This is a genomic window from Mesorhizobium sp. RCC_202 (assembly GCF_041355295.1).
Taxonomy (GTDB): Bacteria; Pseudomonadota; Alphaproteobacteria; order Rhizobiales; family Rhizobiaceae; genus Mesorhizobium.
In genome coordinates, this window is sequence record NZ_JBFUPO010000004.1 from 1 (window position 1) to 230,686 (window position 230,686).

Annotated in this window: 206 protein-coding genes and 2 pseudogenes (1 of these 208 cut by a window edge); 118 read left to right on the forward strand and 90 right to left on the reverse strand. The window is 64.2% G+C overall.

All coding sequences use genetic code 11. The features are described from left to right. The coding region (locus AB6802_RS10235) for a zinc-binding dehydrogenase (protein WP_371009979.1) at positions 1–465 on the forward strand (465 nt) is incomplete at its 5' end. Positions 466–846: 381 nt separating this feature from the next. Here AB6802_RS10235 and ftsZ read toward each other — a convergent pair. Then, on the reverse strand, positions 847–1,827 hold the full coding sequence (gene ftsZ, locus AB6802_RS10240; protein ID WP_371009980.1) for a cell division protein FtsZ: 981 nt from the start codon (positions 1,825–1,827) through the stop codon (positions 847–849). Positions 1,828–2,341: 514 nt separating this feature from the next. Between ftsZ and AB6802_RS10245 the strand changes: the two genes are divergently transcribed. The 5 genes from AB6802_RS10245 (at position 2,342) to AB6802_RS10265 (ending at position 6,792) form a co-directional block, all read left to right on the forward strand. Next, complete coding sequence (locus AB6802_RS10245) at positions 2,342–3,112, forward strand: amino acid ABC transporter ATP-binding protein (RefSeq protein WP_371010455.1); 771 nt, start codon at positions 2,342–2,344, stop codon at positions 3,110–3,112. Between the two features lie 99 nt (positions 3,113–3,211). Continuing rightward, positions 3,212–3,979, forward strand: coding sequence for a transporter substrate-binding domain-containing protein (locus AB6802_RS10250; protein WP_371009981.1), 768 nt, complete (start codon positions 3,212–3,214; stop codon positions 3,977–3,979). Positions 3,980–4,097: 118 nt separating this feature from the next. Continuing rightward, positions 4,098–4,793, forward strand: a complete 696-nt coding sequence (locus tag AB6802_RS10255; protein WP_371009982.1) for an amino acid ABC transporter permease — start codon at positions 4,098–4,100, stop codon at positions 4,791–4,793. Between the two features lie 2 nt (positions 4,794–4,795). Continuing rightward, positions 4,796–5,479, forward strand: coding sequence for an amino acid ABC transporter permease (locus AB6802_RS10260; protein ID WP_371009983.1), 684 nt, complete (start codon positions 4,796–4,798; stop codon positions 5,477–5,479). A gap of 23 nt (positions 5,480–5,502) precedes the next feature. After that, complete coding sequence (locus tag AB6802_RS10265; RefSeq protein ID WP_371010456.1) at positions 5,503–6,792, forward strand: NAD(P)/FAD-dependent oxidoreductase; 1,290 nt, start codon at positions 5,503–5,505, stop codon at positions 6,790–6,792. 49 nt (positions 6,793–6,841) lie between these two features. Here the strand turns inward: AB6802_RS10265 and AB6802_RS10270 are convergent, their stop codons facing one another. The 6 genes from AB6802_RS10270 to AB6802_RS10295 form a co-directional block, all read right to left on the reverse strand. Beyond that, positions 6,842–8,089, reverse strand: a complete 1,248-nt coding sequence (locus AB6802_RS10270) for an NAD(P)/FAD-dependent oxidoreductase (RefSeq protein WP_371009984.1) — start codon at positions 8,087–8,089, stop codon at positions 6,842–6,844. 271 nt (positions 8,090–8,360) lie between these two features. Beyond that, the gene (locus tag AB6802_RS10275) at positions 8,361–9,197 is read right to left on the reverse strand and encodes a MaoC family dehydratase N-terminal domain-containing protein (RefSeq protein ID WP_371009985.1); all 837 of its coding nucleotides are present in this window, start codon (positions 9,195–9,197) and stop codon (positions 8,361–8,363) included. A 12-nt stretch (positions 9,198–9,209) separates the two neighbouring features. Continuing rightward, positions 9,210–10,340, reverse strand: coding sequence for a CaiB/BaiF CoA transferase family protein (locus tag AB6802_RS10280; protein ID WP_371009986.1), 1,131 nt, complete (start codon positions 10,338–10,340; stop codon positions 9,210–9,212). Beyond that, the gene (locus tag AB6802_RS10285; RefSeq protein ID WP_371009987.1) at positions 10,333–11,070 is read right to left on the reverse strand and encodes an NAD(P)H-dependent oxidoreductase; all 738 of its coding nucleotides are present in this window, start codon (positions 11,068–11,070) and stop codon (positions 10,333–10,335) included. The genes AB6802_RS10280 and AB6802_RS10285 overlap by 8 nt, the downstream gene beginning before the upstream one ends. 11 nt (positions 11,071–11,081) lie before the next feature. Further along, on the reverse strand, positions 11,082–12,230 hold the full coding sequence (locus AB6802_RS10290) for an acyl-CoA dehydrogenase family protein (protein WP_371009988.1): 1,149 nt from the start codon (positions 12,228–12,230) through the stop codon (positions 11,082–11,084). A 101-nt stretch (positions 12,231–12,331) separates the two neighbouring features. Beyond that, complete coding sequence (locus AB6802_RS10295) at positions 12,332–13,267, reverse strand: LysR substrate-binding domain-containing protein (RefSeq protein ID WP_371009989.1); 936 nt, start codon at positions 13,265–13,267, stop codon at positions 12,332–12,334. 149 nt (positions 13,268–13,416) lie between these two features. On the opposite strand from AB6802_RS10295, the gene AB6802_RS10300 reads away from it, so the two are divergent. The 5 genes from AB6802_RS10300 to AB6802_RS10320 are packed head-to-tail and all read left to right on the forward strand — an operon-like array spanning position 13,417 to position 17,296. After that, positions 13,417–13,929: a thiamine pyrophosphate-binding protein gene (locus tag AB6802_RS10300; protein WP_371010457.1), complete on the forward strand. Its 513-nt coding sequence runs from the start codon at positions 13,417–13,419 to the stop codon at positions 13,927–13,929. A gap of 5 nt (positions 13,930–13,934) precedes the next feature. Further along, positions 13,935–14,522: a thiamine pyrophosphate-dependent enzyme gene (locus tag AB6802_RS10305; protein WP_371009990.1), complete on the forward strand. Its 588-nt coding sequence runs from the start codon at positions 13,935–13,937 to the stop codon at positions 14,520–14,522. An 8-nt stretch (positions 14,523–14,530) separates the two neighbouring features. Next, a complete protein-coding gene (locus tag AB6802_RS10310; RefSeq protein ID WP_371009991.1) occupies positions 14,531–16,009 on the forward strand; it encodes an aldehyde dehydrogenase in 1,479 nt (492 codons plus the stop codon). A gap of 51 nt (positions 16,010–16,060) precedes the next feature. Then, positions 16,061–16,840, forward strand: coding sequence for an SDR family NAD(P)-dependent oxidoreductase (locus AB6802_RS10315; protein ID WP_371009992.1), 780 nt, complete (start codon positions 16,061–16,063; stop codon positions 16,838–16,840). Between the two features lie 6 nt (positions 16,841–16,846). Continuing rightward, positions 16,847–17,296: a VOC family protein gene (locus AB6802_RS10320; RefSeq protein WP_371009993.1), complete on the forward strand. Its 450-nt coding sequence runs from the start codon at positions 16,847–16,849 to the stop codon at positions 17,294–17,296. 48 nt (positions 17,297–17,344) lie between these two features. On the opposite strand, the gene AB6802_RS10325 is transcribed toward AB6802_RS10320, so the two are convergent. Both AB6802_RS10325 and AB6802_RS10330 read right to left on the reverse strand, forming a co-directional pair. After that, positions 17,345–17,998: a GntR family transcriptional regulator gene (locus AB6802_RS10325; RefSeq protein WP_371009994.1), complete on the reverse strand. Its 654-nt coding sequence runs from the start codon at positions 17,996–17,998 to the stop codon at positions 17,345–17,347. A gap of 106 nt (positions 17,999–18,104) precedes the next feature. Next, positions 18,105–19,283, reverse strand: coding sequence for an NAD(P)/FAD-dependent oxidoreductase (locus tag AB6802_RS10330; protein ID WP_371009996.1), 1,179 nt, complete (start codon positions 19,281–19,283; stop codon positions 18,105–18,107). A 189-nt stretch (positions 19,284–19,472) separates the two neighbouring features. Between AB6802_RS10330 and AB6802_RS10335 the strand changes: the two genes are divergently transcribed. The 5 genes from AB6802_RS10335 to AB6802_RS10355 are packed head-to-tail and all read left to right on the forward strand — an operon-like array spanning position 19,473 to position 23,696. Continuing rightward, the gene (locus AB6802_RS10335; RefSeq protein WP_371009997.1) at positions 19,473–20,681 is read left to right on the forward strand and encodes a pyridoxal phosphate-dependent aminotransferase; all 1,209 of its coding nucleotides are present in this window, start codon (positions 19,473–19,475) and stop codon (positions 20,679–20,681) included. Between the two features lie 8 nt (positions 20,682–20,689). Then, complete coding sequence (locus AB6802_RS10340) at positions 20,690–21,127, forward strand: acetyl-CoA carboxylase biotin carboxyl carrier protein subunit (RefSeq protein ID WP_371009998.1); 438 nt, start codon at positions 20,690–20,692, stop codon at positions 21,125–21,127. A 5-nt stretch (positions 21,128–21,132) separates the two neighbouring features. Then, a complete protein-coding gene (gene accC, locus AB6802_RS10345; protein WP_371009999.1) occupies positions 21,133–22,506 on the forward strand; it encodes an acetyl-CoA carboxylase biotin carboxylase subunit in 1,374 nt (457 codons plus the stop codon). Continuing rightward, positions 22,496–22,906: a biotin attachment protein gene (locus tag AB6802_RS10350; RefSeq protein ID WP_371010000.1), complete on the forward strand. Its 411-nt coding sequence runs from the start codon at positions 22,496–22,498 to the stop codon at positions 22,904–22,906. Before accC ends, AB6802_RS10350 begins: the two co-directional genes overlap by 11 nt. Positions 22,907–22,916: 10 nt before the next feature. Beyond that, positions 22,917–23,696, forward strand: coding sequence for a LamB/YcsF family protein (locus AB6802_RS10355; RefSeq protein ID WP_371010001.1), 780 nt, complete (start codon positions 22,917–22,919; stop codon positions 23,694–23,696). A gap of 8 nt (positions 23,697–23,704) precedes the next feature. Here the strand turns inward: AB6802_RS10355 and AB6802_RS10360 are convergent, their stop codons facing one another. From AB6802_RS10360 to AB6802_RS10380, 5 genes are read right to left on the reverse strand one after another with little or no spacing between them, the layout of a single operon-like run. Next, on the reverse strand, positions 23,705–24,736 hold the full coding sequence (locus AB6802_RS10360) for an Ldh family oxidoreductase (protein ID WP_371010002.1): 1,032 nt from the start codon (positions 24,734–24,736) through the stop codon (positions 23,705–23,707). A gap of 41 nt (positions 24,737–24,777) precedes the next feature. Continuing rightward, positions 24,778–25,941, reverse strand: a complete 1,164-nt coding sequence (locus AB6802_RS10365; RefSeq protein WP_371010003.1) for an epoxide hydrolase family protein — start codon at positions 25,939–25,941, stop codon at positions 24,778–24,780. Between the two features lie 21 nt (positions 25,942–25,962). Further along, the gene (locus AB6802_RS10370; RefSeq protein WP_371010004.1) at positions 25,963–26,943 is read right to left on the reverse strand and encodes a biotin-dependent carboxyltransferase family protein; all 981 of its coding nucleotides are present in this window, start codon (positions 26,941–26,943) and stop codon (positions 25,963–25,965) included. Then, positions 26,940–27,602 (reverse strand): 5-oxoprolinase subunit PxpB, encoded by a 663-nt coding sequence (gene pxpB / locus AB6802_RS10375; protein ID WP_371010005.1) that lies wholly within the window; start codon positions 27,600–27,602, stop codon positions 26,940–26,942. The genes AB6802_RS10370 and pxpB overlap by 4 nt, the downstream gene beginning before the upstream one ends. A 6-nt stretch (positions 27,603–27,608) precedes the next feature. Continuing rightward, positions 27,609–28,385: an SDR family NAD(P)-dependent oxidoreductase gene (locus AB6802_RS10380; protein ID WP_371010006.1), complete on the reverse strand. Its 777-nt coding sequence runs from the start codon at positions 28,383–28,385 to the stop codon at positions 27,609–27,611. Positions 28,386–28,621: 236 nt separating this feature from the next. Between AB6802_RS10380 and AB6802_RS10385 the strand changes: the two genes are divergently transcribed. From AB6802_RS10385 to AB6802_RS10410, 6 genes are all read left to right on the forward strand, one after another. After that, entirely contained in the window at positions 28,622–29,257 is a 636-nt protein-coding gene (locus AB6802_RS10385) for an RraA family protein (RefSeq protein ID WP_371010007.1), read from the forward strand. A gap of 157 nt (positions 29,258–29,414) precedes the next feature. Next, the gene (locus AB6802_RS10390) at positions 29,415–30,524 is read left to right on the forward strand and encodes a branched-chain amino acid ABC transporter substrate-binding protein (protein WP_371010008.1); all 1,110 of its coding nucleotides are present in this window, start codon (positions 29,415–29,417) and stop codon (positions 30,522–30,524) included. Between the two features lie 122 nt (positions 30,525–30,646). Next, positions 30,647–31,558, forward strand: a complete 912-nt coding sequence (locus AB6802_RS10395) for a branched-chain amino acid ABC transporter permease (RefSeq protein WP_371010009.1) — start codon at positions 30,647–30,649, stop codon at positions 31,556–31,558. Continuing rightward, a complete protein-coding gene (locus AB6802_RS10400; protein WP_371010010.1) occupies positions 31,558–32,517 on the forward strand; it encodes a branched-chain amino acid ABC transporter permease in 960 nt (319 codons plus the stop codon). The genes AB6802_RS10395 and AB6802_RS10400 overlap by 1 nt, the downstream gene beginning before the upstream one ends. A gap of 2 nt (positions 32,518–32,519) precedes the next feature. After that, positions 32,520–33,284, forward strand: coding sequence for an ABC transporter ATP-binding protein (locus AB6802_RS10405; protein WP_371010011.1), 765 nt, complete (start codon positions 32,520–32,522; stop codon positions 33,282–33,284). Continuing rightward, the gene (locus AB6802_RS10410; protein ID WP_371010012.1) at positions 33,284–34,012 is read left to right on the forward strand and encodes an ABC transporter ATP-binding protein; all 729 of its coding nucleotides are present in this window, start codon (positions 33,284–33,286) and stop codon (positions 34,010–34,012) included. The genes AB6802_RS10405 and AB6802_RS10410 overlap by 1 nt, the downstream gene beginning before the upstream one ends. 271 nt (positions 34,013–34,283) lie before the next feature. Here the strand turns inward: AB6802_RS10410 and AB6802_RS10415 are convergent, their stop codons facing one another. From AB6802_RS10415 to AB6802_RS10425, 3 genes are read right to left on the reverse strand one after another with little or no spacing between them, the layout of a single operon-like run. Then, the gene (locus AB6802_RS10415; RefSeq protein ID WP_371010013.1) at positions 34,284–35,069 is read right to left on the reverse strand and encodes an SDR family NAD(P)-dependent oxidoreductase; all 786 of its coding nucleotides are present in this window, start codon (positions 35,067–35,069) and stop codon (positions 34,284–34,286) included. Between the two features lie 56 nt (positions 35,070–35,125). Then, positions 35,126–36,139, reverse strand: coding sequence for a substrate-binding domain-containing protein (locus AB6802_RS10420; RefSeq protein WP_371010014.1), 1,014 nt, complete (start codon positions 36,137–36,139; stop codon positions 35,126–35,128). A gap of 43 nt (positions 36,140–36,182) precedes the next feature. Next, the gene (locus AB6802_RS10425) at positions 36,183–37,544 is read right to left on the reverse strand and encodes an ROK family protein (RefSeq protein ID WP_371010015.1); all 1,362 of its coding nucleotides are present in this window, start codon (positions 37,542–37,544) and stop codon (positions 36,183–36,185) included. A 202-nt stretch (positions 37,545–37,746) separates the two neighbouring features. Between AB6802_RS10425 and AB6802_RS10430 the strand changes: the two genes are divergently transcribed. From AB6802_RS10430 to AB6802_RS10455, 6 genes are all read left to right on the forward strand, one after another. Beyond that, a complete protein-coding gene (locus tag AB6802_RS10430) occupies positions 37,747–38,574 on the forward strand; it encodes a sugar phosphate isomerase/epimerase family protein (RefSeq protein ID WP_371010016.1) in 828 nt (275 codons plus the stop codon). 38 nt (positions 38,575–38,612) lie between these two features. Continuing rightward, positions 38,613–39,734, forward strand: coding sequence for a substrate-binding domain-containing protein (locus tag AB6802_RS10435; protein WP_371010017.1), 1,122 nt, complete (start codon positions 38,613–38,615; stop codon positions 39,732–39,734). A 64-nt stretch (positions 39,735–39,798) separates the two neighbouring features. Beyond that, positions 39,799–40,968: a Gfo/Idh/MocA family protein gene (locus tag AB6802_RS10440; protein WP_371010018.1), complete on the forward strand. Its 1,170-nt coding sequence runs from the start codon at positions 39,799–39,801 to the stop codon at positions 40,966–40,968. Beyond that, complete coding sequence (locus AB6802_RS10445) at positions 40,965–42,551, forward strand: sugar ABC transporter ATP-binding protein (RefSeq protein ID WP_371010019.1); 1,587 nt, start codon at positions 40,965–40,967, stop codon at positions 42,549–42,551. The genes AB6802_RS10440 and AB6802_RS10445 overlap by 4 nt, the downstream gene beginning before the upstream one ends. Further along, positions 42,541–43,503, forward strand: coding sequence for an ABC transporter permease (locus tag AB6802_RS10450; RefSeq protein ID WP_371010020.1), 963 nt, complete (start codon positions 42,541–42,543; stop codon positions 43,501–43,503). The genes AB6802_RS10445 and AB6802_RS10450 overlap by 11 nt, the downstream gene beginning before the upstream one ends. A 1-nt stretch (position 43,504) precedes the next feature. Next, positions 43,505–43,828, forward strand: coding sequence for a putative quinol monooxygenase (locus AB6802_RS10455; RefSeq protein ID WP_371010021.1), 324 nt, complete (start codon positions 43,505–43,507; stop codon positions 43,826–43,828). A gap of 27 nt (positions 43,829–43,855) precedes the next feature. Here AB6802_RS10455 and AB6802_RS10460 read toward each other — a convergent pair whose 3' ends face one another. Continuing rightward, complete coding sequence (locus AB6802_RS10460) at positions 43,856–44,602, reverse strand: SDR family NAD(P)-dependent oxidoreductase (RefSeq protein ID WP_371010022.1); 747 nt, start codon at positions 44,600–44,602, stop codon at positions 43,856–43,858. Between the two features lie 200 nt (positions 44,603–44,802). Between AB6802_RS10460 and AB6802_RS10465 the strand changes: the two genes are divergently transcribed. After that, positions 44,803–46,299: an aldehyde dehydrogenase gene (locus AB6802_RS10465; protein ID WP_371010023.1), complete on the forward strand. Its 1,497-nt coding sequence runs from the start codon at positions 44,803–44,805 to the stop codon at positions 46,297–46,299. 25 nt (positions 46,300–46,324) lie between these two features. Here AB6802_RS10465 and AB6802_RS10470 read toward each other — a convergent pair whose 3' ends face one another. From AB6802_RS10470 to AB6802_RS10550, 17 genes are all read right to left on the reverse strand, one after another. Beyond that, on the reverse strand, positions 46,325–47,137 hold the full coding sequence (locus AB6802_RS10470) for an NAD-dependent epimerase/dehydratase family protein (RefSeq protein ID WP_371010024.1): 813 nt from the start codon (positions 47,135–47,137) through the stop codon (positions 46,325–46,327). A gap of 3 nt (positions 47,138–47,140) precedes the next feature. After that, on the reverse strand, positions 47,141–48,343 hold the full coding sequence (locus tag AB6802_RS10475; RefSeq protein WP_371010025.1) for a pyridoxal phosphate-dependent aminotransferase: 1,203 nt from the start codon (positions 48,341–48,343) through the stop codon (positions 47,141–47,143). Continuing rightward, positions 48,340–49,959 (reverse strand): hydantoinase B/oxoprolinase family protein, encoded by a 1,620-nt coding sequence (locus tag AB6802_RS10480; RefSeq protein ID WP_371010026.1) that lies wholly within the window; start codon positions 49,957–49,959, stop codon positions 48,340–48,342. Before AB6802_RS10480 ends, AB6802_RS10475 begins: the two co-directional genes overlap by 4 nt. Next, entirely contained in the window at positions 49,956–52,052 is a 2,097-nt protein-coding gene (locus AB6802_RS10485; protein ID WP_371010027.1) for a hydantoinase/oxoprolinase family protein, read from the reverse strand. The genes AB6802_RS10480 and AB6802_RS10485 overlap by 4 nt, the downstream gene beginning before the upstream one ends. Beyond that, complete coding sequence (locus AB6802_RS10490) at positions 52,049–53,719, reverse strand: thiamine pyrophosphate-dependent enzyme (RefSeq protein ID WP_371010028.1); 1,671 nt, start codon at positions 53,717–53,719, stop codon at positions 52,049–52,051. Before AB6802_RS10490 ends, AB6802_RS10485 begins: the two co-directional genes overlap by 4 nt. A 98-nt stretch (positions 53,720–53,817) precedes the next feature. Continuing rightward, on the reverse strand, positions 53,818–55,242 hold the full coding sequence (locus AB6802_RS10495) for an FAD-binding oxidoreductase (protein WP_371010029.1): 1,425 nt from the start codon (positions 55,240–55,242) through the stop codon (positions 53,818–53,820). A gap of 52 nt (positions 55,243–55,294) precedes the next feature. Further along, positions 55,295–56,059, reverse strand: a complete 765-nt coding sequence (locus tag AB6802_RS10500; RefSeq protein ID WP_371010030.1) for an amino acid ABC transporter ATP-binding protein — start codon at positions 56,057–56,059, stop codon at positions 55,295–55,297. Between the two features lie 9 nt (positions 56,060–56,068). Next, a complete protein-coding gene (locus tag AB6802_RS10505) occupies positions 56,069–57,145 on the reverse strand; it encodes an amino acid ABC transporter permease (RefSeq protein WP_371010031.1) in 1,077 nt (358 codons plus the stop codon). Between the two features lie 3 nt (positions 57,146–57,148). Continuing rightward, a complete protein-coding gene (locus AB6802_RS10510; RefSeq protein WP_371010032.1) occupies positions 57,149–58,312 on the reverse strand; it encodes an ABC transporter permease subunit in 1,164 nt (387 codons plus the stop codon). 77 nt (positions 58,313–58,389) lie between these two features. Further along, on the reverse strand, positions 58,390–59,424 hold the full coding sequence (locus AB6802_RS10515) for an amino acid ABC transporter substrate-binding protein (protein ID WP_371010033.1): 1,035 nt from the start codon (positions 59,422–59,424) through the stop codon (positions 58,390–58,392). Between the two features lie 89 nt (positions 59,425–59,513). After that, entirely contained in the window at positions 59,514–60,461 is a 948-nt protein-coding gene (locus tag AB6802_RS10520) for a LysR substrate-binding domain-containing protein (RefSeq protein ID WP_371010034.1), read from the reverse strand. Between the two features lie 82 nt (positions 60,462–60,543). Then, a complete protein-coding gene (locus AB6802_RS10525; RefSeq protein ID WP_371010035.1) occupies positions 60,544–61,293 on the reverse strand; it encodes an SDR family NAD(P)-dependent oxidoreductase in 750 nt (249 codons plus the stop codon). Positions 61,294–61,305: 12 nt separating this feature from the next. Beyond that, positions 61,306–62,016, reverse strand: coding sequence for an SDR family oxidoreductase (locus tag AB6802_RS10530; RefSeq protein WP_371010036.1), 711 nt, complete (start codon positions 62,014–62,016; stop codon positions 61,306–61,308). Between the two features lie 25 nt (positions 62,017–62,041). After that, positions 62,042–62,233: a hypothetical protein gene (locus AB6802_RS10535; RefSeq protein ID WP_371010037.1), complete on the reverse strand. Its 192-nt coding sequence runs from the start codon at positions 62,231–62,233 to the stop codon at positions 62,042–62,044. Between the two features lie 52 nt (positions 62,234–62,285). Beyond that, positions 62,286–63,074 carry a FadR/GntR family transcriptional regulator gene (locus AB6802_RS10540; protein ID WP_371010038.1) on the reverse strand — a complete coding sequence of 263 codons (789 nt, stop codon included), beginning with the start codon at positions 63,072–63,074 and terminating at the stop codon, positions 62,286–62,288. A gap of 48 nt (positions 63,075–63,122) precedes the next feature. Then, positions 63,123–63,929 carry an SDR family NAD(P)-dependent oxidoreductase gene (locus tag AB6802_RS10545; RefSeq protein ID WP_371010039.1) on the reverse strand — a complete coding sequence of 269 codons (807 nt, stop codon included), beginning with the start codon at positions 63,927–63,929 and terminating at the stop codon, positions 63,123–63,125. Further along, on the reverse strand, positions 63,922–64,734 hold the full coding sequence (locus AB6802_RS10550) for a shikimate dehydrogenase (RefSeq protein ID WP_371010040.1): 813 nt from the start codon (positions 64,732–64,734) through the stop codon (positions 63,922–63,924). Before AB6802_RS10550 ends, AB6802_RS10545 begins: the two co-directional genes overlap by 8 nt. Before the next feature lie 97 nt (positions 64,735–64,831). Here AB6802_RS10550 and AB6802_RS10555 point away from each other — a divergent pair, with 97 nt between their 5' ends. The 11 genes from AB6802_RS10555 to AB6802_RS10605 all read left to right on the forward strand — a co-directional run bounded on the left by AB6802_RS10555 (position 64,832) and on the right by AB6802_RS10605 (position 76,547). Then, entirely contained in the window at positions 64,832–65,596 is a 765-nt protein-coding gene (locus tag AB6802_RS10555; protein WP_371010041.1) for an HpcH/HpaI aldolase/citrate lyase family protein, read from the forward strand. 8 nt (positions 65,597–65,604) lie between these two features. Next, complete coding sequence (locus tag AB6802_RS10560; protein WP_371010042.1) at positions 65,605–66,822, forward strand: NAD(P)/FAD-dependent oxidoreductase; 1,218 nt, start codon at positions 65,605–65,607, stop codon at positions 66,820–66,822. Between the two features lie 282 nt (positions 66,823–67,104). Next, entirely contained in the window at positions 67,105–68,094 is a 990-nt protein-coding gene (locus tag AB6802_RS10565; RefSeq protein ID WP_371010043.1) for an ABC transporter substrate-binding protein, read from the forward strand. Between the two features lie 118 nt (positions 68,095–68,212). Continuing rightward, entirely contained in the window at positions 68,213–69,037 is an 825-nt protein-coding gene (locus tag AB6802_RS10570) for an ABC transporter permease (RefSeq protein ID WP_371010044.1), read from the forward strand. A gap of 11 nt (positions 69,038–69,048) precedes the next feature. Then, a complete protein-coding gene (locus AB6802_RS10575; RefSeq protein ID WP_371010045.1) occupies positions 69,049–69,852 on the forward strand; it encodes an ABC transporter ATP-binding protein in 804 nt (267 codons plus the stop codon). Positions 69,853–69,894: 42 nt separating this feature from the next. Beyond that, entirely contained in the window at positions 69,895–71,559 is a 1,665-nt protein-coding gene (locus AB6802_RS10580) for a GMC family oxidoreductase (protein WP_371010046.1), read from the forward strand. A gap of 89 nt (positions 71,560–71,648) precedes the next feature. Beyond that, a complete protein-coding gene (locus AB6802_RS10585; RefSeq protein WP_371010047.1) occupies positions 71,649–72,923 on the forward strand; it encodes a flavin-containing monooxygenase in 1,275 nt (424 codons plus the stop codon). 44 nt (positions 72,924–72,967) lie between these two features. Continuing rightward, positions 72,968–73,384: a RidA family protein gene (locus AB6802_RS10590; RefSeq protein WP_371010048.1), complete on the forward strand. Its 417-nt coding sequence runs from the start codon at positions 72,968–72,970 to the stop codon at positions 73,382–73,384. Between the two features lie 5 nt (positions 73,385–73,389). Then, positions 73,390–74,061: a DUF1028 domain-containing protein gene (locus tag AB6802_RS10595; RefSeq protein WP_371010049.1), complete on the forward strand. Its 672-nt coding sequence runs from the start codon at positions 73,390–73,392 to the stop codon at positions 74,059–74,061. Positions 74,062–74,081: 20 nt separating this feature from the next. After that, on the forward strand, positions 74,082–75,572 hold the full coding sequence (locus AB6802_RS10600) for an aldehyde dehydrogenase (protein ID WP_371010050.1): 1,491 nt from the start codon (positions 74,082–74,084) through the stop codon (positions 75,570–75,572). 45 nt (positions 75,573–75,617) lie between these two features. Beyond that, entirely contained in the window at positions 75,618–76,547 is a 930-nt protein-coding gene (locus tag AB6802_RS10605) for a LysR family transcriptional regulator (RefSeq protein WP_371010051.1), read from the forward strand. A gap of 6 nt (positions 76,548–76,553) precedes the next feature. Here AB6802_RS10605 and argE read toward each other — a convergent pair whose 3' ends face one another. Beyond that, positions 76,554–77,711 (reverse strand): acetylornithine deacetylase, encoded by a 1,158-nt coding sequence (gene argE / locus AB6802_RS10610; protein WP_371010052.1) that lies wholly within the window; start codon positions 77,709–77,711, stop codon positions 76,554–76,556. Between the two features lie 206 nt (positions 77,712–77,917). Here argE and AB6802_RS10615 point away from each other — a divergent pair, with 206 nt between their 5' ends. Further along, positions 77,918–79,987 carry an NAD(P)-binding protein gene (locus tag AB6802_RS10615; RefSeq protein WP_371010053.1) on the forward strand — a complete coding sequence of 690 codons (2,070 nt, stop codon included), beginning with the start codon at positions 77,918–77,920 and terminating at the stop codon, positions 79,985–79,987. A 16-nt stretch (positions 79,988–80,003) separates the two neighbouring features. Here the strand turns inward: AB6802_RS10615 and AB6802_RS10620 are convergent, their stop codons facing one another. The 6 genes from AB6802_RS10620 to AB6802_RS10645 are packed head-to-tail and all read right to left on the reverse strand — an operon-like array spanning position 80,004 to position 86,073. Continuing rightward, positions 80,004–80,777 (reverse strand): SDR family NAD(P)-dependent oxidoreductase, encoded by a 774-nt coding sequence (locus AB6802_RS10620; RefSeq protein ID WP_371010054.1) that lies wholly within the window; start codon positions 80,775–80,777, stop codon positions 80,004–80,006. A gap of 5 nt (positions 80,778–80,782) precedes the next feature. Continuing rightward, entirely contained in the window at positions 80,783–82,117 is a 1,335-nt protein-coding gene (locus tag AB6802_RS10625; protein ID WP_371010055.1) for a dihydroorotase family protein, read from the reverse strand. A 4-nt stretch (positions 82,118–82,121) separates the two neighbouring features. Beyond that, a complete protein-coding gene (locus tag AB6802_RS10630) occupies positions 82,122–83,054 on the reverse strand; it encodes a polysaccharide deacetylase family protein (protein WP_371010056.1) in 933 nt (310 codons plus the stop codon). 26 nt (positions 83,055–83,080) lie between these two features. Next, positions 83,081–84,103 carry an NAD-dependent epimerase/dehydratase family protein gene (locus AB6802_RS10635; protein ID WP_371010057.1) on the reverse strand — a complete coding sequence of 341 codons (1,023 nt, stop codon included), beginning with the start codon at positions 84,101–84,103 and terminating at the stop codon, positions 83,081–83,083. 24 nt (positions 84,104–84,127) lie between these two features. Then, a complete protein-coding gene (locus AB6802_RS10640; protein WP_371010058.1) occupies positions 84,128–84,886 on the reverse strand; it encodes an SDR family NAD(P)-dependent oxidoreductase in 759 nt (252 codons plus the stop codon). After that, positions 84,886–86,073, reverse strand: coding sequence for an MFS transporter (locus AB6802_RS10645; RefSeq protein ID WP_371010059.1), 1,188 nt, complete (start codon positions 86,071–86,073; stop codon positions 84,886–84,888). Before AB6802_RS10645 ends, AB6802_RS10640 begins: the two co-directional genes overlap by 1 nt. On the opposite strand from AB6802_RS10645, the gene AB6802_RS10650 reads away from it, so the two are divergent. The 8 genes from AB6802_RS10650 (at position 86,051) to AB6802_RS10685 (ending at position 93,486) form a co-directional block, all read left to right on the forward strand. Continuing rightward, the gene (locus AB6802_RS10650) at positions 86,051–86,347 is read left to right on the forward strand and encodes a hypothetical protein (protein ID WP_371010060.1); all 297 of its coding nucleotides are present in this window, start codon (positions 86,051–86,053) and stop codon (positions 86,345–86,347) included. The two genes, AB6802_RS10645 and AB6802_RS10650, sit on opposite strands and share 23 nt — an antisense overlap. A 23-nt stretch (positions 86,348–86,370) precedes the next feature. Continuing rightward, positions 86,371–86,721: a RidA family protein gene (locus AB6802_RS10655; protein ID WP_041007422.1), complete on the forward strand. Its 351-nt coding sequence runs from the start codon at positions 86,371–86,373 to the stop codon at positions 86,719–86,721. Between the two features lie 21 nt (positions 86,722–86,742). After that, complete coding sequence (hydA, locus tag AB6802_RS10660) at positions 86,743–88,173, forward strand: dihydropyrimidinase (RefSeq protein WP_371010061.1); 1,431 nt, start codon at positions 86,743–86,745, stop codon at positions 88,171–88,173. Next, positions 88,158–89,072: a nitrilase-related carbon-nitrogen hydrolase gene (locus AB6802_RS10665; RefSeq protein ID WP_371010062.1), complete on the forward strand. Its 915-nt coding sequence runs from the start codon at positions 88,158–88,160 to the stop codon at positions 89,070–89,072. Before hydA ends, AB6802_RS10665 begins: the two co-directional genes overlap by 16 nt. A gap of 79 nt (positions 89,073–89,151) precedes the next feature. After that, on the forward strand, positions 89,152–90,393 hold the full coding sequence (locus AB6802_RS10670) for a Coenzyme F420 hydrogenase/dehydrogenase, beta subunit C-terminal domain (RefSeq protein ID WP_371010063.1): 1,242 nt from the start codon (positions 89,152–89,154) through the stop codon (positions 90,391–90,393). After that, positions 90,390–91,550: an NAD(P)/FAD-dependent oxidoreductase gene (locus AB6802_RS10675; protein WP_371010064.1), complete on the forward strand. Its 1,161-nt coding sequence runs from the start codon at positions 90,390–90,392 to the stop codon at positions 91,548–91,550. Before AB6802_RS10670 ends, AB6802_RS10675 begins: the two co-directional genes overlap by 4 nt. After that, on the forward strand, positions 91,547–92,824 hold the full coding sequence (locus AB6802_RS10680) for a Zn-dependent hydrolase (protein ID WP_371010065.1): 1,278 nt from the start codon (positions 91,547–91,549) through the stop codon (positions 92,822–92,824). The genes AB6802_RS10675 and AB6802_RS10680 overlap by 4 nt, the downstream gene beginning before the upstream one ends. Beyond that, positions 92,821–93,486, forward strand: a complete 666-nt coding sequence (locus AB6802_RS10685; RefSeq protein WP_371010066.1) for a cysteine hydrolase family protein — start codon at positions 92,821–92,823, stop codon at positions 93,484–93,486. Before AB6802_RS10680 ends, AB6802_RS10685 begins: the two co-directional genes overlap by 4 nt. Here AB6802_RS10685 and AB6802_RS10690 read toward each other — a convergent pair whose 3' ends face one another. The 5 genes from AB6802_RS10690 to AB6802_RS10710 form a co-directional block, all read right to left on the reverse strand. Continuing rightward, positions 93,487–94,959, reverse strand: a complete 1,473-nt coding sequence (locus tag AB6802_RS10690) for an amidohydrolase family protein (RefSeq protein ID WP_371010067.1) — start codon at positions 94,957–94,959, stop codon at positions 93,487–93,489. It lies immediately after the preceding gene. Between the two features lie 12 nt (positions 94,960–94,971). After that, positions 94,972–96,513 (reverse strand): trimethylamine methyltransferase family protein, encoded by a 1,542-nt coding sequence (locus tag AB6802_RS10695; RefSeq protein WP_371010068.1) that lies wholly within the window; start codon positions 96,511–96,513, stop codon positions 94,972–94,974. A 74-nt stretch (positions 96,514–96,587) separates the two neighbouring features. Continuing rightward, entirely contained in the window at positions 96,588–97,556 is a 969-nt protein-coding gene (locus tag AB6802_RS10700; RefSeq protein WP_371010069.1) for a D-2-hydroxyacid dehydrogenase, read from the reverse strand. Between the two features lie 7 nt (positions 97,557–97,563). Next, positions 97,564–98,487, reverse strand: coding sequence for a dihydrodipicolinate synthase family protein (locus tag AB6802_RS10705; protein ID WP_371010070.1), 924 nt, complete (start codon positions 98,485–98,487; stop codon positions 97,564–97,566). A gap of 49 nt (positions 98,488–98,536) precedes the next feature. Then, on the reverse strand, positions 98,537–99,934 hold the full coding sequence (locus AB6802_RS10710) for an MmgE/PrpD family protein (protein ID WP_371010071.1): 1,398 nt from the start codon (positions 99,932–99,934) through the stop codon (positions 98,537–98,539). 166 nt (positions 99,935–100,100) lie between these two features. Between AB6802_RS10710 and AB6802_RS10715 the strand changes: the two genes are divergently transcribed. From AB6802_RS10715 to AB6802_RS10730, 4 genes are all read left to right on the forward strand, one after another. Beyond that, the gene (locus AB6802_RS10715; protein WP_371010072.1) at positions 100,101–100,994 is read left to right on the forward strand and encodes a LysR substrate-binding domain-containing protein; all 894 of its coding nucleotides are present in this window, start codon (positions 100,101–100,103) and stop codon (positions 100,992–100,994) included. Positions 100,995–101,260: 266 nt separating this feature from the next. Beyond that, positions 101,261–102,916 (forward strand): ABC transporter substrate-binding protein, encoded by a 1,656-nt coding sequence (locus AB6802_RS10720; protein ID WP_371010073.1) that lies wholly within the window; start codon positions 101,261–101,263, stop codon positions 102,914–102,916. A gap of 153 nt (positions 102,917–103,069) precedes the next feature. Continuing rightward, entirely contained in the window at positions 103,070–105,487 is a 2,418-nt protein-coding gene (locus tag AB6802_RS10725; RefSeq protein WP_371010074.1) for an FAD-dependent oxidoreductase, read from the forward strand. Positions 105,488–105,559: 72 nt separating this feature from the next. After that, complete coding sequence (locus tag AB6802_RS10730; RefSeq protein ID WP_371010075.1) at positions 105,560–106,462, forward strand: SMP-30/gluconolactonase/LRE family protein; 903 nt, start codon at positions 105,560–105,562, stop codon at positions 106,460–106,462. A gap of 52 nt (positions 106,463–106,514) precedes the next feature. Here the strand turns inward: AB6802_RS10730 and AB6802_RS10735 are convergent, their stop codons facing one another. The 12 genes from AB6802_RS10735 to otnK form a co-directional block, all read right to left on the reverse strand. Then, on the reverse strand, positions 106,515–107,432 hold the full coding sequence (locus AB6802_RS10735; protein ID WP_371010076.1) for an allantoinase PuuE: 918 nt from the start codon (positions 107,430–107,432) through the stop codon (positions 106,515–106,517). A 25-nt stretch (positions 107,433–107,457) separates the two neighbouring features. Next, positions 107,458–108,534 (reverse strand): histidinol-phosphate transaminase, encoded by a 1,077-nt coding sequence (locus AB6802_RS10740; protein WP_371010077.1) that lies wholly within the window; start codon positions 108,532–108,534, stop codon positions 107,458–107,460. 121 nt (positions 108,535–108,655) lie between these two features. Further along, the gene (locus tag AB6802_RS10745; protein ID WP_371010078.1) at positions 108,656–110,323 is read right to left on the reverse strand and encodes a N,N-dimethylformamidase beta subunit family domain-containing protein; all 1,668 of its coding nucleotides are present in this window, start codon (positions 110,321–110,323) and stop codon (positions 108,656–108,658) included. Between the two features lie 57 nt (positions 110,324–110,380). Further along, positions 110,381–111,229 carry an SMP-30/gluconolactonase/LRE family protein gene (locus AB6802_RS10750; protein ID WP_371010079.1) on the reverse strand — a complete coding sequence of 283 codons (849 nt, stop codon included), beginning with the start codon at positions 111,227–111,229 and terminating at the stop codon, positions 110,381–110,383. 14 nt (positions 111,230–111,243) lie between these two features. Continuing rightward, positions 111,244–112,269 carry an ABC transporter ATP-binding protein gene (locus AB6802_RS10755; RefSeq protein ID WP_371010458.1) on the reverse strand — a complete coding sequence of 342 codons (1,026 nt, stop codon included), beginning with the start codon at positions 112,267–112,269 and terminating at the stop codon, positions 111,244–111,246. Continuing rightward, the gene (locus AB6802_RS10760) at positions 112,266–113,249 is read right to left on the reverse strand and encodes an ABC transporter ATP-binding protein (protein ID WP_371010459.1); all 984 of its coding nucleotides are present in this window, start codon (positions 113,247–113,249) and stop codon (positions 112,266–112,268) included. Before AB6802_RS10760 ends, AB6802_RS10755 begins: the two co-directional genes overlap by 4 nt. Beyond that, the gene (locus AB6802_RS10765) at positions 113,249–114,013 is read right to left on the reverse strand and encodes an ABC transporter permease (protein WP_371010460.1); all 765 of its coding nucleotides are present in this window, start codon (positions 114,011–114,013) and stop codon (positions 113,249–113,251) included. The genes AB6802_RS10760 and AB6802_RS10765 overlap by 1 nt, the downstream gene beginning before the upstream one ends. A gap of 68 nt (positions 114,014–114,081) precedes the next feature. Further along, on the reverse strand, positions 114,082–115,095 hold the full coding sequence (locus AB6802_RS10770) for an ABC transporter permease (protein ID WP_371010080.1): 1,014 nt from the start codon (positions 115,093–115,095) through the stop codon (positions 114,082–114,084). Positions 115,096–115,128: 33 nt separating this feature from the next. Next, on the reverse strand, positions 115,129–116,616 hold the full coding sequence (locus AB6802_RS10775; RefSeq protein WP_371010461.1) for an ABC transporter substrate-binding protein: 1,488 nt from the start codon (positions 116,614–116,616) through the stop codon (positions 115,129–115,131). A 278-nt stretch (positions 116,617–116,894) separates the two neighbouring features. Next, complete coding sequence (locus AB6802_RS10780) at positions 116,895–117,605, reverse strand: GntR family transcriptional regulator (protein WP_371010081.1); 711 nt, start codon at positions 117,603–117,605, stop codon at positions 116,895–116,897. 233 nt (positions 117,606–117,838) lie between these two features. Beyond that, positions 117,839–118,483, reverse strand: a complete 645-nt coding sequence (locus AB6802_RS10785) for a class II aldolase/adducin family protein (protein WP_371010082.1) — start codon at positions 118,481–118,483, stop codon at positions 117,839–117,841. Between the two features lie 4 nt (positions 118,484–118,487). Continuing rightward, positions 118,488–119,765, reverse strand: coding sequence for a 3-oxo-tetronate kinase (gene otnK / locus AB6802_RS10790; RefSeq protein WP_371010083.1), 1,278 nt, complete (start codon positions 119,763–119,765; stop codon positions 118,488–118,490). 109 nt (positions 119,766–119,874) lie between these two features. Between otnK and AB6802_RS10795 the strand changes: the two genes are divergently transcribed. Then, positions 119,875–121,101, forward strand: coding sequence for an aminotransferase class III-fold pyridoxal phosphate-dependent enzyme (locus tag AB6802_RS10795; RefSeq protein ID WP_371010084.1), 1,227 nt, complete (start codon positions 119,875–119,877; stop codon positions 121,099–121,101). 22 nt (positions 121,102–121,123) lie between these two features. On the opposite strand, the gene AB6802_RS10800 is transcribed toward AB6802_RS10795, so the two are convergent. The 3 genes from AB6802_RS10800 to AB6802_RS10810 form a co-directional block, all read right to left on the reverse strand. Beyond that, entirely contained in the window at positions 121,124–121,801 is a 678-nt protein-coding gene (locus AB6802_RS10800) for a GntR family transcriptional regulator (protein ID WP_371010085.1), read from the reverse strand. Between the two features lie 185 nt (positions 121,802–121,986). After that, positions 121,987–122,964 (reverse strand): transketolase family protein, encoded by a 978-nt coding sequence (locus tag AB6802_RS10805; protein WP_371010086.1) that lies wholly within the window; start codon positions 122,962–122,964, stop codon positions 121,987–121,989. Beyond that, a complete protein-coding gene (locus AB6802_RS10810) occupies positions 122,961–123,848 on the reverse strand; it encodes a transketolase (RefSeq protein WP_371010087.1) in 888 nt (295 codons plus the stop codon). The genes AB6802_RS10805 and AB6802_RS10810 overlap by 4 nt, the downstream gene beginning before the upstream one ends. Before the next feature lie 132 nt (positions 123,849–123,980). Here AB6802_RS10810 and AB6802_RS10815 point away from each other — a divergent pair. Both AB6802_RS10815 and AB6802_RS10820 read left to right on the forward strand, forming a co-directional pair. Next, positions 123,981–125,317: pseudogene (locus AB6802_RS10815) on the forward strand (aminotransferase). A gap of 11 nt (positions 125,318–125,328) precedes the next feature. After that, positions 125,329–126,792, forward strand: coding sequence for an NAD-dependent succinate-semialdehyde dehydrogenase (locus tag AB6802_RS10820; protein WP_371010088.1), 1,464 nt, complete (start codon positions 125,329–125,331; stop codon positions 126,790–126,792). 17 nt (positions 126,793–126,809) lie between these two features. On the opposite strand, the gene AB6802_RS10825 is transcribed toward AB6802_RS10820, so the two are convergent. Further along, on the reverse strand, positions 126,810–127,487 hold the full coding sequence (locus tag AB6802_RS10825) for a GntR family transcriptional regulator (RefSeq protein ID WP_371010089.1): 678 nt from the start codon (positions 127,485–127,487) through the stop codon (positions 126,810–126,812). Positions 127,488–127,571: 84 nt separating this feature from the next. Then, positions 127,572–128,240 (reverse strand): VOC family protein, encoded by a 669-nt coding sequence (locus AB6802_RS10830; protein WP_371010090.1) that lies wholly within the window; start codon positions 128,238–128,240, stop codon positions 127,572–127,574. 30 nt (positions 128,241–128,270) lie between these two features. Between AB6802_RS10830 and AB6802_RS10835 the strand changes: the two genes are divergently transcribed. Next, positions 128,271–129,191: an aminotransferase class IV gene (locus tag AB6802_RS10835; protein ID WP_371010091.1), complete on the forward strand. Its 921-nt coding sequence runs from the start codon at positions 128,271–128,273 to the stop codon at positions 129,189–129,191. After that, entirely contained in the window at positions 129,188–129,964 is a 777-nt protein-coding gene (locus AB6802_RS10840) for an SDR family NAD(P)-dependent oxidoreductase (protein ID WP_371010092.1), read from the forward strand. Before AB6802_RS10835 ends, AB6802_RS10840 begins: the two co-directional genes overlap by 4 nt. A 2-nt stretch (positions 129,965–129,966) precedes the next feature. Here AB6802_RS10840 and AB6802_RS10845 read toward each other — a convergent pair whose 3' ends face one another. The 3 genes from AB6802_RS10845 to AB6802_RS10855 form a co-directional block, all read right to left on the reverse strand. After that, entirely contained in the window at positions 129,967–132,153 is a 2,187-nt protein-coding gene (locus AB6802_RS10845; protein ID WP_371010093.1) for a thiamine pyrophosphate-dependent enzyme, read from the reverse strand. Positions 132,154–132,317: 164 nt separating this feature from the next. Continuing rightward, positions 132,318–133,439 carry an NAD(P)/FAD-dependent oxidoreductase gene (locus AB6802_RS10850; RefSeq protein WP_371010094.1) on the reverse strand — a complete coding sequence of 374 codons (1,122 nt, stop codon included), beginning with the start codon at positions 133,437–133,439 and terminating at the stop codon, positions 132,318–132,320. Positions 133,440–133,441: 2 nt separating this feature from the next. Continuing rightward, on the reverse strand, positions 133,442–134,131 hold the full coding sequence (locus AB6802_RS10855; RefSeq protein ID WP_371010096.1) for a GntR family transcriptional regulator: 690 nt from the start codon (positions 134,129–134,131) through the stop codon (positions 133,442–133,444). A 158-nt stretch (positions 134,132–134,289) separates the two neighbouring features. Between AB6802_RS10855 and AB6802_RS10860 the strand changes: the two genes are divergently transcribed. The 7 genes from AB6802_RS10860 to AB6802_RS10890 all read left to right on the forward strand — a co-directional run bounded on the left by AB6802_RS10860 (position 134,290) and on the right by AB6802_RS10890 (position 144,524). Next, entirely contained in the window at positions 134,290–135,660 is a 1,371-nt protein-coding gene (locus tag AB6802_RS10860; RefSeq protein ID WP_371010097.1) for an aspartate aminotransferase family protein, read from the forward strand. Positions 135,661–135,902: 242 nt separating this feature from the next. Next, positions 135,903–136,961 (forward strand): TMAO reductase system periplasmic protein TorT, encoded by a 1,059-nt coding sequence (gene torT / locus AB6802_RS10865; protein ID WP_371010098.1) that lies wholly within the window; start codon positions 135,903–135,905, stop codon positions 136,959–136,961. A 147-nt stretch (positions 136,962–137,108) separates the two neighbouring features. Next, entirely contained in the window at positions 137,109–138,593 is a 1,485-nt protein-coding gene (locus tag AB6802_RS10870) for a sugar ABC transporter ATP-binding protein (protein ID WP_371010099.1), read from the forward strand. Then, the gene (locus AB6802_RS10875; RefSeq protein ID WP_371010100.1) at positions 138,593–139,624 is read left to right on the forward strand and encodes an ABC transporter permease; all 1,032 of its coding nucleotides are present in this window, start codon (positions 138,593–138,595) and stop codon (positions 139,622–139,624) included. Before AB6802_RS10870 ends, AB6802_RS10875 begins: the two co-directional genes overlap by 1 nt. After that, on the forward strand, positions 139,621–140,610 hold the full coding sequence (locus tag AB6802_RS10880; protein ID WP_371010101.1) for an ABC transporter permease: 990 nt from the start codon (positions 139,621–139,623) through the stop codon (positions 140,608–140,610). The genes AB6802_RS10875 and AB6802_RS10880 overlap by 4 nt, the downstream gene beginning before the upstream one ends. 28 nt (positions 140,611–140,638) lie before the next feature. Further along, positions 140,639–142,699 (forward strand): hydantoinase/oxoprolinase family protein, encoded by a 2,061-nt coding sequence (locus tag AB6802_RS10885; protein WP_371010102.1) that lies wholly within the window; start codon positions 140,639–140,641, stop codon positions 142,697–142,699. 25 nt (positions 142,700–142,724) lie between these two features. Then, on the forward strand, positions 142,725–144,524 hold the full coding sequence (locus tag AB6802_RS10890; protein WP_371010103.1) for a hydantoinase B/oxoprolinase family protein: 1,800 nt from the start codon (positions 142,725–142,727) through the stop codon (positions 144,522–144,524). A gap of 44 nt (positions 144,525–144,568) precedes the next feature. On the opposite strand, the gene AB6802_RS10895 is transcribed toward AB6802_RS10890, so the two are convergent. After that, a complete protein-coding gene (locus AB6802_RS10895) occupies positions 144,569–145,438 on the reverse strand; it encodes a LysR substrate-binding domain-containing protein (protein WP_371010104.1) in 870 nt (289 codons plus the stop codon). 150 nt (positions 145,439–145,588) lie between these two features. On the opposite strand from AB6802_RS10895, the gene AB6802_RS10900 reads away from it, so the two are divergent. The 11 genes from AB6802_RS10900 (at position 145,589) to AB6802_RS10950 (ending at position 159,814) form a co-directional block, all read left to right on the forward strand. Continuing rightward, positions 145,589–146,791, forward strand: coding sequence for a 2-aminoethylphosphonate--pyruvate transaminase (locus AB6802_RS10900; protein ID WP_371010105.1), 1,203 nt, complete (start codon positions 145,589–145,591; stop codon positions 146,789–146,791). 19 nt (positions 146,792–146,810) lie between these two features. After that, complete coding sequence (phnA, locus tag AB6802_RS10905; RefSeq protein WP_371010106.1) at positions 146,811–148,067, forward strand: phosphonoacetate hydrolase; 1,257 nt, start codon at positions 146,811–146,813, stop codon at positions 148,065–148,067. Between the two features lie 49 nt (positions 148,068–148,116). After that, positions 148,117–149,571, forward strand: coding sequence for a phosphonoacetaldehyde dehydrogenase (phnY, locus tag AB6802_RS10910; RefSeq protein WP_371010107.1), 1,455 nt, complete (start codon positions 148,117–148,119; stop codon positions 149,569–149,571). 80 nt (positions 149,572–149,651) lie between these two features. Continuing rightward, positions 149,652–152,123 carry an FAD-dependent oxidoreductase gene (locus AB6802_RS10915; protein ID WP_371010108.1) on the forward strand — a complete coding sequence of 824 codons (2,472 nt, stop codon included), beginning with the start codon at positions 149,652–149,654 and terminating at the stop codon, positions 152,121–152,123. A gap of 100 nt (positions 152,124–152,223) precedes the next feature. Continuing rightward, positions 152,224–153,342, forward strand: a complete 1,119-nt coding sequence (locus AB6802_RS10920; RefSeq protein WP_371010109.1) for a TIGR03364 family FAD-dependent oxidoreductase — start codon at positions 152,224–152,226, stop codon at positions 153,340–153,342. Next, positions 153,339–154,685, forward strand: coding sequence for an aspartate aminotransferase family protein (locus tag AB6802_RS10925; protein WP_371010110.1), 1,347 nt, complete (start codon positions 153,339–153,341; stop codon positions 154,683–154,685). Before AB6802_RS10920 ends, AB6802_RS10925 begins: the two co-directional genes overlap by 4 nt. 5 nt (positions 154,686–154,690) lie before the next feature. Next, positions 154,691–155,701 (forward strand): NAD(P)-dependent oxidoreductase, encoded by a 1,011-nt coding sequence (locus AB6802_RS10930; RefSeq protein ID WP_371010111.1) that lies wholly within the window; start codon positions 154,691–154,693, stop codon positions 155,699–155,701. 254 nt (positions 155,702–155,955) lie between these two features. Further along, positions 155,956–156,987: a 2-aminoethylphosphonate ABC transporter substrate-binding protein gene (locus AB6802_RS10935; protein ID WP_371010112.1), complete on the forward strand. Its 1,032-nt coding sequence runs from the start codon at positions 155,956–155,958 to the stop codon at positions 156,985–156,987. A 31-nt stretch (positions 156,988–157,018) separates the two neighbouring features. Continuing rightward, entirely contained in the window at positions 157,019–158,167 is a 1,149-nt protein-coding gene (locus AB6802_RS10940) for an ABC transporter ATP-binding protein (RefSeq protein WP_371010113.1), read from the forward strand. Beyond that, positions 158,160–159,017, forward strand: coding sequence for a 2-aminoethylphosphonate ABC transporter permease subunit (locus tag AB6802_RS10945; protein ID WP_371010114.1), 858 nt, complete (start codon positions 158,160–158,162; stop codon positions 159,015–159,017). The genes AB6802_RS10940 and AB6802_RS10945 overlap by 8 nt, the downstream gene beginning before the upstream one ends. Before the next feature lie 2 nt (positions 159,018–159,019). Further along, entirely contained in the window at positions 159,020–159,814 is a 795-nt protein-coding gene (locus AB6802_RS10950) for an ABC transporter permease subunit (RefSeq protein WP_371010115.1), read from the forward strand. 219 nt (positions 159,815–160,033) lie between these two features. Here the strand turns inward: AB6802_RS10950 and AB6802_RS10955 are convergent, their stop codons facing one another. The 3 genes from AB6802_RS10955 to AB6802_RS10965 all read right to left on the reverse strand — a co-directional run bounded on the left by AB6802_RS10955 (position 160,034) and on the right by AB6802_RS10965 (position 166,022). After that, the gene (locus AB6802_RS10955) at positions 160,034–161,368 is read right to left on the reverse strand and encodes a hypothetical protein (protein WP_371010116.1); all 1,335 of its coding nucleotides are present in this window, start codon (positions 161,366–161,368) and stop codon (positions 160,034–160,036) included. Then, positions 161,365–164,241, reverse strand: coding sequence for a peroxidase family protein (locus AB6802_RS10960; RefSeq protein WP_371010117.1), 2,877 nt, complete (start codon positions 164,239–164,241; stop codon positions 161,365–161,367). The genes AB6802_RS10955 and AB6802_RS10960 overlap by 4 nt, the downstream gene beginning before the upstream one ends. Before the next feature lie 71 nt (positions 164,242–164,312). Next, positions 164,313–166,022: a thiamine pyrophosphate-binding protein gene (locus tag AB6802_RS10965; protein ID WP_371010118.1), complete on the reverse strand. Its 1,710-nt coding sequence runs from the start codon at positions 166,020–166,022 to the stop codon at positions 164,313–164,315. 381 nt (positions 166,023–166,403) lie between these two features. Between AB6802_RS10965 and AB6802_RS10970 the strand changes: the two genes are divergently transcribed. From AB6802_RS10970 to AB6802_RS11000, 7 genes are read left to right on the forward strand one after another with little or no spacing between them, the layout of a single operon-like run. Then, the gene (locus AB6802_RS10970) at positions 166,404–168,092 is read left to right on the forward strand and encodes an ABC transporter substrate-binding protein (protein ID WP_371010462.1); all 1,689 of its coding nucleotides are present in this window, start codon (positions 166,404–166,406) and stop codon (positions 168,090–168,092) included. A 16-nt stretch (positions 168,093–168,108) separates the two neighbouring features. Beyond that, positions 168,109–169,092, forward strand: a complete 984-nt coding sequence (locus tag AB6802_RS10975) for an ABC transporter permease (protein ID WP_371010119.1) — start codon at positions 168,109–168,111, stop codon at positions 169,090–169,092. After that, positions 169,089–169,991, forward strand: coding sequence for an ABC transporter permease (locus AB6802_RS10980; protein WP_371010120.1), 903 nt, complete (start codon positions 169,089–169,091; stop codon positions 169,989–169,991). The genes AB6802_RS10975 and AB6802_RS10980 overlap by 4 nt, the downstream gene beginning before the upstream one ends. Beyond that, positions 169,988–170,794: an ABC transporter ATP-binding protein gene (locus tag AB6802_RS10985; RefSeq protein WP_371010121.1), complete on the forward strand. Its 807-nt coding sequence runs from the start codon at positions 169,988–169,990 to the stop codon at positions 170,792–170,794. The genes AB6802_RS10980 and AB6802_RS10985 overlap by 4 nt, the downstream gene beginning before the upstream one ends. After that, positions 170,791–171,729: an ABC transporter ATP-binding protein gene (locus AB6802_RS10990; RefSeq protein WP_371010122.1), complete on the forward strand. Its 939-nt coding sequence runs from the start codon at positions 170,791–170,793 to the stop codon at positions 171,727–171,729. The genes AB6802_RS10985 and AB6802_RS10990 overlap by 4 nt, the downstream gene beginning before the upstream one ends. Positions 171,730–171,742: 13 nt before the next feature. Continuing rightward, the gene (locus AB6802_RS10995; RefSeq protein ID WP_371010123.1) at positions 171,743–172,219 is read left to right on the forward strand and encodes a GNAT family N-acetyltransferase; all 477 of its coding nucleotides are present in this window, start codon (positions 171,743–171,745) and stop codon (positions 172,217–172,219) included. 32 nt (positions 172,220–172,251) lie between these two features. Beyond that, the gene (locus AB6802_RS11000) at positions 172,252–174,255 is read left to right on the forward strand and encodes a beta-N-acetylhexosaminidase (RefSeq protein ID WP_371010124.1); all 2,004 of its coding nucleotides are present in this window, start codon (positions 172,252–172,254) and stop codon (positions 174,253–174,255) included. A gap of 10 nt (positions 174,256–174,265) precedes the next feature. On the opposite strand, the gene AB6802_RS11005 is transcribed toward AB6802_RS11000, so the two are convergent. Further along, the gene (locus tag AB6802_RS11005) at positions 174,266–174,754 is read right to left on the reverse strand and encodes a peptide deformylase (RefSeq protein ID WP_371010125.1); all 489 of its coding nucleotides are present in this window, start codon (positions 174,752–174,754) and stop codon (positions 174,266–174,268) included. A gap of 3 nt (positions 174,755–174,757) precedes the next feature. Further along, positions 174,758–175,963, reverse strand: a complete 1,206-nt coding sequence (locus tag AB6802_RS11010) for an ROK family transcriptional regulator (protein ID WP_371010126.1) — start codon at positions 175,961–175,963, stop codon at positions 174,758–174,760. A 120-nt stretch (positions 175,964–176,083) separates the two neighbouring features. Between AB6802_RS11010 and AB6802_RS11015 the strand changes: the two are divergent. From AB6802_RS11015 to otsB, 5 genes and pseudogenes are all read left to right on the forward strand, one after another. After that, a pseudogene (locus AB6802_RS11015) lies at positions 176,084–176,374 on the forward strand (ABC transporter permease); the annotation flags it as partial. Between the two features lie 98 nt (positions 176,375–176,472). After that, on the forward strand, positions 176,473–177,531 hold the full coding sequence (locus AB6802_RS11020) for a glycosyltransferase family 4 protein (RefSeq protein WP_371010127.1): 1,059 nt from the start codon (positions 176,473–176,475) through the stop codon (positions 177,529–177,531). A 33-nt stretch (positions 177,532–177,564) separates the two neighbouring features. Continuing rightward, positions 177,565–179,727, forward strand: a complete 2,163-nt coding sequence (locus AB6802_RS11025; protein ID WP_371010128.1) for a glycogen debranching N-terminal domain-containing protein — start codon at positions 177,565–177,567, stop codon at positions 179,725–179,727. A 147-nt stretch (positions 179,728–179,874) separates the two neighbouring features. Then, positions 179,875–181,662, forward strand: coding sequence for a trehalose-6-phosphate synthase (locus AB6802_RS11030; RefSeq protein WP_371010129.1), 1,788 nt, complete (start codon positions 179,875–179,877; stop codon positions 181,660–181,662). Continuing rightward, positions 181,659–182,456, forward strand: a complete 798-nt coding sequence (gene otsB, locus AB6802_RS11035; RefSeq protein ID WP_371010130.1) for a trehalose-phosphatase — start codon at positions 181,659–181,661, stop codon at positions 182,454–182,456. The genes AB6802_RS11030 and otsB overlap by 4 nt, the downstream gene beginning before the upstream one ends. Before the next feature lie 24 nt (positions 182,457–182,480). Here otsB and AB6802_RS11040 read toward each other — a convergent pair whose 3' ends face one another. Beyond that, positions 182,481–182,663 carry a hypothetical protein gene (locus AB6802_RS11040; RefSeq protein ID WP_371010131.1) on the reverse strand — a complete coding sequence of 61 codons (183 nt, stop codon included), beginning with the start codon at positions 182,661–182,663 and terminating at the stop codon, positions 182,481–182,483. 70 nt (positions 182,664–182,733) lie between these two features. Further along, entirely contained in the window at positions 182,734–183,765 is a 1,032-nt protein-coding gene (locus tag AB6802_RS11045) for a hydroxyacid dehydrogenase (protein WP_371010132.1), read from the reverse strand. Positions 183,766–183,906: 141 nt separating this feature from the next. Between AB6802_RS11045 and AB6802_RS11050 the strand changes: the two genes are divergently transcribed. The 5 genes from AB6802_RS11050 (at position 183,907) to AB6802_RS11070 (ending at position 188,793) form a co-directional block, all read left to right on the forward strand. Further along, on the forward strand, positions 183,907–184,983 hold the full coding sequence (locus AB6802_RS11050) for a LacI family DNA-binding transcriptional regulator (protein ID WP_371010133.1): 1,077 nt from the start codon (positions 183,907–183,909) through the stop codon (positions 184,981–184,983). Positions 184,984–185,090: 107 nt separating this feature from the next. Continuing rightward, positions 185,091–186,032, forward strand: a complete 942-nt coding sequence (locus tag AB6802_RS11055; RefSeq protein WP_371010134.1) for a substrate-binding domain-containing protein — start codon at positions 185,091–185,093, stop codon at positions 186,030–186,032. A 139-nt stretch (positions 186,033–186,171) separates the two neighbouring features. Continuing rightward, on the forward strand, positions 186,172–187,164 hold the full coding sequence (locus tag AB6802_RS11060) for an ABC transporter permease (RefSeq protein WP_371010135.1): 993 nt from the start codon (positions 186,172–186,174) through the stop codon (positions 187,162–187,164). Then, complete coding sequence (locus AB6802_RS11065) at positions 187,161–187,937, forward strand: ATP-binding cassette domain-containing protein (RefSeq protein ID WP_371010136.1); 777 nt, start codon at positions 187,161–187,163, stop codon at positions 187,935–187,937. The genes AB6802_RS11060 and AB6802_RS11065 overlap by 4 nt, the downstream gene beginning before the upstream one ends. A 1-nt stretch (position 187,938) precedes the next feature. After that, positions 187,939–188,793: a sugar phosphate isomerase/epimerase family protein gene (locus tag AB6802_RS11070; protein WP_371010137.1), complete on the forward strand. Its 855-nt coding sequence runs from the start codon at positions 187,939–187,941 to the stop codon at positions 188,791–188,793. Here the strand turns inward: AB6802_RS11070 and AB6802_RS11075 are convergent, their stop codons facing one another. From AB6802_RS11075 to pcaQ, 9 genes are all read right to left on the reverse strand, one after another. Then, positions 188,794–190,455, reverse strand: a complete 1,662-nt coding sequence (locus AB6802_RS11075) for a sulfatase-like hydrolase/transferase (RefSeq protein WP_371010138.1) — start codon at positions 190,453–190,455, stop codon at positions 188,794–188,796. Positions 190,456–190,550: 95 nt separating this feature from the next. Continuing rightward, on the reverse strand, positions 190,551–191,996 hold the full coding sequence (locus AB6802_RS11080; RefSeq protein ID WP_371010139.1) for an aldehyde dehydrogenase: 1,446 nt from the start codon (positions 191,994–191,996) through the stop codon (positions 190,551–190,553). Positions 191,997–192,036: 40 nt separating this feature from the next. Next, entirely contained in the window at positions 192,037–192,822 is a 786-nt protein-coding gene (locus AB6802_RS11085; RefSeq protein ID WP_371010463.1) for a coniferyl-alcohol dehydrogenase, read from the reverse strand. A 2-nt stretch (positions 192,823–192,824) separates the two neighbouring features. After that, on the reverse strand, positions 192,825–193,886 hold the full coding sequence (locus AB6802_RS11090; protein WP_371010140.1) for a branched-chain amino acid ABC transporter permease: 1,062 nt from the start codon (positions 193,884–193,886) through the stop codon (positions 192,825–192,827). Continuing rightward, positions 193,883–194,779, reverse strand: a complete 897-nt coding sequence (locus AB6802_RS11095) for a branched-chain amino acid ABC transporter permease (protein WP_371010141.1) — start codon at positions 194,777–194,779, stop codon at positions 193,883–193,885. The genes AB6802_RS11090 and AB6802_RS11095 overlap by 4 nt, the downstream gene beginning before the upstream one ends. Further along, the gene (locus tag AB6802_RS11100; protein ID WP_371010142.1) at positions 194,776–195,504 is read right to left on the reverse strand and encodes an ABC transporter ATP-binding protein; all 729 of its coding nucleotides are present in this window, start codon (positions 195,502–195,504) and stop codon (positions 194,776–194,778) included. Before AB6802_RS11100 ends, AB6802_RS11095 begins: the two co-directional genes overlap by 4 nt. Then, on the reverse strand, positions 195,501–196,232 hold the full coding sequence (locus tag AB6802_RS11105; protein ID WP_371010464.1) for an ABC transporter ATP-binding protein: 732 nt from the start codon (positions 196,230–196,232) through the stop codon (positions 195,501–195,503). The genes AB6802_RS11100 and AB6802_RS11105 overlap by 4 nt, the downstream gene beginning before the upstream one ends. 33 nt (positions 196,233–196,265) lie before the next feature. Continuing rightward, positions 196,266–197,582 (reverse strand): ABC transporter substrate-binding protein, encoded by a 1,317-nt coding sequence (locus AB6802_RS11110; RefSeq protein WP_371010143.1) that lies wholly within the window; start codon positions 197,580–197,582, stop codon positions 196,266–196,268. A 179-nt stretch (positions 197,583–197,761) separates the two neighbouring features. Continuing rightward, a complete protein-coding gene (pcaQ, locus tag AB6802_RS11115; RefSeq protein WP_371010144.1) occupies positions 197,762–198,679 on the reverse strand; it encodes a pca operon transcription factor PcaQ in 918 nt (305 codons plus the stop codon). Between the two features lie 92 nt (positions 198,680–198,771). Between pcaQ and pcaD the strand changes: the two genes are divergently transcribed. Genes pcaD through pobA form a run of 6 tightly spaced genes read left to right on the forward strand, consistent with a single transcriptional unit; the run spans position 198,772 to position 203,583 of the window. Beyond that, positions 198,772–199,563 carry a 3-oxoadipate enol-lactonase gene (pcaD, locus tag AB6802_RS11120; protein ID WP_371010145.1) on the forward strand — a complete coding sequence of 264 codons (792 nt, stop codon included), beginning with the start codon at positions 198,772–198,774 and terminating at the stop codon, positions 199,561–199,563. 14 nt (positions 199,564–199,577) lie between these two features. Continuing rightward, on the forward strand, positions 199,578–199,988 hold the full coding sequence (pcaC, locus tag AB6802_RS11125; RefSeq protein WP_371010146.1) for a 4-carboxymuconolactone decarboxylase: 411 nt from the start codon (positions 199,578–199,580) through the stop codon (positions 199,986–199,988). Beyond that, a complete protein-coding gene (gene pcaH / locus AB6802_RS11130; RefSeq protein WP_371010147.1) occupies positions 199,981–200,733 on the forward strand; it encodes a protocatechuate 3,4-dioxygenase subunit beta in 753 nt (250 codons plus the stop codon). The genes pcaC and pcaH overlap by 8 nt, the downstream gene beginning before the upstream one ends. A gap of 2 nt (positions 200,734–200,735) precedes the next feature. After that, on the forward strand, positions 200,736–201,347 hold the full coding sequence (pcaG, locus tag AB6802_RS11135) for a protocatechuate 3,4-dioxygenase subunit alpha (protein WP_371010148.1): 612 nt from the start codon (positions 200,736–200,738) through the stop codon (positions 201,345–201,347). Positions 201,348–201,358: 11 nt separating this feature from the next. Further along, positions 201,359–202,411: a 3-carboxy-cis,cis-muconate cycloisomerase gene (locus AB6802_RS11140; RefSeq protein WP_371010149.1), complete on the forward strand. Its 1,053-nt coding sequence runs from the start codon at positions 201,359–201,361 to the stop codon at positions 202,409–202,411. Then, a complete protein-coding gene (gene pobA / locus AB6802_RS11145; protein WP_371010150.1) occupies positions 202,411–203,583 on the forward strand; it encodes a 4-hydroxybenzoate 3-monooxygenase in 1,173 nt (390 codons plus the stop codon). The genes AB6802_RS11140 and pobA overlap by 1 nt, the downstream gene beginning before the upstream one ends. 11 nt (positions 203,584–203,594) lie before the next feature. Here the strand turns inward: pobA and pcaF are convergent, their stop codons facing one another. From pcaF to AB6802_RS11160, 3 genes are read right to left on the reverse strand one after another with little or no spacing between them, the layout of a single operon-like run. Further along, the gene (pcaF, locus tag AB6802_RS11150; RefSeq protein WP_371010151.1) at positions 203,595–204,800 is read right to left on the reverse strand and encodes a 3-oxoadipyl-CoA thiolase; all 1,206 of its coding nucleotides are present in this window, start codon (positions 204,798–204,800) and stop codon (positions 203,595–203,597) included. Then, the gene (locus AB6802_RS11155) at positions 204,801–205,592 is read right to left on the reverse strand and encodes a CoA-transferase subunit beta (protein WP_371010152.1); all 792 of its coding nucleotides are present in this window, start codon (positions 205,590–205,592) and stop codon (positions 204,801–204,803) included. Continuing rightward, entirely contained in the window at positions 205,589–206,446 is an 858-nt protein-coding gene (locus tag AB6802_RS11160; protein WP_371010153.1) for a CoA transferase subunit A, read from the reverse strand. Before AB6802_RS11160 ends, AB6802_RS11155 begins: the two co-directional genes overlap by 4 nt. A 107-nt stretch (positions 206,447–206,553) precedes the next feature. Between AB6802_RS11160 and AB6802_RS11165 the strand changes: the two genes are divergently transcribed. The 12 genes from AB6802_RS11165 to AB6802_RS11220 all read left to right on the forward strand — a co-directional run bounded on the left by AB6802_RS11165 (position 206,554) and on the right by AB6802_RS11220 (position 218,562). Continuing rightward, positions 206,554–207,324: an IclR family transcriptional regulator C-terminal domain-containing protein gene (locus AB6802_RS11165; protein WP_371010154.1), complete on the forward strand. Its 771-nt coding sequence runs from the start codon at positions 206,554–206,556 to the stop codon at positions 207,322–207,324. 251 nt (positions 207,325–207,575) lie between these two features. Then, positions 207,576–208,301 carry a GntR family transcriptional regulator gene (locus AB6802_RS11170; RefSeq protein ID WP_371010155.1) on the forward strand — a complete coding sequence of 242 codons (726 nt, stop codon included), beginning with the start codon at positions 207,576–207,578 and terminating at the stop codon, positions 208,299–208,301. Positions 208,302–208,303: 2 nt separating this feature from the next. Continuing rightward, positions 208,304–209,335, forward strand: a complete 1,032-nt coding sequence (locus tag AB6802_RS11175) for an ADP-ribosylglycohydrolase family protein (RefSeq protein ID WP_371010156.1) — start codon at positions 208,304–208,306, stop codon at positions 209,333–209,335. Further along, the gene (locus AB6802_RS11180) at positions 209,332–210,318 is read left to right on the forward strand and encodes a PfkB family carbohydrate kinase (protein ID WP_371010157.1); all 987 of its coding nucleotides are present in this window, start codon (positions 209,332–209,334) and stop codon (positions 210,316–210,318) included. The genes AB6802_RS11175 and AB6802_RS11180 overlap by 4 nt, the downstream gene beginning before the upstream one ends. A 28-nt stretch (positions 210,319–210,346) precedes the next feature. Then, complete coding sequence (locus AB6802_RS11185) at positions 210,347–211,411, forward strand: ABC transporter substrate-binding protein (protein WP_371010158.1); 1,065 nt, start codon at positions 210,347–210,349, stop codon at positions 211,409–211,411. A 210-nt stretch (positions 211,412–211,621) separates the two neighbouring features. Further along, positions 211,622–212,491 carry an ABC transporter permease gene (locus AB6802_RS11190; protein ID WP_371010159.1) on the forward strand — a complete coding sequence of 290 codons (870 nt, stop codon included), beginning with the start codon at positions 211,622–211,624 and terminating at the stop codon, positions 212,489–212,491. After that, positions 212,491–213,279, forward strand: coding sequence for an ABC transporter permease (locus AB6802_RS11195; RefSeq protein ID WP_371010160.1), 789 nt, complete (start codon positions 212,491–212,493; stop codon positions 213,277–213,279). Before AB6802_RS11190 ends, AB6802_RS11195 begins: the two co-directional genes overlap by 1 nt. Further along, a complete protein-coding gene (locus AB6802_RS11200; RefSeq protein WP_371010161.1) occupies positions 213,279–214,346 on the forward strand; it encodes an ABC transporter ATP-binding protein in 1,068 nt (355 codons plus the stop codon). Before AB6802_RS11195 ends, AB6802_RS11200 begins: the two co-directional genes overlap by 1 nt. Before the next feature lie 84 nt (positions 214,347–214,430). Continuing rightward, positions 214,431–215,519, forward strand: a complete 1,089-nt coding sequence (locus tag AB6802_RS11205; protein WP_371010162.1) for a Gfo/Idh/MocA family protein — start codon at positions 214,431–214,433, stop codon at positions 215,517–215,519. Between the two features lie 62 nt (positions 215,520–215,581). Then, positions 215,582–216,496, forward strand: coding sequence for a sugar phosphate isomerase/epimerase family protein (locus AB6802_RS11210; protein WP_371010163.1), 915 nt, complete (start codon positions 215,582–215,584; stop codon positions 216,494–216,496). Positions 216,497–216,576: 80 nt separating this feature from the next. Further along, positions 216,577–217,671: a fatty acid desaturase family protein gene (locus AB6802_RS11215; protein ID WP_371010165.1), complete on the forward strand. Its 1,095-nt coding sequence runs from the start codon at positions 216,577–216,579 to the stop codon at positions 217,669–217,671. Positions 217,672–217,758: 87 nt separating this feature from the next. Further along, a complete protein-coding gene (locus AB6802_RS11220; RefSeq protein WP_371010166.1) occupies positions 217,759–218,562 on the forward strand; it encodes a 3-methyl-2-oxobutanoate hydroxymethyltransferase in 804 nt (267 codons plus the stop codon). Between the two features lie 12 nt (positions 218,563–218,574). On the opposite strand, the gene hutH is transcribed toward AB6802_RS11220, so the two are convergent. Continuing rightward, entirely contained in the window at positions 218,575–220,071 is a 1,497-nt protein-coding gene (gene hutH, locus AB6802_RS11225; RefSeq protein ID WP_371010167.1) for a histidine ammonia-lyase, read from the reverse strand. Beyond that, complete coding sequence (locus AB6802_RS11230; protein WP_371010168.1) at positions 220,068–221,069, reverse strand: ornithine cyclodeaminase family protein; 1,002 nt, start codon at positions 221,067–221,069, stop codon at positions 220,068–220,070. Before AB6802_RS11230 ends, hutH begins: the two co-directional genes overlap by 4 nt. 108 nt (positions 221,070–221,177) lie before the next feature. On the opposite strand from AB6802_RS11230, the gene AB6802_RS11235 reads away from it, so the two are divergent. The 7 genes from AB6802_RS11235 (at position 221,178) to AB6802_RS11265 (ending at position 230,457) form a co-directional block, all read left to right on the forward strand. After that, positions 221,178–222,620, forward strand: a complete 1,443-nt coding sequence (locus AB6802_RS11235) for a DHA2 family efflux MFS transporter permease subunit (RefSeq protein ID WP_371010465.1) — start codon at positions 221,178–221,180, stop codon at positions 222,618–222,620. A 294-nt stretch (positions 222,621–222,914) separates the two neighbouring features. Next, positions 222,915–223,901, forward strand: a complete 987-nt coding sequence (locus AB6802_RS11240; protein WP_371010169.1) for an ABC transporter permease — start codon at positions 222,915–222,917, stop codon at positions 223,899–223,901. A gap of 87 nt (positions 223,902–223,988) precedes the next feature. Beyond that, positions 223,989–225,014, forward strand: coding sequence for a sugar ABC transporter substrate-binding protein (locus tag AB6802_RS11245; RefSeq protein ID WP_371010170.1), 1,026 nt, complete (start codon positions 223,989–223,991; stop codon positions 225,012–225,014). 113 nt (positions 225,015–225,127) lie between these two features. Beyond that, the gene (locus AB6802_RS11250) at positions 225,128–227,251 is read left to right on the forward strand and encodes an ABC transporter permease (protein ID WP_371010171.1); all 2,124 of its coding nucleotides are present in this window, start codon (positions 225,128–225,130) and stop codon (positions 227,249–227,251) included. Beyond that, the gene (locus tag AB6802_RS11255) at positions 227,248–228,297 is read left to right on the forward strand and encodes a hypothetical protein (RefSeq protein WP_371010172.1); all 1,050 of its coding nucleotides are present in this window, start codon (positions 227,248–227,250) and stop codon (positions 228,295–228,297) included. Before AB6802_RS11250 ends, AB6802_RS11255 begins: the two co-directional genes overlap by 4 nt. Beyond that, complete coding sequence (locus AB6802_RS11260; protein ID WP_371010173.1) at positions 228,297–229,793, forward strand: sugar ABC transporter ATP-binding protein; 1,497 nt, start codon at positions 228,297–228,299, stop codon at positions 229,791–229,793. The genes AB6802_RS11255 and AB6802_RS11260 overlap by 1 nt, the downstream gene beginning before the upstream one ends. A 256-nt stretch (positions 229,794–230,049) precedes the next feature. Then, positions 230,050–230,457 (forward strand): carboxymuconolactone decarboxylase family protein, encoded by a 408-nt coding sequence (locus tag AB6802_RS11265; protein ID WP_371010174.1) that lies wholly within the window; start codon positions 230,050–230,052, stop codon positions 230,455–230,457. 173 nt (positions 230,458–230,630) lie between these two features. Here the strand turns inward: AB6802_RS11265 and AB6802_RS11270 are convergent, their stop codons facing one another. Next, a protein-coding gene (locus AB6802_RS11270; protein ID WP_371010175.1) for an amidohydrolase crosses the window boundary here: on the reverse strand, positions 230,631–230,686 show its 3' end. It continues 832 nt past the right edge of the window; the window shows 56 of its 888 coding nt (coding positions 833–888); the start codon falls outside the window, past its right edge; the stop codon is at positions 230,631–230,633.

A 230,686-nucleotide genomic window follows, 5' to 3' on the forward strand; every position in this document is an offset into this window, starting at 1 on the left:
GACAAGAAAGCCTGGGGCGAAAAATTCGGCATGACGCATTTCGTCAATCCGAAGGAGATCGACGGCGATATCGTGCCTCATCTGGTCAACATGACAAAGCGCGGCGCCGACCAGATCGGCGGCGCCGACTACACCTTCGACTGCACCGGCAACACCAAGGTGATGCGCCAGGCGCTGGAAGCCTCGCATCGCGGCTGGGGCAAGTCGGTCGTCATCGGCGTCGCCGGCGCCGGCCAGGAGATTTCGACCAGGCCGTTCCAGCTGGTCACCGGGCGCAACTGGATGGGCACCGCCTTCGGCGGCGCGCGCGGCCGCACCGACGTGCCAAAAATCGTCGACTGGTACATGGAGAAGAAGATCCAGATCGATCCGATGATCACGCATACGTTGAAGTTGGAGGACATCAACAAGGGTTTTGACCTCATGCATGCCGGTGAGAGCATTCGCAGCGTGGTGGTGTACTGACCGGACTTCGCCATACGCCGTGCTGAAGGGCCTGTGTTCCCAAAATACTCCGCCTCCCCAGCATTGGCGTAAGACCGGCGGCGCGACCGGCATTCGGGAATGCCCGCGCCGCCGGTCGATCAAACCACACCATCTCACGGAATCCGGATCATGGTCTCATCCTGACCGACGCCGTAGACACGCCGACCATGGTCGGCGTTTGAAATTGGCGAAGAAGAAGCACATGCCAGACCAGATGAAGATCATCTCCGTCGCACGGCGCCGCGCATATCGCCGCGTCGCGTCGGCATAGATAACGATCACCTTTAAAGGCAGCGGCCAATCGCGTCGCACGCACAGATCCAGCGCGAAGACGGAATGGGCTCGGAATCGGGATGCTGCTTACTGTGGCACCACTAGCCCCTGCCGCAATCCTGTGGCGACGACCGAGACCCTGAATTTTCCGGCAAGGGCCCGGTCGAATATGGCGCCGACGATGATATCGGCATCGGCGTCGACCTCCTCTCGGATACGCGTCGCGGCCTCATCGACTTCGAACAGCGTCATGTCCATGCCGCCCGAGATCGAGACCAGCACGCCCTTGGCGCCGATCATCGAGGCTTCGTCGAGAAGCGGGTTTGCGATAGCCGCTTCGGCGGCCTTCTTGGCGCGGTCCTCGCCCGTGGCTTCCCCGGTACCCATCATGGCGCGGCCCATATCGCGCATCACCGACTTCACATCGGCGAAGTCCAGATTGATCAGCCCCTCCTTGACGATGAGATCGGTGATGCAGCCGACGCCGGCATAAAGGACGCGATCGGCCATGGCGAAAGCGTCCGCGAACGTCGTCTTGGCGTCGGCGATCCTGAACAGGTTCTGATTCGGAATAACGATCACGGTATCGGAGCATTCGCGAAGCCGCTCGATGCCCTCCTCGGCGGCTTGCATGCGGCGTTTTCCTTCGAAGGTGAATGGCTTGGTGACGACCGCCACCGTCAGGATGCCGGCTGCCCGTGCAGCGTTCGCTATGACGGGCGCGGCACCGGTTCCAGTTCCGCCTCCCATGCCGGCGGTCACGAAGCACATATGGGTTCCCGCAAGATGATCCTTGATCTCGTCGATCGATTCCTCGGCCGCCGCGCGGCCGACCGCGGGCAGCGATCCGGCGCCCAGGCCTTCCGTGACGTTGGCCCCCAACTGGATCAGCCGCGATGCTTTCGACATGGTCAGTGCCTGGGCATCGGTGTTGGCGACGATGAATTCCGCCCCCTGCAGATTTTCGGCAATCATGTTGTTGACGGCGTTGCCGCCGCCACCGCCGACACCGACAACGGTTATCTTCGGCCGCATTTCCGAGATGACGGGCTTTGCCGCGGTGCTCATCGTCTTGTCTCCTTGATCGACAAAAAGTTCATCCCGGAACGCGACGCTTGAATGCGCCAGGCGCAAGAATCAGCTTCTCTCGCCTTGGCGCAGAGAATCAGAGGGTGAACTTTGCGGCAAGACAAGATGTGGCGCTGGTACCATATGCGCCTACCCGAGGCGACCTCTTGAACGGGTCTGCAATGTTTCCAGGATTGGTGAGCCATCCCAGCAGCGTTGGCTGCGCGTTACCCGGCCTGTAATCGGGCTTGGATGGGAAGTGGCCACGGCCGCAAGTGCTCAGCAAGGTCACATCTCGCGAACCGGCGGAAAATATTACTTGTTTTAGCCAGGTCGATCGGCTTTCATCATCCCGAGGGCACTTCAAGGCGTTGGGTACGGAGATGACGAGTTGGCTTCCGGCAACCGGGACCCAACATCTGGAATAGTGCGTACGGGTGGGACGGAATGTCGATCGGCGAAGTTGTTGGACACTCAAAGCGGCGCCGCGCGCGGGAATGGCGCACGTAAAATTTTGGAACACACTCCACCTTCAGATCGCAAGCCGATCATCGTTGCCGAAGATGTCCGCAAGACCTATCGTTCCAACGATGGGCGCTCGCATCTTGCCCTGGCTGGCGTCACCGCTGAGATTGGGCGTGGCGAGGTGCTGGTGGTGTTTGGGCCTTCGGGCTCCGGCAAGAGCACCTTCCTTCGCACGCTGAATGCATTGGAAACGATCGATTCAGGACGGATCGTCGTGGATGGCGTTGCAGTCTCGGACCCAGGCGCCGACCTCAACAAGTTGCGGTCGGAAGTCGGCATGGTGTTCCAGCTGTTCAACCTGTTCCAGCACCGCACCGCTCTCGACAATGTCGTGCTGCCGCAAATCGTGGTGCGTCGCCGGCCGCGGGCCGAAGCGTTGCGACGGGCGCGTGAACTGCTTGAAAAGGTCGGAATAGGCGATCGTGCCGGCCATTATCCCAGCCAATTGTCAGGAGGACAGCAGCAGCGTGTGGCTATCGCTCGCGCGCTCGCCATGGACCCGAAGGTGATGTTGTTCGATGAACCGACCTCGGCGCTGGATCCGGAAACCGTCACCGGCATTCTCGATCTGATGAAGGATCTCGCGGCCGAAGGGATGACGATGGCAGTCGTTACCCACGAGATGGGGTTCGCACGCGAGATCGCCGACAGGATGCTGTTCATGGACGGCGGGTTGATCGTCGAGGAGGGCAGCCCGCAACAGATTTTCCGCGCGCCGCAGCAAGAGCGAACAAAGGAGTTCCTCAAACAGATACTGTGACGTCGGAAAATTTTGGAATCACAACCAACAAATAACTTCATGGGAGAGAGAAGAATGACACGCAGTTTTACAAGCAGATTGACTGGGGCCGCCGCAGGTTTGGCAGTCGTATTTGGAGCCTGGTTCGCCGCCGCGAGTGTCGCGAAAGCCGACGAGATGGACGACATCCTGAAGCGGGGCGAACTGGTCGTGGCCGTACAGACCCAGGGACCGCCGGTCAGTTTCGTCGACAAGAATGGCGAGCGCACCGGCCTTGCCGTCGAGATCTCCAAACAGATGGCGGCCGATCTCGGCGTCAAGATCGTGTTCCAGGACTATGACTGGAAGGGCCTCATTCCGGCCCTTCTTGCAGGTAAGGCCGATATGATTGCGGGCGACATGACACCAACGCCGCAACGCGCCTCACAGCTTCTGTTTTCACGGCCGATGTTCTTCAACGACACGCTGGCCTTTGCCGCCAAGGATTCCCAGTTCAAGACCTGGCAGGATCTCAACAAGGAAGGCGTGACGGTCGCGGCGCTGCAGGGCAGCACCTATGCCGATGCAGTCAGCAAATATCTCCCGAAGGCGACGCTGAAGGTGTTCGCCGGCGGTGGCCCGGCTGTGGCGCAGACACTCACCATGGGCCGCGTCGATGCGATGGTCGGCGGACAGGACTACAATTCGTACGTCCGTCAGTTCGACAACCTCAAGCCGCTTGAAGGGACCATGACGCGCGAGCCGCTGGCCTTCGCCACCCGTCCCAACGCCTTCCATCTCAAGATGTGGCTCGACAACTACGTCGAGCTGAAGACGGCCGACAATTCGCTGCAGACTTTGCTGGCCTACTGGTGGACGTCCGACGCCTGGGAGAAGGACCATAAATAACGGCTCCTATCGATCGGCGCAGCGCGATTGCGCCGATCGAACTCGTCTGCCTGCATCTGCGCCTGAACCCGGCCCGATCGACGGCCTGGGCGATTGAAGTCTTCAAAGCGAAAACCGAATGAACTGGGTTCTCGACTTCTACAATTACCGCATCGTCGAGCAGTATCTCGGTCGCTTCGCCGAGGGGCTTGAAAATACCCTTATCGCGGCAGCCGTCAGCCTCGGAGCCGCCGTTATTCTCGGCACGATGCTGGCGCTTTGCCGCATGTCCAGCCGGGCGATCCTATGGCGACCGGCGGCCGGCTACGCGGCATTCATTCTTGCGACTCCGCTGCTGGTGCAGATCTATCTCATCTATTACGGGCTGCCGGCCCTAATCCCCGCCGCGGGCCGCTGGAGCGAGCTCACGCTCGGCATCATTGCGCTCTCGCTTCACAACGCGGCCTATATGGGCGAGATCGTGCGCGGCGGCATCGCATCGGTGCCGCGCGGACAGATCGAGGGCGGCAAGGCGGTAGGCATGTCCTATCTGCAGCGGCTGCGCTACATCGTTCTGCCTCAGGCGTTTGCAAACACACTGCCGCCATTGCTCGGCCAAACCGCGGTGCTTATCAAGGACACCTCGCTTCTTTCGATCATCGCGGTCTTCGATTTTCTCAGCGCCGGGCTTTTGCTCAACAGCGAAAGAGTTCGGCCAAACGAAAGCTTTCTCACCATCGCCCTCGGCTACCTCGCCATCTACGTCGTGATGCTGAGCTTGTCATGGGCGGTCAAACGCTGGCTCGCCGGTCCGGCGTGGAACGTGGGGGCGTAGCGGTGCAACATTATCTTGATGTCATGGTCTCGATCCTGCCGTTTCTGTGGACGGGCTTCGTCCAGACATTCTGGATCTCGCTGGTCGCTATCGCAGCGGGTTCCGTGCTGGGATTCCTGATCGGAGTTGTGCGAAGCCAGCGAGTGCCTTTGCTGCACCAGCTGTTCGGCCTCTACATCCACGTTTTGCGCGGCACGCCGTTTCTGGTGCAGCTCTATGTCTTCTATTTCGTCATGCCCAATACCGGGATCGAAGTCCTGCAGTGGAGCTCCGAGACAGCCGCCTTCGTCTCGCTCTCGGTTTACACATCCAGCTATGTCGCCGAGATCGTGATGGCAGCGATAGATGCGGTGCCGAAGGGGCAATGGGAAGCGGCCACCGCGTTGGGCCTCAGGCGATTGCCCATACTCGGCCTCGTCGTGCTGCCGCAGGCCCTCAAGCTCGCGGTGCCGCCGATGAGCGGCGTCTACGTCAACATAATCAAGAATACCGCAATATTGTCGGTCATCGGCATTTCGGAGCTGACGCGCCAGGGTGAAATCTCGATCATGCGGTTCCCGCGCGACGTGCTTTTCATCTATGGCGCGATCGCACTGGTCTATTTCGTTTATTGCTATCCAGTCCTGCGTTTCACGCGCTGGGCGGAGCGCAAAGTCGGCGGCACGCGCGTCGTCAATCTCGATTGAGCCCTGCGTGGCCGCGGACCATCATGACCCCTTACATAGACACCTACTACAAGCAGACACTGTCCTCGGACGCGGCCTATCCTGTTCTGTCTGGCAGGCATAACACGGATGTTTGCATCGTCGGTGGCGGCCTCGCCGGGCTGACAGCCGGCTTCGAGCTCGCCCGCCGGGGACGCGGCGTGACAGTGCTGGAAGCACGTCGCGTGGCCTGGGGCGCATCCGGCCGCAATGGCGGCTTCGTGTCGCCGGGCTGGGCAGCACGCGCCAGCCAGATCCAGAAGCGCGTCGGACCCGACCATGCCAAGGCGTTGTATCGCCTGTCGATCGAGGGCGTCGCCATGGTCGAAGATGCAATCCGCGACCTCGACATTTCCGATGCGCAAGTCACGCCAGGCATTCTGCGCGTGTCACGCTATGAAAACACGAAAGCGCTCGAGGAGCAGCGCGACGAACAGGAAGCGGAGTACGGGCGCCACTTGCGCCTGCTGGCGCGCGAGGAGGTGCGAGCTTTGCTGTTGTCGAAAAAATATTACCAGGCCCTCTTTGACGCAGCGTCATTTCACTTTCATCCGCTGAATTACGCGCGGGCGCTGGCGCGAGAAATCGTCAAGCTGGGCGGTTCCGTCTACGAAGACAGCGCTGTGATGCAAGTCGATCTCACTGGCACGGAAAAGAAATTGCGGACGCCTTCCGGCGAGGTCCGGGCCGCGACCGTTGTGTTCGCGGGCGGCGGCTATACCGACCGCGTTCTGCCCGCATTGCGTCGCGCCTTCCTGCCGATCGCCACATATGTCGTGCTGAGCGAACTGGCGCCGGAACTGATCGCCACAGCGATCCGGACAAAGGCCGGCATCAGCGACGGGCGCCGGGCAGGGGACTACTACCGGGCGGTCGACGGCAGGTTGTTGTGGGGCGGCCGCATCACCACCCGCACGACCGATCCGCGCGACATCGCCGCGGTGATCCGCCGGGAGATCGTCACGACCTACCCGCAGCTGGCGGATCTGAAAATCGAGACGGCATGGTCGGGGCTTATGGCTTACGCTCGACATCTGATGCCCTTGATCGGACCGGTAATGCCGAATGTATGGGCCTGTACCGGGTTCGGAGGCCATGGTCTCAACACGACGGCGATTGGCGCGAGGGTGGTTGCCGAAGCGATTGCGGGTGAAAGCGATCGATACCGCCTGTTCGCGCCCTTCGGATTCGTGTGGAATGGCGGACCATTCGGCACCGCGGCGGCGCAACTGACCTACTGGGCCTACCAGGGCATGGACTTTCTGCGCGAACGCCGTTCAGCCCATGCGAAATAGCGTTTTCGACGGAAACGCTGCACATGTTCCCGGAGTTGCCTGAACCTGGTTAGAACCGCCCCGGCGAATAGGGCGCGGGGTCGATATTGGGTGGGTTGCCGGTGACCAGTTCGGCGATCAATCGCCCCGTCGAGCCGCCGCCGATCATGCCGGTATGTCCATGTCCGGTGGCGATGTACAGCGAGCGATGTTTCGGCACCTGGCCAATTGCGGGTACGCTATCAGGCAGGGACGGACGATAGCCCATCCACATCGTCGGTTCCCCTCCGCTCAGATCGGGGAAAAGCGCCCGGGCATGGTCAAGCAGAATCTTGGAGCGCCGCTCGTCGGGCGCAGCTTCAAGGCCGGCGATCTCGACCGTACCGGCAAGACGCAGGCCGTGTTCCATCGGCGACAGAGCGAAGCCACGATTCTTCATTTGCACTGGCATTGGCAATTCGATCGATGGCGAAGGCAGCATCAAATGGTAGCCACGCTCGGTCTCCAGTGGCAGCCCGGCGCCGAGCGGCGCAAGCAACCGGTTCGACCAGGCGCCGGCAGCGATCACCACCACATCCGCCTTGCGGTTGGCGGTATTCGTCATCAGCGTATAGCCACCGGCCTCACCGGGGATAATCTTCAGCACGCGCTCCGCAACGAAGACGCCGCCGGACTGCCGCACGCCGTCTGCAATGGCCGTGACGAGGCGATGCGGGTTGATCGTATGAGCGTTGTGGGGATAAAGCAGGCCACGCTTCGCGATGCCCGAAATGCCTGGCAGCAACCGCTCCAGATCCCGGCGAGACAAAGGTTCGGTGACGACGCCCTGCCGACTGTTGATTTCAGCCGTGATGCGATCGGAAAGGCCCGGCGCCTCGGTCTCCCAGATCTGGATACCACCCACTTCGCGGATGAGATTTTCAAACGTCGCGCCGCCGACCAAATCGCGATAGCAGGCGAGGTTGCCTGCATGCAGCTCGCTCAAGGCGTCGGCGGCCCTGTTGACGCGGTCCATCCTGCCGGCGCGTATCCATCGAAGCAACCAGGGCGCGGCTTTCAGCGCGTAGGCTGGCCTCAAGACAAGCGGTCCGAGCGGGTTGAGGAGCCAGCCGGGCACTTGCCGGAGCATTCCAGGCATGGCCACGGGCGCGTTGCAATCGTGCCTGACCATTCCCGCGTTGCCGAAAGACGTTGCGCTGCCGGGAGGCAGAGGATCGATCACTGTTACGTCCAGACCCGCCCGTTTCAGATACAGAGCCGAACTAACGCCGACAATACCCGCGCCGATGACAACGACGCTCCCATCCGAAACCGGCATGCCGACCCTTACCCAATTGAGCTTGTTGCAAGCGCACGAACGTTCATCCGGTAATGATTGTCAAGCAATCGTCGATGCCGCCGGCTTTTACGCCAGGTGCCGTCAACAACGGTCCGATCTGGGCCGGCGCCGTCTAGCGTGCGAAATGGGTGGGCGGTACGGCGCCGCCGCCCGCCTTGCTCTGAGTCACCAGGCCGGAAGCGCAATCGATGTCATGGACCTGCAAGCCGCGATCCGGGCACGAAAAGAGACGCGACAGGCATCACGAAACTCACCATTGCGCCGTGGCCTTCACCGTCACATGTCCGTCCGACGACCGCACTTCCATATCCATGCTGTCCCTTCCCCGGGCAGTTCCGCTCAGAAGCAGGGTCTGTGGGCCGATCGCGGGACGCACCCCCCGAAACGAGAAACGGCGCGGCGCATGGCCGACAATGACGGCAGCGAAGTTCATGAGCAGCGTCGCCTGGAGCGGGCCGTGGATGACCAGTCCGGGATAGTGTTCGACGCCGGTGGCGTAGGGCGCGTCGTAGTGGATACGATGACTGTTGAAGGTCAGCGCGGAATAGCGAAACAGCAGCACCGGATCCACGTCGACGATCCGTTCGTGCGATGTCGCCAGCCTGGGCGTGGGCGGCGCCGATGCGGCGGCGCCGGTTTCCGCCGCCCGATAGACGATGATCTGGTCCTCGTCGACCAGGGGCCCGGCGGCATTGGCGATCTCATGGTGGACCGTGACAAAGACAAGCCGGCCGGTGCGGCCTTGTTTCTCTTCAACGGCGCTCAATGTCGAGCGGCGGCGGATCGTGTCGCCGCTACGGATCGGAGCCATAAAGCGTACGTCACCGCCCGCCCACATGCGCCGCGGCAGCGGCACCGGCGGCAGGAAGCCGCCCTTTGCCTGGTGTCCGTCCGGACCCAGTTCACCAGCGTCGGCGATGTCGGGCGTCAGGCACCAATGCAGGCCGGGCGGCGCCACGTCGCCGCGCACGGCATGAAGGCCCAGCATGGCCTCGAAGCTGGCGAGAAGGCGAGGGGTCGCGATGTCCTCGACCTCGCGGGTCCGTCCAACCCATTCCTGCAACGTCGTGCTTGAATCCGGGCTCATTTGGCTTCCTCGTCACGCAGCGAATTCGGACCGGATCCGATCCGTGTCGGCGCCAAGCGCAGGAACCTTGGGGATTATCTCGAAGCCGTCGCGCCGCCCCGCCGGCATCGGCACGGCAATGCGCTTGCCGTTGGGCAACTCGATTTCGGTTCGCCGCAATGCCTTGTGGCTTGGCAGGTCGCGAATTTCGCTGGCGCGTCCCCAGGCGATCTGCGCCGCATCAAGACGGCGAATGGCCTCCTCGCGATCGATTGCCGCGAATATCGGTTCGATCTCGGCATCGAGCGCCGCGCGGTTGGCTACGCGCCAGGCGTTGGTCGCAAAGCGTCCGTCGGCAAATAGATCCTGTCTTTGCAGCACGCTGACGCAGAAGCGTTTCCATTCGCTGTTCTGCTGGATCGCGACGACCACGGCGCCGTCGCGACATGCATAGGGCCGGTAGGGATAGATCGATGCGTGCGCCAGCCCATAGCGGCCTGTCTCGCGTCCCGCATATTCGTAATGCAGCAGCGGCACGGCCATCCAGTCGGCCATGCCGTCGAACATGGCGATCTCGACGACACGACCGCGCCCGGACTTCTCGCGCGCCAGCAAGGCTTCGAGGATCGCCGCATGGGCATTCATGCCGGTGGCGATATCGGCGGCCGAAATGCCGATCTTGCACGCGGTGTCGGGCGTTCCGGTGACGGCGCAGATGCCGCTTTCGGCCTGCACCAGCATGTCGTAGGCGCGCATGGCCGCGTAAGGCGTGTCCTGCCCGTAGCCGACGATGTTGACGGCGATCAGGCGCGGAAATTTTTCCACGATCGTATCGGCGGAAAGGCCGAGCCTGTCGATGGCGCCCGGCGCAAGATTCTGCACGAAAACATCCGCGCGCGAGACCATGCGGTGCAGCAAGGCCAGATCGTGCTCGGCCTTCAGGTCGAGCACCGCGCTTTCCTTGCCACGGTTGAGCCAGACGAAATAGGCCGACATGCCCTCGACAGTGGAATCGTAATGGCGTGCGGTTTCGCCTTCGGGGCGCTCGATCTTGACGACGCGCGCGCCGGCGTCGGCCAGGCGAACCGTGCACAGCGGCGCGGCGACCGCCTGCTCGATGGAAACGACAAGCAGGCCCTCCAGCGGGCGTGCGGCGTCAGACATTGCGCTGCACTCCCGAGCGGGCGAGCACGCCCGGCTTCAGCCGCTCGTTCCTGCCGTAATCCTGCGCGGGGTGGAAGAACAGGCGCGGCGTGTCGTCGATGTCTTCCAGCCGCTTGGCGTAGGCCTGCAGATCGGCTTTGCGGCCATCATCGCCGACACGGCCCGGCATGTAGGCGACGAAGGGCGGCAGCACGTCGAAGCCGGAGCGGAGCAGGCCGTTATGCACGGGCCACAGCACGGTGAGGATATCGCCGTCGATGCCGTCGGGTGCATAGGTGTCGGAAGACGTGCCGGTGGTGGCGGCCACCATGGCGAGCTTGCCCTTGAAGATGCCGGTGTCGTATTTGCGGCCCGGCAGATAGGCAAAACCGCGCACGAAGACACGGTCGGCCCAACCCTTGAGGATTGCCGGCATGCCGAACCACCAGACCGGGAATTGGAACAGCACGAAGTCCGCTCGCTTCACTTTTTCGACCTCGGCCGCGATATCCGCCGACAGCGCCCCGGCCTCATAGGCGGCGGTCTGCTCGCGCGGCAGGCTGAAGAACTCCGCATCGCTGCGCTCGCCTGATATGTCACCCGGCCCGGCGACAGGATTGAAGCCCATCGCGTAGAGGTCGCTGACGACCACCTGGTGGCCGGCGCGGGTCAAGGTCTCCACGGCGAGATCCTTCATGGCGCCGTTGAAAGATCTCGGTTCCGGGTGCGCGTAGACGATGAGGACGTTCACGACGGCACCTCTTAGTACGAACGCGGCAGGCCGAGCACGTGCTCGGAAAGGTATGACAGGATGAGGTTGGTCGAGATCGGTGCGACCTGATAGAGGCGCGTCTCGCGGAACTTGCGCTCGACGTCGTATTCCTCCGCGAAACCGAAGCCGCCATGCGTCTGGATGCAGACATTGGCGGCCTCGTTCGAAGCGTCGGCCGCCAGCATCTTGGCCATGTTTGCTTCGGCGCCGGGGTTCTTGCCGGCCTCGTAGAGGTTGACCGCCTCGCGCACCATCAATTCGGCCGCGCGCATGTTGGCGTAGGCCCTGGCAATCGGAAACTGGATGCCCTGGTTCTGGCCGATCGCGCGGCCGAACACATGCCGCTCCTTGGCATACGTGCTCGCCTTCTCGATGAACCATTTCGCATCGCCGACGCATTCGGCGGCGATCAGGATGCGCTCGGCATTCATGCCGGAAAGGATGTAACGGAAGCCCTTGCCCTCCTCGCCGATCAGGTTTTCGGCGGGCACGCGCAAATCGTCGAAGAAGACCTCGGTGGTGGCATGGTTCATCATGGTGCGGATCGGCCGGATCGTCAGCCTATTGCCGACGGCTTCGCGCATGTCGACGATCAGGACGGAGAGGCCATCGGTCTTCTTCATGCCGTCCTCGAGCGGCGTGGTTCTTGCCAGGAGCAGCATCAAATCCGAATGCTCGGCGCGGCTGGTCCAGATCTTCTGGCCCTTGACCACGAAATGATTGCCGTCGAGGCGCGCGGCGGTCTTAAGCGCGCCGGTATCGGTGCCGCTGCTGGGTTCAGTGACGCCGAAGGCTTGCAGGCGCAATTCTCCGGTGGCGATCTTCGGCAGGTATCGTTGCTTCTGCGCTTCCGAGCCGTGGCGCAAAAGCGTGCCCATCGTGTACATCTGGGCATGGCAGGCGCCGCCGTTGCAGCCGGCGCGCTGAATTTCCTCGAGCACGGCGGCGGCGGCCGACAGCGGCAGACCCGAGCCGCCATACGCCTCCGGGATCAGGATCGAGAGCCAGCCAGCCTCCGTCAACGCTTCGACGAATTCGCGTGGATAGGCCATGTCCCTGTCGAGCGCGCGCCAGTATTCGCCGGGAAACCGTGCGCAGAGCTTGGCGACGGCATCGCGGATATCCTGATACTGTTCCATGGGGTTGCCCGACCTTCTGTCTCGCCCGCCCGCATTATCGTTTCGGCACGTCTCGTCCGCAATGCAAGGCTGGCACTACCAGATATGCCGAAATTCAATACTCAGGGTGCTGGGCCAAGAAGCTGACCGGCCCATACGGCCCGTTCGACAAGGTCCTTGACGATGTCCTCGATTGCCTGTCCGGCAAACCGCGCCAGCCGCGAGGCGGGCCGATCGGCAGGGTAGGCGAGGATCAGGCGGCGCACGGGCGCGGGATCGATCAGCGGTGCCGCGGTCAGCAGGCCGGCGGCGACATCGGCATGGATCGGGGCGAGCGGCAGGATCGTCCAGCCGTGGCCGTTGCGCACTAGGTCCTTCAGCGCGGCGTAGGAATCCGCTTCGATGCCGACGTCGAGCGCGATGCCGGATTCGGCGGCGCAGCGTTCGACGATGATGCGCAGCCCATGCTTGAGACTGGGCATCATCAGGCGCTTGCCGGCGAGCGAGGCGAACGGCACGGCGCGCACAGTCGAGAAGCCGGCGTCGGGCGGGCCAATCAGGAACAGGTTTTCCAGGAGCAGAGGGCGTGAGCGCAACGACCTTGCCATGCGCGGGTCGTAGAGCACGGCGACGTCGACCTCGCCGCGGTGCATCCAGTCCAGCAGGTAGCCTGTGTAGGCGCTCACCAACCTGAGCTTGGCCTTAGGGTGGGCTTTGCCGAAGGCCGCGGCCAGCGGCAGCGAGATGATGTCCGCCACCGTGGGTGGCAGGCCGATGGCCACTTCGCCGGTCAGCGGCGCATCGGCGGGTGTGGCCGTGGCGCGGATCTCATCGATCTCGGCCATCACGCGCATGGCGTGCGCCAGAACTTCCTTGCCCTGTTCGGACAGCACCATGCCGCGCCCGTGGCGCAGGAACAGGGCAAAGCCCAATTCTTCCTCCAGCATGCGCACCTGCCGGCTCAGCGCCGGCTGCGCGATGTGCAGCCGGTCGGCGGCCTTGCTGAGGCTGCCGAGCTCGGCGACGTGGATCAGGGTGCGAAGTTGCGATAGCTCCATAAGCCATCGAATATCATTATGTCTGGTCACAAGAAAGAGACGAAGATTGGATCGCACAAGGGGGGTAATCTGGCAGCAATTCATTTCTCGGGGGGTCCAAGGTGACAGCGAGCCTGCAAGCAAAACAAGCCGAGCCAGCCGCTGCGACAGTGCCTGAAAAGCAGTGGCCGGACCAGGTCTATGACGTGCTCAAGGCTGCCGGCATCAGCCAGATGTCCTATGTACCCGATGCCGGCCACACCACCTTGATCCGTCGCTTCAGCGAAGATCCCGAGGTCGTCACCAATGTGCTGACGACTGAGGAAGAGGGCATCGCCATCGCCGCCGGCTCCTGGCTCGGCGGCAAACGCAGCGTCGTGCTGATGCAGTCCTCGGGCGTCGGCAACTGCATCAACATGCTGTCGCTTCCCGTGCAGGCACGCTTTCCGTTGCTCGTCCTGGTGACGATGCGGGGCGAATGGGCCGAGTTCAACCCATGGCAGGTGCCGATGGGGCAAGCGACGGAAGCCTCGCTGAAGGCGATCGGCCTCAGGGTGCTGCGCGCCGAGACCGGTCCCGACCTCGTCGAGACGGTGGCGCAAGCAGCTGCAATGGCTTTCGACGCCGACCAGCAGATTGCCGTGCTGATCGGGCAGCGGCTGCTCGGCAAGAAGAAGTGGTGAACGCGATGAATTTGCCGACGATGGATCGCCGTGTGGCGGTGAAGAATTTGCTCGATGCCCGCGACGGCGCATTGGTGGTCACCGGTCTCGGCTCGCCGAGCTACGACGTTCATGCCGCCGGCGACCGCGACGACAATTACTATCTGTGGGGCGCCATGGGCGGTGCGGCGCTGATCGGCCTCGGACTTGCCCAGGCCCAGCCGCAAAAACGCGTCATGGTCATTACCGGCGACGGCGAACAGCTGATGGCGTTCGGGTCGCTGGCGACGATCGCGGTGGCGCGGCCCAAAAACCTCGATCTGATCGTGCTCGACAACCAGCATTTCGGCGAGACCGGCATGCAGTCCAGCCATACCGGCAAGGGCATAGGATTCGACAAGGTCGCTGCCGCCTGCGGCTTCTCGGAAAGCCGCGAGTTGCGTTCGTTGGAGGAGGTCGATGCCCTGTGCGACCAGCTTCGCCGGCCGGCCGATGGTCCCCGTCTCTTCGTGCTGAAGATTGCTGCGGAGAATCTGCCGCGCTCGCTGCCACCGCGCGACGCGGTCGCGGTCAAGAACCGCTTTCGCGCCCATCTGGGCTTTGCCACCTGTTGAGGGTCGATATGGCGCTGGTCAGCTTCCAGAACACGGTCGGCGGTCGGCTGCAATCGACCGCTGCGACATTCGAAAGCCATGATCCGTTTACCGGCAAGCCATGGGCGCTGATCCCACGCGGCGGAGCGGCCGAGGTCGACGCTGCCGTGGCGGCGGCCAAGGCGGCTTTCCGCTCGAAGGAGTGGTGCGGCCTCACGCCCACCGCGCGCGGCAAGCTGCTGGTGCGGCTGGCCGATCTGATCGCTGAGAGCGCCGAGCGCATCGCCGCCATCGAGACGCGCGACAATGGCAAGCTGCTCACCGAGATGACGGCGCAGCTGCGCTATATCCCCGAATGGTTCCGTTATTTCGGCGGGCTAGCCGACAAGATCGAAGGCTCGGTCTTGCCGATCGACAAGGCAGGCATGTTTGCCTTCACCCGCCATGAGCCGCTCGGCGTCATCGCGGCCATCGTTCCCTGGAACTCGCCGCTCTTGCTTCTGACCTGGAAGCTCGCGCCGCTTCTGGCGGCCGGCAACACCGTCGTCATCAAGCCGTCGGAGCATGCCTCGGCCTCGACGCTGGAATTCGTGAAATTGTTCGCCCAGGCAGGTTTCCCGGCGGGCGTCGTCAACACCGTCACCGGCATGCCGCACGATGTCGGCGTGCCGCTGGTCGCCCATCCCGACATCGCCAAGATCGCCTTCACCGGCGGCGAACCGGGCGGGCTCGCCGTCTATCGCGCGGCGGCCGAGGGCTTGAAGACCGTGACGCTCGAACTGGGCGGCAAATCCGCCAACATCGTCTTCGAAGACGCCAATCTCGAGAGCGCGGTCAATGGCGCGATCTCCGGCATCTTCGCGGCCAGCGGCCAGACCTGCATCGCCGGCTCGCGCCTCCTGGTCCATCGCAAGATCCATGACCGGTTCGTGGAAGATGTCATCGCGCTGGCAGCCAGTGCCCGAATAGGCAATCCGGCGCTGGCCGAGACGCAGGTGGGGCCGATCACCACGCAGGCGCAGCGCGACAAGGTGCTTTCCTATCTCGGCATCGCACGCCGTGAAGGCGCGCTGTGCGTGCTTGGCGGCGGCAAGCCGGGTGCGGCGGAACTGGCCGACGGCTGGTTCGTCCAGCCGACAATCTTCACCGACGTCAACAACACGATGCGGATCGCGCGCGAAGAGGTGTTCGGGCCGATCCTGTCCGTCATTCCGTTCGATGACGAGGACGAGGCCTTCGCCATTGCCAATGACAGCCCCTACGGATTGGCCGCGGGGATATGGACAAGCGACATGGGCAGGGCGCTACGCGGCGCGGCCGCGATGGAAGCGGGCATGGTCTGGATCAATTCCTACCGCGCCGTCTCCTACATGGCGCCGTTCGGCGGCTACAAGAGAAGCGGCATCGGCCGCGAGAGCGGGCAGGAGGCGATCAATTCCTATCTGCAGACCAAGACGGTGTGGATAGATACGATTGGCAAGACCGCCAACCCGTTCGTGATCCGCTAGGGTAGGGCTTCGTAGGCGATTGGTCTACTCACAATGACGAAGGAACTGGACATGAGACAGGCGGGCAAGGTGGCTGTTGTCACCGGGGCGGCGCGCGGCATCGGGCGCGCTTGCGCGGAACGCTTTCTGAGCGAAGGCGCGAAGGTCGTGCTCGGTGACGTCGATGCGGCGGAGCTGAAGAAATGCGCTGCCGAGATCGGCACCGACGAGACCGTCCTGGCCCTTGTCACGGATGTCAGCAGCAAGGATCAGGTCGATGCGCTGGTCGCGGCGGCGGCGGCGAAGTTCGGACGCCTCGACATCATGGTCAACAACGCCGGTATCGCTCCGGTCCAGGACTTTCTCGATATCAGCGAGGCCGACTATGACAGGGTTCTCGCCGTCAATTTGAAGGGCGCATTCATGGGCACCCAGGCCGCGGCCCGCCAGATGATCGCGCAAGGCGACGGCGGCGTCATCATAAACATGTCGTCGATCAATTCGGGGCTCGCCAACCCGCGCGTCGCCACCTACGCCATCTCCAAGGGCGGCCTGAACCAGGTCACCAGCACCGCGGCCGTCGCCTTCGCTCACCACGGCATCCGTGTGGTCGGCGTCGGTCCAGGCACAATCGCGACCGAGATGGTGATGGACGGGACCTTCATCGACTCGGAGGAGATGCGCCACGCGATCCTTTCGCGCACGCCGCTCGGGCGCCTCGGCACGGCGGCCGAGATCGCCTCGGTCGTGGCGTTCCTGGCCAGCGACGACGCTTCCTACATCACCGGCGAGACGATCTATCCCGACGGGGGACGCCGCGTGCTGAACTATACGGTTCCGGTCAAGGCGTGAGAAAAAATGGGCAACTTCGACAAGCTGCATCACATCTGCATCGTCGTGCACGATATCGACAAGGCGCAGGCCTATTACGACTCCATCGGTATCGGGCCATGGGAAGCCTATCCGCCGCTGGCCGAATATGAAGAACTCCAGGTGCCAAGCCCCGAGGGGTTCAAGACGATGCAATATCGCATCTGCAACCTGCCGAACGTTCAGCTGCAGCTATGCCAGCCAAGCCGCGATCCTTCCCCGCAGCGGATCCATCTCGACACCAAGGGCGAGGGCGTCTTCCACATCGGCTTCGAGGTTCGTGACGCCGACGCGGCCGAAAGCAAGGCACACGACGATGGGCTGTCGGTGCTGATGCGCGGGCGCCGGAAAAACCGCACCGGCTTCACCTACTACGATACGGCCGACAAGGCGGGTGTCATCCTTTTGACCCGGGCAACCAATCTGCCCGGCAAGTGATCCTCCCGCGCGTTAGCATGGCGCTGGACGAGGAGGGCGGGCGACTGGTCAACTGCCCCGCAATTCCTCAAGCCGGTCGACCAGGAACTTACCGCTGGTGATGATGTGCATTTCCAGAAGGCCGACGGCGCGCAGCGTATCCTTGGCCTCGCACAGTTCTATGAGCTGCCAATGGTCGCGGTCGGACTGGATCTGGATCTCGGTGAGCGTCACCATCATGCGCGTGTAGCGTTCCAGCTGCTGGTAGATACGGCCCACCAATTCGATCGTCGCCTTGCGGCCGGACGGCGCGTAGAGTGTGGCGTGGAAATTCCAGTTCAGCTGGTTCGAGTACTCGCCCGTTCTGCCCTGTTCCTGGTGCTGCTTCGCTCGTTCCCTGGCAAGCGCGAGGTCGGCGTCCGTCATCCGTGGAATGGCAAGGGCCAGCAGCCAGGTTTCGATCCGCGCCCGCAATTCGTAGAGTTCGAGTATCTCGTCCAGGGAAATGGACGTGACGACAGCCCCCTTGTGGGAAACCAGCGTGACGAAGCCTTCCGAGTGAAGCTGATGCAGTGCCTCGCGCACCGGAATTCGGCTGACGCCGAACTCGGTGGCCAAGTGCTCCTGCCGCAGCTGGAGATTGGCTTCGTATTCGCCCATCAGGATTTTCTGCCGGATGGCATCGGCGACCTGGGTCGAGATGGTTTTCTTCTGTACGAGCATGAATCAGCCTGGGGCGGCCGCCTTGTTTCTTGAATGGCGCCGTTTTGATTGAAGAAGTGGACGCATAGCATCGTTGTGACGGCGATGCCATGTCGGCCGTTTCGCTTCAGTAGACATGTTCCTCTATGGGCTGGTTGGCGGCGATCCGTTCATAACGGAAGGCCGACAGGTCGATAGAGCGGTATTCGCCGTAAGCAATGAGGTCGCTGACGCCCGACCCGGTAGCTGCCGCATGCATCATACCATGGCCGCTGAAGCCGGTAGCCAGCACAAGGTTCGAGACTTCCGGATGTCGACCGATGATGCCGCTGTGGTCGAAGGTATTGTATTCGTAGAGCCCAGCCCAGGCGCGCAGCATCCGCAGCTGTTCGAACCCGGGCACTCGATGGGCCAGTGCCGGCCAGATCAACTCGTCGAACAGATCGTAGTCCACATCGAGGCCAAAATCGTGCGGGTCGTTCTCGCGCACCGGCGGAACGCCGCACAGGAAGAGCTGACCTTCCGGCCGCAGCCACAGGCCGCTCGTGTCGAAGATGAAGGGGCAGTTCTCGATCCTTGCCGGCGTTTCGAAGACGAAGACACATCGCTTGCTCGGGACGACCGGCAGCTCGGCGCCGGCCATCCTGGCAATACCCGCGCTCCACGGCCCGGCCGCGTTGATCACGGTGTCGACGGCAAGCCGGTCGCCATTGTCCAGCACCACCTCGCCAACCTTGCCGGAAGACGCCATGGTCAGTCCGGTCACGGTCGCGGCAACGTAGTCCACGCCCTGCGTGCGCGCCTTGCGGCGGAATGCCTGCATCAGGCCGGGGCCGTCGAACCAGCCTTCGCTGCCAAGGCCGAGTGAGCCGAGCGCGAGATCGTCCGTGTTCAGCCACGGGAAGCGTCGTGCCAGATCGACCTGCTCGATCAGTACGGCGTCGACGCCCATATCGCGCTGGACACGGTTCTTGGCACGTTGCGCGTCGGCCCGCTCGGGCGTCGCCAGCACGAGATAACCAGGCTCATGCAGGCCGATGTCCGCCAACTCGTCACCAATCGCAAGCCGCGTCTTTGCCTGACGCAGGAAGTCGATGCTGAACTGTGACATCGCGATGTTCGGCGCCGTGCCGAACTGCTGGCGTATGGCGCTGGTCGACAGCGAGGACGAGGAGGCGGTGTAATAGGGATCCCGCTCGATCACCGCGATCTTGCCGTCGAAATCCAGATTGGCGGACAGGAAGTAGGCGATGGAACTGCCGACAACCCCTCCGCCGACGATCACCACGTCATAGTTTATACCCATCCAGTCTGTTCCCATCCGGCCAACATGCGCTCTGACGGTGGATTGGATACTTTCGTGACCGATCCCGCCTCTTTGACTCACTCATAACCCGATCTTTGCCGCATAAAAAGAGGTTTGACGCCAAAAAGAGAATACATTATCCAATTTGCCAATCACCTGCCCCGGCAAGCCGGGCGGTCATGCCGAGGAATGTCCGTGGGCCTCATCGCTCCCCGTCTCGATGTCATCAAGCCAAGCCCCAGCATGGCGGTCACCGCTCGGGCCATTGAAATGCGCGTCGCTGGTATCGACGTTGTCAGCCTGAGCGCGGGTGAGCCGGATTTTGCGACACCTCCGCACATCGTCGAGGCAGCCTATGAGGCCATGCGTCGAGGCGAGACGCGCTATACGGCGGTGGACGGCACGGCCGCGCTGAAGAAGGCGGTGGCCGGGAAATTCAGGCGCGAGAACGGCCTCGATTACGGACCTTCGCAAATCAGCGTCGCGGGCGGCGCCAAGCAGATCATCTACAACGCCTTGCTGGCAACGCTCGCATCCGGTGACGAGGTGATTGTCCCCGCACCCTATTGGGTTTCCTACACCGACATCGTCCTGCTCGGTGAAGGCAAGCCCGTGGTCGTTGCCTGCACGGAAGCCGAAGGCTTCAAGCTTGCGCCGCAAGCCCTGCGGGCCGCCATCACCGGGCGCACCAAATGGCTGCTGCTCAACACGCCATCCAACCCGACAGGCGCCGTCTATAGCCGCGACGAACTTGCCGGACTGGCAGCGGTGTTGCTCGACCACCCGCATGTCCACGTGCTGACCGACGACATCTACGAGCATATCCTGTTCGACGGCCGCAGCTTCCACACCATCGCCGGCGTCGAACCGCGCCTGAAGGACCGCACGCTGACCGTCAACGGCGTCTCGAAGGCCTATGCCATGACCGGCTGGCGGATCGGCTATGCCGGCGGGCCCGAACCGCTGATCCGCGCCATGGCGACGGTGCAGAGCCAGAGCACGTCGAACCCGTCATCGATCTCGCAGGCCGCGACCATAGCCGCACTCGAGGGGCCGCAGGATTTTCTTCGTCCGCAAGCGCTCGAATTCCAGGCAAGGCGCGATCGCGCGCTGCAGTTGCTGCGCGCGATTCCCGGCCTCACTTGCCAGACGCCCGAGGGCGCCTTCTACCTCTATCCCAATTGCTCGGCCTTGATTGGCCGTCGCCGCCCGGATGGCACCCAAATCGGCAGTGACGATGACCTCTCGCTCTATCTGCTCGACCAGGCTCGAGTCGCGGTGGTGCAAGGCTCGGCCTACGGTCTGTCGCCGCATTTCCGTATTTCCATAGCCACGTCGATGGATCTGATCGAAAAAGCGATCGGCCGTATCGGCGAGGCCGTCGAAGCGTTGCGATAGTGTCGGCAATGGATCTCGACTTCATCCAGAAGCTGATCGAATTTGTGTCACGTTCGCCCATTGGCGAACTGGAGATCGAGCGCGACGGCGTTCGCGTCCGCATTGCCAAACAGGTGGCGCCGGCGCAATCCGCGCCGCAGGCACAGCCACCCGCGGGCACCGTCGTTTCCTCAAACACCGGCGCGTCAATTCCGCCCGTTGCGCGCCATTCGATCCGCGCGCCGCTGACGGGTGTGTTCTACCGTTCCGGCACCGAAGGCGAGCCGCCGCTTGCTTCGGTCGGCGACATGGTCGTGGAAGGGCAGAAGATCGGCGTCCTCGAAGCCATGAAGACGTTCAATGTCGTGGAATCCGATCGAACCGGCAGGATCGTTCAGGTTGCTTTCGAGGACAACGCCGCCGTGCAGTCCGGCGATGTGCTCTTCGTTCTGGAAGATTTGGGATAGGGGCGATGTTCGATACCGTCCTTATCGCCAACCGCGGTGAAATTGCGCTGCGCATCCTGCGCGCCTGCCGCGACCTCGGATTGAAGACGGTGGCAGCGTATTCGGAAGCCGATGCAAGCCTTCGCCATGTCGCGCTGGCGGACAAGGCGATCTGCATCGGACCGGCCGCCGCGACGCAGAGCTATCTCAACATGGCGGAGATCATCGCGGCGGCGCAACTCACCGGTGCCGGCGCCATCCATCCGGGCTATGGCTTCCTCTCGGAAAACGCCGCCTTTGCCGAGGCTGTCGAGAATTCCGGCCTTGCCTTCATCGGGCCGTCGGCGGCGGCAATCCGCACTATGGGCGACAAGGTCTGTGCCAAGCGCACGATGATCGCCGCCGGCGTGCCCTGTGTTTCAGGCTCGGAGGGCGTGCTGCCGCAGGATGAGCAAGCGGTGCGCGCCATAGCCCGGGATATCGGCTATCCCGTGATCGTGAAGGCGGCGGGCGGCGGCGGCGGGCGCGGCATGCGCATCGTGCGCGAAGAGCCTGCGCTGATCGAGGCCGTGTCGATGGCGGTGAAGGAAGCGGATCGGGCTTTTGGCAACCCGCAAGTCTATCTTGAAAAATTCCTCGAGCACCCGCGCCATATCGAGATCCAGGTGCTGGCCGACCGGCACGGTAAGGCGGTCTGGCTCGGCGAGCGCGATTGCTCCATGCAGCGCCGTCATCAGAAGATCATCGAGGAGGCACCGGCGCCCGGGATCGCGCGCGAGGCGATCGCCGAGATCGGCGGGCTGTGCGCCCACGCATGCCTGACCATCGGCTATACCGGCGCCGGCACATTCGAATTCCTCTACGAGGACGGGCGCTTCTATTTCATCGAGATGAACACCCGCGTGCAGGTCGAGCATCCCGTCACCGAGTTCGTCACCGGCATCGATATCGTGCGCGAGCAGATCCGCATCGCGCAGGGCGAGCCTCTGTCGTTCAGCCAGGAAGGCATCCGCATTCAGGGCCATGCCGTCGAATGCCGCATCAATGCGGAGGATCCGTACAGCTTCCGGCCGCATCCGGGCCGGGTCGAGCGCTGGACGCCGCCCGGCGGTCCGGGAATCCGCGTCGAGTCGCATCTCTACTCCGGTTACACGGTGCCGCCGCATTACGATTCGCTGGTGGCCAAGCTGCTGGCGTATGGCGCGACACGCGCCGAGGCGATCCGGCGCATGCGTGGCGCGCTGGCCGAGATGCAGGCTGTCGGCATCGCCACCAACGCGCCGCTGCATGCCATCCTGATGCAGGAGCCGGGTTTCGCGGCAGGAGGCTTCGATATCCATCACCTCGAACATCTCATTGACGGTGGTCTGCTCGAAGGACGAGGCGGCAATGACGGTTGAAGAGATCGAAAGGTTGGCCGCCTGGTGCGCAAGCGCCGGCATCGGTGAGATCGATATCTGTGAGGCCGGATTTTCACTGCGCCTGCGCCTGCAATCATTCGCCGCCGAAACGCCGCCCTTGGCCGTGGCCACAATTCCCAACGCTGAAGCGGCCTTCAACGGCGTGCGCGCGCCGGGTGTCGGTGTCTTCCGTATCGATCACCCGACGACCGGCCACCCGGTTGCCGTATCAGGTCGGACGGTCCGCAAAAGCGAGACGGTCGGCGTGCTGCAGGTCGGGCCATGCTTGAAAGCGGTCGTGGCGCCGGCGGACGGCATTCTGGGCGCCGCGCTGGTCGAGGATGGAGCGGTCGTCGGCTATGGCACGCCGCTCTACGCGCTCGATCGTGCGAAGCAATGAGGAAGACGTCATGAGCGATCGCGGATTGCGGGTCGATATCAATTCCGACATGGGCGAGGGTTTTGGCACCTACAGGCTCGGTGACGACGCCGCGATCCTCGACATCGTCAGCTCCGCCAATGTCGCCTGCGGCTTTCATGCCGGCGACCCGGAGATCATGGCGGCCACCTTCTCGATGGCGCGCGAGAAAGGCGTCGCCGTTGGCGCGCATCCGAGCTTCGCCGATCTGTGGGGATTTGGACGCCGGGTCATCCCGCACTCGATGGACGAGATCGAAAGGCTGGTCGCCTACCAGATCGGCGCGGCACAAGCGCTTTCCGCTTATGCCGGCCACCCGATCCGCTACGTCAAGGCGCATGGCGCGCTGGGCAATCTTACCCAGACCGACCGCGGCGTCGCCGAAGCGGTCACGCGCGCGGTCAAGGCCGTCGATCCCAGCCTGATATGTCTGGTGATTGCGCTGGGATTTCAGGACGCGATTGCGCGCGATGCGGGCTTGACGGTGAGGTCCGAGATCTTCGCCGACCGCGCCTATACAAAAGAGGGCTTTCTTGTCTCGCGCAAGCTGGAAGGTGCGGTCATCCACGACGCCGAGCAGGCGGCGGACCGGGTCGTCCGCATGGTTAGGCAAGGGGCCATCGAGACCGTTTCCGGACAGATGCTGAAAACGCCGATCGATTCAATCTGCGTCCACAGCGACACGCCGGCGGCCGTCACCATTGCCGCACGCGTAAGAAGACGGTTGGAAGAGAACGGGGTCAGCGTTCGAGCGTTCGCAGCGATGGCCTGACGATAGATTCAGACACCGCCTAGTCCTTGGGCGAGCAGACGGTCGAACTGCTCGATCTCCTGTGTTGACAGGCTGATGCCTTCCCTCTCAGCCGTCGCGCGGGCAAGGAACCGCCGCTGCGACGGCAGGCGCGCGCCCTGGCCGACGATCGCCTCGAACAGGGCTTCAGCACGAGCGAACGGATCGCCTGGACGGCCTGCCGCGAAGGCTGCCGGCGAGAAGGCGATGATCAACTCGCCATGTTTGGGAAAGAGCGTCGTGGTGCCGAGCAGATCGAGCGCCTCGGGGCTGGTCAGATCGCCGATCATGATCCCGGCGAGCAGTTCGATCATCGTCCCGATGGCCGAGCCCTTGTGTCCGCCGAAGGACAGCATGGCGCCGGCGAGAGCGGCTTCAGGATCCGTCGTCGGCCTGCCTTGCGAATCCACCGCCCATCCCTCCGGCAGCTTCTTGCCGGCCCGGCGGTGGAGTTCGATCTCGCCTCGCGCGGCAACCGAGGTCGCGAAGTCGAAGACATAGGGCGGCTGTTTTTCGCGCGGCCAGCCGAAAGCGAAGGGATTGGTGCCCAGCAAAGGTCCATTGCCGCCAGCCGGGGCGACGGTGGCATAGCTCGGACACATGGCGAGGCCGGCAAGGCCGGCTTGGGTCAAGGCCTCGACCTCTGCCCAAAGGGCGGAAAAATGAACGGCATCGTTGATCGCGAGTGCGGCAATGCCGCAGGCGCGTGCGCGTTCGGCCAGCGCCGGCAGCCCCAGTTCGAAAGCCGGGTTGGCGAAGCCGCCCTTGGCATCCACCTTGACGATGGCGGGAGCGTCTTGCGGCAGCAATTCGGGCACCGCGTCCGGTTTCACCTTCCCGGCCTTGACGGTCCGCAGGGCGCCTTCGATCCGGTAGACGCCGTGCGATTTGCAGGCATCGCGTTCCGCCGCGACGATGACCCGCGCAATGGAACCGGCCTGCGTGGCGTTGAGGCCGGCCTTGCGGAAAATCGCGTCAACGCGCCCATGCAATGCATCGACGGTGAGAATTGTATTGCTCATTTCTGGCCTTCAGGTTTTGGCTGCATGCGACGCATGTGACGTTAGAAATCCAGACCGCCGGCAAAGGCTCTCAGATCCTGTGCAAGCAAAGCGGGCTGCTCGAGAGCTGCGAAATGACCACCGCGCGGCATCGTTGTCCACCGGCGGATGTCCGGAAAGACGCGCTCTACCCAACTCCTTGGCGGCATCGGCAGCTCTTTGGGAAACAACGCCACCGCAAGCGGGACGTCGATCGTCGTGCCCGGCGGGAATGCAAGCGGGCGAGCGCGCGTTTCCCAATAGAGCCGCATCGACGAGGCGACGGTCCGGGTGAACCAGTAGAGCGAGATGTTGGCCAGCACGTCGTCGCGCGAAAATGTCGCCTTGCCCAGATCGCCATCGCAATCGCTCCAGTCGCGAAACTTCTCGATCATCCACGCCGCCAGCCCGACCGGCGAATCGGTCAGCCCGTAGGCCAGCGTCTGCGGACGTGTGCCTTGAATATGGCCATAGGCGCCGTGCAGATCCGCCCATTCGGCTTTGCGTGCCAGGAAGGCGCGCTCTTGCGACGTCAGGTCGCCATCCGGGCCTGCATCGTGGGGAGGCGAGTACGAGCCCGGAATGAAATTCAGATGCACCCCGACGAGACTGTCTGGATGCGCATATGCCAGACATGTCGACACGCTGGCGCCGAGGTCTCCGCCTTGCGCGAGATATCGCTCGTAGCCGAGACGGTGCATCAATTCGGCCCAGAGCTCGGCGACGGTGAACAGGTTGAGACCAGGCCTGATTGGTCGGCTCGAAAAGCCATATCCGGGGATCGACGGGACCACGACGTTGAAGGCGTCTTCCTGTCTTCCGCCGTGGGAAAGCGGATCGGTCAGAAGCGGGATCATCCTGTGAAATTCAAAAACGCTGCCTGGCCAGCCATGGGTGAGTATGACCGTTCTGCGGGTCGAAACAGCAGCGCGAGCATGGATGAAATGGATGGTTTGACCGCCGATATCGGTCTGGTAGTGCGGATGGAGGTTCCAGGCGGCCTCCTGCTTGCGCCAGTCGAAGCCGGTGACCCAATACCGCGCGAACTGCCGCAGCGCCTCATACTCGGTTCCCTGTGCCCAGCCTATTGCCTGCAACTGGTCAGGCTCGCGCCAGTGCGAGATGCGCCTCTTCAATTCGTCGATCTCGGCCTGGGCGATCTGGATCGTGAAAGGATGGATTTTCATGGATCTGCCTGCTCGCTGGTGTCAGGCGGGCCGAAGCCGACCCGCCATGAGGTTGCGTGCCGCGACAAAGTCGTGACGCCGCTTGAGGATCGTGCGAAGCGCTTCCGTCGATGTCTGCGTTGACACCGGTAAGAAACGCAGGCGCGCGCCGACAGGCGCCTGTGCCAGCCGCCAGAGGTCGGCTTCGATCACCGTGGCGATCTTCGGATAGCCGCCGCAGGTGTTGGCGTCGGCGAGCTGGATGATCGGCTGGCCGGACGGCGGAACCTGAATTGTGCCCGGGACGATGCCATGGGACAGCAATTCCAGCGGCGAGACAAGGGAGAGTGTTTCGCCGAAAAGGCGATATCCCATGCGATTGGCGTCGTTGGTGATGCTCCATTCGCTGCCGGTGAAGGCTGCCTGGGCCTGCGACGTGAAGGCGTCGAACTCGGCCGCCGGCAGAACCCGCAGGTCGACGGCCGCGGCAAGGCCGTCCGTCGTGCCGCGCCGTTCCTCCAGCGCTGCGCCAAATCCGCCTGCTGGAAGGGTGCATTCAGCAGAATTGAGCGCAAGCCGGTCACCGCGCGACAGACCGCGTCCGGCGAGCCCGCCGAAACCGCCTTTTACGTCTGTGGCGCGCGAACCGATGACGACCGGCAGGTCAAGCCCGCCGGCGAAGGCGATGTAGGAGCGGGCGCCGACGCGCGGCGCTTCGACGAGGAGGGTCTCGCCGGCGTAGATGGTCGTGGCCCACCAGGGCGGGCACGGCCGGCCGCCGACACTGACGGCGCAGTCCGCGCCGGTGATGGCGACGGCGGTGTCTCGATCAACGCGCAGCCGGAACGGATAAAGCGCGACCTCGATCCCCGCGGCCCTGGGATCATTGCCCAGCATAAGATTGGCGATCGCCAGCGCTTGCCTGTCCATGGCGCCGCCATGGCTGACCCCCAGCGCCAGATGACCGGGACGGCCGAGGTCCTGGACCGTGTTCGGCAGGCCGGTGGTGAGGATCTCGATCATGCCTCCATCCCTGCGATCGTGAACCGGATCTTGTCTCCGGGCCCGAGCAGCACGGGCAATTCCGCTTCGGCCTTGAACAGCTTCACATCGGTATGACCGATAATGTGCCATCCGGACGGCGCAGTCATCGGCATGATGCCGGCTTGCGCGCCACCAATGATCACGGCGCCCTCGGCCACCTTCAGGCGAGGCGTGCCGCGCCTTGCCCAGGCGAGCCTGGGGTCGAGACCGGACAGATAGGGAAAGCCCGGCATGGCGCCGATGGCGGCGACCGTGTAGGTGGCCGCCGCGTGGCGCCTGACGGTCTCGTCGACAGACATGCCGCAATGCGCGGCCCAGCCGGCGAGGTCCTCGCCGCGAGCGCCGCCGTAGCTGACGGGAATGGTATGATGCGTGCCGGCCACCGTGTGGGCATCGACGCCGGCCCAGAGCGACTTCAACTGCTCGCTGATGCGGTGTGCGTCGGTGGCGAGCGGGTCGAACAGCACCAGCAGATTGTTCATGCCGGGAACGGCCTCGCGCACGCCCTCAAGGGTCAACGCGGCGTTGGCAACCGCCCAGACCAGCTCCTGGGTGGCATCGCTGAATGTCCCTTGCGCGCCATCGAGCAGCAGTGCGCATGAACCCGCAAGACTGATGCGAGGCGCCTTGGCGGCCATGCGCGGTCAGTCCTTCACCGGCACCGTATAGTTCAAGATCAGTCGACCGCCATCGGGATAGATAGTCTGGCCGACAATGTAGGAGGCGTCGTCGCTGGCCAGGAACGACGCGACGCTAGCGATCTCCGAAGGGTCGCCGCAGCGGCCGCTCGGCGTGCGCGACAGGATGGTCTGGCGCTGCGCTTCGCTGGCCATCACCGAACTCCTGACCATGTCGGTCAGGATGGTGCCGGGGCCGATGGCGTTGACGCGGATGTTGTGCGGGATCAGTCCGACCGCCATCACCGCCGTCAGCTGCTTGATGCCACCCTTGGACACCGCATAGGCAACGGAATTGGGAATGGCCAGAATGGCGTTGATCGACGACATGTTGATGATCGAGCCGCCGCGTCCCTGCGCGATCATCGCCCGCGCCGCCGCCTGGCCGAGAAGGAAGGGTGCCTTGAGGTTGACGCGCTGAACCCAGTCGAAGGCCTCCTCGGGGAAATCGACGAAATCGTCCAGATGGATGACGCCGGCATTGTTGATGAGGACGTCGACACCGCCGAAGCTTTGCATGGCCTTGGCGATGACACCGTCGGCCATGTCCCTGGTGATTTCGGAGAGATCCGCCGAAAACCAGGCGGCGCGCTCGCCGAGGCGTTCGGCATGTGCGCGCCCGCGATCGGCCTGCACGTCGACCAGCACGACATTGGCGCCATCGGCATGAAAGCGCTCGGCGCAGGCAAGGCCTAGCCCTTGCGCTGCCCCGGTGACGATCACGACTTTTCCTGCGTGCTTCACGGCCAGTCCTCTTCAATCGCCTCAAATGTGGATATGTTATCCAATTTATCTCGAGCTTCAGTGCGATTGCAAGTCCCGGATGAACGGTGGCTGAATGATTGCAAAAGCCACATACACGGGGTTTTGTGCCATTCCGGGTTTTTCCAGCGGCCAATCCGCAAGGCGGTTGACTCAGCCGAATTAGTTGTGATTGGATATTATATTCATGAAGATCGTCGACAACCGGAGAACGGCAGATGGCAGACGAACCTGAGGGAAGCGGACTGATAGACGCGTTCCGCGCTCTTGCCACGCCGTTGATCAGCGACAATCTCGCTCGTGTTCCAGGGGCTATCGGGTTGCGGCCGTTTCATCGCGTTAGCGGCGCCATGGCGGGGAGGGCGCTGACGGTCAGGACGCGCGCTGGCGACAACCAGTTCATCCATCGCGCGCTCGATCTGCTGCAGCCAGGAGACGTCATCGTTGTCGATGGCGGCGGCTATGAAGGCCGCGCGCTGGTCGGCGAGATCATGACAAGCGTGGCGGCGTCGCGGGGTGCTGCCGGCATTGTCATCGACGGCGCCATTCGCGATGCCGCCGCTATTGGCCGCTGTCCGTTCCCATGCTTTGCACGCTCGGCCATCCATCTCGGCCCTTACAAGGACGGTCCGGGAGCCATCAATGTCCCTGTCAGCGTCGGCGGCATGGTCGTCGCTCCGGGCGACATCGTCGTGGGCGACGAGGATGGCGTCGTTGCCTTTCCAATCGACGGCGCTGTGGCCCTGCTGGCCGCCGTCCGGGCGCAAGAGGCCCGCGAAGCCGAGATCATGCAGAGCATCCGGGAGAACCGCTATCAGGGAGCCTATGCCCGGGTCGCCGGCGCCAGCCACTGATCCGTCGACCAGGTCCTTGCCGGCGACAGCATTGCCGCTCCGCACCTAACCAGGGGACGAAATCGCCTCGAACCGCCGACGGGCGTCTGGCAACAAGGCAGAAGAATGCATTCCGGGGACTGCCCGGATGCGCCAACAGGGGAAAATGGAGAGAATAATGGTTGTTTCCTTCAAGAAGCTCGCTTGGACCACCGCACTTGCCGGGCTGGCTCTGACCACGGTGGCCGCGGCCGCCGACATCAAGATCGGCATCGTCGCCCCGATGACCGGCCAACTCGCCAGCGAAGGGCAGGACATGGAGAACGCCGTCAAGATGGCGATCGACGCCGCCAACGCCCAAGGCGGCGCCAATGGCGACAAGGTCGTCACCATCACCGCCGACGATGCCTGCGATCCGCAGCAGGCGGTGACCGCGGGCAGCAAGCTTGTCTCCGAAGGCGTGACTGCCATCGTCGGCGGCTATTGCTCGGGCGCTGTGTTGCCGACATTGAAGATCTATGGCGATGCCGGCATTCCGTTCGTCATCATCGGCGCGAATTCGACCAAACTGGTCGCCGCCAACCAGGGCAATGCCTTCCTCGCCAATTCGACCGGCGACATGCAGGCGACGACGGCGGTCGAGCTCTTCAAGAAGAACGGCTACAAGAAGATCGCCGTCATCGACGAAGGCGATGCCTATTCATCGGACCTCGCCAAGCTGACCGCCGAAGCCTTCAAGAGCGCAGGCGGCGAGATTGCCACAAAGGAAACCACCACTGCCGGCGAGCAGGACTATTCGGCGGTCGTCACCAAGATCAAATCGAGCGGCGCGGACGCTGTCTTCTGGACCGCCTACCATGCCGGCGGGGCCCTGCTTACCAAGCAGCTTCGGCAGGCCGGATTCCAGGGCGGCATCGTGCTCGGCGACGGCAACAACTCGCCTGAATATCTGGAGATCGCCGGCTCGGCCGGCGAGGGCGTGTATCTCTTGTCGCCGCCCACCGTCGATCTCCTGTCGGGCGCGGGCGACTTCAAGACCAAATACAAGGCGGCCTATGGCCGTGACGCCGGCGCCTATGCGGCGCTCTCGCATGACGTGGGCGAGCTGATCGTCGATGCCATCACGCGGGCCAAGTCGGCGGATCAAAAGGCGATCATCGCAGCGCTCAAGGCAAGCGATTTCAAGGGCCTTGCCGGTGAAATCAAGTTCACCGACAAGAACACCTTGCAGACGTCAAACTTCCGCCCCGTGATTGCCAAGGGCGGCAAGTGGGTGGCCGCCGAATAAATGGTGAAACAGATCGATGGCGGGGCGATCTTGAACACGCCCCGCCATCGTTGCTGCTTGCTCGGCGAGCACTTGTGCAGGGCCTGTGCAAGATCGTATCCATTCCCGTATCTGGAGCATCAATGACGCTCGATCTGCTTATTCAGCAACTGGTGAACGGCCTTATCGTCGGCTCGTTCTATGCCCTGATCGCGCTTGGCTACAGCATGGTCTTCGGCGTCATCAAACTCCTGAATTTTGCCCATGGCGATATTTACATGAGCGGCGCCTTCATCGGCCTCATCGTGTTTTCCTTCGTCGGCATCTGGGTCGGCAATGGCTGGCTGGGCGTCGTCTGCGCGCTGCTGGCATCGATGCTGGTCGTCGGCCTGCTCGGCGTCGTCATCGAGCGCTTCGCTTATCGGCCGATGCGCAGTGCGCCGCGCCTCTCCATCCTCATCACGGCACTCGGCGCCTCGATGGTGCTGAACGGATCGGCGCTCGCCCTGACCGGCGGGCGGCATTATGCCTTCAGCACGGACCTCGGCTTTGCCGGCGTCGATGTCTCCTCGGTCCATATCACCTACACGCAGATGGTGCTTGTTGGCGCCTCCATCGCCCTGATGGCCGGGATGCAGACCTTCGTCTCGCGCACCATGTATGGCAAGGCGATGCGCGCCGTTTCCATCGACATGGGGGCGAGCCGCCTGATGGGCATCGATGTCGACCGGGTGATCGCCCTGACCTTCTTCATGGGATCGGCGCTCGCCGCCGGCGGCGGCGTCATGGCCGGCGCCTATTATGGCAGCGTCCATTTCTTCATGGGTTTCATCATGGGGCTGAAGGCCTTCACCGCCGCCGTCATCGGCGGCATCGGCAGCGTGCCGGGCGCCATGCTCGGCGGCTTGCTGCTCGGCCTGCTCGAGGCATTCGGTTCTTCCCTGCCTTTCGTCGGCTCGGAGTGGCGCGACGTCTTCGTGTTCGGGACGCTGATCCTGTTCCTTGTCTTCAAGCCGACCGGCCTTCTTGGACGCTCGGTCGTGGAGCGGGTGTGATGAGCGACGAAGCAAGGATCTTGCCGGTTCCCGTGCAGCCTCGATTGATGCGCTGGTCATTTGTGCTGCCAGGGCTGGCGGCACTCGCCTGCGCACTGGTGCTGCCGCAACTCGCCAACGCCTATGTGACGGAGGTGGCAACCACGGCACTGCTTTATGTCGTGCTGTGCCTTGGCCTTAATATCGTCGTCGGCTATGCCGGCCTGCTTGATCTTGGCTACGCAGCCTTCTTCGCGGTGGGCGCCTACACGTCGGGCATCCTGACCGCGGAGTTCGGGTTCAACTTCTGGCTCACCATCCCGGTCGCCATGGTTGCGGCCTGTGCGGCCGGCGTCATCATCGGCGCTCCGACGTTGAGGCTGCGCAGCGACTATCTGGCGATCGTGACGCTGGGCTTCGGCGAGATCGTGCGAATCATCGCCCGCAATCTCGATATCACCGGTGGCGCCAGCGGCCTCATCGGCATAGAGCGGCCGGAGATCTTCGGCTTCAAGCTGATGCAGGTGCAGCACTTCTACTACGCGTTCCTGGTGCTTGCGCTGATCACCGCCTTCGTCTGCCTGAGCGTCGAGCGGTCGCGCATGGGACGCGCCTGGTTCTACGTTCGCTATGATGAGGACGCCGCCGCCGGGATCGGCATCAACCGTGTTTCGGCCAAGCTGCAGGCCTACATGATGGGCGCGGTGATCGCCTCCGTCGCCGGGTGCCTCTACGCCGCCAAAATGACGGCCATCTCGCCGGAAAGCTTCACCTTCAACCAATCGCTTCTCATCCTGCTCGGTGTCGTCCTGGGTGGCATGGGCCGCATTCCAGGTGTGGTTCTGGGCGCCATCCTCGTGGCTTTGCTTCCCGAAGTGCTGCGCGGTGCGGGCACCTATCGTCCGCTGGTGACCGCGGTCGCGCTGCTGGCAATCATGCTGTTCAGGCCGAATGGGCTCTGGCCGGACAAGCGGGTTTGACCATGGCCTTGCTCGAAGTCCACGATCTGCGCCTCAGTTTTGGAGGACTTAAGGTCCTTCACGACATTTCGTTCTCAGTTGAGAAAGGCGCCATCAACAGCCTCATCGGGCCGAACGGGGCCGGCAAGACGTCGCTCTTCAATTGCCTGACAGGCTTCTACAAGCCGAAGGCAGGTTCGATCAGACTGGGTGGCCGGCCAATCACCGGTTTGCCCCCGCATCGCATCACCGCGCTTGGGCTCGCCCGCACATTCCAGAACATCCGGCTGTTCAAGGAAATGACGGTGCTGGAAAACGCCATGTCCGGCCAGCATTGCCGCAGCCGTCATGGCATCGTGTCGGCCATCCTGCACTTGCCGTCGCAGCGGCGCGAGGAAGAGGCGATCCGCGCGGTCGGCATGCGCTGGCTCGATTTCGTCGGCATCGCCGAGCATGCGCATCGCCACGCCGGCGGTCTTTCCTACGGCGATCAGCGGCGGCTCGAACTTGCGAGAGCGCTGGCGTCGACGCCAGCGCTTATCCTGCTGGACGAGCCCGCCGCCGGCCTGAACGAGCGCGAAAAACTGGACCTTGTACATCTCATCCGCCGCATTCGCGACGAAACCGGCGTCACCGTCCTGCTGATCGAGCACGATATGGGGCTGGTCATGCAAGTGTCGGAAAAGATCGTAGTGTTCGACTACGGTCAGAAGATCGCCGACGGTGCGCCGGAGGTCGTGCGCGCGGACCCCAGGGTCATCGAAGCCTATCTCGGCACGGAGGATTGATGGGGCCCGAAATCGTTCTTAGCACGGACCGCATCGTCGCCCACTATGGCGCCATCGAAGCGCTTCATGGCGTCAGCCTTTCGGTCAAAAATGGCCAGATCGTCGCCCTGCTTGGCGCCAACGGCGCCGGCAAAAGCACGGTGTTGCGCACGCTGTCCGGCCTTATTGCGGCGTCCTCCGGAAGTGTCCGCTTCCTGGGCGAGGACATAACCAAGGTCCCCGCCCATCGTCTACCGCATCGCGGGCTCGTCCACGTCCCGGAGGGGAGGCGTATTTTCGGCGACATGACGATCAAGGAAAACCTCGACCTCGGCTCGTTTACGCTTGCCGACGACGTTGAGCGGCGCCGGCGGCTGGATCACGTGTTCGAGCTATTCCCGATCCTGGCGCGCAGGCGCAATGGCGATGCAAGGAATCTGTCGGGAGGAGAGCAGCAGATGCTGGCGATCGGCAGGGCGCTGATGGCCTCGCCCAAGCTGCTCTTGCTTGACGAACCGTCGATGGGCCTGGCGCCGCAATTGATCAAGGAAGTCATGAACATCGTGCAGCGTCTCAATCGCGAAGGCGTGACCATCCTGCTTGTCGAGCAGAACAGCAAAGTCGCCTTGAAGTTCGCCCATTACGGCTATGTGCTCAAAGCCGGGCGCATCGTTCTTGAGGGCCCCGGCAGCGACCTCGCCAGCAATGAAGCGGTCATCAGCGCCTATTTGGGTGGCGTGGCCGCCTAGAGCGGTTCAGCGTTTCACGGAATCGCCGAACCGCTCTAAGTCTTTGTTTTCACGCAATTCCGGACGGAAAACCGCTGCACACTTTTCCTGGAGTTGCTCTAGCACCGATGCGAGCACGTCGCGCGCGATGCCCCCCGGTGGTGGGCTTTCCGCGGGTCACCAACGCCTATCCAATCGGTTCTGAACGACAGGGCGGGGCAGGTCGTTGCCTGCGGCACGGCGCGGTTCGCCGTGACATCGCCGGTGGCGGCCTAGACCGATCTTCATGGTTCTATTTCACGCCGATGCCGGCGGTCAGGCCGCCGTCTATTCTGTAGTCCGAACCCGTGCAGAAACCGGCCTTGGACGAGCATAGGAAGGCGATGAGCTCCGCTACTTCTTCCGGCTCGCCGATACGGCCCAGCGGGTGGGCCGCGCCGAAGCGCCTGTAGGCCGCCTCGACATCGGCATCGCTGCCATTGTCGCCGCGCGCGGCCTGCTCCAGGATCGGCGTGCGGATCGAGCCCGGGCTGACCGAATTGACGCGGATGCCGGCCGCCGCGTAGTCGAGCGCCAGCGAGCGCGTCAGCGTGTGGATCGCCCCCTTGGTCGTTGCATAGGCGGCGACATTCTGCTGGCAGGCAAAGCCTTGCACGGAAGCGACATTGACGATGGCGCCGCCGCCGCGCTTGATCATTTCGGGAATGCCGAAATGCGCGGTCAGATAGATCGAGCCGATGTTGACAGTCATTGCCCGGTTCCAGGTTTCCCAGTCGGTCGTGGTCGCGGTTCCATAGGGGTGCACCGCTGCGGAATTGACGATGACGTCGAGGCCGCCGAATTTCGCCACGCCGGCGGCGACAGCGTCGCGGACCTGATCGGAAACGGAGACATCGGTGTCGATGATCAGCACTGCTGCTCCAGCGCTTTCCAATCCGGCCTTCATCGCCGCATTGGCGGCGCGATCGATGCCACAGGCGATGATCGCGGCGCCGCCGGTCGCGAGGCGCCTGGCGGTAGCCAGGCCAATACCGGTCGTCCCCGTCACCAGGGCCACCTTGCCGTCGAAATCCTTCATTTCGAAACTCCTCCATGTGCGATCGGACGCTGCCTCTTCAGGCACGATGTGGCAGGCTAGGATATGCTCTTGCGTGCCTTGCGCGCCTTCAGCAGGGCCGTCGGCGCCGGCGCGCGCCAGACGAGCTGATAGGCCTCCACCACATTGGCTGATGTGACGCTAAGGCCGGGAAGCGCGATCCAGGGCGGCGGCTGGCGATCGATTAGGCCGAGGATGGTGGCGATGCCCGCGGCGACGCCCTGATCGTAAGGCAGCTGCGCGGCAATGCCCTTGATCAGGCCACCGGCGGCAAGGTCCGCCGCCACGTCATTGCCGAGGTCGACGGTGGTCACCGGTACGGTCTTCCCGGCTTCGCGGATAGCGGCGACGGCGCCAGCCGCCGGCACGTCCCAGACCGCGAACAGGCCGGCAAGATCGGGATTGGCCTGCAGCAGGCCTGCGGTCGCCGCCTTCGCCTGTGAAACATCGGCAAACTTGCCGCGCACCAGCGACAGGTCCGGCCGATGCGTGGCGATCCATTTGCGGAAGGCGATCTCGCGCTCATGCGTGGCAAAGAAATCCACGCCATAGGCAAGAACGCCGATCTTGCCGCCCTCTGCGACATGCGGCGCAAGCAGTTCCGCCCCGATCTGCCCAAGGCCGAAATTGTCGGTGGAAATGACGCTGACATAGTCCTTGCCGGGCAGCATGCCGGTCGGCGCATTGTCGAGCAGCAGCAGCTTCTTGCCGGCCGCCGCGATCGCGCGATGGGCATCTGCCGCCCTGGCGCTGCCGATTGGAATGGAGATGACCGCATCCACGGGCTCGCTGACGAGCCGTTGCAATTCGGCAATCTGCCGGTCGACGTCAAAGCCGCAATCGATGACCTCGACCACCGCCGCGCCGTAGCGGCCGAGCGTAGCGACGATGCCGGCAAGCTCCTGCTTGGCCCAGTCGCTCATCGTCGTGTGGAGAACGACAGCGACCGAAAAGTGCCGGTTGCGGGCGGCATCGGCGTCGGCATCCGACAGACCGATCTGGTCGGCCGGAACTGCCCGTTCGCCATGCGGCCCAAGGCCGGTGATTGCCATTCTTCAATCCTCCCCAGGCGCCAGCGACGCTCGATCGCAGGTCCTACGCAAGCGTGCCGCCCGGCGGCCGCGGCTTGGCCGGCCGCGTGCCGGTGTCGAGCGCGGCGCGCGCGAGAAAATCCTTGAATTCGGGATGCTCGCGCGGCGAACCCAGCGTAATCCAGCCCTGCAGGAATTTCGCATCGAACAGCGCTTCGGCCACCACTTGCGCTGCACCCACCAGCCCGGCCGAGCCGCCCATTTGCGAGCGCACGATGCGCAGGTCGCGCGTCACCACTGGATGCGACTGACGATAGACCGCCTCGCGAACGGCCGCGAGCAGGATGTCGCCGGTCTCGGCGACGCTGCCGCCTAGCACGATCAGCGACGGATTGAGCAGATTGGCCAGTGGCGCCAGAATCTCGCCGACGGCGCGGCCGCAGCGTCCGAGAAGGTCGATGCAGAACGGGTCGCCGAGTTGCGCGCCGTGGCCGGCATCGGTAACCGTGACTTCGCCACTACGCGCAAGCACGCTGGCGAGATAGGGACTGCGGTCGCTTTCGGCCGCCTGACGGGCTTCGCGTGCCAGCGCCTCGCTGCCGGCGACAGTTTCGAGGGTCCCGCCCTCGGTGAAGGTATAGCCGATCAAGCCGGCGGCGCCTTGCGCGCCGCGATGCAGCGCGCCTTCCGAGATGACGCCGGCGCTGATCGAGCGCCCGAGCTTGACGAAGATCATGTCCGTCAGCCCGATACCGCTTCCGGACTTCAGCTCGCCCATCGTCATCGTCTGGACGCCGCTTCGCACCCAGACCGGCGCGCCGACGAGCGTTGCCAATTGCTCGATGAACGGGAATCCGTCCCAGTTCTGGAACGCGGTGAGCGCCGGCGCGAACAGCCGCTGGCCGTCAGGCTTCTCGACGGCTCCGGGCACCGCCAGGCCGATGCCCCAGATGCCGCCTTCGCTGCCATGCTCCTCCAGCATCCAGGCAAACAGCGTCGCCAGCCGCTGGACGACAGGTTCGGGTCCAGCCGCCAGTTCGGCGGCCTCATGGTGCTCGGCCAGCAAGCGCCCGGTCAGGTCGGAGACGCCGACCGCCAGCGAAGAATGGTCGAGCACGGCCGCGAGGATGATGCCCATGCGCGGACGAAAGCGGACATGGCGCGGCGCGCGTCCGCCGAGGGCTGGGCCAAGTTCACCTTCCTCGATAAGTCCAAGCTTGAGGAGAGTGGCCAGACGGTCGGTGACGACGGCGCGTCCCAGCTCGGATTGGATCTCCAGTTCCTGGCGGGTCGTCGCCACGCCGCCGCGCACGAGGTTGAGCAGCACGGCCAGGCTGCCATGCGCGGATTCGCTGGCGCGCGGCCGACCGGCGGCGCGACGCGGCGCGGCGGCTTGTCCGTCACCTGCGGTGCTGGCCTCGTCCATGTCCTCGCCGCCTCATCTGCGTCCCCTGGTGCCGTCCACCGTGACCCATTTCGCCATGCGTAACGTGACGCCATTTACGGATCAAGTAAGAACTTATGTCGTTTATCAACAAAAGTATGCCAACTTTTGCATTTTAATAATTGACGGCGGCCGAAAGGAGCGCATAAGTAGAGCGAGGGTCGGAGGACAGGGAGGATACGAGATGCCGGTGAAGCTGGCCTATCACGCCAATTGCTGGGGACCGCTTGGCGGCAACGCCGTCGGCGTCACCTCGATCACCCAGCTCACCTATCGCACCTTCGGCGACATGGAGCAGGCGATCCGTGACATCGGCGCCGCCGGCTATGTCGGGACGGAGCTCTTCGACGGCAATCTGCTCGACTATGAAGGACGCCTTGGCGAGTTGCGCGCCGTGCTGAACCGGTCCGGCGTCACGCTCGTCGCCGGTTACTCAGGCGCCAATTTCATCTTCGACGATATCCTTGGCGAGGAACTGGCCCGCATCGAACGGGTCGCGGCAACGGCTGCCGAACTCGGCGCCGAGCATCTGGTCGTCGGCGGCGGCGCCAAGCGCGCCAAGGGCCGGCAAGCCGATGATTTCAAGCGCCTCGGCGCCGCACTCGATAAGGTCATCGACATCGCCGCCAAAGCGGGCTTGCGGGCGCATTACCACCCGCATCTGTCGACCATCGTCGAGGGTCCCGAAGAGGTGCGCGAAATCTTCAAGCACACAGCGATCGATTTCTGCCCGGACACCGCGCATCTGGCGGCCGCCGGCGGCGATCCGGCGGCGCAGATCCGCGAATTCAAGGACCGCATCAGCTATGTGCACCTGAAGGGCTGGCAGCGCGACCCGTTCGCGTTCACGCCGCTCGACCGTGGCGATCTTGACATGGCGCCGATCGTTCAGGCGCTCAAGGACACCGGATACTCCGGCTGGATCACCACCGAACTCGATGCCTGGGCGGACCCCAGGCAAGGAGCTGAACTGAGCATGAACTATCTGAAGAAGGCCATGGGGCCGAGTTGAACAATCGGGCTTCGCGCCCGTCATCAGGGAGGAACCTAATGACACGTTTCAAGACAATGACCGCGGCCTTCACAGCCGCACTGCTTGCAACCAGCCTTTATGCCGCCGCTCCGGCCTTCGCCGATCCGGATTCGGCGCTCGCCGAACTGCAAAAGACGGTGCTTTCGAAGGGCCCGAACGGCGAAACCCCGGCATCGGCGTCGTCGGTGACGCTGACCGATGAGGAACTGGCCAAGATCAAGGACATGAAGGCGACGGCGGCGATCGTCATGCATTATGGCGGCAATGACTGGTCGCGCGCGCAGATCGCAGGGCTCAAGGATCAATTCGGCAAGATGGGCATCGAGGTGATCGCCACCACCGATGCCGGCTTCAAGCCGGAGAAGCAGGTCGCCGACCTCGAGACGGTAATGGCGCAGAACCCGAAGATCATCGTCTCGATCCCGACCGATCCGTCGGCGACGGCTTCGGCCTACAAGGCGGTCGCCGACAAGGGCGTCAAGCTGGTGTTCATGGACAACGTGCCGGCCGGCTTTGTTGCCGGCAAGGACTACGTGTCCGTCGTCTCTGCCGACAATTACGGCAACGGCGTCGCGGCGGCACATCTGATGGCCAAGGCGCTGGGCGGCAAGGGCGATATCGGCCTGGTCTTCCATGCCGCCGACTTCTTCGTCACCAAGCAGCGCTATGAAGGCTTCAAGAAGACGATCGCCGACAACTATCCCGACATCAAGATCGTCGCCGAACAAGGCATTGGCGGGCCGGACTTCACCGGCGACGCCGAAAAGGCGGCTTCGGCAATCCTGACCTCCAACCCGACCATCAACGGCATCTGGGCGGTGTGGGACGTGCCGGCGGAGGGCGTCATCTCGGCGGCGCGCACCGCCGGCCGCGACGACCTCGTCATCACCACCTGCGATCTCGGCGAGAACGTCGCCATCAACATGGCGAGCGGCGGTTTCGTGAAGGGGCTCGGCGCGCAGCGTCCGTTCGACCAGGGTGTCACCGAGGCGCTGCTTGCCGGCTACGGCCTGCTCGGCAAGCAGGCGCCGGCCTTTGTCGCTTTGCCGGCGCTGCCCGTCACCAAGGACACGTTGCTGGAAGGCTGGAAAGCCGTCTACCACGCCGAGGCCACCGACAAGATCAAGGGCAGCATGTAGCGCGCCCTGCGGCCGGCATACTCCCTGCCGGCCGCTTCCTTCTCAGTTCAATTTGGAGACCATCATGACCAGGACGCTCAACGTGGCGATGATCGGCGGCGGCTTCATGGGCAAGGCCCATGCGATGGCCTATGCGGCCATGCCGATGTTCTTCTGGCCGGCGCCGGCCATTCCCGTGCGCAAGGTGGTGGTCGACATCACCGAGGCATTGGCCGACGAAGGCCGCCGCCGTTACGGTTTCGAGGAAGCTTCGGCCGACTGGCGCGCCGTGGTGAAGCGGCCCGACATCGATGTCGTCGACATCGTCACGCCGAACGACAGCCATGCGGAAATTGCGATCGCGGCTGCCGAGGCCGGCAAGCACATCATCTGCGAAAAGCCGCTGGCGCGCGGTGGCGCTGAAGCAAAGACCATGCTCGATGCCGTGAAGAACGCTGGCGTCATCCACATGGTCGCCTTCAACTACCGGCGCACGCCGGCGGTGGCGCTGGCCCGTCAGTACATAGAGGAAGGCCGCATCGGCACGATACTCAATTTCCGCGGCACCTATCTGCAGGACTGGTCGGCCGATCCGGATTCGCCGCTCTCCTGGCGTTTCCAGAAAAAGATCGCCGGCTCCGGCTCGATCGGCGACATCGGCACCCATGTTGTCGATCTCGCCCGCTACCTGGTTGGCGAGATCGCCGAGGTCAGCGCGCTGGTGCGCACCTACAACAAGACGCGACCGCTCCAGCGCGGCAATCTCGACAAGCTGGGCGCTGCCGAAAAGAACACCGGCGCCGAGCGCGCTGAAGTCGATGTCGACGACGAGGTGGTGACGTTGCTGAAGTTCACCGATGGCGCCATCGGTTCGCTCGAGGCGACCCGCAACGCCTATGGCCGCAATAATTTCATCACTTTCGAAATACATGGCACCAAAGGTTCGATTGCGTTCAACTATGAACGGCGCGACGAATTGCAGGTGATGTTCGCCGACGATCCCGCCGATGCGCGTGGTTTCAGGACCGTTTATTCCGGCCCCGCGCATCCCTATGGTGCAGGCCTCTGGCCGATCCCGGCGCTCGGCATCGGCTATTCCGAAACCAAGATCGTCGAGTGCTTCGACTTTTTCTCGGCCATCGCCTCGGGCAAGCAACCGTCGCCGAATTTCGAGGACGGTTACAAGACCGAGCGGGTTGCCGATGCGCTGATCGAATCCGGCGAAAGCGGCCATTGGGTCAAAGTCCAGCCATGACTGAAGCGACGCCCGTTCATGCGGCGGAGATGAAGGGCGTCAGCAAATCCTTCGGCGGCGTCAAGGCGCTGGTCGATGTCGACCTGCAGATCGAGAAGGGCGAGATCCATGCCCTGCTCGGCGGCAACGGCGCCGGCAAGTCGACCATCCTCAAGGTGCTGAACGGCGTGCATGTGCCCGACAGCGGCACCATTCTTGTCGACGGCAAGCCGATCGGCGAAATCTCGCCCGAGGCTTCGCGTCGCGCGGGCATCGCCATGATCTTCCAGGAAATGAGCCTGATCCCGACACTGACCGTGGCGCAGAATGTTTTTCTCACCCGGGAAGCCAAGGGCGCGTTCGGCCTGATCGACGACCGTGCCGCCGAGAAGCGCGCCCGGGCCCTGTTCGCCATGCTCGAGGTCGAGGTCGATCCGAAGGCGATTGCCGGCAATCTCGGCGCCGGCCAGCGGCAGCTGACCGAGATCGTCAAGGCGATCTCGCAGGATGCCAAGGTGCTGGTGCTGGACGAGCCGTCGACGGCGCTGGCGGTGTCCGATGTCGAGCGGCTCTTCGTCTTCCTGCGCAAGCTGAGATCCGAGGGAGTGGCTATCATCTATGTCTCGCACCGCATGGACGAGATCGCCCGCATCGCCGACCGCGCCACCATCCTGCGCGACGGTCGCCATGTCATCACCGCGCCGCTGTCGGAACTGCCGGTCGAGACGATGATTGGACACATCGTCGGCAAACGCTCGCGCGGCCTGTCGGATGTGGTGCGCGCAGGATCGCGCATCGGCGAGCCGCTGCTGGAGCTCGACAATGTGTCGGGCGTGGCGAAACCGAAGAATGCCAGCTTTGTCGTCCGCAGCGGCGAAGTGGTCGGCCTTGCCGGGCTGCTTGGCTCCGGACGTTCGGCGATCGCGCGCGTCATTGCCGGCATCGATCCGATTGTCGAGGGCGAGATCCGCGTCGCCGGCAAGCCGGTGGCGATTACGAAACCGGGCGATGCCATCGAAGCGGGTGTGGCGCTGGTGCCCGAGGATCGGCTGCGGCAAGGCGTCATATCCGAGCATTCGGTCGCTTCCAACGTAACGCTTGCCATGCTCGACCGGTTAAGCAGCAATGGTTTTGTGTCGAACAGGAAGGTGCGCGAGCTGGCCGACGGCCAGATCGCAACGCTGCGCATCAAGACCGCTTCGCGCGACAATGCGGTGCGCACGCTCTCGGGCGGCAATCAGCAGAAGGTCGTCATCGGCAAATGGCTTTCGACCGCGCCGGACATCCTTGTCCTCGACGAGCCGACCTCGGGCATCGACATCGGCTCGAAATCGGAAATCATCATGCTGGTGCGCGAGCTCGCCAAGGCCGGCAAGGCTATCGTCATGATCTCCTCGGAACTGTCCGAGATGCTCACCGCCTGCGACCGCATCCTCATCGTCGCGGGTGGACGCATCATGGACGATATCGAGCGCGGCGATCTCGACGACCCGTCAGCGCCGACGGACGATCCGGTCGCGCAGTTGCAGGCGGCGGAACGCAAGCTGCAGATCGTTATCCAGAAAGCGCTGAGCAAGAGCGAAGGAGAAACACATGTCCATTGAGCCGGCTCCTTCGCTCACCGCGCGGCTTGGGCTCGCCAACTGGCGGCAGAACATCATCTATATCGGTTTCGTCGTGATCTTCATCGTCTTCGCGATCACGCTGTTCGACAAGGGCTTCCTCAACCCCAACAATTTGCTCAACATCGTGCGCCAGACGGCAATGATCGCGGTGATGGCGATCGCCATGACCTATGTGCTGTCGGCCGGAGAGATCGACCTGTCCGTCGGGGCGGTGGCGGGGCTGGCTTCGGTGACCACGGCCATGGCGATCGACGCCGGTGGACCGGTCACCGGCATCGTTGCCGGTCTCGCCACCGGCGCCGTCATCGGCACCTTCAACGGGCTGTTGACGACGCGCATCGGCATTCCGTCCTTCCTCACCACACTGGCCATGATGGGGATCGCCACCGGCACCGCGATGTGGATCAGCGACACGGCCGCGGTGCCGATCATCTCGAAGAGCTATTCGTGGATTTTCGGCGGCGGCAATGTCGGACCGGTGCCGGTGCTGCTGATCTGGATGCTGGTGCTGGGCGCCGTCGGCCATGTCGTGCTGAGGCGAACGAGTTTCGGCCGCCGCGTGTTGGCCACCGGCGGCGGCGAGATCGCAGCGCGCTATTCCGGCATCGACACCAAGTCGATCAAGTTCCGCGTCCTCATCGTCTCGGCCATGGCGGCGGCACTGGCCGGCATGCTCTACGCAGGACGCCTGCAATCCGGCCGCTTCCAGCTTGGCCAGGGCGACGAGCTGTCGGTCATCGCCGCGGCCGTGCTTGGCGGCACCAGCCTGTTCGGCGGTTCCGGCACGGTCATCGGCACCATCGTCGGCGCGCTGATGATCGGCCTCATCAACAACGGGTTGATCCTGATGGGTCTGGAATTCAGCCAGCAGCTGATCGCGCGCGGCGCCATCATCATCCTCGCCGTCGCGCTCAGCCAGGGACGGAAGTGACATGAACGGAAACGAAATGGCGGTTCCCTACACGGTCGTCGGCACCGTCGTCGCCAAGCCGGAAACCCGTGAGGAACTGCAAGAGATTCTGTCGGGTTTCGTCGAACCGACGCGGGCCGAGGAGGGCTGCATCAACTACGACTTCCATGTCGACCCGAACGACCCCTGCGTGTTCATGTTCTATGAGAACTGGCGCACGAAGGACGATCTCGACCGGCATCTGGCGATGCCGCATCTGCAGCCGTTGTTCGGCCGTCTCGACGACCTCGTCGCACGTCCAGTCGATGTCCGTCCTTTCGTCATGCTGAGCCGAATGGCCGCGTGACGTCGCCGCGCGCCAGGTCGTCCCTTTTCAGTAAGTGGCCCGCCCGCCCGACAGGTCGAAAACCGAGGCGGTGGTGAAGCTGTTTTCCTTCGAGACCAGCCAGGCGACCATGTTGGCGGCCTCGTCGACCTCCAGGAAGCGGGCGCGGGGGATCTTCGACAGCATGTAGTCGATATGCTCCTGTTTCAACTGGTCGAAAATGCGCGTGCGCGCCGCTGCCGGCGTGATGGCGTTGACGGCGATGTCGTAGCCGGCCAGTTCCTTGCCCAGCGACTTGGTCATGCCAATCACCGCCGCCTTCGACGCGGAGTAGGCCGATGCGTTCGGATTGCCTTCCTTGCCGGCGATCGAGGCGATGTTGACGATGCGGCCATAGCCGCGCGCCTTCATCCCCGGCACGACCGCGCGGTTGACGTAGAAGGCGCCATTCAAGTTGATGTCGATGACGCGTTTCCAATCCTCGACCGGATAGGTGTCCAGCGTATGGTTCGGTCCGGCGATACCGGCCGAGTTGACCAGGATCGAAATCGGTCCGCTTTGCGTCTCGGTCTCTGCCGTCGCGTCGATCACCGCCTGGACGTCGGTGATGTCGACGGTGACGGATTTTGCCGCGGCGCCGAGGTCAGCGGTGGCCTTTCGCAATTCAGCGGCGTCGAGGTCCCAGAGCGAAACTTTTGCGCCGGAGGCCACGATGCGCCTGGCGATGGCAAGGCCGAGACCCTGAGCGCCGCCGGTGACGACGGCCGTTTGGCCGGTGAGGTCGATCTGGTTCATCCTGCCGATCCTGTCATGCCCGATATCATGGAATACAACCAATGCCGCGAGCCATAGGCCAAACCGCCAAAGCGCGTGTTCCATCTGCCATGGAGTGCCGTCGACGAACATCGATTTATTGGTAGGTCCTTTTATCTTGCTTGTTTGAGGGCGCCCGCTGCGGGAGTAATAGTTTGCTCGGAATTCGTGAGGAGGAAGAGATGACGCTGAACTTCGACCCGAGGGCGAAGGCCACGACGCTTTACCACGGCGAATTCCGGCCGATGTTGATCGGCGGCAAGTGGGTCGCGGCGCAGTCCGGCCAGGTGATGCAGGCGTTCAACCCGGCGACGGGCGAGGTGTTGGCCACGGTGCCGCGCGGGGGTGCTGCCGACATCGATGCGGCGGTGGCCGCCGCGCGCGCGGCCTTCGAAGGGCCGTGGTCGAAATTCTCGCCCTATGAACGTCAATGCGTGCTGCTCAGGATCGCCGATCTGTTCGAGACGCATTGGGAAGAGCTCAGCGTTTCCGACACGCTCGACATGGGCCTGCCGATCACGCGCACGCTGGCCAACCGCCGCCGCGTCATCGGCATGCTGCGCTTTTATGCCGGCATGGCGACGGCGCTGCATGGCGAGACGATCGACAACTCCATTCCCGGCGAAATCGTGTCGTTCACAAGGCGCGAGCCGGTCGGCGTCGTCGGCGCAATCATTCCCTGGAATGCGCCGACCGCAGCCTCGATCTGGAAGATCGCGCCGGCTTTGGCCACTGGCTGCACCATCGTGCTGAAGCCTTCGGAGGATGCGTCGCTGACGCCGCTGCTGATCGCCCGGCTGATGCAGGAAGCCGGCGTGCCCGATGGCGTGGTCAACATCGTCAGCGGAACGGGCGCCGAAGCCGGCGCGCGGCTCGCCGAACATCCCGACGTCAACAAGATCGTCTTCACCGGTTCGACGCTGACTGGGCAAGCGATCGCGCGGGCTGGGGTGACAAACCTCAAGCGCGTTTCGCTGGAACTCGGCGGCAAGTCGCCGATCATCGTCTGCCGCGACGCCGACATCGACAAGGCTGTTCCGGTCGCGGCGATGGCGGTGTTCGTGCATTCGGGCCAGATCTGCATTGCCGGCTCGCGGCTGTTCGTGGCGCGCGAAATCCATGACGAATTCGTGCGCCGCGTCGCCGCGTTCGCCGGTAAACTGCGCATCGGCCACGGCATCGAGGCGGAAACCGAAATCGGGCCGCTGATCAATGCCAGGCAGGCGGGCAAGGTCGAGGGTTACATCAAGGCTGGCAGCGACGAGGGCGCCGAACTGGTCGCCGGGGGATCGCGGCTCACGGGTGCGCTTTATGATGGCGGCAACTTCATCGCGCCGACCGTCTTCGGTTCGGTGTCGGACAAGATGACCATCGCGCGCGAGGAGATTTTCGGGCCGGTGATTTCCGCCATGCCGTTCGACACGCTCGACGAAGCGGTGGCGCGCGCCAATGCAACGCCCTATGGGTTGGCGGCCGGCATCTTCACCACGCATCTGGGCACCGCGCATAAGCTTGCACGCCGCATCAAGGCCGGCTCGGTCTGGGTCAACATGTACCATGCCATCGACCCGGCGGTGCCGTTCGGTGGCATGAAGATGTCCGGCTACGGCCGCGAGGGCGGCGTCGAGCATTTGCATGAATATCTGGACACGAAAGCGATCTGGATCCAGACCGACTGACGGGTGTGCAAGCCGCCGGCTTACCTCATGCGGGCTTGTCATCCGGGTGGCCGAGTTCGCAGAACCAGCCGCCGAGATATTTTACCGAGGGTTTTTTCGGATCGGGAACGGGCGTCTTGGCCTCGACCGCGGCGCGGAACGGCTCGGCGCTATCTTGCGGGGTGAACCCCAGATGGTCCGCGCCGCTGTTGTCGACCATCTTCAGCTTGTTGTCCGAAATGCCGAAGGAGATCGTGTGGCCGACGCGCGGCGCGGTGAGCGAGGCCTCGACCAGGCGCACGCAGTCGGCGAAGGACAGGTAGGACCACAGCATCCGGCGGTCGGCGGGTTCGGGGAAGGACGAGAAGATGCGCAGGCACGCCGTCTCGATGCCGAACTTGTCCCAATAGAGCCGGCTGAGACTCTCGACAAAATTCTTCGAGACACCGTAGAGGCTGTCGGGGCGCACCGGCGCGTCGACGCCGATATGCGCCTCGACCTCATGGTAGCCGATGGCATGCACGGAGGAGGCGTAGACGACGCGCTTCACGCCGTGTTTCCGGGCGCCTTCGTAGATGTGGTAGGAGCCGCGTATGCTGGAATCGAGGATCGTCTGCCACTCGCATTCGAGCGGCGCGCCACCGAAATGCACGATCGCGTCGCAGTCTTTGGTCGCCGCGATCGTCGCTTCCATGTCGGCGAGATCGAAGACCGCTTGTTCCTCGTGCGGGGCAAGATCGCCGAACGGTTCGCGCCCGGCCAGCCGGATCGTCCTGGCGAGCGGCGCCAGCCCCTTGCGCAACTGCGAGCCGAGGCGGCCGGCGGCGCCGGTGATCAGGATACGTTCGTAGTGCGGCATTCTCTACTCCACTTGCGCGACGGCGGCGTTGATGCGCGCGATCGCCTCGGTCAGCACCTCTTCGCTGGTCGCGGTCGAGATACGAAAATAGGGTGACAGTCCATAGGCCACACCCGGCACGGATGCCACGCGGCCTTCGGTGAGAAGATAGTTTGCGACCGCCGTATCATCCTCCAGCACGACACCCCCGGGCGTCTTGCGACCGATCAGGCTGGCGCAGCCGATGTAGGCGTAGAAGGCGCCGTCCGGCGGCGACAGTGTCAGGCCGTCGATCTTTCGAATGCCTTCGACAACGAGGTCGCGGCGCGCCTCGAAGGCCTGCCGGAAGCGCGCCACTTCATCCTGCGGACCGTTGAGCGCGGCCACCGTCGCTGCCTGTGCGATCGAGCAGACGGAGGTGCAGGACTGGCTCTGGATGGTCGACATCGCCTTCACCAACGGCGCCGGCCCGGCCGCATAGCCGACGCGCCAGCCGGTCATCGCATAGGATTTCGAGACGCCGTTGACGATCAGCGTGCGATCCTTGAGCTCGGGGCAGGCCTTGCCGAAGGAAACAAATTGGCGGCCATCGAAAAGAATGTGTTCGTAGATCTCGTCGGAGAGGATGAGCACTTGCGGGTGCTTCGCGAGAACCGCGCCCAGCGCCTTGAGATCGGCCTCGGAGTACACCGCGCCGGACGGATTGCCCGGCATGTTGAGAAACAGCCACTTCGTCTTCGGCGTGATCGTCTTTTCCAGCAAGGCGGGCGTCAGCCGGAAGCCCGATGTCTCCGGGCATTCGACGGTGACGGGGGTGCCGCCGAGCAGCTTCACCATTTCCGGATAAGAGACGAAATAGGGCGCCGGCAGGATTGCCTCGTCGCCCGTCTCCAGCGTGGCCATCAGCGCGTTGAAGATGATCTGCTTGGCGCCGTTGGCCACGACGATGTCGTCGGCCGTGTAGTCCAGTCCATTCTCGCGCCGGAACTTGCCGGCAATGGCTTGGCGCACCTCGGCCGTGCCGGCGGCACCCGTGTACAGCGTCTGTCCCGCCTTCGCCGCGCCATGGGCGGCTTCGATGATGTGGCTGGGCGTCGGAAAGTCCGGTTCGCCCAGGCCGAGATCGATCACGTCGACGCCCTTGGCGCGCAGCGCCTTGGCGGCCTGCGAGGCCGCCATCGAAGCCGAAGGCTTCACCGCCGACAGGCGCGAGGCGATGTAGCTCATTTGCCGTTCTCCGAAATATATTGCCTGGATAGGTCGTTCGCCCGCGCCTCGGCGCTGCGTTTGGCCGGATCGCCATAGCCGCCGCCGCCCGGCAGTTCAAGGATCAGCCGACGTCCAGCCGGAACATGCTGCCAGCCCTTGGGCCGCATCTTCGTGCCGTCGTCCAGCTTGACCACGCCGGCAACACCAGGCTCGCCGCCATTGCGTCCGTGAGCAGGGTGGTTGACGCGGTCGAACATCGCCGAGAAGTCGAACTCGTGGCCTTCGATCGCCTCGATCTCGATCACCTGTCCGAGGCCGCCACGGAACTCGCCGTCGCCGCCGGAGTCCGGCCGCAGCTCCTTGCGCCAGATGACGATCGGCCCGGTATGCTCGGTCGCCTCGATCGGCATGGTGTGCACGCCGGAGGGGAAGGCCGTCGCAGACAGGCCGTCGAGTCCGGGGCGTGCGCCCATGCCGCCGGAATTGAACATCAGCACTTCAGCGCGGCGGCCCGGACCGCCCGCGGCCGGACGCACCGAAATGTGGATGTTCCACAGCGCGCCGGCACCTTCGGCGAGGATCCTGCCGGGCAGTGCTTGAGCGATCGCGCCCAGCACGAGGTCGGGAACCATGTGGCCGAAGATGTGCCTGAGCGCCACCGGCGCCGGCCGCACGGCGTTGAGGATGTTGACCGGCGACGTCACGGTGAAGAAGGCGAGCGAGGCGGCATTGTTCGGGATATCCGGCGCCACCACGCATTTCAGCGCGTAACAGGCATAGGCCTTGCTGTAGATGATAGGGCAGTTGATGCCCCACCGGCTCATCGGATCGGTGCCGGTGAAATCGACCTCGACATGGTCGTCGCGGACCGACACCTTGGCCGCCAACTTCACCGGCGCGTCGTAGCCGTCGGTGACCAGTTCGTTCGACCAGCTGCCCTTGGGAAGCGCCTTGATGCGCTCCAGCATGGCGTCGCGTGTGCGCGAAAAGATGAAGTCGCCGAGCCCGTCGAGAGACGCCAGGCCGATCTCCTTCATCATGTCGACGAGGCGGCGATGGCCGACCTCGTTGCAGGCGGCGAGCGAATAGAAATCGCCAACGACCTGGTTCGGCTCACGAACATTGGCGCGCAGGATGCGGACGAGGTCGAGATTGACCTTGCCCTTTTCCGCGAATTGCATGATCGGGATCTGGATGCCTTCCTCATAGACCGATTTGGCGTCGGCGCCGAAGCCGCGCCCGCCGATATCGACGACATGCGCCGTGCAGGCAAAGAAGGCCACCAATTCGCCGTTGAGGAAGGACGGCGAAACCATGGTGATGTCGTGCAGATGCCCTGTGCCCAGCCAGGGATCATTGGTGACATAGGTGTCTCCCTCGAACATGGTGTCGCGCGGGATCTCGTTCATGAAATGCAGGACGGCCTCGGCCATGGTGTTGACGTGGCCGGGCGTTCCGGTCACCGCTTGCGCCAGCATCTGGCCGCGCGGATCGAAGACGCCGGCCGAGAGGTCGCCGGACTCGCGCACAGAGGTCGAGAAGGCGGTGCGCAGCAAAGTGAGCGCCTGTTCCTCGACCACCGAGATCAAGCGGTTCCACATCACCTGCATGCGGATGTCACTGATGTCGCTCATGCCTGGCTGCCTTTGCGGATCAGGAGGATGGCGCCGTCGCTCTGGATAACGGCGTCGAAGCTGGTGGTGACGACAGTGGACGTCTCGTGCTCGACGATGACCGCCGGCCCCGCCACACGGTCGCCGGCGCAGAGCGTGTCGCGCTCAACGATGCCGTAATCGCGCGGCGCGCCGCTGACCGGATCGAACACCGCGCGTATCGTCGTAGGCTCGCTCGTCTTCCTGCCGGTGATGAGTTCGTGCCTGGCGACATCAGGCCGGATATCGGTCGCCTTGACCGACCAGGTGACGATCTCGATCTCCAGCCCGTCGAGACCTTCGATGGCGCGGCCGAAGAAGCGCTGGTAGTTCGCTTCGAACATGTCCTTGAGCTTCGTCGCTGCATCGTCCCCGAACGGCTCGGCCGCCAGAGGAACAGGGATTTCCCAACCCTGGCCGGCATAGCGCATGAAGGCGGTGATTTCGCAGGTGATGCTGCCGCTGGCGCCGCTGCGCACGAAGCTTTCGGCTGAGGCCTTGAGATCGGCGAGCAAGGCGTTGACCTCGACCGGCTTGAAACGTGACAGGCGCGTCAGCTTCGAGGCCAGCGCCTCGTAGCCGAACGGCGCCTTGAGGAAGCCGATCGCAGAGCCGACGCCGGCGCCTTTCGGGACGATGCACTGGTCTATGCCGAGCTTCTCGCACAGCCTTGCCGCGTGAAGCGGGGCAGCACCGCCAAAGGCGATCATCAGATTGTCGGAGATGTTCTTGCCGTTCTCGACGGCGTGGACGCGGGCGGCGTTGGCCATGTTCTCGTCCACCACCTCGCAGATGCCGAAGGCAGTCGACATGGCATCGAGCGACAGGCGCTCGCCGACCTCGCCAAGGATCGCCCGCTCGGACGCCGATGTGTCGAGGCGGATCGCGCCACCGGCGAAATTGTCGGGATCGAGCTTGCCGAGCACCAAATCGGCGTCGGTGATCGCCGGACGCTTGCCGCCGCGGCCATAGCAGGCCGGGCCCGGTTCGGAGCCGGCGCTCTCCGGCCCGGTCTGGATGCGGCCCATGGCATCGACCCAGGCGATGGAGCCGCCGCCGGCGCCGATCTCGATCATCTCGATCACCGGGATCGAAATCGGCATGCCCGAGCCTTTCGAGAAACGATAGGTGCGGGCCACCTCGAAGGTTCGCGCGGTGCGCGGCGCAAAATCCTCGATCAGGCAGATCTTGGCGGTGGTGCCGCCCATGTCGTAGGAGACGACCTTTTCCAGGCCGAAGCGCCTGGCGATGTCGGCGGCGAAGATGGCGCCGCCGGCCGGGCCGGACTCGACCAGGCGCACCGGGAACTCGGAAGCCGTCTCCACCGAGATCAACCCGCCACCCGAATGGATCATGAAGACCGGGCACTCGGCGCCCATGTCCTTCAACCGGGTCTGGAAGCGGACGAGATAGTCAGCCATCTGCGGTCGCACATAGGCGTTGGCGCAGACCGTGTTGAAGCGCTCGAACTCGCGCATCTGCGGCGAGACTTCGGCACTGATCGAAATCGGGATGCTAAGCTTGCGGGAAAGGATTTCGCGCGCACGGCGCTCATGCGCTGGATTGGCATAGGCGTGGATGAACCCGATCGCCACCGAGCCGAAGCCGCCGGCCGCGATCTGGCTTGCGATTTCCTTCAAGGCCGCTTCGTCGAGCGGCTGCAATTCCTGGCCCTCGGCGCCGATGCGGCCCTTGACCGTGAAGCGGTGCTCGCGCGGGATCAGCGGCGTCGGCAACTGCAGGTTCAGATCGTATTGTTCGAAACGGTTTTCGGTCCGCATCTCGATCACGTCGCGAAAGCCTTCGTTCGTGATCAGCGCGGTCTTGGCGCCGCGCCGTTCGATCAGCGCGTTGGTGGCGAGCGTCGTGCCATGGATGATGATGCCGATCTCGGCCGCCGAAATGCCGGCATCGCGGATGACGATGGCGATGCCGTCGAGGATCGCCTGCTCGGGCGCAGCATAGTTGGTCAGCACCTTGATGGAGTACATCTCTCCCCTGACATCGAGGGCGATGTCGGTGAAGGTGCCGCCGATGTCCGCGCCGAGGCGGATGTCGTCAGTTCTGGAGGTCATGCCTTGGCCTTCTGGGAAGCGAGTGCGGCGTCGCGCATCTGGGAGAGGGTCTGTCGGGGCGTCAGCGCTTCGGGCGAGATGGCGATGTCGAGAACGGCGCCTGTCGTCGAGTTGAGCGCCCGGCCGAAGGCGGCGGCGAAATCCCCTGTCGTTTCGACCCGTTCGGCGTGGAAGCCATAGGCTTTCGCCAGCGCCACGAAGTCCGGATTCTCCAGCGAGGTTCCCGATACGCGCGCCGGATAGTGGCGCTCCTGATGCGCGCGGATGGTGCCGTAGATGCCGTTGTTGATGATCAGCACGATCGGCTGCGCGCCGGCCTGCATGGCGGTGCTGAGCTCCTGGCAGTTCATCTGGAAATCGCCGTCGCCGGCAAAGCAGACCACCGTGCGCTCCGGGAATGCGACCTTCGCCGCGACCGCCGCCGGCAGGCCATAGCCCATTGCGCCGGATTGCGGGGCAAGCAGCCGCGCCTGCGGCCCGAACTTGAAGAACTTGTTCGGCCATACCGTGAAATTGCCGGCGCCGTTGGTGAGGATGACATCGGCGGGCAGTGTGTCGCGCAACCACGCGCTGACCGCGACCATATCGACCGGGCCGGGCTGCACAGGCGCGGCGAACGTGCCTTCGTAGGCCTTGCGCGCCGCCGCGCGCCAGTCGGCCCAGGCGCCCTTGACCGGCGTCAGTGCCTTGGCGAAGGCGTTCGGGCCTGAATGGATGCCGATCGTCGGTACATAGATCTTGCCGATCTCGCGATCGGAGCCATGGACATGGATCAGCTTCTGGCGCGGCACGGGAACCGAGAGCAGCGTATAGCCGTCGGTCGTCATCTCGCCGAAGCGCACGTTGATGGCCAGGATCACGTCGGCATCGTGGATCAGCTTCTTGACATGCGCCACCATGCCGACGCCGGCCTCGCCGACGAAGGCGGGCGAATGATTGTCGAACTGGTCCTGGTAGCGGAAGGCCGCCACGACCGGGATGTCGGAGGTTTCGGCGAAAGCCTTTAGCGCCGTGCGCCCAGCCTCAGTCCAGTTGGCGCCGCCCATCAGCAGAACCGGCTTTTCCGCAGCCGCCAGCAGCATCAGCGCCGAAGCCATCGCATCCTGTGCCGGAGCGGCTTCGAAGATTGCGGCCGGCCCACTGAGCGGCGCAGCCTCGGTCAGGGTGGTCAACATGTCTTCCGGCAGCGCGACCACCACTGGGCCGGGCCGTCCGGTCAGGGCCGTGGTCCAGGCGCGCGCGACAATTTCGGGCAGACGGGCAACATCGTCGATCTCGACCGCCCATTTGGCGACCGTGCCGTAGACGGCCTGGTAGTCGATCTCCTGGAAAGCCTCACGCCCCTTCATGTCGGTGCCGACCTGGCCGACGAAGAGGATCATCGGCGAACTGTCCTGCATGGCCGTATGGACGCCGATGCTGGCATTGGTGACGCCCGGGCCGCGCGTCACGAAGCAGATGCCGGGAGAACCCGTCAGCTTGCCATAGGCGGAAGCCATGAAGGCCGCGCCGCCTTCGTTGCGGCAAAGCACATAGTCGAGCCTGCCATGGGTATCGTGCAGCGCGTCGAGAACAGCGAGATAGCTTTCGCCGGGAACGCCGAAGCTCTTGGTCGCGCCGAGAGCAATCAGGCACTCGACAAGAAGGTGACCGCCATTGCGGACCATGCTGCGATATCCTCACGATTGGCGGCAAGCGGATCGAGCCTGCCTTTCGAGTTTATACCTGCACTGTGGCGGACCCGGACGGAATCAAGAAATGCGGTCTATTCGAAAGTTTTTCTTTCTAATCGGGAGCGCACCAGAATGCCGGGGTTCATGATGCCCTCAGGATCGAGCGCGGCCTTCAGGCGCGCCATCAGATCGCGCTCCACCGGGCCGCGATTGCGATCCGCCATGGCGATCTTGGCGCGGCCCAATCCATGCTCGGCGGCGAAACTGCCGCCCATCTCCGTTGCCAGCGCCGACAATGCGTCAGCGAACGCGACGGCCTTGCCGCCAAAATCGGCGTGGCCTTCCGGCGGCGACAGATTGTAGTGGATGTTGCCGTCGCCGAGATGCCCGAACGGATTGATGCGCACGCCGGGCAGAATATCCTCGCAGACTTTCGCGCCCGCCTCGATGAAACGCGCGATCGCGCCCGGCGGCACCGAGATGTCGTGCTTGAGCTGTTCGCCTTCCAGCCGCTGCCCCTCCGGCTGCTCCTCGCGCAGCCGCCAGAACTGCGCCCGGTGCGCGCCCGATGTCGCCAGCGCACCGTCCAGAACCAGAGCTTGCTCCATCCCCCATTCGAGCGCCGAGTTCAGGATCTCGTCCAGCGGAACGCGGGTCGAGCCGGATGCCAGTTCGACAAGCAGATAGACGTCGCCTCGCACCCCCAGCTGATAGGTGAGGTCCGGCACATGCTTGAGGGCGAGCTGCAGGCCAAGATCGCTGAAGAATTCGACGCCAGCCAGGAACTCGCCTGCCTCGCCACGCAGGAAGGCGCCGAACGAAACGGCCGCGGCAAAGTCGGACATCACCAGCAGTGCGCTCGCCTGCTGGCGAGGCGTCGGATGGAGCCGCAGCACCGCGCGCGTCACGATGCCGAGCGTGCCTTCCGCGCCGCAGAACAGCTTTCGCAACTGATAGCCGGCATTGTCCTTCTGCACTGCCCGCATCCCATCCCAAATCGCGCCATCCGGCATCACGACTTCGAGGCCGAGGACCAGGTCTTGCATCATGCCATAACGGAACGCGTGACTGCCGCCGGCATTGGTGCCGATAAGGCCACCGATCCGTGCGCTGCCTTCCGCGCCGAGATGCAACGGAAACATCAGGCCATGCGGTTCCAGCGCCTCGTGCAGCGCGGCGAGCACAACGCCGGCCTCGACGACGATCGAGCCGCTGTCGCGATCCGGTTCGCCGATCGCGGCCATGCGCGACAGCGAGAGGATCACCGCGTTCGGCTGCTCCGCGACAGCGCCGCCGCAAAGCCCGGTGTTGCCACCTTGCGGCACGACCGCCAGCCCAAACTCCAGGCAGGTTTTGACAACGCCGGCCACTTCGGACGTGGTCGCTGGCCGTGCAACGCCCAATGGTGCGACGCCGTAGCGGTTGAGCCAATCGCGCTGGTAGGACGCGGCGTCGGCGCCTGAAAGCCAGCCTTTCGGTCCGAGAATTGCCTGCAATGCACTAACGGGATCAGCCATCGGGATACCTGAGGTGAGGGATAGCCGCGTATAGACAGGTGCGCTGCCCGGCTCAATGACCCAGCACCTGCGACAAGAATTGTCGGGTGCGCTCATTGCGGGACGCGGTGAAGAATTCCTCCGGCGGCGCCTCCTCGACGATCTCGCCCGCATCCATGAAGACCACCCGGTCGGCGACCTTGCGGGCAAAGCCCATTTCATGCGTGACGCAGATCATCGTCATGCCTTCGGAGGCAAGCGTGACCATCACGTCGAGTACTTCCGCGATCATCTCGGGGTCGAGCGCCGAGGTCGGTTCGTCGAACAGCATGATCTGCGGCTGCATGCAAAGAGCGCGTGCGATCGCCACCCGCTGCTGCTGGCCGCCGGAGAGCTGCCCGGGGAATTTCATCGCCTGCTCGGGGATGCGGACCTTGTCCAGGTAGCGCCGCGCGGTCGCCTCGGCCTCGGCGCGCGGCACCTTGCGCACGATCATCGGGGCGATCGTCAGATTCTCCAGCACGGTCATATGCGGGAAGAGATTGAAGTGCTGGAACACCATGCCGACTTCACGCCTGATGCCGTCGATGTTGGCGACATCGTCGTTGAGTTCGGTGCCGAGCACGGTGATCTTGCCGCCATTGTGCTGCTCAAGCCGGTTGATGCAGCGGATCATCGTCGATTTGCCCGAGCCTGATGGACCGCAGACAACGATCCTCTCGCCCCGCTCGACGGACAGGTTCACCTTCCTCAGCGCCTGGAATGTCCCATAGTTCTTGTCGACATTCTCGATGCGAAGAGCGGGGCCGCCGGACTTGCTCGAATCGCCTGAATTCACGTGCGCCTCCTATCGCTCGCCGACCGCCATGCGGCGCTCGAGGAAAGCGCCGTAGCGGGACAGGCTGAAGACGAAGATGAAGTAGATGAAGGCGATGAAGGCGTAGACTTCGACATAGGCGAAGCGCCATTCGCCGGTGCCGTAGGCAGCGTTGCCCGACGCCAGGATCTCGAAGAAGCCGACGATGACCACCAGCGAGGTTTCCTTGAAGGAAATGACGAACTGGTTGATCGTCGCCGGCAGCGCATTGCGCATCGCCTGCGGCAACACGATGCGGCCGATGCGCTGCCAGTAGCTCATACCGAGCGCCATGGCGGCCTCTTCCTGCCCGGCCGGAACGCCCTGCATACCGCCGCGCACGATCTCGGCCTGATAGGCCGAGAAGAACAAGGCCGATCCCAGGATCACCCGGTAGAGTTTGTCGCCCGCCATCCATTGCGGCAGCGCGAAGGGCAGGACGATAGCGAAGGTGAACAGGATCGAGATCAGCGGCAATGAACGGACCCCATCGATGATGAGACCGGTGGTTCGCGATATCCACGGCAGTTCGGAGCGGCGCATCAGCGCCAGGCAGATCGCCAACGGGAAGCCGATCAGGCAGGTGGTGACGAAGATGAAGAGGGTCAGCGCCAACCCGCCCCAGGCTTCCTCGCCGACATAGGGCAGACCGAGCAGGCCGCCTTTCATAAGCACGTAGAAGAGCCCTGTCCCGGCTCCCCAGACGATCGCGATCCGGCGTCCGGTCCAGAAGGCCGGAATGCAGCTCAGCACCGTCATCACCACGACGGTGAGGCAAGCCAGCGCCGAGCGCCACTGCTCCTCGAAGGGATAGAGACCGAACAGGATGATCCGCCACCTTGCCGCGATGACCGACCAGCAGGCGCCCGCCGCCGCCTGGCAGGCTTCGGGTCCACCGGTAACGGTGAAGACGGCCGAGAACACAGCCCAGTTGAGCAGCTTCCAGGCGAGGAAGACCATGATCGCGAGCGAGATCAACGACAGCAGTGCTTGAAGCGGTGTCGCAAAGAAGCGCCGCTTCAAGTCCTCGAGCTTTCCCGGGGCAGGGGGAGCGACAACGACCTCCATCGTTCAACCCCTCAATTGATTGCCCTTGAGGGCAATCGCTTTGTTGATGCGGTTGAAGATGGCGGCGAGGCTGAGGTTGATGGCGAGGAAGCCGGCCATCAGGATACCGATCGCTTCCAGCGTCTGGCCGGAATGGTTGATGGCCAGCGCCACGATCATGAAGAAATCCGTGAAGCCGACAGCGATGCCCATCGTGGTTGCCTTCATCAGCCAGACATACTGGTTGGCGAGGATCGGCAGCATGGCGCGCAGCGCCAGCGGCAAACGCACTAGCGTGAAGACGCGCCACGGGCTGAGGCCCAGCGAGAGCGCCGCTTCCATCTGGCCCTTGCCGACAGACTTGAAGCCGCCGCGCACGATCTCGGCGATGTAGGAGCCGCCATAGATCGCAATGGCGATCGCCAGCGCGGAGAACTCCGGCGGAATGCGCAGGCCACCCCTGAGGTTCAGGCCTTGCAGGGCCGGGAAGTCGAGCAGCGGTGCGTCAGGCAAACGGCCGCTCATCAGGATGAGGACCGCGAAGACGAGCGCCACTGCCGCGCCGGCAAGCTGGATCGTGGATCGCTCGCCGACCGGTCGGCTGAGGCGCGACGTCCTGCCCAGCCAGACCGGAAGCGCTATCGCCGCGATCACGGCCAATATGGCGAGCGCCATGGCGACAGCGCCGACATTCGGGATGGGAATATAGAGGCCGCGGCTGGTGAGCAGAAATCCCCAGGCTTCATGCGCGGCGCGCGGTGTCGGCAAATGCGTGATCAGCGCGTACCAGAAGAAGACCTGCAGGATCAGCGGGATGTTACGGAAGATGTCGACATAGGTGCGGCCGAGCAGTTGCGCGAGTTCGTTGGAGGAAGTCCGCGCCAGGCCGACAATGGTTCCGACGATCGTCGCCAGGATCAGGCCGACGGTGCCCAGAAACAGCGTGTTGATGATGCCGATGAGGAAGAACCACCAATAGGGATCGTTGGCCGTGGCCGGCAGCAGCGAGAAATTCACGTCCCAGCCGGTCGACTTGTAGAGGAAGTCGAAGCCCGAACTGATTCCTTGCTCGGCCAGGTTCCGCCGCGCGATGACGACGCCTGCCAGCACAAGGGCTGCGAGCGAGCCGACATAGAGAAGCTGCAACAGCGCGTTGCGGACCTTCTGATTTCTCAGCAGGCTGATCATCAAGAGCTTTCCTGAATTGTCGCCGGCCCCACCCGGCAATGCCGGGCAGGGCCCAAAGCGAAGGCCTTAAGGGCGGATCAGTCGATGACCAGCGGGAACAGGACACCGCCATTGTTCCACAGATTGGTCAGTTCGCGGTCCATCTTGTAGGGCGAGTCCTTGCCGAGATCGCGCTCGAAGATTTCGCCGTAATTGCCGACCTTCTTGATCACGTTGTAGGCCCAGTCGTCGGAGAGCCCGAGACCCTTGCCCATGCCTGGCGTGACGCCGAGGAATTTCGCCACCTGCGGCGAGGTCGGCTTGGCCTTGATCTCGTCGACGTTCTTGGAGGTGATGCCTTCCTGCTCGGCGAAGATCAGCGTGCTCAAGGTCCAATTGGCGATGTCGACCCAATTGTCGTCGCCTTGGCGCATGATCATCACTTCGGGTTCGACCGCGAGCACATCGGGCAGGATGACATGGTCTTCGACCTTCCCCTTGGCGATGCGGGCGATGGCGAGCGTCGGCCCCCATTGCGCGTAGAGATCGCAGCGTCCCGAGAAATAGGCCTGTTCGAGCTCCTCGGTCTTTTCGATCAGCACCGGCTCCAGCTTGATGCCGAGCTTGGCCGTATAGGCCGCGACCTGCTGTTCCTGCGAGGTGCCGGCGGGAATACAGATGGTGCCGCCATTGGCATCCTTGAGCGACTTCAGATTGAGTTCCTTATGCGCCATCACCTTGGTCGTGCCGAGGTAATAGGACATGGAGAATTGCAGGCCCAGCTCGGTGTCGCGGCTGAGCGTGCCGCCGGAGGCCTTGATGATGATGTCGACATCGCCCGACTGCAGCGACGGCCAGCGCTGCGCCCAGCTGATCGGGACGATTTTCAGCTTGGCCGGATCACCGAACACTGCGGTCGCCACCGCCTTGCACAGGTCGATGTCCATGCCTTTCCAATTGCCCTTGTCGTCCACCTCGGCAAAGCCGAGATAGGAACCGTCATGGCCGGTGCAGTTGAGCATGCCGCGCGCCTTCACGGCTTCCAGCGTCTTGCCGCCTGCGGCTTGCGCCGGCGCTGCCAAATGCACGAGGCCCAGGGCCATGGCGGCGGCCCCCCATTTGATCATTTTCATGTTGATTGTCTCCACTGTTGAGGTTGTTCCGTTTCTTGTTGTTGGAGCTCCGCAAGATGCGCTTCAGAGCCCGGTCTCGAAGCCGCTTCTCAGTCGGAAAGCGGGGTCGGTGTCGGCAAGGAGATCTTGAGGTCGCTGCGCCAATCCTGCTGGGCCAGCCATCGATGCAGCGCAGCCACCGCCTTGACGCGCAGGTGCCCGCGCGGCACCACGAGATAGAAGCCTGGGACTTCCTCCGGCCGCATATCGGCGATGGCGTCGCGGCCGATCGGCGCGACCAGCGTGCCAGCCCGAAAATCTTCCTCGGCGTCGATGACGGAGACCAGGCCGACGCCAATGCCTTGCAAGGTCGCCCGACGCATGGTCGCGGCATCGTCGAAGCTGATGCTGCGATCGCCATCCGTCAGCTCCACGCCAAGGTGGCGCAGAATGTCGGGCCACAGCCGCTTCGACTTGACGGTGTCGAGCAGCGTGAACTTCGTCAGGTCACGCGCCGACTTGATCTTCTCGCCGATCGCCGGCGTGCAGCAGATGATCTTCGGGTCCGGCACCAGCAGCGCGGTCTCGTAGTCCGGCCAATTGCCGTAACCCCATTGCACAGTCATATCGATGTCGTCGCGGCCGAAGTCTGGCAGGTCGACCATCGTCGTCAGGCGCAGATCGGCGCCGGGCAGGATTTCGCGGAACAGCGAAAGCCTGGGCAGCAGATAGTGGGTGGCGAAATACGGACTGGCGTTCAGGTTGATGCGATCGCGGTAGGTCGACTTGGTGACGCGGCGAACGCCTTCGGAAAACTCGTCGAAGCCAGCCTTGACGTAGTGCGACAAAAGGATCGCCGACTCCGTCAGCTCGATCGAGCGACCCTTGCGCTCGAACAGCGTCACCTGGAGCGTGTCTTCCAGGAGCTTGATCTGCTGGCCGACCGCTTGCGGCGTGACCAGCAATTCGTCGGCGGCCTGCCGAAAACTCCGGTGCTGCGCGACAGCGTGGAAGACGCGCAGCGCATTCAGCGAAGGAAGGCGAAGCTTGCCGGTCATCGTGAAGTCCGCCTCCTTTCGTTCGAGACTCCGTTGCTCATGCACTGCTGAATGTCAGCCGCGTCCAGCTGTCGAAATTGATTCAAGCATAGATGTAACCACCTGAGACGATTACGTTTTCACCGGTCATGTAGGTGTTCTTCGGTCCACCGGTCATCAGCACCCATTCGGCGATCTCGGTCGGTTCGGCGCCACGGCCGAGCGGGCTTGCCTTGGCTAACTCCTCGAGGAAGCCGAGCGCCTTTGCCTTCTCCGTCGCCATGCCGGCCGGCGCCACCGAATTCACCAGGATCCCGTCCTTGGCGACGTGGTGTGCAAAGGACCGCGTCAGCGAGACGACGGCGGCCTTGGTCGCCGCGTAATGAGCGTTCTGCGGATGCGCCTTGAAGGCGTCGACGGACGTCAGGTTGACGATGCGGCCGCGCACATGCGTCTTGGGCTCCTGCGTCTGCATGTGGCGCACCGCCGCCACCATCATGTGGTAGGTGCCCTTGATGTTGATGCCGTTGGAGGCGTCCCAATCGGCGTCGGTGATCTCGAGCAGCGGACGGCGCGGATAAATCGCGGCGCAGTTGATCAGCGTGTCGATGCGCCCGAGCCTCGCGACGATGGCTTCGAAGGCGGCGTGAGATTGCGGGCCGACCTGGATGTCGCATGCCGCGGCCGCGGTCGGCAGGCCTTTGGCCTTGGCGGGGTTAAGCGCGCCTTCGGCCGCTTGCTGGTTGATGTCGATGATGCCGATCTTGGCCGCGCCTGCCTCGACAGCCATGTTGGCCAGAAGCGCGCCGAGACCGGCGCCGCCACCAACGATCAGAACGGATAGATCCTTCATGTAGAGTTTTCCTTACTTGGTGCCGCTCGGCGAGGTCGGCCAGGTCGGCATGATGTCGAAACGGGTGACGTCGGCCCATGCGGGCAAGGCGAGCACCGCGACGACCATCCTGGCCACGTCATCCGGCTGCACCACCTTGCTGGAGTACATGGCTGCGCGCGCGTCGGCGTCGAGGATGCTTTGATAGAGTTGTGTCTCGACACGGCCGGCGACGATCTCGGTGACGCGTATGCCGAACGGGGAGAGGTCGGCGCGCAGCGCGCCGGCGAAGCCGGAGATCGCTGCTTTGGTGGCTGCATAGACGGCAATGTTGGAGAAAGCCGCATGGCCGGCGACGGAGCCGGTGAACAGGATGTGGCCGGATTGGCGCTCGCGCATCTGCGGCACGACAAGGCGGGTGAGTAGGATCGCGGCGCTGAGGTTGATCTCCAGCGTGGCGTCGATATCGGCGATCTTCATGTCGGCGAAATTGCCGAGCGGCGGCATGATGCCGGCATTGTTGATCAAGACGTCGATGGTGACATCGGCCAACACCGCTTCCAGCGCATCGCGGTCGGTGACGTCGACGGCGATCGGCACGATGCCTGGACGCTCGGCCTGCAATTCCTTGAGCGCGGCCTTGCTGCGGCCGACCGCATAGACGTCGTAGCCGGCATCGCTCAACGCGATCGCCATGGCCCGCCCTATGCCGCTCGTCGCACCTGTGATGAAGGCTGTCGTCACGTGGACTTCCCCATTTGCCTGGCTTTCAGTGTGCGGCGCTGGCCGGTGCCGCGAAACCAAGAAAACCAGCAAAAAGGAAAGATAAACTTTCGAAAGCCTTTCCTGCGGTCGGAATATTCCAACGCGTCTGTGCGGCGGCCAGGGAAAGATAGCGAAAGGAAAACAGTGTCTTGAGCGCGCGGAACTGGTCTCTCGGCGGCTGATCAAGAAAAAACATGGCTTTCGCAAACGGACGGTCGATCGCGCGTCGGCGCCGAAACCGGCGGGGCCTATCTTGCCGCGGGCAAGGGCTTTCTCAGCTCCGTGAAAAGCGAGGCTGCTGCGGCTTTCTGCTCCGCCTCGGTTGCCTCGACGCCTGAGGCCTTTGCCAGAGCCCGCACGCGCCCCAGGCTGTTTTGCAGATGCTTGCGCATAGCCTGGCGGGCAGCGCGGCCGTCCTGCCTTTCGATGGCATCGACAATCGCCTTGTGCTCGCTGTGTATGCGCGCGTAGTAGCTGTCCTTCAGCGCCGGCTCGACCACGTAGCCGAGCTGGAAACGCGGTACGATCATCGGCCCGAGACAGCTCAGGAAGCCGTGGATAAATTCATTGCGCGCCGCCTTGGCGATCGCGAGATGAAAATCATAATCGTAATGGATCTGGACAGCGGCAGGATCGGCGTGGCGGGCGTCGATCTCATCCATCATGGCTCTTATATCACCGACTTCCTTGTCGGTCCGGCGTTCGGCGCACAGCCCCGCGGATTCCACTTCGACGCTCAGCCTCAGTTCGAGCAAGGCGATGGTTTCCGGCAAGGTTCTCAGCGTCTCATCCGGTATCGAGAATTTGCGCGGCGCCGGCGTTTCGCTGACGAACATGCCTCGACCCTGCTGCGGCACCACCATGCCTTCGGAGCGCAGCCGCGCCACCGCTTCGCGAACGACGGTCCGGCTGACGTCATATTCGGCGCAAAGCTCCGCTTCCGTCGGCAGTTGCGCGCCAGGCAGCAACCGGCCGGACCGGATCTTTTCAGACAGGCTCTCCGCCACGACGGTGGAAAGCGGCTTGCGCTTCGTCATCAGTCTCCCTCGCCAGATTCGGGATCATGCCCGAACCGGCAAAACCATTCAAACCGCCGCTGTCCGTCGGATCGGATTGCCCTGCAGGTATTGCGCGTAGGGCGCCTGGACGAGCCAGCCGGCATCGACCGGTAAAGTGACGCCGGTGATCGACGCCGCGCGATCCGAGCACAGGAAAAGTGCCGCCTCGGCAACGTCGCGCGGCTCGACGAAGCGGCGCAGCGCCGTGGTCGCCTGGATGGCTTCGGGGTTGCGCTCGCCCTTGGCGATCCTGGCTTTCAGCCCATCGGAGAGTGTGTAGCCGGGCGCCACCGCGTTGACGCGCACTCCGTGCGGGCCAAGCTCCGCCGCCAGCATCTGGGTCAGTGCCAGCACGGCATGCTTGCCGGGCGTATAGGCGGGCAGCGACAGCGGCGCGAAGGAGGCGAGCGAGCCGACATTGAGGATGGCGCCGCGTCCGGCCGCCGACATCAGCCGGCCGAACACCTGGCAACCCAGCAGCGTGCCGCGATAGTTCACCCGCCACATCCTTTCGTCTTCTTCCAGATCCTGGTCGAGGACATGCTTGCCGCTTTGCAGGATGCCGGCGCAGTTGACGACGATGTGAGGCGTGCCGAACGCATCCGTCACAGCTTGCGCCAGCGCCTCGATGGAGGCCGGATCGGCGACGTCGGTCTGGACGAACAGCGTGCGCGGCGAGCCCTCGCTGGCGCAGGCGGCAGCCGTCTGCTGGCCTCGTTCGGCGTCCCTGCCGGCGACCACCACCTGGTAGCCGCCCTCGGCGAAGCGCAAGGCGATCGCGCGGCCGATGCCGGATGTGCCGCCGATGACGACAGCGATCGACGCATCAGCCATGGCTGCGGTCCTTGCGCTCGATGTCGAAGAAGGCGGACATCGCTTCGACCTGGAAATCCATCATCGGGCGCCCGGGCTGGATTCTGCAGCCGATCTCCTTCGCCGCCTTGAGCAGCGCCGTCTCGGCCGGCTCCATGATGATGTCGACCACAGTCATGTCCGGCGTCAGCTTGCTTACATCCATCGGCAGCGGATCGCCGGCTTTCAGCCCCGAAGGCGTCGCGTTGATCGCCATGTCCATGCCGGAGGGATCCGGTCCCCCAACCTCGGTGCGGCAGCTGGGAAACGACTTGCCGACCAGCGCGGCAAGTTTCGCGGCGCGCTCGCGATCGATGTCGGCGAGACGGATTTCCGCGGCACCCTCCTCGGCCAGGCAATAGGTCAGCGACGATCCGGCGCCGCCGGCACCAACCTGGAGAATGCGTCGGCCGGCGATCCGGTGGCCGCCTGCCTTCAGCCCGTCGATGAAGCCGACGCCGTCGAAATTGTCGGCATACCAGGTGCCATCCGCTTGCCGGCGCACCGAGTTGGCGCTTTGCACCCGCGCGGCGCGGTCATGGGCAGAAGCGCATTTGTGATAGACCGCGACCTTGTAGGGCACCGATATGATCACGCCGCGGATGTTTTCCGCCGCCGTGATGCCGGCCCAGAAGGTGTCGAGATCCTCCGGACGGCAGCTCAGCGGCACCATCAGGCTGTCGAGCCCTTTCTGCTCGAAAATCTCGTTGAACATGCCGGGGCTCTTCGCGTGTCCCACAGGGTGGGCCAGCATCACGAAGACGTCCGCCTTGCCAGTTCCGCGCATCGGTCATCCCTTTCCATTTGAAAGTCTTGCAGCTCAAGTTGGCCGTATGATATAGGACATCATACAAATTTCAATGCACCCGGAGGGCGATTGCAAAATGCAGGAGCGGATCAATTCGCTGAAGGCAGCGGCGAGGGCTGGCCGGCCGCAGATCGGCATCTGGTGCTCGCTGGCTTCCGCGCTTACCACCGAGATCGTGGCCGGCGCCGGAGCGGACTGGCTGTTGATCGACGGCGAGCACAGCCCGAACGATCTACGCAGCATCATGGCGCAATTGCAGGTCGCGGCGGCGTTTCCGTGTGAAGCCGTTGTGCGCCTGCCGTCGGACGACCCCAACCTGATCAAGCAGGCGCTGGATGTCGGCGCCCGCAGCCTGATGATCCCCAACGTGCGGACGGCAGACCAGGCGAGGGCCATCGTCGCCGCCATGACCTATGCTCCGGGCGGCTTCCGCGGCTTCTCGGTCGGCCATCGAGCCAACGCCTTCGGCCGCATCGCGGGCTATCATGCCAAGGCGCGCGAGCAGCAACTGCTGGCGGTGCAGATCGAGGATGAAGCCGGCGTGGCCAATGCCGCCGCCATCGCGGCGGTGGACGGCGTCGATGTTCTGTTCGTTGGGCCGGGCGATCTCTCGACCAATATGGGCGCGATGGGCAGTCCGGGTGCCGCGCATGTCCAGGAAGCGATCGCCTCGGTGCGCAAGGCCGCTGCCGCGGCGGGCAAGGCCAGCGGCATCCTGGCCGCGGTGAAGGCCGATGCCGACCGCTATCTCGCCGACGGGTTCAGCATGGTTGCCGTCGGTTCCGACCTCGGTTTGCTGGCACGGGGCTCGGACGCCCTGGTCGCCTCATTCAAGCAATAGGAAAATTCATGGCTATCCCTCCCTACAAGGCGCCGTCGCGCTCGACATACGACATCGTCATCGTCGGGGGCGCGGTCGTCGGTTCCTCGACCGCCTACTGGCTGAGCCAGGCGCTGGGTAGCAAGGCTTCGATCCTCGTGGTCGAGCGCGACTCGACCTACGAGTTTTCCTCGACCGCGCTGTCCACCAGCGCTATCCGCCAGCAATATTCCAATCCGATCAATGTGAAGATCAGCCAGTTCGGCATCGAGATCATTCGCGGCTTCCGGGAACGGATGGCGCCCTTCTATACCGACGAGCCGGCGCCTGATCTGGGCTTCAAGGAACATGGCTACCTCTATTGCTGCTCGCCGGACGGCGTCGAGGCGGCGCGCGAGCGCGTCGAATTGCAGCGCAGCCTCGGCGCTCACACTGTCTTCCTCGAACCGGGTCGGTTGAAGGAGCGCTTCCCCTGGCTCAATGTCGACGATCTCGGCGGCGGCTCGTGGGGCGCGCGCGAAGAGGGCTGGTTCGATTCCATGGGCCTGCTGAACGGTTTTCGCCGCGCCGCTCGCGCGAGCGGCGTCGAATATGTCGACAACGCGGTAACCGCTCTCGACTTTGCCGGCGGGCTGGTCTCTTCCGTGCGTCTCGCGACCGGCGAGACGGTCGGCTGCGGAACCCTGGTCAACGCCGCCGGCCCGCGCGCGCAGCTGATCGCGGCCATGGCGGGGCTCTCGATCCCCGTCGCGCCCTACAAGCGCTACAGCTTCGTCTTCGCCAGCGCCACCCCGATCCCGGGACGAATGCCCAATGTCATCGACCTTTCAGGCACCTTCGTGCGGCCGGAAGGCGAGCTCTTCCTCACCGGCAACACGCCGCAGGGCGACGGTCCGGCCGACTATGACGACTTCGAAATGCACTTCGAGGAGTTCGACGATTATATCTGGCCGGCGCTCTGGCACCGCATCCCGGCCTTCGACGCGCTGAAGGTGCAGACCAGCTGGACCGGTCACTACGAATACAACATGCTCGACCACAACGGTATTGTCGGCTTCCACCCCGAGGTGAAGAACTTCATGTTCGCCAACGGCTTCTCCGGCCACGGCCTGCAGCAGTCGCCGGCGGTCGGCCGCGCCGTTTCAGAGCTGATCGTCCACGGCGCCTTCCAGACGCTGGACCTGTCGCCATTCCGCTACGAGCGCGTGCCGCGTAACGAGCCTTTCCTGGAAGAAGCGGTGATCTGAGAGGCCGTCCAGCCTGGCGGCAGCGCCTCTGTCGCCGTCCCCCGCGAGCCGCCACGCGTGTCCATTCGCGCGAGCACGACAGCGCTGGCCCCGATTAGGTCCAGCCTAAGCAGAATTATCGAAAAACATTATTTTTGCAGCGCACACAGCGTGCTTTGCTCCATCCGCCGGCTGAAAGAGACCAGAAAAAAGCCTCGGCCGGCAGCCTTCGGCGATGAGCCCGAAGCGGGTCTGTTACGGCGCGGGATGACGCTTGACCTCAGAAAATGACAGGGGAACGTGATGACGACACTATTCTCGAAATTTCGCCGGGCCGCGCTTGCGGCCGGGATTGCCTTGGGCGCCGTTTCGGTGAGCCTCCACGCTGAAGCCGGCTCGATGAAACTGGGCATGACGACCTGGGTCGGCTACGGGCCGCTCTTCCTGGCGCGCGACATGGGCTACTTCAAGGAAGGAGGCCTCGATGTCTCGCTCGAGATCATCGAGGAAGCATCGATGTACATGGCGGCGGCCGCCGCCGGCGAGCTCGACGGCAGCGCCTCGACCGTCGACGAGATCATGAAATACCGCTCTAAGGACGACTGCTTCAAATCGGTCTATGCGCTCGACGACAGCCATGGCGGCGACGGCATCCTGGCGCCAAGCGAGGTCAAGGACGTTGCCGGCCTCAAAGGCATGGAAGTCGGGCTGAACGAAGGCTCGGTGTCGCAATTCTGGTTCAACATCCTGCTCAAGCAGGCCGGTCTCACCCAGAACGACGTGAAGATCACCAACATGACGGCGGATGATGCCGCCGCCGCCTTCATGGCCGATCGCATTCCTGTTGCCGTGACCTGGGAGCCGCATCTGACGCTGGCCAAGAAAGCGAACAAGGGTCAGGTGCTGATCGATTCCTCGAAGACGCCTGGCTTGATCGTCGACGTGGTGGCGCTGAACTGCGACTACATCGACAAGAACCCGAAAGATGTCGAGGCGCTGGTGAAGGGCCTCTACAAGGCCAATGAGCTCATCAAGAAAGATCCTGCGAAGGCTTACGAGGTGATGGCCAAGGGCGTCGGCGGCTGGCTCAAGGATCCCAAGGATTTCGCCTCCTCCGCCGCCGGCGTGAATTTTTACGGCAAGGCGCGTAACGCCGAATTCTTCGCTGGCGGTGAGACCGGCGAAGCGGGCAAGCTGATCAAGCTGGGTGGCGACGTCTGGGGCGGCTTCGGCAAGCTCAAGATGGACATCAAATACGACGACCTGGTCGATCCTTCCTTCCTCACAAAATAATCCAGGCAATATGACCCGGTCGGATCGGAGGCCCGAATTCCGTGCCTCCGATCCGCGCGGTCCAAAGGATTCTCCTGTGACATTGGCACCAAATGCAACGTCTCCGATCGGCCATATCGTGACCACAAGCGCTAAGAAAGGTCAGGCCGGCCGATCGGTCCTGAAAGTCATCGCCACGCCTTTCCGGGCGGTGCCGCGCCCCCTGGCCATAGCGCTCAGCATTCTGGTCTGGGCGGCGGTCATCGGCGGCTGGTTCGCGCTGACTTATTCCGGAGCGGTCAAGGAGATGTTCCTGCCGCGCCCCGAATCCGTGTTGTCCACCACCATCAGCATGGCGCTCGACGGGTCCTTGTGGGAGCACGTGTTCGCCAGCGTCCAGGTGGTGCTGATCGGCTTCGTCCTTTCAAGCATCGTGGCGGTGCCGCTTGGCCTGACGATGGGCACCTACCGCATCGTCCAGGCCGCGCTCGATCCGCTCGTCAATTTCATACGCTACCTGCCGGTGACGTCCTTTGTGCCGCTGTTCATCCTGTGGATCGGCATCGGCATCGAGCAACGCGTCGCCGTCATCATCTTCGGCATCTTCTTCCAGCAGATGGTGATGATCGCCGACAGCGCCCGCGGCGTCCAGCGCGACCTCGTCAATGCCGCCTATACGCTCGGCACGAAGCGAAGCCACACGGTCTTTCACATCGTCTTTCCGGCCACATTGCCGAATGTGCTCGACGTGCTGCGTGTCACCATGGGTTGGGCCTGGACCTATCTCGTCGTCGCCGAGCTAGTCGCCGCGCGCAGCGGGCTTGGCTACATCTCGCTCAAGGCGATGCGCGGTTTCCAGGTCGACGTCATCTTCATGGCCATCGCCATGATCGGCATCCTTGGTCTTTGCACCGACCAATTGTTCCGGGGCATCCGCCGCCTCGTCGCTCCCTGGGCCAATTGAGGAACGCGCATATGGATGCCCTGACAATCGAAAAGAAACCGAAAAGCTCCGACATCGGCATCGACAATGTGGTGCTGCGGTACGGCACAGGCGATAACGCCGTGCTGGCGCTGGATGGCATCTCGTTCCACGTGGCGCCCAACGAATTCTGCGTCATCGTCGGTCCATCCGGTTGCGGCAAGTCGAGCCTGCTCTATCTGGTCGCCGGTCTCGAAGAGCGCACCGGCGGCATGATCGCCGTCGGCGGCAAACCGGTCACCGAGCCGGGTCCGGACCGCGGCATGGTGTTCCAGGCCTATACGCTGTTTCCGTGGCTTACCGTGGCGCAGAATGTCGAATACGGCCCGAAGCGCAAGGGTATGGCCGCGGCGGAGCGCCGGGCCGTCGTCGAGCATTTCCTGCATGAGATCGGCCTGGCGAAATTCGCCAACCATTACCCGTCGCAGCTGTCGGGGGGCATGAAGCAGCGCGTGGCGATTGCCCGCGCTCTAGCCAACGATCCGGAAGTGCTGTTGATGGACGAGCCGTTCGGGGCGCTCGACAGCCAGACGCGCCATTCGATGCAGAGGCTTCTGCTGAGGATCTGGGACCACTCCAAGAAAACGGTGCTGTTCGTCACCCACGACATCGACGAAGCGATCCTGCTGGCGGACCGGGTGCTGGTCATGTCGGGCCGGCCAGGTCAGATCAAGAAGGAAATCCGCGTCGGCTTCTCGCGCCCGCGCAGCATGGACCTGGTGATGGAGCCGAGCTTCATCGCCATGAAACGGGAGATCCTCGAGCTGTTGAAGAATGACGAAGAGGACGACCACTAGGCATTCTCGCGGTCTTAGGGGTGGATCACGAATAGGCATGGCATGAGCATCGTAGCCGCGGAATTCGACTATATCGTCATCGGCGCCGGCTCGGCCGGTTGTGTCCTGGCCAACAGGCTGAGCGGCAACCCCGCGACCCGCGTCTGCCTGATCGAGGCCGGCGGCAGCGACGATCGCACAAGGGTGCGCGTGCCGGCCGGCATCCTCTCGCTCTACGGCAATCCGAAATTCGATTATGGCTACAAGGGCGTGCCGCAGCCGCTGCTCAACAACCGCCGCATACCGGTCAACCGCGGCAAGCTGCTCGGCGGGTCGAGCTCGATCAACTCCATGGTCTATATCCGTGGCGCCGCACAGGATTACGATGAGTGGGCGACGCTCGGCTGCGCCGGATGGTCCTATGCCGACGTGCTGCCCGTGTTCAAGAAACTGGAACGCAATCTCCTGTCGCAGGACCCGGCCTATCACGGCTTCGAGGGCGAGCTGCTGGTCGATGATCCGCGCGATCCAAACGCCGTGTCCAGGCTTTGGGTGGAGGCCGGTCGAGGCATCGGCCTGCCGGAGAACCGCGACTTCAATGGCGATGGCCAGCTTGGCCTCGGGATCTACAACGTCACCCAGGACAAGGGTGAGCGTTTCTCGGCCTACACCGCCTTCGTCCGGCCGGTTCTCGGCCGCCCGAACCTTCAGGTCCTCCCGGGTGTCGAGGTGCTCGACCTGGCGATTGAAAGCGGACGCGTCGCCGGCGTCAATGTGATCAAGGATGGAGCGAGCCAGCGGCTGGCATGCCGCGCCGAAGTGATCCTGAGCGCGGGCGCCATAGGCTCGCCACGCATCCTGCTTGCGTCCGGCATCGGCCCGGCCGACGACTTGAAAGCGGCGGGCATAGAGCCGGTCGTCAACGTGCCGGGCGTCGGCAAGAATTTGCGCGACCATATCGACGGCATGATCACGGTGCGATCGAACAGCAGCCGAACGCTTGGTCTGTCGCTCGCCAATCTGCCGGCGATGCTGGCCGCGCCCTTTCAGTATTTCGGCCGGCGCAAGGGCATGCTGACGACCAATTATGTCGAAGCGGGCGGCTTCGCGAAGACGAAGTACGCCGGCGACGTGCCGGATATCCAGTTCCATTTTGTCCCGGGTTATCGCAGCCATCGCGGGCGCCTGGTCGAATATGGCCACGGCTATGCCGTGCACACCTGCGTGCTGCGTCCGAAGAGCGTTGGCGAAATCACGCTCGAGCGCGACGGCACCCGCTGCAACGTGCTGATCGATCACCGCTTTTTCAGCAATGAGCAGGACGCACTGACGCTTGTCGAGGGCATCAAGGTGGCGCGTTCGATCCTGGCTTCACCGGTCTTTGCCGGCATTCGCGGCGCGGAAATCCTGCCTGGACCAGACGTCAACAGCGACGACGAAATCCTGGCTTATCTGCGCGCCGAGACGCTGACCGTCTATCATCCGGTCGGCACCGCCAAGATGGGCACCGACGCGATGGCGGTGGTCGATCCAGCTGGCTTAAAGGTGCGCGGCTTCGACAATCTGCGCGTGGCCGACGCCTCGATCATGCCGACGCTGATCGGTGGCAACACCAACGCGCCCTCCATGATGATCGGCGAGAAGGCGGCGACCGCGATCCTGTCCCAGGCTCAAGCTGTTTTTGGTCATGACCCGGCATTTAGGGACAAGCTAACCACTGCCACGTGAAATCGTAATTTTCGCTCCCTGACCCCTAAAGTACATCAACGATCTGAGCTCCGTCACAGCCGTAAAATTCGGGGGGAAAGGACGCAGAAATGTCGGTGGAAAAGATAGACACGCTTGTCGTCGGCGGTGGCCAGGCGGGGGTGGCTATGAGCGAGCATCTGAGCAAATGCGGCGTGCCGCATCTCGTTCTCGAGCGCGGCCGGATCGCCGAGCGCTGGCGCTCGCAGCGGTGGGACTCACTCGTTGCCAATGGCCCGGCCTGGCATGATCGATTCCCGGGGATGGAATTTCCGGTGACGGGTCCCGATGGCTTTCCTTCCAAGGAAGAGGTTGCCGACTATTTCGCCGCCTACGCAAAGCAGATCAACGCACCGATCCGCTGCGGCGTCGAGGTCAAGCTCGCGCAAAGAAATGTCGGGCGACCGGGGTTCCGCGTCGAGACGTCGGATGGGGTGATCGAAGCCAACAGCATCGTCGCCGCGACCGGCCCGTTCCAGGTCCCGGTCATCCCGGCGCTTGTTCCCGGCGATGCGAGTATCCTGCAGATCCATTCCAGCGCCTACCGCAATCCCGGGCAGTTGCCGAAGGGCGCGGTGCTGGTGGTCGGGGCGGGATCGTCGGGCGTGCAGATCGCCGACGAGCTTCAGCGCGCTGGAAGGCGCGTCTATCTTTCGGTCGGTCCGCATGATCGTCCGCCGCGTGCCTATCGCGGCCGCGATTTCTGCTGGTGGCTGGGCGTTCTCGGCAAATGGGATCTCGAAACGCCAGGACCCGGCACCGAACATGTCACGATCGCCGTGAGCGGCGCGCGCGGCGGCGAGACGATCGATTTCCGTCGGCTGGCGGCGCGGGGGCTGACCCTGGTCGGCATGACCAAGACATATCAGGACGGCGTGCTGACCTTCGCGCCCGACCTGGCGAAGAACATCGCCCGCGGCGACGCCAGCCTGATGTCGCTGCTGGACGAGGCCGACGCCTATATCGCGCGCAACGGCCTCGACCTTCCGGAAGAACCCGCTTTGCGCCGGATCGAGCCGGATCCGGACTGCGTGGCCAATCCGATCCGCGAGCTCGACCTGGCCGCGGCCGGGATCGCAACGATCATCTGGGCGACAGGCTTTGCCGTCGATTACAGCTGGCTGAAGGTCGATGCCTTTGACCAGAAGGGCCGGCCACGGCATCAGCGCGGCGTCTCGACCGAGCCCGGGATCTATTTTCTCGGCCTGCCCTGGCAGTCGCGAAGAGGGTCGAGTTTCATTTGGGGCGTCTGGCACGATGCCAAGCATGTCGCCGACCGGATTTCGACGCAGCGCAAATATCTGGCCTATCACGCCGCCGCGCTGCGCGAGGCCGTGGATGCCTGACCAACGCTGACGACGGTCGCGAGCCCGACCAGATGGAGACCGAGATGAAGCATACAAGAATCCGCACCTTCAACACGAAGGACACCTATCCCGAGCAGAAGCTCGACAATGATCTCTGCCAGGCGGTTGTCACGCGCGGCGGCAGGACCGTCTATCTGCGCGGCCAGTGCCCCCAGGATCTCGACACCGCCAAGAACATCGACAGCCACGATCCGGTCGAGCAGACCCATAAGATCATGCAGAACATCAGGCAGCTCATCGAGGAGTGCGGCGGCACGATGGAGCATCTGGTCAAGGTGGTGGTCTACATCACCGATGTGCGCCATCGCGAAGCCGTCTACCGGACGATGGGCGAATACATCAAAGGCGTGCACCCGGTTTCGACCGGCCTTGTCGTGTCGGCCCTGGCGCGGCCGGACTGGCTGGTCGAGATCGACGGCACCGCCGTCATCCCGGACTGATCGCCATGACCTTCTCCATTGTCGCGCGATGCACCCGCACCGGCATGTTCGGGGTCGCGGTGTCGTCCTCTTCTCCGGCAGTCGCTGCCCGTTGCGCCTACACGCAAGCGGGCGTCGGCGCCGTCGCCAGCCAGAACATCACGGATCCGACGCTCGGGCCGCGGGCACTGGAGCTGATGGCGCGCGGCGCTTCCGCCGCCGAGGCCGTGGCGATCCTGAAGCGCACCGCGTTCGCGGAATACCGGCAGGTGCTGGCGGTCGATGCGACCGGCGGCAGCGCCATTCATTCAGGACCGAAAGCGCTCGGCATCTGGGCCGAAGCGCGCGGCGAGGACGTCGCCTGTGGCGGCAATCTGCTGGCCAATGACGGGGTCCCCCAGGCCATGGTCGACGCTTTTCTTACCTCAAAAGGCCATCTTGGCGATCGGCTGGTCGCCACGATGCGCGCCGCGCTTCAGGCTGGTGGCGAGGCCGGACCGGTTCGGTCCGCCGGCATGAAACTGGTCCGCGATGTGTCGTGGCCCGTTGCCGACCTGCGTTGCGACTGGACGGAAGATTGCCCGATCGAGCAACTGGCAACGCTGTGGGAAATCTACAAGCCGCAGCTCGACGCCTACGTCACCCGCGCGATCAACCCGTCCGATGCGCCGAGCTACGGCGTTCCCGGCGACGAGTAGCCCGACAATCCGGAGCCACGATGAGCGAACTCAGCCATAAGGAATGGGTCGGCAAGGCGTCGGCGATCCGTTTTCGCGATAAGGCCTTCATCGACGGCATGGCGGTGCCGGCGCGCTCCGGCCGGACTTTCGCCAGCATCAATCCGGCCACGGGAGCGACGCTTGCCGAGGTCGCCTCTTGCGGCGAGGAGGATATCGATCTTGCCGTCGCGGCCGCACGACGCAGTTTTGAGGCCGGCGTCTGGTCGCGAACGAGCCCCCAGCATCGCAAAGAGGTGTTGTTGCGGCTCGCCGGGTTGCTGCGCGAAAACCTGCAGGAACTGGCGCTGCTGGAATCGCTCGACATGGGCAAGCTGGTCAAGGATGCCGCCACCATCGACGTGCCGGGATCAGCCGCGATTTTCCAGTGGTACGCCGAAGCGATCGACAAGGTCTATGACGAGGTGGCGCCGACCGGCCAGGGCGACTTGGCCCTGGTGCGGCGCGAGCCGCTTGGCGTCGTTGGCGCGGTCGTGCCGTGGAATTTCCCGCTCGACATGGCGACCTGGAAATGCGCGCCCGCGTTGGCCGCTGGCAATTCGGTGGTGCTCAAACCCGCCGAGCAATCGCCTTTCTCGGCGTTGAGGCTGGCCGAACTCGCCATGGAAGCGGGCTTGCCCGCCGGTGTGCTCAATGTCGTGCCCGGTCTCGGCGAGACGGCCGGCCAGGCGCTCGGCCGCCATATGGATGTCGATTGCCTTGCCTTCACCGGCTCGACCGCCATCGGCAAGATGTTCCTGCAGTATTCCGGCCAGTCGAATATGAAGCAGGTCTGGCTGGAGACCGGCGGCAAGAGCCCCAATCTGGTGTTTGCCGATTGCGCCGATCTGGATGCGGCCGCCGACATGGCAGCCTTCGGCATCTTCTTCAACCAGGGACAGGTCTGCTCGGCCAATTCCCGGCTGCTGGTGGAGCGCGGAGTGAAGGATGCATTGGTCGAGAAATTGGCCGAGCGCGCGGCCGCGACCCAGCCCGGCGATCCGCTCGACCCGGCATCCAGGATGGGCGCAATGGTCGATGCGCGGCACGCCGCGACTGTCATGCGTTTCATCGATGGCGGCAAGAAGTCGGCACGACTGGTCACCGGCGGCGGGCGCACCGCTGTCGATGGGCGCGGCAGCTTCGTGCAGCCGACGATCTTCGACAATGTCTCGCCCGACGATCCGCTTGCCCGCGATGAGATCTTCGGCCCGGTGCTGTCGGTCATCGCCTTCGACACAGAAGACGAGGCGCTGCGGATCGCCAATGACAGCATCTACGGGTTGGCGGCGTCGCTGTGGACCGACAGCCTGTCGCGGGCACATCGCCTCGCCGAGCGGCTTCGAGTGGGCACGGTGTCGGTGAACACTGTCGATGCGCTGAGCCCGGTGACGCCGTTCGGCGGCTTCAAGCAATCCGGCTTCGGACGCGACCTGTCGCTGCACGCGCTCGACAAATACACCGCGCTGAAGACCACCTGGATCAAGTACTGAGGGCCGCGACTTGATCACCGGCTGCAAACCGGCAACATAGCGACCATGCCGCTCCGTTTCACGCTCAGACAACTCGAATATTTCGTCGCCGTCGGCGAAGCGGGTTCGATCGCCAAGGCGGCCGAGCAGGTGAATGTTTCGCCGCCGTCGATCTCGGCGTCGATCGCGCAGCTCGAGGCGGAGTTCGGCGTGCAGCTCTTCGTGCGCAAGCATTCGCATGCGCTGGCGCTGACCGCCGGCGGACGCCTGTTCCTCAAGGAAGCCGCGCGCCTGCTCAACGATGCCGATGCGCTGCACGACATTGCCGGCGATATCGCCGAAAAGGTGCGCGGACCGCTGGCGATCGGCTGCCTGCTCACCTTCGCGCAGATCGTTCTGCCGGCGCTGCGCCGGAAGTTCGAGGATGCCTATCCGGATGTGCGCCTCAGGCAGTTCGAGCGCAACCAGGGGCAGTTGTTCGAGATGCTGCAGCGTGGCGAAATCGACGCCGCGCTGACCTATGATCTCGAATTGTCGCAGGACATGACTTTCGAGCCGCTGATCCAGTTGCCGGCTTATGTGATGCTGCCGTCCGAGCATCGCCTGGCGGGGAAAGCCGGCATCACGCCGGAGGAACTGGTCGACGAACCGATGGTGCTGCTCGACCTGCCTTACAGCAGGGAATATTTCCTGTCGGCCTTCCAGGGTCTGCGACCCAAGATCGCCGAGCGCACCGGCGACATCGCCGTCATGCGCTCGATGGTTGCCAACGGCTTCGGCTACGGCATCGCCAATATGCGGCCGCTCAACACCATGTCGCCGGATGGCAAATTGCTGGTGTTCGTGCCCTTGCTGGGCGATCTCAGGCCGCTGACCATGGGCATTGCCCTGCCCAATGCCGAGCACCGCACACTGACTGTGCAGGCCTTCATCGAGCACTGTCGGCGTTTCGTCCTGGAGCAGGGCGTCTTCGGCACCGGACGCATCGTGAAATAAGGAAGATCACGGCCAGCCGTCGGCGAGCCGCGACAGCAGCCTTTCCAGCATCTCGTCGCAACGCCGCAGCTGCTCGACGCTGACGAATTCGTCCGGCTTGTGCCCCTGCGCCATCGAACCCGGACCACAGACGACGGCCGGCGTGCCGAGATCGCGGCTGAACAAACCGCCCTCGGTGCCGAAAGCGACCTTCATGGTGTTGTTGGCGCCGGTCAATGATTTGACGAAGGCCACGGCTTCCGATGCGGCCGGAGTGTCGAGGCCCGGATAGGTGTTGGTGATCTCGATGTCGATAGCAGCTTCGGCGGCGATCGAGGCGGCATCCCGGGCAATGTGTGCGGCGGCGTCGCGCAACCGGTCCAGAATGACCATCGCATCGTCGGCGGCAACGTTGCGGATCTCGAAATCGACCTGGCAAAGATTGGGCACGATGTTGAGCGCCACGCCGGCATTGATCTTGCCGACATGCACGGTCGTGTAGGAGATGTCGTAGTCGCCGTCGCGGGCGCCGTCGCGGGCCAGCCGGTCCTGTTCGTCGCGCAGGGCCCGCACGAAATCGCAACCGAGATGGATGGCGTTGAGCGCCAAGGGGGCGAGGGCCGAATGGCCTTCGCGTCCCTTGCAGAGAGCGCGCGCCGCGAGTTTGCCCTTGTGGCCTGTCGCCACTTGCATGTTGGTCGGCTCGCCGACGATGCACAAAAGCGGGCGTTGCGGCGCGGCGTTCAGCATCTCGATCAGGTCGCGCACGCCCAGGCAGCCGACCTCCTCGTCGTAGGAGAGCGCCAGATGCAAAGGCGTGCGAAGCTGCATCTTCGAGGTCTTGAGGCAGGCAGCGAGCGCTGAGGCTACGAACCCTTTCATATCCGCCGCGCCGCGCCCGAAGAGCTTGCCGTCGCGCGCGGTCATGGCGAAGGGCGGCAGCGTCCAGTTCTGGCCGTCGACGGGTACGACGTCGGTATGGCCCGATAGCATCACGCCGGGCCTGTCGGCCGGGCCGATGGTGGCAAACAGATTGGCCTTGTGACCGTCGGCGCTGGGGATGATCTGGCAGGCAATGCCGTTCGCTCCCAGAAACTCCGCCGCATAGCCGATGAGATCGAGATTGGAGTCGCGGCTGACCGTCGGGAAGGCGATCAGCCGTTCGAGGATCGTGGTGCTGTCCATTTCTTTTCCCATTGCCGCAACCGGCTGTGTAGCATCGCGGCGCGGCGGCGTTGAAGTCGCATTTGGCTCAGCCCCGGTTTATCGCAGGCTAATCCGTGTATGCGCGATTAGGCGCGTCCTAATCGGCGCAGAAGAAATCCGTAGTTTTCCCGCGGCTGCGCCAACTTATGAGTAGTCTCGGCAGAGGTAGGACCAAGGAAGCTTATATGCGCGACCCACGCTACGACATTCTGTTCGAGCCGATGAAGATAGGCCCGGTCACCGCCAAGAACCGCTTCTACCAGGTGCCGCATTGCAATGGCGGCGGCTATCGCGATCCTTCGGCCGCGGCCGAGATGCGGCGCATGAAGTCCGAAGGCGGCTGGGGCGTCATCTTCACCGAGCAGACGGAGATGCACCATACCTCCGAGATCACGCCCTTCATCGAGCTCAGGCTGTGGGACGACGCGGACATTCCGGCGCTGGCGAAAATGGCCAAGGCGATGCACCAGCATGGCGCGCTGGCCGGCATCCAGCTCGCCTATTCCGGCATCAACGGCCCGAACCTCTACACCAAGGAAGTGCCGCGCGGACCGTCCGCCTTGCCGATCCGCACCTTCACCAACGACCCGGTGCAGGCGCGCGCCATGGACAGGCAGGATATACGCGATCTGCGGCGCTGGCACCGCAACGCCTTCAAGCGCGCGAAGCAGGCGGGTTTCGACCTGGTCTGTCTTTACGGCGCGCATGGTTTCGGCATCATTCAGCACTTCCTGTCCACCGCCACCAACCAGCGAAGCGACGAATATGGCGGCTCGCTGGAAAACCGCTCGCGGCTGATGCGCGAGCTGATCGAGGAAGGCCGCGATGCCATTGGCGATACGTGCGGCCTGACGCTCAGGCTGTCGCTGGACGAGATGATCGGCGAGCTTGGCTTTGCCAACTCGGAAGTCCGCGACATGATCGAGATGCATGCCGACCTGCCGGACCTTTGGGATCTGGCGCACGGCGCCTGGGAGGATTGCTCGGGGCCGTCGCGCTTCAAGGAGGAGGGCGCGCAGGAGAGCCTGGTGTCCGGGATCAAGAAGCTGACCTCGAAGCCGGTCGTCGGCGTCGGCCGCTTCACCTCGCCCGATGTCATGGTCAGGATGATCAGATCCGGCACGCTCGATTTCATCGGCTGCGCACGCCCGTCGATCGCCGACCCGTTCCTGCCGAGGAAGGTGGAGGAGGGGCGCATCGAGGACATTCGCGAATGCATCGGCTGCAACATCTGCATTACCGGCGACATGACCATGTCGATCTCGCGCTGCACGCAGAACCCGACCTTCATGGAGGAGTGGCGCAAGGGCTGGCATCCCGAACGCATGCAGGCCAAGGGCGACAGCGACAGCGTGCTGATCGTCGGCGCCGGCCCGGCCGGGCTGGAGGCCGCCCGCGCGCTGGGCCTGCGCGGTTACCAGGTGGCAATCGCCGAGGCCGGCACCGAGCTCGGCGGCCGCGTGGCGCGCGAATGCCGCCTGCCTGGGCTGTCTGCCTGGGGCCGCGTGCGCGACTATCGCCAGTACCAGCTCAGCCAGATGTCCAATGTCGACATCTATTTCGAAAGCCGGTTGTCGGCGCAGGATATCCTGGCCTTCGGCTTTCAGAACATTGCGCTTGCCACCGGCTCGACATGGCGCCGCGACGGCGTGGCGCGCGCCCATGTCGTGCCGATGCCGATCGACCCGGCGATGCCGGTCTACACGCCGGACGATCTGATGGGCGGCAATGTACCGACCGGTAACGTCGTACTGTTCGACGACGACCATTACTATATGGGCGGCGTTCTGGCCGAGCTGATGGCGCGCAACGGCGCGAAGGTGACGCTGGTGACGCCATCGGCCTATGTCTCGGACTGGACCCGCAACACGCTGGAGCAGGGCGCCATCCACCGCCGTCTGGCCGAGCTCGGCGTCGACATCGTGCTGAACCGGATTGTGACGCGCATCGTGCCGGATGGCGTCGCCACGGCTTGCGCCTATACCGGCGCCGGACGCGACATCGCCGCCGACGCCGTGGTGCTGGTGACATCGCGCCTGCAGGACGACGCGATCTGGCGCGAGCTGAAAGCGCGGCGCGACGAATGGGCCGGCAATGGCATCCGCTCGATCAAGGTCATCGGCGATGCAGAGGCGCCCGGGCCGATCGCCTGGGCGACCTATGCCGGCCATCGTTTCGCGCGTGAGCTGGACGAAGCTGACATAGGTGACGCCCTACCGTTCCGCCGGGAAGTCACGGCTCTGACGGCGGAGTAGACCTGGAGCGGTCCCGTCAGCCCGCCATCCAGCCGCCATCGACCATCAGGTTGATGCCGGTGACGTAGCTCGCCATATCGCTGGCAAGGAACAATGCCGAGCCCGCGACGTCGTCCGGATGTCCGAGCCGTGGCCACGGTGTGCGGCGGCGCGAATAGTCGAGCGCGTCGGGATCGTTGGCGACACCCGGCTTGCCGGTGATGATCTTGCCGGGCGCAATGGCGTTGCAGACTATCAGGTCGTCGGCGTGGTCGACGGCGATCTGGCGCGTCATCTGGACGATGCCGCCTTTGCTGACCGAGTAGGGGAGGTCGCCGGGGCAGGCGACCATGCCGTGCTGCGAGGAGATGTTGATGATGCGGCCGCGCACGTCATTGACCGGCGCCTGGGTCAGCATCTGCATGACGGCGCGCTTCGAGCAATAGAAGAAGCCGGTGAGGTTGACGCCGATGACCCGCTGCCACTGCTCCGGCGTGGTGTCGATCAGGTTGGTGCTGGTGTAGATCGCGGCGTTGTTGACCATCACGTCGAGCCGGCCGAAATGCGCGACCGTTGCAGCGACCAAAGCATCGACGGCATTCCAGTCAGAGATGTCGGTTTGGATGTAGATGGCAGCGCTACCGGACGAGCGGATCAACGCCACGGTGCTCTCGCCACCTTCGATCGGCTGCTCGACCGTGTCGGCGATGACGACGCTGGCGCCCTCCGCCGCGAATTTCAGCGCAATCGCGCGGCCGATGCCGGAACTGCCTCCGGTGACGATGGCGATCTTGTCGGCGAGCAGGGGCATGATGTTCAGCTTTCCCGGGTGACGATGGTTCCAAATGTCGATGCGATCAGCTTGCCCTTTCGCACGATCTCACGGCCGCGCAGGAAGACGCTCACCAGCCCCGCTTTGACCGTCCAGCCATCGAAGGGCGTATAGGCCGCGCGGGAGACTTGCTCGGCGTTGGATATGGAACTGGACTGGCGCGGATCGAGGATCAGCAGATCGGCATCGTAGCCGGCGGCGATCTTTCCCTTGCGCTGACCAAGACCGAAGCGCTCGGCCGGATTGCTGGCGCACATGCGCACCAAGTCGGGCAGGGCGATGAGCCCTTCATCGACCAGCTTCAGCATGGTGAAAAGCAGTGTCTGCAGTCCCGGCATGCCGCCAGGAATCTCGGCGAAAGCCGCATAGTGCGCCGCCTTCTCGGCCGGCGCATGCGGGGCATGATCGGTGGCGACGATATCGATCAGCCCGGCGCCGAGCGCGGCGCGCAGCGCGTCGACATCGTGCGGCGCGCGCAAGGGCGGCGAAGCCTTTAGATTGGCGCCCTGCGTCTCGTAATCTGCGGCGGTGAAGAACAGGTTCTGCGGCGTGGTTTCGACGCTGGCGTCGGCCATGCCGCGCAACCGGCTCCAGGTCTCGACGCCAAGCTCGGAGTTGATCTGGCGGACATGGATTTTTGCTTCGGCCGAGGCAGCGGCGACGAGCGCCCTTGCAATGCCGCTGGCTTCCGCCAGCGGCGGGCGGCTGTCCAGGAAGGCCGCGATGCTGCCGGAGCGATCACGCGCCATGCTGCCGGTCAGGATCGATTGATCGCCGGGAGAGATGCCGATCAGCGTGTCGGCGCCGTCGAGCGCCTTCAGCGCTTCCGCGACCGCGTCGGGCGTTGCGAACAGGAAGGCGTCCGGCACGTCGGCGGTGAAAAGTTCGAACGAGACCGGCTTGCGATCGAGCAGGCGAGGGATGAGCGACAGGTCGCGGCTGACCACGGCCTGCAGGCCGACATCGACATGGAGGCGGCCTCCAGCGAGCGCCATTTTCTCTGCAAGCTGCTCGGCAGTGGCCGTCCAAGGCTCATCCGTCGGCATGTCGAGCACCGTGGTCACGCCGCCGAGTGCCGCCGCATGCGTGCCGGAGGAAAAGTCCTCCTTGTGGGTCACGCCTGGATCGCGCAGATGCGCGTGCGCATCGACGAGGCCGGGCAGCAGGAAGCAGCCTGAAGCGTCGATGACTATCTCGGCTTCGGCCGCTTCGCCCGGTGCGATGAGCGCCGCGATCTTGCCTCCGGCAATGCCGATGTCACTGCGGCTGAGCCTTTCGGCGTTCACTACCGTCCCACCGCGGATCAACGTTTCGAACATGCCGTCAGCCGCGCTGCTCGAAGCGGGCATGGTTCGCAAGCCAGAAACGAGCGATATCCTCACGGCGCATGAAGGCGGCGCCGTCGCTGTTCTGGATGTGCTCGATCACCTCGCGCAGGCCTGATGCCCGGTTGGGCTGGCCCATCCAGCGCGCATGGATGCCGATCGTCAGCATGCGGCCGCCGGTCTCGTCGGCTTCGCCGAGCATGTAGTCGATCGCCGAGCGGCAGTCCTCGGCGAAGTCGCGCGGATTGCTGTAGCCGGGAGCGACGAGATAGCGGCTGTCGTTCAGCGTTTTGGAATAGGGGACGACAAGGATCTCGGTTCCTTGGTGGTCGAGGAAATAGGGCAGGTCGTCATTGCAGGGATCGGAGTGGTAGAGGAAGCCGCCTTCCTCTACCAAGAGGTGGCGCGTGTTGACGCTGGGCAACGAGCGGCAGTTCCAGCCCAGCGGCCGCCGTCCCAGCAGCTTCTCGTAAAGCGCTATCGCCTCATGCAGATGGCGCTTTTCTTCTGCGCGCTCCATCGTCGTATAGTCGATCCAGCGCAGGCCGTGGCCGAGCAGATCGTGGCGGCGGGCCTTCATCCATTCGACGAAGGGCGGATTGCGCTGCAGCGCCACGGCGCAAGCGGAAATGGTGACCGGGATGTCGTAGCGGTCGAACAGTCTGGCCAGGCGCCAGACGCCGGCGCGGCTGCCATATTCGAAATGCGTCTCGGTGCCGAGGTCGCGCACCGTTGGGCTGGACGTGAGATTATATTCGCCCCAATTGTCGTTGCGGCCATCCTCCAGCCAGTTGTATTCCGAGCCTTCCTCGTAGTTGAGCACGAGATTGACGGCGAGCTTGACGCCGCCCGGCCAGGTGACGAAAGGCGGACGCGGACCGTAGCCGACGAAGTCACGCGGCTGCGGCGCTTGCTGCGGATCGGTCGGCATCGGCTGTTCTCCTCTGAATTGTTGGCTCAGCTTTCGTTGGCGACAATCCAGTCCATGTAGGCGTGGAACGCTTCCTTGCCAGGACGCGGCCGCCACGCGGTGTCGCGAAGGATGCGGGCGATGTCATAGGCGCCCCACATGCCGCCTTTCAGCCTGACATCCTGGACGATGTTGGCATCGTCGCCTGATGTCACCTCGGCCTTCAGACCGGGCACGCATTCCTTTGCCCAGCCGATGATCTCGCCGATGGTCTGGCTGGAGCCGGAGCCGATGTTGTAGTGGCGGTAGTTGAGGCGCGGTGCATCGATCAGCGCCAGGATCGCGGCGGCAACGTCGGTCGAGGTGACGTAATCGCCGACGGGTTCGAGACTGTTCGGCCGGATCGTCTCGCCGGCCAGAGCCATATGCGCGACGCGATTGGGAACATGGCGGAAATTGCGGCTCTCGGTCGCGCGGTCCATCGGACCGTAGACGGAAGAAAGCCGCACCGACACCGCCGACAGGCCGAACAGGTCGGCATAGCGGTTGGTGACCATCTCGGCGGCGAATTTCGAAATGCCGTAGAGTGTCAGCGGCGCGACATAGCCGTCTTCCGGCAGCGGTTCGTTGCTCCAGTCAGGCCCGTTGTGGCGGTAAACCGAACCGGAACTGACATAGACGAAGCGCTTCAGGTCCGGCTTTGCGCGCGCCCAGTCCAGCATCCGCACGGTGCCCATGAGATTGACGTCGACGATGTGGGCCGGGTCCTCCGCTTCAGGCTGGCGCTTTGCTTCCGAGGCGCTGCCGCGCGAGATCGGCGTGATCGTCGCGCCATGCACGATGGCCGTGATGCCTTGGCTGTCGAGCGTCGCGGACCAGGCGCTTGGATCGAGAATATCGGCTGAGATCACCGTGAGACGGTCGCGCACCGGAGCGAAATGCTTTTCGGCTGCCGCGTCAAGGCCGGACCGATCAAGAATGACGGCGCGAGCCTGTGGGTCTCGGTCCAGCCAGGCGCGCGCGACCACGCTCATGACAAAGCCGGTGCCGCCGGTAACGAGCAGGGTCATGCAAACTCCTTTGAAAGCGCGAGATCAGCGCGTCGCATAGCCGCCATCCACGAGCATGTCGGATCCGGTGACGAAGGACGCGTCGGACGAAAGCAGGAAAGCGGCCGCGGCGGCGATCTCTTCGGGTTCGGCGATGCGGCCGAGCAGATGGGCGGGGCCGAGGCCGGCATTGGCGGCTTCAAAATCGGCAAATCGGCGCAGCAGCCGCGTCGTCGCCACGGCGCCCGGCGACAGGCTGTTGACGCGGACCTTGTCGGGCGCGTGATCGACGGCCATCGCCTTGGCGAGATGGATCAGTCCGGCCTTGGCGGCGCAATAGGCGGCGGCCCTGGTGGTGGCGACACGGCCGAATTGCGAGCCGATGAAGACGACCGAGCCGCCGCCGCTGGCGGCAATCAGCGGCACGGCGAATTTGCTCATCAGGAAGGCGCCGGTCAGGCCGACATCGATCTCGTGGCGCCAGGCGCTCTCATCGAGATTGACGACGGTGGCGCTGGTCGAGGGTGCTGCGGCGTTGTGCACCAGCCCGTCAAGCCGGCCGAATTTTTGATGCGCGAAGTCGACGGCAGCCTTGGCGGACTCGATCTTCGTCACGTCGCATTGGCAAGCGGCCGCGGAAGATCCGAGTGCTTCGGCAAGCCTGGTTGCCGGCTCGAGATCGTAGTCGGCGCAGACGATTTTCGCGCCTTCGTCAATGCAGCGTCGGGCGATCGCCGCACCTATGCCGCTGGCCGCACCCGCGATCAGGATGACTTTGCCTTCAAGCCGGTTCATCTCTGCCATCAGACCTGCTCCTCGATCGTATGCAGGGTCGCCGCGCGGACCGGGCGGCGCAGGAGATTGTAGCATGCGGCTAGCGTCACCAGCACGGCGCCGCCGCCGAGCAGCAGGAACATGGCGGGCGCGCCCATATGCTGCATCAGGCCGGCGGAAATGCCGGGCGTCGCGACATTGCCGATCGAATAGAGCAGGAGCAGGGTGCCGGAGGCGCCGACCATATGCCGGCTGTGCAATTGCGAGGCACCGAACGCCATCGCCACCGGATAGACGGTGAGCGCCGTTGCGCCGTAGAGGAAGAACAGGACGAAGAGCAGCGGCTCTGAAAAATTGCCGAGCCAGGCGATTGCAGCGCAGAGCGTGACGGACAGCACGCCCTGGACAAGCAGTATGACCCGCCGCTCAAATCTGTCCGACAGCCAGCCGACGGGCGTCTGTGCCAGCATGCCGGCAATGCTGACGGTGGTGACCAGCCCGACCGTCGTCGCTGCCGACAGTCCGATCTGCGTGCCATAGATCGGCGTCAGCACGAAGATGTTCATATTGGTGATGCCGCCCTGGAAGATGGCGACGACGGTCACCGGCGCCAGCCGGAAAAGCGCCAGCGGGCCAAGCCGTTTGACCGGCGTTGTCGAGCCGGTGTGCTCCGGAGCGATGACGGGCAGCGCCGGCCAGCGCCCGCCGATGAATTTGGAAATCAGCGCCAGGAGCACCGTCGCGGCGGCGACCGGGAACAAGTGAGGCGATTGCGGGCCGACCAGTCCGACAAGGACCTGCCCGAGCAGCACCGCGATTGCCGTCGTCAGCATGTAGAGTGAAAACAGCGCGCCGCGATTGTGCTGCTCGGCATAAAGGTTGATCCAGCTTTCGCAGACCACGAACAGCGATCCCATCGACAGGCCGCCGAGCAAACGGAAGCAGATCCAGCTCGGCAGGAAATCGGTGAAGACAAAGCCGGAAGCCGCCAGCAGCGCAAGGACGAGAATGGCAACGAAAGTTCGCTCGTGGCCGTACTGGGCTACCGTCGGGCGCGCGATCAGGCAGCCGATGAGGAAACCGACGGGATAGGCGGTCAGCACGATTTGCACGACTTGCGGAGAAATGCCGGGCCTGCCGAGATGCAACGATACGGCGGTGGAAAGCATGGCGCTGCCGATACAGGCGAGGCAAATGCCGACCATGATCGGCAGCATGGCGCGGGAGCGCTCTGCATTTTGCCAGAGCCGCATCGCGGATTGGGCGATCGACCTCATGGATACGGCTGCGGTGGCTCCCCTTGGCGGCACCGTTGATCGATGGCAGCCCTATGGCAGGCTACACGTTGCGGCGTCCGCTACAAACGAAGATTGGTACGGCTATGGCCATAATTTTTTTGGCCATGTGGATCAAGGAAAGCGGCTTCTCGCCCGTCTGCGGGCTTTACAGTGGTTTTGCACCCTCCGTACCATAGGCAAAGCCAAACTTTAAAAGAACCAGCGGAAGGGAACAGGATGACGATCGAGCGCCTTGAAAACGGACAGCGCTTCTGCCGGGTGTTGCGCTACAACGGCACCGTCTATGTCGCCGGTCTGACCGCCGACGATCTTTCCGGCGACACCACCAGCCAGACGAAGCAGATCCTTGCCAAGATCGACGCGCTTCTGGCCAAGGCCGGCAGCGACAAGTCGAAGCTGCTCAGCGCCCAGATATGGCTGCGCGACATTGCCGATTTCGAGATGATGAACACGGCCTGGGATGCCTGGATCGACCGCAGCGCCATGCCGGTGCGCGCCACGGTGGAAGCGCGGCTTGCCGGTGACCAATATCGCGTCGAGATCATGGTGACGGCGGCTGTCGGCTGAGCCGGCCGGCGGGGGCGGTACATGCATGAGCTGGTGATCAAAGGCGGGCGGGTGGCGCTCGACGACGGGTGGGCCAAGTGCGACGTCGGCATCGACGACGGCCGCATCGCCGCCATCTGCAACGGTCTTTCCGGCGAGAAGGCAATCGACGCCAGCGGGCGCTGGGTGATGCCGGGTGGCATCGACGCGCATTGTCATCTCGACCAGCCGGTCTGGGGCGGCGCCGGCAATGCCGACGATTTCTATTCCGGCACGATCTCCGCCGCCTTTGGCGGCACCACCTGCATCGTGCCGTTCGGCATGCCCGGCCCGGAGCTGACGACCGTCGGCGCCATTGACCGCGCCCTCGATCGCGCGGCGGGGCGGGCGGTGATCGACTACGGGCTGCATGCCGTGGTGACCATGGGCACCGGCGCCGATGTCGAAGCGCAGCTTGGCTCGCTCGCCGGCCGTGGCATCGCCTCGGTCAAGCTGTTCATGACCTATCAGGGCTTTGCCGTCGATGACGACCTCTTCTTCAAGGTCCTCGATACCGCGCGGCGGCTGGGCTGGATCGTCATGGTCCATGCCGAGAACGATGCCGCGATCCGGCGCACGCGCCAGCGGCTGATCGATCTTGGCCGCACCGATATCCGCTACCACGTCGTCGCCCACAGCGAGACGATGGAGCGCGAAGCGACGCATCGCGCGCTAGCCTTCGCCGAGATGACTGGAGCGCGCATGACCATCGTGCATGTCTCGTCCTGGCAGTCGGCGGAAGAAGTCGCGCGGGCGAAGACGCGCGGCGTTGCCGCCATCGCCGAGACCTGTCCGCAATATCTCTTCATCGGCGCGGCCGATCTCGACCGCGAGGCTGTCGATGCGGCGCGCTTCGTCTTTTCGCCGCCGCCGCGTTCGCCGCGCAGCCACGCGCATCTGTGGCGGGAGTTGATCGACGGCGGCATCGACCTGTGGTCGTCCGACCATTCGCCTTATTTCTTCGCCGACAAGATGGGCCGGTCGGAGACGCCCGACTTCACCACGACGCTGAGCGGCATTCCCGGCATCGAGACGCGGCTGCCGCTGCTGTTTTCGGAAGGGCTGCTTGCCGGCCGTCTGACGCTCGAGCGATATCTCGATCTCACCTCGCGCAATGCCGCGTCGGTTTATGGCTTCGCCGACAGGAAGGGCAGCATCGCTGTGGGCCTGGACGCTGACCTGGCGCTCTGGGATCCGACGACGCGCTGGACGCTCGGCCACAAGGCGCTGCATTCGCGCGTCGATTTCACGCCTTACGAAGGCAGAACCGTCACCGGCAGGCCGACCACCGTTCTGGTGCGTGGCATGCCGGTGGTCGCCGACGGTAAGTTGCAGGCAGAGCCGGGGTTCGGCCGCTTCGTGGCGCGAGCCGCCGCCGATCCCGCAACTTCCGGAAAACCAGTCGAGGATTGGACGCCATGGCTCGATGCCTGACCATTGCCGTTTGCCAGACCGGACCGATCCAGCGCAGCGCCTCGCGCGCCGAGACGGTCGACCGTCTGGTGCATCTGCTGGAGAAAGCCGCGGCCGCCGGCGCCGAGATCGCGGTGTTTCCGGAGATGGCGCTCACCACCTTCTTCCCGCGCTGGAAAATCGACGACCAGGCCGAGATCGACGCCTTCTACGAGGCCGCGATGCCGGGGCCGAAGACGCAGCGCCTCTACGATGCGGCGGCGCGTCTGAAGGTCGGCTTTGCGCTAGGCTACTGCGAGCTCACGCAGGAAGACGGTCGCGCGCGGCATTTCAACACCATGGACCTTGTCGGGCCGGATGGCGGCTTCATCGGGCGCTATCGCAAGATGCATGTGCCGGGCTCCAGCGAACCGGAAGCGGGCACCACCACGCATCTCGAACGCCGCTATTTCGAGCCGGGCAATCTCGGCTTCCCGGTGTTCGATTATCGCGGCGTCCGCGTCGGCCTGGCGCTGTGCAACGACCGCCGCTGGCCGGAAACCTACCGCATGCTCTGCCTCAACGGGGCGGAGGTCGTGCTGCTCGGCTACAACACGCCGCTGTTGCTCGACGAAGCGCCGGCGCTGGCGCATCTCAGGATGTTCCACAACCATCTGCCGATGCAGGCCGGCGCCTATCAGAACACGCTCTGGATCGGCGCCGCCGCCAAGGCGGGGCTGGAAGACGGCCAGGCGCTGATCGGCGGCTCCTGCATCATCGCGCCGACCGGTGAGATCGCAGCACAAGCGCTATCGCTCGACGATGAGGTCATCGTTCATCGCGCCGATCTCGATCTGATCGAGACCTGCCGGAAAGTGAATTTCAACTTCGCGCTCTACCGCCGCCCCGACCAGTACAAGCGCATTTCGGAACCGGTCTGAGATCGAACGAGATGGATCTCATCCAAACCAGGACACGGCGCCTCGCGCGACCGATCCGCTGTCGCTCAGCGAGATCGTCGTGAACGGCCTTTGCATCGGTTGCGGTCTCTGTCGCTCGATGGCCGGCACCGGTGAAATTGATATGGTGATGACGCCGGAAGGTCGTGAGCGGCCGGTGGCGAAGCGGCCGCTGGACCGGCCAACCCTGATGCGGATCAACGCCGTCTGTCCGGGAACTCGCATCGCCGGTCCACCACCGGCGCAACTGAGAGAGGCCAGGCTGGCGGACCCCGTCTGGGGACCGGTCGAAAGGCTGGTGCTCGGCCGCGCGGCAGATTCCACGGTGCGATTTATCGGTTCAGGCGGCGGAACGCTGACGGCGCTCGGACAATTGCTGCTGAACTCGGGGCGCGTCAAATTTGTGCTGCATGTCGCGGCATCGCGCGCCGAACCGATGCGCACGGAACGCCGATTGAGCTTCGACGCCGCCTCGGTGCTCGAAGGCGCCGGCTCGCGCTACGGCCCGGCGGCAACGCTGGTGGATTTCAACGACATCATCGATCGCGGCGAACCGTTCGCGCTGATCGCCAAGCCATGCGACATCACCGCCGTGCGTAATTTGGCACGGCTCGATCCGCGCGTTGATCGGTATATGCGCTATGCGCTCGCTTTCGTGTGCGGCGGCGCTTCGGATCTGACCAAGTCGGAGCAGGTGTTGCAGCGCTTCGGATTGCGTGAGGATGAGTTGGCGTTGTTCCGTTACCGGGGGCATGGCAATCCCGGCCCCAACCGGATCGAAACCATGGACGGCCGCGCCTTCGAGATCGGCTACCGGCAGCTGTGGGAAGACGAGGACAAGTGGATGATCCAGCCGCGCTGCAAAATCTGTCCGGATGCAATCGGCCAAGTGGCCGATATTGCGGTGTCGGATGCCTGGCTGAATGGCGGACCGGCTGTCGAGGATGAGCCGCTCAACGGCATCATCGTGCGGACAAAGCGCGGACTGGAGCTATTCGACGCAGCCGTCGAGGCTGGTGTGCTACAGATCAAGCGCGAGACCGACATTGCCGAAATCCGCGAATTGCAATCGCATCAGGTACGCAAGCGACGCGCGGTCTGGGCGCGGTTGAAAGGCATACAGATTGCCGGCAAGCCGGTGCCTTTCGTCTCCGACCTGGCATTGCGGGCTTGCGCCTCACAAAACTCGCTGGCCGAGAATCTGGCTGAAGGGCGCGGCGCCCGCGACCGCGCTCGTCGAGGCCGTTTGGGCGAGCCGCCGGTCAGGCCGCGCAAGACACTTGTAAAGGATGGGCGCTCATGAGCGAGCAGACCGATGTGATCGTCATCGGCGGCGGCATGGCAGGCGCCGGCGCTGCCTATGAGATTTCGCGCAGTTCGAAAGTCGTGCTGCTCGAAAAGGAGAGCCATTGCGGCTACCACACGACCGGCCGTTCGGCGGCGAGTTTTACCGAGAATTATGGCAATGGCGTCATTCGGCGGATCGTGCTTGCCAGTCGCGCCTTCCTGACTGAGCCGCCGACCGGCTTTTGCGACTATCCGCTGCTCAGCAAGCGCGGCATGATCACGGTGGCGCGTGCCGACCAGCTCGACCTTTTGCATGAAGACCTGGCTGCCGCGCAGGCTCTGGTGCCTTCGATCGTCGCGATGACGCCGGCCGAGGCGATCGCGCGCGTGCCGGTGCTGCGCCGGGATTATCTCGCCGGCGCCTATATCGAGCCGCATTCGATGGACATCGACGTCAACGGCCTGCATCAGGGTTTTTTGCGCGGTGCGCGAGCGCGCGGCGCCCGCATCGTCACCAAGGCCGGCGTCAAGGGCATCGGGCGGCAGAGGGGGCAATGGCGGGTCGAGTCGGAAGCGGGGACGTTCCTTGCGCCGCTGATCGTCAATGCGGCCGGCGCCTGGGGCGACGAGATCGCGGCGATGGCCGGAGTGCGTCCGGTTGGCCTGCTGCCGAAGCGCCGCACCGCCTTCAACATTCCGGCACCTGCTGGTGTCGACATCAGCGACTGGCCGCTGGTCAACGATGTCGGCGCGGAGTTCTATTTCAAGCCGGATGCCGGGCAGCTTTTCGTCTCGCCGGCCGATGCGACGCCGTCGGAACCGATGGACGCCTTTGCGGAAGACATCGATGTCGCGATCGGCGCCGAGCGTCTCGAAACTGCAACCACGATCGAGGTGCAGCGCGTGTCGCGCTCCTGGGCGGGCTTGCGGACCTTCGTCGCCGATGGGTCGCCGGTGGTCGGGCCCGATGATGAATTTCCGGATTTCGTCTGGCTGGTCGGGCAGGGCGGCTACGGCATCAAGACCTCGCCGGCGCTGTCGCGCGTCTGCGCCAGCCTGATCGTCGGCGGCGGCCTGCCGGACGATGTCGCGCGGCACGGCGTGTCGCTGGACGATCTCACGCCGCATCGGTTGCGCAGCGCCGCCACTTTTTCTCGGCAGGCCCCCTCATGACGAACCTGACGGCCGGCGGCAAGCTGGCGGAGCGTGTGCTGGAGAGGCTTGCGCAGGCCACGACCGATGCGCCGGGCATTACACGCGTCGCCTACGGACCTGGCGAACGCTTTGCCCATGATCTGGTGCGCGAGGAAGCGGAAGAGCTTGGCGCTGTTGCGCGCGTCGATGCCGCCGGCAATTTCTATCTGACGCTGAAGGGTATCGACCCGGCCCTGCCGGCGATCGTCATCGGCTCGCATCTGGACAGCGTGCCGCATGGCGGCAATTTCGACGGCGCGGCCGGTGTCGCTGCCGGCCTGGCGGTGATGGCCGAGTTGGTCGGGCAAGGCATCCGGTTGCCGCGCGACCTCACCGTGGTGGCGACGCGGGCGGAGGAAGCCGTCTGGTTTCCGCTGTCCTATCCGGGCAGCCAGGCAGCGCTTGGCCTGCTCGATCCGCAAGCGCTCGAAGCGAGGCGGTCCGATAGCGGTCGCACGCTTGCCGATCACATGCTGGAAGAGGGCTTCGACCCCGATGCCGTGCGGCGCGGCGTGCCGGGTATCGATGCCGGCAGGATCGCGGCCTTCGTCGAAGTGCATATCGAGCAGGGCCCGCGCCTGATTGCCGCCGGCGCGCCGGTCGGTATCGTCACCGGCATTGCCGGCGGCTTCCGCTATGTCGATGTCAAGTGCTTTGGCGCTTACGCCCATTCCGGCGCCGAGCCGCGCTTTGCCCGGCATGACAGCGTGCTCGGCTTTGCCGACCTGGTCGCCGCGCTTGAGGCCGAATGGGATGCGCTCGAACGCGAAGGCCACGAAGCGACGATCACCTTCGGCCGCGTGCAGTCCGATCCGACACAGCATGGCGGCAGCCGGGTGCTGGGCGAGCTCGGCTTCACGCTCGACGTGCGCAGCGCCGAAGCCGCCGTTCTGGATCGCATCGAAGCGCGGCTTCAGGAGATTTTCGTCGAGGTCGGCGCCAAGCGTGGTGTGACCTTCGAGGCCGGGGCGCGCTTCACCTGGGAGCCGGCGACCATGTCGCCTGCGTTGATCGCGGGAATGGATCGCGCCGCCGCTGAATTGCAGATGCAGGCGCCGCATGTGCCGAGCGGGGCTGGCCACGACGCCGCGACCTTCGCGGGCGCGGGAATTCCAACCGCGATGCTGTTCGTGCGCAACGAGAACGGCAGCCACAATCCGTATGAAGCGATGGAGATCGCCGATCTCGACCAGGCGATCCGGCTGCTTCTGCGTTTCGTCACCGACTTCGATAATCTTTCGGATCAACCATGAACCTTGCCAAGACCGCCTTGCTGGTCATCGACCTGCAGAATGAATATCGGCCCGGCGCGGCTTGGCCGGTCGTCGGCTACGACGCGGTACTCGCCAATGCAGCTCAACTGATCGAAGCCGCGCGCGCGGCAAGCGTACCGGTCATCCATGCGCAGGCCTGGGTGAAGCCGGAGGAGCGCGACGGCTATGCGCGGCAGGAAGAGATCCTGACTGCGGAATTCCGCTCCGCCATCGCAGGCAGCGAGGGCGCCGCGATCTGCGCCGAGGTGGCGGCGCTGCCCGGTGACATCGTCATTCATAAACATTGGCCGAGCGCTTTTCGCCGCACCGATCTTTCGCAGCGACTCGCCGCGCTTGGCATCGAGAATCTCGTGGTCGCCGGCGTGCTGACCGACAGCTGCGTGACCGAAAGCGTCTTCGACGCGGTTTATCAGGGCTTTCGCGTCTGGCTGGTCAAGGAAGCCTGCGGCAGCATGACCGAGGCCATGCATCGCACCGGCATGCTCGATATGGCCAACCGGCTTTACGGCGGCGGTATATTGCGCCTGCCCGAAGCCTTGAAGGCGCTGGCCGGCCAGCCTTTCGACGGCTGGCGCTGCACGCGGCCGGTGGAGTTCACCTATACGCTGGAAACAGTCGACCGGATTTATGAAGCGCTGTGATCAGCCGCAGCCGCAAGCGCCTCTGACGATCGCCTTTGAAGCCGACGGTTTCAGAACGCTGCCTGGCAGTGCTCCCGTCGCCCTGCCGCCACGCCAGACAGAAACGCCATTGACGAAGACATGCTCGATGCCGGCGGCGGGCCGGCGCGGCTCCTCGAAAGTTGCGGTGTCGATGATCGTCGCCGGATCGAAGACGACGATGTCGGCGAAATTGCCTTCGGCCAGCAGCCCGCGTTGCGCGATGCCGAATTCCTTCGCGGGCAAGCCGGTCATCCGGAATACCGCTTCCTCGAGCTTGAACAGCCCGACGTCACGCGCGTAGTGCCCGAGCACGCGCGGAAAGGTGCCCCACAAACGCGGGTGCGGATGGATGTCATGCGGCAGGCCGTCCGAGCCGATCATGGTGCGCGGATGGGCGATGATGTTGCGGACGTCGTCCTCGTCGAGCTGGAAATAGACGGCGCCCGCCGGCAGCAGGCGCTCGCCGGCTTCGCGCTCGGTGCAGTTCCATTCGCGCGCGATGTCGGCGATCTCGCGCCTGGCCATCTCGGGGTGCGGATCCGACCAGGTGACGAGGATTTTCAGACCCGTATCGCAGCGCTCCAGCCGCAGCACGGTCGAGCTTGCAGCATAGGGATAGACATCCATGCCGATGTCCATTGTTTCGCGCGCCTGGTCGATCCGTTCCAGCGACGGCAGGCTTTTGCCGAAATTGGCGCGGCCGGTGCACTGGTGGTGCGAGATGAACAGCTTGCCGCAGGCATGATCGGCAATGTCGATCGCTTCCTCGATCGCCTCGTCCATCGCCTCGAAATAATTGCGGGTATGGGTGACATAGGGACCGCCATTCTGTGCAGCCGTTGTAGCCAGCGCTTTGACCTCCTCGGTCGATGAGTTGACCGCCGGCGGATAATCGAGGCCGGTGCTGAGGCCGAACGCGCCCTCGGCCATGGCCTCGGCGACGGCTTCCTGCATCGCCGCCGTTTCCGCGTCGTTTGCCGGCCGGTCGGTCACCGGCATGCAGCGCTGGCGCAAGGTGGTGTGGCCGACGAGCAGGGCCGCATTGGTGGCGATGCCGCGCCGCTTCAACTCGGCGACATAATCGGCAAAGCGGTCGAAGCGGAAATTCCCGCGGCCGCCGACCAACGTGAAGGGTGGCGGCGGTGTCTTGTCGAGCAGCAGTGGCGCCAGGCTGACGCCGCAATTGCCGGCGATCACGGTCGTCACGCCCTGGCTGATCTTCGGGTCCATGCCGCGCGGCGCCAAAAGCGCGCCGTCGTCATGGGTGTGCACGTCGATGAAGCCTGGCGCGACCACCTTATCCCGGGCGTCGATCTCCTCGGAGTCTTTCGCATCGTCCAATCGGCCGATCGCCACGATCCTGTCGCCGGTGACGGCGATGTCGGCTTCGAACGGTTTCGAGCCATCGCCGGAAATCACCGTCGCGTGACGAATGACGAGATCATAAGGCATTAGACCAGTTTCCTAAGCTTCCGGATTGGCCGCGATCTCCTCGCGACGGCGCGCGACATAGGCGTCGAGCTCCTCGCGGATCGCGGGGTCCATCACCGGTTCTTCGTAATCGTTTAGCGCCTGCTGCCAGAGCTCGGTCGCCCGCTCCAGCGCATCCTTGCCGCCAGCTTCCTCCCAGGCGCCGTGGTTCTGCCAGTTGGACAGCATCGGCTGGTAGAAGGCGGTGGTGTAGCGCGACATGGTGTGCTCGGCGCCGAAGAAATGGCCGCCGGCCGGCACCGACTTGATCGCCTCGAAGCCGAGGTCGTCCTCCTGGAACGGCAGCGGCCGCAGGAACTCCATCATGTTCTGCAGGATTTCGACGTCGAGCACGAGCTTTTCGTAGGACGCCGTCAACCCGCCCTCCAGCCAGCCCGCCGCGTGGTAGATCAAATTGGCGCCGCCAAGCACCGCGCCCCATGTCGCCATCTCGGTTTCGTAGGCGGCCTGCAGGTCGACGACGTTGGAGGCGTTCGCGTTGGAGGTGCGGTAGGGCAGATTGTAGCGCCGCGCCAACTGGCCGGCGATGATGTTGGCCTTGGCGTTCTCCGGTGTGCCGAAGGCCGGCGCGCCCGACTTCATGTCGACATTGGAGGTGAAGGCGCCGTACATCACCGGCGTGCCCGGATTGACGAGCTGCGTCAGCACCACGCCGAACAGCGCCTCGGCGTTCTGTTGGCAAAGGGCGGCGGCAAGCGTCACCGGCGTCATTGCGCCCATCAGCGTGAAGGGCGTGACCGTCACGGGCTGGCCGTGCTCGGCCATGGCGATCAGGCCTTCCGCCATCGCGTCGTCGAACAGGCGCGGCGAGTTGATCGAGATGATCGTCGTGACACCTGGCGAGGCGCGCATTTCCTCGACCGAGATGCCGCGCGCGATCGCCATCATGTTGATGCCGTCCATGGCCCGGGCACGGCCGATCGCGGTGCAGTGGAAGGAGAGATCGCTCAGCGTCAGATTGGCGTGATAGGTGTCGAGATGGCGCGCATTGGCCGGCAGCTCCATCGGCGCCACCACTTGGTTGCCGATGATGTGGATGGCGTTGAAGTGGTGCGCCAGCCGGATGAAATTCTGGTAGTCGGGCAGATTGCCCTGACGCCGGCCATTGATGCGGTCATGCACATTGGGCGGACCGGCAACCAGTCCGAAGACGAGCGAGTTGCCGCCGAAATGGACCTGCTTTTCGGGATTGCGGCTGGTCAGCGTGAAGGACGAGGGCACGTTGCGCAGAGCCTCGGTAACGATGCTCTCGTCGACGCGGATGGTGTTGTTCTCGCGGTCGACGATGGCGCCGGCGGCGGCAAACAGATCCATCACCTTTTCGCTCATGACGCGGATGCCGAGTTCCGACAGGATACGCATCGAGGTGTCGTGCAACTGCTGCATCCGCTCTTCGTCGAGAAGCTGCATGGGCGGGTAGGGGTTCTTGACACTCTGCCACGGCAGTTGTGCGATGCCGCCACCACCGCGTCCGAGCTTCGCTCGGCGACCGCCGCCGCGCCTGTCTTGTGACATCAGACTTGTTCCCCTTCGAATCTTTTTCGCAATTCCGGACGGAAAACCGCCGCGCACTTTTCCTGGAATTGCTCCTAGTACCCGCGTTCCGGATTGACCACGTTCTCGAGCGGCTCGCCGTTGCGGTAACGCTTCAGATTGTCGGCGAACATGCGCACCGACTTGATGTCCCAGCCGTCATAGACCGCCGCACAATGCGGCGTGATGGCGACATTGTCGGAGCCCCACAGCGGATGCTCGGGCGGAAGCGGCTCGGTCGTGAAGACATCGAGCGCCGCACCCTTGATCCGTCCATTGTCGAGCGCCGCCAGAAGGGCTTTCTCCTCGACTACACCACCGCGCGAAATGTCGATGAGGACAGCGGACGGCTTCATCGCGGCGAAGGCCGCTTCGCCGAGCAGGCCGCGTGTCGTGGGCAGCAGAGGCACGCAACAGACAATGAAATCGGCGCGGGCAATCAGCGTCAGCAGCGCGTCAACGCCGTGCACTTCGTCGAGGCAGGGCGTCGGCTTTGGCCGCGCGCGAATGCCCAGCGTGCGCATGCCCATGGCTTGCGCACGTTTGGCGACGGCTTCGCCGGTCTTGCCGAGGCCGACGATCAACACGGTCTTGCCTTCGATCGGCTCGACACGGCCGCCGCCCCATTGGCGCGCCTGCTGCCGGCGCTCGAAGCCACGCAGGTCGAGCGAGAAGGAGAGCATGGCGCCGAGCGCGTATTCCGCCAGCATGCCGGCCGCGACGCCGGCGGAATTCGTGACTGTGACGCGCGCCGGATCCCAGCGGCCGAGATGGTCCGTGCCGGAGCCGCCGATCGACACCCATTTCACCGTAGCGCTCTCGACCAGGGCCTGGCGTGGATAACGCGGCGTGCCGTCGAAGCGCACGGTATAGACCACCTCCGCGCCTGTCCGCTCGATCAGGGCGGGAAGACCGGCATAGGTCTCGCAGGAATGAACCGCGAGGTCAGGATGCGTCTCCGCCAGCACAGCCAGCGCGCCGGCAGGTTTGTCGGTGTGCAGGATCACTGTTGGGCGCACCGACATCAGGGCCTCAGTTGCGGCCGATATGGTCGGCGGCGCCGCCGAGCGCCTCGAGCAGTGCCTGCCCGCTTTCCAACGTTGCATTCTCATGCGGTGCGCGCAGGTTCAGCCAGCGCCGGTCACCGGACTTGACCGCGAGCACGGCCTTCATCGCCGGGATCAGTCCGGCGTCCTGGATCACTTTGCGGAACGCCTTGATGGCGGCATCGGCTTCGGTGACATCCTCGCCCTTGCGGGCCGCGTCATAGAGGCGGCGGATGGCGGCGGCGTTCAGATTGACCGTGGCCGAGATGCAACCGGCGGCGCCGCTGGCGAGACCCTTGGTGAGCTGTGCCTCCGAACTCGGGAAGACCGCGACATCGGGCGCTGCGGCAATGATTGCGGCGGTGTTGTTCCAGTCGCCGGCGCTGTCCTTGTAGGCGACGACGGTGTCCGGAAACGCTTTGCTCAGGCTCGCCGTGAGCGCGGGACTGACCGGCACGCCGGAGTTCTGTGGGATGTGGTAGAGGATCATCTGCAGTGCCGGGTCGGCCACCCGCTCGATCAGCTCGCTGTAGTAGCGCGCCTGCCCGTTGTCGCCAGCGCCGGTGTAGAAGAAGGACGGCAGCACCATTACGCCGGCGCAGCCGAGGCCGACGGCGTGCTTTGACAGCTCGACCGTTTCGGGTAGCGCTGTGACGCCAGTGCCCGGCATCATGCGGGCGGGAGAAATGCCTGCATCGACGAGCCATTCCAGCGCCTGTATGCGCTCACGCAGCGATAGCGAAAGCGCTTCACCCGTGGTGCCGAAGGGCGAGAGGAAATGCGCGCCCTGGTCCAGCACCCATTTGGCATGGGACGCCCAGAGATCGCGCGCGATGCGGCCATCGTCTTCGAAGGGCGTCAGGATCGGGGCGATGGTTCCTTGCGGGCGGGTCATGATGGTCCTTTGCATGATGCTGGTCTGCGCGGCGGCTTGGCACCGCGTGCGTGGCATTGCGTGCTCAGCCGTGAGTCCCGGGAGGATCGTAGAGCAGCGCCGATAGGTCGGAGAAGCGGCTATCGCGATCATTGAGCGACAGCACCGCGTCGCGGATCGCCGCTGCGCGGTCGGCGCCGAGCACGGGTGCGGCGAACTCCATGTATTTGGCCTCGACATCCTGCAGCGTCATCGGCGCTTCCGGCCCGCCGCGCGCATGCACGTCGCCCGAGGCCAGCACGCGCCCGTCGTTGGTGGTGATGACGACATCGGCCCAGCGGCCGGCCGGGAAGCGGGCGCTGTGGCGCTCGGTTTCGGTCACCGCGATGCGGGTGAGCATGTCGGCGACGGCCGCGTCCTTGAGCCCGCCGCCGGAAATATGCTCCAGCCCGATGCGGCCATGGGTGATGAAGGTGGCGACAGCGAAGCGCAGGCTGTACTGCGCCTTCGAGGTCGTGTCGGGCATGCCGTCGAAGAGTGTGGCCGCATAGTGGAAGCTGTTGACCTGGACATGCGCGATGTCGGACGGGCCAAGATTATGCGCCAGGCAGAGCCCACGCACGGCGTCGATCGCGGCATGCGCCCAGCGGCAGATCGGATAGGGCTTTACGTATTGGTGCAGCGACTGCCAGAAGACGCCGAGATCGCGCCAATGCTCAGCGACTTCCGGTGCTTCGACCGTGATCGCCGGCGCGCCGGTGAAGCCGCGCTCGGCCAAAACGGCGGCCGATAGCCCGATGAGCGCGCCGGGGCCGGACCCGTCATGCAGCATGGTCGGCGTGGCGATCTCGCGCATCATCTGGCTGCGCGGGCCGTGATATTCGGCAATGCCGAGCGCCTCGCGCAATTGCGCTTCGCTGAGCCGCCGTAGCCGCGCGGCGACAGCGGCGACGCCCAACGCGTTCCAGGCGCCAGACGTGTGGTAGTCGCTCACCGTCGCATGCAGCGCGATGCCGGCTCGTCCAGCGACTTCATAGCCAATCACCAGCGATGCCAGCGCTTCCGGTCCGGTAAGGTCGGGCCTTGCTTCGGCGAGCGCGGCAAGCGCCGGCACGACGGCGACGCCGATATGGCCCTTGGTCGGGCTGTAGCCGTCATGGCCGTCGAGATTGTCGGTCTGCGTGGCAATTGCGTAAGCCGCGCCTGCGATGCTGGCGCGGCGTCCGTCGAACAGCATCCGGGCCGAATGATGCGGTTCGCTGGAACCATAGAGCAGCACGGCGACATCACGGGCGATGCGGCCGGCTTCCATTGGACCTGCCGCGATAGCGATGCCCAGCGTATCGAGGAGGAGATACCGCGCCTGGTCCAGCACCTGCGCAGGGAAGACGGAGGCGGGACGTCTAAGCACGAAATCGGCGATGCGCTCGAACGTGTCGGAATTGACGACAGGCCCTTCACGCCGATGCGACGGCACAGCCACTTGGCGTATCTCCCCACTCTGCTCACAACATCAATAAATTGGGTTCATCGCCCAGGCACGCGATTAGTTTGGCGGCTTTGGCCAAAAATATCCATGCCTTGTCGTTTGTCTGTGATTGAACACCTCTCGGTCGATGCGATAGCTATGGCGAAAGCAGGAGTCCGGGATGAAGCCGCCGCCGCCTTTGAACTATATCCGCTCGTTCGAGAGCTCGGCCCGGCATCTGAGCTTCACCACCGCCGCCAAGGAGCTGGGCTACACGCAGGCCGCGGTCAGCACGCATGTGCGCGCGCTCGAGCACTATATCGGCCGGCAACTTTTCATCCGCTATCCGCGAAGCCTGAAGCTGACCGAGATGGGCGAGGCGTTCCTGCCGACGCTGCGCCAGGCGCTCGACCAGATCGACCAGGCGACCGAAGCGATCGTCGCCTCCTCGCGCAACCGGACCGTGGTCGTGTCCTGCCCGATGAGCCTTGCCGAGAACTGGCTGGCGGGCTGCATGGCGGCGTTCCGCAAGAAGCATCCGGAGATCGAGATCGTGCTGCACGGCACGATCTGGGAAGACTTGAGCGAACAGATCGCCGACATCACCATCTCGACGCGGCGTTTCGACGATCGCCCGCCAGCGGCCATCCCGCTCTGGAACGACGAGCTGGTGCTGCTCTGTGCCCCAAGCATGCTCGAGGGGGAGCATGTTCTGAAGACGCCGCAGGATATGCTCAAGGTCGACTGGATCTTCGTGCATGGCCGTCAGGAATACTGGCAGGTGGTCGCGGATGCGCTTGGCGTCGACATGGAGGATCACGACAAGGGCATGTCGACCAATGCCTCCAACATCGCGCTCGAACTGGCGGCGATGGGGGCCGGGCTCGTCGCCACGCAGCGCTCGCTGGCGCATGCCTATATGGGGCGCGGGCTGCTCATAGAGCCGTTCCCTGTGCGGCCGCCAAGCCCCTGGAATTATTACCTGACCGAGAGCCAGCTTTCGAAGGGAAACATCGCGCGCACGGTCAGGGAATGGATCCTTGCCAAGGCCAGGGAAGACGCGGCGCGGCCTTGAAGCGCGTCGCACGACGCCGCGCTTCAAGGCTTTGCTTTGATGCATGTCGTCGTCCCAAAACCGCCACGCACTTTTGGGCGACTTGCATTAGCCTCGGCTCTGCCCTCAAAAATTTGACGGGCCAATGGCATTGTTTTTTTAGGCCTTTACAGCCGCGTTTCTGCGGTTTGTGAAGTTCCGAGCCCTTCCGGGATTTTTGCATCGCCCCTAACATGCCTATTGCAAGGGGAATGAACGGGCAAAAAGCCCTGAACCGGAGAACAACGATGACAATGTTCAAGAGCAACGGTGACCGCGTCCCGGCGGTCATCGAAAGCTACGCAGCCGAAGTCAAAGGCGGCAGGATGGACCGCCGCGAATTCCTCGCCATGGCGAGCGTAATGGGGGCTTCCACGGCACTCGCCTATTCGATGGCCGGTATCGAACCGGCCAAGGCCGCGGCGATCGTGCCCGGCAAGAAGGGCGGCATCCTCAAGATGCAGATGATCATCAAGGACATGAAGGATCCGCGCGCCTGGGACTGGTCGGAAATCGCCAACGTCATGCGCCAGTGCAACGACTATATGATCCGCTACACCACCGACTTCACCTTCCAGGGCCATCTCGTCGAGAGCTGGGAGGTGAGCGACGACGCGACCGAATACACGCTGCATCTGCGCAAGGGCGTGAAGTGGTCGAACGGCGACGACTTCAACGCCGACGACATCGTCCACAACATCGAACGCTGGTGCGACAAGGCGGCCGAAGGAAACTCGATGGCCGGGCGCATGGGTTCGCTGATCGATCCCGCCACCAAGAAAGCAGCCAAGGGCGCCATCACCAAGGTCGACGACCATACGGTGAAGCTGAAATGCGGCCAGTCGGACGTCACCATCATCCCGGGCTTTTCCGACTATCCGGCGGTTATCGTGCACCGCGACTTCGACAAGAACGGCGCCGATATGCTCAAGACGCCCGGCACCGGTCCCTATGAACTGATCTCCTACAAAGTCGGCGAGTCGGCCTCGGTGCGGCGGCGCAAGGACTTCACCTGGTTCGGCGGCGAGCCCTATCTCGATGGCGTCGACTGGACGGACTATGGCTCGGACGCCTCGAACCCCGCCATAGGCAGCGCCTTCGAGGCTGGCGAAATCGACTGCAACTACCAGACAGTCGGCGGCACGGTCGATCTCTACGACAGCATGGGCCTGGTCAAGGAGCAGGTGGTCACCGCCGGCACCATCGTGCTGCGCACCAACGTGACCAACAAGCCTTATGACGACAAGCGCGTGCGCAACGCCATCCAGCTCGCGGTCGACAACGAGACTGTGCTGAAGCTGGGCTATAGCGGCCTCGGCCAGATCGCCGAGAACCACCATGTCTGCCCGATCCATCCGGAATATTTCGCCCTGCCGAAAGTTCCGCGCGATCTCGCCAAGGCCAAGGCGCTGATGGCCGAGGCCGGCCAGACGGATCACGAGTTTGAGCTGATCTCCTATGACGCCGATTATGTGAAGGATCCGGCCGACGTCGTCGCCGCGCAGATGCGCGAGGCCGGGTTCAAGGTCAAGCGCACCATCATTCCTGGCTCCTCGTTCTGGAACGACTGGACGAAATATCCATGGTCGACGACCGACTGGGGCATGCGACCGCTCGGCGTGCAGGTGCTGGCGATCGCTTATCGCAGCGGCGAGGCCTGGAACGAGTCCGGTTACGCCAATCCGGATTTCGACAAGAAGCTCAATGCGGCGCTCGCGATACCCGATCCGGCAAAGCGCAAGGAGGTGATGAAGGAGGTCGAGTTCATCCTGCAGGACTCCGGCATCCTCGTCCAGGCATTCTGGCGCTCGCTCTACCGGCACCACGCGACCTATGTGAAGAACCTCGGCATGCATCAGACATTCGAACTGCAGCTCGATAAGGTCTGGCTGGACAAGGCATAGGTGGACCGACCACCACAAGCATCTCAGGGGCGCGGCTTTGCGCCCCTGAACTCGCCAGGCGACTGCGATTGATCAGTCAGCTAAATCAAACTCCAGCCGCTTCGAGGAAGCGCGAAAAACAAAGTCGCCGAACCAAGGGAAGAAAGCTCAACTATGCGTACTCATGCACAAGCCGTTGTCATCGGCGGCGGTCTGATCGGCTGTTCGATCCTTTATCACCTTGCCAAATTCGGCTGGACGGACGTCGTCCTTCTGGAGCGCAGTGAGCTCACCTCCGGTTCGACCTGGCACGCGGCGGCCAACATCCACGGCCTGCATGATTCCACCAACATCAGCCGACTGCAGCACTACACGATGGCGCTCTACAAGGAATTGGAGGCCGAGACCGGCCAGGGCTGCGGCATCTTCCAGCCGGGCTCGCTCTATCTCGCCCAGACCGAGGCGCGCGAGCATCAGCTGCGGCTGCAGGAAGCCAAGGCGCGGCGCTACAAGATGAATTTCTACGAAGTCGGCCGCGACGAGGCGGAACGGCTGCATCCGCTGGTCGATTTCGACGGCATACGCTGCATCATGTATGAGCCGGAAGGCGGCAATGTCGATCCGTCGGGCGTGACAGCGGCCTACGCAGCAGGCGCGCGGCAGCGCGGCGCCGAAATCCATCGCTTCACGCCGGTCACCGCGACGGAGGCTCAAGCCGACGGCAGCTGGATCGTGCGCACGCCGAAGGGCGACATCCATACGCAATGGGTGGTCAATGCCGCCGGACTGTGGGGCAGGGAGGTCGCCGCGATGGCCGGCCTGCAATTGCCGCTGATCCCGACCGAGCACCAGTATTTCGTCACCGAGACCATCCCGGAAATCGCCGCCATGGGTCGCCGCCTGCCTTCGGTCGCCGACCGCGACGGCGAATATTATCTGCGCCAGGAGGGCCTGGGCCTGCTTATCGGCGCCTATGAGCGCAACATGAAATTCTGGGCCGAGGAAGGAACGCCGCTCGACTTCGGCCATGAGCTGTTCCCCGACGATCTCGACCGCATCGAGGAAAACATGATGCGCGCCGTTCAGCGCGTTCCCGCCGCCGCGACCGCCGGCGTCAAGAAGGTGATCAACGGTCCGATGATCTGGTCGCCGGACAGTGCTGTGCTGTTCGGCCCGGCGCCGGAGCTCAGCAATTATTTCTGCTGCAACGGCATCATCCCGGGCTTCTCGCAATCCGGCGGCATGGGCAAGCTCGCCGCCGAGTGGATGATCGAGGGCGAGCCGACGCTCGACATGTTCGGCTGGGACATGGCGCGCTTCGGCCATTGGGCCGGCAAGGCTTTCACCAAGGCGCGCGTGCAGGACCAGTACAGCCACCGCTTCAAGATCCATTTCCCGAACGAGGAGCGCGCCGCCGGCCGTCCGGTGCGGACACGGCCGGCCTATGAGATGCAGAAGGAGATGGGCGCCGTCTTCGGCCTCAATTTCGGTTGGGAGCATCCGCTGTGGTTTTCTGCGGAAGGCGAGCCGCGCGAGGAGACGAATGGCTTCACGCGGCAGAACTGGTGGGCTCCGGTCGGCCGCGAGGCGCGCATGCTGCGCGAGCATGCCGGCATCATCGACATCTCCAATTTCGCAAAATACGAGGTGAAGGGTCCCGGCTCAGAAGCCTGGCTGAACGCGCTGTTCGCCAATCGCATGCCGACGAAGGTCGGCAACTCCTGTCTCACGCCGCTGATCGGCAAGCGCGGCGGCATTGCCGGCGACTTCACCGTCACCAGGCTGGCGGAAGATGAATTCATGGTGATCGGCTCGGGCATGGCCGAGCGCTTCCACCAGCGCTTCTTCAAATCCGTACCGCTGCCGGAAGGCACGACGTTCCGCTCGCGCACCGAGGAGCTCGGCGGCTTCAACGTCGCCGGGCCGAAATCGCGCGAATTGCTGCAGCGGCTGACCAATGACGATCTGTCGAACGAGAGTTTCCCGTTCATGCGCTCGCGCCAGATCACGGTCGCCGGCGTCGACGTGGTGGCGCTCAGGGTCTCCTTCACCGGCGATCTCGGCTGGGAGCTGCATTGCAAGGCCGCCGACCAGATCGAGCTCTACAGCGCGCTGCTCAAGGCGGGCGCGGAACTCGGCGCCGGGCCGGTCGGCTCACGGGCGCTGATGTCGCTGCGCGTCGAGAAGGGCTATGGCAGCTGGAGTCGCGAATATTCGCCGGAATACTGGCCGCAGGAGGTCAAGCTCGACCGGCTGATCAAGACGGACAAGGAGTTCCTCAACCGCGACGCCTATCTCGCCGTCGCCGGGAAGCCGGCGCGTGACGAACTGATCATGTTGTCGGTGTCGGCCAAGGATGCCGACGCGACCGGCGGCGAGCCGATCTTCCTGCCGGACGGCACGCCGATCGGCCAGGTGTCATCGGGCGCCTATGGCTATTTCGTCGAGCAGTCGCTGGCGATGGGTTACGTCAAGGCGGGAACCGCCAAGGCCGGCGACAAGGTGACCGTCGCCATTCTCGGGCAGCCACACGACGCGGTGCTGCTGCCGCATCCGCCATTCGACCCCGAAGGCAAGCGCCTGCGGTCGTAGCCTGAGCCCCCGGCCGATTGGGGCAAAGATTCAAAAAAGGACTGTAGCCAACTAAAAACAAAGGGGAATCGCATGATCAAACGGTATTTGATGGGCGCTCTGTTTGCCTTGGCGCTCACGTCCGCCGCGCAGGCTGCGGACGTCAAGGTGGTCAATGACGATGCGTGGTTCGCCGAGGGCCCGATCTGGTATCAGGACAAGCTTTTTTACGTCGAATACGGCCGTGGCACGGTGACCGTCTGGGACGGCAAGAAGAACGACATTTTTTGGAAGATGGATGGCTGCGGCCCCTCGGCCGTGCTGCCGACGACAACAGGCGAATTCCTCGTCACCTGCTACGACAACAACACGATCGGCCGCATCTCGGCCGACGGCAAGACGCTGCCCGCCTATGCCAAGGACACGGACGGCGACCCGTTCAGCGGCCCGAACGATCTCGCGCCCGACAAGGACGGCGGCGTCTATTTCACCGGCTCCGGCAAGGGTGGCCCGCTGATCGATGCCTCGGCCTATTACATCGCCAAGGACGGCAGTGTGAAGAAGGTCGCCGGCGACCTGCACAACGCCAATGGCCTCGTCCTATCGAATGACGGCAAGATTCTCTATCTGGTCGAAACCGAGGACAACAGGATCATCGAATTCGACGTCGCGTCCGACCACAGCCTCTCGAACCGGCGCGTCTTCCTGCGCCTCGACGATGTCTTCCCGAACCAGCCGCATATCTGGCCGGATGGCATCAAGATGGACAAGGCCGGCGAAATGTATATCGGCCAGAGCCCGCGCTCGCTCGATGCTCCTGGCAAGATCCTCGTCGTCGACAAGGATGCCAAGCTTTTGCGCACGTTGTCGGTGCCGTCGCCATCGATGCCGAACTTCGCCTTCGGACCGGACGAGAAGGTGCTCTACGTGATGGCGCTCGACCAGATCGACGCCGCGCCGTGGCACGGCAAGGTCTACGAAGTGCCGAACAAGTAGGGTTGTGTACCAGCGGCTTTTGCCGCCGGCCTATCTCTTCGTTTGAATTCCCTCAGCCGCCGAATCGGCTCAGCCAGTGGCGGGCGAGGTCGGAGCGGCGGCAGACCCAGATGTCGGGGTTGGCGATGATCTTGTCGAGGAAGCGCTCCAGCCCGATCATGCGGCCTGGACGCGCCGCCAGCCGGCAATGCAGCGATACCGTCATCATGCGTGGCGTCCTCTCGCCTTCCTTCAGCAGCCAGTCGACGCCGTCGCCGACATAGTCGAAGAACTGGCTGCCGGTCTCGAGGCCCGAGCCGCGCGAAAAACGGCTGTCATTGTTGTCGAAAGAGTGCGGCACGACCAGATGCCGCTTGGCGTCGACATCGACGAAATAGGGCAGGTCGTCATTGTAGTCGTCGCAGTCGAACAGGAAGCCGCCATGCTCGACGACGAGCCGGCGCGTGTTGAGGCTTGGCCGGCCAGTGTACCAGCCCGCCGGATCGATGCCGGTGAGGCGGCGGACTGTGTCCACGGTCATGGCGATATGCTTGCGCTCTTCCTCCTCGCTCAGCGGCGCATAGTCGATCCAGCGCCAGCCATGGCAGACGATGTCGCTGCCGAGCGCCGCGATCGCCTTGCCGGCGGCCGGATTGAGTTCCAGCGCGCGGCCGACGACGTAGAAGGTCGGGACGACGCCCTTGTCCTGGAACAGCGAGGCGAGCCGCCAGACGCCGACGCGCGAGCCGTATTCGTAGAGCGATTCCATGTTGCGGTTGCGCAGGCCGGGCACGGCGGGAGAGACGGCAAGGTCGGACAGGATCGCCTCGGAGACACCGTCGCCTTCGCCGATCGAGTATTCCGCACCCTCCTCATAGTTCACGACGATGTTGAGCGCGAGCTTGGCCCCGCCGGGCCACTGCGCCTGCGGCGGCTTCTCGCCATAGCCGATGAAATCCCTGGCGGGCAGGTAGGGCGTGCTGGATGTCACTTCAGAAAATCCCTCAATCAGGCTCTCACCAGCATCGCCGGCCGCGCATGCCGGTGAGGATGCGCAGCGTGCGGTCCATGATCTCTTGCGGACCGACGGTCACGCGCAGGCAATCCGTCAGCCCGTAGCCGTTCAGGCCGCGCACCATGATGCCGGCGCCGCGCAGGGTCTTGTCGGCCACCTCGGCGGCCGCCGCATCGGGAAAGCGGACCAGCACGAAATTCGTCCGGCTCTCAGGCACCACATAGCCGGCCGCCCTCAAGTCGCGCATGAAGCGGTCGCGGATATCCGATGTGCGCGCCACGATGCCGCGCGTATAGGCCTGGTCCTCGACCGCGGCGAGGGCCATGGCGAGGCTCACCGTCGATATCTGGTTCGAGTTCTGCATCTTGCGCAGCTCGTCGGCGATGCGGGGCGCAAACAATCCCCAGCCGACGCGCGCGCCGGCAAGCCCATAGGCCTTGGACAGGCTGCGCAGCACGATCGTGTCGCCGCGTCCGGCGAGCGCGAAGACGGGCTCGGGGTCCTGATCGTCGAACTCGCCATAGGCCTGGTCGATCACCAGCAGCACGTTTCCCGGGAGCGCGGCGCGCAGGCGCAGCAATTCGGCATTGCGGATGCAGGTGCCGGTCGGATTGCCGGGATTGCAGACGAAGACGATGCGCGTCGCCGGGGTCACCGCGGCCAGGATGGCGTCGATCGAAACGGTGAACTCGCGCTCGGCAGCCTTGACGTACGTCGCCCCGACACGCGCTGCGGCGGAGGCGATAAAATTATACGCATAGTCGGTGCCGAGGACCTCGCTGCCAGGGCCCGCAAAAGCGGCAATGGTGCAGGCGATGAGGTCCATCGAGCCGGCGCCACACAGGACCAGCTCGCGCTCGACGCGGTAGGTCCGCGCGATGGCGTCACGGAGCTGTGTCCAGTCCGGGTCGGGATAGAGGTGGCTGCGCGCCACGGCGTCGCGGCCTGCCTCGATCGCTTTCGGGCTGGGCGGAAAGGCGCTTTCGTTCTGAGCCAGCGTCGCCTGGTCGTAGCCGCCGAAATTGGCAAGCGCGAAAGCAGACATAGCCTCGATATGGGCGTTGGCTTTCGGGGTCATGGTCGGTTCCTGCGGATCCGGCTGTCGGGCATGTTGCCATAAGTAGGCTACGGCACGTCAGGGGCCGTACAAAGCAAAATCTAGCCGCGCAATGACCTCGAAAATCTGGCCCATGGACAATTCACGACGCAATGAAGCGATCGAGAACGTTGCGGGTGATCTGCTCGGTGAAGCGGTCGCCGCGCTTCAGCCCCATCACCCATTCGCAGGTCGCGGCGGTCAGCACTTCGCCCTTGCCGCGCGTCATGTGCACCATCATGCCGGAACCGTATTTGTAACGGGCAAGCCCTTCCGGCGTCACCTCACCGGCCACGCACTTCACCAGGCCTTCATGATCGCTTGAGCGCACATAGTAACGGAAGCCTTCGCCGTCCGGCTCGTCCTCGGCAAGCACCGCCGGCGCCATGGCGAGGATCTCGATCGTCTCCGGTTGGCCATCGACCGGAACAGGGTAGGGCAGGCCGTGTCGGAACGTGTAGTCGAGGCCGTCGACCTCATAGGCGAAGATGCGCTCCTTGTCGCCGAAGATATCGGCATAATGCAGCCCGGTGCGGGCGAAGACCCAGTGTTCGGGTCGGTAGACGGTGAACCCCTTCTGGCCGTGCGGCGCAAAGCCGCCCCAGGAGGCGTAGACCCCATGCAGGCCGTTGACGCCGACCGTCGAAGCGCCAGGCCATCGGACGTGTCTGTCCTCCCAGGCGGTGGAGAGCAGATGCGCCTTGTCGGTGCCTGCGACCGGATCGGTGTTGATGGCGTTGAACTTGTGGCAGACCTGACGCTTGCCGTCGTCCTCAAGGCGGATCTGCCAAAGAAAGTTGGCGCCGAAGCGTGCCAGCCGGCCGCCGCGCTCGATATAGGCTTCAATCGCCAGCCGCATCTCGCGCGTCCAGTATTCGTCATGGCCGACGATGGTCACGCAGGGGTAAGCGTCGAGTAGTTCCGGGCGGTAGTGGAGATCGGTCTGGGTGATGATCTCGAGTTCGTAGCCTTCCTTTTCCGCCCACAACACGAAGTGGCGGTCGAATTGCGCCCAACCGGCGGCGGCGTAATATTGGCCGAAGCCGTTTGCATAGGCCCATTCCTTCATCGGGTAGCGCGGCGCATCGCCGAACTCGGGCAGCGGGTCGGCGCAGATGCGCGGCGCGCCGGGCGGCAGCCAGACAATACCCCGGGTCCATGGCCGCTCGAGCGACAGCACCGGCGAGGGTTGGTCCTTGCCGGCACCGGTGATGCCGAAATAATGGTTGGCGCCGCCGAAGTCGTTGTAGGCGGTCCAGGTGCCGGTCGGCAGGATCATCAGGATTTTCGCGCGCCGCGTCGCAGCCGTCGGACGCACGACGAAGAAATGGTGCTGGACGAACTTGCCGTCATTGGCGCGGGCGCAGGTCGAGACAACGCGGTAGAAGCCCGAGCGCAGGTCGGCCGGCAGGCGCCAGCGGTGGCTGACCGGCCAGCCACAGCCATTGCGATAGGCATCGTCCGGCGTCGGCGCGAAGACGCCTGAAATCTGCTCGACCTTGTGGACGGTCTGCGGCCTATAGCCGTCGCGATAGATCTCCAGCGTCCAATGCGGCGCGGTGGTGGAGGAATGGAAGACCACCTCGTCGCCCGGATCGTAGGACATCGCGTCCGTGTAGGTGTAGATCTCGGGCAAAGCAGGGTCGCCGCGCGGTGCTTCATACCAGGGATTGGAGTGCCAATGCTCATCGGCCGACATCGCCCAGGCTTTGCGCGGGCGGATGTTGACAGGGCCAAGTTCAGGCGGAACGAAATCGTCTTCATGGGACATGGGTTTACTCGTTCAAAGGGGGCTTATTCGTTCAAAAATGGTCTGAGAGGCAGTTGGTCAAAGGGCATAGGAGACGAGCTGGCCGGGCAGGCCGAGCGTCACCCACAGCCGGCCGTCATGGACGCAGCAATTGGTCGGGTCGCTGCCTTCGCCGCAGTCGATCGTCTCGACCAGCCGTCCGGCGGTGTCGAGGATCGCGACACGGTCGCCGGTGCTGCCGGTCACGTAGAGCAGGCCTTCGTGGAAGACCATGCCGTCGGGATTGAAGCGGTCGTCGAGACGTACCCATTCGCGCATTTGACCGACGCTGCCGCCATCCCAGTCGAAACGCAGCAGGCGATGCTCCATGGTAATGCCGACGATCAGCGAACCGTCCGGATGGAAGACAAGTCCGTTGGGAAAGCCGGTCATCTGCGCGAGCGCACGGACCTTCCGGTCGGATCCCGCTGCAAGCAATTGCCCGCCATGATACGTGTTGGCGTCGGCGCCCAGCACTTCCCAGTTCTGCGGATCGGTGAACACGATCTCGCCTCGCGGCGTGAAGATCAGGTCGTTCGGCCGCGACGGTTTTGCGCCTGGGAGCTGGTCGGCAAAGGTCTCCCACTGCCCGTCGAGCTGCAGGCGCTGGATACCGCCGGTGATCATTGGTTCGGCGAAATGCAAAGTCTCCAGCGTTTGCGGCGCAAGCCCGCCATTGTTGCAGATGTAGAGCGCGCCGTCGGGGCCGAGCCGCATGCCGTTCGGCGCGCCGGGAAGCGTGGCCAACTCGCGCACCGCGCCGTCCTTGAAGATGCGCACCTTGGCATGCAGCAGGTCGACGAAGGCGATCGAGCCGTCCGGAAGCGCCACTGGTCCTTCCGGAAACCCGAGGCCCGTCACATGGAGTTCCTTCGACCGTTTCATCATTCCTCCTCCGAAGTCTAGTTTGCAGGCGCCAGGCCGCGCCGGGCGCGCCCGACATCCGCACCCGCCTGTCCCGTTACGTCGGGGGCAAGATGGCAGGCGACCATCCGGCTGGAGTCGGGCATGGCGCGCAGCGGCGGCACATCTGTCCGGCAGATGTCACGCGCCAGGTGGCAGCGCGGATGGAACCGGCAGCCCGACGGCACGTTGGCCGGGTTGGGCGGATCGCCGGTGAGCATGATGCGCTTCCAGCCGATCTGCCGGCGCGCGGCCAGCGTCGGCGCCGCCGACAGCAGCGCCTGCGTGTAGGGATGCAACGGCCGCTCCATGATCTCGGCAGCCGCGCCCTGTTCGATGATGGTGCCGAGATACATCACCGCGATACGGTCGGCGACATGGCCGATGACGTCGAGGTCATGCGAGATGATCAAATACGAGATGCCGCGCTTGCGCTGGATCTGCAGCATCAGGTTGACGATCTGCGCCTGGATCGACGGATCGAGCGCCGAGGTCGGCTCGTCGGCGACGATGATCTCGGGTTCGAGCGCCAGTGCGCGCGCAATCGCGACGCGCTGCAACTGCCCGCCGGAGAACTGCCCCGGCAGTTTCTGAATGTCGATGTTCTCCAGGCCGACGAAGGACAGCAACTCGCGGATGCGGGCCTCGAGCCCGCTGTCCAGCCTGACGCCATGCGTGTCGAACGGCTCGCGCATGATTTCGGCGATCGTCATGCGTGCGTTGAGCGAGGCGAGCGGATCCTGGAACACGGCCTGCAGGCGGCGGCGGATGGGAAGCATGCGCCGGCTGCCGTAGTCGGTCACATCCGTGCCATCGAAGCGGATACGTCCGCCTGTGACATCGACCAGCTTGAGCGCCAGCCGGGCGAGAGTGGACTTACCGCATCCACTCTCGCCCACCAGCCCCAACGTCTCTCCCTTCCCAACGGTGAGCGAAACACCGGCCACCGCTTGTACGGCACGGCCGCTGCGGCGTTGCGAGAAGGTTTTTGAGACGGCATCGAGTTCGAGAAGCGCCATGGTCAGCCCCTCGCGATTTCAAGAGGCATTGCTGCCTCGATGGGATAATGGCAGGCGAGTTCGACGGTGCCGAATTTGCGCCGCGGCGGCTCGACGCTGAGGCAATCATGCTGCGCGCGGGGACAGCGCGGATGGAAGCGGCAGCCGGCCGGAAAGGAGCCCAGTCCGGGCGCGCCGCCGACGATGGCGTTGAGATCCTGCTTGGCCGGCGTCTGCGAGATCATGGCGCTGGTCATCAGCGCCGCGGTGTAGGGATGCGAGGGCTGCAGCATGATGGCATCGGCCGGACCTATCTCGGCGATGCGGCCGGCATAGAGCACCAGGATGCGGTCGGCGACTTCGGCGACAACGCCCATGTCGTGTGTGATCAGGACAATCGTCAGCGCCATCTCGCGTTTCAGCTCGGCGAGCAGTTCCAGCATCTGCGCCTTGATGGTGACATCGAGCGCGGTGGTCGGCTCATCGGCGATCAGCAGGCTCGGCCCGGCGGCCAGCGCCATCGCGATCATGGCGCGCTGGCGCATGCCGCCGCTGATTTCATGCGGATAGGCGGCGGCGACGCGATGCGGATCGGGAATGCGAACGCGCTCCAGCATCTCGATGGCGCGCTTTCTTGCCTCGGCCCGATCGGCGAGGCCATGCGCGGTCAGCGTCTCGGCGATCTGATCGCCGACCGGCCAGACCGGGTTCAGCGAGCTCAGCGGGTCCTGGTAGATCAGCCCGATCTCGGGGCCGCGCATTTTGCGCAACTCGGCATCGGGCCGCCTCAGCATCTCGCGGTCCTTGAAGCGGATCGAGCCGGAGACGAAGGCGGTCGGCGGCTGCAGGCCGGCGACCGACATGCCTGTGAGCGACTTGCCCGAACCGGACTCACCGATGATGACGAAGGTCTCGCCCTCCTCGACGTCGAAGGAGACGCCGTCGACCGCAACAAGGCTTTCGCCTTCGCGCTGGAACCCAATGGAAAAGTCGCGCACGGAGAGGATCATGCGGCCCGCCTCGCGGCGAGCGCGTCGCCGATCAGCGAGAAGGCGGTGGCGGTAAGCATGATCATGGTGCCGGGGAAGACCAGATACCACCAGGCCGAACCGAAATAGGAGCGCGAGTCGCGGATGAGCAGGCCCCATTCCGGCGTCGGCGAATTGGCGCCGAGGCCAAGGAAGGACAGTGCGGTGACGGCGACCAGTGCATAGCCGATGTCGGTGGTGACGCGCACATTCACTTCCTGGATGACGAAGGAGATGATGTGGCGGCGCAGGATCGTGATTTCCGATACGCCCAATGCCCGCGCGGCCTCGACATGCGGCCGCTCGCGCAGGCGCAGCACCTCGCCACGCACGAGACGCGCATAGCCCGGCCACCAGATGATGGCGAGCGACAGCGCCACGCTGTCGAGGCCACGGCCGATCGAGGCGGCGACGGCAAGCGCCAGAACCAGCGCCGGGAAGCCGAAGAACAGGTCGACGATGCGCATCATCAGATTGTCGATGCCACGGCTCGCCATGCCGGACACGGCGCCGTAGACGACACCGAACAGAGCGGAGGCAAAGACGATGACGATGGCCACGCCCAGCGAATAGCGGGTGCCGTACACGATGCGCGAGAAGACATCGCGACCGCCCTCGTCGGTGCCGAAGATATGCGTCAGGCTGGGTGGCTTCAGTCGGTCGGCCATGGCGAGCGCGATCGGATCGTGCGGCGCGATCAGACCGGGCAGCAGCACGAAAGCGGCAAGGATGGCAACCACCAGCAGGGCAAGCGGCAGCAAGAGCCCCTTCGGCCTTTTGAGCGCGCGGCGCGCCGTCTGCGAGGAAACGCTCATGAGCCGACACTCTGCACGCGCGGATCGATCACCGGATAAAGCAGGTCCATCACCAAGTTGATGATGACGAAGCCGGCGGTCGACACAATCGCCAGCGCGATCACCGGGGAATAGTCGAAGACCTGGAACGACTGGTAGGCGTAGAGGCCGATGCCCGGCCAGTCGAAGATGACCTCGACAAGGATCACCCAGCTGATCATGTAGCCGAACTGCATGGTGGTTGCGGTCAGGATCGGCGACAGCGCATTGCGCAAGATGTGCTTGAACATGATGCGGCGCGGCGACAGGCCCTTGCCGCGCGCCGTGCGCACATAGAGCCGGCTCTGTTCCTGGATGAGGGCGGCACGCGACATGCGGGTACCGACCGCAAGCAGGTTGATGACGATGGTGGCCGCCGGCAGAGCGAGGTGTTTCAGGCTGGCGAGGAAAGCCGACGGGCTGCCGGCAAGCAGCGAATCGACGAGCATGAAGCCGGTCACGAGCGGCGGCGCGGTCTCGCGGATTGGAAAGCGCGAACCGAGCGGCAGCCAGTGCAGCTTGTAGAAGAAGAAGAATTGCAGCGTCATGCCGAGCCAGAACACCGGAATGCCGGTGCCGATCATGGTAATCAGGCGGATCGCGCCGTCGACCGCGCCGCCGGGGTGGCGGGCGGCGAGCACCGCCAGCGAGAAGCTGATCGCCAAGTAGAAGACGAAGCTGACGACCAGCAATTCCAGCGTCGCCGGCAGGTATTGCGCGAGATCGGTGCTGACGCTGCGCCGCGTGCGGATGGATTCGCCGAGGTCACCCTTGGCGAGGCCGATCATGTAGGAGGCGAATTGTTCCGGCAGCGGGCGATCGAGACCGTGCTCGACGCGGATGCGCTGCACGGTCTCCTCGGACGCGTTCTGGCCGGCCAGGAAGGCAGCCGGGTCCGCCGGAACGACACGGCTGAGGAAGAAGGTTATGACCGCCACGGCGACAAGGACCAGAAGACCCCAGACCAGACGCTTGAAGAGAAAGCCGATCACAACCGTGTCGTCCGCATACCCGCTCCGTTGCCGCTACTTCGAGTGCATTTCCCAGAAGCGGGCGTTGATGTACTCGGCCGGGTCGATGCGATAGCCGCCGATGCGGTCGGGTTCCGGCACCACGGTTTTCGGCCGCGCCGTCCAGATGATGTAGTGGGAATCGACCACGATGTCGGCCGCCTGCTTGAGCAGCTTGCCGCGCTCGGTGGCATCGGAGATCGTCGGCAGCTTGGCGACCAGATCCTGCAGCGTCTGGTCGAAGAACTTGCCGGAATTGTAGAAGCCGCCCTTCAGGTAATGCGCCGCAAAGAACTTGGTGGCGTCCGACGGGCTGAGATTGGCGTTGCCGAGCACGAAGCAATTGCTCTTGTCGGACTTGATGGCGGTGATCGCCTCGACGAAGGGCTGCTCCTCGATCTCTACGGTGACGCCGAGCTGCTGCGCCGACGACTGCAGCACGGTCGCGGCGAAGCGGAATTCCGGGAAGCCGGCCGGCACCGAGCACTTCATCTTGGCATTGGCGAGGCCGGACTTGGCGAGTGCTGCCTTGGCCGCGTCGAGGTCGGTCTTGATTTCCACCTCTTCCTTCTCCGGGCTGCCCGGGAACCAGGACGGGACCGGGCCGCGGCCGACCTCCGCCTTGCCCTGGAAGGACTGCACCATGGCGTTGTAGTCGAACGCCTTGACCAGCGCCTCGCGGAAATCCTTGTTGTTGGTGGGGGCGAGATCCATGTTGAGATAGATCGCCGGCCAGGCCCACAGATTGTTGCCTTCGACCAGATGGAAGCCGCTGCTGGTGCCGATGCGCAGCGCTTCGTCGAGCGGCACGAAGTTGGCGAGATCGAACTCGCCGCCTTCCAGGCCGCGGGCGCGGTTGGCGCCGTCGGTGACGAAGCGGTCGAGCACGCGGTCGAACGGCTTGTCGGGGAATTTGCCCCACCATTTGTCGTTGCGCTTCAATTCGATCTGGGTACCGCGCGTCCACGACACGAACTCATACGGGCCGGTGCCGTTGGCGTTCTCATTGAACCAGGCCTGGCCGAGATCGTCCTTGTGCTTGGCGATGTCCTCGTCCGACAGCATCTCGATGCGGCTGAGGTTGGAGGCCAGGAACACCGTCGGCGCCTTGGTCTCGATCTTGACGGTCTTGGGATCGACCACGGTGACGCTGGCGATGTCGTCGACCAGATAGGATTGGCCCTGGCCGATCTTCAGCAGCCGGTCGAGCGTCGCCTTGACGTCGTTGGCGTCGAAGGCGGTGCCGTCATGGAAAGTGACGCCGTCGCGCAGCTTGAAGGTCCAGTCCTTGCCGTCCTGCTTCCATTCCGTCGCCAGCGCCGGCAACAGTTTGGAAGGGTCGTCGAGATCGAAGTCGACCAGGCGGTCGTAGATGTTGCGGGTGACCGTGAATTCCCAGTTCACATTGGCCTTGGCCGGGTCGATCGTGCTCGGTTCGCCGGCATCGGCATAAACAAAGGTGGGAGCGTCGTCTGCGAACGCCGCGAAGGAGACGCCGCCCATCAGCAGGCCGAGCGCAACTCCCAGAATCCCAATACGAAACGTCACTGTTCTCTCCCCTTGTTCTTGGTCTCCGAAAAATAGAATATATCATATATGTTGAGGTCGCAAGCGCGTCTCAAACCGTGTCCGAGTGACGCCAGAACCTCACGGAATACGGGACGCACGCGTTGCGGGACGCTCCGATGGATAGGTTGCGCCAGCCGTTGTGTTGGCGCAATTCCGGGCGAAAAGACTCAGGCGAAGGCGACGAGCCGAGCCACTCACTTTTGCTCGATTGCTTAGCGGCGCGACCGCCGCGATGGCTCGTCTTCGGCCGCTTCCTTGCTCTCGATCTCGGCAAGGTGCTCGATGAACTTGCGCCCGCCCTCGATCAGGTCCTGCTCGAAGGCACGGCGCAGCGCCGCCTCGTCCCTGGCGCGCAAGGCGGCGATCACATTGAGGTGCTGGTGCCGGCCTTCATAGGTCGGATGTCCGTGCGGGTAGAGCAGGCTGAGCAAAGGACCGGCCTGGATCCACAGGCGCTCGATCATTTCGATCAGATGCGGCATGCCGGACTTGCGGTGAACCGCGAAATGGAAATCGTAATTGTACTGCAGCGCGGCCGGATAGTCCTTTGTGCGCTCGGCCTCGACCAGCTTGTCGTGGATGTCCTCGAGCGTTTTTAGGAATGCCTCGTCGATGTTGGGCAGCGCCTTCGCCGCCGCGTAGGGCTCGAGCACGAGCCTTATGTCGCGAAGCTCCAGATACTCGGTCAGGCTGATCCGGCGCACGCGGATATAGTAGCCCGGCTTCATTTCCAGCGCGCCGTCCTTGACGAGCTGGAACAGGGCTTCGCGCACCGGCGTCTCGCTGGTGCCGAGCTGCTGGGCGAGGTCGCGAATCTTCAGCCGGTCGCCGGGACGGAGCCGGGCCGACATCAGTTCCTGGCGCAGACGCAAGTAAATCTGCGAGGACAGGCTCGTCGCCTGGATCTCAGGCAGGTTCTGCATTTTTCAGCGGGCTCGTGCGTTGCATCCGATCCTCAAGATCACACGGTTCCAGGCCTGTCCAGATCGCGGCCGGCCCGGTTCGAAAAATCCGGTTCATAACAACAACGTTTGAGACCAGCTTATTCTTGCCAGAGCGTTTCAACGTTTCACGGAAACGACAAACCGCACTATCTCCTGTTTTAGTGCAATTTCGGATGGAAAGCTGTTTCGCATTTTCCTGAAATTGCCCTGTCCTAGCCGGGCAACAAACCCCTTCCGTAATTGCCGTATCGCTTGCCGACCCGTGCCATTTCCTCCTCCGGCAGCAAAACCGGCTCGCCGACCTGCAGCCCCATTAGGTACTGGCGCGCCAGCGTCTCCAGTTTCACCGTGGTCTGGAAGGCGGCCTCGAGCGTCTTGCCGATCGCGATCATGCCGTGATTGGCGAGCAGGCAAGCGGTGCGGTCCTCGAGCGCCTCGACCGCCGCCCTGCCAAGATCGGCCGTCGCGAAAGTGGCGTAGCGGGCGCAGCGCACATCGCTACCGCCGAAGGCCGCCACCATGTAGTGGAAAGAGGGAAGCGGCTTGCGCAGGCAGGACAGCGCCACGCAGGCGTCGGCATGGGTGTGGATCACGGCATTGGCCGCGGGATAGGCACGTAGGATCGCCGCGTGCATGTGCCATTCGCTGGACGGTACGCCGCCAATCGGGTCGCCATTGGATTTGACGTGGACGAGCCGCGACGGCGTCAGGTTGACGCTGTTGGCGCCGGTCGGTGTGATCAGCATGCCGCCGGATATCCGGCAGCTGACATTGCCGCTGTTGCCGTGGTTGAAGCCCATCTCCTGCAGGCGCCGCACAATATCGACGATCATATGGCGCGGTGTGTCTTGGTCCATAAGCTCAGTGCTCCGGATGTCGCATGGATTCAAGGGTCGGCAAGAACATGTCGGGCGGCCCGAGCTTTCCCGATTTTAGGCTGAGCGCAACGACTTCGCCTTCCTCCGTCGTCGCACGAGCGATGCCGGGACCCTGATAGGCGCCGATGCGCAGCCGATCGATGCCGAGCTGTTCCACAACCGTCCCCGACGTTTCGCCGCCGGCGACAAGGAAACGCCGCACGCCGCGCTGACGCAGCTCGACGGCAAGCCGGCCGAGAACGGCTTCTGCGAAAGCGGCCGCGCCGTCGCGGCCGAATCTGGCCTGGGCGGCGCCGACCTGTTCCGGATGCGCAGAGGTAGCGATCGAGACCGGGCCGTCGCCCAGATGTTTTCCTGCCCAGTCGAGTGCTGCGCCGACCGCCACGGGCACGCTCTCGGCGGTAGCGATGTCGATCCGATGCACCGGCCGCGTCTGCTCGAAGACGGCCAACTGTTCCAGCGTCCGTTCCGCGCAACTGCCGGCCAGCACCACGCCCGGGCTTTCCACCGCCGGCAGCGGCCGCTTCGGCGGCGGGTCGTCGAGCCAGCCGCGCTCGCGCCAGAGCGCCGGGTAATGGCGGATGACCGGCGCGTTGCCGGTCATCAGCGGCCAGTCCACGGTGAGCGCCGCAATGGCGGCGAGGTCCTGCGGGTAGATCGCGTCCATGATGATATGGCGGATGCCTTGCGCGACCAAGTGGTCGACATAGGCGCGGCGGGCGGCGGGCTCGGCTCGCACGAGATCGTGCGGCAACAGGCCGACGGGAAGTTGCGACTGCCGCTGCAGCACGCCCACGAGATTCGGATCGGTCATCGGTGTCAGCGGGTCGAAGCGCTTCGGCGATTCCGAGACGAGCTGCTCGCCGACGAAGAGATGACCCTGGAAGACGCTGCGCGCGAGATCGCCGGAACTCGGGCAGAAGCCGGTGTGGGTGGCGCGCATCAGCACGAGCAGAGCATCGGCCACCGGTCCGATATTGCCGTCATCGGTCGAATCGAAGGTGGCGCAATATTTGAAGAACAGCCGCCTGACGCCGATGTCGAGCAGCCGCTGCGTCGCATCCTCCGACTTGCGGACGGCTTCGGCCGCCGCGACCACCCGGGTCTTCTGCGCGACGACGATGGCCGGCGAGCCAGCGAAATGCCGCACCAAAGCGGGCTTGGTCACGAAGCCGCAGTCGACGCCCAACGCCACCAGCATTGCAGCCGTTTCCATGCCGCCGGTCAGGTCGTCGGCAATTATGCCGATGATGGGCTGCATGTCGTCTCCGGGGGCTTGAGCTATTGTCTCCAGAAGATACATGATATATCGAACGCTGAAAAGCAGTCTTGACGCGTCGATGCACGATGCGCGCGGCGGGGTATTTTTGATGGACCTTCCTTCGACGAATTTTGATGGCGCCTTGCGCGCCAGGGCGGCGCGCGTCATCCCCGGCGGCATGTGGGGGCATCAGAACGCGCCGCGCCTGCCAGCCGGCTATCCGCAATATTTCTCGCGTGCGGAAGGGTGCCGCACCTGGGATGCGGACGGGCGCGACTATATCGACTTCATCTGCGGCTGGGGGCCGATGATCCTCGGCTACAATGATGTCGATGTCGAGGCGGCTGCCGCGAAGCAGCGGGCGCTTGGCGATGCGATGAACGGCCCGAGCGAGCGGCTCGTCGAGTTGGCGGAGCTGATGGTCGAGACCGTGTCGCATGCCGACTGGGCGATGTTTTCCAAGAACGGCACCGATGCCACGACCGCCTGCCTGACCATTGCCCGCGCCGGCACCGGGCGGCGCAAGATTCTGGTGGCGCGCGGCGCCTATCACGGCGCCATTCCATGGTGCTCACCGTCGGTTGCCGGCGTCACCGAAGAAGACCGCGCGCATCTGGTCTATTACGACTACAACGATGTCCGGAGTCTCGAAGCCGCGGTTGAGCAATGCAAGGGCGACCTGGCGGCCATACTGGTATCGGCGTTCAAGCACGATCTCGGCAAATCACATGAACTGCCGACCGTGGCGTTCGCGCAAAGCGCCCGGGCGCTGGCCGACACCGCCGATGCGGCGTTGATCGTCGACGATGTGCGCGCCGGCTTCCGGCTGGATATGGGCGGCAGTTGGGAGGTTGTCGGCGTGCGGCCGGATCTCGCCGCCTGGAGCAAGGCGATCGCCAACGGTCATGCGCTGGCGGCGGTGACCGGCAATGACCGCTTCCGCGACGGAGCAACCCGCATCTTCACGACCGGCTCCTTCTGGACGGCCGCGGTGTCGATGGCGTCGTCGATCGCCACCATCCGCAAGCTGCAGTCGGTCGATGGCGTGGCGCATATGCGCGCCATGGGTCAGCGCTTTCGCGACGGTCTCGAAGCGCAAGCCGCCAAACATGGCGTGCCGTTGCGGCAGAGCGGGCCGGTGCAGATGCCGGTGCTGTTGTTCGACAACGATGCGGATCGCAGGCTCGGTGACGTGTTTTGCCTGGAGGCGCTTGCACGAGGCGTCTACCTGCATCCATCGCACACGCTATTTCTGTCGGCTGCCCACCGCGAAGCCGATATCGACCAGGCGCTGATGGTGACCGATGAGGCACTCGCAGCGGTGGCGCGGCTGTAAGCGCTGACGACCTTCCCGCGCCTCAGGACGCGACGAAGCCTTCATGGGCTTGCAGGAAGCGCAGGAAATCCTCGCCGCCTAGGATGAGGTCCTGCTCCATGGCGGCGCGGGCCTTTTCCGAATTCTTTTCGCGCAGGCCTTCGATCACCGTCAGATGCTCGGCGGCGCCGACATATTTGTGCTCACCTTCCTTGAAGAAGACGGTGAGCATTGGCCCCATCGACACCCACAGGCTCTCGATATGAGCGACCAGCATTTCCATGCCGGAGAGCCGGTAGACGGTGAAGTGGAAGTCGCGGTTGTAACGGAAGGAGAGTTCCGGATCACCGGCGCGATCCGCCTTCTCGAACACTTTCTGGATGGCGGTAAGCCCGTCGATGTCTTCCTTGGTGGCGTTTTGCGCGGCAAGCCCGGCAGCGAGACCCTCGAGCGAGAGCCTGATGGTGCGGACCTCCATGTAGCGGGCGAGCGTCAGCGCCGGCACGGTGACGAAGCGGCCCGAGCGCAGCTCCAGGCCGCGCTCGCTAACCAGCCGCAGACAGGCTTCGCGGGCAGGGGTGACGCTGGTGCCGAGCTGGTCGGCAAGATCCTGCATCACCAGGCGCTGGCCTGGCCGGAACTGCCCCGCGATCAAGCCTTCGCGAAGCGCCACATAGGCGCGCACGGAAAGATTGCCCTGTTCGAGCGGCTGGATGTTCACGGCAAAGGTCTCCTCGTGCCGGCGGTGATTCTACAAGATATAATCAATAGATCGTTTTGCCGTTTCACGGAAACGGCGAAACGCTCTATCCCTTTGTTTTAAAGCAATTCCGAACGGAAAACCGCTCACACTTTTCCTGAAATTGCTCTGACGCTTTTCCCTCACTGTATTGGTCAGCCGGCTGTTCAGGCGAGCAGCGACTGGGCGACGCTTTCGACGCCGGCGGCATCGAGCTTGTAATGGCGATAGAGATGAGTCGGCGGCGCGATCAGGCTGTACTCGTCCTTGATGCCGTGGCGCACGAGACGCGCGCCGCCGCCTTCCTCGGCCATCACTTCGGCGACGGCGCCGCCGAGGCCGCCGAGGATGTTGTGTTCCTCCACCGTCAGGACGATGCGCGACTTGCGCGTCGCCTGCATCACCGCTTCACGATCTAGCGGCTTGATCGTGTGCATGTCGATCAGGCCGACGGAATGGCCCTTGCCGTTCAACGCCTCCATCGCCAGCTTGGCCGAATTGACCGCCATGCCGCAGGCGATGATGGTGAGATCGTTGCCGATGCCGTGGATCACCGCCTTGCCGAACTCGAACGGCGCGTCATCGGCGTAGACAACCGGATCGTGGCCGCGCGAGATGCGGAAATAGATCGGCTGCGGATGATGGACGGAAGCGCGCAGCGCCGCCGCGAATTGCGGGCCGTCCGCCGTCGAGACGACCGTCAGGTCCGCGATCGAGCGCATGATGGCGATATCTTCGGTCGCGTGGTGCGAGGTGCCGTAGAAACCGAGCGAGATGCCGGTATGGTGACCGATAAGGCGGACCGGCTGCGCGCAATAGGCGACATCCATGCGGATCTGCTCGCAGCAGAGCAGCGCCAGGAAAGAGGCGAAGGTCGCGACATAGGGCATCACACCCGTCGTCGCCATACCGGCAGCGGCCGAGACCATGTTCTGCTCGGAAATGCCGAACTGCGTGAAGCGCTCCGGAAAGCGCCGGGCAAAGCCGACGAGGCCATTGGAATGCTGCAGGTCGGCGGTGCCGGCGACGACCGGGTGGCCGGCTTCGGCGAGCTCGATCAGCGTGTCGGCCAAGGTGGCAAGCGAGGGCGCGCGCTTGTTGAGCTCGCGATACTGCCAGCTGTCAGGGTGCAAGGCTGCGCTCATTTGGCACCTTCAAGGATCATGTCGCGAGCGCGTTCTTCGTCTTCCGGCGCGAGATAACCGAGATGCCAGCCGGGTTCGGTTTCCATGTAGTCGACGCCTTTGCCCTTGAGTGTCCTGGCGATGATGCAGCATGGCTTTTCACGGTTGCTGTCGGCCTTGACCTTGCGCAGCAAATTGGCGAGCGCCACGACATCGTGGCCGTCGACCTCGTGCACCTCCCAGCCGAAGGCGCGCCATTTCTCGTCCAGCGGCTCGACCGCCGCGACATCGTCGACCTTGCCGTCGAGCTGATAGCCGTTGCGGTCTATGATGGCGACGAGTTTGCTCAAGCGATGCGTGGCGCCGCTGATGGCTGCCTCCCACACCTGGCCTTCCTGCATCTCGCCGTCGCCGAGCAGGACGAAAACGTTGAAATCCTGCTTCTGGAAGCGGCCGCCGAGCGCCATGCCGACGCCGTTGGACAAAGCATGGCCGATCGAGCCGGAGCTGAAATCGACGCCCGGCACCTTGCGCATATCAGGGTGGTCGCCGAGCGGGCTGCCGAGGCGGGTGTAGTCGTCGAGCCAGGAGCGGTCGAAGAAATCGAGATCGGCGAGGATGGGGAACTGGCCGACGGCGGCGTGGCCCTTGCCCATCAGGAAGCGGTCGCGCTCCGCCCAGTTCGGCTCGCCGCGACGGATGCGCATCGTGTCGTAATAGAGCGTGGCGAAAATCTCGGCGCAGGAAAAGACGGATGAGTAATGGCCGACCTTGGCGATCGAGATCAGGCGGACCGTTTCCAGCCGCACGAAGCGCGCGCGTTCGCGCAAAAGTGCTGCCTGCTCGTCCGATATCCCGCCACCGCTGCTGTTGCTCGGCCATCGGCTCGCGCCTGAAGACGCCATGCTCAATCTCCTCCGGTTTCCGTTGTCTCACTCTCGACATCTTATAAGTTATAAGATATTGACTTGACCCGCAACAACAATCGTCTGCCTTGGGAACAGGACATGCCCCACAATTCCGCTAGAGCCATCGATATGAGCCTGCACCTGCATTCGCAGACCGATCCGCGGCTGCACGAGCAGGACGGCCCGCTGATCATCTCCAGCGGCGACGGCGTGTATGTCGTCGACGATGCCGGCAATCGCTACATCGAAGGCATGGCCGGCTTGTGGACGGCGTCGCTCGGCTTCAATGATCAAAGGCTGGCGGCAGCTGCTGCCGCGCAGTTCGCCAAGCTCGCCAATTATCATACGTTCAACCATCGCTCGAACGAGCCCTGCATCGACCTGATCGAGCAGCTCGCGGCGGTCTCACCAATTCCGGACGGCAGGATATTCCTCGCCAATTCCGGCTCCGAAGCCAACGATACCATGGTCAAGCTCGCCTGGTATCATCAGGCTGCGCACGGCAAGCCGGAAAAGCGCCGCATCATCAGCCGCAACGGCGCCTTCCATGGCAGCACGGTGATGGGCGCGGTGCTGAGCGGCCTGCCACATATGCACCGCTCCTTCGGCATGAATGTCGACGATGTGCTTTATGCCGCCAAGCCGCATTTCTACCGTGAAGCGCGGGACGGCGAGAGCGAGACGGATTATGCCGGCCGGCTTATCGACGAGCTGGAGGCGATTATCCTGGCGACCGGCCCCGACACGATCGCCGCCATGATCGCCGAGCCGGTGATGGGGGCGGGCGGCGTGATCGTGCCGCCGCAAGGCTATTTCGCCAAGCTGCGCGAGCTGCTCGACAGATACGAAATCCGCTTCTGGCCGACGAGGTCGTCTGCGGCTTCGGCCGCACCGGCAACTGGTTCGGCAGCCAGACCTTCGACTTCGCGCCCGACATGTTCTCCGTCGCCAAGGGCCTCTCCTCCGGCTATCTGCCGATCGCCGCTGTCGTCGTCTCGGATGCGGTCTACCAGGCGATCGCCGACGAGGCCCACGGCAACGGCGTGTTCGGCCACGGCTTCACCTATTCGGGCCACCCGGTTGCCTCGGCCGTCGCTGCCGAGGCACTGCGCATCTATCACGAGATCGACGTCGTCGGCCGCGCGCGGACGCTTGGACCGCAACTGCTGACCGGGCTTCGCGATGCGCTTGGCGATCACCCGATGGTCGGCGAGGTGCGCGGCATCGGCCTGCTGGCCGGGATCGAGCTGGTTGCCGACCGGCGCACGAAGCAAAGCTTCCCGGCCGAAGCGAGGATCGGCGCGCAGGTCGAGCGCGCCTGTCGCCAGCGCGGCATCATCCTGCGCAATATGGGCGACGTGCTGGCACTCTGCCCGCCTTACATCATCGAGCCGGACCAGATCGACGAACTTGTCCGCGCGCTCGCGCTCGCCATCGAAGACACCAAGAAGAACCTCTCACTCTGAGATTTGCCGCCATGACCATCAGCATCAGACAGGACAGAACCGTGTATCCCGAAGTCGGGCTTTTCATCGACGGCCAATGGGGCCCGGCAAGCGGCGGCAGGACGCTTGAGGTCCGTAACCCGGCGACCGATGAAGTCATCGGCTCGGTCGCGATGGCAAGCACCGCCGATCTCGACCGTGCGCTCGCTGCCGCCGAGCGCGGCTTCAAGGTCTGGCGCAAGGTGTCGGCCTTCGAGCGCGGCAAGGTGATCCGCGAGGCGGCGCGGCTGATGCGCGAACGCGCCAGCCGGATCGCCGGCCTGCTTAGCCTCGAACAGGGCAAGCCGCTGGCGGAAGCCATGACCGAGGTGCTGCTGTCGGCCGACCTGCTCGACTGGTTCGCGGAAGAGGGGCGCCGCACCTATGGCCGCATCGTGCCGGCGCGGGTGAGCAATGTGCATCAGATGGTGCTGCGCGAACCGGTTGGGCCGGTCGCAGCGTTTACGCCATGGAATTTTCCCGTGTCACAGACGATCCGCAAGATCGGCGCGGCGCTTGCCACCGGATGCTCGATCATCGTCAAGCCGCCGGAAGAGACGCCGGCTTCGCCTGCATGCCTTGCCGATGTCTTCAAGGATGCCGGGCTTCCCGACGGCGTGCTCAACCTCGTCTATGGCAATCCGCCGGAGATTTCGGGTTACCTGATCCCGCATCCGGTGATCCGCAAAGTGTCGTTTACCGGGTCGGTTCCGGTCGGCAAGCAGCTCGCCGCGCTCGCCGGCCGGCATATGAAACGCGCGACCATGGAACTCGGTGGCCACGCACCGGCGATCGTCTTCGACGACGCCGACCTCGACAATGCGGCGAGCCTCCTGGCAACCGCGAAATTCCGCAATGGCGGCCAGGTTTGCGTGTCGCCGACGCGCTTCCTCGTCCAGGAAAAATCCTATGGACCGTTCATTGAAAAGCTCGTCGATCATGCTCGCGCGGTGAAGGTTGGCGATGGGCTGGCCGAAGGCACGCGCATGGGGCCGCTGGTCAACGAGCGGCGGCTGCAGGCGGTCGAGGCGATGATTGCCGAAGCGGTGGCCGACGGCGCCAGGCTTGAGACCGGCGGCCAGCGGATCGGCAACAAGGGCGCTTTCTTCGAGCCTACCGTGCTCAGCGATCTGAGGCCCGACATGCGCGTCATGAACGAGGAGCCGTTCGGGCCGGTGGCGCTGGTCATGCCGTTCAGGACTTTCGATGAGGTGGTGACTGAGGCAAACCGGCTGCCCTACGGTCTGGCGGCCTACGCTTTCACGGGCTCCCTGAAGACGGCGACCGAGCTCGGCGCGGAGATCGAGACCGGCATGCTGACGATGAATCACCTTGGCCTGGCGTTGCCGGAAGTGCCCTTCGGCGGTGTGAAGGATAGCGGCTATGGTTCCGAAGGCGGCTCCGAGGCGCTCGAGGCCTATCTCGTCACCAAGTTCATCAGCCAGGCGGGGTTCTAGCCTAATGCTGATTCAGGCTAGGCAAACATCTCGTTATGCTGCTCGAGCTGCAGGCGGGTGCGGCGGATATGGCCGTAGAGGATGAGGCCGGCCTGCTCGCCGTCGCGTCGCATCAGCGCTTCGAGGATCAGCCGGTGCTCGTGATGCACCGCCGCCATGCCGGCCTTGCCGACCGAGGCGGCGAAAGCGCGGCGGTATTGCTGGGTGGTGTTCCAGAATTTGTGGATCATCTGGACGAGCTGGGGCATGCGCGCGCCCTCATAGCTCAGGAGATGAAATTCGCGGTCGAGCTGCAGGAATTCGTCGATGCTGTCGACAGACTCGATGCGGGAGACGAGGTCTTCGAGACGCACCAGGGTTGCCGGGCTCAGGTTGGCGCTGCTTTCGGAAAGCGCCAGCGGCTCCAGCCGCTCGCGGATCTTGTAGATCTCGATGCATTCGGCGCGGTCGAGCTTGGAGATCCAAGCGCCGCTGTTGGGCACGAGGATGACCAGCCCCTCGCTCTCCAGCTGCCGCAGCGCCTCGCGCACCGGGATGCGGCTGATGCCGAATTCCTCGGCGAGCTCCTCCTGTCGAACGCGGCTTCCCGGCCGCAAGCGGCCGGACAGGATGGCATCGCGCAGCGCGTCGGTGACCCGGCCGCTGGCGAGGGCGGCGCCGTTGCCATCCGCTCCGCTCGGCGCTTTGCCTGCCATATTTCGCATTCCCCGTATCATGATGCTTCCGGCGAAGATGTTAGGACATCGGCGCGCCGGTGGAAATCGGCACCGGCTCGCCGCTCACAGCTTAGGGTTGGCCGGGTGCCAGAGCCGCCGTTCGGTGTCGCGCTCATAGGCCTTGCCGGCGGGAAACGAGACCAGTTCGAGCTGCATGCCCCAGGGGCTCAGAAAATAGACCCAGCTCTGTCCGGCGCTCGGCCCCCGGGTGCGCACCGTGGGTTCGCCCAGCACGCGCACGCCCCGCGATTTGAGATAGGCGACGGCTTCGTTGATGTCGTCGACATAGAAGGCCAGATGATGCCCACCGACATCGCTGTTGCTGGGCGGAGTGCTGTTCTGGTCGGGAGCCGTGTATTCGAAGATCTCGAAGTTGGAACCATGCCGGCAGCGCAGGAATTTGAGCCGTTTCATGAGCGTGCGCGGATGAACGTTCAGATGGGTTTGCATCCAATCCGTGTCGGACTGGAAAGGCCCGAGCTCATAAAAAGCCTCGCAGCCGATGATCTCGACGAAGAAGTGGACGGCTTGATCGAGATCGGGAACGGTGAAGCCGATATGATCCGTGCCGCGCAAGCCGGGAAGGCCCGCAGCTTGTTTGGTGGTGTCCCGGACGGTGATGGTTTCGCTGTGCATGACGTCTCGCTGTTTCAAGACGACCGTATCCAACGAATGGCCTATGGCAAGAGAAATGCCTGTTCTGGCTGAATGAGTTTGCTTGATTGTATCCAATAATGGCTCCAGGCATTGGTGGAGGATTCGATGAACAACAAGACGCAACACGACCCGGCGCCGGGCATTGCCTATGTCAACGGCAGCTATATGCCGCTTGCCGAGGCCTCCATTCCGCTCACCGATCGTGGCTTCGTCCGATCCGATGCGACCTACGACGTCACCCATGTCTGGAAGGGTCGCTTCTTCCGGCTGGACGATCATCTCGAGCGTTTCCAGGCTTCGATGCGCGGTCTGCGCATGAGCCTGCCGCTGTCGAAGGCGGAGATGACCGACATCCTGGTCGAATGCGTGCGCCGCAGCGGGCTTCGCGACGCCTATGTGCAGATGACGTGCACGCGCGGTGTGCCGCCGGCAGGTACCCGCGATCCACGGCTTTGCCAGAACCGCTTCTACGCCTTCGCGCAGCCTTTCGTCTGGATCGCCAATGAGGAGCAGCGGCGCGACGGGCTGAAGATGGTGGTAAGCTCGGTGCAGCGCATTCCGCCGGAATCGCTCGATCCGCGGCTTAAGAATTTCCACTGGCTGGATCTGACGATGGGTATCTTCGAGGCCTATGACAAGGACGCTATCGTCGCCGTGCTCAATGATGGCAAGGGCAATGTCACGGAAGGCGCGGGCTTCAATGTCTTTGCGGTGAAGAACAATGTCATCACCACGCCGGACCGTGGCGTCTTCGAAGGCATGACGCGCCGCACCGTGATGGAGCTTGCGAGCGAGGCCGGCGTCATTTGCGAAACGCGGCCGCTGCCGATCGAGGAATTGCGCGACGCGGACGAAATCTTCATCTCGAGCTCGGCCGGCGGCATCATGCCGGTAACGGCGCTCGACGGCCGCATCTACGGCAACGGCAAGCCGGGACCGATCACCAACCGCATCCACGATCTTTACTGGGCCGCGCATCGGGAAGGGCCGCTTTGCACGCCGGTCGATTACGGGGTGGTGGCGTGAGCGCGGATACGGCGCAACGCGTGTTCCTGGTGACGGGCGGCACACGAGGTATCGGTGCTGCCTGCGTCGAGCGGCTGGCGGCGGATGGCGCGCGCGTCGTCTTCACCGGGCGCGACCAGGAGGCGGCCGACGATGTGCTGGCGGCGGTTCCGGGAGCGGTCTTCGCCCCGGGCGATGCAACCAGCGAGGCCGATTGCAAGCGCGCGGTGGAGATCGCTCTGGAGATCGGCGGCGGCCGCATCGCCGGTCTCGTCAACAATGCCGGCACAGGCGCACGGCTCGCCTTCGAGCGAACCACGGTCGCCGACTGGAACCGGACGATGACGGCCAACACCACCTCGGCCTATCTGTTCACGCGCCACGCGCTGGCGGGTCTGCGGGCAGGGCGCGGCGCGGTGGTGATGATCTCGTCGGTCGCAGGCCTGGTCGGCGAGGAGGGGCTCGCGATCTACACCGCCTCCAAGGCGGCGCTGATTGGGCTCTCTCAGGCGCTGGCGCTCGAATATGGCTCCGAGGTGCGCTTCAATGCAGTATGCCCAGGTCAGATCGCCACGCAGATGATGGCCAAGACACTGGCCATTCCGGGCCGCCGCGAGCGGCTGGAAAAGCGTATTCCGGCGGCGCGGCTGGGTACGCCCGAGGATGTCGCCGAAGCCGTGGTCTGGCTGTTGTCGCGCGCAGCAAGTTTCGTCAATGGCGCGGTGTTGAGCGTCGATGGCGGCGAGACGGCCGGCTTCATCACGCCGCCCGACGATCCGATGGCTGCGAGCTGACCTTAGCTCAGCGGCCGGCCCTGGTCGGCCATGACCTGGCGCAGGCCGCGTTCGATATCGGCCGAGCGGGCGCAGGCAGCGGCTTCAAGCACTTTGGAGATGCTGGGCGAAGCTTCGCCGCCATGGACGCGCTGGATCGGCTGGTCGAGCCAGTCGAAGCAGCGGTTCTGGATTTCGGCGGCGAGGATGCCGCCGTAGGACGTACCGCGCGCGCCCTGTTCGACCACCAGCACATTGCCGGTCTTGCGGATCGAAGCCTCGATGGTCTCCCAGTCCAACCCGGCGCGGTCGAGCGAACGCAGGTCAATGACCTCGGCATCGACACCTAGGCGTTCGACCGCTTCCTGCACCGGCCGCACCATGGCGAGATAGGTCAGGATCGTCATCGACGTGCCCTGGCGCACGACCTTCGCCTTGCCCAACGGAATGAAGTAATCGAGATCGTCGACCGGCGCCGGACCGGTGGAATTGTAGAGATCGACATGCTCGATGACGAGCACCGGGTCCTTGCAAAGCAGCGCGCTGTTCATCAGCCCGACATAGTCGAACGGCGTCGACGGGGCGACGATGCGCCATCCGGGCGAGGTGGCAAAGATGCCGGCCGGATCCATCGAATGCTGCGAGCCATAGCCGGTGCCCATCGCGACCTTGGTGCGCAGCACCAGCGGCACTTCGATGTCGCCGCCGAACATGTGGCGCGCCTTGCCGATCTGGTTGAAGACCTGGTCGGCGGCCACCCACATGAAGTCCGGATACATGAACTCGACGACCGGAATGTAGCGGCCATCCATGGCGATGCCGCCGCCAAGGCCGGTGAAGGCGGCCTCGCTGATCGGCGTGCCGAGCACCCTGTCCGGAAAGGCAGCGGCAAGGCCGCGCGTGGCGCCATTGGTGCCGCCCTTCAACCGGTGCACGTCCTCACCCATGATGACGATGCGATTATCCTGGGCCATACGGCGATGCATGACGTTGGCGACCGTGTCGATGAACTTCGCATCGCTGGCGATGGCGCCGCTAAAAGTCTCCAGTTCCTCGGTGCGCTGCGCTGAGAGTTCGGAGAGATCGCCGCGAATGCCGCTGTCGCGGAAACCCTCGTCCGGCCACAGCGTCGCCTTGATGCGGTTCTTGCCGTCGACCTGCTCGACGAGCTCGGCGGCGACATCGGCCATGAGGGCAAGGGCGCGCTCGCGCAACGCCGTCACGCCGCTGGCGCCGATGATCTGGCGCTCGCCCATTTCGCTGGCCAGGCGGTCGAGCGGGTCGCGTGTCCGCCAGGCCGCTTCCTCGGCCTTGTCGCGATAGCCGAAGGCGCTGCCGGGTAGCGGCCCGTTCTGATGGAAATAACGATAGACATCGGCCTCGATGATCGTCGGGCCGCCGCCATTGCGCATCACCGCTATGGCCTCGTTCGTCGCCATGTAGACGGCGAGCGGATCCATGCCATCGACTTTCCAGGCTGGAATGGCGAAAGCCGATCCGCGCGCCGACAAGCGCGGCTCGGCGGTCGCTTCCTCGACATGGGTCGAGACTGCATAGCGGTTGTTCTCGATGAAGAAGCAGAGCGGCAGCTTCCAGGCGGCGGCAATGTTCATCGTTTCCAGCACCGAGCCGATGTTGACGGCGCCGTCGCCGAAATAGGCAAAGGCAACGTCGCCCTTGCCGGCGCGCTTATGCGCCCAGGCCGCACCGGCCGCCAGCGGCACGCCGCCGCCGACAATGGCGTTGGTGCCGAGATTGCCGGCTTCTGCCCAGCGCAAATGCATCGACCCGCCGCGCCCGCGGCAGAAGCCCTGTGCGAGCCCCAGGATTTCGGCCAGCGATTTTTGCGCCAGGCCGCGAATAGCCGACGAAAAATCGACTGCCGGAGAAAGCCCGTCGGGCGCGACATAGCGGATCGACTTGGCGAGGAACTGGTGGTGGGCGCGATGCGATCCATTGATCTGGTCGGTGGCGCGCATCAGCGCGGCCGAGCCGACGGCGCCGCCTTCCTGGCCGACCGCCGAATGCGCCGGCCCATGCACCAGGCCCTGGGCGGCAAGCTCCAGCACCTTCTCCTCGAAGGCGCGGATGAGATGGGCTGAAACCAGCATGGATTCCAGCACCGCCGGGTCGGCGTCATCCCAGTCGGCGCGGGTGCTGCGGAGCTCGCGCCATGGAGCCGAGGGGGCCAATGTGGTGTAGTCGGGCATCACGGATCCTGGCTAGCTCGTACGGAATAAGCTTATTGGATACGATAAGCGTGAGTATCGCGCTTTGAAAGCCATAATTCAGCTGTTTCTGATGCCAAATGGATACATTCATCAAGCCAGGCGCTATGACGGGCGAGCGGTCTTGATGCTGCGGATTGGCGTTCTCAGTCTGTCGGAAGCGCGAGGGCGCGCGTCACCTCTTCGGCAATCGCCAGGCTTGAGGTCAGCCCCGGGCTTTCGATGCCGAACAGATTGACAAGACCCTGGGTGCGGTGGGCCGCCGGGCCTTGGATGACGAAGTCGCCGTCGGCTTTGCCCTGGCTCGACAGTTTCGGCCGGATGCCGCTATAGGCGGGCTGCAGGGCGCCATCGGCGAGGTCCGGCCAGTATTTGCGGATCGCGCCATAGAAGCGTTCGGCGCGCGCGGGATCGACGCGGTAGTCGAGGGTGTCCGTCCATTCGACGTCCGGCCCGAAACGGGCCGTGCCGCCGAGATCGAGCGTGAGATGGACGCCGAGGCCACCTGGTTCCGGCACCGGATAGACGAGCCGCGAGAACGGTGCCCGGCCCGCCACCGAGAAGTAGTTTCCCTTGGCGTAGCGAAGTGTGGGCAGGAATTGCCGGTCGAAGCCTTCGAGCGAGCCGGCGAGCGCAACCGCGCTGAGACCGGCCGCGTTGACGAGACGCGAAGCCGCGATCTCGAACGCTTCGCCGGTCGTCGTGTCCACGGTCTGGAGGACAAAGCGGGCAGCCTCGATGCGGCCCGAGACGATGCTGGTGTTGAGCGAGAGCATGGCGCCGTTGTCTTCGGCGTCGCCGAGCAAGGCGAGCATCAGCGCATGGCTGTCGATGATGCCGGTCGACGGCGAGAGCAGCGCCGCCGTGCAATGAACGGCCGGCTCGAGCGCTTTCGCTTCGACGGCGGACAGGAAGCGAAGATCGTCGACGCCGCAGGCGACGGCATTGGCGTGGATGGAGCCGAGCACCGGCTCCTGCGCCGCGTCGGTCGCCACGATCAGCTTGCCGGAGCGGCGGTGCGGGATCGCGTGGTCGGCGCAGTAGCGGTAGAGCAGCTCGCGTCCAGCGAGGCAGAGCCGGGCCTTCAGCGAGCCTTGCGGGTAATAGATGCCGGCGTGGATGACTTCCGAATTGCGGGAACTGGTGCCGGTGCCGATGGCGTCCGCCGCCTCGAGGATCAACGTCTCGAGGCCCTGCGCGGCAAGAGCGCGCGCAACGGCAAGACCGATGACGCCGGCGCCGGCGACAATGCAATCGACTTGTTCCATGCCTAGTCTGCCCTGGCCTCGTCGGCCGCGCGCCGGCGCAAGAGCCGTTCGAGAATCACGTTTCCACCTTCGGTGATGTCGGCGATGATCGCACGCTCTGCGGCATCGGCATCGTTTTTTTCCACTGCGGCAAGCACGGCATGGTGGTTGTCGATCATGCTGCGTCCACCCTCATGATAGGATTCCGCGATCAGCGGGCCCATCTGCAGCCAGAGCCGGTTCAGGATGCCGCGCAGCACCACCATGTCGCCAATGTCGGCCAGCGCGAAATGGAAGGTCTGGTTTAGCTCCAGGCCTTCGGTCCAGTTCCTGTTGGCAATCGCGCGCTCGTTGCGGACGATCAAGTCGCGCAGCCGTTCGACATCCTTGGCGGTGGCCCTGAGGGCGGCCTCGCGCGCGGCAAGGCCCTCCAGCTTCAACCTGATCTGGCGGATCTCCCGGTAGCGCTCGAGTGTTATGATGGGGACACGCACCTCGCGCGCCGATTTCTGCACCAGCGCCTCGTCCTGGATCAGGCGCAGGATCGCATCGCGCACCGGCGTGACGCTGGTGCCGAGCGACTGGGCGAGGTCGCGGATGGTCAGCCGCGCGTCCGGTGCGAAGCGCCCCTTGATCAAGGCTTCGGCGACGCGCGCATAGACGGTCTCGCCGAGATTTTCGCGGTCGAGCGTCTCGAAACTGAAGCCCGCCATATCGTGTCATCCCCGGTTTTTTGTTGCCCGGCCAAAATGGCCTTGACACTATATCTTATAAGAAACATGATGCATCAAACAGCATAAAGCAAGAGGGAACTGCAGGCCCTACAATGAGGGAGGGCAGGGCCGCTTGAACGCTTGCAGCAGGAGCCGTCATGGACGACAGACCGAATTCCCCCGAAGCTCGCGATATCCGCTACCACATGCATGGCTACACGAACGCCCGCAGGCACCAGGAAGCCGGGCCGCTGGTCATCGAAAAGGGCGATGGCGTCTATGTCGAGGACATCTCCGGCAATCGCTACATCGAGGCGATGGCGGGCCTGTGGAGCGTCGCGGTAGGCTTCTCGGAAAAGCGGCTGGTGGACGCCGCGACGAGGCAGATGTCGAAGCTGCCTTTCTATCATGACTTCGGCTCGAAAGCGCATTCGCCGCTGATCGACCTGGCCGAGAGACTGGTGCAGATGGCGCCGGTGCCGATGAGCAAGGCCTATTTCACCAATTCCGGCTCCGAGGCCAACGACACCGCGATCAAGATGATCTGGTACCGGTCGAATGCGCTCGGCCAGCCGGCGCGCAAGAAGATCATCAGCCGCAAGCGTGGCTATCACGGCGTCACCATCGCCTCGGCAAGCCTGACCGGCCTGCCCACCAACCATCTCTCCTTCGACCTGCCGATCGCCAACATCCTTCACACCTCGACGCCGCATCATTGGCGCGATGCCGAGCCCGGCGAGAGCGAGGAGCAGTTCTCCGCCCGCCTTGCCGACGATCTGGAAAAGCTGATCCTCGCCGAAGGTCCCGAAACCATCGCCGCGTTTATCGGTGAGCCGATCATGGGCGCGGGCGGCGTCGTGGTTCCGCCTGCCGGATACTGGGAGAAGATCCAGGCGGTGCTGTCGAAATACGACATCCTGCTGGTGGCCGACGAAGTGATCTGCGGCTTCGGTCGCACCGGCGAGATGTTCGGCTCGCAGACCTTCGCTATCCGCCCTGACATCATGGTTCTGTCGAAGCAGATTTCCTCCTCCTACCTGCCGATCTCGGCGCTGCTTATCAACGATAAGGTGTTCGAGCCGATTGCCGATGAAAGCAACCGTATCGGCACCTTCGGGCACGGCTTCACCGGTGGCGGCCATCCGGTGGCCGCGGCGGTGGCGCTGGAGAACATCAAGCTGATCGAGGAGCGCGACCTTGTCGGCAATGCGCGCAAGGTCGGCGCGCATCTGCAGGCGCGGCTGCGCAAGCTTGCCCCGCATCCGCTGGTGGGCGAGGTGCGCGGCGTCGGCCTGATCGCTGCCGTCGAACTGGTGGCCGACAAGGCGACCAAGGCGCCATGGGGCAAGCCGGCCGCGCTCGGCGCGCTGGTCAACGGCTTCCTGCAGCAGAACGGCGTCATCTCGCGCAACATGGGCGATGCCATCGCCTTCTGTCCGCCATTGATCATCACCGAGGCCCAGATCGACACGCTGGTCGATGCCTTCGAGCGATCCCTCGAAGCGGCGCTGCCGCAGGTTCATCCGTAGGCTGGAAACATGTTCCGCCCAGCGGTGCCTTAAATGAGCGAGTGCTGCTTCACGCGTTGACACATAAGATATAAGATGTAAGTTACGAAATAGCGAAATGGATACATAGGAACGCAATACCCGCCTTGAAAGTTTGAAATGCCAACAGAGAAGTGGCAGATTGGATACAAAGAGACGGTCGGACCAACCGATCGATGGATCAACCTGCGAGCCCACAGGGCGCGTTCAAATGGGAGACTGATATGAATGGATTGACGAAATCACTGGCCCTGGCGCTGTCGGCGACCGTGCTGTCGGCCGGCATGGCGCATGCCGCCGACTGGTGGCCTTTCAAGATCGCCTCGGCGAAGGACGGCGATCTGAAAAAGGTGGGTGAGATCGAATACAAGCCGCTCGACAAGGCGCAAAAGCCATGGAAGTTGTGCGTGCTCTTCCCGCATCTGCAGGACAGCTATTGGGTGTCGGTCGACTACGGCATCGTCGAGGAAGCCAAGCGCCTCGGCGTCAAGGTGACGGTGCTGCAGGCCGGGGGATACACCGCCCTGCCGAAGCAGATCTCGCAATATGACGACTGCGTCGCGGCCGGCGCCGATGCGATCCTGATCTCGGCGATCTCCGAAGCCGGCGTCGCCGCCAAGATCAATGAAGGCATGGGCAAGGGCATCGTCAACATTGCGGTAGCCAACCCGATCCTGGAGACGCCGATCACCGCCCGTATCACGCCCGATTTCTACCAAAAGGGTTTCCAGACCGGCGAGTATGTGAAGAAGTATCTCGGCGACAAGCAGGGCACCGCTGTCGCCTTCCCCGGTCCGCAGGGGAGCGGCTGGGCCGAAACCTACATGAACGGCTTTCGCGACAGCACCAAGACCGGCAACATCAAGCTGGTCGGCGAGATGTTCGGCGAGGCCAGCGTGCCGGCGCAGCTTCGCCTCGTCGAGGACGCGCTGCAGACCCATCCGGACGTCAACGTCATCTGGGGCGGCGCCCCGACGGCGGAAGCCGCGATCGGCGCGGTTGCCGATGCGGGCCTGAGCAACGTGACGATCATGTCGTCCTATGAAAACCAGACCATGCTGAAGGCGGTGAAGGACGGCCAGGTGCTGGGCTTTGCCACGGAATATCCGGTCATCATGGGCCGTATCGGCGTCGACCTCGCGGTCCGCGCGCTGGAGAAAAAGGATCACGAAAAGATCCTGCTGGTTGCTCCGGGCATCGTTACCAAGGACAATGTCGACAAGATCGACACGACCCAGATCTTCGCGCCCGACAATTGGCGCCCCGAATTCTCGGTCGAATAACGTCGAGGCATTTCGCGAATTGATCGCGATCCTCCCGGCCTGACCGCCGCGTGGCGGTCAGGCGACTTGTTCTACGCAATTCCGGATGGAAAACCGCTGTGCACTTTTCCTGGAATTGCTTGTACCGGCTTTGGGCCTTTGGATGAGATGCTGGAAGTTACAGGATTCACCAAGAGATTCCGCGGCGTCGCCGCGCTCGACAATGTCGACTTCTCCCTCAACGAGGGCGAGGTGCACGCATTGCTTGGTGAGAACGGCGCCGGCAAGTCGACGCTGATCAATCTCATTGCCGGCACATTCCCCTGGGCCGAGGGCGTCTACCGCGTCAACGGTCGCACAGTCACCAGCCTGACCCCGCAGGTGGCGCAGGAAATCGGCATCGCCGCCGTCTTCCAGGAATTCAGCCTGGTTCCGGATCTCACCGTGGTCGAGAACATCTTCCTCGGACGCGAGCAGTCGTCCGGGCTGTTCCTGAAACGCAAGCAGATGCGCCAGGCAGCAGTCGAGCTGCTCGACAGCCTCGGCTTCCATCTGCCGCTCGACGAGAAGGTCGCGTTCCTGTCGCGCGCGCAAAAGCAGATGGTCGAGATCGCCAAGGCGCTGCGCATGCGGCCGAAGGTTCTGATCCTCGACGAGCCGACCGCGTCGCTCACCGACGGCGAGGCGGAGAAACTCTTCAACGCCATAGGTCTGCTCAAGGCGCGCGGCGTTGGCATCATCTATGTCTCGCACCGCATGAGCGAGATCCGCAATCTCTCCGACCGCGTCACCGTGCTGCGCGGTGGCAAGAAGATCGGCACGGTCGTGACATCGGAGATTTCGGATGAGGGGCTGATCGAGATGATGGTCGGCCGCCCGGTCGAGCAGCTCTTCCCGAAGATCGAGCACAAGCCCGGCGCGATGCGGCTCGAGGTTCGCGACCTCACCACGCAAAAGCACTCCGTCATCGGAGCCTCGTTCACGGCGCGCGCGGGCGAGGTGGTCGGCCTTGCCGGTCTGGTCGGCTGCGGGCGCAGCGAACTGTGCCGCGCCGTCTTCGGCCTCGAGGCAATCGAGACCGGCACGATCAGCCTCGGCGACAAGATTGTCGAGCGGCCAACGCCGACGTCGATGCTCGCCGCCAATGTCTGCTACTTCCCGGCTGACCGCGGCTCGGAGGGCCTGGCGCTGGCGCGTCCGGCGCGCGAAAATGCGACCATGAGCTCGCTCGACCTGCCGGAATTGTCATCCGGTCCGTTGCTGAAATTCTGGCGCGAGACCGAGACCATCAAGACCCCGCTCAGCAATCTTGCGCTTAGGCCGATGGCGCCGGAGCGCAAGGCCTCGGCCTTCTCCGGCGGCAACCAGCAGAAGCTGATGCTGGCGCGCGGCCTGATGAAACCTTTCGATGTCTATCTGTTCGACGAGCCGACGGTCGGCATCGATGTCGGCGCCAAGGTCGATGTCTACAACCTCATCAAGTCGCTGGTGGAGGCCGGCGCCTGCGTTGTCGTCTCGACATCCGAATTGCCCGAGCTGATCAACCTCGCCGCGCGCGTCTACGTCATGCATGAGGGCAAGGTCGTCGCCGAACTTGCCAAGCATGAGCTCAGCGAAGCCCAGGTGCTGTCGCACTATTTCGGAGGGCACTGATGAGCGTTGAGACGGCAAGCATGACACCGGTCGTCGCCAATGCTCCCGCGCATCGGGCAAGCCGGCTCGATCGGTTCCTCATGCAGGGCGGCATCGTCATCACCTTTCTGATCGTTGCTGTGGTTGCCACCACTGTGATCGAGCCGCGCTTCCTCAACCGGCTCAATCTGCTCAACGTCATGCGCAATTTCTCGCTGCTGCTCATTCCGTCGCTGGCGCAGATGCTGGTGATGACGGCTGGCGGCTTCGATCTTTCGGTCGGCGCGGTGGTGGCGGCGACTTCGGTGGTGACGGCAGCGGTGATGCTGGTCGGCAATGGCTATTTCCCCGGCATGGAGATCGCCGTCATTCTGACGTCGTTCGTCATCGCGCTTGGCCTCGGCGCGCTTGTCGGTGCGGTCAATGCCGGGCTGGTCGCGACCTTCTCGCTCTCGCCCTTCATGGTGACGCTGGCGATGATGTCGGTGCTGATGGGCATCGCGCTCTATTTCACGCAAGGCATACCGATCTATGGCGTCACCGACAGCTTCATCGCCAATGTCGGACGCGGACAGTTTCTCGGCTTGCCGATCGTGCTTTGGGCGGCGCTCGGCGTGCTTGTCGCCTGTATCGTCATGCAGCGCTTCACCGCGCTTGGCCGCCATATCTATGCGGTCGGCAGCGATCCGCGCTCGGCGCGTCTTTCCGGCGTCGCCACCGGCCGCACGCTGATCATCGCTTATATGCTCGCCGGCCTGCTCGCCGCGCTCACCGGTTTCCTGATGACGTCGCGGCTTGGCTCTGGACAATCGACCATCGGCGGCACGTTGGCGCTCGAGACCATCGCCGCCGCGGTCATCGGCGGCGTCTCGCTGCGCGGCGGCGTAGGCCGTGCCGAGTTGGTCGCGCTTGCAGCACTCTTCCTTTCGGTGATCGCCAATGCGATGAACCTGGTGCAGGTCGACAGCAAGTATCAGACGCTGGTGCTGGGCGCGGTCCTGATCATCGCTTTGGCCATCGAGCGGCTTCTGTTGCGGAAGCGGCAGTCATGAGCACCGAGGTCAAGATCCAACCGATGGCTCAAACCTCCAGCCTTTCCCTGAAGGATATCCTGCGCGCCGCACGGTTGCCGGTCGCCATCGTCGTCGTGCTCATCCTGTTCGGCCTGGTCGAGCCACGCGTGCTGTCCATTGCCAATTTCCGCAACATCGCTGTCCAGGCCAGCTATCTCGCGATCTTCGCCATGGCGCAGACCATGGTGCTCTTGACCCGCGGCTTCGATCTGTCGCTCGGCTACAACGTCTCGCTGATCAGCGTTGCGGCCTCGATGGCCATGGTGGCGATGGGCGGCGGCGATGTCTCGATCCTTTATGGCGTCGGCGCGGCGGTGTTGATCGCCGGCGCGATCGGTGTTGCCAATGGCGTGCTGATCGCCGGCGTCGGCATCAACCCGCTGGTGACGACGCTCGGCATGGCCAACATCGTGCTGGCCCTGGCATCCACCATCAGCGGCGGCTTTCCGGTCACCGGCCTGCCGAAAAGCCTGACCGCCGAGTTCGCGCAGGGCTCGATGCTTGCCATCCCGATGCCGATCTGGATTGCCGTGCTGGTGTTCGTGCTCCTGTTCCTGACACTCAAGGCGACGCGCTTCGGCCGCAGCCTCTACATCATCGGCGCCAATCCCAAAGCGGCCGTGGCAGCAGGCATCCGCACCGTGCCAGTGCTGATCCTCGCCTACACGCTCTGCGCGCTGCTGGCCGCGCTCGGCGCGCTGCTGCTCACCGCGCGCACCGGCTCGGGTGAGCCGAACCTTGGCGGCAATCTCACACTGGAAGCGATCGCGGCCGCCGTCGTCGGCGGCGTGCGGCTGTCGGGCGGCGAGGGCGGCGTCGGTGCTGCCGTGCTCGGCGCGCTGTTTGTCACCGTGCTCTCCAACGGCATGAACCTGGTGCAGATCGACGGCTATCTGCAGCAGATCTGCCTTGGCGTCATCATCATCGTCAGCCTGATCGTCAATCGTGACGAAGCCAGGCGCTGAGACCTCACCAAACATTCGGGAAGCGTGTATGGCTTATCAAGTTTGCATCGACATTGGCGGCACCTTCACCGACTGCCTTGTCTCGAACAGCAAGGGCGAGATCGCCATCTTCAAGTCGCCGACGACGCCGGGCGAGTTCGAGAAGGGTTTTATCAATGTGCTGCATGTAGCGGCCGAGGGCTATGGCCTAAGCGGCGCCGATTTCATGAAACAGATCGAGCTCGTGGTGCACGGTTCGACCGTGTCGACCAACGCGCTGGTCGAGCGCAAGACGGTCAAGGTCGGCCTCATCCTGACCGCCGGCCACCAGGACATATTGGTGCTGCGCGAAGGGCCGCGCAAAGGCGCTTTCCAGTGGCGGCTGAACTATCCAGATCCTTACGTGCCGCGCCACCTCACCAAGACGGTGGCTGGCCGCATCGACGCGCGCGGTCGCGAGCTCACGGCGCTGTCGCATGATGACGTGCGCAAGGCGGCCGACGAGTTCCGCGGCCTTGGTGTCGAGGCGATCGCCGTCGGTCTGCTGTGGTCGGTGGTCAACCCGGCGCATGAGCTCGCCGTGCGCGAGATCCTGGATAAAGAACTGCCGGGTATCCCGGTGACGCTCAGCCACGAGATCAACCCGATGCCGCGCGAATACAAGCGCATCATCGCGGCCGCGATCGACGCTTCGATCAACCCGATCGTGCGCACCTATATCGAGAAGCTGAAGACGGCGCTCGACGAAGAGGGTTTCGAAGGCGAGCTGCTGCTGGCCAATTGCGTCGGCGGCATGATGCCTTTGGCCGACATGATCAGGAAACCGATCTACAGCGTCATGTCCGGCCCGACGCTGGCGCCGATGGCGGCGCTCGCGCTCTCCGACGAGCCCGACATCATCGTCGGCGACATGGGCGGCACAACCTTCGACGTGTCGGCACTGCGCGACCACCAGATTATCGTCACGCCCGACAGCATGATCCATGACGACTCGCTCGGCATTCCAAAAGTCGACGTGCGCTCGGTCGGCGCCGGCGGCGGCTCGATCGCCTTCGTCGACGAAGGCGGTCTGCTGCAGGTCGGTCCGCGCAGCGCCGGCGCGCGGCCGGGGCCTGCCTGCTACGGCCAGGGCGGCACCGAGCCGACGGTGACGGACGCCAATGTCGTGCTCGGCATCGTCGACCCGGACTATTTCCTCGGCGGCAAGATGCAGCTGAAGCGCGAGCTGGCGGAAGCCGCGGTCGACAAGATCGCGACGCGACTTGGCGTGTCGCGGCAGGAAGCGGCCTACGCGATCTACACCACGAGCAATCACAACATGGTGGCGGCGATCGAGGAGATCACCGTGCGCGAAGGCATCAACCCGCGCGACTCTTTCTTCGTCTGCGGCGGCGGCGCCACCGCCATCCACATCGCCGAGATGGCCGACATCCTCGGCCTGAAGCGCTACATGGTGCCGCGTTTCATGGCCGGGCTCAGCGCCTTTGGCGGACTGATCTCCGACATCCGTTCGGAAGCGAGCGCGGTGCTGCTCACCTCCGACGCCGACTTCAATGTCGCCGGCGTCAACGATGCGTTGAAGCGGCTCAAGCAGGCCGGCAACACTTTCCTCGCCGAGGCCGGTGTGGCGCCGGAGAACCGCCAGTTCGAATTCTCTTTCCTCGGCCGCTACGAATACCAGTCCTTCGAGATCGAGGTGCCGTTCGAAGCCACGGACGGCACAGTGTCGGAAAGCGATCTGCCGGGTTTGGTCGAGGCCTTCCACAAGATGCATGAGCGTATCTATTCGATCCGCGCCGACAACGACATTGTCGAGTTCACGGCGTGGAAGCTGCGCGCCATCGGCAAGCGCTCCGGCCAGGATCTCTGGCAGAAGAACGTATTGCCCGACCAGATCGGCGACATCGATCCGAAGGCAAGACGCGGCATCTACCAGCAGGAAAGCGGAAGGGTGGAGACGGTGCCGGTTTACGAACTGGCGCGGCTGCGCGCCGGGGCGCAGCTCGCCGGTCCGTGCCTCGTCGAGGCCGAGACCTTCACCGCCTATCTCAAGAACCAGCACCAGGGCCAGATCGACCGTTACGGCAATCTCGTCGTCAACATCGCCTGATTCAACCAACGTGAGAGAACGACCCATGGATACCATCAATAGGCTCGAGCTCGACGTCGCCGAGCGCCGTGTCGACCCCTTCCTGATGTCGGTGCTGAAGAGCCGCTTCGAGGCGATCGTGCGCGAGATGACGCTGGTCGTCATGCGCGCCAGCCGCTCGGCGGTGATCAAGAACGCGCGCGACTTCTCCTGCGCCATCCTCACCTACGACCACCGGCTGGTTTCGGTCGAGGATGCGCTGCCGATCCACGTCATGTCGATGGACATGGCGACACGGCCGCTGACCGAGCTTTTCGATGACGTCACGCAAGGCGACATCTTCCTCAACAACTGCCCCTATACCGGCGGCACGCACCATGCCGACCTGATCATGGCGATGCCGGTGTTCTTCGAGGGCGAGCCGCTGTTTTGGGTGGTGGCGCTGTCGCACCATGCCGATACCGGCGCGCCGGTGCCGTCGACCTATCTGCCGTTCGCGAAGAATATCTTCGAGGAAGGGATGCATTTCCCTTGCGTGCGTGTGGCGCAGAATTACGAGGAGAAGAAGGACATCCTGCGCATCGGCACGATGCGCAACCGTGTGCCGGATATGTGGCTCGGCGACGTGCGGGCGCAGATCGGCGCCTGCCGTACCGGTGAGCGCCGCATCGGCGAGTTGTTTTCCCGCTACGGCCGCGACACGATCCTCGGCTTCGTCGAGGATTGGTTCGACTATGGCGCACGCTGCGCCAAGGCGGCGATCGCCAAACTGCCGGCGGGAACCTACAGCTACGAGACCCGCCATGATCCGGTGCCGGGTGTCGCCGACGAAGGCATCCCGGTTCGTGTCACCATCCATGTCGACCCGGGCAAGGGCGAGATCGTCGTCGATGTGCGCGACAACATCGACAACGTGCCGGGCGGCCTCAATTTGTCGGAAAACACCGCAACCGGCTCCTGCCGCATCGGCGTCTTCAACAATCTCGACGAGAGCATCCCGCACAATGAGGGCGCCAAGTCGCAGATCAAGGTGCTGCTGCGCGAAGGCAGCGTCGTCGGCAAGCCGAAATACCCGGTCGGCACCTCGGTCGCCACCACCAATGTCAACGACCGGCTGATGATTGCCGGCAATTGCGTGTTCTCGCGCATGGGCGCGCCTTACGGCCAGGCCGAGAGCGGCTCGCACCTGCCGGCCGGCGTCGGTGTCATCTCCGGCCACGATCCGTTCAAGAACGGCAAGTCCTATGTCAATCAGGTGTTCGTCGGCTATGCCGGCGGCGGCGCGCGCCATGGTTTCGATGGCTGGCTGACCTATTGCGGTCCGGCCAATGCCGGCCTGATCCAGCTCGACTCGGTCGAGGTCGACGAGTCGATGTATCCGATCGTCATCGAGCGTCGCGGTGTGCTGCCCGGATCGCAAGGTTTCGGCGAGTTCGAGGGCGCGCCGGCGACCGGCGGCGTCTTCTACCCGCTCGACCACGACATGACGATCGTCTACGCGGCCGACGGCACCAGCTTCCCGCCGCGCGGTGTGCTGGGCGGCGGCGACGGCAAGGAAAGCGAGACCATCAAGCTCCGGGCCGGCGAGAAAATCGTGCTGCCGGCGTTCAGCGAGGAGACGATCGAGGACGGCGCTCGCATCGAGTTCACCGCTTGCGGCGGTGGCGGCTACGGCGATCCGCTGAAGCGCGACCCGAAGCGGGTCGCCGCGACCGTCAACCGCGGCTGGTTGAGCCGCGCGGATGCCAAGACGGTCTACGGCGTAGCGTTGAAGGATGCGGCCGAGCCGGGGCTGCTCGCCGTCGACGAAGCCGCGACGGCAACGTTGCGCGCCGGCCGAGGATGAGGGAAGGGGCGGCATAAGCGCCGGCCTTCCGCATTCGCAGGCGCTCAGTCCGCCGACATGGAGCGCGCAACGTCGAGAAAGGCGCGCACCAGCTTGCCGCCGCTGCGTTCGCGCAGGCAGATCAGCGCCTCGTCCATCAGCGTCTCTGGGGCATCGATCGTGATCTGAGCCAAGCGCAGATCGTGGCCGAACTCGGCGGCCGAGACAAAACCGACGCCGGCGCCCGAGGCGACGATCTCACGCACCGCCTCGCGGCCCTCGGCCTCGATCGCGGGCTTGAGCTCGATGTTCGAGGCTGCGGCAAGATCCTCCAGCTTCTTGCGTGTCTTGGAGCCGCGTTCGCGCATCACCAGCGGTTGCTGCGCGAGCTGTTCCAGTGTCAGCGATGTTTTCCCCGCCAACGGGTGATCGGCGGACACGAAGGCGATGATCGGGGTCGAGTTGAGTTTCAGCATCTCGAAATCGCGGCCGGCCGGCACTTCGGGAAGCACGCCGATGTCAGCCTCGTAGCTGTAGAGGCTGCTGATCACGGTGTCGGTGTTGCCGGAGCGCAGCGAAACCTGGACGCCGGGATAGCGGGCGCGAAAGGCGCCGAGGATGTGCAGAAGATGGTGCGCCGCATCGGCGACGATGCGCAGCGTGCCCGAGCGCAGCGCGCGCGATTCCGTCAGGAGTTCCAGCGCCTGCTGTTCGGTCTCGAACATGCGGTGCGTGATCTCGAGCAGCCTCTGGCCTTGCGTGGTCAGCGTGACCTGCTTCTTGTTGCGGTTGAACAGAAGCACGTCATATTCTTCCTCGAGCTTGCGCACCTGGTCCGAGATGGCGGGCTGGGTGAGGAACAGCGCCTCCGCCGCGCGCGAAAAGCCGCCTGATATGGCGACCTGATGAAAGGCTCTGAGCTGCACATAGCGCATTGGCGTGGCTCCCGTGGCGGCGCTTATGCCTCAGATTTCTATCATCGATCAGATCGATACATCAATACAAAATAACGATTTTACAAATATGTCGGGCCAACCGAGAATGACTGTCATATTCCGATGACTGGATCGAAGTGGGAGGGCGGCATGCTCGCTGAGACGAAACTTGCGGCGGTCAAACCGCTGGACAAGCCGGCGCTGGGTGAACCTTATCTGCTGACGCCCGGTCCGCTCACCACGGCTTATGCCGTCAAGCAGGCGATGCTGCGCGACTGGGGCTCCTGGGACGGCGATTTCCGCGCCATGACGGCCGATCTGCGCCGCCGCCTGCTGGCGCTTACCGGCGATAGCAGAGATGAATTCGACTGCGTGCCGATGCAAGGCAGCGGCTCCTTCTGCGTCGAAGCGATGCTCGGTTCCTTCGTGCCGAAGGACGGCAAGGTGCTGGTGCTGGCCAACGGCGCCTATGGCCTGCGCGCCGCGCAGACCATGCAGTATATCGGCCGCGCCTACACGTTGATCGACAAGGGCGACTATTTGCCGCCGCGCGGCGACGAGGTGGCGGCGGCGCTGAAGGCAGACCCGGCCATCACGCATGTCATCGCCATCCACTGCGAGACCAGTTCCGGCATCCTCAATCCGGTCGCAGAGATTTCGGAAGCCGTCTATGCCAATGGCCGCAAGCTCCTGGTCGATTCCATGAGCGCCTTCGGCGCCATCCCGCTCGACGTCAATGACATCCGCTACGAAGCGATGGTGTCTTCCGCCAACAAATGCATCGAGGGCGTGCCCGGCTTCGGCTTCGTCATCGCCCGCAAGAGCGAGCTCGAGGCCGCCAAGGGGCGCAGTCATTCGCTGTCGCTCGACGTCCATGCGCAATGGGCGACCATGAACAAGACCGGGCAGTGGCGCTACACGCCGCCGACGCATGTCGTCGCGGCCTTCCTGGAAGCGCTGCGCTTGCACGAGGCCGAAGGCGGCGTCGCCGGGCGCGGCGCGCGCTACTTCCGCAACCGCGACGTCATGGTGGCCGGCATGCGCAAGCTCGGTTTCGAGACGTTGCTCAAGGACCGCTGGCTGTCGCCGATCATCGTCACCTTCTTCAACCCGGCGCACCCGAACTTCGCCTTCGACCGCTTCTACGAGCTGATGAAGGACAAGGGTTTCATCATCTATCCGGGCAAGCTGACGGTGGTCGATTCCTTCCGCATCGGCTGCATCGGCCAGATGGACGAGCATGTCATGCGCAGCGTCGTCGAGGCGGCGGCTTTCTCGCTGCATGAAATGGGCGTCGACAGCGCCGCTCCATCACCCGCCGCAATCGCCGAGCGCGCCAAGCTCGCCGCCTAGAGGTTTTGAGGATTTTACGATGAACCAGATGTCTCCCGTCAACGTCACGGCCAATGGCCGCTCCTATGCCTGGCCGCGCGTGCCGGCGATCGCCATCTGCCTCGACGGCTGCGAGCCGGCCTATCTCGACGAAGCGATCAAAGCCGGGTTGATGCCGGCGCTGGTCAGGATCAAGGAAAAGGGCACGGTGCGCTTTGCCCATTCAGTGATCCCGAGCTTCACCAATCCCAACAATCTGTCGATCGCCACCGGTCGGCCGCCGTCCGTGCATGGCATCTGCGGCAACTATCTCTACGAGCGCGAGACCGGCAAGGAAGTGATGATGAACGACCCGCGCTTCCTGCGCGCGCCGACCATCTTTCAGGCCTTCTATGACGCCGGCGCCAAGGTCGCGGTGGTGACCGCCAAGGACAAGCTGCGCGCTCTGCTCGGCAAGGGCCTCGCCTTCGACGAAGGCCGCGCGCTGTGCTTCTCGGCGGAAAAGTCCGACACCACCACCAAGGCCGAACACGGCATCGACAATGCCTCGAAGCATTTTGGCTTGGCCGTTCCGGAAGTCTATTCGGCCGAACTGTCGGAATTCGTCTTCGCCGCCGGCGTCCAGCTGCTCAAGGAATTCCGTCCCGACATCATGTACCTGACCACGACAGACTACGTGCAGCACAAATATGCGCCGGGTGTGCCCCAGGCCAACGCCTTCTACGAAATGTTCGACAAGTACCTGACCGAGCTCGATGCGCTGGGTGCTGCGATCGTCGTCACCGCCGACCACGGCATGAAGCCCAAGCATCATGCCGACGGCTCGCCCAATGTCGTCTATGTCCAGGACCTGCTCGACGAATGGCTGGGCAAGGACGCGGCTCGGGTCATCCTGCCGATCACCGACCCTTATGTCGTGCATCACGGCGCGCTCGGTTCTTTCGCCACCGCCTATCTGCCAAAGGGCGCCGACCAGGCCGACATCATGGCGCGGCTGGCCAAGATCGAGGGCATCATGCTGGTCGTCGACAGCCCGACGGCCTGCGAGCGTTTCGAGCTGCCGGCCGACCGCATCGGCGACATCGTGCTGATCTCGACCGAGAACAAGACGATCGGCACCAGCGAGCATCGCCACGATCTGGCCGCCCTCAACGAACCGCTGCGCTCGCATGGCGGGCTGACCGAGCAGGAAGTGCCGTTCATCGTCAACCGCGTTTTGCCGGACCTGCCGAACGAGCCGACGCTGCGCAATTTCGATGCGTTCTACTACGCCACGATGGCGGCGGCGCTGGTTTGAGGTTGGCGCTGTCGACCTCGCGACGTATCCAAAGAATGGAACTAAGCCCATGACCCAACTCGACCCTGCCATCAAAGTTCGCCACGAGCCAATGCGCATCGCCGGCCAGAAAGTGGACGCCGAGCGCAGGCTTGAGGTGCGGTTCCCTTGGAACGACACCGTCATCGGCACCGTGCCGGCGGGCGGAGCGGAGCATGCGCGGCGCGCCTTCGAGATCGCCGCCAATTATCAGCCGAAGCTCACCCGCTACGAGCGGCAGAAGATTCTGCTCAAGACCGCCGAGCTCATCAATGCCCGCAAAGACGAACTGTCCGATCTCATCACGCTGGAGCTTGGCATCTCCAAGCAGGACTCGCTCTATGAGGTCGGCCGCGCTTTCGACGTCTTCACGCTGACCGGCCAGATGTGCATCCAGGACGACGGACAGATTTTCTCCTGCGATCTCACCCCGCACGGCAAGCAGCGCAAGATCTTCACCACCCGCGAACCGCTTACCGCGATTTCGGCGATCACGCCGTTCAACCATCCGCTCAACATGGTCTCGCACAAGGTGGCGCCGGCGATCGCCACCAACAATTGCATCGTGGTCAAGCCGACCGAACTGACGCCGATCACCGCTTTGATGCTGGCCGATATTCTGTATGAGGCCGGGTTGCCGCCTGAGATGCTGTCGGTCGTCACCGGATGGCCGGCCGATATCGGCGACGAGATGATCACCAATCCCAACATCGACCTGATCACCTTCACCGGCGGCGTGCCGGTCGGCAAGATGATCGCGTCGAAGGCCGGCTACAAGCGCCAGGTGCTGGAGCTCGGCGGCAACGACCCGCTGATCGTGCTCAACGATCTGTCGGATGAGGATCTGGCAAAGGCCGCCGATCTGGCCGTCGCCGGCGCCACCAGGAACTCGGGTCAGCGCTGCACGGCGGTCAAGCGCATCCTGGTGCAGGAGAAGGTCGCCGACCGCTTCGTGCCGATGGTGCTGGAGCGGGCCAAGGCGATCCGCTTCGGCGACCCGCGCGATCCGGCAACCCAGCTCGGCACGGTGGTGCATGAGAAGGCGGCGGCACTGTTCGAGAAACGCGTCCACATGGCGGCCGAGCAGGGCGCCGAGGTGCTTTACAACCCAGGCCGCAAAGGCGCGCTGCTGCCGCCGATCGTCGTCGACCGCGTGCCGCACCAGTCCGAGCTGGTGATGGAGGAAACCTTTGGCCCGATCGTGCCCATCGTGCGCGCTCCCGATGATGACGAGGCGCTGATCGCGCTGTCGAACTCGACCGCGTTCGGCCTGTCGTCGGGCGTCTGCACCAATGATTTCCGCCGCATGCAGAAATACATCACCGGCCTCAAGGTCGGCACCGTCAACATCTGGGAAGTGCCTGGATACCGCATCGAGATGAGCCCCTTCGGCGGCATCAAGGATTCCGGCAACGGCTACAAGGAAGGCGTCATCGAGGCGATGAAGAGCTACACCAACGTCAAGACGTTTTCGCTGCCTTGGTAATCCGCCTTGTTGGCGCTCAGATGAGGCACGGCGCATTGCGCGTTGCCTCCCGTCTCCAAACCTTCTGAGAGGACTATGCAATGCCGGCTGAACTTCCGACCCAGGCCCGGGTGGTCATCATCGGTGGCGGGGTCATCGGCTGCTCGGTCGCCTATCATCTGACGAAACTGGGCTGGTCCGACGTCGTCTTGCTGGAGCAGGGCCAGTTGAGCGGCGGCACCACCTGGCATGCGGCCGGTCTGGTCGGCCAGTTGCGCAGCCAGTCGAGCATGACCACGCTGGTTCGTTATTCGACCGAGCTTTACAGCCGGCTCGAAGCTGAAACCGGCCTCGCGACAGGCTGGAAGAATTGCGGCTCGATCAGCGTCGCGCGCACGCAGGACCGCATGACACAGCTGAAGCGCACCGCGGCATCGGCGCGCGCGCAGGGTGTGGCGGTCGAACTGATCTCTCCCGAGGAGGCCGGCAAGCTCTGGCCTCCGATGGCGATTGACGATCTGGTCGGCGCGGTCTGGCTGCCGGGGGACGGCAAGGCCAATCCAACCGATCTCACCCAATCGCTTGCCCGGGGCGCCCGCACCGGCGGCGCCAGGATCGTCGAGCGCGTACGTGTCACCGGCATCAAGACGAAAGACGGCCGTGCGACCGGCGTGTCGACCAGCCAGGGGGATATCGCCGCCGAGATCGTCGTGAACTGCGCCGGTCAGTGGGCCGGCAAGGTCGGCCGGATGTGCGGCGTTTCGGTGCCCCTGCACTCGGCCGAGCACATGTACATCGTCACCGGCAAGGTCGAGGGCGTGCATACCGACCTTCCGGTCATGCGCGACCCGGACGGCTACATCTACTTCAAGGAAGAAGTCGGCGGGCTGGTCATGGGCGGCTTCGAACCACAGGCCAAGCCGTGGGGCATGGACGGTATTCCCGACGATTTCGAGTTTGCGTTGCTGCCCGACGATTGGGACCAGTTCGAAATCCTGATGGAGAATGCCCTGATCCGTGTGCCGCAAATGGCCGAGAGCGAGGTCAAAAAATTCTACAACGGACCGGAGAGCTTCACGCCCGACAACAATTTCATTCTGGGCGAGGCGCCGGAGCTGAAGAATTTCTTCGTCGGCGCCGGGTTCAATTCGATGGGCATCGCAAGCGCCGGCGGCGCCGGAAGGGCACTGGCCGAATGGATCGTCCAGGGCGAGCCGACCATGGATTTGTGGCCGGTCGATATCCGCCGCTTCGCTTCCTTCAACAACAACCGGCGCTTCCTGCACGACCGCGTCAAGGAAACCCTCGGCCTCCACTATGCGATGCCATGGCCGAACCGGGAACTCGACCTCGCCCGGCCGCTGCGGTGTTCGCCGTTGTACGACCGTCTCAAGGCCAAGGGCGCCGTGTTCGGCTCCAAGATGGGCTGGGAACGCGCCAACTGGTTCGCGGGCGCCGGCGAAGCGCCGGAGACCGAATACAGTTTCGGCCGGCAGAACTGGCATGAAGCCGTCGGCCGCGAGATGAAGGCCACGCGCGAGGCTGCGGCGCTCTTCGACCAGACCTCCTTCGCCAAGATCCTCGTGCAAGGCCGCGATGCCTGCGCGGTGCTGAACCGCCTTTGCGGAGCGAATATCGATGTCGAGATCGGCCGCAGCGTCTATACCGGCATGTTCAATGCGCGGGGTGGCTATGAAAGCGACCTGACCGTTCTTCGCCTGGCCAAGGACCGGTTCCTCGTCGTCACAGGCTCAGCGCAGCCGGTCCGCGACTTCGACTGGATCAGCCGCAACATTCCCGACGATGCGCATGCCGTGCTGACCGACGTCACCTCGTCTTACGCCATATTGGGTTTGATGGGCCCGCATGCCCGCACGATATTGTCGCGCGCAAGCTCGGCGGACCTTTCCGAGGACGCTTTTCCATTCGCCACGCATCGACAGATCGATGTCGGTTACGGCGTCTGCATCGCCAATCGCATGACCTATGTCGGCGAACTCGGTTGGGAGTTGATCGTGCCGACGGAGTCTGCCGCCGGCGCCTATGACGCAGTTTGCGCCGCCGGCCGCGACCTTGGTCTGGTCGATGCCGGATACTATGCGCTGGAGGCCCTGCGGCTTGAGAAGGGCTATCGGGCCTGGAGCCGCGAGCTCACGCCGGACATCAATCCGTGGCAGGCCGGCCTGGGCTTTGCGGTCGATCTTGGCAAGGATGGCGGCTTCATAGGCAAGGAAGCCATCGTCGCGGCAAAGGGGCAGCCGCTTGCAAAGCGCGTCGTCCAGTTCACGCTCGAGGATGGCGCGCCGATGCTGTGGGGCGGCGAGTTGATCCTGCGCGACGGCAAGCCGGCCGGAGAGCTGCGCTCGGCCGCCTATGGCCACAGCCTCGGTCGTTCCGTGGCGCTGGGCTATGTCGAAAACACGGCCGGCGTCGACAATGCGTTTCTGTCGTCCGGCAATTTCGAGATCGATCTTGCCGGCGTCCGTTACCGGGCCAGCGTCCATCTCAGGCCCGCTTACGATGCCAAGGGTGAGAAAATCAGACCTGTGGCGGCAATCGGAAAGGCCGCCTAGACATGCGGACAGATGCTTGCCTGCCCGCCACCGCACCCTTGTCCTCACGCGAGCTGACACTGCGGCGCCGCCATGAACCCCCTTTGCTTGCGCGGGTGAAATGACGACACGGTTCGACCTTGCCGTTGTCGGCGCGGGCATTGTCGGCATCGCTCATGCGCTGGCCGCCGCGCGGCGCGGCTTGCGGGTCGTCGTCATCGATCGCGACCGCCAGGCGAATGGCGCCTCGATCCGCAATTTCGGCCTCGCCATCGTCACTGGGCAGGAGCCTGGGCCATCGCGTCGCCTGGCGGAGCGCAGCCGCGAGATCTGGCTGGAGCTGGCGCAAGATGCGCGCCTGGACATCCTCCATCGCGGCAAGCTGATCGTCGCGCAGCGGCCGGAAGCGCTTGCCCTGCTTGAGACCTTCAAGTCCGGCGAGCATGGCGCCGAGTGCAGGCTGCTGACGGCGCGCGAGGCGGCCGCGCAGCAAACCGGCCTCGATGAGAAGGCTGTTATCGGCGGGCTCTACAGCCCGTTCGAGTTGCGCGTGGAATCGCGCGACGTGCTGCCGCGCCTGACTGCATTCCTGGCGGAGAAGCATGGCGTCGCGTTCCGGACCGGCGTCTCGGTCACCGAGATCGCCCCGCCCTTCGTCGAGACGAGCGGCGGGCGCCTTCAGGCGGAAAAGGTCGTCGTCTGTCCCGGTGACGATTTCAGCTCGCTCTATCCACAGCTGATTGAAAAGCACGGCCTGCAGCGCTGCAAGCTGCAGATGCTGCGCCTGGCCGATCCCGGCTTCAGGCTTCGCTCGGCGCTGATGTCGGATCTCAGCCTGCTGCGCTATGGCGGCTTTGCTGTCCTGCCGGAAGCCGGCGCGCTGCGAAAAAGATTGGGCGAGGAACGCGGCGCGGCACTGGCCAATGGCGTTCACCTGATTGTCGTGCAGAGCGCCGATGGCTCGCTCGTCGTCGGCGATTCCCACCATTACGGCCTGTCGCTCGATCCGTTCGGATCGCAAGCCGTCGACCAGCTGATTCTCGATGAATTCGGGATATTGTTCGGCAAGGCGCCGGACGTGCTGGCGCGCTGGACCGGGAGCTACGCATCGGCCAAGAATGCCGTCCTGCGCGAGTCCCCGCATGAGGACGTTCGACTGGTGATTGTCACCAGCGGTGCCGGCGCCAGCACCGGTTTCGGGCTTGGCGAGGAGACCATAACGGAGTTGTTCGGCCAATGACGCTTGTCCATACCGAAGGCGAATCCAACAAGGCGGCAGCCAGGCAGGAGTGGAGCGCGAGGCAGAGCCACGCGCCCTCGCAGGAGCTGCTGCGCCGCGACGCGGCGGCCTTCCTGCACCAGAGTCTTTCCAGCCCTTGTGTCTCGGCCATCGCCAAGGCGGAAGGCATCTGGATCGAGGACACCGCCGGGCGCCGCTATATGGATTTCCATGGCAACAGCGTCCACCATATCGGCTACGGCCATCCGCGGCTCAAGGAAGCGATCGCCAAGCAGATGGACGAACTGCCGTTCTCGCCGCGCCGCTTCACCTGCGAGCCGGCGATCGAGCTTGCCGAGACGCTCGGCGCGCTGGCGCCGGGAGACCTCGGCAAGGTGCTGTTCACCACCGGTGGGTCGGACGCCATCGAAGTAGCGCTGAAGCTGGCGCGCGCGGCCACGGGCCGGTTCAAGACGCTGTCGTTCTGGGATGCTTTCCACGGCGCCGGCTTTGGCGCTTCCAGCGTCGGTGGCGAAGCGACGTTCCGCTCCGGCATCGCCGGGCCACTTTTGCCCGGCACCGAGCATGTCGCGCCCTGGGCGCCGAACAACTGTCCGTATGGCACCAGTTCGCTTGAGGATTCGGCCCGCGCCTGCGCCAACATGATTTCCTATGTGCTGGGACGCGAAGGCGACTTCGCCGCCTTCATCGCCGAGCCGATGCGCGCGACGCCCCTGGTGCCGGCGCCGGGCTTCTGGAAGGCGGTGCGTGAGGCCTGCGATCGGCATGGAACGCTGTTGATCTTCGACGAGATCCCGACAGGCCTCGGCAAGACCGGAAAGTTCTTCGCCTCCGAGCATGACGGCGTCACGCCCGACATGATCGTGCTCGGCAAGTCGCTCGGCGGCGGCATACTGCCGATCGCCTCGGTGATCGCGCGGCGCGACCTCGACGTCGCCGGCGACTATGCGATCGGCCACTACACGCATGAGAAGAACCCAGTGACGGCCCGCGCGGCGCTGACCACCATCGCCATCGTTCGCGACGAGGGTCTGGTCGAACGTTCGGCCGAGCTCGGCGCGTACGCTCTTGCCCGCATGAACGACCTCATGCAGCGCTCGCCTTTCGTCGGTGACGTCAGGGGCAGGGGATTGATGTTCGGCGTCGAGATGGTCGAGGACAAGGCAAGCCGCATGCCGGCGCGCGCGCTTGCCGAGCGGATCTATTACCGCTGCCTCGACGAAGGGCTGAGCTTCAAGATCAGCCAGGGCAATGTGCTGACGCTGTCGCCGCCGCTGGTGATTTCGCAGGCCGATCTCGACCATGCGCTCGACATCGTCGAGGCCGCCGTGCTTGCGGCCTGAACGCGATGAAGGCGGTCCGCACCGACAGCGAGCTCGAGTGCCCGGGCATCGACGCGGGCTTGAGAGCGCGCGGTGTCGAACTGATGACGCTGCCGGACGGTATCCCGGAAGCCGAGTTGATGACGGCGGTCGCCGACGCCGACCTGATCTTGATGTGCTACACGCCGATCACCGCGCGGGTCATCGAAGCCGCAACCAAGCTAAAAGGCATCGTCAAATACGGCGTCGGCATCGATGCCATCGATGTCCAGGCAGCGATGCGGCGCGGCATTCCGGTCGTCAATGTTCCCGAATATGCCGAAGAGACGGTCGCCGAGGGCGCCTTCGCGCTGATGATCGCGCTGGCGAAACGGCTGCCGGCGATCACGGCGGCGGTTGCGCGCGACGGCTGGGTCTGGCCCGAACAGCGCTGGCTCGGCCGTGACATTTCCGGATCGACACTTGGCCTCGTCGGCTGCGGCAAGATCGGCCGCAGCATGGCGCGCATGGCGGGGCAGGGGTTTCGGGCGCGGGTGATAGGCTACGATCCGGGCGTCGACGCGGCGTCGATGCGGGCCGCGGGTATCGAGAAGGTCCACGATCTGCACGCCATGCTCGGTGTCTGTGACTTCGTCTCGGTCCACTGCGTGCTCAACGATCAGACGCGCGGCCTGATAGGGGCCAAAGAACTCGCCTGCCTGAAGCCTTCCGCCGTTCTCATCAACGTCTCACGCGGCGCGTTGATCGACGAGGCCGCACTGTTCGAAACGATCGTTGCGGGACGCATCGGCGGCGCCGGGCTCGACGTCTATTCGCTGGAACCGCTGGCGCGGTCCGGCCATCCGATGAGCGGGCTTTTCAATCGCGACAATGTGATCCTGTTTCCGCATCTCACCTTCTTCACCCATGACGCGATGCGCCGTCTCGAAGACGATACGCTCGCGCGCTGTTTCGAGGTGCTCGACGGTCGGCCGGTGACCATCCGCTCGCATGACCCGCGGTTGCGGGCGCAGACGGCAGGCGTCGAATTTCGCTGAAAACCCGACATTTCCGCAAGAAAACACCGCCGATGCGTGGAAAAACGTGCGTGCAACGGGCGTGCGACAGTTCCATGACAAGTATCAGGGGAAGTTTGCTTGTCATAAAATAAATAGATTTTACTTATCGATCGCTGACCCCCAAAGTTGAGACAACGACGACATGCACCAGCGCTAAGGAGCCCATAGCGGATCAGTCAGCGCGACCACGAGTGCGTCGCAAAATGTGCATTCCACAAAAAGGGGAACTGACCATGAAATCGCGAAAAATTACTGTAGCCATGACCTTTGCCGCGGCGTTGCTCGGCTCATCGGCGCTGGTCGCGCCAGCACTCGCCGACGGCGTCGTCACCATCTATTCGGCCGACGGTCTGCATGATGGCAATGGCAGCTGGTACGAGACCGAATTTGCGGCCTTCACAAAAGCGACCGGCATCACCGTGCAGTATATCGAAGGCGGTTCGGGCGGTGTCGTCGAACGCGTCGCCAAGGAGAAGTCGAACCCGCAGGCCGACGTCCTGGTGACGCTGCCGCCCTTCATCCAGCGCGCCGCCGCCGACGGCCTTCTGCAAGACTACAAGCCCGAGGGCTCCGACCAGATCGATGGCGGCACCGACAAGTACCGGCCGCTGGTCAACAACTACATGAACTTCATCTACAACGCCTCCGTCCTGTCGGAGGCACCGAAGGCCTACGACGATCTGCTCGATCCGAAATTCAAGGGTAAGATCCAGTATTCGACGCCTGGACAGGCCGGCGACGGCACCGCCGTGATGCTGCAGATCATCCACGCCTTCGGCGGCGAGGATGCCGGCTTCGCCTTCATGAAGAAGCTGCAGGAAAACAATGTCGGTCCGTCCGCTTCGACTGGCAAGCTGACCGCGCTGGTCAACAAGGGCGAACTGCATGTTGCCAATGGCGACCTGCAGATGAACCTGTCGCAGATGGCCGGCAATCCGAACATCAAGGTGTTCTGGCCCGCCGGTCCCGATGGCATCCGCTCCACCTTCGCGCTTCCCTACGACATCGGCCTGGTCACCGGCGCGCCCAACAGCGACAATGGCAAGAAGCTGATCGAGTTCCTGCTGTCCAAGGAGGCGCAGTCGACGGTAAGCTCCGTGGCGCTGGGCCTGCCGGCCCGCAAGGATGTCAAGCCGGACGACGCCAACTTCGCCAAGGCACAGGAAATTATGAAGGGCGTGACCATCTGGGCACCGAATTGGGATGACGCGCTGTCGAAGCTGCCCGACTACGTCAAGAAGTGGAACGAAGCGACCGGAAGTTGATCTCCTGGTGACCAGATCCGGAGGACCAGCCATGTCGGTGCCCGCTCTTACGGGAAGCAATGTCATGGACGTCGACGCCGCGAAAATTCGTGGCGCCGGCTCCAATGTCCACTTCGACAAGGTCAGCGTCGCCTATGGCACGCATGTCGTGCTGCACCCGCTGACGCTCGACATCGCCCCAGGCGAAATCCTGGCGATGATCGGGCCCTCCGGTTCCGGCAAGACGACGGCGCTCAGGGCCGTCGCTGGTTTCGTCAAACCGGCGAGCGGCCGCATCCGCATCGGCGCCACCGACGTCACCGATCTGCCGCCCTATGAGCGCGGGCTCGGCATGGTGGTGCAGAACTACGCGCTGTTCCCGCATATGCGCGTCGAGGACAATGTCGCCTTCGGCCTCAGGGCACAAGGCGCCGACAAGACGCTGATCGGCGAGCGCGTCAAGGATGCGCTCGCGACCGTCGGCATGTCCGGCTTTGCCGGGCGCTATCCGCGCGAACTTTCCGGCGGCCAGCAGCAGCGTGTGGCCATTGCGCGCGCGCTTGCGGTCAGGCCGCGCGTGCTTCTGCTCGACGAGCCGCTATCGGCGCTCGACGCGCAGATCAGGCGCAACATGGTCGAGGAGATCGCCAAGCTGCACCGCGACCTGCCGGGGCTGACGATCCTCTATGTCACGCATGACCAGACCGAAGCACTGACGCTTGCCGACAAGATCGCCATCATGCGTGACGGAAGGGTGTCCTCGCATGGGCCGACCGGCGAGCTTTACCGGCGGCCGCCGAACCGCTTCACGGCGGAGTTCCTCGGCCGCGCCAACCTGTTGCCGGTCACGGTCGCTGAAGGAGCCGCCGGACCGAAAGGGATGGCCACGGCAAAGTTGGGCGATGCCGTGCTTGCGGGCGCCGGACGCAGCGAGAAACCCGGCGACAAGACCCTGCTCTGCATCCGACCGCAGCATCTTAGCCTCACCGGCGACGAGGAGCATACGAACAGGATCGTCGGCACGCTCAAGGAAGTGCACTGGCAGGGCGAACTCACCCATCTGGTGCTCGATGTCGACGGCACGCCGGTGCGCGTCTCGGCGACCAGGCTGCCGGTAAGCCTGCCGGAGCGCGGCTCGGCGATGCCGTTGTTCTTCACGCCCGGCGATACGTCGCTCGTTCCGGAAGACGTCCGTGGCTGACGCGGTCGCTCTCCCCGCGCCGATGACCAGAAGGGTGTCCGGCAGGCTCTGGATCGTGCCGCCGACGGCACTGCTGGCGCTGTTGTTCTTCTATCCGCTGGCGCTGATTGCACGCCAAGCCTTTCTCGACGACAGCGGCGTGGCCAATGTCGCTGAATTCGCGCGCGTGCTGCATGCGCGCTTCTTCCTCAACGCGCTCATCAACACCATCACCATTTCGGTCGCGGCGACAGCCGGGTGCCTGATCGTCGGGCTGGTGCTGGGACTGATCCTCGCCTTAGTGCCGTTCCCCGGCAGCGGCGTCATCGCCCGGCTGATCGACACCTTCATCGCCTTGCCGACATTCCTGGTGACGCTGGCCTTCACCTTCCTCTACGGCTCGGCCGGCATGCTCAACGCCGGATTGATGGAGATGTTCTCGCTGCAGGCGCCGCCCGTCGATTTCCTCTATTCGACCTGGGGCGTGATCCTGGCCGAGGTCACCGTCTACTCACCTTTCGTTTTACGCCCGCTGCTTGCCGCTTTCTCGCTTGTCGACCGCAGCCAGATCGAAGCGGCGAGCGTGCTTGGCGCAAGGCCGTTCCGCATCGTCCGTCAGGTGATCCTGCCGGCGGCTGTGCCCGCTCTGATTGCCGGCGGCAGCCTCTGCCTGCTGTTGACCGTCAACGAGTTCGGCATCGTGCTGTTCATCGGCGCAAAAGGTGTCATCACCTTGCCGCTGCTAATCTACAGCAAGGCGATCCAGGAATCGGCCTATCAGGTCGCCTGCATCATCGCGGTCATCAACATCGTCTTGTCGCTGGGGCTGTTCAGCCTCTACCGGTTCGCCGCCGGCCGGCTGGGGGTCTAGCCATGCTGGTCTGGTCACGCCCCGGTCGCATGCTGATCTGGCTTGTCTTTGCGCTGGTGTTCGGCGTGCTGTTCCTGGCGCCGCTGGCGGTGATCCTTCTGTCCAGCCTTGCCGATCAGTGGAACGGCGTGCTGCCCAGTGGGCTGACGTTCGAGCACTACACCGATGTCGCGCGGGGTGCTGCCTGGAACGCGGTCAAGGCCAGTCTGATCACCGGCTTCCTGGCCAGCGCGCTGGCGCTGGTCAGCGGCACCTGGGCAGCACTTGCGCTGCGTGTCCAGGACGCCACGCTGGCGAAGGTGCTCGGGCTATTGTTCTTCATCCCAAGTGCGGTGCCTTCGGTATCGGTCGGCCTTGGCCTGCTGGTCGCCTTCAGCCATCCGCCGCTGCTGCTCAACGGCACAATCGCCATCGTCATGATTGCGCATTTCGTGCTGATCTCGGCCTTCACCTTCGGCAATGTCTCGGCCGGACTGGCGCGGCTTTCGCCCGACTTCGAACAGGTGGCGTCGAGCCTCGGCGCGCGTCCCGCCTACCGGCTCTGGCATGTGACGCTGCCGCTGCTTGCGCCCTATCTGGTCGCCGCCTTCGGCCTGAGCTTCGCGCTGTCGATGGGTGAGCTTGGCGCGACCGTCATGGTCTACCCGCCGGGCTGGGTGACGCTGCCGGTATCGATCTTCAGCCTTACCGATCGCGGCGATGTCTTTGCCGGCGCCGCACTCACCATGATCCTGGTGGCGGCAACGCTGGTCCTGCTGCTCGGGCTCGAACGACTGACCGGCCGCCAGACGCGCTGAGGGCGTGACGCTCAAGGGTGTGTTGAGATTCAGGTCAGGCCGAGTCGAGAAGGGTGGTTTCAGAGAACCGGAGCGGAGCGTACTTGAAGTACGTGAGCACCGGAAGCGCAGGAAACCGCCCTTCGCAGGCCGGTCTCCCCTGAATCTCAACACACCCTAGTGCCAGTCGCGCGCATGGTTACGATGCGCGTCGGTCAGTCCGTTGCGGAAGAAGCGCTCCTAATAGCCGACATCGACATGGTGCACCTGCAGCCAGATGCCGGGCACGTGGATCGCGTCGCAATGCGCCGGGAAGCGGCCGTGGGTCTCGTAGATGTAGGTGCAGATGTCGCGCACGCAGTCGATGACGTCCTGCGTGTAGACGGCCGCCTCGCTGAGGTAGCGATGGCCGTAGTCGCCCTTGTAGATTCCCGAGAACAGCTTCTCATCCGAGAAGAGGCCGGTCTTGCCGAACTTCTCCTCGACCACTTCGGCGACGGCGTCGGCCATCGTGTCGTAGTAGGGCGGCGACATGCCCTTGATCAGATGCTCGCCCTTGAAGCGCAGGCCGATCGGGTTGCTGCGCAAATTGGAATATTTCGGCAGCGGGACCTGCCAGCGCAAAAGGTCCATCAGACGCCAGCGCGGCACCTCGACGTCGAAGCCGAGCATGGGGCCATAGGTTTTCGAGAATTTCGGATCGCCGACGAGCACCGGCGGGCTGATCGAGCCATGGATCCAGGCGCCGAGCCCCATGGCGTCGGCGACGAGGAACAGGTTCTGTACAAGCAGGTCCGCCTCGATCTGCGTGCGCAGCGAGCCGATTGCGCCGAGCGGGATCTTCAGGTCCTTATTGAGGAAGCCGTTCTTCACCCAGCGCTTGACGCCGGCCGGGCGGTAGAAATTGCGGTCGTCGACGATGTTGGGCCGCGCACCATCCGGCTGCGTAAGCAGATACATCATGCCGTTGATGTACTGGCGCGAGAGGTCAACGACCGGCAGCAGGATGGTCGTGCCCGGCAGGTTGGACAGGAAGCGGTTGGAATCGAGATAGGCGGGAAAATCGCGTAGGCCTTCGGCGACGTCGAGGCGCTTGTCCAGGATCTTTACCTTGGCCTCACGCGAGCGCTCGATCAGCCGCTCCGGCGTGAAGGCGATGTTGCCGTCGGCGGGTGGCGGCAGCTTGCGCAGGAAATAGGTGCCTGCGTCGTTGATCAGGAAGAAGTGCGTGCCCTGCGCATTGTCGGGGCTGCCGGCGGTGCGGCCGGCCATGGTCAGATTGGGCTTGGCCATGATCGGCTTCTTGGTCGCCGGGTCCTCGAAGGGCCGGTCGGGCATGGTTAGCCCCGTGCAGCCGGTCATGGCGATCAGCACTGCCTCCTCGAGTTCCGACAGCGGCTCGCGCGGCTGGTCGGAGACATAGCTCATGCTGCCGGCGAGCACCGAGCTGCCCTGGCTGACGCGATGCGTGCGGCGGCGGAAGATCGTCTCGACCAGCGGCCGCTTCAAAAGCTGATCGAGCCCGGAAGCGATGCTGCCGTTTGCGGCCTGTGCCGGTTTCATCGGCGCGGTCATGGCTTTGCCCTCGCCATCGCCGGGTCGGTGCTGGCCGGCACGATCGGCCGCCAGGGCGCAAAGGCGCTCTGCGTCCTCGGCAGCACCGAGGCGAGGTCGGGACAGTGGCGCAGGATCAGGCTGGTCATGCCGTTGTTGGCGATCCAGTCGATGCCGAAGGGCGAGTAGATCTCCGGCCTGTAATCGACGGTGAGGAAGCGGTCGCTCTGCAGCCGCCGCGAGGCCATCAGGATGAAGATGCGGAAGGCGGTGTCGCTGAAGCCGAAGCCCGCCGGCGCCGGTTCGGAGAGCAGGCCTACAACCGTATCGATCTTGTCGACGTCGCCGTAGAGTTCCTTGAGCAGCCGTGCGTCCTCGGGGCTGGCCGTGACCTCCTCGAAACTCCGGATGCGCGGCCGGTGCAGGCCGGCGCGGAAATCATTGTAGCGCGGCACGCCGCGGCGCCTGGTGCGCACGATATCGACCACTGAAAGATCGATGATCTCGTTGTCGCGCTCGAGCTTGAGCAGCGCCTTGGGGAAGTTGTGCAGAGCGATGGCGCCGGGATGCGCGATGCCGAAGGAATAGAGCGTGTTGCGCAGGCCGAAATTGCGCATGATGTCATCGGCGCCGGCGCCCTGGATGTCGAGGAAACCCTTCTCGGCGATCTTTTTGCCCGATCTGTGGTGGTAGAAGCAATAGTCGTCCGGCAGCAGCGGATGCATGCGGTAGACGGTGGTGAAATCCTCGGTCAGCGAATAGGGCGCGGTATGGTGGTCCGGCATCGTCTTCGGGATGCCGACGGAGGCGTGCTCGTCGACCAGCCATAGGCCGAGTTTGGTCACCCAGTCATTGGCCGGAGGACCGTTCCAGTTGCTGGACAGGCCGACCTCGATCGCCCGCGTGGCAAGGATGGCCGGCGTCCATTCGACCGTGTGGATCTTGGCGATCAGCGCCGAGACGATGAGACGCGCCGTCTGGTAAATGCGCTCGTCGTCCCAATTCTTGTAGCGGAGCCGCAACTCATCGCAGAGCAGATTGTGCTCGCGCGCGAACAGCGTGTGCATGGCGCTCAGGCCCAGCCACCAGCTCTCGTTGAAGCCGGTCACCTCGAAGCCGTGCAGGTCGGTGGGCAAATGGTTGTTGACCAGCCGGATCTTGGCGCCTTCGCGCAGCATGTTGGCCTTGGTGCTGTTCGGGCCATAGACCTCCGAGCCGTCCCACCAGTGCGAGGCGGCGTTGCCGAAATAGATCGGCGGCTGGCCGGGACCACAGTCGAGCGCCTGGTTGCCGGCAATGCGCATGACATCTTCCGGCTTGCCGCCTACGGCGTTGGTCCACTTCATGCCCGGAGGCAGCGGGACAATGACGTCATCCTTGCCGAGCGGATTGCGCGCATGGTTGACCCAGTCATGCACCTGGAACTGGATCCAGGCGGCGGCCAGAATGTTGAGCGAACGCGCCGGGATGAACGTGTCGCGATGCAGCAGCTTCTGCACCACCTCGACAGCATTCGGCGTGTCGAACAGGTCCGGCTTGTAGGCCGGTGGCAAATTGCGTCCGAACGTGGCGCCGACTGCGCCCATTGTGGGCAGCGACAGGTCGTTATAGCTGCCGTCATAGGTGCGCGTCTGGCGCACGTCCTCGGCGATCGGCGGCTGCGGCTCGGGCCGCGCCTGCGGCGGCGCCTCGACGACTTCGGTGCCGATCAGGTTCTGTTGCCTCAACACATAGCGGAAGGCGTCGAGATTGAGCAGGCTGAGCCGAAGCGGCAGTCTGTGCCATTCGATGCGGCGATTGATCACCAGGAAGGACTGGCGCGCGATGGCGCTCAGCAGGCGATTGCGCAGCGGCGTCTCGGTGCGCCAGCGATAGGCGAGGCGGTGCGCGGCACTTGCGTCATAAACGCCTTTGCGCGCCCGGTTGAGATTGCCGAGCGGACGGAATTCATCCGTCGTGTTCCAAGGATTGAAGGCGAGCTCGTCGATCATCCTCGTATTGGTGAAGGCTTCGGACGTGCCGGCCGACGGCTGGGTAATGGTGAGCTCCGCCACCTTGACCGGCGGCGAGATGGTTTGCGTCCATTCGATCGCGGTGTCCTCGATCGGCGTCGCACGCTCGTCGACGAAAGGCTGGACGCAGAGCTCGAAACGCACATCGCCGGCCGCCAGCCGCGCGGCGAACTCGTTTGCCAGATAGCTCGCATCCTTCTCCGACGGATCGGGCGCTGGGGCAGCGCTAGGCACCGGCCGCAGCAGATAGCGCACGGCTAGTGTCTCGCCCCAGCAAATGGCGCCGCGACTCCAGAAAGTTTCCAGCGCGACACTGCGCACCTTGTGGCTACGGCCGGCCGAGATGTTCTTCAACATGCGGATCACTTCGGCCGGGCCGAAGCGGAAGGAGAGGCCGATGAGCCCGAAAACCTTGCCGATCGTGCCGCCGGCGGTGGCCTTGGCGAAGGCGACGAACTGCCTGGCATCGCGGGCATGCGAGACCGGGAAGTTGGTGGCCAGAAGGTCGTGCTGTTCCTTGTCCGAGACTTTCACGCGCAGCGCGACGCCGCGCAGGTCGGGTTTGTAGTCGGCCTGGCCTGAACCGCTGGCGTTCGAGAAGCGCACGATCGCCGGATAGGATTTGCCGGCTTGAGCAAAACCGGCGCGGAATTCGGCCGGGAGGTCGTCGTCGAAGCGCAGCGTGGCGTCGATCGAGGCGAAAATCGGCTTGGCGTGGAAGGCGCGCTGGATGCCGGCGGCCTTGGAGCGCTGCTTGGTCTTCAACTGGACATGCATCATGTCCTGCGCCAGCTGCTCGAACAGCTTGCGTTCCTGCTCGTCCGAGCCTTGCGGTATCTCGCGCCAACTCGTCGTTGGGTGCTTGCCAGGTTGCGTCAACACGATGAGCCTCCCTGCTCTTTGATTCACGCAATTCCGGACGGAAAACCGCTAGGCACTTTTCCTGGAATTGCTCAGTTCGAGTGGATGCGTTTTTCGATCATCTCCGCGACGCCCGCGACCAGGCCTTCGGGCGAGGGGCTGTAATGCGGCAGCGCCAGTCGGGTGATATGAGCATCGATGATGGCTGGCTTGCCTAGCGCCAGCGCGTCCTCGAGCGCGGCTTCGAAGTCTTCGAGCGTCTCGACGCGATAGCCCTTGGCGCCGCAGGCCTGGGCGAAGCCGACATAGTCGGGGTTGTCGAAATCGATCAGGCCGTATTCCTGGTAGGATTGCAGCTGGTAGAGCTTGATCAGCTGGAATTCGTTGTTGTTGAAGACAATCCAGATCACCGGGATGTCGTACTGGACGGCGGTGAGCAGTTCGAAGCCCGAAAGCAGATAGCAGCCATCGCCGCAGCCGACGATCACGGGGCGTTCGGGGTGCGCAAGCTTGACGCCGAGCGCGCCGTTGACGCTGCCGGCCATCGGCCCGAAGCCGCCGGGCTTTCGGAAATTCTGGCCGGGCGCGATCTGCAGGTAATAGCCGAGCCAGGCGAGATGGGCGCCGGCATCGGCGAGAACGATGGCATTGTCGGGCAGGCGTTTCGACAGCGCCTGCGCCATCTGCCCGGGGTGGATCTTGCCGGTGAGATGGAGGATGTGCTCGTCGCTATAGTCCGCCGCCTCACGGTCCGTCGGCGGGCTTGGCTCGAGCATGTCGGACATCTTGTTGAGCAGTGCGCCGACCGCGAGTTTCGCATCGCCGATGATGGCGCCGTCGGCCTTGTAGACCTTATCGATCTCGTTGACGTCGATGTTGATGTGGATGAGCTTGCGGTCGGCGAACAGGTCGCCTCGAAAGCCGAAGGTCGCATGCTGGGCAAAGGCGTTGCCGACAGCAAGCACGATGTCGGCATCGAGGAAAGCTTTCCAGGCGGCGCTGTGGCCGCTGTCACAGAAGACGCCGACGCACAGCGGATGACGCTCGGCGATGATGCCCTTGCCGTCGAGCGTGGTGGCAAAGGGGATCTGGTAGCGCTCGACCAACTGCTTCAGTTCGTGGCCGGCGCCGCTTTTCACCGCGCCGAAGCCGATAAGGGCGAGAACTTTCTTGCCCTTCTCAAGCGCTGCAACCAGTGCCTCTGCGACATCCCGCACCCGTGCCGGATCCGGCAGGACGGGCTTCACCTGGAGATTGATCGGGCGGAAATTGTCGACCGAGACATCATGCTCGGTCAGGTCTTCGGGCACGTGGATATGGACGGGACCGGGCCTGCCTTCGAAGGCGATGTTGACGGCTTCTTCCAGCACGTCGCAGGTTTTCGCGGCATCGGTGAGCAGAAAGGATTTCTTCGTCGTCGCGGCAAACATCGCTTGCGAGTCGGGCGTGCGGCTGACGCCCGAGGTCTCGTTGAGCGCGCCCTTGCCGGTCCATTTGCGCGAGGCGAAGCCGGATATCGCCAGCACCGGATAGGAATCCGACATGGCAACCGCGAGCCCTGAGAACAGATTGAAGGCGCCCGGACCGGCGGTGGCGAAGCAGACGCCGAGTTGGCCCGAAAACATCGCAGTGCCGCAGGCCATGAACGATGCCGCCTGCTCATGCCGGGTGATCACCGGGCGGATCGACTTGGAATGTTTCAGCGCCAGCATCAGCCCGGCGGCATTTTCGCCGGCGCCGCCGAACGCGGCACCGACGCCGATGCCTTCCAGGCCCTTTACGATCGCCTCGTAGACCCTCATGGCAATGCCCTCGGATTGCCCTGCGGCCAGCCAAGCGGAACAACTCCGATGTCGATGCGGCGGCAAGGCGCAACAGTATTTACAAATGAAACCAATACAGGGGAATTTGTGCTGTCTGACGCGCTTTGACTGTGAAGCAGCTAACATTTGCTGCGCAATACGGGCGATGTTTGCTCGAACGGATCAAGTATTCCGATTGGCGTAGCTGGCAAGCTCAAGCGTAATCCCGGCTGTTGGCGAGGCGACGAGATCGTCCGCGACTTTCCACAGCCAGGGTTGACGACCGCACCTCACCATGCATTAAATCAATTTGATTTACATCGTTGGCCAGTCTGCTCAGGGAGGAGAAAGATGCTGGGTCGCGTACAATCTTTGGACGTCATGGGTTCGGGGCGCGGGCTGTTCAGCCGGCGCCGTTTTTTTGCGTTGGCCGGGGCGGCTGTCGCAGCGCTCGCCTCCGCCTCCGGCGTGAAGCCGGCCGTGGCCGAGTCCGTTCTGGCCATGCATATCGAAGAGCAGACGAGCTGGGTGCAGAACTTCAATCCGTTCGACCTCGGCGGGCGCCGCCAGAGCACGATGGATTTCATCTATGAGCCACTGGTCATCTTCAACGATTATGACAGCGGCAAGCCGATCTTCCGCCTGGCGACCGGGTACAAATTCTCCGACGATTTGAAGTCGATCACCTACACGCTGCGCGACGGCGTGAAATGGTCGGATGGCCAGCCGCTGACGTCCGCCGACATGAAATACACGCTCGACCTGATGCTCAAGAACCCGGCCGTCGATATCGTCGGCGTCGGTGAAAGCGTGGCCTCGGTGGAAGCGCCGTCGGCGACCGAGGTCAAGATCAACCTTAAGGATGTCGACACCCACTTCCCGGAATCGCTGGCCGACTTCCCCGTCGTGCCCGAGCACATCTGGAAGGACATCAAGGACCCGCTCGCCTTCAAGAACGAGAAGCCGATCGGTTCGGGCCCGATGACCGAGATCCGCCGCTTCACGCCGCAGGTCTATGAACAGTGCCGCAACCCGAATTACTGGGACGCCGCCGACCTGCATGTCGACTGCCTGAAGCTGCCGCAGATTTCCGGCAACGACCAGATGCTGGCGCTCTTGCCGCAGGGTGAGATGGACTGGATCGGTTCGTTCCTGCCGGAGATCGACAAGACCTATGTCGCGCTCGACAAGGATCACAATGGCTACTGGCAGCCGCCGGCCGAAACCATCGCCTACGAGATGAATCTGAAAACCGATAAGCCGGGTAATTCGGAAGCGTTCAACGACATCAACTTCCGCCACGCCTTCAGCCTGGCCATGGACCGCACCTCGATGGTCGACATCGCTGGCTTCGGCTATCCGGTGGTCAATCTGCATGCCAGCGGCCTGCCACCGCGCTTCGACAGCTGGCGCAACAAGGCCGCCGAAGGCGACAAGGATGTCTGGATGACCTACGACATCGACAAGGCCAACAAGGTGCTTGACGATGCCGGCTACAAGAAGGGCGCCGACGGCTTCCGCACCACGCCAAAGGGACAGCCGATTGCCTTCGTCATCATCGTGCCGAACGGCTGGACCGACTGGATCGACGCCGTGCAGATCGCCACCGAAGGTTTGCGCAAGATCGGTGTGAATGCGTCTGTCGCCACGCCGGAATATGAGCAGTGGCAGAAGCAGCTCCTGGACGGGTCTTTCGACGCCGTCATGAACTCGCGTCCCGACGGGCCGACGCCGTTCCGCGGCTACTACCAGACGCTGTCGACGGCGTTCGCCGGACGCATCGTGCATGCGGACTCGCGCTACTCCAATCCTGAGCTCGACAAGGTCTTCGATGCCTACCGCAAGGCGACGACGGACGAGGAGCGCAAGAAGCTGTTCGACCAGGTGCAGGTGATCATCGCTGATGACTTCCCGGTCGTTCCGGTGTTCAACGGTCCGACCTGGTACCAGTATTCGTCCAAGCGCTTCACCGGCTGGGTGACGAAGGACGAGCCGGTGATGAACCCGGAGAACCACGACAACAACCGCATGCGGTTGATGCATCTGCTGCGCCTGAAGCCCGTGCAATAACCGGCGGGTCTTCGGGATGCGGATTCCACTGCGGCGGCTGGGCGTCTACTTCGTCGCCTTCCTGTTTGCGATCATCGTCAACTTCACCCTTCCCAGGCTGATGCCGGGGAGCCCCGTGGACTCGATGATCGCGCAGCTCGGCCCACGCGCCACGCCGGCGGCGATCGAAGCGATCAAGGCTCGCTTCGGCGCCGTCCAGCAGCCGATATGGCTGCAGTTCGTCGATTATCTAAAGGGGCTCGCCACCTTCGATCTCGGCGTCTCGGTGAAATACTATCCGCAGACGGTCACCCAGGTGCTGGCTCGCTCCGCTGGCTGGACGGCGCTGCTGGTCAGCTGCGCCATCATCTTTTCCCTCTGCGTCGGTGTCTCCCTTGGCGCAGTGGCAGCCTGGCGGCGGGGCGGACGTTTCGATGCGTTCGTCTCGCCGTTTTCTGTCGTGCTGATCGCGATCCCGCCGGTCATCATCGCCTTGGCCACGCTGTTCACCTTCGGCGTGACGCTGCGCTGGTTCCCGGTCGGCTACGCCTATAATCCCGATCTCGATCCGGGCTTCAACCTCACCTTCCTCGGCAGCGTGTTCTGGCACGCGATCATGCCGGTGCTGACGCTCTCGCCCTATATGATCGGCGAGTTCCAGACGACGATGCGCTCCTCGATGATCTCAGTGCTCGGCGAGGATTACGTCACCATGGGTCGCGCCAAGGGGCTGTCGGAAACGGCGGTGATGTTCTCCTACGCGGCGCGCAATGCGATGCTGCCGGTTCTGACCAATCTGGCGCTGATGCTGGGCGCGGTTTTCGGTGGCTCGATCGTCACCGAGATCGTCTTCAATTATCCCGGGCTCGGGCTGACGCTGTTCACGGCGAGCGTGGCGCGCGACTATCCCGTCATCCAGGGCCAGCTTCTGTTGATGACATTGGCGACCCTTGGGGCCAATCTGCTGGTCGATATCGTCTATGGCATCGTCGACCCGCGCATCAGGGAGGAGCGCGCATGAGGTTCGGGCTGCAGCTCCTGTTCCGCCAGAAGAAGGCGGTGGCCGGCTTCATCATCATCGCGACTCTCGCCCTGATGGCGATGTTCGCGCCGATCCTGGCGCCTAACGATCCGGCCGCGCGGGTCGGACGCTCGCACCAGCCGCCGACGGTCTCGCATTATTTCGGCACCACCAAGATGGGCCGCGACGTCTACAGCCAGTTCGTCTGGGGCGCGCGACCGTCACTTGCCGTCGGCTTCGCCACCGGCCTCGCCATCACCGCAATCGGCACGGTGATCGGCCTGATCGCCGGCTATTTCGGCGGCCGCATCGATGGAACGCTCGATCTCGCCACCAATGCGGTGCTGGTCATACCCAACATTCCGCTGCTTATCCTGCTGGCATCGTTTGCCGGCACGGTCGGGCCCCTGGCGATCATGACCATCATCGCGCTGACATCCTGGCCATGGGGCGCGCGCATGACGCGGGCGCAGACCATGGCGTTGCGCAATCGCGAATTCATCACGGCGGCACGCATGGTCGGCGAGCCTTCATGGCGCATCATCTTCGTCGAGATCCTGCCCAATCTGGTGCCGCTGATCGGCATCAACATCGTCGGCTCTATCATCTATGCGATCGTGGCGCAGACGACGCTCGAATATCTCGGCTTCGGTGATCCGCTCAACGTCACCTGGGGCACCATGCTCTACAACGCGCAGAACTCGTCGGCGATCATTGTCGGCGCCTGGTGGGACATCGGGGCGCCGGCGCTCGGCATCGCGCTGGTCGGCCTCGGGCTGGCATTGCTCAACTTCACCTTCGACGAGATCGCCAACCCGCAACTGCGCTCCGGACCGGCGCTGTCGCGCTGGCTGCGCCTGACCAGACTGCGCAAGAGCGAGCTGGAGGCGGCCCGGTGAGCGGACCCCTGCTGCAAGTCCGCGACCTCAGCGTCGATTATCTCATCGACAAGGGCGCCTTCCGCGCCGTGAAGAATGTCTCGTTCGACATCGGGCGCTCGGAGTTGTTCGGGCTCGCCGGCGAATCCGGCTGCGGCAAGAGCACGATCGCCTACGCCATCACCAGGCTCGCCAAGGCGCCGGCCTGGGTGGCGGGCGGCGAAATCCTGTTCGACGGTCAGGATTTGTTGAAACTGACCGAGGTGGCGATGCAGAAAGTGCGCTGGAGCCGCATCGGCATGGTATTCCAGAGCGCGATGAACTCGCTCAATCCGCTGATGCGGGTCGAGGATCAGTTCCACGACGTTTTGCGCCGGCACAACGGATTTACCCGCGAGCAGTCGCGGGCGCGGGCGGAAGCGATGTTCAAGCTGGTCGGCGTCCCCGTCAACCGCCTGCGCGACTATCCGCACCAGTTCAGCGGCGGCATGCGCCAGCGCATCGTCATTGCCATTTGCCTGGCCCTGGAGCCGGCGCTGATCATCATGGACGAGCCGACGACGGCGCTCGACGTGGTGGTGCAGCGCGAGATTCTCGAGCAGGTGATCGATCTGCAACGCAGTCTCGGCTTCTCGGTGCTTTTCATCACCCACGATCTGCATCTGATGTCGCAGCTCTGCAACCGCATCGGCGTCATGCTGAAAGGCGAATTGGTGGAAGTCGGCGACGTCAAACAGGTCAGCCAGGCGCCGAAGCATGAGTATACCCGCAAGCTGTGGGCCTCGATCCCGCAGCTGCCGGCGCGGGCGCGCGAGGCCGTATGAACGCGCTGCCATCCTCGCTTTCCGCTACTGTGAATGCCGAGCCGGTGATCACGCTCGACGGTATCGAGCGCAGCTTCGGTTTCGTGCAGGCGCTGCGCGGCATTTCGCTGGCGCTGCGGCCGGGCAGGGCGTTGGCACTCGTCGGCGAATCCGGCTGCGGCAAGACGACCTGCGCGCGCATCATCGCGCGCATGGATCACCCGACCGCCGGCAAGCTTCAATTCCGTGGACGCGATGCCACGCATGCCGGTACCGGCAACGAGGAACGCACCTATCGCCGCGCCGTGCAGATGGTGTTCCAGGATCCCTTCGCCTCACTCAATCCGGTGTTCACCGTGCACCATCATCTGGCGCGGCCGCTTGCGTTGCATGGCCATGCCAAAGGCAAGGCGGCGCTGGCGAAGGGCGTGGCTGAGCTGCTTGCAGGCGTCGGACTAGAGCCTGACCTCACCGCGCATAAATTCCCGCACGAGCTCTCGGGTGGGCAACGCCAGCGCGTCAACATTGCCAGAGCCCTTGCCGTGCAGCCGGAGGTATTGGTCGCCGATGAGCCGACCTCGATGCTCGATGTGTCGATCCGTCTCGGCATTCTGGAATTGCTTGCCCGTATCAAGCGCGAGAAGAATCTCGCATTGCTCTACATCACGCATGACATCGCCACCGCGGCTTATGTCGCCGAGGAGATCATCGTCATGTTCGCCGGGCAGATGGTGGAATGGGGTTCGACCACTGCGGTCATCGGCGATCCGCGCCATATCTATACGCAGCTTCTTCTGTCGGCCGTGCCCGATCCCGACCGACCCTTCGTACCCGGCGACAGCGCGCGCTTCCTTGGCCATGCCGAAGAGGTGAGGCGACTGTCGCGCCCGGCTTCGTCGGTCGTCGAAGAGGTCGGGCCGGACCATTTTGTTCGCGCGCTTGGCACGCCTTCCTGATTTGGATTTTTGCATGGATTATCTCGTCAATCTCTCCTTGCTTGGACCCGATGCGGCGCTCGATCAGCGCATGGCGAAGGCCGGCATCACCATCCGTCGCGCGCTGGCGCCGGAATATGAGCTCGTCACCGATTGGGTGCGGCGCAAATTCAGCGCCGGCTGGGCGGGCGAGACGGCTGTTTCCATGATGCGCCAGCCGCCGGCCTGTTTTCTTGCCACGCGGGACAAGAAACTGATCGGCTTTGCCTGCCACGAATCGATCGCGCGCGGCTTCTTTGGGCCGACCGGCGTCGACGAGGCGGCGCGCGGCCAGGGCGTCGGCCATGCGCTGCTGCTTGCCTCGCTGCTCGACCTCAAGGTCATGGGCTATGCCTACGCCATCATCGGCGATGTCGGTCCCTCCGAATTCTACGAACGCACCGTCGGCGCAACGCAGATCCCCAATTCCGAACCCGGCATCTATGCCGGCTTGCTGAAATCCGCCGACTGATCTTTTCACGCTTGCTTTTCAAAGAGACTGCCATGACCGACAGACTGCGGCTCGAAAGTTTCTGGACGCCTGCCAAGGATGGCCAACCATTGGCCTATGAACTGCGATTGACCAATGGATCGCGGCATAGCCTGCAGGATTTCCGGCTCTGCATCAGCGGGCCCGACCGGATCGATCCTGCCGCTACCATCGAAGGCGGCACGCTTGCCGTGCGGCTCTCCAACCATGCCGAGTTCACGCCGCCGGAAGGCTTCGTGCTCGGGCCAGGCGCCTCATGGACGCTGACGGCCCGCGGCCTCAGCTACCCGCTTCGGCATTGGACTGATGGCGCCACGGGCGCCTACCTCGTGCTGGCCGATGGCAGCGTCCGACGCATCTCCGTCGAACCGACCCGCGCCGTCGGCGACAACGCGCCGCTAAAGCGTGGTGCAGAGCTTTATCCGGTGCCGACCGTGGCGCCGGTCGCGATTTCACTCATCCCCTGGCCACGCCAGGTCGAGGTCTCGGGCTCGCTTCCCGCGCCCACCGGACTCGATCTGCGACTCGAGGGTGAAGCGGCAACAGTGGCGGCAGCCGCTTTCGCCGATCTCACAACCAGCCTGTTCCCGGTCGAGGGCATCGTGCGTCCTGCGGCGGAAGGCGGTTTTCCCGTAAAGCTGGTGGCCCGGGACGGTCTTGGGCCTGAAGCCTATGCGATCGCGTTCGCCGCGGATGCGGCGACGGTTTCGGCGTCGACAGGCACTGGCTTCCTTTATGGCCTGATCACGCTCGGCCAGATCGTGCGCGGCGCCAGACAGCATCCGGCGACCTTCACCTTCCCGGCGAGCGGGGAAATCCGCGACGAGCCGTCGCTCGGCTGGCGCGGTTGCCATCTCGATGTCGCGCGCCAGTTCTACGCCTCGGCCGAGGTCGAAAAATTCCTCAAGATCCTCGCCTGGAACAAGCTCAACCGCTTCCACTGGCATTTGTCGGACGACGAATCCTGGCGGGTCGAGATCGATGCCTATCCGCAGCTGACCGAGATCGGCGGCTGGCGCGGCCATGGCCTGCCGATCCCGTCGCTGCTGGGCTCGGGCGCGCAGAAAACCGGCGGCTATTACACGAAGGCGGCTATCCGCAAAATCGTCGCGCTTGCCGGCAGGCTCGGCATCGAAGTCGTGCCGGAGATCGATGTTCCGGGACATTGCTACGCCATGCTGCAGGCGCTGCCGCAGCTGCGCGATCCCGGCGAGCATGGCGAGTATTTTTCGGTGCAGGGTTTTCCCAACAACTGCCTCAACCCGGCGCGCGAGGAAACCTACCATGTGCTGGAAACGATCTTCGACGAACTGATCGAACTGTTCCCGTTCAAGGTGATCCATGTCGGCGCCGACGAGGTGCCGATCGGCGCCTGGTCCGGCTCGCCGCAGGCCTTGCTGCGGCTTGGCGAACTCGGCGGCGAAGCGCTGGCAAAGGCGCATGCCAAGCGGCTCGGCGTGGTGACCAACACGCATGGCGCCGACGAGATCGACGGCTCGGGCGCGGCCCTTCTGCAAGCCCAGTTCCTCAAGCGGATCCAGGCCTTCCTGGCATCGCGAGGCTGCGTCACCGGCGGCTGGGAGGAAGCCGCGCATGGCAATGTCATCGACAAGACCAAATGCTACCTCAACGGCTGGCGCAACGTCGAGGTTTCGGCAGCCCTTGCCGGCGAAGGCTATGACATGGTGGTCAATCCGGGCCAGGTCTATTACCTCGACATGGCGAACAGTCCGGAATGGTCGGAGCCGGGTGCCGCCTGGGCCGGCTGGTCGTCGCCGGAAAAGCTCTATGGCTTCGATCCCGTCGAAGGCTGGAGCGACGCGCAGAAGAAGCATTTCCTCGGCGTGCAATGTTGCATCTGGTCGGAGCCGATGACCGATCGCGCCGTCTTCGATCGGCTGATCTTTCCAAGGCTTTCGGCGCTTGCCGAAACCGGCTGGACGCTGCCGGAGCGGAAGTCATGGCCGCGTTTCAGTGCGCTCGCCGGGCTGATGCCGGTGCTCTACGGTTTGGCGTAGCCTCGCTTATCTACCGTTGTAATTTGTTGTAGCGTTTGATCAGGCGGTCGCGCTTCAAGCGCGACAGCCTGTTAATCCAGAAAATCCCGTTGAGCTGATCAATTTCGTGCTGGTGGCAGACCGCCAGCAGACCTTCGGCGTCCTCGAACTGCTCGTTGCCGTCAAGATCCTGATAGCGAACCCGAACGCGGGCGTGTCGCTCGATGTCTTCGGTGACGCCCGGCATCGAAACGCTGCCTTCGGTATGGCGGATCATTTCGGTCGAGGCCTCGACAATCGACGGATTTATATAGATCCCGGATTTGGCGGACCGATCGATTGCGACCACGCGTTTCAAAATGCCGAGATGCGGGCCGGTGATGCCGATCCCGGGCGCTGCGTACATGGTATCGAGAAGATCGGCGGCGAAACGGTACAACGCGACATCGAATTGTTCAACGGGGTCCGCGACGGCCCTTAGCAGCGGATCGGGGAACTTTATGATCGGCAGAACCGCCATGTATTAGCCCACAGGCTTCTGCAGCACGTCGAATTGCGGGTTTGTCTCCGAAAAGATCGGTAGGGCCGCGGCGCCCAGCACGGAGGTGTCCTTGCCGGCGGCGCCGACCAGGACGCGCGGTGTCACACGAGCGCTGGTCGAGCTGACCGAGAGATGCAGCGGCTCGAGCCGGCTGGCCAAAGCCTCGATCACCGGCAGCGGCATGAAGCCGCCGAGCACGACGGTCTCGGGGTCCAGCGCCATTTCGAGCACGTCGATGGCCTGGCGCAGCGGATCGACGGCTTCGGCGAGCCAGGCCTCGAAACGGCTGTCGCCGTTTGCCAGGAGTTCTTCCAGCATATCGGGCGAAGCATGATCGGGATCCGGCAGGTCGAGCCTGTCATAGGCGGCGCGCAGCGAGACGTAGCGTTCCAGGCAGCCGCGCTTGCCGCAATCGCAAGGCAGGCCGCCGGGCTTGACGATGATGTGGCCGATCTCGCCGGCATTGTGGCGGCTGCCCTTATAGAGGTGGCCGTCGAGAAACAGGCCGGCGCCAAGACCCGTTCCGATGAACAGATAGACGAAGCTGTCGAGCTTGCGGGCAACGCCGTAAAGCCGCTCGCCTATTGCCGCCGCGGTCGCGTCGTTTTCGACGGTGACGGCGATGCCGGTCAACCGGTGTAATTCCTCGGCCACGGGAAAGTCGTTCCAGCCCGGCAGCGCAGTCGGGCCAACCGAGGTCATGCCTTCGACGCCGAACGGGCCGGGCATGGCCATGCCGACACCGAGCAGCCTTGTCCGGTCGAGGCGGGAGGTCGCGATCAGATCGCTGCAGATCGCGGCAAGCAGCGGCATGGCCGCCGCCGGCGTCGGCCGGTCGACGCTTTTTTCGACGCGGGCGCGCATGGTGCCGGAGAGGTCGGTGACGACGCCGACGGCAAGCTGATGATCGAGCTGCAGGCCGATCGAATAGCCGCCGTCGGGATTGATGGAATAGGGCACGGCCGGTTGGCCACGCGCGCCCTTCAGCGTCGCTTCCGGCCGCAGCAACCCGGCCGCTTCCAGCTCTTCGACGATGTTGGAAATTGTCTGCGACGACAGCGCCGTCAGCCGGGCGATCGCCGCCCGTGACAAGGAGCCGTTGGTACGTATAGCCTCGATGACCACGCGCCTGTTGTGCGACTTGGCCTGTTCGAGATTGGTGCCGGAGATGGCTTTCTTGAGAGACATGAGATACTTACCAGCCACGCCAAGTGTATAATACCACTTTAGAAAATCAAGTTGATTTAATTATACAAGCGTGCAGCGGCTAGCTAAAGGCTGAGCCAGGCCGCAGTAAGCACGCATTGCTCGGGCGCAAAGCCGCTGACCGCGTTCTTCCGGGTCATGCTGCCGCTGATCCTGCCCGGCGTGCTCTCGGGTGCTGCTTTCGCCTTCGTCACGTCCTTCGACGAAGTGGTCGTCGTGCAGTTCCTGGCCAGTGCCGGCCAGCGCACCATGCCGCTCGAAATGTTCATCGGCCTGCGTGAAAAGCTCAGTCCGGCAATCACCGCGGCGGCAACCTTGATGATGGGGCTGTCGATCCTGCTGCTTTTGGTCGCGAATATTCTGGCTCGACGTGGGCGCAAAGCGTCCGTCTAGCCGGCCGGTTTCGGCACCGCATCGCTGCCCGCGGCCAATTGAGCAGGAACGATCTCGGAGCTGGCGCATTTTGCCCGCGTCAACAGCTGAGGGATCCGATGCGCATTGCCCATGTCGCGCCGCTCTACGAATCGGTGCCGCCGAAACTTTACGGTGGTACGGAGCGGATCGTCTTCTACATCACCGAAGCCCTGGTGGCGCTCGGGCACGACGTGACATTGTTCGCAAGCGGCGACAGCGAGACGTCGGCGCGGCTGGTGTCCGCCCGCGACCAGGCGATCCGCCTCGATCCGCGGCCGAAGAAATCGGAAATCGCGGCACATCTGACCATGCTCGCCGACGTGCGCAAACGCGCCGGCGAATTCGACGTCATCCATTTCCATCTCAGCCACTTCCTGCATTTCCCCTTCTTCGAGGAGATGGCGGGACGTACGGTGACGACCCCGCACGGCCGGCTCGACTATGTCGACCTGGCGCCGGCCTATGAACGGTTCCCGCGCTTCCCGATGATTTCGATTTCGCACAGTCAGAAGCGTGGACTGCCGGACGCCAACTGGCTGGCGACGATCCATCATGGATTGCCGCTCGATGCCTATCAGCCGACCTACGAGCCCCGGACGGAAGAGCCGTATCTGGCTTTCCTCGGGCGCCTGTCGCGCGACAAGCGGCCCGACCGCGCTATCGAGATCGCCCGCCGCTCAGGCCTCAAGCTTAAGCTTGCGGCCAAGATCGGCGACGATGACCGCGCCTATTTCCACGACGAGATCGAGGCGCTGATCGACGGCGATCGGATCGAATATGTCGGCGAAATCACGGAAGACCAGAAAGCGGAATTCCTCGGCAATGCGGCGGGGCTGCTGTTTCCCATCGACTGGCCCGAACCGTTCGGCCTGGTCGCCATCGAGGCCATGGCCTGTGGCACGCCGGTGATTGCGTGGCAGTGCGGCGCCTTGCCGGAGATCGTCGACAACGGTGTCACCGGCTTCGTCGTGGACACGGTGGACGATGCGGTGGCCGCGGTGCCGGCTCTGCTTCAGCTCGATCGCCGACAGGTGAGGGCGGCCTTCGAAAAGCGGTTTTCGGCCACCAGAATGGCGCGCGACTATCTTGCCGCCTACGCGCGCCTCATTGGGGCCAGCGAGGCGAAGGCCTCCTGAACTTCACGCGGCGGGCAGATGAAGAGGTGACGAATGACGGAGCTCGACGAGCGCAAGCTCGATCCCGCTGTGGCCCTTGCTTCGCTGGACGAAACGGCGCCACGCGAACCACATCGGCTGTTTGCGCTCAAGCAGGGCGATTGCTTCATCGTCGCCGACGGCTATGGCGACATCAGGGGCTCGGGCGACGGCTTCTTCCGCGACGACACGCGCGTGCTGTCCGAATTCCGGCTCACCGTCGGTGGCCGGCAGATGTCATTGCTCGGCGCCTCGCTCAGCCAGGACAATGTGCTGTTCACGTCAAATCTGACGAACCTGCCGATCCAGAGCGCCGCCGGCCGCGACATCCCGCAAGGCGCCATCCACATCGAGCGGGTCCGGCTGCTGTGGCAGGACAGGCTGTTCGAGCGCATCACGCTTTCCAATTACAGCCGCGAGCATTCGACTATTTCCGTCTCGCTGCATTTCGCCGCCGACTTTCGCGACATGTTCGAGGTGCGCGGCTCGACGCGGCCGAAGCGCGGCACGACGCATGTCGCCAGGACCGACAAGGCATCGGTACAGCTAGGCTATGACGGCCTGGACGGGTTGCCGCGCCTGTCGGCAATCTCGTTCTCGCAGCCGCCTGACCAGTTGAGCGAAACTCGCGCCGATTTCATGATTGCGGTGACCAAGCGCAGCCAAAAGGTGCTCTATGTCGAGGTTGGCCCCGAGGCTACCGATCCGCCCGGCAGCGACCGCTTCCGTGCGGCAGCGGCGCGCGCCCGCTTCGGCATGCGCGCCAAGCGCCGGCACGGCGCGACGATCCGCAGTTCGGGCCGTGTCTTCAACGACTGGGTCGAGCGCGCCCGGGCCGATGTCGCGCTGCTCACCACCGAGCTTTCGACCGGGCCTTACCCCTATGCCGGCATTCCGTGGTTCTCGACGGCTTTCGGCCGCGATGGCGTGATCTCCTCGCTGCAGATGCTGTGGCTCAATCCGGGCCTGGCGCGGGGCGTGCTCGCCTTCCTGGCCGAGCACCAGGCGACCGAGACATCGCCGTTCAGCGATTCCCAGCCGGGCAAGATCATGCATGAGACGCGCAAGGGCGAGATGGCGGTGCTGCGCGAGCTTCCCTTCGGCCGTTATTATGGCGGCGTCGACACCACACCGCTCTACATCCATCTCGCCTCGGCCTATGCCGATCGGACAGGCGACATGGCCTTCATCGACAAGCTCTGGTCGTCGCTCAAGGCTGCCGCCGAATGGATGGAGGAGGCGAGCCGCGCCACCGGCTTCGTCACCTACCAGCGCGCCGCCGACTCGGGCCTCGCCAACCAGGGCTGGAAGGATAGTTTCGACTCGGTCTTTCATGCCGATGGTCGCATCCCGAAGGGGCCGATCGCGCTGGTCGAGGTGCAGGGCTATGTCTTTGCCGCCTACCGGGGCCTGGCGGCACTTGCGCGCCGTCGCGGCGAGTTCGCGGATGCCGAGCATTGGGAGAACCGCGCCGAGGAAATGCGTGTCGCCGTCGAACGCGATTTCTGGCAAGACGACATGAATTTCTACGCCCTGGCCATCGATGGCGATGGTGAACCCTGCAAGGTCCGGACATCGAATGCGGGGCACCTGCTTTTTGTCGGACTGCCGCAACCCGAACGCGCAAAACTGATCGCCGACCAGCTGCTGTCCGCTTCCTTCCATTCGGGCTGGGGCTTGAGGACGCTCGCGGACGACGCGATCTTTTTCAATCCGATGTCCTATCACAACGGCTCGATCTGGCCTCACGATACCGCGCTCTGCGGGGTCGGCCTGGCGCGCTATGGCGAGCGCGACAGCGTGGTGCGGCTGATGAGCGGCACGTTCGAATCCGCAGTCCATTTCAATATGCGGCTGCCGGAATTGTTCTGCGGGTTCACCCGCTCTCCCGGCGAGGCGCCGATCGCCTATCCGGTGGCGTGCCTGCCGCAGGCGTGGTCGGCGGGCTCGGCCTTCATGCTGATGCAGGCCTGCCTCGGCCTGGAAATCGACGGCTGGAAAGGCGAACTGCACGTGACGAACCCGCGGCTGCCGATCGGTATCGACACGCTCACGCTCAGGCATTTAAGCGTTGGTGAACGCTCCGTCGATCTGACGTTTCAACGGGTCGGCGACCGTGTCGTTGCCTTCCTGTCGGAGCGGCATGAGGGCCAGGTGCCGCTCATCGTGCGGACTTGAACAATTCGCGGCAAGCCCGCGTCAACAATCGAAAAATGTCGGAACCGAGGGCCGATTTGTGCGTTGCACACTCGACCCGGCCCACCGGTCCGCAGCCGGCAAGACCAATAACAAAAGCGCGGACAGCCGGAGCACACTGGCATTTCAATGACACAGTATGGCGTCTACCTTCTATGGGTCCTTATCCTCGTAAGCCTCGGGCTTTCCGCTCTGGCGGTCCTGATGTCGATCTCCCGACAGCGCCGGCATCACTCGCGGGCCGTGCCGGCCGCCAGTGACGACGTGGTCTCGGAAGTCGCCAGCAAGGTGCTGCGCGAATTCGAAAAAAACGGTCAGTCCGTCGACGCCGCCTTGGTCACCTGGTCGCCGGAGACACTGCGCAAGATCCTGGCAGAGGATCTGCCGGGAGCGCAGGTCATAGTGATCTCCAATCGCGAGCCTTACATCCACAACGAGACGAAGAACGGCGAGGTCGAGCTGGTCGTGCCGGCAAGCGGACTGGTCTCGGCGCTGGAGCCGATCACGCGCGCCTGCGCCGGTACCTGGATCGCCTATGGCGGCGGAAGCGCCGACCGCACCGTTGTCGACGGCGACGACCGGGTGCAGGTGCCGCCGGGCAACCCGTCCTACACGCTGCGCCGGGTCTGGCTGACCGATGAGGAATATCAGGGTTATTACCTGGGCTTCGCCAATGAGGGCCTGTGGCCGCTTTGCCACATCGCTTTCACCCGGCCTATCTTCCGCGAGTCCGACTGGGAAGCCTATGAGGCCGTCAACCGCAAATTCGCCGATACGGTCGTTGCCGAGGCGCGCAACGAGCGGCCGATCGTTCTGGTCCAGGATTATCATTTCGCTCTTCTGCCGCGCATGATCCGCGAACGGCTGCCGGAAGCGATCGTCATCACCTTCTGGCACATTCCGTGGCCGAACTCGGAAGTGTTCAGCATCTGCCCGTGGCGCGAGCGCATCCTCGACGGGCTGCTCGGCAGCTCGATCATCGGCTTCCACACCCAATTCCATGCCAACAATTTCACCGAGAGCGTCGACCGCTTCATGGAAAGCCGCATCGAGCGAGCCGATGCCGCCATTTCCTATGGCGGCCAGATGACGCTGGTTCATGCCTATCCGATCTCGATCGAATGGCCGGTCGAGTTGCTGAACAGCCTGCCCAGCGTGGAGGAATGTCGCGCCCGTACACGCGAACGGTTCGGTATCGCGGCCGATGCCAAGCTGTGCATCGGTGTCGAGCGCCTCGACTACACCAAAGGTATCCTCGACCGTTTTCATGCGCTGGACGAGCTGTTCAGGCGCCATCCCGAAACAATCGGCAAGGTCGTCTTCCTGCAGATCGCCGCACCCAGCCGCGGCACGCTGCCGGCCTACAAGCAACTGCATGACGAATGCCAGCGCTACGCGGCTGAGCTCAACGAGCGCTACGGCAACAAGACCTATCGTCCGGTTGTGCTGGTGGCCGAGCACCATGCGCAAAAGCACGTCTACGAGCTCTACCGCGCCGCCGACATTTGCCTGGTCACCAGCCTGCATGACGGCATGAACCTTGTCGCCAAGGAGTTCGTTGCTTCACGCGACGACGAGCAAGGCGTGCTTATCCTCAGCACGTTTGCCGGTGCCTCACGCGAATTGCTGGAAGCACTGATCATCAATCCCTACGACGCGGCAATGACGGCCGAGGCCATGCAGCAGGCCCTGACCATGGATTCCGACGAACAGCGCGAACGCATGCGGCGCATGCGCGAGATCGTGCGCGACAACAATGTCTATCGCTGGGCCGGCAGCATGCTGCTCGATGCATCGCGTCTGCGCAAGCGCAGCGATCTCGACCGGGCCACGGCATCGCCCGACCGGCCAACCAACATCAACGGCGACAATGTCGTCTCAATCGTGGAACGCAGACAGGCGGTCGGATACCGATGAATAGTCAAGCTGATCTAACACCACCCCTTCCTGAAGGCCGCTGGGCGCTGTTCCTGGACATTGACGGCACCTTGCTGGAACACGCCGCACACCCCGACGCCGTATCCGTCAGCGAGGAGCTGCGCACTCTTCTGACGACGATCGAGCAGCGGCTCGACGGTGCCCTTGCGTTCATCACCGGCCGCTCGATCGCGGCCGTCGACCATCTGTTCGATCCCTTGAAATTGCGAATTGCCGGCCTCTACGGACTTGAGCACAGGCTGGCGCGGAACGGACAAATCGAAGCGGCCGACGAACCGGCCGACATGGCAGCCCTCGCCGACGAAATCGAGTTGGAACTGGCGAGCAAGGCTGTCTTTGTCGAACGCAAGGGACCAGTGCTTGCCATCCACACCAGAGCAGCGCCGCAGCTCTTGGTGCGGGCGACGGAACTGGTCGAGGCAGCACTTGCCCGGCTGCCGAAAGGCTACCGCGTGATTGCCGGCAACGCCGGCGTCGAGTTGATGCCGTTGGAAGCGGCCAAGGGCGCCGCCATCCGGCGCTTCATGCAGTTCGATCCGTTCAGCGGCAGACGCCCGGTGTTTCTTGGCGATGATACATCCGACGAGAGCGGCTTTGAGACCGTCAATGCCCTCGGTGGCATCTCGATCCGGGTCAAGCCGCAAGGCGAGACGGGGGCGAGTTTCGTGATTGAAGACGTTGCCGGCGCGATCGCCTGGCTCGAGGCCAATTTTGGCGATCCCGCCGAAGAGGCCAGCCAAAGTGGCTCGCCGCTGCGCGCCTTGCCTGCCTGACTATGCGCCTGCCGAGTCGGCGGCCTACTCGGCCGCCAGCTTGCCTTGTGGCAGCCTGACGACATCCGCCGCGTGCTCGGGCTCATCGTGGTCTTGGTCGCGCCTGCGGAAGGGGGTGAGCCACTGCGACAGGTCGTCGAGGTCGAGATAGATCACCGGCGTGGTGAAAAGCGTCAGCGCCTGGCTGACAAGCAGACCGCCGAACATCGTGTAACCGGGCGGCTCCCCGGATTGGGAACCGGCAAGCTCATCGACCCTTACGACGAATAGCTGCCATCTAGTTCCTGTCGACCGGCTTCGACCGCATCCTTGACACCGTCTCGCGCTCTGCCCGCTTGGAGCGCATCGGCGGCAGGCCGCGATCGATCAGGTCCATGTCCTCCAGCACCATGTCGCCCATGCGCTTGAAAGCGATATCGAGCGCGCCGGCGCGGTGGGCCGAGCGCAGGAAGCCGGGCAGCGCGCGCACGGCATGATCCCGGGCCAGCGGTTCCTCCGGGAAGACGTCGCTGGCGGCAACGATGTGGCCGCTCTTCACCGCCACCATCATCGCGGCGAAATCGACCACCCCGGCGCGGCTGAGCAGGATGAAGGCGGCGCCCTTGCGCATCTTGGCGAACGAGTCCGCGCCGAGAAAACCCTGGTTCTCGCTGGTGACCGAGGCGACGACGAAAACGAAGTCGCTTTGCGACAGCACCGTATCGAGCGAGGCTGGCTCGACGCCGTTGTCGAGAAGGATCGATGGCGGCAGCCACGGATCATAGACCCTGGTGTGGGTACGGAAGCCGGTCAGCAGGCGATTGAGCGCGCGGCCGAGATCGCCGAAGCCGATGATGCCGACATCGGCGCCAGAAAGCAGTCGCGCAGTCTGGTTGCCGTCACCGCCCCACAGCTCATTGCCTTGCCGGAAAGCCAGGTCGGCATCGACGATGTTGCGCGCGAGGTTGAGCGCCATGGCAAGGCCAAGCTCGGCGACCGGTTCGGCAAACACCAGGCCGGTGGTGACGACATGGATGCCGCGCGCAAACAGCGTCTCGTAAGGCATGTTGTTGATGAGGTTGGTCTCGACGTTGAAGATGCAGCGCAGCGTCTTCAGCTTTTCCAGCGTCTCGGGTGAAATCGGCGGCTGGCCGATGATGTAGCGCGCCTCGGCGAGCGTCTCGGCCGGCAGGGCGGCAACGCCCTCCGGGGTCGTCTCGACGATGCGATACCCTGTTCGCAGGCGCGCCAGTTGCGGCGGCGTGAAGATCAGGTCGAGGGTGCGCGGTTCTGGCGCGCTGATCACCAGCGGCAAGGTTTTGTCGGTCATCGTTCCTCCCGGCGCGATTGGATCGCGTCAATCTCACATCTCAGTTTTACTCACGATGAAACGATTTACAACTGCGAAAAATCGATTTACCGTCTACGCCAGCAAGGCAGCACGCGGCTGCCTGCCCTCGGGAGGAGGTCAATGGCGCAACACGAAGCCCAGCAGCGGCGTCCGTCGATCCACGACGTGGCAAGCCATGCCGGCGTGTCCGCGGCGACCGTCTCCAAGGTGCTGGCCGGTGTCACCACGGTGAAGCCGGAAAACGCGCAGCGTGTCGTCGACGCCGTCGAATTACTCGGCTACCGCGTCGATCCGCTGGCGTCGGACATGCGCCGCGCCAAGCGCCGCATCATCGGCGCTATCATGCCGGAATTCGAAAGCGAGTTCTTCGGCCAGATGGTCACCGAACTGGAAGGGCTTGCCGAAGAGCGCGGCTATACACTTGTCGCCGCTTCCAGCCGCGAATCCGAAGCGCGCGAAAAAGAGATCCTCGCCCGCATGCATGACTGGCGCGTTGCCGGCGTCGTGCTGGCGCCGGTGCGCAACGAGCATGGACCGGCGGCCGACTTCATGAAGGCCAATGGCATGACCGGCGTGCTGATCGACCGCGTGCTGTCCGACGATGCCTTCGACACGGTGTCAGCCGACAGCGCCGCGGCCAGCGCCGAAGTGGCGCGAATGCTGGTCGGCAAGGGCCACAAGCATATCCTGGTCATCGGCCTTGCCGAGCAGGCGGCAACCGTGCGCGCCCGCCTGGAGGGGTTCCGCGCCCAGGCCCTGGCCCTCGACCCGTCGGTGCGCATCGATGTCATCACCGCGGAAGTCAGCGTCGAGCCGCTGCGCGCCTCGCTGCGCGACTATTTCGGCCGTGGCGAGCGGCCGACCGCCGTCTACTCGCTGCTCTTGAAAGGCACGCTGGTGGCGCTGTCGGAGTTTCGCCGGCGCGGCTGGCATTGTCCGAACGACATCTCGCTCGTCGGCTTCGACGACGCGGAATGGATGCAGGTGACATGGCCTGCCATCGCCGCCGTCGTGCAGCCCGTGCGGCGGATCGCCGGCGAGGCGATCAATCTCTTGTTTCGCAGGATCGAGGGCGCCGAGGGACCACCCACGGCGCGGCTCGAGCCTTGCCAGGTTTTGATGCGGGAATCCGTTGGCTCGCCAGGCAGCGGTCCGCATTCCGGGGGAGGAGACCGACAACAGCCCCCATTGTCGTGACGGAAGCAAAGCGCCGGCCCTGGCCTGGGCACCGGCCAAAGGATCAAACGGAGGATAGGATGACATCGCGTTTCTTGAAAATAAATCGATTTACGCTAGCCATAGGCGTGGCATTTGCGTTCTCGGCCGCAGGTGCGGCCAAGGCGGAGGACGGCGAATACGGCGTGCTGATGAAGACGCTCGCCAATCCGTTCTGGGGCGCGATGGCGCAAGGCGTCGAAGACGGCGCCAAGGAAGCCGGCGTGAAATATTTCCAGCAGGCGGCCGAGAGTGACCAGGCGGCCGAGCCGCAGCTCAATCTGTGCAACACCATGCTCGAGCGCAAGCCGGCGGCGATGATCACCGCGGCAATCAACTCGACCAACCTTCTGCCTTGCCTGAAGTCGGCGCAGGACGCCGGCATCAAGATCGTCGACCTCGACAACAATCTCGACCAGGCGGTGCTCGACAAGGAAGGCGTCAAGGTCACCTTCCATATCGGTTCCGACAACATCGCGGCCGGCGCGCAAGGCGCCGAATATCTTGTCTCCAAGCTTGGCAAGGACGCCAAGGGTCCGGTGCTGGTGATCGAGGGCCTGTCCGGCAACATCACCGGCGAGAAGCGCGCCAAGGGCTTTGCCGACAAGCTGAAGGAACTGGCGCCGGGCTTGGAAATCGTCGCTTCGCTACCGGGCGACTGGGATCGCGGCAAGGCCGCCTCGATCGCCACCGATACGCTGACCGCGCATCCCGACCTCGTCGCCATCTTCTGCGCCAATGACGGCATGGCGCTGGGCGCGGTGGAGTCGGTCTATGCGGCCGGCAAGGGCCCACAGGTGACGATCATCGGCGTCGACGGCAATTCCGACGCCGTGAAGTCGATCAAGGAAGGCCGCCTCAACGCTTCTGTGGCGCAGCTGCCTTATCTGGTCGGCAAGCAGGCGGTCGAGAACGTCAAGAAGGCGCTCGCCGGCGACAAGGTCGAGGACAGCATCGCCGTGCCGACGCTGGTGCTGACCAAGGACGTGATCGACGCCGGCAAGGAGCCGATGCTGCAATATGTGAAGTAGGAAGGGAGGGGAGTAGGGGAGTAAGGCAGTAGGGGAGTAGGGGAAGCAAATGGTTTGCGCTTTTCCGACCAGTTTCTCCTCTTCCTTGTTTTCCTACTGCCTTACTGCCCTACTCCCTTACCCGAAGGGTAACGACGACATGGCTTCCGAAACGACGCAGCCCGGCTTCTGGGCTCGGGTGCAGCGCGCATCCGTTGAAAGGCTCCACATCAGGCTGGAGTCGCTGCTGGTGCTTGTGGCGCTGAGCGCGGCGATGGCGCTCTTGTCGCCATACTTCCTGTCGCTCAGCAATTTCCTCAACATTCTCTTGGCCACATCGACCATCGGCGTGCTGGCGATTGCCGCCACATTCGTCATCGGCTCGGGCGGGCTCGATCTGTCGCTCGGCTCGGTCATGGGTTTATCAGGCGTCGCCGGCGCCTTCGTCGCCGTCAATCTCGGCTGGTGGTCGCCGCTGGCGGTAGCCGCCTGCATCATCGCCGGCGGCATTGCCGGTTACATCAACGGGCAGTTGGTCACCCGCGCCTTCGTGCCCGCCTTCATCGTCACGCTCGGCATGCTTGGGCTGGCACGCGGTCTCGCGCTCGTCATCTCGCAGGGCAGGGCGATCTACGGCCTGCCGCCCGAGATCGTCTATATCGGGCAAGGCCGGCCGTTCGGCATTCCCATGCCGGTGATCATCCTGGTGCTGACGGCAATCGTCGCCCATGCCGTGCTTGCCTATACGCGTTTCGGCCGTCACACGCTGGCGCTGGGCGACAGCGAGGGCGCTGCCCGCGCCGCCGGCATTCGCGTCGAGCATCACCGGCGCATCATCTACACGCTGTCGGGCGCGCTCGCCGGTCTTGCCGGCCTGCTGTTCACCGCCCGGGTCAATGCCGGCGATCCGACCGCCGGCATCAACTACGAGCTTACCGCCATCACGGCGGCGATTATCGGCGGCACCAATCTGTTCGGCGGCCGCGCTTCGATCCTCGGCACGATGATCGGCGCGCTGATCATGGGCGTTCTGCAGAACGGGCTGACGCTGCTTGCCGTGCAATCCTACTACCAGCAGATGGCGATCGGCGCCGTGCTGATCCTGGCGGTCTTCATCGACCAGTATCAGGTGCGCAAGGAGTCACGCGTATGACCCTGCTCTCGCTTCGCGGCATCCGCAAAAGCTTCGGCGCGGTCGACGTGCTGCATGGCGTCGACCTGTCGGTCGCGGCCGGAGAGGTCGTCGGCCTAGTCGGCGACAATGGCGCCGGCAAGTCGACGCTGATGAAGACCATCACCGGCATCTACCGAGCCGACACCGGCTCGATCGAATTCGACGGCAAGGACATCCTCGCGCTCGACCCCGGACAGCGGCGCCGGCTCGGCATCGAGATGATCTACCAGGACCTGTCCTTGGCCAAGCAGCAGGACGTGGCCTCCAACATCTTCCTTGGCCGCGAGCCGACAAAACGGCTGTTCGGCCTGGTTCCCGGCTTCGTCGACAAGGGCGAAATGGATCGCCAGGCGACGAAGATGATCGAGCGGCTCGGCGCGCATCTGCCGTCGATCAACCGCTCCGTCGGTTCATTTTCCGGCGGCCAGCAGCAGACGGTGGCGATCGCGCGAGCGCTGACCTTCAACCCGAAGCTGGTCATCATGGATGAGCCGACGGCGGCACTTGCCGTGCGCGAGGTGCAGAGCGTTCTCGACCTCATCCGGCGGCTGAAGTCGGAAGGCATCGCGGTCATCCTGATCTCGCATCGGCTGAACGATGTGCTGTCGGTCACCGACCGTATCGTGGTGCTGCGCCACGGCAGGGCGGACGCCGATCTCGTCACCGCCAACACCAATATGAACGAAGTCGTCAGCCGCATCGTCGGCGGCGGCGATATCGCTGCCGCGGCGGCGCACGAACAACGAGGCTGACATGAACACTTTTGGACTGCACACTTTCGCCATCGCTCCTGTATGGGACCTCGCGCGCATCGAGCCGCAGATGGACCGGCTGAAGGAACTCGGCATCGGCCTGATGGAGATCCCGCTGCTGCGCCCCGAGGAGATCGACACCAAGCGCACGCGCGGCTTCGCCAACCACTATGGTGTCGAGCTCATCCCGTCGCTCGGCCTGCCGCGCGCGCTCGATGTGGTGGAGCGGCCGGAGGAAGCGCTCGACTTCCTCGAGCCGGCCTTCAAGGTCTGCAACGAGGTGGGCGCGGAAGCGCTGGGCGGCGTCACCTACGGCACGATCGGCAAGACCACCGGACGGGCGCCGACGCGCAAGGAAATCGACGGCATGTGCCGGTTCCTCGAACGCGCGGCGAAGGCGGCGAAGGCGCGCGGGCTGAAGCTCGGCATCGAGCCCTGCAACCGCTACGAGACGCATCTGATCAATCGCGGCATCGACGCGACGAGGATCATCGAGCGCATCGGCGCGCCCAACATCTTCATCCATCTCGACACCTACCACATGCATATCGAGGAAGAGAGTTTTGCTGCGGGTTTCGAGGCGGCGGCGCCTTTCCTGGGCTATGTGCATGTGTCGGAGGCCAATCGCGGCGTCCCGGGGCGGGGCATGCTCAATTGGGCGGCCTGCATGAAGGCGATCGCCGACATCGGTTATGAGGGCCCTATCACGCTCGAAAGCATGAACCATGTCGATGTCGACATCGCCGGCGGGCTCGCTGTCTGGCGGCCAGTGGCGGAAGATCCGCGCGACGTCATCGAGGTCGGCCTGCCGTTCCTGCGCGAGGAAGCGAAGAAGGCAGGGCTGACACTCGGATAGCTATTTGCCGTCCCGGCGCGCCAGCCATTGGCGGCGCGCCTCCTGCTGCTCGGCGAGCTCGGCCTCGTCCCAATAGCCGATGAGCACACCCGAACCGACGATCGGATCGAAGTGTCCGACCTTGTCGTCGATGTCGGTCAGCCATTCTTCTGGAACGGTGATGCGGTTGTTGGGCAACGCCAGCCAGTGCATCAGAGCTCTGCGCAGTCTCTCGATATCGGGCGCAGCCGAAGGTTCGCGGCCGAGGTCGTGCAGTTCGCTGGAATCGTTGCCAAGGTCGAAGAGCATCGGCTCGACGCCTTCGCCATGCACGAGTTTGAAGCGACCGTCGGTGATCATGTAGAGCTTGCAGTCCGGCACCGGCATGGCGAGCTTCAGCCGAGCCGCGTCGCCGCTATAGTCGTATTCGCTGATTGCATAGTTGCGCAGGGTCTTTCGCTCGCCGGAAATGAGCGGCAGCAGCGAGCGGCCTTCGAGGACATGCGGCTTGGCCTTGCCGCCGAAATAATCGAGGAAAGTTGGCGCGAGGTCGATCATCTCGACCAATGCGTCGGATGTCGTGCCGCGTGTGGCATCGGCTTCGCGGCGCGGATCATAGACGATCATCGGCACCTTCGCTGAAACATCGTGGAACAGGTATTTCTCGCCGAGCCAATGGTCGCCGAGATAGTCGCCATGGTCGGCGGTGAACACGATCAATGTGTTTTCGAACAGGCCGCGCTTGTCCATGAAGTCGAACAGATGGCCGAGCTGATCGTCGATCTGCTTGATCAGGCCCATATAGCAGGGGATGACGGTTTCGCGGACTTCGTCGCGCGAGAAATTTCTCGAAAAACGCTCCTGCTGGAAGGCTTCGAAAATCGGGTTTGGCGAGGCACGCTCGGTCTCGCTGCGGATCGGCGGCTGAATGTCGGCCTTGCCGTACATGTCGTGATAGGGCGCCGGCACGATGTAGGGCCAGTGTGGCTTGATGTAGGAGAGATGCGCGCACCAGGCTTCGCCCTTGGCCTCAGCCTCGTCGATGAAGCGCATGGCGCGGCGCGTCATATAGGGCGTTTCGGAATGCTCGTCTGGAACGCGCGCCGCCTTGTCGGCATGGACGAGCAGCCAGCCGTTGAAGTTCTCGCCATTTTCGCCTTCACCGGAATTCGCCCAATGCTCCCAGGGATTTTCGGCGTCGAAGCCATGCTCGCGCAGATAGGCGTCGTAGGCCGGGTCGGGGTCGTAGCTGGTCGAGGGATGCAGGCCGTCGTCGCGCTCGAACGGCTCGAAGCCGCATTCGGCGACGCGCACGCCGATGATGGAATCCCTGTCGATGCCGAGGCGCTCCATACCTTCCTTGTCGGCTCGCATATGCGTCTTGCCGATCAACGCCGTGCGCACGCCGACCTCGCGCAGATGGTCGCCAAGCGTCGGCTCGCCGACCCTGAGCGGCACGCCATTGTGTGTCGAGCCGTGCGAGCGGACATAGCGGCCGGTATAAGCGCTCATGCGCGAGGGGCCGCAGACCGTCGACTGCACATAGGCGTTGGTGAAGCGCACGCCGCGGCTGGCCAGCCGGTCGATGTTCGGCGTCTTGAGGCTCTTGTGTCCGGCGCAGCTCAGATAGTCGAACCGGAGCTGGTCGCACATGATGAAAAGGACGTTGCGTTTCGAGGTCATTGCCTATCCGTCGGAAGGTCTGCCGGACCAATAGCAATGCCAGAACGGCAGTCGCTTTTCCAACTGCTTGCCGAGGATCCGAGTGGCATTCGCCCTCAGAACGGGTAGTGCTGGCCCGGATCCTCGATGGTGACCCAGCGCAGGTCGGTGAATTCGGCGATCGAGGCCTTGCCGCCGAAGCGGCCATAGCCTGAACCCTTGACGCCGCCGAAAGGCATTTGCGCCTCGTCGCCGACGGTCGGGCCGTTGATGTGGCAGATGCCGGCCTGGATGCGCGCGGCGACGGCAAGAGCGCGGCGGATGTCGCGGCTGAAGACGGCCGACGACAGGCCGTATTCGGTGTCGTTGGCAACGCGCACCGCCTCGTCCTCACCCTTGACGCGGATCACCGGCTTGACCGGCCCGAAGGATTCTTCCGAATAGACGCGCATCGCCGGTGTGACATGGTCGAGCAGCGTTGCTTCGACAACCGTGCCGGTGCGCTTGCCGCCGGCCACGAGCTTCGCGCCCTTGGCGGTCGCGTCGGCAACCAGCTCTTCCATCTTATCGGCGGCCTGGCTGTTGATCAGTGAGCCGAGTACGACGTGGCCGCGCGGGTCGCCGGCCGGCAGTTGCGACGCGCGAGCGGCGAGCTTGGCGACGAATTCGTCGGCAATCGTCTCATCGACGATCAGCCGCTCGGTCGACATGCAGATCTGGCCCTGATGCATGAAAGCGCCGAAGATCGCGGCGTTGACCGCCGCATCGATGTCGGCGTCGTCGAGCACGAGCAGCGGCGCCTTGCCGCCGAGCTCGAGCAGGGCGGGCTTCAGGTGGCGTCCGGCAAGCTCGGCGATGATGCGGCCGACCTTGGTCGAGCCGGTAAAGTTGACGCGCTTGACGGCCGGATGCGCGACCAGCGTTTCGACGATGCCGGGCGCATCCTTGGGGTCGTTGGTGACGACGTTGATGACGCCCTTGGGCAGGCCGGCCTCGACCAGCACCTGGCCAATCAGCCGGTGCGTGCCGGGGCACATTTCGGAGGCCTTCAGCACCACCGTGTTGCCGCAGGCGATCGGCATGGCGATGGCGCGGGTGCCGAGGATGACCGGCGCGTTCCACGGCGCGATGCCGAGGCACACGCCCGCCGGCTGGCGGATCGCCATGGCGAGCGTTCCGGGCTTGTCGGACGGAATGATCTCGCCGGAGATCTGCGTCGTCATCGCGGCCGCTTCGCGCAGCATGTTGGCGGCCAGCATGACATTGAAGCCGGCCCAGGCACCGGTGGCGCCGGTCTCTTCCATCATCAGCCTGGTGAACTCACCAACCTTGGAGGCCATGACATCGGCTGCCTTGGAGAGCAGCGCCCGGCGCTCGCCGGGGCCGGTCTGCGACCAGGCGGGGAAGGCCGCCGCGGCAGCTTCGACGGCGGTATTGGCGTCGGCGATGCTGGCGGCCGCGGCGCGTGTCGCCAGCTTGCCGGTGAAGGGATCCAGGCGGTCATAGGAAGCCTTGCCCGTTGCCGCCCGCTCGTCGCCGTCGATCAGAAGTCCGATGTCCATTGTTCTCTCCCTCGCTCTGGCGAGCGTAGCAGGTTGGAAATTAGAAGCCGAGCACCTCGGCATTGATGGAGGCTTCGAGCCCACCGTCGACCGGAACATTGGCGCCGTTGATCCAGCGGGCGCCATCCGAGCACAGGAACAGCACGACCGGTGCGATGTCGCCGGAGGTGCCGGCGCGGCCGACCCTGGAAATGTCGCTGTCGACACGGGCATCCCCGAGCACGGTGCGGAATTGTTTGAGGATCGGCGTCTCGACCGGCCCCGGGCTCACCGCATTGACGCGGATACCACGGCTTTTGAACAAGTCTTGATGCGCGGCGCGGAACGTCCACAGGAGCAGCAGTTCCTTCGAGACCGGGTAGCCTTCCTCGTCTTTTACGGCGTGGTCGGCGATCGCCTTGGCGACATCCGGAAGGCCCTCGACGCCGACCATCGAGGCGGCGCGGTTGAGGTTGGCGCGCCAGCCATAGCCGGCGATCGAGGCGACGTTGACGATGGCGCCGCCCTCGCGAAGTTTCGGCGCCAGCGCTTCGGAAAGGGCGCGCAGCCCGTAGAAATTGACCGCGAGCGTTGCCGCCGCCCCGGTGCTGCCGGAGAGGCCGGCGACGTTGCAGAGCGCGTCCAGGCGCGTTGGGAGCCGTGCGACGAGGTCTTCGACGCCGGCCTTGGACGAGATGTCGGCCTTGACGAAGACGCCGTGATGTCCGCCCGGCTCTCGCATGTCGACACCGATCACGTCGGCGCCGAGCTGGCCGGCGAGTTCCGCCGTGCGCGCGCCGATGCCCGAAGCGACGCCGGTGATGACGATCGTCTTGCCGAACAGGATGCTCATGCCTTCTCCCGATGTGGTCTTGTCTGTGCCGGTGAGGCGGTTTCGTCGGCCATATTCGCCGCTCTGGCGGGGAGCCTGACGCGGTAGCCGACGGGCAATAGCCGCCAGCCGAAGTGCTCTTCCAGCGTGCCCCACAGACCGCGCGGCAAAAACAGCGAGAAGACCAGCGCCGTGGCGCCGAGACCGATCAGGTACCAGACGCCGGTGCCGCCGAACCAGGTCTCGATCAGGAAGAAGAGCAATGCGCCGAGGATGGCGCCCTCGAAGGTGCCGATGCCGCCGACAAGCACCATAAAGATCATGTAGGCGGTCCACTGCACGCTGAAATAGGTCTTCGGCTGGAAGGTGATGGCGGTGGCCAGCCATAGTGCGCCGGCAACGCCGATGCCGAAGGCGGCAAGCACGAAGAGCAGCCGCTTGGTGCCGGTGACGCGCACGCCGACGGAAGCGGCCGCATCCTCATTGTCGCGGATGGCGCGGATGGCCGCGCCGGTGCTGCCGCGCAGCAGGCCGAACAGGATCGCCAGCAGCGCCGTCATCGAGGCCAGCGCCAGCCAGTAGATGGTCACGCGCCTGGTCGATGCGTCGTAGACGTTGAGCGAGATCAGCGACGTGCCGGTCTCGCCCTGGATCAGCCGGTCGAGATTGACGAGGAGATGGGTGAGGGCTGCGATCACCCACATGCCGATGGCGAATTCGCCATTCTTCAAGCGCAGCATGAACAGCGAAATCGGCCACGACACCACGCCGACGATGACCGCCGAGACGAAGAGCGAGACGAAGGGATTGAGCCCGGCATTGGCGAGCCGAATGGCGAAATAGGCGCCGAGGCCGAAGAAGACCTGCTGACCGACCGAGACCAGTCCGCCGAAGCCGGCAAGCGCGTTCCACATCGCGGCGAGGATCACATAGATGAACAGCGCGGTCATGCGGTCGACGACGCCGGCCGAGAGAAACTGCGGCGCGACCGCGAGCAGTACGATGATCATTGCCACGCCAACGCCGGCGATGCGCGAGGCGACGGTGCCGCGTTCGATGACGGGGGAAACGACGCTCATGACGTCTTCCCGGTGGAGAGGCGCAGCAGGCCACGCAGCCCAAGACCAGATGTATAGAGCCGGATGAACAGCACGATCAGGAAGGCGACATGGCCGCCGATGAGAAAACCTTGCGGGTGCACCTGGGCGCCGAGCGTCTGGGCCAGCGCCAGCACGATGCCGCCAATCAGCGTGCCCCACACCGAGCCGGCGCCACCGATGACGGCCGCCTCGAAGGCAAACAACAGCTGCGTGGCGCCGGCATAGGGATCGAAGGTGGCGCGCATGCCGAGGAAGGCGCCGGCGAGCCCAACCGTAACCATGGCGATGGCGGCGGCGATTGCCATGGCGCGGCGCGCATCGACGCCGACCAGGCCGGCGGTGTCAGGGTCTTCCGAGGTGGCGCGGATCGAACGGCCGATGCCGGTGCGCGTCAGGAACAGCTGCAGTCCGCCGAGCAGGACAACGGCGGTGATGAAGATGATCACCGCCAGCTTGCCGACATAGATGCTGCCCGGCCACTCCCAGGAATCATAGGACAGGCTGCCGATATAGGGCGCCAGCGAGCGCGTGTCGGCGCCGAACTGCTCGAACAGGACATTGTCGATGACGATGGCAAGGCCAAAGGTGGTGAGGATCGGCAAGAGCGCGCCGCCGCGCGCGCTGCGCTCGAGCAGGAAGCGCTGCAGCGCCCAGCCGATCACGGCCATCAATGGCAGCACGATGACGAGGCCGAGGAAAGGCGAGATGTGAAAGCGCGAGGCAAGCAGCCATAGCGCGAACGCCGACAGCACGGCGAGGCTGCCATGCGCGAGGTTGATGATGCGCATCACCGAAAACATGAAGGAGAGGCCACAAGCGATCAGCGCATAATAGCCGCCGAGCAGGATGCCCTGTACGATCTGGTTGCTCATGCCGGCACACCTGTGGCGCTTTTCCGGTGCAGGCCGAAATAGGCTTTGGTCACCTCCTCGCGCGACATGCTCCTGCTGTCGCCGGCAAGCGCGACCCGGCCCTCGAGCATGCAGATGACTTTGTTGGAGACCGAGAGCGCGCGGTTGAGGTCCTGCTCGACCAGGATGATCGTCGTGCCGGAACTGATCAGGCCTTGCAGCGAGGCGTAGACGCGGTCGACGACCAGCGGCGACAGGCCGAGCGAGACCTCGTCGAGCAAGAGCAGGTCCGGATTGCTCATCAGCGCGCGGCCTATTGCCGTCGCCTGCTGCTCGCCACCGGAGAGGTGGCCTGCCTTGGCATGACGGCGCGGTTTCAGATTCGGGAAGGCGTCGAGCACCTTTTCGACGCTCCACTCGCCGGGACGACCGGCGGTCTTGCCGAGCAAAAGGTTCTCCTCGACGGTCATCTGCACGAACAGCTTTCGGCCCTCGGGCACCAGCGCGATGCCGTTGCGGACGCGGCTGTGCGACGGCACGCCGGAGAGGTCGGCGCCGTTGAACAGCACGCGGCCCGAGGCGGCCTGGTGGGCGCCGGCGATCGCGCGCAACAGCGTCGTCTTGCCGGCGCCGTTGGCGCCGACCAGCGCCAGCGTTTCGCCGCGCTCGACGCTGAAGCTCACGCCGCGCACCGCTTGCAGCAGGCCATGGCGGACAACCAGATCCTCGACCGACAGCAGGCTCATTTCGGGCCTCCACCGAGATAGGCGCCGATCACTTGCGGGTCGGCCATCACCGCTTGCGGCTCGCCGTCGGCGATGATTTTTCCGGCATCCATGCAGATCAGCCGCTCGGCCACCTGCAAAAGGATATGGACGATGTGCTCGATCCAGACGATCCCGATCTTGCGGCGGCGAAGTTCGCGGATCGTCTCGACCAGCTCGCTCGCTTCGCCGTCGGTCAGGCCGCCGCCGATCTCGTCGAGCAGAAGCAGCGTCGGCTTCGCCGCCAGCGCCCGCGCCAGCTCCAGCCGCTTGCGGTCGAGCAAGCCGAGCGTTTCGGCGCGGCGGTTGGCGACGCCCAGCATGCCGCAGAGCTTCAGCGAAGCGAGCGCTTCCTCATAGGCCTCGTCGCGGGCGAGACCCGCGCCATGCGAAGCGGCGACGAAGACGTTCTCGAAGGTGGTCATGCCGCTGAACGGTTTTGGTACCTGATGCGTGCGCACCAGTCCGAGGCGGCAGCGCTGCGTGGCCGCCAGCGCCGTCACGTCATCGCCCTTGAAGGAGACAGAGCCGGCGCTGGGAGGATAGGCGCCGGACAACACGCTGAGCAGCGTCGTCTTGCCGGCGCCGTTCGGGCCGACGATGCCGACCGCCTCGTCGGCGCCCATGGCGAAGTCGATGTCGTCGAGCACCACCAGCGCGCCGAAGCGCTTGTGGATGCCGGCGGCGGAGAGGATCGCAGTGTTTGGCATAGCGTTCACGATGCAGTCCTCACCGCCGGAACATCAGCCGTTATACGGCTGGAGCTTAGCTTCGACCGGGACGTTCGGGTCGGTGGCGTTCTCGGTGACGACGTAGTCGAGCGGGAACTTGGATCCATCCTTAGCGGCGACCCATTGCGTGCCGATGATCGGGCCGGGCGAGACATTGGCGACCGGGCCGCTGGTGAAATCGACCTTGCCAATCATGGTGTCGGTCTTGAGTGTGCTCAGCGCCTTGGCGACTGCCGCCTTGTCCTTGGCGTTGCTGCTTGCCTTCAGCGCTTCGAAGCCGGCATCGAGCAGCGACATCGAGGCGCCGAGCTGCTGCGTCCATTGCTTGCCGCTCGAAGCTTCGTAACCGTCGGCGAGCTCGGTGCCCGAAACCCCGGTCAGCGGCGACTTGTAGGGGAAGGCCTTGTGCCAGTAGGCGGCACTCGAAATCTTGTTGCCGAGGTCGCCGAGCGCCTCAATATCGGACGGGAACAGGCCGGTCTTGGCTACCTGGCAGATCTTGATCTGCCGGGTCAGGCCCTGCTGCGCGGCCTGCCGCCAGAAGGCGGCGAAGTCCGGCGGGATCGGGAAGGAGTTGAAAATCTCGACGCCTTCCTGCTTGAAGAGCGCGATCTGCGAGGAATAGTCGGTGGTGCCGGTCTCGTAGGCGCCGGGATCGACGATGGTGAAACCTTGCTTGGCAAGCAGCGGCGCAAGGTGCGCGCGGATGGCGTTGCCGTCGGCGTCGTTGGGATACATGACGCCGACCTTCTTGTTGGTCTCGATCAGGTTCCACTGCGAGATATAGGCCTTGAAGAACTCGCCGACGCCGAAGCCGAAATGATAGGTCCATTTGAAGGGCGAGGGCGCGCCCGGCTTGGCGCCGCGGCCGAAATACCAGGCTTCCCAGGGCATCACCGTCGACAGGCAAGGCACGCCGGCGGCTTCGCAAGCGTCCGCCACGGGGTTGATGACCTCAGGTGTCGAGACAGCGAGCATCAGGTCGATCGCCTGGTTGTTGATCAGGTCCTTGGCGAGCTGGCCGGCGCGTGACGGATCCGACTGCGTATCCTGATCAAGGATTTCCACGCTGTATTTCTTGCCACCAAGCTCGATGCCGTTGGCCAAAGCCTTGCGGGCAAGATCGAGCACATAACCGTCGGTCTCGCCGAAGCCGGCAAGCGGTCCGGTGCGCGGGCTGACGAAGCCGACCTTGAGCGTATCAGCGCTCTGCGCGAAAGCTTTGCCGCGGCCGAACGCAAGCACTGCGCCGCCGGCCACCGACGTGGCGATGAACTGGCGCCGCGAGATGCCGCGAGCGGCGAATTTTCTACCGATAGTCCTGGACATGCGCTCCTCCCTTTGGCGCCGTTCCATGCGGTGGCAACCGGTTTCCGGTCGCGGCCAAATGGCTCGGCGTTCGATCCTCCGATGTCACATTGCACTAGCGGTTTGGTTCGGTAAAATGATATTTTGCGGTGTTTTATTAACCGTGAGGTTAGGAAAAGTCGGCTGGACAGCGCCGATTGTCACGCGCCGTGCCGCGCCGCCTCACGGATCGTCTGCAGCAGGATGGTGAAGGCGGGTGAGGGGGCGGTGTCCGTGCGCATCGTCAAGCCCACCGGCCCCTTGGTTTCCTCGGTGTCGACCGGCAGCATGACGAAAGCGCCGCTGGCGATCTCGTTGGCGACGACGCCAGCCGAGATGATCCACACCGCATCGCTCTGGCGCATGAAGGCGCGACCGAAGGAATCCGAGACCGTTTCGATTTCCGTCGCCGGCGCGGTCATGCCGTTGGTGATGAAGAGCCGGTCGACGAAGGGCCGTATGACGGATTCCCGCGTCGGCATCAGCACCGGAAATTCGTCCAGCCGCGCGAAGATGTCGGCCCCCGGCTCTGTCAATGGATGCCCGGCACGCACGACGAACAGCACCTGCTCGGAATAAAGATGCTCGAAGAAGAAACCCGTCATGTGTTCCGGCGCGGCGAGGCGGCCGACGACGAGGTCCAGTGCCCCGGTGCGCAACTGCTCGAGCAGCACGGCATTTTCGCCAGTGACGATCTTGAGCGCGGCGCCGGTGTTTTCGGCGAGGAACAGGCTCATGGCCTTTGGCATGACCTTGGCCGACACCGTCGGCAGCGCGCCGATGCGGATCGGGTCGCGGTTGATGGCGCCGTCCTGGCGCACGGAATCGACGCCGCGCTTCAGCGCCGAGACCGCCGAGCCGGCATGTCCAAGGAAGATTTCGCCGAGCCGCGTCACCCGGATGCCGCGGCCGTCGCGCTCGACGACGGCGACGCCGAGCGCCTCTTCCAGCTCGCGCAAGGTCTTGGTCACAGCCGGCGCGCTGACATGCAGGAAGTCGGCGGCGCGCGCCACGCTGCCCTGCCGCGCGACTTCGAGAAAGGCCTGCAGGTGGCGGAATCGGATCCGGCTTTCGGCCATGGTTCGATAACCCCTAAGTTAATGAAACGCCGCAAAATATCATTTTACCGAACCAAACGCCTCGTGCAATGTGACTCAGGAGGATCGAAATCGTGCCATTTGCCAGCATAGGCGGCGTCACGCTGCATCATCGCTATACCGAGGCGAAAGGCACGTCGCGGCCGATCATCTTCATCAATTCGCTCGGCACCGACTTTAGGATCTGGGATGACGTCGTCGCGAAACTGACCGGCGAACTGTCGATGCTCGTCTATGACAAGCGCGGCCATGGGCTGTCGGACATTGGCAACGGCGTGCGCTCGATCGATGATCATGTCGATGATCTGGTCGCCCTCATCGATCATTTCGGCTTCGACAAGGTCGTGCTCTTCGGTCTCTCGGTCGGCGGCATGGTCGCGCAGCGGCTCTATACCCGCCATCCCAAATGTGTAGCGGCGCTGATCCTCAGCGACACGGCGCATAAGATCGGCACCGCCGAGAGCTGGAACACGCGCATCGCAACCGTCGAGCGCGACGGCATCGAGGTGATCGCCGACAGCATCATGAAGGTGTGGTTCACGTCGGATTTCCATGCCCGCCGCCCGGCCGATCTCGCCGGCTGCCGCAACATGCTGAGCAGGCAGGCGCTGCCCGGCTATATCGGCACCTGCATAGCGGTGCGCGACGCCGATTTCACCGACAGCGCGCGCCGTATCGCGGTGCCGACGCTCTGCATTGTCGGTGATCAGGACGGTTCGACGCCGCCCGATCTGGTACGCTCGCTGGCCGCGCTGATCCCCGGCGCGCGCTTCGAGGTGATCCGCAACGCCGGGCACATTCCCTGCGTCGAGCAGCCGGCCGTGCTGACCAGTTTGATCCGCGACTTCGTCGCCTCGTTGGCTTGAGGGAAAGTCTGCTCATGGATGATGTGTCCAAGACCGCAAACCGCTACCGGATAGGGCTCGAAGTCCGCCGCTCCGTGCTCGGCGATCCGCATGTCGATCGCGCCGAGGACGCCGCGACCGATTTCGACCGGCCGTTCCAGGAACTGATCACCGAGGCCGCCTGGGGGACGGTGTGGGCGCGCCCCGGCTGGTCGAAGCGCGAACGCTCGATCGTAACTCTGGCACTGCTTGCAGCGCTCGGCCATGACGAGGAGGTGGCGATGCATGTGCGCGCCACCGTCAACACCGGCGCCTCGCGCGACGACATCTGCGAGGCCTTCCTGCATGTCGCGATCTATGCCGGTGTTCCGGCGGCAAACCGCGCCTTCAAGATCGCCAAGGACGTGTTCGCGCAGCTGGATGGAGCCAAGTCCGCGCATGGCTGAACCCGGCTCGAACCGCTCGCCGGAAACCGGCGCCTTCTTCCAGCGCGACCGGCAATGGCATCCGCCGGCGTTCACGCCGGGCTACAAGAGCTCGGTGCTGCGCTCGCCGCAGAAGGCGCTGCTGTCGTTCGACAACACGCTGTCGGAATTGACCGGCCCGGTGTTCGGGCATGCCATGCTCGGCGAGCTCGACAACGACCTGATCCACAATTTCGCCAAGCCGGGCGAAAGCGCCATCGGCGAGCGCATGATCGTTCATGGGCGCGTGCTTGACGAGCGTGGCAAGGGCGTGTCCGGCGTGCTGGTCGAATTCTGGCAGGCCAATGCCGGCGGCCGCTATCGCCACAAGAAGGACGGATATCTCGCGGCGCTCGATCCGAATTTTGGCGGCTGCGGCCGCACCATCACCGGCGAGGATGGAGGCTACGCCTTTCGCACGGTGCGGCCCGGACCCTATCCATGGCCGAACGGGCCGAACGATTGGCGGCCGGCGCACATCCATTTTTCGGTATTCGGCCATGGCTTTGCGCAGCGGCTGATCACGCAGATGTATTTCGAGGGCGATCCGCTGATCTGGCGCTGCCCGATCGTTGGTGGCATCCGCGACAAGGCCGCCGTCGAGGCGCTGATTGCGATGCTCGACATGCAGACGACGATCCCGATGGACGCGCTCGCCTACAAGTTCGACATCGTGCTGCGCGGGCGCCGTTCGACATTGTTCGAGAACAGGCCGGAGGGCAATTGACCATGCAATCGCTTGACCGCTTGAAGGAAAGCCCGTCGCAGACCGCCGGCCCTTACGTGCATATCGGGCTGACGCCGAATTTCTGCGGCATTGGCGGCGTCTATGAGAGCGACCTCGGCGCCTCCATGGTCAACGGTGAGACCAAAGGCGAGCGCATCGAATTGCGCATGCGCGTCTTCGACGGCGCCGGCTCACCGCTCAAGGACGCTCTGGTCGAGATCTGGCAGGCCGACAGCAACGGGCTCTACAATTCGCCGGCCGAGTTGCGCGGGACGGCGGACCCCAATTTCCAGGGGTGGGGACGGCAGCCGACCGACATGGAAACCGGTGTGTGCCTGTTCCAGACGATCAAGCCTGGACGCGTGCCGTTCCGTGACGGGCGGCTGATGGCGCCGCACATCACGCTCTGGATCGTGGCGCGCGGTATCAATATCGGCCTTAACACCAGGCTCTATTTCTCCGACGAGGAGAAGGCCAATGCCGAGGATCCGATCCTGGCCCGCATCGAGCATCGCCAGCGCGTGGCGACGCTGATCGCCGAACGCCAGGGCAATTCTTACGTCTTCGATGTCCATCTCCAGGGCGAGAAGGAGACGGTCTTCTTCGACAGTTGACCGGCCACGACATGACGATATCGCCTTTCGATCATCCGCTGCTTTCCGGCCTCGTCGGCGACGAGGAAGCGGCACGGCATTTTTCCGTGGACGCCGATATCGATGCCATGCTCGCCTTCGAGAGCGCGTTGGCCGAGGCAGAGGCTAAATGCGGGGTGATCTCGGGGGAGGCTGCGGCGGCGATCCACAAGGCGCTGGCCGCGTTCCGGCCGGACACTGCGAAGCTGAAGACCGGCGTCACCAAGGATGGCGTCGTGGCGCCGGAACTGGTGCGGCAGATCCGGGCGGCAGTCGGCACGCAATACGCCGAGTTCGTCCATTTCGGCGCCACCAGCCAGGATGTCATCGACACCTCGCTGGTGCTCAGGCTGCGCGGCGCTGTCGATCATATCGGCCTGCTGCTGAGCGAAAACATCGTGCGCCTCACTGGGCTCGAACAGGAGTTCGAGGGCAAGGCGCTGATGGCGGTCACGCGCATGCAGCCAGCAATCCCGATCACGGCGGGAGATCGCCTGGCCGCCTGGCGCGCGCCGCTCGAACGTCATCAGCTCCGCCTCGCAGAAATGTCGGGCCGGTTGCTGGTGGTTCAGCTCGGCGGCGCCGCCGGCACGCTGGAAAAGCTCGGCGACAAGGCGCCGGCGGTGCGCGCGGCGCTCGCCGCCAAGCTCGGCCTTGGCGATGCGCCGCAATGGCACAGCCAGCGCGATGCGCTCGCCGAATTCGCCGGCTGGCTGTCGCTGGTCACCGGCAGCCTCGGCAAGGTCGGCCAGGACGTCGCGCTGATGGCGCAGGCGGGAACCGAGATCAAGATGTCGGGCGGCGGCGGGTCGTCCGCCATGCCGCATAAGCAGAACCCGGTGAAGGCGGAAGCGCTGGTGGCGCTGGCGCGCTTCAACGCGGTCCAGCTTTCCGGCATGCATCAGGCGCTGGTGCATGAGCAGGAGCGCTCGGGCGCCGCCTGGACGCTGGAATGGCTCATCCTGCCGCAGATAGTGGTGGCGACGGCCGGCGCGCTCAGGCTCGCGGCTGAGCTTGCAGGCCAGATCGAAAGTCTTGGACGCTGATGCGCACACAAGTCGCCATCATCGGGTCTGGGCCGTCCGGCCTGCTGCTCGGTCAGCTGCTGGCCACCATCGGCATCGAGACGGTGATCCTGGAGCGTTCGAGCCGCGAGCATGTGCTCGGACGCGTGCGCGCCGGCGTGCTCGAACAGGGCACGGTCGATCTTCTCGGCGAAGCGGGCGCGGCGGAGAGGCTCCATGCCCAGGGCCTGCCGCATGAAGGCATCTCGCTCGCCTTCGACAGCCGCGCGCATCGCATCGACATGACCGCTCTTACCGGCGGCAAGCATGTCACCGTCTATGGCCAGACCGAGGTGACGCTCGATCTGATGCAGAAGCGCGAAGCGGCGGGACTCCAGACAGTCTTCGAAACGTCGAATGTCGCGCTGCATAATTTCGGCGGCGCGTCGCCCTTCGTCACCTACGACAAGGACGGCCTCACGCATCGCATCGACTGCGATTTCATCGCTGGCTGCGACGGCTATCACGGCGTTAGCCGCCGCTCGGCGTCGGAGGGCGCGCTGAAGACGTTCGAGCGGCAGTATCCATTTGGATGGCTGGGCGTGCTGGCCGAAGTGCCGCCGGCCGACCGCGAGCTGGTCTATGCCAATCACGAGCGCGGCTTTGCGCTCTGCTCGATGCGCTCGCCGCAGCGCAGCCGCTACTATGTGCAGGTTTCCGCCGACGAACGCGTCGAGGCCTGGTCGGACGACCGCTTCTGGGACGAGTTGCGCCGACGGCTGCCGCCGCAGACAGCGGCAGCCGTCACCACCGGGCCGTCCTTCGAGAAGTCGATCGCGCCGCTGCGCTCCTTCGTCGCCGAGCCGATGCGCTTCGGCCGACTGTTCCTGGTCGGAGATGCCGCCCATATCGTGCCACCGACCGGCGCCAAGGGCCTCAACCTCGCCGCCAGCGACGTGCGCTATCTCTTTGCCGGACTTCGCGAATTCTATAACGGGAAATCGGAGGCCGGGTTAGAGGCCTATTCGTCCAAGGCGCTGGCACGGGTGTGGAAAGCGGTGCGCTTCTCCTGGTGGATGACGACGATGCTGCACCGTTTTCCGGAGACCGGCGAGTTCGGCCAACGCATCCAGGAAGCCGAGCTCGACTATCTGGTCAACTCGCAGGCGGCGTCGACCGCGCTGGCGGAGAATTACGTCGGCCTGCCTTATTGACCGGACAGCGGTCAGACCCGCTCCAGCGCGATGGCAATGCCTTGGCCGACGCCGATGCACATCGTGGCCAAAGCCAGCTTGCCGCCGCGTTCGCGCAGCTCGAGCGCCGCCGTGCCGGTGATGCGCGCGCCCGACATGCCAAGCGGATGGCCGAGCGTGATGGCGCCGCCGTTCGGATTGACGTGCGCTGCATCCTCGGCGATGCCAAGCTGGCGCAGCACCGCGATGCCTTGCGAGGCGAAGGCTTCGTTGAGCTCGATCACATCGAACTGCTCGGGCGTCAGGCCGAGGCGGGCGCAGAGTTTCTTCGTCGCCGGCGCCGGGCCGATGCCCATAATGCGTGGCGCGACACCAGCGGCCGCGCCGCCGAGGATGCGGGCGATCGGCGTCAGGCCGTGTTTCTTCGCCGCCGCTTCAGAGGCGATGATGAGCGCCGCAGCGCCGTCATTGACGCCGGAAGCGTTGCCAGCGGTGACCGTGCCGCCTTGCCGGAACGGCGTCGGCAATTTGGCCAATGACTCGACGGTCGTGCCGGCGCGCGGATGCTCGTCCTTCGACACGACAACCGGATCGCCCTTTCGCTGCGGGATCGTCACCGGGGTGATTTCCTTTGCCAGCCGGCCGTTGGCTTGCGCGGCGACCGCCTTGTCCTGGCTGCGCACGGCAAAGGCGTCCTGGTCGGCCCTGCTGACGGAAAAGTCCTCGGCGACGTTCTCGCCGGTCTCGGGCATGGAATCGACGCCGTACTGCTTCTTCATCAGCGGGTTGACGAAGCGCCAGCCGATGGTGGTGTCATAGATTTCGGCATTGCGCGAAAAGGCGGTGTCGGCCTTTGGCATGACGAAGGGCGCGCGGCTCATCGATTCCACGCCACCCGCGATCATCAGCTCGGCTTCGCCCGATTTGATGGCGCGCGCGGCGATGGCGACGGCGTCCATGCCCGAGCCACAGAGGCGATTGACGGTCGAGCCGGGAATGTCCTGGGGCAGGCCGGCCAGCAGCAGCGCCATGCGGGCGACGTTGCGGTTGTCCTCGCCGGCCTGGTTGGCGCAGCCAAAGTAGACGTCGTCGATTGCCGCCCAGTCGACGCCGGCATTGCGCTCGACCAGCGCCTTCAATGGGATGGCGGCGAGATCGTCGGCGCGCACCGAGGACAGCGCGCCGCCGAAGCGGCCGATCGGCGTGCGGATGTAATCGCAGATAAAGGCTTCGGCCATCTAGGCAGCTTTCTCTTTGGCGGTTCCTTCATGCGCCGCTTTGGTGCGGGCCTGCAGGTCGCGCAATGTCTTCAGTTCGAGTTCCGTCGGCGCCGGCGTCTCGTCAAGGGCCTCGGCGAACCTGACCGTCCAGCCACAGGTCGCCTGCACCTGATCGCGCGTGACGCCGGGATGCAGCGACGCGACGGTGAATTCCTTGCTGACGGGATCGGGTTTCCAGATGGCGAGGTCGGTGATCAGCAGCGTCGGACCGGCCGTGTCGATGCCGAGGCGCTTGCGATGATCGCCGCCGTCGCCATGCCCGAAGGAGGTGAAGAAGTCGATCGTCTCGACCATGCCGCGCTTCGTCTGCGCCATGGTGATGTAGACCTGTTTCGACGAGGTCGCGATCTCCGGTGCGCCGCCGCCGCCGGGAAGGCGCGTCTTCGGATGCGCGTAATCGCCGATGACGGTGGTGTTGATGTTGCCGAATTTGTCGAGCTGCGCGGCACCGAGGAAGCCGATCGAGATACGGCCGCCCTGTAGCCAGTAGCGGAACATCTCCGGCACCGCGACGGTGGTGATGGCCGTCTCGCACAACTCGCCATCGCCGATCGACAGCGGCAGAACGTCGGGCGCGGTGCCGATGGTGCCGCTTTCATAGATCAGCGTGATGTCGGGCGCATGGGTCAGCCGTGCGACATTGCAGGCGGCCGAGGGCGCGCCGATGCCGACGAAGCAGACATCCTCGCTTTTCAGCGCGCGGCTGGCGGCAATCGTCATCATCTCGTTGGGGGTGAAACCGTCGCTCATGCGGCCTTCCTCAGATGCTCGACGCGTGCCGCAAAATCGTCCGCGCTGCTGTCGATGACGTTCTTCTTGATCCAGGCCTGGAAGCGGTCGCGGTCGGCGGCGATCTCGTCCCATTCGAGATAGGCGGCGTTGTCGCGCTCGTAATAGCCATGGGTGTAGGAGGGGTGCGAGCCGCCCGGCACCGCCGAGATCGCAGCGATCGTCCAGCTTGGCAGCACCGTGAGGTTGGGGTGGAGGTCGTCGAAAGTGTCGACCACTTCCTCGACCGTCACCACCGCGCGCTTGGCGGCAAGCACGGCCTCCTTCTGGATGCCGATGATGCCTTCGACCAGGACGTTGCCTTTGCGGTCGGCCTTCTGCGCATGGATGAAGCTGACATCGGGCCGGATCGACGGAACGGCGGCAAGCACCTCGCCGGTGAAGGGGCAGGTGATGGATTTGATGTTCGGATTGACCGAGGCCAGACCGGCGCCGCGATAGCCGCGAAACACCGCGCAAGGCAGGCCGGCGGCGCCCGCCTCATAGGCGTTGGCCATGCCGGCGTGGCTGTGCTCCTCGACCTCGATCGACCGCGGAAAGCCGTTCTCGATGGCGTCGCGGGCACGCCTGAGCAAACCGACGCCCGGATTGCCGAGATAGGAGAAGATGATCTTCTTCGCCATGCCCATGCCGATCATCTGGTCGTAGATCAGGTCGGGCGTCATGCGGATCAGCGTCAGGTCGCCAAAACCCTGGCGGATCGCCTCATGCGCGGCGGCGGTCGGGATCAGATGGGTGAAGCCCTCGAATGCGACCGTATCGCCATCGTGTAGATTCTGCGCGACGGCCTCTTTCAGCGGCAGGAACTTGACCATTTCCAGACTCCGGCGATTCACAGAAGTTCGCATTGCGAACATATGTTTTCTATGGGATATTTCTAACCTGACGCTCCGTGTGGAGTCAACGCCAGCCGGGAACGCCTGTGGAAGAGGAAACAATCTCGCGCGACCATGTCGGCTCGCTGGAACGCGGGCTGGCGGTGATGGAAATCCTGGCCCGCCATCCATCCGGCATGACGCTGACCGAAATGGCGGAGGAGGCGGGGCTGACCCGCGCCGGCGCCCGTCGCTTTCTGCTGACGCTGGTGTCCACTGGATATGCGACGCAATCGGGCCGGTTGTTTTCGCTCTCGCCGCGCCTGCTGACCGTAGCGCGGACCTGGCTTGGCGGCGCGTCGCTATGGACTTTCGCGGCGCCGATCATGCGCGAGGTGGCGGCCAAATTCGACGAAGCCTGCAACGCCGCCGTGCTGTCGGGCGAGGATGTCGTCTATGTCGCGCGCATCCCTGGTCGACGCATCCTGAGCGTGGCGCTCGATGTCGGCACGCGGCTGCCCGCCTACTGCACCTCGATGGGGCGTGTGCTACTCTCAGGCATGGCTGCGGACGAGCTGAAGGCTTTTCTCGGCGAGGCAAGGATCGAGCGGCGGACGCCGAAGACGATCACCAGCCGCGCGGCGCTCGGCAAGGCGATCGACGCGGCGAGGGCGGATAGCTTTGCCATCGTCGACGAGGAATTGGAGCTCGGCCTGCGCTCGATCGCCGTGCCGATCAACGACCGGGCCGGACGTACCGTCGCCGCCATCAATGTCTCGACGCAGTCGGCGCGCTTTTCCGTCGATGCGATGCAGCGCGACATCCTGCCGGTGCTGCGCAAGGCCAAAGAGCGGGTGGAAGAGTTCTTCTTCGTTTAGCTGCCTACATGACCGCGCGAAGCGAATTTTGCTGGCGATAGTTCGATGTGATTGTCCGAGGTTGGCGTTGCCCCGGACAGCAGTGGGACAAGCCCGAGGATGACGCCAATCAAAGCATGCCGGTTATCCGTACTCCCAAACCCGTATGCCATTGCCCTCTGTAGTGACGGGCAGAAGAGGCTAGCCGTTGACGCTTCTTCGCAGATCCGCTAATGAACAGGACTATACAGGTTCACTAAACAGGTATCGATATGGCTCGCCGCGCAGCGCAGATCACTCCCGGCACGGGCAAGCCCGAGCAGATCGCGACGGTTCTCGAACATGAAATCCGCTCCGGCGTGCTCAGCTTCGGCGACCGGCTGCAGAGCGAGAACGAACTCGTCCAGCGCTTCTCCGTCAGCCGCAACACGGTCCGCAAGGGGCTCGAGGAACTGTCGAGCCGAGGGCTGATCACCACCAAGGTCGGCATCGGTTCCTTCGTCACCTTCGACGGCATGCCGGTCGACGACGCCATCGGCTGGTCGCGCGCGCTCGCCAATGCCGGCGCCAACGCCGAGACCCGCACGCTGCGGCTCGAAGTCATCGAGGACGCCGAGCTTGCGGCAAGGCTCGGTGTCGACAGTCCTTCCTTTATCGCCGTCGACCGCGCCCGCACCAATGCCGCCGACGGCCATGCGATCTCGATCGAACGCAGCCGCCTGCCGCTGTCGCCGGAACTGGAAGACGTGCCGCTGCGCGGCCTGCGCGAAGGCTCGCTGCACCAGACGCTGCGCGAGGCAGGGCTTGTGCCCGACCATGGCGAGGAATGGGTCGACATCGAGATGCTGAGCGCCGCCGACGCCGCCGTTCTCGCTTGCGCGCCGGGCACGCCGTTCCTGCGCACGCGACGCCTGACGCGCGCCGCCGACGGACGCGTGATCGAATTCGTCACCAGCCTGCTCAACCCTGCGCATTTCGCGCTGCATCTGGAGTTCTGAGCATGGCGATCGACGCGATAGACCGGGCAATGGGCGCGCTCATCGGCGGCGCGCTGGGCGATGCTTTGGGCATGCCGACGCAATTGCTATCGCCGGCGCGCATTGCCGAGCTCTACGGCCATGTCGAGGGTTTCGTCGCGCCCTTTGATGACCATCCGGTCTCCAAGGGGCTGCCGGCCGGGGCGATCACCGACGATACGGAACAGGCGCTGCTGCTCGGCCGCGTCCTGGTCGAGTCGGGCGACCGCTTCGACCATGCGCGCTGGGTCAACGCGCTGCTCGACTGGGAACGCGACGTCAAGGCGCGCGGCAGCTACGATCTGCTTGGACCGTCGACCAAGCGCGCCATCGACGCCATCAATGACGGCGTGCCGCCGGAAGAGGCGGGGCGCGCCGGTGACACCAATGGCGCTGCCATGCGCATTGCGCCGGTCGGCATCATGATGCCGCCGGAGCCGCTCGCCGCACTTGCCGCCAAGGTGGCGGAAACCTGCCGGGCCACCCACAACACGTCGATCGCCATCGCATCCGCCGCCGCTGTAGCCGCCGCGGTCAGTCTCGGCGTTTCGGGCGGCGACTGGCGCGCCGCCTCCGGCCACGCCGTCGCGGCGGCACGGCTCGGCGCTGTGCTCGGACATTGGGTCACCGGCGGCGACATCGCCGCCAGGATCGTCTGGGCGCAGGACCTCGTGCGCGGCAAGGTGGAGAAGGAAGCCATCAAGCTGATCGTCGATCTGGTCGGCACCGGCGTCGCCAGCCAGGAATCGGTCCCGGCGGCCTTCGCGGTGCTGGAGGTTGCGCAAGGCGATGCGTGGCGGGCGGCCGTCATATCAGCCAATCTCGGCGGCGACACCGACACGATCGGCGCCATCGCCGCCGGCATGGCCGGCGCCTGCAGCGGCCTGTCTCGCCTGCCGCAGGATCGCATCGCCGGGCTGCGGGGCATCGGCCTCGACGCGGTCCGCGTGCTCGCCGACGATCTGGTCGCGGCGCGCAGCTCCAAGCTCGGTTCAGGCAAGGAGGCCGCCGCATGATCGGGCGCCTCGTCCATGTCGGCAGCGCGGTGGTGGATTATGTCTATCGCATCGACGCCTTGCCGGTGCCCGGCACGGAAAAGACCGCGTCGAGCTACGCACGCGTCGCCGGCGGCGGCTTCAACATGATGGTCGCGGCACACCGCACCGGCATGAAGGTGGTGTTCGGCGGGCAGCTCGGCACCGGGCCGGATGGCGATTTCCTGCGCGCGGCCTTCGCCATTGAGGGTATCGAAACGCTGACGCCGCCATCCGCGGCGATGGACAGCGGCAATTGCGTCGCCATGATCAGCGGCGATGCCGAGCGCACCTTCGTCTCCTGGCCGGGCGCCGAGAGCCGGCTCACGCTCGACATGATGGCGCCGGTGCAAGTCGTTCCGGGCGACTGGGTTTTCACCTCCGGCTACACGCTGAGCTACCCTGGCAGCCGCGAGGCGCTGACCGACTGGATCGAGGCTTTGCCGGCCGACATTCCCTTGGTCTTCGATCCGACGCCGGTGATCGCCGACATCCCGCGCTCGATCCTCGACAGGGTGCTGGCGCGCACGACATGGCTGAGCTGCAACACCGATGAAGCGGCCGAGATCGCCGGTTGCGGCGATGCCCAGACGGTCGCTGTGCGGCTGCTGCGGGAACACTGCCCGCGGGCAGCGGGCGTCGTCATTCGCGCCGGCGCGCGGGGTTGCCTGGTGCGGATGGCTGATGGCGGAACAAGAGCGGTGCCGGGTTTCGATGTGCAAGCCATCGACACCAACGGCGCCGGCGACACCCATATCGGCGCCTTCGTCAGCGCGTTGTCGCGCGGCCTGACGCCTTGCGAGGCGGCCCGCTACGCCAATGCCGCCGCTGCTTTGTCGGTCACCCGCCAGGGCGGATCGTCGGCGCCAAGCGACAGCGAGATCCAGGAATTCCTGAGCCAGCGCGGCGACGCAAGCACCGCGCCTGGCCAGGAGGCAGCGACTGCAATTCAACAAGCCCGCTAAACGGGCAAACAATGAGAGGAAAACAGACATGCGTATGCCCAGACTGACCGCTTTTTTGACGGCGACGGCCGTCTTCGTTTCAGCCTTCACGCTGGCCGCATCGGCGGCCGAGGAAGTGCATGTGCTCAACTGGAAGGGCTACGGCGCCGACGAGCCCTGGGCGGTCGCCAATTTCGAGAAGGCGACCGGCTTCAAGGTGGTCAACGACTTCTTCAACTCCGAGCAGGAGATGCTGACCAAGATCAGGACCAATCCCGGCCTCTACGACGTCGTCATGATCAACGCCGCCTTCAACGACCAGGCGATGGCCGGCAAGCTGATACAGCCGATCGATGTGTCGAAACTTTCCAACTATGCCGATATCGCCAAGGACAAGGCCGGCTCGCCGATGCTCGACCATGACGGCAAGGTCTATGGCGTGCCGTGGGTCTGGGGCCTGACCGCGCTGGCCATCAACGAGAAATCCTTCGACAAGCCGCCGACGTCGATCGCCGAGATGTGGGATCCGGCGCATAAGGGCCGTGTCATCATTCGTGACGACGCCGTCGAGGCGGTGCAATTCGGCGCCATCGCGTCGGGGCAGAACATCAACGACATCAAGGATATGGACGCGGTCAAGGCGAAGCTCACCTCGCTGATGCCGCAGATCAAGACCTTCTGGAGCTCGGAGAACGACTGGAACCAGATGGTCGCCTCCAACCAGATCGACATCGGCACCTATTGGAGCGGCTCGGCCGATCGCGCCAAGACGCATTTCAAGCTGCCGGTCTCGCTGGTTGTTCCGCAGGAAGGCGCCGTCGCCTGGCTCGATGCGTTCTCAATCCCGGTCGGCTCCAAGAACGTCGCCGGCGCCGAGGCCTTCATCAACTACATGATCGACCCCAAGTTCTACGTCGAATGGGTCACCAAGGTCGGTGCTCCGGTTTCGGCCAACACCAAGGCGGTCGAGGCGCTGCCCGAGGATGCCTTCAACCGCAAGGTCATGGGCAGCCCGGAGGTCGCCAAGCGCATCCAGTTCCAGGCGCCGGTCACCGACGCGCAGCGCGAAAAGTATCTGGCGCTGTGGCAGCAGCTCAAGGTCGACGTGAAGTAAGAGACCGTTGGAAATTCCACTGTGGCGGCATCTGATGGCGTTTTCTGCGCTTCCGGTGCTCACGGACCCAAATGTCCACTGCGCTCCGGTTCTCGAAAACCACCACCGTATGACTGGCCACAGCGAATTTCGAAACGGTCTCTAAGACCACGTCCGGACCAGCCGGCGGTTCGCGTCGCTGGTCCTTTCAATCGTGGGGAGGAGGGTGTCATGGCAGCACAAGGAGCGGTCGCGTCACGCGGCGGACTGAGGCCGGCTCTGCCGCTTCTCCTGCCTGCCTATCTATGGCTGACCGTGGCGATCTTCCTGCCGCTGTCGGCCATGGTGTTCTTCTCCTTCATGACCGACCTGCCGCTGGCCGGGAAGGACTGGGCTTTCACGCTCGGCAACTATGCGGCGTTCTTCTCGCAGAGCCTTTATTCCAAGCTCATGCTCGCGTCGCTGCGGCTCGGTCTCGAGGTGACGCTGTGGTGTGTCGTCATCGGCTATCCGGCGGCCTATGTGCTGGCCAAGGTGTTGAAGGGCCGCAGCCGCGAGGCGATCTTCCTGCTCGTCATCCTGCCGTTCTGGTCGAACGGGCTGGTGCGCATCTTTTCCTGGGCGATGGTGCTGCGCGAAGGCGGCATCCTCGACACCGCGCTCAACGCGGTGCTGCCGTTCAAGATCAACATCGACCTCATGTATTCCTATCCGGCCGTCATCATTGGTCTGGTGCACTCCTACGTGCCTTACATGGTGCTGACCTGCTACCTCACGCTGCAGGCCATCGACGACTCGCTGATCGAGGCCGGGCGTTCGCTCGGCGCCTCGCGGTTGCAGGTGCTTTGGCGGGTGATCATCCCGCTGTCGATGCCGGGCCTGATCGCCGGCTCGGCCCTGATCTTCGTGCCGGTGGTCGGCTCCTTCATGGAGCCGCGCATCCTTGGCGGGCGCACCGGTACCTTCTACGGCACCGTCATCGAGGACCAGTTCGTCGCCGTCTTCAACTGGCCGCTGGGCGCAGCGCTATCCTTCATCCTGCTTGCCGTCGTGCTGGTCATCCTGGCGCTCGCGGCGCCGGTTCTGCGGAGGGCCGGCTGATGGCTGTGACGCGCATCCTCGAAGGACTCGGCCGCCTCTACATCTTCCTGCTGCTCGGCTTCCTCTATCTGCCGATCATCATCATGGCGGCGATGTCGTTCAACGCTTCGCCCTTCTACCAACTGCCGTTCGAATGGACGACGGATTGGTATCAATCGCTCTGGCAGAACGACCAGCTGATCGCGGCGACCTGGAACAGCATCGAGATCGCGGTCATCACCACGATCATCTCGACAGTGCTGGGCTCGATGGCCTCGCTTGCGCTCTACCGCTACGAATTCCGCGGCAAGAAAGTGCTGCAGGCGCTGCTCTTCCCGCCGATCGCCATCCCATGGCTGATCACCGGCACGGCGATGCTGATCTTCTTCTTCGGCGTCGGCATCGGACGTGGCCTGTTTGCCATCCTGCTCGGCCATGTCGCGCTGGCGCTGCCTTATGTTATCGTCGTCGTCTCCGCCCGGCTACAAACTTTCGCGCCGGAGCTGGAAGAGGCGGCGCGCTCGCTTGGCGCCAACCAGTGGCAGGTGACCATACGCGTCACATTGCCGTGGATCATGCCGGGCGTCATCGCCGGCGGGCTGTTCGCCTTCGCCGTGTCGTTCGACCAGTTCGTGGTTTCGTATTTCCTGTCGACACCCGGTCAGACGACGCTGCCGGTCGAAATCTATGCCGCGATCCGAAAAGGTTTCACGCCCGAGATCAACGCGGTGTCGACAATCATCATCGTGGTGTCGATGGCGCTGATGCTGCTCACGGCACGCTTCTTCAAATTTGGCGGAGAGAAATAATGGCTGGCGTCCAGGTAGCGAACGTCTCCCGCAGTTTCGGCGCGCATAAGGCGCTGGACGATGTCTCGATCGATTTCGCTGATGGCGGCTTCTATGCGCTGCTCGGGCCTTCAGGCAGCGGCAAGACAACGTTGCTGAGGCAAATCGCCGGTTTCGATTTTCCCGACTCCGGCCGCATCGCCATCGGCGGCGAAAGTGTCGAGCGTGTGCCGGTCGAGAAACGACGCATCGGTATGGTGTTCCAGAACTATGCGCTGTTCCCCAACATGAGTGTCGCCGACAATGTCGCCTTCGGGCTTTCGGTGCGCGGCGAAGCCAAAGCGACGATCGCCACAGAGGTGCAGCGCGCCCTCGACCTGGTGCAGCTCGGCAAGCTCGGTGGCCGCAAGCCGCACCAACTCTCCGGCGGTCAACGCCAGCGTGTCGCTCTCGCCCGCGCGATCGTCACCAAGCCGCGCGTGCTGTTGCTCGACGAGCCGCTCGGCGCGCTCGACAAGGCGCTGCGCGTCGACATGCAGATCGAATTGAAGCGCATCCAGCGCGAGATCGGCATCACCACCATCTTCGTCACCCATGACCAGGAGGAAGCGCTGACGATGAGCGACCGCATCGGTATCCTGCGCGATGGTCGGCTGGTGCAGGAAGGGCCGCCGGAAGAGATCTACGACCTGCCGCAGAGCGAGTTTGCCGCAACCTTCCTCGGCGACGCCAACATCTTTCGCGGCGATGCCACCGGCAACGGCATCAAGCTGCCGGACGGTACGACGATTGCCGCCGCCTCCGGGCCTGCGCTGTCGGCTGGTGTCAAGGCGAGCTGCGCGGTACGACCGGAGCGCATCCAGATCTCAACGGGCACTGCAAAGGCCGATGCAGGCAATGCCAACTCGCTCAAGGGACGGGTCTCGAAGCGCATCTTCGCCGGCAACAACAGCACTTATTTCGTCGACCGCGATGGCCAGACGCTGAAGGTGATCGTGCAGAACACCGGCGCCGAGCGACTGGCCGAAGGTGAGCCCGTGGTGCTGAGCTGGTCGCCGGACAGCACGGTGCTGATCGCGGCAAGCTGACGATCGCTGATGGGAAATGATGGCGCGGGCCTTGGCTGAGGGCCGGACCATCGCGCTATATCCAATCCTCGACGGGAGGAATGGATGGCGAGCATGGGTTTCGAGCCGGACGTAAGCGTCCGGGTCAAGGACTACCGGATCGGCTGCATCGGCGCTGGCATGATCATGGCCGAATGCCATTTGGCCGCTTATCACGAAGCCGGCTTCCCAGTCATCGCCATCGCTTCGCGCACCAGGGCGAATGCGCGGAAGGTGGCGGACCGCTGGAGCATTCCGACCGTCCACGACACGCCGGAACAATTGATCGAGGACGAGACTGTCGAGATCGTCGACCTTGCCTTTCCGCCCGACCTGCAGCCGGCGCTGATCCGCCACGCGCTGAAGCAGAAGCACATCAAGGCGATCCTGGCGCAGAAACCGCTGGCGCTCTCGGTCGAGGAGGCGGTCAAGGTGCGTGACGAGGCGGCGGCCTCCGGCAAGATCCTCTCGGTCAACCAGAACATGCGCTACGACCAGTCGATGCGCGTGTTGAAGCAGATCATCGACAGCGGCGCGCTGGGCGAGATCGTGTTTGCGCAGATCGACATGCACGCGATCCCGCACTGGCAGGGCTTCCTTGCCGGTTACGACCGGCTGACGCTTGCCAATATGAGCGTTCACCATCTCGATGTGTTGCGCTTCCTGTTCGGCGATCCGGACGAGATCACGACGCTGACGCGCAAGGATCCGCGCACGACGTTCGAGCACTCCGACGGCATCACCGTGTCGACGCTGCGCTTTGCCTCCGGCGTGCTTGCCGTGTCGCTGGAGGATGTCTGGTCCGGCCCGCGCCAGGACGGCTATGAGGACGACCAGCATATCAACTGGCGCGTCGACGGCACCAAGGGCGTGGCCAAAGGCACGATCGGTTGGCCGAAAGGTGTTGCCTCGACGTTGACCTACGCCTCGAGCGAGACGACCGGCGGCAAATGGGTCAGCCCGCGCTGGGAGACGATGTGGTTTCCGCAGGCCTTCATCGGCGTCATGGAGCAACTGCAATATGCGCTGAAGACCGGCACGCCGCCGGCGCTCTCCGTCGCCGACAACGTCAAGACCATGGCCCTGGTCGAGGCAGGCTACCGCTCGATGGCGGAAGCCCGCACGATCAAGCTGTCCGAAATCCCTGTCGATTAGGCGGCTAAAGGCAAGACCAAAAGACAGGGCAACTGAATCGCTTACCGGGAGGACTTCACCTCATGATGCAGGCAGGTATCTTCACAGGCTATTTCCCCTACGAGCTGGAGGAAACCGCCAGGCGCATCCGCGCGCTCGGTTTCAACACGGTGCAGCTCGACCTCCACTTCAAGGATGTCGACCTGTCGGCCGGGCAGATCACCAGGGACAAGGCAAGGACAGTTCGCGACACATTCCGCGACCACAATCTGCCTGTATGCTGCATCTCGGGCTACACCAACATCATCCATCCCGACAAAGGCGAGCGCGAGAAACGCGTCGGCTACCTGAAGGAGACCATCCGCAACGCGCGCGAATTCGGCTCGCCTTACGTGATCTCCGAGACCGGCACCTACAACACCGAGTCCGACTGGGTGCATCACCCGAAGAACAAGACCGAGGAAGGTTTCGAGGAATGCCGCAAGGTGATCTCGGACCTTGCCCAGACCGCCTACGACCACGGCGCGGTGTTCCTGCTCGAAACCTATGTCAACAATGTCGTCGGCTCGGTCGAAGAGACGGTCAGGATGTTCGCGCAGGTCGACCATCCGGGCCTCGGCCTGTTGATGGACCCGACCAATTATTTCGAGGCGCACAACATCGACCGCATGGACCAGGTGCTGAACCAGGTGTTCGACACGCTGACCGACAAGATCCGCATCGCGCATGCCAAGGACGTCAAGCGCTCAGGCAGCGACAAGACGGAGAAGCACGCCGATATCGGCGACGCGGACGCGCATGAAGGGTTGACGTTCCGCGGCGTCGGCGAGATCGAATTGCCAGCGCCGGGGCTCGGCGCGCTGAACTACGACCTTTACCTGAAGCGGCTCAGCGAGAAGCATCCGAACATCCCGGTGATCATCGAGCATCTGACCGAGGACGACGTGCCGCGCGCGAAGAAATTCCTCGACGGGAAATTCCGTGCCAACGGACTCTAGATCAAAAGAGAGAGCATGATGTCGTCCGAAAACCGCTTCACACTTTTCGGCATCATGCTCTAGGGCAGGGCGAGACGATAATGGCGACGGCCGCCAAGACAAAACGCGATTACAGCCTGGTCGGCGAAAGCACGCGGCTTGCCATCGAGACCGGGCTGGCGTCGGCCGAGTGGTACCACACCGACGTGCCGCGCAAGGAGATGAAGGCGCTCATGCAGCGCTCCGACGGGCCGGCGATCCGCGACACCATCATCTGGGTCGTCGCGATCCTGGGCTCGGCGGTGGGCATCGTCTGGTTCTGGGGCACCTGGTGGGTGGCGCCGTTCCTCATGGTGTATGGGGTGCTCTATGGCTCGTCGAGCGACTCGCGCTGGCACGAATGCGGCCACGGCACTGCGTTTCGCACGCGCTGGATGAACGACGTCGTCTATCACATCGCCTCTTTCATGCTGATGCGCAATCCGGTGCAATGGCGCTGGAGCCACGCCCGCCACCACACCGACACCATCATTGTCGGACGCGACGCCGAGATCGCGGTGATGCGGCCGCCGGACCTCATCAAGGCGGCATTAGCCTTCACCGGCATCCTCGATTTCCGCTATTCGCTGCCGACGCTGCTGCGCCAGGCTCTTGGCCGGCTGTCGGATGACGAGAAGAGCTACATCCCCGAGATGGACCAGCACAAGGCGGTGGTAGCGGCGCGCTGGCATATGGTCGTGTATGTCGCGACGATAGCTGTCGCGATCGCGCTTCGCTCATGGCTGCCTTTGGTGCTGATCGGGGTGCCGCGCCTCTACGGCACCTGGCACATGGTGTTGACCGGACTGCTGCAGCATATCGGGCTCGCCGACAATGTCACCGATCACCGGCTGAACACACGCACCGTCTACATGAATCCGATCAGCCGGTTCATCTACTGGAACATGAATTATCACGTCGAACATCACATGTTCCCGATGGTGCCCTATCACGCGCTGCCGAAGCTGCATGCGCTGATCAAGCACGACCTACCAGAACCCAATCCGTCGATGTGGCATGCCTATCGCGAGGTGTGGCCGGTGCTGCTCAGGCAGCTCAGATACGAGGACCATTACCTCAAGCGCGAGCTGCCGCCGACGGCCAGGCCCTATCGTGGCGAGTTCCACACGGTCGACATGTCGAGGGCTGCAGAGTAGCAGGCCCGTCGGCTATCCAGTCAGCCGCGCGGTCGATAGGGTGACAGCAAGATCAACCGAACGTCCGCCAGCAAACAGGGACATAAGATGAGCCGAAAGAGACCGACCGTTGCCGATCTGCGCGCCATGAAAGGCAAGCGACAGTTGACCATGCTGCGCGTGCTGACGCTGGACGAGGCCGAGGCCGCCGAGCGGGCAGGGGTCGACATCGTCTCGGTGCCGCCGGAACTGGTGCTCAATCCCCAGTACCGGGATGCGGCGCCCAGCCTGTTCACCATGCCGGGCGAGAATTTCTTCGAGATCGGCACGGCCGACGATTTCCTGCGCTGGGCCTTCCGCCTCTACAAGGGTGGCGCCGACGCCGTCTATTGCAGCGCCGGCTACGCCACGGTCAAGCGCATGGCCGACGACGCCATTCCGGTGATCGGCCATGTCGGCCTGATCCCGTCGCGCGCGACCTGGACCGGCGGCTTCAAGGCGGTCGGCAAGACCGCCGACGCGGCCATGCAGGTGTTCGAGGCGGTCAAGCAGCTGGAGGCGGCCGGCGCGATCGGCGCCGAAATCGAAGTGGTGCCGGTCGAGGTGGCGAAGGCGATCTCGGAGCGCACTTCGCTGATCATGCTGTCGATGGGCGCGGGCACCGGCTGCGACGCGCAATATCTGTTCGCCGAGGATATTCTCGGCGCGAACCGGGGTCACATGCCGCGCCACTCGAAAGTCTATCGCAACTTCGCCGCCGAATACGATCGGCTGCAGCAGGAGCGCATCGCGGCTTTCGCCGAATATGTCGCCGACGTCGAGAGCGGCGCCTATCCGGAAGACAAGCATGTCGTGCGGATGGACCCGGGCGAGCTCGCCCAGTTCATGAAGAAGGTCGACGCAAAGCCCTGACAGGCTGCTCGTTTAGCCTGTTGCTGGCGGACCCCGCCACGTCCCGCCGGCGAGCGAGGCGTAGAGCACCTCGGCGTCCACGCCGAGCGGGCGGTCCTCCTTCAGCGTTGCTACATGCGCCCGCACGGCCGTGTGGATCGCGGCGGTGGCCGGCGCAAGCGTTGCTCCCTCGCGCAAATCGACGGCCTGCGCCGCCGCCATCAGCTCGAAGGTGATCAGCCGACGCCACAGCGCGATCATTTCGGCGCATTTGGCGACAGCCAGCAGCGCTTGCGTCGCAAGATCCTCGACGCCCTCGGACACAGGCAGGAAGTCGAGCATCACCGGATTTGCCTTGTGGCGGATGCCGGCCAGGATCGCCGTCACCGTTTTCTGCAGCGGCACGAAGCCGGCCGAGGCGCCGCCGACGGGCGACAGATATTTCGGCAAGCCGTGACGGCTGGAGCCGGTGAGCTGGATGAAGCGGGCGGCGCAGGCCGCCGCGCATTGCGCGATCGCCAGGCCAAGTGTCTCGAAGGCCAGCGAAAGCGATACGGTGTGGAAATTGCCGGTCGACATCACGACGGCATCGTCTGCCAGCACCAGCGGATTGTCGGCGGCGGCGTTGAGCTCGATCTCGACCGCGAGCCGCGCGTGATCGATCGCCTGGATCAGCGCGCCATGGACCGAGGGCATGCAGCGAATCGACAGCGGGTCCTGGATGGTGGTCGCGGCCGGCGCGTCGTCGCGCGCCAGCAGCTCGCGCAGCGCCTTTGCCGCCACCTGCTGGCAGGCCCCCGGCCGCGCCAGATGCTGGCGTGCATCGAGGATGGTGCGGTTGGCGCCAAGCGCCTCCATCGTCAGTGCGCCGGCCTGCTGCTGTTGTGCGAGCGCCGAGAGCGCATCGATAAGCGTCAGCGCACCGGCGCCGGTGGACACGGCGGAGGCATTGATCAACGACAGGCCGTCCTTGGGCGCCAGGCTAACCGGAGCCAGCCGCGCCATCGTCAGTGCCTTGGCGGCGGGCATGCGCCGGCCCTGGTAGTCGGTTTCGCCTTCGCCGATCAGCATGCGGGCGATCGCCGTCATCAGCACCAGGTCGCCGTCGCCGATCGAGCCGAGCGAGGGTATCACCGGGTGGACGCCGGCATTGAGGGCTTCGACAAGCGCGGTGAAGATATGTGGCGACAGGCCCGAACCGCCGGCCGCCAGCATGGCAATGCGGGCAAACATCGCCGCGCGCACCGTGGGAATCGGCAAGGCCTCGCCGACCCCAGCGCTCCGGCCTTCGAGCAACTGCCGCTGGAAGGCGCTGGCGTCGCCTTCGACCGCGGTCACGAGATTGGCGCCGAGGCCGGTGTTCAATCCGTAGATCTGCTGGCCGCCGGCCGCGGCCTCGTCGAGCACCTTTCGCGCCTTGCCGAGCCTCTCGATGACCGTCGGCGTCACCTCCACCTTGTCGGCGTTTCGGGAGACTGCCGCGACATCGTCGATGCTGACGCCGGCGCCGGTGAGAACGAGCGCGCTCATGCGAAACGCAGCCTCTGTCCAATGCCTTTTTCGCCGGCCTTGGCGAGCATCGCCTTGCCGAGCGCAATGTCTGAGAGCGACAGGCCGCGATGCCAGAACAGGATCGTCTCGTCGTCGTTTTGCCGACCAGCCTTCTTGCCGGCGGCGATCTGGCCGAGCTCGGCATGCAGCGTCGCTTCGCTCAGCCTTCCGGTCTCGACATGGCCGCGTAGCGAGCCGAACTTGCCGCCTTTGCACTGGCCCCAGTCGTCGACAACAATCTTCGACATGATGTCGGTGAGCGAAAGCTCAACGGCGCTCATCGTGCCGTAGGGCACGACGAAGGCCCCCGGCTTGATCCATTCGGTCTTGAGCAAGGGTTGCGGCTCGTTGAGGCGCGAGGCCTCGACGACGATGTCGGCACCGTCGACGCAGCTTTTCCAGTCGGCGACGGCGGTGACTTTCTTGCCGAGGTCGGCCGACAGTTTCGCGGCAAAGCTGTCGCGGCTTTCGGGCCTGCGCGAATGGACACGGATTTCGTCGAAGTCGAAGAGATGGTCGAGCAGCCGCACGTTCCAATAGGCCGTGCCGCGCGCGCCGATATGTCCCAGCACCTTGGAGGTCTTGCGCGCCAGATGCTTGGCGCCGATCGCGGTGACGGCGCCGGTGCGCATGTCGGTGATCACGGTGGCGTCGAGGATAGCGCGCGGCGTGCCGGTGCGCGGATCGAACAGGTTGAGGATGCCGAATTCGGACGGCAGGCCGTGCAGGTAATTGTCGACATAGTCGCCGACGATCTTCACGCCGGCAGCGTCGAGCGGGGCAACATAGCCGCGCAGCACGTTGAAATGGCCATGGAAGGATGGATCGGGCTCGAGATGGACGCGCGGCTCGATCACCGTCTGGCCATTGCCTTGCGCGACGAGCCCGGCCTCGACGGCGGCGATGATCTCGGCGTCGGTCATCGCAAGCGCTTCGATGTCGAGGGCGTTGAGGTAGTCGATATAGATAGGCTTCATGCGTTTTCCTTGGCCACCCGCTCATCCATAACAGGCCAAACGGCGACACGGAAGTTTGTTGGATAAACTCTGGACTGGACCAGCTTTATGCTGTTCAACCAGCGCGTTATGAGCAGCGTTCCCGACAACGACGCCGTGTTCCAGCCGGCGCTTGCGGCCCAACAGGCACGGCGCGTGGCGCTGATCGTTGCCGTCGCTTTCTTCATGCAACTGCTCGATTCAACGATTATCTCGACGTCGCTGCCGCAGATGGGCCAGTCCTTCGGCGTGCCGGCGGTGGCGATGAGCATCGGCATCACCGCCTATATGCTGACCATGGCCGTGTTCGTGCCGCTGTCAGCCTGGCTCGCCAACCGTTTCGGCGCGCGCACCATCTTCCTGATCGCGATCGCGCTGTTCACGCTCGCCTCCATCGCCTGCGGTTTCTCGCAGAGCCTGACCGCGTTTGTCGCTGCCCGCATCGTGCAAGGCCTGGGCAGCGCGCTGATGACGCCGGTCGGCCGCATTCTGGTTTTGCGCAACGCCGCCAAGTCCGAGCTGATCGCCGCCACGGCGCTGATCACCTGGCCGGCTCTGTTCGCGCCGGTGGTCGGGCCGGTGCTCGGCGGCTTCATCACCACCTATCTGTCCTGGCACTGGAACTTCTTCATCAACGTGCCGCTTGGATTGGCCGGTCTGTTGCTGGTGGCCCGCTTCGTGCCGGGCGACCGCGATTCCGAGGCCCGGCCGCTCGACTGGTCGGGGTTTTTCCTTACGTCGCTCGGGCTTGCGGTGATGCTCTACGGGTTGGACCGGCTGGCGCATCCCGAGGACGGCATGCTGCCGACGATCGGTTCGATCGGCATCGGCATCGTGATCGGCTGGTTCGCGGTTCGCCATCTTTTGCGGGCAGAGCATCCGCTGCTCGATCTCTCGGCCTTCAAGGTGCTGACCTTTGCCATCTCGACGCTCGCCGCCGGCACGATCGTCCGGATCGCCATCAACGCCACGCCATTCCTTTTGCCGCTGCTCTTTCAGGTCGGTTTCGGCCTTCGGCCGGTCGACGCCGGCCTGCTGGTGCTGGCCTATTTCCTCGGCAATCTCGGCATGAAGACGGTCACCACACCGACACTCAAGCGCTACGGCTTTCGCAACGTTATGGTGGTGAACGGGCTGATCGCATCGCTGGCGATCATCGCTTGCGGCGCGATCTCGCCGCAAACACCGTGGGGGCTGGTGGTGGCGCTGATGCTGGTCGCCGGCCTGTCGCGTTCTATGCAGTTCACGGCGCTGAACACGCTGGCCTTCGCCGACATCGATGCGCGACAGCGAAGCTCTGCGGCGACGCTTTCCAGCATGCTGCAGCAGATGGCGATGCTGTTCGGCGTCGCCGTCGCGGCCGCGATCCTCAATCTGTCGCAGATCGTGCGGGGTGGGGCGGTGCCGGATCTCTTCGACTTCAGAGTGGCTTTCGCGGCGATCGGCCTGATCGGGCTTGCCGCATCTCTGCGTTTCCTGGTTCTGCCACCTTCGGCCGGCGCCGAAGTTTCCGGACACTCCGGGAACAATTGACATCGCGCCTGCCGCGCTTTGCGGACGCAAATTCCCCCGGCATCGTCGGCTTTGAACGCACCGGTTCGCGAGCCGCGCGATCGACGCAAAGAATAGCCAAAAAGCGCAAGAGTTTCCGACCATTGCGCCAGTTTCGGCAATCGATGCATCCACTCGACAAATAGTGGCGTCAGACCGTTTGTTGAACGCGGATTCATTTGACGAGCCGCTGTTGAGCCGATTAGCTTTCAGTCGGGACGGAGGTTCGACGGGGCCTTCCACCGGAAAGAAAATCCCTTGGGCGAAAGAGGGGCGATGAACGCGATCGGCTGGCCGGACTGGAGGCGCCTTAATCAGGAAGGCATCGTCTTTGCCATCGCCGTGGTGCTGTTCATCGCGGCGGCCATCTGCCTGCCGGGCTTTTTCGCCGCCGACAACCTCGTCGCCATCGTCCGTTCCGTCTCGGTGCTGGGCATATTGGCGCTCGGCATGGCTTTGGTCATCATCGGCCGGGGCATCGATCTGTCCGCCGTGGCGATCATGGCGATGTCGGTCGCGTGGTATCTGCAGCTGCTCAATGCCGGCACGCCGGATGGGCTCGCCTTCGCCTATGTGCTGGCGGGCGTGCTCGCCATCGGTCTGCTCAACGGCTTTCTCGTCGCCTATGCCGACGTGCCGGCGATCTTCGTGACGCTGGCCACCGGCTCCTTCGTCTTCGGCTATGTGCGCTCGCAATTGATCACGCAGGATGCCGTGCCGGTGCCGCAAGGCCATTGGGTCGAACTGCTCGGTGGCCTGCGCTTCCTCGATATCCCGATCGAGGTGTTCGTCTTCGCCGCGCTGGCGTTTCTGGTCTTCCTGTTCCTGCGCTTCACCAAATGGGGCCGCTTCATCTATTTTGCCGGAGACAATCCGGTGGCGGCCCGCAACATCGGCATTCCGGTGCGGCCGATGCTGGTGCTGCGCTACGTGCTTTCGGCTGTCGTAGCGCTGGTCGCCGGCCTGCTGACGGCCGCCAGCCTGCATTCGATCAACACGCGCGTCGTCAACTCGACGCTGCTTTACGACATCGTGCTGGTGGCGGTGATCGGCGGCATCGGCCTGTCGGGAGGCAGGGGTGGGGTGCGCAACGTGCTGGTCGGCGCGGCCCTGATCGGCATCCTGCTCAACGCCATGACCATTATCGACATTCCGCTGCTCTACCAGAATCTCATCAAGGCGGCGATCCTGCTCGGTGCGATCATCGTCGACGGCATCATCAATCCGCGCGACGAACAGACCGCGCAACAGGGCGACATTTGAGCAGGATGGGCTTGCCCATCCTGCTCTCGGGTACCCGGCCGGGTCATGCCGACCGACCGGCAACAATCGAAACCAGAGGGGTATGACATGAAACTATTCAGGACATTGATGGCCGCCGCAACGGCGCTCGCCGTTACCGCCTTCGTGGCGCCGGCCTTCGCCGCCGACGATCCAGGCCCGGCAGCCTACGCGCAGGCGCTGAAGGGCAAGCGCGTCATGCTGGTGCCGCTGGCCATGGGCTTCGACCTGGCGCAGGGCTGGGCGCATTATCTGAAGAAGGAGGTCGAGGCCTGGGGCGGCACGTTCGAGACCCGCGATCCGAACTGGGTGGTCGACGCCGGCGCGCAGGCGATCACCGACGCCATCGCTTCCGATACAAGGCCCGACGTGCTGATCATCCATGCGCCCGACCTCAACTCCTATTCCAAGCTTATGAAGAAGGCGCAGGCCGCCGGCACCTATGTGCTGCTCGTCGACAATCCGGCCAACTTCCCGGCCGATGCCTTCGTCGGCAGCGACTGGGACAAGCTCGGCCAGCTCGAGGCGGAAGCCGCGATCAAGGGCTGCGGCGAAAATTCATCGAAGAAGATCGGCCTTGTGCAGGGCGACCAGGCGAACTCCTCCAGCCTTTACCAATATGCCGGCATCATGAAGGTGCTGGACAAGCACCCGGACTTCCAGGTCGTCGCCAAGCCGGATTCCAACTGGGACGCGACCACCTCGCGCAACGTGACGACAACGATGCTGCAGCAGCATCCCGACATCTGCTCGATCATCGACTTCTGGGATGGAGACGCCACCGGCGCTTCCGCCGCGATCCGCGATGCCAAGCTCGACGGCAAGGTGTTCCTGGTCACCACCGGTGGCGGCGAGAAGGCCGCCGACTGCGACAAATTAGTGGACGGCACCTATGGCGCCGTTGTGATGACCGACCTTGCCCGCCAGTCGGGCGACATGAACGCCATCATCAAGTTCCTGCTGCAGAGCGGCCAGCCGGCCGGCACCTCGCACACCTACATCTACACGCTGGAGAAGGCGACGACGAAGGCCGACCTCAAGCCGGACAGTTGCTGGGACCTCAAGGCGCTGCAGGCCGAGGCGGCGGCGAAGTAAGCCGCGCCTTCTGAAGGCATCCGTGAGGTGGCCGGATCGTTTCGGCCACCTCTTTCCCGTTTGCCACCTGTTCCTATTTGCCACCTTTTCCCGCTGAATGACAAAAGCCGCCAATGACCCTTCGTGAACGCTTGCAGGCCTGGCGATACAATCTCGTGCCCGACCATCTGGTCGGCGAGATCCTGACCAAGCGCTGGACCGACAACGCCATTCCCTTCCTGGCGCTGGTGGCGACGCTCGGCGTGTTCGGCTCGGTCATACCGGGCTTCTTCAAGCTCAATTCCCTGCAGGAATCGACCCGCCAGCTCGGCGAGTTCTCGCTCGTCGTCACCGGCATGACGGTGGTGATGCTGGGCGGCGGCATCGATCTCTCGGTCGGTTCGATCTTCGCACTGTCCTGCTTTTCCGCCGTCTACGTCTTCTTCATCCTGGAACAGTCGGTGTGGCTGGCGCTGGCCGCGGCTCTCGCCACCGGGCTCGTCTTCGGCGCCATCAATGGCTATCTCGTCGGGTATCTGAGACTGCGCGCTTTTCTCACCACGCTGGTCACCTTCATCTTCGGGCGGGCGCTGTTCGACATCCTGGTCAGTACCTATGCCGCCGATGTCCAGCTTTCCCAGGCCTCCTCAGACGTGCTCGACTTCATCGGCGACGGCACATTCTGGGGGCTTTCGGTGTCGGTGTGGCTGGCCATCATCCTGGCTATCGTCACCCATATCGCGCTGACGCGCTCGCGTCCCGGCTGGCATGTGCTGGCGGTCGGCGGCTCGCGCCGCTCGGCGCACAATGCCGGCATTCGCGTGCGCCGCACCGTCTTCATGACCTATGTCTTCTCCGGCTTCTGCTCCTCGATCGGCGGTTTCCTCATCGCCTGCCGGCTGAGCGGGGCGGGACCGGGCACCGGGCTCAACCTGGAAATCATGGCGCTGACCGCAGCGGTCGTCGGCGGTGTCAGCCTCGGCGGCGGACGCGGCTCGGTGGTCAAGGGGCTGATGGGCGCCATCATCGTGCTGACCATGACGAACGGGCTGATCCGGCTCGGCTACGGCACCGGCACCAATCAGATGGTGCTGGGCATCCTGCTTGCTGTCGCCGTCACCATCGACATCCGCTGGCTGAAGAACCGCCACAAGGTGCTGAACGAGGTCTATGTCGCGCCGGTCTATCTCAAGATGGGCGAGACGCAGTCGGCCGCGCCTGGCTCCGGCACCCCCTTCGAACTCGACAACCGGCTGTCGGCCGCCGACCATATCGGGCTTGGCGAGCTGGAAGGGCCGGAAGACGTCATCCTCGACCGTGACGACCACCTTTATTGCGGCACGCGCCACGGCGAGATCGTCCGCTTCTTTGCCCCCGATTACAAACGCTCCGAGGTCTTTGCCCATATCGGAGGCTTTCCGCTGGGGCTTGCCTTCGACAAATCGGGCAATCTGATCAGCTGCGTCGGCGCCATGGGGCTTTATTCCGTCTCGCCGGACCGCGAGGTCAAGCGCCTCTCAGCCGAGACGGCGCGCTCCTTGACCTCGATCGTCGACGATGCGCGGCTGCGCGATCCCAACGATTGCGATATCGCGCCGGACGGCCGCATCTATTTCACCGATTCCACCAAGCGCTATGACGCGCACGATTGGGCGCTGGACTCGATCGAGAACCGCGCGACGGGACGGCTGCTGGTCTACGATCCGAAGGACGGGTCGACCAAGACTCTGCTCGACGGCTACCGCTACACCAATGGGGTGTGCATGGCGCATGACGGCAAGTCGCTGTTCTTCGCCGAAAGCTGGGCCTGCCGCGTGCACCGCTACTGGCTGGAAGGGCCGAAGGCCGGCACCGCCGAATGCGTCATCCGCGACATGCCGGGCTACCCCGACAACATCAACCGGGCCTCGGACGGCAATTACTGGATGGCCTGGCTCGGCATGCGCACGCCGAGCTTCGACCTGTCACTGCGCCACCCCGACATGCGCAAGCGCATGACGCGCCGGCTGCCGCAGGACGAATGGCTGTTTCCCAACATCAACACCGGCGGCGTGGTCAAATTCAACGAGAAGGGCGGCATCGTCGAGGCGATGGGCGATCTCACCGGCGGCGCGCATCCGATGGTCACCTCGATGCGTGAGCACAAGGGCTATCTGTTCGTCGGCGGCATCCTCAACAACCGTGTCGGCCGCTACAGGATCGACGGCGCCGACCCGAACTGGACCAGCCCTGCTTCCTATTGGGGAGCGACATCATGATCCTCGATCCGGTGCTTGATCTCTTCCGTGGCAAGGCGGTGACCATTCCGCCGCTCGACGGCGCCTTCCGGCCCAACACGCGGCTTGATGATGCGCCGGCATTTGCCCAAATGACCGAGCCGGACAATCTGCTGGTCAATGGCGAGAGGCTGCTTGCCTCGAGCGGCAATACGGTGTTTGCGGTTGTCGCGAAAGGCGAGCCGACGGTGGTCGAAACTCTGCCGGCGACGATCAGTGCGCTCGCGCTGTCGCCGACCGGAGAACTCACCGTGGCGCTCGAAACCGGCAAGCTGCTGATTGGCGGCGAGGAGATTTCGCTGCCGGCCGATATCCGCTGCATCACGGCGCTTGCCTATCCCAAAGACGGCACGTTGTGGCTGGCCAATGGATCGGCCGAGCATGCGCCATCGCAATGGGCAGCCGACCTGATGAAGAAGGGCGCGTCCGGTTCGCTTTGGAAGCGCGACCGGGCAGGCGGCGACTTCCGCAAGGTGGCTGGAGATATCGCCTTTCCGTATAGCCTTCACCCTATTGGCGCCGATGTGCTGGTCAGCGAAAGCTGGCGCCATCAGCTTATCCGCTTCGATAGCGCGACGGGCAACCGCTCGACGGTGCTGGCGCATTTGCCCGGCTATCCCGCGCGGCTATCGCCGGCCAGCGACGACGGCGCATGGCTGACGCTGTTTGCGCCGCGCAACCGGCTGATCGAATTCGTGCTGCAGGAAACGCACTACCGGCAAGACATGATCGACCAGGTGCCGTCGGCCTACTGGATCGCGCCGGCGCTGGCCTCCAACCGCAGCTTCCTGGAACCACTGCAATGCGGCGGCATCCGTACCATGGGCATCCACAAGCCGTGGTCGCCCAGCCGCTCCTATGGGCTGGTGGCCAAGCTCGACAAGGACATGCGGCCGCAGTTCAGCCTGCACAGCCGGGCCAACGGCACGCGGCATGGCATCTGCAGCGTGGCCGAAAAGGACGGCCGCCTGTTCATCGCCTCGAAAGGCGGCGACTGCGTGCTGGCTGTCGACACGGGAGGTTTCTGATGGAGCCGATCGTTCGCCTGGAAAACGTCACCAAGACTTATCGCGGTGTGCCGGCGGTGAGGAATGTCAGCTTCGATCTCAGGAAGGGCGAGATCCACGCGCTGCTCGGTGAGAACGGCGCCGGCAAGTCGACGCTGACCAAGATCATCGCCGGCGTTGTCGACGCCACCTCCGGCAAGATGTTCCACAAGGGGCGCGAGATCGCCTACGCTTCGCCGCATGCCGCCCTTGAGGCCGGCATCGCCATGGTGTTCCAGGAGACCAGCCTGGTGCCGTCGATGACGGTGGCGCAGAACCTTTATCTCGGCACCGAGAAATTCCTCAACCGGCTGCGCGGCACCTACATTTCGGCGCAGCAATTCCTGCAGTCGCTGAATTTCCCTGTTGACCCGAATGCGATGGTGGCAACGCTCGGCGCGGCCAAGCGGCAGATGGTCGAGATTGCGCGCGCCGTCCACCACAATGCCGAGATCATCATCTTCGACGAGCCGACCGCGACGCTGACGCCTGAGGAGAAGCGCCACTTCTTCGCGCTGATCCGCCGGCTGAAGACGCGTGGCGTTTCCATCGTCTTTATCAGCCATGCGTTGGAAGAGGCACTGCTGATCGCCGATCGCATTACCATCCTGCGCGACGGCGAGCTGGTGGTGACCGACGACACATCGGCTTTCGATCGCGACAAAATCGTGTCGGCGATGGTCGGCCGTTCGCTGTCGGGGCAGATCTATCGCCAGCGCGACGAGGCGAAATTGCGCAAGGCGGGCAAGAAAGTGCTGTCGGTGCAGGACATTTCGATGAGCAATGTCGTGCGCAACACCTCCTTCTCGATCTTCGAGGGCCAGATCACCGGCGTGTTCGGGCTGATCGGGTCGGGGCGCACCGAGACCTTCAAGATCGTCTCCGGCATCTACAAGCGCGATTTCCTGCGCGGCGGCGCGATCGAACTCGACGACAGACCGGTGCGTTACCTGGTGCCGAGCCAAGCAGTGGCCGATGGCATCGTCTATGTCACCGAAGACCGCAAGAGCGAGGGCATTTTCGAAACCATGAGCGTCGCCGAGAACCTGTTCGGCGGCTTGCTGGCGGCGGGGCGCGACAAGGCCTGGGTGATCAACCAGCAGGAAATGCGCCAGCTCTCGGCCGAATGGACGAAGACGCTCAACATCAAGGCGATCAACGACAATGCGCGCGTGGTCGAGCTTTCCGGCGGCAATCAGCAGAAGGTGGTGATCGGCAAGGGCCTGGTGCAGCAGCCGCGCATCGTCATCTTCGACGAGCCGACGCGCGGCGTCGATGTCGGCGCCATCGCCGAAATCCATCAGATCATCAACCGGCTGGCCGACGAGGGCCTGGCTGTCGTCGTCATCTCGTCCTACCTGCCGGAGATCATGAACCTGTCCGATCGGATTCTCGTGTGCCGGCAGGGGCGTATCGTCGAGGAGTTTTCACCGGCCGAGGCCACGGAGGAGAAGATTATGTACGCGGCCGTGCATTAGGATGTGCCGATATTCAGGTGAGGCCGGCCTGCAAATGGCGCGCTCCTGCGCTTCCGGTGCTCACGTACCTTTAGTACGCTCCGCTCCGGTTCTCGGAACCCACCATTTTCGACGCGGCCTGACCTGAATCTCGACACATCCTGGCGGTGCCGCCTACTACGCGGAAAGTCAAATGTGCCAATCAAGTGAATGGGTTGCTGGAGGCTATTGAGCTTCCGATTCCAGTTACCTGGCACCGAAAACGAAAGGAAACGCCATGGCCACCACAAGACTTCTCAGCGACGCCGAGGTCGAAAAAATCCCGGCGGTGAAGGCCGTGTTCGACGACATCCGCGCGACGCGCAAATCCGACTTCGTCAACAATTTCTGGCGCGGGTTGGCCAACGATCCGGCATCGCTGAAACGGGTGTGGGAGCAACTCAAGGCGGTGATGGTGGCCGACAGCGCCATCGATCCGCTGACCAAGGAAATGATCTACATCGCGGTGTCGGTCGCCAATGGCTGTTCCTATTGCATTCACTCGCACACGGCCGCCGCGCGCGCCAAGGGCATGACCGACGCGCAGCATGGCGAGCTGGTGTCGATCATCGGCTTGGCCGGTCAGACCAATCATCTGGTCACCGCGATGCAGATCCCGGTCGATCCGCAATTCGAGGTGAGGTGAGCGGCCGGCGCCTCTCCCTTCTCCCCTTGTGGAGAAGGTGTCGCCGCAGGCGACGGATGAGGGGTGGGTTCCAGCGGAGTGAGACGCTGGCATTCCCTGGAGCACCCCTCATCCGTCTCGGCGCTATCGCGCCGATCCACCTTCTCCCACAAGGGGAGAAGGGGAAGAATGCGCTACACTGGCCGGTATACCTTCTCCGCCGTGTTCCAGAAGATATCCGCCGCTGCCG

Excerpts from the sequence above, each read along its gene's own strand:
- AB6802_RS10885 (WP_371010102.1), top strand. The coding sequence starts at position 140,639 with ATGGCTTATCAAGTTTGCATCGACATTGGCGGCACCTTCACCGACTGC.
- AB6802_RS11245 (WP_371010170.1), top strand. The coding sequence starts at position 223,989 with ATGAAACTATTCAGGACATTGATGGCCGCCGCAACGGCGCTCGCCGTT.
- AB6802_RS10310 (WP_371009991.1), top strand. The coding sequence starts at position 14,531 with ATGGCGCTGGTCAGCTTCCAGAACACGGTCGGCGGTCGGCTGCAATCG.
- AB6802_RS10690 (WP_371010067.1), bottom strand. The coding sequence starts at position 94,959 with ATGCCTTATGATCTCGTCATTCGTCACGCGACGGTGATTTCCGGCGAT.
- AB6802_RS10730 (WP_371010075.1), top strand. The coding sequence starts at position 105,560 with ATGATCAAACGGTATTTGATGGGCGCTCTGTTTGCCTTGGCGCTCACG.
- AB6802_RS11240 (WP_371010169.1), top strand. The coding sequence starts at position 222,915 with ATGAACGCGATCGGCTGGCCGGACTGGAGGCGCCTTAATCAGGAAGGC.
- AB6802_RS11110 (WP_371010143.1), bottom strand. The coding sequence starts at position 197,582 with ATGTCCAGGACTATCGGTAGAAAATTCGCCGCTCGCGGCATCTCGCGG.
- phnA (WP_371010106.1), top strand. The coding sequence starts at position 146,811 with ATGAACCAGATGTCTCCCGTCAACGTCACGGCCAATGGCCGCTCCTAT.
- AB6802_RS10390 (WP_371010008.1), top strand. The coding sequence starts at position 29,415 with ATGGTTGTTTCCTTCAAGAAGCTCGCTTGGACCACCGCACTTGCCGGG.
- AB6802_RS10575 (WP_371010045.1), top strand. The coding sequence starts at position 69,049 with ATGGATGCCCTGACAATCGAAAAGAAACCGAAAAGCTCCGACATCGGC.
- AB6802_RS10655 (WP_041007422.1), top strand. The coding sequence starts at position 86,371 with ATGACGATCGAGCGCCTTGAAAACGGACAGCGCTTCTGCCGGGTGTTG.
- AB6802_RS10965 (WP_371010118.1), bottom strand. The coding sequence starts at position 166,022 with ATGAGGGTCTACGAGGCGATCGTAAAGGGCCTGGAAGGCATCGGCGTC.
- AB6802_RS11140 (WP_371010149.1), top strand. The coding sequence starts at position 201,359 with ATGACGATATCGCCTTTCGATCATCCGCTGCTTTCCGGCCTCGTCGGC.
- AB6802_RS10635 (WP_371010057.1), bottom strand. The coding sequence starts at position 84,103 with ATGACCCTGCTCGTTACCGGCGGCACCGGCTTTGTCATGAGCGTGGTC.
- AB6802_RS10695 (WP_371010068.1), bottom strand. The coding sequence starts at position 96,513 with ATGTCACAAGACAGGCGCGGCGGCGGTCGCCGAGCGAAGCTCGGACGC.
- AB6802_RS10335 (WP_371009997.1), top strand. The coding sequence starts at position 19,473 with ATGTCCGTGGGCCTCATCGCTCCCCGTCTCGATGTCATCAAGCCAAGC.
- AB6802_RS10280 (WP_371009986.1), bottom strand. The coding sequence starts at position 10,340 with ATGTCTGACGCCGCACGCCCGCTGGAGGGCCTGCTTGTCGTTTCCATC.
- AB6802_RS10705 (WP_371010070.1), bottom strand. The coding sequence starts at position 98,487 with ATGCAAAGGACCATCATGACCCGCCCGCAAGGAACCATCGCCCCGATC.
- pcaF (WP_371010151.1), bottom strand. The coding sequence starts at position 204,800 with ATGGCCGAAGCCTTTATCTGCGATTACATCCGCACGCCGATCGGCCGC.
- AB6802_RS10585 (WP_371010047.1), top strand. The coding sequence starts at position 71,649 with ATGTCGGTGGAAAAGATAGACACGCTTGTCGTCGGCGGTGGCCAGGCG.
- AB6802_RS10475 (WP_371010025.1), bottom strand. The coding sequence starts at position 48,343 with ATGAGCTACATCGCCTCGCGCCTGTCGGCGGTGAAGCCTTCGGCTTCG.
- AB6802_RS10875 (WP_371010100.1), top strand. The coding sequence starts at position 138,593 with ATGAGCGTTGAGACGGCAAGCATGACACCGGTCGTCGCCAATGCTCCC.
- AB6802_RS10740 (WP_371010077.1), bottom strand. The coding sequence starts at position 108,534 with ATGACCCCGAAAGCCAACGCCCATATCGAGGCTATGTCTGCTTTCGCG.
- AB6802_RS10465 (WP_371010023.1), top strand. The coding sequence starts at position 44,803 with ATGACGCTGAACTTCGACCCGAGGGCGAAGGCCACGACGCTTTACCAC.
- AB6802_RS10980 (WP_371010120.1), top strand. The coding sequence starts at position 169,089 with ATGAGGTTCGGGCTGCAGCTCCTGTTCCGCCAGAAGAAGGCGGTGGCC.
- AB6802_RS10950 (WP_371010115.1), top strand. The coding sequence starts at position 159,020 with ATGCTGGTCTGGTCACGCCCCGGTCGCATGCTGATCTGGCTTGTCTTT.
- AB6802_RS10920 (WP_371010109.1), top strand. The coding sequence starts at position 152,224 with ATGACGACACGGTTCGACCTTGCCGTTGTCGGCGCGGGCATTGTCGGC.
- AB6802_RS10565 (WP_371010043.1), top strand. The coding sequence starts at position 67,105 with ATGACGACACTATTCTCGAAATTTCGCCGGGCCGCGCTTGCGGCCGGG.
- AB6802_RS10550 (WP_371010040.1), bottom strand. The coding sequence starts at position 64,734 with ATGCGCGGAACTGGCAAGGCGGACGTCTTCGTGATGCTGGCCCACCCT.
- AB6802_RS10600 (WP_371010050.1), top strand. The coding sequence starts at position 74,082 with ATGAGCGAACTCAGCCATAAGGAATGGGTCGGCAAGGCGTCGGCGATC.
- AB6802_RS10605 (WP_371010051.1), top strand. The coding sequence starts at position 75,618 with ATGCCGCTCCGTTTCACGCTCAGACAACTCGAATATTTCGTCGCCGTC.
- AB6802_RS11215 (WP_371010165.1), top strand. The coding sequence starts at position 216,577 with ATGGCGACGGCCGCCAAGACAAAACGCGATTACAGCCTGGTCGGCGAA.
- AB6802_RS11095 (WP_371010141.1), bottom strand. The coding sequence starts at position 194,779 with ATGAGCAACCAGATCGTACAGGGCATCCTGCTCGGCGGCTATTATGCG.
- AB6802_RS10925 (WP_371010110.1), top strand. The coding sequence starts at position 153,339 with ATGACGCTTGTCCATACCGAAGGCGAATCCAACAAGGCGGCAGCCAGG.
- AB6802_RS11200 (WP_371010161.1), top strand. The coding sequence starts at position 213,279 with ATGGCTGGCGTCCAGGTAGCGAACGTCTCCCGCAGTTTCGGCGCGCAT.
- AB6802_RS10320 (WP_371009993.1), top strand. The coding sequence starts at position 16,847 with ATGGGCAACTTCGACAAGCTGCATCACATCTGCATCGTCGTGCACGAT.
- AB6802_RS10590 (WP_371010048.1), top strand. The coding sequence starts at position 72,968 with ATGAAGCATACAAGAATCCGCACCTTCAACACGAAGGACACCTATCCC.
- AB6802_RS10495 (WP_371010029.1), bottom strand. The coding sequence starts at position 55,242 with ATGGCTGATCCCGTTAGTGCATTGCAGGCAATTCTCGGACCGAAAGGC.
- pcaQ (WP_371010144.1), bottom strand. The coding sequence starts at position 198,679 with ATGGCCGAAAGCCGGATCCGATTCCGCCACCTGCAGGCCTTTCTCGAA.
- AB6802_RS10305 (WP_371009990.1), top strand. The coding sequence starts at position 13,935 with ATGAATTTGCCGACGATGGATCGCCGTGTGGCGGTGAAGAATTTGCTC.
- AB6802_RS11170 (WP_371010155.1), top strand. The coding sequence starts at position 207,576 with ATGGCTCGCCGCGCAGCGCAGATCACTCCCGGCACGGGCAAGCCCGAG.
- AB6802_RS10430 (WP_371010016.1), top strand. The coding sequence starts at position 37,747 with ATGCCGGTGAAGCTGGCCTATCACGCCAATTGCTGGGGACCGCTTGGC.
- AB6802_RS10775 (WP_371010461.1), bottom strand. The coding sequence starts at position 116,616 with ATGGGCGGCGTCTCCTTCGCGGCGTTCGCAGACGACGCTCCCACCTTT.
- AB6802_RS10270 (WP_371009984.1), bottom strand. The coding sequence starts at position 8,089 with ATGCCGGTTTCGGATGGGAGCGTCGTTGTCATCGGCGCGGGTATTGTC.
- ftsZ (WP_371009980.1), bottom strand. The coding sequence starts at position 1,827 with ATGAGCACCGCGGCAAAGCCCGTCATCTCGGAAATGCGGCCGAAGATA.
- AB6802_RS10860 (WP_371010097.1), top strand. The coding sequence starts at position 134,290 with ATGGACGACAGACCGAATTCCCCCGAAGCTCGCGATATCCGCTACCAC.
- AB6802_RS10360 (WP_371010002.1), bottom strand. The coding sequence starts at position 24,736 with ATGAGCAATACAATTCTCACCGTCGATGCATTGCATGGGCGCGTTGAC.
- AB6802_RS11210 (WP_371010163.1), top strand. The coding sequence starts at position 215,582 with ATGATGCAGGCAGGTATCTTCACAGGCTATTTCCCCTACGAGCTGGAG.
- AB6802_RS10265 (WP_371010456.1), top strand. The coding sequence starts at position 5,503 with ATGACCCCTTACATAGACACCTACTACAAGCAGACACTGTCCTCGGAC.
- pxpB (WP_371010005.1), bottom strand. The coding sequence starts at position 27,602 with ATGGCCGCCAAGGCGCCTCGCATCAGTCTTGCGGGTTCATGCGCACTG.
- AB6802_RS11050 (WP_371010133.1), top strand. The coding sequence starts at position 183,907 with ATGGCGCAACACGAAGCCCAGCAGCGGCGTCCGTCGATCCACGACGTG.
- AB6802_RS10415 (WP_371010013.1), bottom strand. The coding sequence starts at position 35,069 with ATGAAGGATTTCGACGGCAAGGTGGCCCTGGTGACGGGGACGACCGGT.
- AB6802_RS10365 (WP_371010003.1), bottom strand. The coding sequence starts at position 25,941 with ATGAAAATCCATCCTTTCACGATCCAGATCGCCCAGGCCGAGATCGAC.
- AB6802_RS11045 (WP_371010132.1), bottom strand. The coding sequence starts at position 183,765 with ATGACCGACAAAACCTTGCCGCTGGTGATCAGCGCGCCAGAACCGCGC.
- otsB (WP_371010130.1), top strand. The coding sequence starts at position 181,659 with ATGAATAGTCAAGCTGATCTAACACCACCCCTTCCTGAAGGCCGCTGG.
- AB6802_RS10330 (WP_371009996.1), bottom strand. The coding sequence starts at position 19,283 with ATGGGTATAAACTATGACGTGGTGATCGTCGGCGGAGGGGTTGTCGGC.
- AB6802_RS10395 (WP_371010009.1), top strand. The coding sequence starts at position 30,647 with ATGACGCTCGATCTGCTTATTCAGCAACTGGTGAACGGCCTTATCGTC.
- AB6802_RS10785 (WP_371010082.1), bottom strand. The coding sequence starts at position 118,483 with ATGGACCAAGACACACCGCGCCATATGATCGTCGATATTGTGCGGCGC.
- AB6802_RS11070 (WP_371010137.1), top strand. The coding sequence starts at position 187,939 with ATGAACACTTTTGGACTGCACACTTTCGCCATCGCTCCTGTATGGGAC.
- AB6802_RS11190 (WP_371010159.1), top strand. The coding sequence starts at position 211,622 with ATGGCAGCACAAGGAGCGGTCGCGTCACGCGGCGGACTGAGGCCGGCT.
- AB6802_RS10520 (WP_371010034.1), bottom strand. The coding sequence starts at position 60,461 with ATGACCGGCAAGCTTCGCCTTCCTTCGCTGAATGCGCTGCGCGTCTTC.
- AB6802_RS10795 (WP_371010084.1), top strand. The coding sequence starts at position 119,875 with ATGGACCTTCCTTCGACGAATTTTGATGGCGCCTTGCGCGCCAGGGCG.
- AB6802_RS10525 (WP_371010035.1), bottom strand. The coding sequence starts at position 61,293 with ATGAAGGATCTATCCGTTCTGATCGTTGGTGGCGGCGCCGGTCTCGGC.
- otnK (WP_371010083.1), bottom strand. The coding sequence starts at position 119,765 with ATGCAGCCCATCATCGGCATAATTGCCGACGACCTGACCGGCGGCATG.
- AB6802_RS10835 (WP_371010091.1), top strand. The coding sequence starts at position 128,271 with ATGAACAACAAGACGCAACACGACCCGGCGCCGGGCATTGCCTATGTC.
- AB6802_RS10935 (WP_371010112.1), top strand. The coding sequence starts at position 155,956 with ATGAAATCGCGAAAAATTACTGTAGCCATGACCTTTGCCGCGGCGTTG.
- AB6802_RS11005 (WP_371010125.1), bottom strand. The coding sequence starts at position 174,754 with ATGGCGGTTCTGCCGATCATAAAGTTCCCCGATCCGCTGCTAAGGGCC.
- AB6802_RS10440 (WP_371010018.1), top strand. The coding sequence starts at position 39,799 with ATGACCAGGACGCTCAACGTGGCGATGATCGGCGGCGGCTTCATGGGC.
- AB6802_RS10400 (WP_371010010.1), top strand. The coding sequence starts at position 31,558 with ATGAGCGACGAAGCAAGGATCTTGCCGGTTCCCGTGCAGCCTCGATTG.
- AB6802_RS10650 (WP_371010060.1), top strand. The coding sequence starts at position 86,051 with ATGCCGACCATGATCGGCAGCATGGCGCGGGAGCGCTCTGCATTTTGC.
- hydA (WP_371010061.1), top strand. The coding sequence starts at position 86,743 with ATGCATGAGCTGGTGATCAAAGGCGGGCGGGTGGCGCTCGACGACGGG.
- AB6802_RS11025 (WP_371010128.1), top strand. The coding sequence starts at position 177,565 with ATGACGGAGCTCGACGAGCGCAAGCTCGATCCCGCTGTGGCCCTTGCT.
- AB6802_RS10750 (WP_371010079.1), bottom strand. The coding sequence starts at position 111,229 with ATGATGAAACGGTCGAAGGAACTCCATGTGACGGGCCTCGGGTTTCCG.
- AB6802_RS10370 (WP_371010004.1), bottom strand. The coding sequence starts at position 26,943 with ATGATCGAGATCCTCACCACCGGCCTGCCGAACACGGTCCAGGACCTC.
- AB6802_RS10560 (WP_371010042.1), top strand. The coding sequence starts at position 65,605 with ATGGCTATCCCTCCCTACAAGGCGCCGTCGCGCTCGACATACGACATC.
- AB6802_RS11220 (WP_371010166.1), top strand. The coding sequence starts at position 217,759 with ATGAGCCGAAAGAGACCGACCGTTGCCGATCTGCGCGCCATGAAAGGC.
- AB6802_RS10595 (WP_371010049.1), top strand. The coding sequence starts at position 73,390 with ATGACCTTCTCCATTGTCGCGCGATGCACCCGCACCGGCATGTTCGGG.
- pcaG (WP_371010148.1), top strand. The coding sequence starts at position 200,736 with ATGCAATCGCTTGACCGCTTGAAGGAAAGCCCGTCGCAGACCGCCGGC.
- AB6802_RS10665 (WP_371010062.1), top strand. The coding sequence starts at position 88,158 with ATGGCTCGATGCCTGACCATTGCCGTTTGCCAGACCGGACCGATCCAG.
- phnY (WP_371010107.1), top strand. The coding sequence starts at position 148,117 with ATGACCCAACTCGACCCTGCCATCAAAGTTCGCCACGAGCCAATGCGC.
- AB6802_RS11100 (WP_371010142.1), bottom strand. The coding sequence starts at position 195,504 with ATGAGCCTGCTGTCGGTCGAGGATCTGGTTGTCCGCCATGGCCTGCTG.
- AB6802_RS10675 (WP_371010064.1), top strand. The coding sequence starts at position 90,390 with ATGAGCGAGCAGACCGATGTGATCGTCATCGGCGGCGGCATGGCAGGC.
- torT (WP_371010098.1), top strand. The coding sequence starts at position 135,903 with ATGAATGGATTGACGAAATCACTGGCCCTGGCGCTGTCGGCGACCGTG.
- AB6802_RS10970 (WP_371010462.1), top strand. The coding sequence starts at position 166,404 with ATGGGTTCGGGGCGCGGGCTGTTCAGCCGGCGCCGTTTTTTTGCGTTG.
- AB6802_RS10255 (WP_371009982.1), top strand. The coding sequence starts at position 4,098 with ATGAACTGGGTTCTCGACTTCTACAATTACCGCATCGTCGAGCAGTAT.
- AB6802_RS10855 (WP_371010096.1), bottom strand. The coding sequence starts at position 134,131 with ATGGCGGGCTTCAGTTTCGAGACGCTCGACCGCGAAAATCTCGGCGAG.
- AB6802_RS10455 (WP_371010021.1), top strand. The coding sequence starts at position 43,505 with ATGAACGGAAACGAAATGGCGGTTCCCTACACGGTCGTCGGCACCGTC.
- AB6802_RS10820 (WP_371010088.1), top strand. The coding sequence starts at position 125,329 with ATGACCATCAGCATCAGACAGGACAGAACCGTGTATCCCGAAGTCGGG.
- AB6802_RS10510 (WP_371010032.1), bottom strand. The coding sequence starts at position 58,312 with ATGATCAGCCTGCTGAGAAATCAGAAGGTCCGCAACGCGCTGTTGCAG.
- AB6802_RS10845 (WP_371010093.1), bottom strand. The coding sequence starts at position 132,153 with ATGCCCGACTACACCACATTGGCCCCCTCGGCTCCATGGCGCGAGCTC.
- AB6802_RS10930 (WP_371010111.1), top strand. The coding sequence starts at position 154,691 with ATGAAGGCGGTCCGCACCGACAGCGAGCTCGAGTGCCCGGGCATCGAC.
- AB6802_RS10825 (WP_371010089.1), bottom strand. The coding sequence starts at position 127,487 with ATGGCAGGCAAAGCGCCGAGCGGAGCGGATGGCAACGGCGCCGCCCTC.
- AB6802_RS10535 (WP_371010037.1), bottom strand. The coding sequence starts at position 62,233 with ATGTTTTTTCTTGATCAGCCGCCGAGAGACCAGTTCCGCGCGCTCAAG.
- pcaC (WP_371010146.1), top strand. The coding sequence starts at position 199,578 with ATGGATGATGTGTCCAAGACCGCAAACCGCTACCGGATAGGGCTCGAA.
- AB6802_RS10645 (WP_371010059.1), bottom strand. The coding sequence starts at position 86,073 with ATGCTGCCGATCATGGTCGGCATTTGCCTCGCCTGTATCGGCAGCGCC.
- AB6802_RS11255 (WP_371010172.1), top strand. The coding sequence starts at position 227,248 with ATGATCCTCGATCCGGTGCTTGATCTCTTCCGTGGCAAGGCGGTGACC.
- AB6802_RS10405 (WP_371010011.1), top strand. The coding sequence starts at position 32,520 with ATGGCCTTGCTCGAAGTCCACGATCTGCGCCTCAGTTTTGGAGGACTT.
- AB6802_RS10295 (WP_371009989.1), bottom strand. The coding sequence starts at position 13,267 with ATGGAGCTATCGCAACTTCGCACCCTGATCCACGTCGCCGAGCTCGGC.
- AB6802_RS10850 (WP_371010094.1), bottom strand. The coding sequence starts at position 133,439 with ATGGAACAAGTCGATTGCATTGTCGCCGGCGCCGGCGTCATCGGTCTT.
- AB6802_RS11065 (WP_371010136.1), top strand. The coding sequence starts at position 187,161 with ATGACCCTGCTCTCGCTTCGCGGCATCCGCAAAAGCTTCGGCGCGGTC.
- AB6802_RS10685 (WP_371010066.1), top strand. The coding sequence starts at position 92,821 with ATGAACCTTGCCAAGACCGCCTTGCTGGTCATCGACCTGCAGAATGAA.
- AB6802_RS11195 (WP_371010160.1), top strand. The coding sequence starts at position 212,491 with ATGGCTGTGACGCGCATCCTCGAAGGACTCGGCCGCCTCTACATCTTC.
- AB6802_RS11260 (WP_371010173.1), top strand. The coding sequence starts at position 228,297 with ATGGAGCCGATCGTTCGCCTGGAAAACGTCACCAAGACTTATCGCGGT.
- AB6802_RS10410 (WP_371010012.1), top strand. The coding sequence starts at position 33,284 with ATGGGGCCCGAAATCGTTCTTAGCACGGACCGCATCGTCGCCCACTAT.
- AB6802_RS10340 (WP_371009998.1), top strand. The coding sequence starts at position 20,690 with ATGGATCTCGACTTCATCCAGAAGCTGATCGAATTTGTGTCACGTTCG.
- AB6802_RS10545 (WP_371010039.1), bottom strand. The coding sequence starts at position 63,929 with ATGGCTGATGCGTCGATCGCTGTCGTCATCGGCGGCACATCCGGCATC.
- AB6802_RS10420 (WP_371010014.1), bottom strand. The coding sequence starts at position 36,139 with ATGGCAATCACCGGCCTTGGGCCGCATGGCGAACGGGCAGTTCCGGCC.
- AB6802_RS11230 (WP_371010168.1), bottom strand. The coding sequence starts at position 221,069 with ATGAAGCCTATCTATATCGACTACCTCAACGCCCTCGACATCGAAGCG.
- argE (WP_371010052.1), bottom strand. The coding sequence starts at position 77,711 with ATGGACAGCACCACGATCCTCGAACGGCTGATCGCCTTCCCGACGGTC.
- AB6802_RS10890 (WP_371010103.1), top strand. The coding sequence starts at position 142,725 with ATGGATACCATCAATAGGCTCGAGCTCGACGTCGCCGAGCGCCGTGTC.
- AB6802_RS10720 (WP_371010073.1), top strand. The coding sequence starts at position 101,261 with ATGACAATGTTCAAGAGCAACGGTGACCGCGTCCCGGCGGTCATCGAA.
- AB6802_RS10990 (WP_371010122.1), top strand. The coding sequence starts at position 170,791 with ATGAACGCGCTGCCATCCTCGCTTTCCGCTACTGTGAATGCCGAGCCG.
- AB6802_RS10515 (WP_371010033.1), bottom strand. The coding sequence starts at position 59,424 with ATGAAAATGATCAAATGGGGGGCCGCCGCCATGGCCCTGGGCCTCGTG.
- AB6802_RS11075 (WP_371010138.1), bottom strand. The coding sequence starts at position 190,455 with ATGACCTCGAAACGCAACGTCCTTTTCATCATGTGCGACCAGCTCCGG.
- AB6802_RS10290 (WP_371009988.1), bottom strand. The coding sequence starts at position 12,230 with ATGGAACAGTATCAGGATATCCGCGATGCCGTCGCCAAGCTCTGCGCA.
- AB6802_RS11090 (WP_371010140.1), bottom strand. The coding sequence starts at position 193,886 with ATGAGCGTCGTTTCCCCCGTCATCGAACGCGGCACCGTCGCCTCGCGC.
- AB6802_RS10725 (WP_371010074.1), top strand. The coding sequence starts at position 103,070 with ATGCGTACTCATGCACAAGCCGTTGTCATCGGCGGCGGTCTGATCGGC.
- AB6802_RS10615 (WP_371010053.1), top strand. The coding sequence starts at position 77,918 with ATGCGCGACCCACGCTACGACATTCTGTTCGAGCCGATGAAGATAGGC.
- AB6802_RS10995 (WP_371010123.1), top strand. The coding sequence starts at position 171,743 with ATGGATTATCTCGTCAATCTCTCCTTGCTTGGACCCGATGCGGCGCTC.
- AB6802_RS11185 (WP_371010158.1), top strand. The coding sequence starts at position 210,347 with ATGCGTATGCCCAGACTGACCGCTTTTTTGACGGCGACGGCCGTCTTC.
- AB6802_RS10435 (WP_371010017.1), top strand. The coding sequence starts at position 38,613 with ATGACACGTTTCAAGACAATGACCGCGGCCTTCACAGCCGCACTGCTT.
- AB6802_RS10805 (WP_371010086.1), bottom strand. The coding sequence starts at position 122,964 with ATGAGCGCAGCCTTGCACCCTGACAGCTGGCAGTATCGCGAGCTCAAC.
- AB6802_RS11160 (WP_371010153.1), bottom strand. The coding sequence starts at position 206,446 with ATGGTCAAGTTCCTGCCGCTGAAAGAGGCCGTCGCGCAGAATCTACAC.
- AB6802_RS11030 (WP_371010129.1), top strand. The coding sequence starts at position 179,875 with ATGACACAGTATGGCGTCTACCTTCTATGGGTCCTTATCCTCGTAAGC.
- AB6802_RS10680 (WP_371010065.1), top strand. The coding sequence starts at position 91,547 with ATGACGAACCTGACGGCCGGCGGCAAGCTGGCGGAGCGTGTGCTGGAG.
- AB6802_RS10915 (WP_371010108.1), top strand. The coding sequence starts at position 149,652 with ATGCCGGCTGAACTTCCGACCCAGGCCCGGGTGGTCATCATCGGTGGC.
- AB6802_RS10445 (WP_371010019.1), top strand. The coding sequence starts at position 40,965 with ATGACTGAAGCGACGCCCGTTCATGCGGCGGAGATGAAGGGCGTCAGC.
- AB6802_RS11250 (WP_371010171.1), top strand. The coding sequence starts at position 225,128 with ATGACCCTTCGTGAACGCTTGCAGGCCTGGCGATACAATCTCGTGCCC.
- AB6802_RS10385 (WP_371010007.1), top strand. The coding sequence starts at position 28,622 with ATGGCAGACGAACCTGAGGGAAGCGGACTGATAGACGCGTTCCGCGCT.
- AB6802_RS10900 (WP_371010105.1), top strand. The coding sequence starts at position 145,589 with ATGCTCGCTGAGACGAAACTTGCGGCGGTCAAACCGCTGGACAAGCCG.
- AB6802_RS10480 (WP_371010026.1), bottom strand. The coding sequence starts at position 49,959 with ATGAGCGACATCAGTGACATCCGCATGCAGGTGATGTGGAACCGCTTG.
- AB6802_RS10895 (WP_371010104.1), bottom strand. The coding sequence starts at position 145,438 with ATGCGCTATGTGCAGCTCAGAGCCTTTCATCAGGTCGCCATATCAGGC.
- AB6802_RS10325 (WP_371009994.1), bottom strand. The coding sequence starts at position 17,998 with ATGCTCGTACAGAAGAAAACCATCTCGACCCAGGTCGCCGATGCCATC.
- AB6802_RS11040 (WP_371010131.1), bottom strand. The coding sequence starts at position 182,663 with ATGTTCGGCGGTCTGCTTGTCAGCCAGGCGCTGACGCTTTTCACCACG.
- AB6802_RS10580 (WP_371010046.1), top strand. The coding sequence starts at position 69,895 with ATGAGCATCGTAGCCGCGGAATTCGACTATATCGTCATCGGCGCCGGC.
- AB6802_RS10780 (WP_371010081.1), bottom strand. The coding sequence starts at position 117,605 with ATGCAGAACCTGCCTGAGATCCAGGCGACGAGCCTGTCCTCGCAGATT.
- AB6802_RS10640 (WP_371010058.1), bottom strand. The coding sequence starts at position 84,886 with ATGGCAGAGATGAACCGGCTTGAAGGCAAAGTCATCCTGATCGCGGGT.
- hutH (WP_371010167.1), bottom strand. The coding sequence starts at position 220,071 with ATGAGCGCGCTCGTTCTCACCGGCGCCGGCGTCAGCATCGACGATGTC.
- AB6802_RS10350 (WP_371010000.1), top strand. The coding sequence starts at position 22,496 with ATGACGGTTGAAGAGATCGAAAGGTTGGCCGCCTGGTGCGCAAGCGCC.
- AB6802_RS10975 (WP_371010119.1), top strand. The coding sequence starts at position 168,109 with ATGCGGATTCCACTGCGGCGGCTGGGCGTCTACTTCGTCGCCTTCCTG.
- AB6802_RS11020 (WP_371010127.1), top strand. The coding sequence starts at position 176,473 with ATGCGCATTGCCCATGTCGCGCCGCTCTACGAATCGGTGCCGCCGAAA.
- AB6802_RS11205 (WP_371010162.1), top strand. The coding sequence starts at position 214,431 with ATGGCGAGCATGGGTTTCGAGCCGGACGTAAGCGTCCGGGTCAAGGAC.
- AB6802_RS10485 (WP_371010027.1), bottom strand. The coding sequence starts at position 52,052 with ATGACCTCCAGAACTGACGACATCCGCCTCGGCGCGGACATCGGCGGC.
- AB6802_RS10880 (WP_371010101.1), top strand. The coding sequence starts at position 139,621 with ATGAGCACCGAGGTCAAGATCCAACCGATGGCTCAAACCTCCAGCCTT.
- AB6802_RS11155 (WP_371010152.1), bottom strand. The coding sequence starts at position 205,592 with ATGAGCGACGGTTTCACCCCCAACGAGATGATGACGATTGCCGCCAGC.
- AB6802_RS10315 (WP_371009992.1), top strand. The coding sequence starts at position 16,061 with ATGAGACAGGCGGGCAAGGTGGCTGTTGTCACCGGGGCGGCGCGCGGC.
- AB6802_RS10940 (WP_371010113.1), top strand. The coding sequence starts at position 157,019 with ATGTCGGTGCCCGCTCTTACGGGAAGCAATGTCATGGACGTCGACGCC.
- AB6802_RS11265 (WP_371010174.1), top strand. The coding sequence starts at position 230,050 with ATGGCCACCACAAGACTTCTCAGCGACGCCGAGGTCGAAAAAATCCCG.
- AB6802_RS10620 (WP_371010054.1), bottom strand. The coding sequence starts at position 80,777 with ATGCCCCTGCTCGCCGACAAGATCGCCATCGTCACCGGAGGCAGTTCC.
- accC (WP_371009999.1), top strand. The coding sequence starts at position 21,133 with ATGTTCGATACCGTCCTTATCGCCAACCGCGGTGAAATTGCGCTGCGC.
- AB6802_RS10810 (WP_371010087.1), bottom strand. The coding sequence starts at position 123,848 with ATGGCGTCTTCAGGCGCGAGCCGATGGCCGAGCAACAGCAGCGGTGGC.
- AB6802_RS10450 (WP_371010020.1), top strand. The coding sequence starts at position 42,541 with ATGTCCATTGAGCCGGCTCCTTCGCTCACCGCGCGGCTTGGGCTCGCC.
- AB6802_RS10275 (WP_371009985.1), bottom strand. The coding sequence starts at position 9,197 with ATGAGCCCGGATTCAAGCACGACGTTGCAGGAATGGGTTGGACGGACC.
- AB6802_RS10700 (WP_371010069.1), bottom strand. The coding sequence starts at position 97,556 with ATGTCGGTGCGCCCAACAGTGATCCTGCACACCGACAAACCTGCCGGC.
- AB6802_RS11175 (WP_371010156.1), top strand. The coding sequence starts at position 208,304 with ATGGCGATCGACGCGATAGACCGGGCAATGGGCGCGCTCATCGGCGGC.
- AB6802_RS10630 (WP_371010056.1), bottom strand. The coding sequence starts at position 83,054 with ATGCCGACCGATCCGCAGCAAGCGCCGCAGCCGCGTGACTTCGTCGGC.
- pcaH (WP_371010147.1), top strand. The coding sequence starts at position 199,981 with ATGGCTGAACCCGGCTCGAACCGCTCGCCGGAAACCGGCGCCTTCTTC.
- AB6802_RS10460 (WP_371010022.1), bottom strand. The coding sequence starts at position 44,602 with ATGAACCAGATCGACCTCACCGGCCAAACGGCCGTCGTCACCGGCGGC.
- AB6802_RS11080 (WP_371010139.1), bottom strand. The coding sequence starts at position 191,996 with ATGGACATCGGACTTCTGATCGACGGCGACGAGCGGGCGGCAACGGGC.
- AB6802_RS10505 (WP_371010031.1), bottom strand. The coding sequence starts at position 57,145 with ATGGAGGTCGTTGTCGCTCCCCCTGCCCCGGGAAAGCTCGAGGACTTG.
- AB6802_RS10625 (WP_371010055.1), bottom strand. The coding sequence starts at position 82,117 with ATGTTCGAAACGTTGATCCGCGGTGGGACGGTAGTGAACGCCGAAAGG.
- AB6802_RS11000 (WP_371010124.1), top strand. The coding sequence starts at position 172,252 with ATGACCGACAGACTGCGGCTCGAAAGTTTCTGGACGCCTGCCAAGGAT.
- pobA (WP_371010150.1), top strand. The coding sequence starts at position 202,411 with ATGCGCACACAAGTCGCCATCATCGGGTCTGGGCCGTCCGGCCTGCTG.
- AB6802_RS10555 (WP_371010041.1), top strand. The coding sequence starts at position 64,832 with ATGCAGGAGCGGATCAATTCGCTGAAGGCAGCGGCGAGGGCTGGCCGG.
- AB6802_RS10745 (WP_371010078.1), bottom strand. The coding sequence starts at position 110,323 with ATGTCCCATGAAGACGATTTCGTTCCGCCTGAACTTGGCCCTGTCAAC.
- AB6802_RS10955 (WP_371010116.1), bottom strand. The coding sequence starts at position 161,368 with ATGACCGCGCCGATGAAACCGGCACAGGCCGCAAACGGCAGCATCGCT.
- AB6802_RS11105 (WP_371010464.1), bottom strand. The coding sequence starts at position 196,232 with ATGCCAAACACTGCGATCCTCTCCGCCGCCGGCATCCACAAGCGCTTC.
- AB6802_RS10540 (WP_371010038.1), bottom strand. The coding sequence starts at position 63,074 with ATGACGAAGCGCAAGCCGCTTTCCACCGTCGTGGCGGAGAGCCTGTCT.
- AB6802_RS10470 (WP_371010024.1), bottom strand. The coding sequence starts at position 47,137 with ATGCCGCACTACGAACGTATCCTGATCACCGGCGCCGCCGGCCGCCTC.
- AB6802_RS11180 (WP_371010157.1), top strand. The coding sequence starts at position 209,332 with ATGATCGGGCGCCTCGTCCATGTCGGCAGCGCGGTGGTGGATTATGTC.
- AB6802_RS10490 (WP_371010028.1), bottom strand. The coding sequence starts at position 53,719 with ATGGTCCGCAATGGCGGTCACCTTCTTGTCGAGTGCCTGATTGCTCTC.
- AB6802_RS10870 (WP_371010099.1), top strand. The coding sequence starts at position 137,109 with ATGCTGGAAGTTACAGGATTCACCAAGAGATTCCGCGGCGTCGCCGCG.
- AB6802_RS11235 (WP_371010465.1), top strand. The coding sequence starts at position 221,178 with ATGAGCAGCGTTCCCGACAACGACGCCGTGTTCCAGCCGGCGCTTGCG.
- AB6802_RS10425 (WP_371010015.1), bottom strand. The coding sequence starts at position 37,544 with ATGGACGAGGCCAGCACCGCAGGTGACGGACAAGCCGCCGCGCCGCGT.
- AB6802_RS10355 (WP_371010001.1), top strand. The coding sequence starts at position 22,917 with ATGAGCGATCGCGGATTGCGGGTCGATATCAATTCCGACATGGGCGAG.
- AB6802_RS11060 (WP_371010135.1), top strand. The coding sequence starts at position 186,172 with ATGGCTTCCGAAACGACGCAGCCCGGCTTCTGGGCTCGGGTGCAGCGC.
- AB6802_RS11010 (WP_371010126.1), bottom strand. The coding sequence starts at position 175,963 with ATGTCTCTCAAGAAAGCCATCTCCGGCACCAATCTCGAACAGGCCAAG.
- AB6802_RS10715 (WP_371010072.1), top strand. The coding sequence starts at position 100,101 with ATGAAGCCGCCGCCGCCTTTGAACTATATCCGCTCGTTCGAGAGCTCG.